At 71.4% G+C, this 230686-nt stretch carries 190 protein-coding genes, 3 tRNA genes and 4 pseudogenes (1 of these 197 running past the window's edge); 113 read left to right on the plus strand and 84 right to left on the minus strand.

The annotated features are described in order from the left end of the window. Positions 1 to 116: 116 nt before the first annotated feature. The 4 genes from OG432_RS19485 (at position 117) to OG432_RS19500 (ending at position 4305) form a co-directional block, all read left to right on the plus strand. On the plus strand, positions 117 to 1316 hold the full coding sequence (locus OG432_RS19485; RefSeq protein WP_328312231.1) for an amidohydrolase family protein: 1200 nt from the start codon (positions 117 to 119) through the stop codon (positions 1314 to 1316). Beyond that, positions 1316 to 2479: an acyl-CoA dehydrogenase family protein gene (locus tag OG432_RS19490; protein ID WP_328312232.1), complete on the plus strand. Its 1164-nt coding sequence runs from the start codon at positions 1316 to 1318 to the stop codon at positions 2477 to 2479. Before OG432_RS19485 ends, OG432_RS19490 begins: the two co-directional genes overlap by 1 nt. Next, the gene (locus OG432_RS19495) at positions 2479 to 3336 is read left to right on the plus strand and encodes an acyl-CoA dehydrogenase family protein (RefSeq protein WP_328312233.1); all 858 of its coding nucleotides are present in this window, start codon (positions 2479 to 2481) and stop codon (positions 3334 to 3336) included. Before OG432_RS19490 ends, OG432_RS19495 begins: the two co-directional genes overlap by 1 nt. Before the next feature lie 447 nt (positions 3337 to 3783). Further along, the gene (locus OG432_RS19500) at positions 3784 to 4305 is read left to right on the plus strand and encodes an ATP-binding protein (RefSeq protein ID WP_328312234.1); all 522 of its coding nucleotides are present in this window, start codon (positions 3784 to 3786) and stop codon (positions 4303 to 4305) included. Positions 4306 to 4633: 328 nt separating this feature from the next. Here the strand turns inward: OG432_RS19500 and OG432_RS19505 are convergent, their stop codons facing one another. After that, positions 4634 to 5560: a cyclase family protein gene (locus OG432_RS19505; RefSeq protein WP_328312235.1), complete on the minus strand. Its 927-nt coding sequence runs from the start codon at positions 5558 to 5560 to the stop codon at positions 4634 to 4636. Positions 5561 to 5647: 87 nt separating this feature from the next. On the opposite strand from OG432_RS19505, the gene OG432_RS19510 reads away from it, so the two are divergent. The 3 genes from OG432_RS19510 to OG432_RS19520 all read left to right on the plus strand — a co-directional run bounded on the left by OG432_RS19510 (position 5648) and on the right by OG432_RS19520 (position 9258). Next, positions 5648 to 6559 carry an SDR family NAD(P)-dependent oxidoreductase gene (locus OG432_RS19510; RefSeq protein ID WP_328312236.1) on the plus strand — a complete coding sequence of 304 codons (912 nt, stop codon included), beginning with the start codon at positions 5648 to 5650 and terminating at the stop codon, positions 6557 to 6559. Positions 6560 to 7039: 480 nt separating this feature from the next. Next, complete coding sequence (locus OG432_RS19515) at positions 7040 to 8212, plus strand: acyl-CoA dehydrogenase family protein (RefSeq protein WP_328312237.1); 1173 nt, start codon at positions 7040 to 7042, stop codon at positions 8210 to 8212. Next, entirely contained in the window at positions 8209 to 9258 is a 1050-nt protein-coding gene (locus tag OG432_RS19520) for a Zn-dependent alcohol dehydrogenase (RefSeq protein ID WP_328312238.1), read from the plus strand. The genes OG432_RS19515 and OG432_RS19520 overlap by 4 nt, the downstream gene beginning before the upstream one ends. Here the strand turns inward: OG432_RS19520 and OG432_RS19525 are convergent. Beyond that, a complete protein-coding gene (locus OG432_RS19525) occupies positions 9255 to 10295 on the minus strand; it encodes a GlxA family transcriptional regulator (protein ID WP_328312239.1) in 1041 nt (346 codons plus the stop codon). The genes OG432_RS19520 and OG432_RS19525 overlap by 4 nt on opposite strands. Before the next feature lie 159 nt (positions 10296 to 10454). Between OG432_RS19525 and OG432_RS19530 the strand changes: the two genes are divergently transcribed. From OG432_RS19530 to OG432_RS19545, 4 genes are all read left to right on the plus strand, one after another. Next, positions 10455 to 11711 carry an MFS transporter gene (locus OG432_RS19530; protein WP_328312240.1) on the plus strand — a complete coding sequence of 419 codons (1257 nt, stop codon included), beginning with the start codon at positions 10455 to 10457 and terminating at the stop codon, positions 11709 to 11711. Between the two features lie 127 nt (positions 11712 to 11838). Continuing rightward, positions 11839 to 13149, plus strand: a complete 1311-nt coding sequence (locus tag OG432_RS19535) for an MFS transporter (protein WP_328312241.1) — start codon at positions 11839 to 11841, stop codon at positions 13147 to 13149. 54 nt (positions 13150 to 13203) lie between these two features. Beyond that, entirely contained in the window at positions 13204 to 13683 is a 480-nt protein-coding gene (locus OG432_RS19540; protein ID WP_328312242.1) for a hypothetical protein, read from the plus strand. A gap of 86 nt (positions 13684 to 13769) precedes the next feature. Continuing rightward, positions 13770 to 14420 (plus strand): pyridoxine/pyridoxamine 5'-phosphate oxidase, encoded by a 651-nt coding sequence (locus OG432_RS19545; protein WP_328312243.1) that lies wholly within the window; start codon positions 13770 to 13772, stop codon positions 14418 to 14420. Between the two features lie 92 nt (positions 14421 to 14512). On the opposite strand, the gene OG432_RS19550 is transcribed toward OG432_RS19545, so the two are convergent. Both OG432_RS19550 and OG432_RS19555 read right to left on the minus strand, forming a co-directional pair. Beyond that, positions 14513 to 14959 (minus strand): Zn-ribbon domain-containing OB-fold protein, encoded by a 447-nt coding sequence (locus OG432_RS19550; protein WP_328312244.1) that lies wholly within the window; start codon positions 14957 to 14959, stop codon positions 14513 to 14515. After that, a complete protein-coding gene (locus OG432_RS19555; protein ID WP_328312245.1) occupies positions 14956 to 15408 on the minus strand; it encodes a DoxX family protein in 453 nt (150 codons plus the stop codon). The genes OG432_RS19550 and OG432_RS19555 overlap by 4 nt, the downstream gene beginning before the upstream one ends. Before the next feature lie 312 nt (positions 15409 to 15720). Here OG432_RS19555 and OG432_RS19560 point away from each other — a divergent pair, with 312 nt between their 5' ends. From OG432_RS19560 to OG432_RS19575, 4 genes are all read left to right on the plus strand, one after another. After that, the gene (locus OG432_RS19560; RefSeq protein WP_328312246.1) at positions 15721 to 16863 is read left to right on the plus strand and encodes a flavin-containing monooxygenase; all 1143 of its coding nucleotides are present in this window, start codon (positions 15721 to 15723) and stop codon (positions 16861 to 16863) included. Between the two features lie 801 nt (positions 16864 to 17664). Continuing rightward, positions 17665 to 19890, plus strand: coding sequence for an acetate--CoA ligase family protein (locus OG432_RS19565; RefSeq protein ID WP_328312247.1), 2226 nt, complete (start codon positions 17665 to 17667; stop codon positions 19888 to 19890). Positions 19891 to 20012: 122 nt separating this feature from the next. Then, a complete protein-coding gene (locus OG432_RS19570) occupies positions 20013 to 20813 on the plus strand; it encodes an enoyl-CoA hydratase/isomerase family protein (protein ID WP_328312248.1) in 801 nt (266 codons plus the stop codon). Between the two features lie 148 nt (positions 20814 to 20961). Next, complete coding sequence (locus OG432_RS19575) at positions 20962 to 21555, plus strand: flavin reductase family protein (RefSeq protein WP_328315161.1); 594 nt, start codon at positions 20962 to 20964, stop codon at positions 21553 to 21555. 90 nt (positions 21556 to 21645) lie between these two features. Here OG432_RS19575 and OG432_RS19580 read toward each other — a convergent pair whose 3' ends face one another. Beyond that, positions 21646 to 22830: a thiolase C-terminal domain-containing protein gene (locus OG432_RS19580; RefSeq protein ID WP_328312249.1), complete on the minus strand. Its 1185-nt coding sequence runs from the start codon at positions 22828 to 22830 to the stop codon at positions 21646 to 21648. 139 nt (positions 22831 to 22969) lie between these two features. On the opposite strand from OG432_RS19580, the gene OG432_RS19585 reads away from it, so the two are divergent. Both OG432_RS19585 and OG432_RS19590 read left to right on the plus strand, forming a co-directional pair. After that, positions 22970 to 24157, plus strand: a complete 1188-nt coding sequence (locus OG432_RS19585) for an acyl-CoA dehydrogenase family protein (protein ID WP_328312250.1) — start codon at positions 22970 to 22972, stop codon at positions 24155 to 24157. Positions 24158 to 24195: 38 nt separating this feature from the next. Continuing rightward, the gene (locus OG432_RS19590; protein WP_328315162.1) at positions 24196 to 24678 is read left to right on the plus strand and encodes a nitroreductase family deazaflavin-dependent oxidoreductase; all 483 of its coding nucleotides are present in this window, start codon (positions 24196 to 24198) and stop codon (positions 24676 to 24678) included. A gap of 146 nt (positions 24679 to 24824) precedes the next feature. Here OG432_RS19590 and OG432_RS19595 read toward each other — a convergent pair whose 3' ends face one another. Beyond that, the gene (locus OG432_RS19595) at positions 24825 to 25472 is read right to left on the minus strand and encodes a TetR family transcriptional regulator (protein ID WP_328312251.1); all 648 of its coding nucleotides are present in this window, start codon (positions 25470 to 25472) and stop codon (positions 24825 to 24827) included. Positions 25473 to 25828: 356 nt separating this feature from the next. Between OG432_RS19595 and OG432_RS19600 the strand changes: the two genes are divergently transcribed. The 3 genes from OG432_RS19600 to OG432_RS19610 all read left to right on the plus strand — a co-directional run bounded on the left by OG432_RS19600 (position 25829) and on the right by OG432_RS19610 (position 30124). Next, positions 25829 to 26623, plus strand: coding sequence for a VOC family protein (locus tag OG432_RS19600; protein WP_328312252.1), 795 nt, complete (start codon positions 25829 to 25831; stop codon positions 26621 to 26623). A 159-nt stretch (positions 26624 to 26782) separates the two neighbouring features. Then, complete coding sequence (locus OG432_RS19605) at positions 26783 to 29149, plus strand: outer membrane protein assembly factor BamB family protein (protein ID WP_328312253.1); 2367 nt, start codon at positions 26783 to 26785, stop codon at positions 29147 to 29149. A gap of 186 nt (positions 29150 to 29335) precedes the next feature. Beyond that, positions 29336 to 30124, plus strand: coding sequence for a putative protein N(5)-glutamine methyltransferase (locus tag OG432_RS19610; protein ID WP_328312254.1), 789 nt, complete (start codon positions 29336 to 29338; stop codon positions 30122 to 30124). A gap of 56 nt (positions 30125 to 30180) precedes the next feature. Here the strand turns inward: OG432_RS19610 and OG432_RS34940 are convergent, their stop codons facing one another. Continuing rightward, positions 30181 to 31029, minus strand: coding sequence for a hypothetical protein (locus tag OG432_RS34940; protein ID WP_443058415.1), 849 nt, complete (start codon positions 31027 to 31029; stop codon positions 30181 to 30183). A 190-nt stretch (positions 31030 to 31219) separates the two neighbouring features. Here OG432_RS34940 and OG432_RS19620 point away from each other — a divergent pair, with 190 nt between their 5' ends. Further along, positions 31220 to 31879: a hypothetical protein gene (locus tag OG432_RS19620; RefSeq protein WP_328312255.1), complete on the plus strand. Its 660-nt coding sequence runs from the start codon at positions 31220 to 31222 to the stop codon at positions 31877 to 31879. Between the two features lie 39 nt (positions 31880 to 31918). Here the strand turns inward: OG432_RS19620 and OG432_RS19625 are convergent, their stop codons facing one another. Genes OG432_RS19625 through OG432_RS19635 form a run of 3 tightly spaced genes read right to left on the minus strand, consistent with a single transcriptional unit; the run spans position 31919 to position 34272 of the window. Next, positions 31919 to 32692 carry an enoyl-CoA hydratase/isomerase family protein gene (locus OG432_RS19625; RefSeq protein WP_328312256.1) on the minus strand — a complete coding sequence of 258 codons (774 nt, stop codon included), beginning with the start codon at positions 32690 to 32692 and terminating at the stop codon, positions 31919 to 31921. Then, complete coding sequence (locus tag OG432_RS19630; RefSeq protein ID WP_328312257.1) at positions 32689 to 33120, minus strand: Zn-ribbon domain-containing OB-fold protein; 432 nt, start codon at positions 33118 to 33120, stop codon at positions 32689 to 32691. The genes OG432_RS19625 and OG432_RS19630 overlap by 4 nt, the downstream gene beginning before the upstream one ends. Positions 33121 to 33123: 3 nt before the next feature. Next, positions 33124 to 34272, minus strand: coding sequence for a lipid-transfer protein (locus OG432_RS19635; RefSeq protein WP_328312258.1), 1149 nt, complete (start codon positions 34270 to 34272; stop codon positions 33124 to 33126). A 91-nt stretch (positions 34273 to 34363) separates the two neighbouring features. Between OG432_RS19635 and OG432_RS19640 the strand changes: the two genes are divergently transcribed. Together OG432_RS19640 and OG432_RS19645 are read left to right on the plus strand one after the other, a co-directional pair. After that, positions 34364 to 35944, plus strand: coding sequence for a FadD3 family acyl-CoA ligase (locus OG432_RS19640; protein WP_328312259.1), 1581 nt, complete (start codon positions 34364 to 34366; stop codon positions 35942 to 35944). A 178-nt stretch (positions 35945 to 36122) separates the two neighbouring features. Next, entirely contained in the window at positions 36123 to 36650 is a 528-nt protein-coding gene (locus OG432_RS19645) for a hypothetical protein (RefSeq protein WP_328312260.1), read from the plus strand. A gap of 147 nt (positions 36651 to 36797) precedes the next feature. Here OG432_RS19645 and OG432_RS19650 read toward each other — a convergent pair whose 3' ends face one another. Continuing rightward, complete coding sequence (locus tag OG432_RS19650) at positions 36798 to 37001, minus strand: hypothetical protein (protein ID WP_328312261.1); 204 nt, start codon at positions 36999 to 37001, stop codon at positions 36798 to 36800. A gap of 207 nt (positions 37002 to 37208) precedes the next feature. Further along, entirely contained in the window at positions 37209 to 40181 is a 2973-nt protein-coding gene (locus OG432_RS19655) for an AfsR/SARP family transcriptional regulator (RefSeq protein WP_328312262.1), read from the minus strand. Between the two features lie 196 nt (positions 40182 to 40377). Between OG432_RS19655 and OG432_RS19660 the strand changes: the two genes are divergently transcribed. Next, positions 40378 to 41613, plus strand: a complete 1236-nt coding sequence (locus OG432_RS19660) for an amidohydrolase family protein (RefSeq protein WP_328312263.1) — start codon at positions 40378 to 40380, stop codon at positions 41611 to 41613. A 70-nt stretch (positions 41614 to 41683) separates the two neighbouring features. On the opposite strand, the gene OG432_RS19665 is transcribed toward OG432_RS19660, so the two are convergent. Then, entirely contained in the window at positions 41684 to 41953 is a 270-nt protein-coding gene (locus OG432_RS19665) for a DUF397 domain-containing protein (protein ID WP_328312264.1), read from the minus strand. Then, complete coding sequence (locus OG432_RS19670) at positions 41950 to 42780, minus strand: helix-turn-helix domain-containing protein (RefSeq protein WP_328312265.1); 831 nt, start codon at positions 42778 to 42780, stop codon at positions 41950 to 41952. Before OG432_RS19670 ends, OG432_RS19665 begins: the two co-directional genes overlap by 4 nt. A gap of 258 nt (positions 42781 to 43038) precedes the next feature. On the opposite strand from OG432_RS19670, the pseudogene OG432_RS34945 reads away from it, so the two are divergent. Next, positions 43039 to 43251, plus strand: a pseudogene (locus tag OG432_RS34945) (ATP-binding protein); the annotation flags it as partial. Positions 43252 to 43341: 90 nt separating this feature from the next. Here the strand turns inward: OG432_RS34945 and OG432_RS19680 are convergent. Beyond that, positions 43342 to 44016 carry a rhomboid family intramembrane serine protease gene (locus tag OG432_RS19680; RefSeq protein WP_443058416.1) on the minus strand — a complete coding sequence of 225 codons (675 nt, stop codon included), beginning with the start codon at positions 44014 to 44016 and terminating at the stop codon, positions 43342 to 43344. Positions 44017 to 44111: 95 nt separating this feature from the next. Here OG432_RS19680 and OG432_RS19685 point away from each other — a divergent pair, with 95 nt between their 5' ends. After that, positions 44112 to 44525, plus strand: a complete 414-nt coding sequence (locus tag OG432_RS19685; RefSeq protein WP_328312267.1) for a PaaI family thioesterase — start codon at positions 44112 to 44114, stop codon at positions 44523 to 44525. A gap of 224 nt (positions 44526 to 44749) precedes the next feature. After that, a complete protein-coding gene (locus tag OG432_RS19690) occupies positions 44750 to 45031 on the plus strand; it encodes a hypothetical protein (protein ID WP_328312268.1) in 282 nt (93 codons plus the stop codon). Positions 45032 to 45037: 6 nt separating this feature from the next. On the opposite strand, the gene OG432_RS19695 is transcribed toward OG432_RS19690, so the two are convergent. Next, positions 45038 to 45778, minus strand: a complete 741-nt coding sequence (locus tag OG432_RS19695; protein WP_328312269.1) for a class I SAM-dependent methyltransferase — start codon at positions 45776 to 45778, stop codon at positions 45038 to 45040. Between the two features lie 227 nt (positions 45779 to 46005). Here OG432_RS19695 and OG432_RS19700 point away from each other — a divergent pair, with 227 nt between their 5' ends. From OG432_RS19700 to OG432_RS19720, 5 genes are all read left to right on the plus strand, one after another. Continuing rightward, positions 46006 to 46914, plus strand: coding sequence for an LLM class F420-dependent oxidoreductase (locus OG432_RS19700; RefSeq protein WP_443058589.1), 909 nt, complete (start codon positions 46006 to 46008; stop codon positions 46912 to 46914). 8 nt (positions 46915 to 46922) lie between these two features. After that, positions 46923 to 47708, plus strand: a complete 786-nt coding sequence (locus OG432_RS19705; RefSeq protein WP_328312271.1) for an SDR family NAD(P)-dependent oxidoreductase — start codon at positions 46923 to 46925, stop codon at positions 47706 to 47708. Between the two features lie 105 nt (positions 47709 to 47813). Beyond that, positions 47814 to 48941 (plus strand): LLM class flavin-dependent oxidoreductase, encoded by a 1128-nt coding sequence (locus tag OG432_RS19710; protein ID WP_328312272.1) that lies wholly within the window; start codon positions 47814 to 47816, stop codon positions 48939 to 48941. 965 nt (positions 48942 to 49906) lie between these two features. Further along, positions 49907 to 51646, plus strand: a complete 1740-nt coding sequence (locus OG432_RS19715) for an N-acyl-D-amino-acid deacylase family protein (RefSeq protein ID WP_328312273.1) — start codon at positions 49907 to 49909, stop codon at positions 51644 to 51646. Further along, on the plus strand, positions 51643 to 53103 hold the full coding sequence (locus tag OG432_RS19720) for an aldehyde dehydrogenase family protein (protein WP_328312274.1): 1461 nt from the start codon (positions 51643 to 51645) through the stop codon (positions 53101 to 53103). The genes OG432_RS19715 and OG432_RS19720 overlap by 4 nt, the downstream gene beginning before the upstream one ends. A 93-nt stretch (positions 53104 to 53196) precedes the next feature. Here the strand turns inward: OG432_RS19720 and OG432_RS19725 are convergent, their stop codons facing one another. Together OG432_RS19725 and OG432_RS19730 are read right to left on the minus strand one after the other, a co-directional pair. Continuing rightward, complete coding sequence (locus OG432_RS19725; protein ID WP_328312275.1) at positions 53197 to 53520, minus strand: putative quinol monooxygenase; 324 nt, start codon at positions 53518 to 53520, stop codon at positions 53197 to 53199. A gap of 70 nt (positions 53521 to 53590) precedes the next feature. Next, positions 53591 to 55123 (minus strand): CehA/McbA family metallohydrolase, encoded by a 1533-nt coding sequence (locus OG432_RS19730; protein WP_328312276.1) that lies wholly within the window; start codon positions 55121 to 55123, stop codon positions 53591 to 53593. Positions 55124 to 55392: 269 nt separating this feature from the next. Between OG432_RS19730 and OG432_RS19735 the strand changes: the two genes are divergently transcribed. After that, positions 55393 to 56223 carry a TIGR03619 family F420-dependent LLM class oxidoreductase gene (locus OG432_RS19735; RefSeq protein ID WP_328312277.1) on the plus strand — a complete coding sequence of 277 codons (831 nt, stop codon included), beginning with the start codon at positions 55393 to 55395 and terminating at the stop codon, positions 56221 to 56223. Between the two features lie 63 nt (positions 56224 to 56286). Here the strand turns inward: OG432_RS19735 and OG432_RS19740 are convergent, their stop codons facing one another. Then, complete coding sequence (locus OG432_RS19740; RefSeq protein WP_328312278.1) at positions 56287 to 57987, minus strand: CocE/NonD family hydrolase; 1701 nt, start codon at positions 57985 to 57987, stop codon at positions 56287 to 56289. Between the two features lie 222 nt (positions 57988 to 58209). Between OG432_RS19740 and OG432_RS19745 the strand changes: the two genes are divergently transcribed. The 4 genes from OG432_RS19745 to OG432_RS19760 all read left to right on the plus strand — a co-directional run bounded on the left by OG432_RS19745 (position 58210) and on the right by OG432_RS19760 (position 63563). Continuing rightward, positions 58210 to 60834, plus strand: coding sequence for a bifunctional FO biosynthesis protein CofGH (locus OG432_RS19745; RefSeq protein ID WP_328312279.1), 2625 nt, complete (start codon positions 58210 to 58212; stop codon positions 60832 to 60834). Positions 60835 to 60958: 124 nt separating this feature from the next. After that, on the plus strand, positions 60959 to 61564 hold the full coding sequence (locus OG432_RS19750; protein WP_328312280.1) for a dihydrofolate reductase family protein: 606 nt from the start codon (positions 60959 to 60961) through the stop codon (positions 61562 to 61564). Positions 61565 to 61756: 192 nt separating this feature from the next. Continuing rightward, positions 61757 to 62875: an ADP-ribosylglycohydrolase family protein gene (locus OG432_RS19755; RefSeq protein ID WP_328312281.1), complete on the plus strand. Its 1119-nt coding sequence runs from the start codon at positions 61757 to 61759 to the stop codon at positions 62873 to 62875. Positions 62876 to 62957: 82 nt separating this feature from the next. Then, positions 62958 to 63563, plus strand: coding sequence for a hypothetical protein (locus OG432_RS19760; protein WP_328312282.1), 606 nt, complete (start codon positions 62958 to 62960; stop codon positions 63561 to 63563). Positions 63564 to 63695: 132 nt separating this feature from the next. On the opposite strand, the gene OG432_RS19765 is transcribed toward OG432_RS19760, so the two are convergent. Beyond that, complete coding sequence (locus OG432_RS19765) at positions 63696 to 65270, minus strand: sodium:solute symporter family protein (RefSeq protein WP_328312283.1); 1575 nt, start codon at positions 65268 to 65270, stop codon at positions 63696 to 63698. Positions 65271 to 65661: 391 nt separating this feature from the next. Next, positions 65662 to 66444: an SDR family oxidoreductase gene (locus OG432_RS19770; protein WP_328312284.1), complete on the minus strand. Its 783-nt coding sequence runs from the start codon at positions 66442 to 66444 to the stop codon at positions 65662 to 65664. A gap of 82 nt (positions 66445 to 66526) precedes the next feature. Between OG432_RS19770 and OG432_RS19775 the strand changes: the two genes are divergently transcribed. Continuing rightward, entirely contained in the window at positions 66527 to 67366 is an 840-nt protein-coding gene (locus tag OG432_RS19775) for a hypothetical protein (protein WP_328312285.1), read from the plus strand. 154 nt (positions 67367 to 67520) lie between these two features. Here OG432_RS19775 and OG432_RS19780 read toward each other — a convergent pair whose 3' ends face one another. The 3 genes from OG432_RS19780 to OG432_RS19790 all read right to left on the minus strand — a co-directional run bounded on the left by OG432_RS19780 (position 67521) and on the right by OG432_RS19790 (position 69753). Beyond that, entirely contained in the window at positions 67521 to 67724 is a 204-nt protein-coding gene (locus tag OG432_RS19780) for a DUF397 domain-containing protein (RefSeq protein WP_328312286.1), read from the minus strand. 174 nt (positions 67725 to 67898) lie between these two features. After that, positions 67899 to 68768 (minus strand): helix-turn-helix domain-containing protein, encoded by an 870-nt coding sequence (locus tag OG432_RS19785; protein ID WP_328312287.1) that lies wholly within the window; start codon positions 68766 to 68768, stop codon positions 67899 to 67901. 244 nt (positions 68769 to 69012) lie between these two features. Further along, positions 69013 to 69753 carry a GOLPH3/VPS74 family protein gene (locus OG432_RS19790; RefSeq protein WP_267052707.1) on the minus strand — a complete coding sequence of 247 codons (741 nt, stop codon included), beginning with the start codon at positions 69751 to 69753 and terminating at the stop codon, positions 69013 to 69015. A 487-nt stretch (positions 69754 to 70240) separates the two neighbouring features. Between OG432_RS19790 and OG432_RS19795 the strand changes: the two genes are divergently transcribed. The 3 genes from OG432_RS19795 to OG432_RS19805 all read left to right on the plus strand — a co-directional run bounded on the left by OG432_RS19795 (position 70241) and on the right by OG432_RS19805 (position 75353). Next, entirely contained in the window at positions 70241 to 72799 is a 2559-nt protein-coding gene (locus OG432_RS19795; RefSeq protein ID WP_328312288.1) for a D-alanyl-D-alanine carboxypeptidase, read from the plus strand. A gap of 221 nt (positions 72800 to 73020) precedes the next feature. After that, a complete protein-coding gene (locus OG432_RS19800) occupies positions 73021 to 75042 on the plus strand; it encodes an MFS transporter (protein WP_328312289.1) in 2022 nt (673 codons plus the stop codon). Between the two features lie 80 nt (positions 75043 to 75122). Further along, positions 75123 to 75353, plus strand: a complete 231-nt coding sequence (locus OG432_RS19805; RefSeq protein WP_328312290.1) for a hypothetical protein — start codon at positions 75123 to 75125, stop codon at positions 75351 to 75353. 137 nt (positions 75354 to 75490) lie between these two features. Here the strand turns inward: OG432_RS19805 and OG432_RS19810 are convergent. The 4 genes from OG432_RS19810 to OG432_RS19825 form a co-directional block, all read right to left on the minus strand. Then, positions 75491 to 75566, minus strand: a tRNA-Arg gene (locus OG432_RS19810). A 347-nt stretch (positions 75567 to 75913) separates the two neighbouring features. Further along, positions 75914 to 76873: a hypothetical protein gene (locus OG432_RS19815; protein WP_328312291.1), complete on the minus strand. Its 960-nt coding sequence runs from the start codon at positions 76871 to 76873 to the stop codon at positions 75914 to 75916. Then, positions 76873 to 77508, minus strand: a complete 636-nt coding sequence (locus OG432_RS19820) for a peptidase inhibitor family I36 protein (RefSeq protein ID WP_328312292.1) — start codon at positions 77506 to 77508, stop codon at positions 76873 to 76875. The genes OG432_RS19815 and OG432_RS19820 overlap by 1 nt, the downstream gene beginning before the upstream one ends. 481 nt (positions 77509 to 77989) lie before the next feature. Beyond that, entirely contained in the window at positions 77990 to 79204 is a 1215-nt protein-coding gene (locus OG432_RS19825; RefSeq protein ID WP_443058590.1) for an Ig-like domain-containing protein, read from the minus strand. Between the two features lie 316 nt (positions 79205 to 79520). Between OG432_RS19825 and OG432_RS19830 the strand changes: the two genes are divergently transcribed. Further along, positions 79521 to 80726: an LCP family protein gene (locus OG432_RS19830; protein WP_328312294.1), complete on the plus strand. Its 1206-nt coding sequence runs from the start codon at positions 79521 to 79523 to the stop codon at positions 80724 to 80726. Positions 80727 to 80766: 40 nt separating this feature from the next. Here the strand turns inward: OG432_RS19830 and OG432_RS19835 are convergent, their stop codons facing one another. Further along, positions 80767 to 81222 (minus strand): VOC family protein, encoded by a 456-nt coding sequence (locus OG432_RS19835; RefSeq protein WP_328312295.1) that lies wholly within the window; start codon positions 81220 to 81222, stop codon positions 80767 to 80769. Between the two features lie 244 nt (positions 81223 to 81466). On the opposite strand from OG432_RS19835, the gene OG432_RS19840 reads away from it, so the two are divergent. Beyond that, positions 81467 to 83155, plus strand: a complete 1689-nt coding sequence (locus OG432_RS19840) for a class I adenylate-forming enzyme family protein (RefSeq protein ID WP_328315163.1) — start codon at positions 81467 to 81469, stop codon at positions 83153 to 83155. A 713-nt stretch (positions 83156 to 83868) separates the two neighbouring features. Here the strand turns inward: OG432_RS19840 and OG432_RS19845 are convergent. Beyond that, a complete protein-coding gene (locus OG432_RS19845; protein ID WP_328312296.1) occupies positions 83869 to 85176 on the minus strand; it encodes a M6 family metalloprotease domain-containing protein in 1308 nt (435 codons plus the stop codon). A 389-nt stretch (positions 85177 to 85565) separates the two neighbouring features. Between OG432_RS19845 and OG432_RS19850 the strand changes: the two genes are divergently transcribed. Together OG432_RS19850 and OG432_RS19855 are read left to right on the plus strand one after the other, a co-directional pair. Continuing rightward, entirely contained in the window at positions 85566 to 86222 is a 657-nt protein-coding gene (locus OG432_RS19850) for a TetR/AcrR family transcriptional regulator (RefSeq protein ID WP_328312297.1), read from the plus strand. A gap of 95 nt (positions 86223 to 86317) precedes the next feature. Beyond that, a complete protein-coding gene (locus OG432_RS19855; protein WP_328312298.1) occupies positions 86318 to 87862 on the plus strand; it encodes an MFS transporter in 1545 nt (514 codons plus the stop codon). A 70-nt stretch (positions 87863 to 87932) separates the two neighbouring features. Here OG432_RS19855 and OG432_RS19860 read toward each other — a convergent pair whose 3' ends face one another. Beyond that, complete coding sequence (locus OG432_RS19860) at positions 87933 to 88424, minus strand: MarR family winged helix-turn-helix transcriptional regulator (RefSeq protein WP_328312299.1); 492 nt, start codon at positions 88422 to 88424, stop codon at positions 87933 to 87935. Positions 88425 to 88561: 137 nt separating this feature from the next. On the opposite strand from OG432_RS19860, the gene OG432_RS19865 reads away from it, so the two are divergent. Both OG432_RS19865 and OG432_RS19870 read left to right on the plus strand, forming a co-directional pair. Further along, on the plus strand, positions 88562 to 89347 hold the full coding sequence (locus OG432_RS19865) for a DODA-type extradiol aromatic ring-opening family dioxygenase (protein WP_328312300.1): 786 nt from the start codon (positions 88562 to 88564) through the stop codon (positions 89345 to 89347). Positions 89348 to 89737: 390 nt separating this feature from the next. Continuing rightward, a complete protein-coding gene (locus OG432_RS19870) occupies positions 89738 to 90736 on the plus strand; it encodes a sigma-70 family RNA polymerase sigma factor (RefSeq protein WP_328312301.1) in 999 nt (332 codons plus the stop codon). 190 nt (positions 90737 to 90926) lie between these two features. Here OG432_RS19870 and OG432_RS19875 read toward each other — a convergent pair whose 3' ends face one another. After that, on the minus strand, positions 90927 to 91919 hold the full coding sequence (locus OG432_RS19875) for a helix-turn-helix transcriptional regulator (RefSeq protein WP_328312302.1): 993 nt from the start codon (positions 91917 to 91919) through the stop codon (positions 90927 to 90929). A gap of 63 nt (positions 91920 to 91982) precedes the next feature. On the opposite strand from OG432_RS19875, the gene OG432_RS19880 reads away from it, so the two are divergent. From OG432_RS19880 to pfkB, 3 genes are all read left to right on the plus strand, one after another. Beyond that, complete coding sequence (locus OG432_RS19880) at positions 91983 to 93512, plus strand: MFS transporter (protein WP_328312303.1); 1530 nt, start codon at positions 91983 to 91985, stop codon at positions 93510 to 93512. Positions 93513 to 93697: 185 nt separating this feature from the next. Then, positions 93698 to 94459 carry a DeoR/GlpR family DNA-binding transcription regulator gene (locus OG432_RS19885; protein ID WP_328312304.1) on the plus strand — a complete coding sequence of 254 codons (762 nt, stop codon included), beginning with the start codon at positions 93698 to 93700 and terminating at the stop codon, positions 94457 to 94459. Further along, entirely contained in the window at positions 94456 to 95406 is a 951-nt protein-coding gene (gene pfkB / locus OG432_RS19890) for a 1-phosphofructokinase (protein WP_328312305.1), read from the plus strand. The genes OG432_RS19885 and pfkB overlap by 4 nt, the downstream gene beginning before the upstream one ends. Before the next feature lie 47 nt (positions 95407 to 95453). Here the strand turns inward: pfkB and OG432_RS19895 are convergent, their stop codons facing one another. Then, positions 95454 to 95696 (minus strand): hypothetical protein, encoded by a 243-nt coding sequence (locus OG432_RS19895; RefSeq protein WP_328312306.1) that lies wholly within the window; start codon positions 95694 to 95696, stop codon positions 95454 to 95456. Positions 95697 to 95858: 162 nt separating this feature from the next. Between OG432_RS19895 and OG432_RS19900 the strand changes: the two genes are divergently transcribed. After that, positions 95859 to 96113: a hypothetical protein gene (locus tag OG432_RS19900; RefSeq protein ID WP_328312307.1), complete on the plus strand. Its 255-nt coding sequence runs from the start codon at positions 95859 to 95861 to the stop codon at positions 96111 to 96113. A 31-nt stretch (positions 96114 to 96144) separates the two neighbouring features. Here OG432_RS19900 and OG432_RS19905 read toward each other — a convergent pair whose 3' ends face one another. The 4 genes from OG432_RS19905 to OG432_RS19920 all read right to left on the minus strand — a co-directional run bounded on the left by OG432_RS19905 (position 96145) and on the right by OG432_RS19920 (position 100707). Continuing rightward, positions 96145 to 96978, minus strand: coding sequence for a DUF6227 family protein (locus tag OG432_RS19905; RefSeq protein WP_443058417.1), 834 nt, complete (start codon positions 96976 to 96978; stop codon positions 96145 to 96147). A 166-nt stretch (positions 96979 to 97144) separates the two neighbouring features. Beyond that, positions 97145 to 98446 carry a L,D-transpeptidase gene (locus tag OG432_RS19910; protein ID WP_328312308.1) on the minus strand — a complete coding sequence of 434 codons (1302 nt, stop codon included), beginning with the start codon at positions 98444 to 98446 and terminating at the stop codon, positions 97145 to 97147. Positions 98447 to 98558: 112 nt separating this feature from the next. Continuing rightward, positions 98559 to 99614: a P1 family peptidase gene (locus OG432_RS19915; RefSeq protein ID WP_443058418.1), complete on the minus strand. Its 1056-nt coding sequence runs from the start codon at positions 99612 to 99614 to the stop codon at positions 98559 to 98561. Positions 99615 to 99666: 52 nt separating this feature from the next. Next, the gene (locus OG432_RS19920; RefSeq protein WP_328312310.1) at positions 99667 to 100707 is read right to left on the minus strand and encodes a helix-turn-helix domain-containing protein; all 1041 of its coding nucleotides are present in this window, start codon (positions 100705 to 100707) and stop codon (positions 99667 to 99669) included. 136 nt (positions 100708 to 100843) lie between these two features. Here OG432_RS19920 and OG432_RS19925 point away from each other — a divergent pair, with 136 nt between their 5' ends. Both OG432_RS19925 and OG432_RS19930 read left to right on the plus strand, forming a co-directional pair. Next, a complete protein-coding gene (locus OG432_RS19925) occupies positions 100844 to 101044 on the plus strand; it encodes a hypothetical protein (protein ID WP_328312311.1) in 201 nt (66 codons plus the stop codon). Next, positions 101044 to 101244 carry a hypothetical protein gene (locus tag OG432_RS19930; protein ID WP_328312312.1) on the plus strand — a complete coding sequence of 67 codons (201 nt, stop codon included), beginning with the start codon at positions 101044 to 101046 and terminating at the stop codon, positions 101242 to 101244. The genes OG432_RS19925 and OG432_RS19930 overlap by 1 nt, the downstream gene beginning before the upstream one ends. 81 nt (positions 101245 to 101325) lie before the next feature. Here OG432_RS19930 and OG432_RS19935 read toward each other — a convergent pair whose 3' ends face one another. The 3 genes from OG432_RS19935 to OG432_RS19945 form a co-directional block, all read right to left on the minus strand. Continuing rightward, positions 101326 to 101703 carry a VOC family protein gene (locus tag OG432_RS19935; protein ID WP_328312313.1) on the minus strand — a complete coding sequence of 126 codons (378 nt, stop codon included), beginning with the start codon at positions 101701 to 101703 and terminating at the stop codon, positions 101326 to 101328. Positions 101704 to 101839: 136 nt separating this feature from the next. After that, complete coding sequence (locus OG432_RS19940; protein ID WP_328312314.1) at positions 101840 to 102427, minus strand: histidine phosphatase family protein; 588 nt, start codon at positions 102425 to 102427, stop codon at positions 101840 to 101842. A gap of 153 nt (positions 102428 to 102580) precedes the next feature. Continuing rightward, on the minus strand, positions 102581 to 103741 hold the full coding sequence (locus OG432_RS19945; protein WP_328312315.1) for a low temperature requirement protein A: 1161 nt from the start codon (positions 103739 to 103741) through the stop codon (positions 102581 to 102583). Positions 103742 to 104191: 450 nt separating this feature from the next. On the opposite strand from OG432_RS19945, the gene OG432_RS19950 reads away from it, so the two are divergent. The 11 genes and pseudogenes from OG432_RS19950 (at position 104192) to OG432_RS20000 (ending at position 117393) form a co-directional block, all read left to right on the plus strand. Next, positions 104192 to 105469 (plus strand): hypothetical protein, encoded by a 1278-nt coding sequence (locus OG432_RS19950; RefSeq protein ID WP_328312316.1) that lies wholly within the window; start codon positions 104192 to 104194, stop codon positions 105467 to 105469. Between the two features lie 296 nt (positions 105470 to 105765). Next, positions 105766 to 106512: a DUF1838 family protein gene (locus OG432_RS19955; RefSeq protein ID WP_328312317.1), complete on the plus strand. Its 747-nt coding sequence runs from the start codon at positions 105766 to 105768 to the stop codon at positions 106510 to 106512. Positions 106513 to 106673: 161 nt separating this feature from the next. After that, complete coding sequence (locus tag OG432_RS19960; protein ID WP_328312318.1) at positions 106674 to 108107, plus strand: MFS transporter; 1434 nt, start codon at positions 106674 to 106676, stop codon at positions 108105 to 108107. Positions 108108 to 108480: 373 nt separating this feature from the next. Continuing rightward, positions 108481 to 110751 carry a formate C-acetyltransferase gene (gene pflB / locus OG432_RS19965; RefSeq protein ID WP_328312319.1) on the plus strand — a complete coding sequence of 757 codons (2271 nt, stop codon included), beginning with the start codon at positions 108481 to 108483 and terminating at the stop codon, positions 110749 to 110751. Position 110752: 1 nt separating this feature from the next. After that, positions 110753 to 111583 (plus strand): pyruvate formate-lyase-activating protein, encoded by an 831-nt coding sequence (gene pflA / locus OG432_RS19970; RefSeq protein ID WP_328312320.1) that lies wholly within the window; start codon positions 110753 to 110755, stop codon positions 111581 to 111583. Between the two features lie 198 nt (positions 111584 to 111781). Further along, complete coding sequence (locus OG432_RS19975) at positions 111782 to 112903, plus strand: MFS transporter (protein ID WP_443058419.1); 1122 nt, start codon at positions 111782 to 111784, stop codon at positions 112901 to 112903. Continuing rightward, entirely contained in the window at positions 112900 to 115197 is a 2298-nt protein-coding gene (locus tag OG432_RS19980) for a molybdopterin oxidoreductase family protein (protein WP_328312321.1), read from the plus strand. The genes OG432_RS19975 and OG432_RS19980 overlap by 4 nt, the downstream gene beginning before the upstream one ends. A gap of 8 nt (positions 115198 to 115205) precedes the next feature. Further along, positions 115206 to 115808: a 4Fe-4S dicluster domain-containing protein gene (locus OG432_RS19985; protein WP_328312322.1), complete on the plus strand. Its 603-nt coding sequence runs from the start codon at positions 115206 to 115208 to the stop codon at positions 115806 to 115808. Then, positions 115805 to 116458, plus strand: a complete 654-nt coding sequence (locus OG432_RS19990) for a Rieske (2Fe-2S) protein (protein WP_328312323.1) — start codon at positions 115805 to 115807, stop codon at positions 116456 to 116458. Before OG432_RS19985 ends, OG432_RS19990 begins: the two co-directional genes overlap by 4 nt. Before the next feature lie 314 nt (positions 116459 to 116772). Further along, positions 116773 to 117123, plus strand: a pseudogene (locus OG432_RS19995) (hypothetical protein); the annotation flags it as partial. A gap of 54 nt (positions 117124 to 117177) precedes the next feature. Then, a complete protein-coding gene (locus tag OG432_RS20000) occupies positions 117178 to 117393 on the plus strand; it encodes a hypothetical protein (protein WP_328312324.1) in 216 nt (71 codons plus the stop codon). 88 nt (positions 117394 to 117481) lie between these two features. Here the strand turns inward: OG432_RS20000 and mscL are convergent, their stop codons facing one another. The 6 genes from mscL to OG432_RS20030 form a co-directional block, all read right to left on the minus strand. Then, positions 117482 to 118012 (minus strand): large conductance mechanosensitive channel protein MscL, encoded by a 531-nt coding sequence (gene mscL / locus OG432_RS20005; protein ID WP_328312325.1) that lies wholly within the window; start codon positions 118010 to 118012, stop codon positions 117482 to 117484. 123 nt (positions 118013 to 118135) lie between these two features. After that, positions 118136 to 118624, minus strand: coding sequence for an RcpC/CpaB family pilus assembly protein (locus OG432_RS20010; protein ID WP_328312326.1), 489 nt, complete (start codon positions 118622 to 118624; stop codon positions 118136 to 118138). A gap of 544 nt (positions 118625 to 119168) precedes the next feature. Next, positions 119169 to 120002, minus strand: a complete 834-nt coding sequence (locus OG432_RS20015) for an S-methyl-5'-thioadenosine phosphorylase (RefSeq protein WP_328312327.1) — start codon at positions 120000 to 120002, stop codon at positions 119169 to 119171. Between the two features lie 76 nt (positions 120003 to 120078). Further along, the gene (locus tag OG432_RS20020) at positions 120079 to 120411 is read right to left on the minus strand and encodes an FmdB family zinc ribbon protein (protein ID WP_328312328.1); all 333 of its coding nucleotides are present in this window, start codon (positions 120409 to 120411) and stop codon (positions 120079 to 120081) included. Between the two features lie 68 nt (positions 120412 to 120479). Continuing rightward, positions 120480 to 121751: an MFS transporter gene (locus OG432_RS20025; protein ID WP_328312329.1), complete on the minus strand. Its 1272-nt coding sequence runs from the start codon at positions 121749 to 121751 to the stop codon at positions 120480 to 120482. Between the two features lie 284 nt (positions 121752 to 122035). Then, positions 122036 to 123613 (minus strand): potassium/proton antiporter, encoded by a 1578-nt coding sequence (locus tag OG432_RS20030; protein ID WP_328312330.1) that lies wholly within the window; start codon positions 123611 to 123613, stop codon positions 122036 to 122038. 272 nt (positions 123614 to 123885) lie between these two features. Between OG432_RS20030 and OG432_RS20035 the strand changes: the two genes are divergently transcribed. After that, positions 123886 to 126639, plus strand: a complete 2754-nt coding sequence (locus tag OG432_RS20035) for a penicillin acylase family protein (protein ID WP_328312331.1) — start codon at positions 123886 to 123888, stop codon at positions 126637 to 126639. Between the two features lie 9 nt (positions 126640 to 126648). Here the strand turns inward: OG432_RS20035 and OG432_RS20040 are convergent, their stop codons facing one another. Beyond that, complete coding sequence (locus OG432_RS20040) at positions 126649 to 127230, minus strand: 5-formyltetrahydrofolate cyclo-ligase (protein WP_328312332.1); 582 nt, start codon at positions 127228 to 127230, stop codon at positions 126649 to 126651. Between the two features lie 104 nt (positions 127231 to 127334). Here OG432_RS20040 and galU point away from each other — a divergent pair, with 104 nt between their 5' ends. The 7 genes from galU to OG432_RS20075 all read left to right on the plus strand — a co-directional run bounded on the left by galU (position 127335) and on the right by OG432_RS20075 (position 133017). After that, positions 127335 to 128237, plus strand: coding sequence for a UTP--glucose-1-phosphate uridylyltransferase GalU (gene galU / locus OG432_RS20045; protein ID WP_328312333.1), 903 nt, complete (start codon positions 127335 to 127337; stop codon positions 128235 to 128237). Positions 128238 to 128243: 6 nt separating this feature from the next. Further along, positions 128244 to 129545 carry a molybdotransferase-like divisome protein Glp gene (gene glp / locus OG432_RS20050; protein ID WP_328312334.1) on the plus strand — a complete coding sequence of 434 codons (1302 nt, stop codon included), beginning with the start codon at positions 128244 to 128246 and terminating at the stop codon, positions 129543 to 129545. A 59-nt stretch (positions 129546 to 129604) separates the two neighbouring features. Further along, a complete protein-coding gene (moaC, locus tag OG432_RS20055) occupies positions 129605 to 130144 on the plus strand; it encodes a cyclic pyranopterin monophosphate synthase MoaC (protein ID WP_328312335.1) in 540 nt (179 codons plus the stop codon). Then, complete coding sequence (locus tag OG432_RS20060; RefSeq protein WP_328312336.1) at positions 130141 to 130785, plus strand: MogA/MoaB family molybdenum cofactor biosynthesis protein; 645 nt, start codon at positions 130141 to 130143, stop codon at positions 130783 to 130785. Before moaC ends, OG432_RS20060 begins: the two co-directional genes overlap by 4 nt. Beyond that, positions 130782 to 131414 carry a GNAT family N-acetyltransferase gene (locus OG432_RS20065; RefSeq protein ID WP_328315166.1) on the plus strand — a complete coding sequence of 211 codons (633 nt, stop codon included), beginning with the start codon at positions 130782 to 130784 and terminating at the stop codon, positions 131412 to 131414. The genes OG432_RS20060 and OG432_RS20065 overlap by 4 nt, the downstream gene beginning before the upstream one ends. 152 nt (positions 131415 to 131566) lie before the next feature. Then, complete coding sequence (locus tag OG432_RS20070; RefSeq protein ID WP_328312337.1) at positions 131567 to 132868, plus strand: gephyrin-like molybdotransferase receptor GlpR; 1302 nt, start codon at positions 131567 to 131569, stop codon at positions 132866 to 132868. A gap of 75 nt (positions 132869 to 132943) precedes the next feature. After that, a tRNA-Ala gene (locus OG432_RS20075) sits at positions 132944 to 133017 on the plus strand. Positions 133018 to 133114: 97 nt separating this feature from the next. Here the strand turns inward: OG432_RS20075 and OG432_RS20080 are convergent. After that, the gene (locus tag OG432_RS20080; protein WP_328312338.1) at positions 133115 to 134314 is read right to left on the minus strand and encodes a hypothetical protein; all 1200 of its coding nucleotides are present in this window, start codon (positions 134312 to 134314) and stop codon (positions 133115 to 133117) included. Positions 134315 to 135107: 793 nt separating this feature from the next. On the opposite strand from OG432_RS20080, the gene OG432_RS20085 reads away from it, so the two are divergent. The 3 genes from OG432_RS20085 (at position 135108) to OG432_RS20095 (ending at position 146721) form a co-directional block, all read left to right on the plus strand. Further along, positions 135108 to 139427, plus strand: a complete 4320-nt coding sequence (locus OG432_RS20085) for a LamG domain-containing protein (protein WP_328312339.1) — start codon at positions 135108 to 135110, stop codon at positions 139425 to 139427. 175 nt (positions 139428 to 139602) lie between these two features. Continuing rightward, entirely contained in the window at positions 139603 to 142041 is a 2439-nt protein-coding gene (locus tag OG432_RS20090) for a hypothetical protein (protein ID WP_328312340.1), read from the plus strand. A 42-nt stretch (positions 142042 to 142083) separates the two neighbouring features. Further along, complete coding sequence (locus OG432_RS20095; protein ID WP_328312341.1) at positions 142084 to 146721, plus strand: polymorphic toxin-type HINT domain-containing protein; 4638 nt, start codon at positions 142084 to 142086, stop codon at positions 146719 to 146721. A 592-nt stretch (positions 146722 to 147313) separates the two neighbouring features. On the opposite strand, the pseudogene OG432_RS20100 reads toward OG432_RS20095, so the two are convergent. The 3 genes and pseudogenes from OG432_RS20100 to OG432_RS20110 all read right to left on the minus strand — a co-directional run bounded on the left by OG432_RS20100 (position 147314) and on the right by OG432_RS20110 (position 150313). Continuing rightward, positions 147314 to 148634: pseudogene (locus OG432_RS20100) on the minus strand (tyrosine-type recombinase/integrase). Beyond that, a complete protein-coding gene (locus tag OG432_RS20105) occupies positions 148634 to 148819 on the minus strand; it encodes a helix-turn-helix domain-containing protein (protein ID WP_328312342.1) in 186 nt (61 codons plus the stop codon). The pseudogene OG432_RS20100 and the gene OG432_RS20105 overlap by 1 nt, the downstream one beginning before the upstream one ends. Beyond that, a pseudogene (locus OG432_RS20110) lies at positions 148816 to 150313 on the minus strand (replication initiator). Before OG432_RS20110 ends, OG432_RS20105 begins: the two are co-directional and overlap by 4 nt. A 539-nt stretch (positions 150314 to 150852) precedes the next feature. Here OG432_RS20110 and OG432_RS20120 point away from each other — a divergent pair. Beyond that, positions 150853 to 151272, plus strand: coding sequence for a winged helix-turn-helix domain-containing protein (locus OG432_RS20120; RefSeq protein WP_328312345.1), 420 nt, complete (start codon positions 150853 to 150855; stop codon positions 151270 to 151272). A gap of 368 nt (positions 151273 to 151640) precedes the next feature. Here the strand turns inward: OG432_RS20120 and OG432_RS20125 are convergent, their stop codons facing one another. Then, complete coding sequence (locus OG432_RS20125) at positions 151641 to 151994, minus strand: hypothetical protein (RefSeq protein WP_328312346.1); 354 nt, start codon at positions 151992 to 151994, stop codon at positions 151641 to 151643. Further along, on the minus strand, positions 151991 to 152464 hold the full coding sequence (locus OG432_RS20130) for a hypothetical protein (RefSeq protein WP_225446715.1): 474 nt from the start codon (positions 152462 to 152464) through the stop codon (positions 151991 to 151993). The genes OG432_RS20125 and OG432_RS20130 overlap by 4 nt, the downstream gene beginning before the upstream one ends. A 506-nt stretch (positions 152465 to 152970) precedes the next feature. Between OG432_RS20130 and OG432_RS20135 the strand changes: the two genes are divergently transcribed. Both OG432_RS20135 and OG432_RS20140 read left to right on the plus strand, forming a co-directional pair. Continuing rightward, positions 152971 to 153390, plus strand: coding sequence for a hypothetical protein (locus OG432_RS20135; RefSeq protein WP_328312347.1), 420 nt, complete (start codon positions 152971 to 152973; stop codon positions 153388 to 153390). 866 nt (positions 153391 to 154256) lie between these two features. Continuing rightward, on the plus strand, positions 154257 to 154895 hold the full coding sequence (locus OG432_RS20140; RefSeq protein WP_328312348.1) for a hypothetical protein: 639 nt from the start codon (positions 154257 to 154259) through the stop codon (positions 154893 to 154895). 54 nt (positions 154896 to 154949) lie between these two features. Here OG432_RS20140 and OG432_RS20145 read toward each other — a convergent pair whose 3' ends face one another. Then, positions 154950 to 155429 carry a GNAT family N-acetyltransferase gene (locus OG432_RS20145; RefSeq protein WP_328312349.1) on the minus strand — a complete coding sequence of 160 codons (480 nt, stop codon included), beginning with the start codon at positions 155427 to 155429 and terminating at the stop codon, positions 154950 to 154952. A gap of 80 nt (positions 155430 to 155509) precedes the next feature. Here OG432_RS20145 and OG432_RS20150 point away from each other — a divergent pair, with 80 nt between their 5' ends. Continuing rightward, positions 155510 to 156313: an exodeoxyribonuclease III gene (locus OG432_RS20150; protein WP_328312350.1), complete on the plus strand. Its 804-nt coding sequence runs from the start codon at positions 155510 to 155512 to the stop codon at positions 156311 to 156313. Positions 156314 to 156410: 97 nt separating this feature from the next. Here the strand turns inward: OG432_RS20150 and OG432_RS20155 are convergent, their stop codons facing one another. Continuing rightward, positions 156411 to 157082: a MerR family transcriptional regulator gene (locus OG432_RS20155; RefSeq protein ID WP_328312351.1), complete on the minus strand. Its 672-nt coding sequence runs from the start codon at positions 157080 to 157082 to the stop codon at positions 156411 to 156413. 220 nt (positions 157083 to 157302) lie between these two features. Here OG432_RS20155 and OG432_RS20160 point away from each other — a divergent pair, with 220 nt between their 5' ends. From OG432_RS20160 to OG432_RS20170, 3 genes are read left to right on the plus strand one after another with little or no spacing between them, the layout of a single operon-like run. After that, on the plus strand, positions 157303 to 158835 hold the full coding sequence (locus tag OG432_RS20160) for a flavin-containing monooxygenase (protein ID WP_328315167.1): 1533 nt from the start codon (positions 157303 to 157305) through the stop codon (positions 158833 to 158835). Beyond that, positions 158832 to 159788, plus strand: coding sequence for an alpha/beta fold hydrolase (locus OG432_RS20165; protein WP_328312352.1), 957 nt, complete (start codon positions 158832 to 158834; stop codon positions 159786 to 159788). The genes OG432_RS20160 and OG432_RS20165 overlap by 4 nt, the downstream gene beginning before the upstream one ends. Continuing rightward, positions 159785 to 160666, plus strand: coding sequence for an SDR family oxidoreductase (locus OG432_RS20170; RefSeq protein ID WP_328312353.1), 882 nt, complete (start codon positions 159785 to 159787; stop codon positions 160664 to 160666). Before OG432_RS20165 ends, OG432_RS20170 begins: the two co-directional genes overlap by 4 nt. Positions 160667 to 160789: 123 nt before the next feature. Here OG432_RS20170 and OG432_RS20175 read toward each other — a convergent pair whose 3' ends face one another. Next, positions 160790 to 164236 (minus strand): S41 family peptidase, encoded by a 3447-nt coding sequence (locus tag OG432_RS20175; protein WP_328312354.1) that lies wholly within the window; start codon positions 164234 to 164236, stop codon positions 160790 to 160792. 179 nt (positions 164237 to 164415) lie between these two features. On the opposite strand from OG432_RS20175, the gene OG432_RS20180 reads away from it, so the two are divergent. Next, entirely contained in the window at positions 164416 to 164991 is a 576-nt protein-coding gene (locus OG432_RS20180; protein WP_443058420.1) for a TetR/AcrR family transcriptional regulator, read from the plus strand. Between the two features lie 120 nt (positions 164992 to 165111). Then, positions 165112 to 167331, plus strand: coding sequence for an MMPL family transporter (locus OG432_RS20185; protein ID WP_328312355.1), 2220 nt, complete (start codon positions 165112 to 165114; stop codon positions 167329 to 167331). Between the two features lie 168 nt (positions 167332 to 167499). On the opposite strand, the gene OG432_RS20190 is transcribed toward OG432_RS20185, so the two are convergent. After that, a complete protein-coding gene (locus OG432_RS20190; RefSeq protein WP_328312356.1) occupies positions 167500 to 167904 on the minus strand; it encodes an SsgA family sporulation/cell division regulator in 405 nt (134 codons plus the stop codon). Positions 167905 to 168123: 219 nt separating this feature from the next. Between OG432_RS20190 and OG432_RS20195 the strand changes: the two genes are divergently transcribed. From OG432_RS20195 to OG432_RS20215, 5 genes are all read left to right on the plus strand, one after another. Further along, the gene (locus OG432_RS20195) at positions 168124 to 169212 is read left to right on the plus strand and encodes an energy-coupling factor ABC transporter permease (protein ID WP_328312357.1); all 1089 of its coding nucleotides are present in this window, start codon (positions 168124 to 168126) and stop codon (positions 169210 to 169212) included. A 1-nt stretch (position 169213) separates the two neighbouring features. Continuing rightward, a complete protein-coding gene (gene cbiQ / locus OG432_RS20200; RefSeq protein ID WP_328312358.1) occupies positions 169214 to 169975 on the plus strand; it encodes a cobalt ECF transporter T component CbiQ in 762 nt (253 codons plus the stop codon). A gap of 76 nt (positions 169976 to 170051) precedes the next feature. Continuing rightward, positions 170052 to 170831 carry an energy-coupling factor ABC transporter ATP-binding protein gene (locus OG432_RS20205; RefSeq protein ID WP_443058591.1) on the plus strand — a complete coding sequence of 260 codons (780 nt, stop codon included), beginning with the start codon at positions 170052 to 170054 and terminating at the stop codon, positions 170829 to 170831. 287 nt (positions 170832 to 171118) lie between these two features. Then, a complete protein-coding gene (locus OG432_RS20210; protein ID WP_328315169.1) occupies positions 171119 to 172285 on the plus strand; it encodes a serine hydrolase domain-containing protein in 1167 nt (388 codons plus the stop codon). After that, the gene (locus tag OG432_RS20215; protein ID WP_328312360.1) at positions 172282 to 173103 is read left to right on the plus strand and encodes an SDR family NAD(P)-dependent oxidoreductase; all 822 of its coding nucleotides are present in this window, start codon (positions 172282 to 172284) and stop codon (positions 173101 to 173103) included. The genes OG432_RS20210 and OG432_RS20215 overlap by 4 nt, the downstream gene beginning before the upstream one ends. A gap of 123 nt (positions 173104 to 173226) precedes the next feature. Here OG432_RS20215 and OG432_RS20220 read toward each other — a convergent pair whose 3' ends face one another. Continuing rightward, positions 173227 to 174108 carry an NAD(P)-dependent oxidoreductase gene (locus OG432_RS20220; RefSeq protein ID WP_328312361.1) on the minus strand — a complete coding sequence of 294 codons (882 nt, stop codon included), beginning with the start codon at positions 174106 to 174108 and terminating at the stop codon, positions 173227 to 173229. 96 nt (positions 174109 to 174204) lie between these two features. Between OG432_RS20220 and OG432_RS20225 the strand changes: the two genes are divergently transcribed. After that, positions 174205 to 174660, plus strand: a complete 456-nt coding sequence (locus tag OG432_RS20225) for a winged helix-turn-helix transcriptional regulator (RefSeq protein ID WP_328312362.1) — start codon at positions 174205 to 174207, stop codon at positions 174658 to 174660. 49 nt (positions 174661 to 174709) lie between these two features. Here the strand turns inward: OG432_RS20225 and OG432_RS20230 are convergent, their stop codons facing one another. From OG432_RS20230 to OG432_RS20245, 4 genes are all read right to left on the minus strand, one after another. Continuing rightward, entirely contained in the window at positions 174710 to 176035 is a 1326-nt protein-coding gene (locus tag OG432_RS20230; protein ID WP_328312363.1) for an FAD-dependent oxidoreductase, read from the minus strand. A 46-nt stretch (positions 176036 to 176081) separates the two neighbouring features. Further along, positions 176082 to 176927 carry a DMT family transporter gene (locus OG432_RS20235; RefSeq protein ID WP_328312364.1) on the minus strand — a complete coding sequence of 282 codons (846 nt, stop codon included), beginning with the start codon at positions 176925 to 176927 and terminating at the stop codon, positions 176082 to 176084. A gap of 127 nt (positions 176928 to 177054) precedes the next feature. Then, complete coding sequence (locus OG432_RS20240; protein WP_328312365.1) at positions 177055 to 178707, minus strand: penicillin-binding transpeptidase domain-containing protein; 1653 nt, start codon at positions 178705 to 178707, stop codon at positions 177055 to 177057. Between the two features lie 134 nt (positions 178708 to 178841). Beyond that, the gene (locus OG432_RS20245) at positions 178842 to 180668 is read right to left on the minus strand and encodes a dolichyl-phosphate-mannose--protein mannosyltransferase (protein ID WP_328312366.1); all 1827 of its coding nucleotides are present in this window, start codon (positions 180666 to 180668) and stop codon (positions 178842 to 178844) included. Positions 180669 to 180744: 76 nt separating this feature from the next. Between OG432_RS20245 and rsmI the strand changes: the two genes are divergently transcribed. The 6 genes from rsmI (at position 180745) to OG432_RS20275 (ending at position 186629) form a co-directional block, all read left to right on the plus strand. After that, positions 180745 to 181632 (plus strand): 16S rRNA (cytidine(1402)-2'-O)-methyltransferase, encoded by an 888-nt coding sequence (rsmI, locus tag OG432_RS20250; protein WP_267052773.1) that lies wholly within the window; start codon positions 180745 to 180747, stop codon positions 181630 to 181632. Positions 181633 to 181824: 192 nt separating this feature from the next. After that, a complete protein-coding gene (locus OG432_RS20255; RefSeq protein WP_328312367.1) occupies positions 181825 to 182187 on the plus strand; it encodes a hypothetical protein in 363 nt (120 codons plus the stop codon). A gap of 73 nt (positions 182188 to 182260) precedes the next feature. Continuing rightward, on the plus strand, positions 182261 to 183136 hold the full coding sequence (locus OG432_RS20260) for a TatD family hydrolase (protein WP_328312368.1): 876 nt from the start codon (positions 182261 to 182263) through the stop codon (positions 183134 to 183136). A gap of 152 nt (positions 183137 to 183288) precedes the next feature. Further along, on the plus strand, positions 183289 to 184581 hold the full coding sequence (locus OG432_RS20265) for a ubiquitin-like domain-containing protein (protein ID WP_443058421.1): 1293 nt from the start codon (positions 183289 to 183291) through the stop codon (positions 184579 to 184581). Beyond that, entirely contained in the window at positions 184578 to 185441 is an 864-nt protein-coding gene (rsmA, locus tag OG432_RS20270; protein WP_328312369.1) for a 16S rRNA (adenine(1518)-N(6)/adenine(1519)-N(6))-dimethyltransferase RsmA, read from the plus strand. Before OG432_RS20265 ends, rsmA begins: the two co-directional genes overlap by 4 nt. 267 nt (positions 185442 to 185708) lie before the next feature. After that, the gene (locus tag OG432_RS20275; RefSeq protein ID WP_328312370.1) at positions 185709 to 186629 is read left to right on the plus strand and encodes a 4-(cytidine 5'-diphospho)-2-C-methyl-D-erythritol kinase; all 921 of its coding nucleotides are present in this window, start codon (positions 185709 to 185711) and stop codon (positions 186627 to 186629) included. Positions 186630 to 186631: 2 nt separating this feature from the next. Here OG432_RS20275 and OG432_RS20280 read toward each other — a convergent pair whose 3' ends face one another. The 6 genes from OG432_RS20280 to OG432_RS20305 form a co-directional block, all read right to left on the minus strand. Then, a complete protein-coding gene (locus tag OG432_RS20280; RefSeq protein WP_328312371.1) occupies positions 186632 to 187222 on the minus strand; it encodes a Uma2 family endonuclease in 591 nt (196 codons plus the stop codon). Positions 187223 to 187323: 101 nt separating this feature from the next. Further along, positions 187324 to 189681 (minus strand): protein kinase domain-containing protein, encoded by a 2358-nt coding sequence (locus OG432_RS20285; protein WP_328312372.1) that lies wholly within the window; start codon positions 189679 to 189681, stop codon positions 187324 to 187326. 2 nt (positions 189682 to 189683) lie between these two features. Further along, on the minus strand, positions 189684 to 191909 hold the full coding sequence (locus OG432_RS20290) for a protein kinase domain-containing protein (protein ID WP_328312373.1): 2226 nt from the start codon (positions 191907 to 191909) through the stop codon (positions 189684 to 189686). A 93-nt stretch (positions 191910 to 192002) separates the two neighbouring features. Next, positions 192003 to 192242: a DUF397 domain-containing protein gene (locus OG432_RS20295; RefSeq protein ID WP_328312374.1), complete on the minus strand. Its 240-nt coding sequence runs from the start codon at positions 192240 to 192242 to the stop codon at positions 192003 to 192005. Beyond that, the gene (locus OG432_RS20300; RefSeq protein ID WP_328312375.1) at positions 192239 to 193090 is read right to left on the minus strand and encodes a helix-turn-helix domain-containing protein; all 852 of its coding nucleotides are present in this window, start codon (positions 193088 to 193090) and stop codon (positions 192239 to 192241) included. The genes OG432_RS20295 and OG432_RS20300 overlap by 4 nt, the downstream gene beginning before the upstream one ends. Positions 193091 to 193209: 119 nt before the next feature. After that, on the minus strand, positions 193210 to 193851 hold the full coding sequence (locus tag OG432_RS20305; protein ID WP_328312376.1) for a lipoprotein: 642 nt from the start codon (positions 193849 to 193851) through the stop codon (positions 193210 to 193212). Between the two features lie 176 nt (positions 193852 to 194027). Here OG432_RS20305 and OG432_RS20310 point away from each other — a divergent pair, with 176 nt between their 5' ends. From OG432_RS20310 to OG432_RS20330, 5 genes are all read left to right on the plus strand, one after another. Beyond that, the gene (locus OG432_RS20310) at positions 194028 to 195833 is read left to right on the plus strand and encodes an ABC-F family ATP-binding cassette domain-containing protein (RefSeq protein WP_328312377.1); all 1806 of its coding nucleotides are present in this window, start codon (positions 194028 to 194030) and stop codon (positions 195831 to 195833) included. Between the two features lie 197 nt (positions 195834 to 196030). After that, positions 196031 to 197935 carry an outer membrane protein assembly factor BamB family protein gene (locus OG432_RS20315; RefSeq protein WP_328312378.1) on the plus strand — a complete coding sequence of 635 codons (1905 nt, stop codon included), beginning with the start codon at positions 196031 to 196033 and terminating at the stop codon, positions 197933 to 197935. Positions 197936 to 197987: 52 nt separating this feature from the next. Beyond that, positions 197988 to 199883: an outer membrane protein assembly factor BamB family protein gene (locus OG432_RS20320; protein WP_328312379.1), complete on the plus strand. Its 1896-nt coding sequence runs from the start codon at positions 197988 to 197990 to the stop codon at positions 199881 to 199883. A 271-nt stretch (positions 199884 to 200154) separates the two neighbouring features. Next, positions 200155 to 200826 carry a helix-turn-helix transcriptional regulator gene (locus tag OG432_RS20325; RefSeq protein ID WP_328312380.1) on the plus strand — a complete coding sequence of 224 codons (672 nt, stop codon included), beginning with the start codon at positions 200155 to 200157 and terminating at the stop codon, positions 200824 to 200826. Positions 200827 to 201371: 545 nt separating this feature from the next. Beyond that, a complete protein-coding gene (locus OG432_RS20330; protein WP_328312381.1) occupies positions 201372 to 202430 on the plus strand; it encodes a hypothetical protein in 1059 nt (352 codons plus the stop codon). 44 nt (positions 202431 to 202474) lie between these two features. On the opposite strand, the gene OG432_RS20335 is transcribed toward OG432_RS20330, so the two are convergent. Further along, entirely contained in the window at positions 202475 to 202750 is a 276-nt protein-coding gene (locus OG432_RS20335; RefSeq protein ID WP_328312382.1) for a hypothetical protein, read from the minus strand. Between the two features lie 99 nt (positions 202751 to 202849). Next, the gene (locus OG432_RS20340; protein WP_328312383.1) at positions 202850 to 204520 is read right to left on the minus strand and encodes a sodium:solute symporter family protein; all 1671 of its coding nucleotides are present in this window, start codon (positions 204518 to 204520) and stop codon (positions 202850 to 202852) included. Positions 204521 to 204763: 243 nt separating this feature from the next. On the opposite strand from OG432_RS20340, the gene galT reads away from it, so the two are divergent. The 3 genes from galT to galK are packed head-to-tail and all read left to right on the plus strand — an operon-like array spanning position 204764 to position 207922. Continuing rightward, entirely contained in the window at positions 204764 to 205816 is a 1053-nt protein-coding gene (gene galT / locus OG432_RS20345) for a galactose-1-phosphate uridylyltransferase (protein WP_328315171.1), read from the plus strand. Next, positions 205813 to 206784, plus strand: coding sequence for a UDP-glucose 4-epimerase GalE (gene galE / locus OG432_RS20350; protein ID WP_328312384.1), 972 nt, complete (start codon positions 205813 to 205815; stop codon positions 206782 to 206784). Before galT ends, galE begins: the two co-directional genes overlap by 4 nt. After that, positions 206777 to 207922 (plus strand): galactokinase, encoded by a 1146-nt coding sequence (gene galK, locus OG432_RS20355; RefSeq protein ID WP_328312385.1) that lies wholly within the window; start codon positions 206777 to 206779, stop codon positions 207920 to 207922. Before galE ends, galK begins: the two co-directional genes overlap by 8 nt. A 35-nt stretch (positions 207923 to 207957) precedes the next feature. Here the strand turns inward: galK and OG432_RS20360 are convergent, their stop codons facing one another. Beyond that, positions 207958 to 208401 carry a GNAT family N-acetyltransferase gene (locus OG432_RS20360; RefSeq protein ID WP_328312386.1) on the minus strand — a complete coding sequence of 148 codons (444 nt, stop codon included), beginning with the start codon at positions 208399 to 208401 and terminating at the stop codon, positions 207958 to 207960. 264 nt (positions 208402 to 208665) lie between these two features. Here OG432_RS20360 and OG432_RS20365 point away from each other — a divergent pair, with 264 nt between their 5' ends. Continuing rightward, positions 208666 to 209433 carry a response regulator transcription factor gene (locus tag OG432_RS20365; RefSeq protein WP_328312387.1) on the plus strand — a complete coding sequence of 256 codons (768 nt, stop codon included), beginning with the start codon at positions 208666 to 208668 and terminating at the stop codon, positions 209431 to 209433. On the opposite strand, the gene tamR is transcribed toward OG432_RS20365, so the two are convergent. After that, positions 209392 to 209889, minus strand: a complete 498-nt coding sequence (gene tamR, locus OG432_RS20370) for a MarR family transcriptional regulator TamR (RefSeq protein ID WP_328312388.1) — start codon at positions 209887 to 209889, stop codon at positions 209392 to 209394. The two genes, OG432_RS20365 and tamR, sit on opposite strands and share 42 nt — an antisense overlap. Before the next feature lie 131 nt (positions 209890 to 210020). Here tamR and OG432_RS20375 point away from each other — a divergent pair, with 131 nt between their 5' ends. Both OG432_RS20375 and OG432_RS20380 read left to right on the plus strand, forming a co-directional pair. After that, positions 210021 to 210869 carry a trans-aconitate 2-methyltransferase gene (locus tag OG432_RS20375; RefSeq protein ID WP_328312389.1) on the plus strand — a complete coding sequence of 283 codons (849 nt, stop codon included), beginning with the start codon at positions 210021 to 210023 and terminating at the stop codon, positions 210867 to 210869. 33 nt (positions 210870 to 210902) lie between these two features. After that, positions 210903 to 211274 carry a VOC family protein gene (locus OG432_RS20380; protein WP_328312390.1) on the plus strand — a complete coding sequence of 124 codons (372 nt, stop codon included), beginning with the start codon at positions 210903 to 210905 and terminating at the stop codon, positions 211272 to 211274. A gap of 64 nt (positions 211275 to 211338) precedes the next feature. Here OG432_RS20380 and OG432_RS20385 read toward each other — a convergent pair whose 3' ends face one another. The 3 genes from OG432_RS20385 to OG432_RS20395 form a co-directional block, all read right to left on the minus strand. Further along, entirely contained in the window at positions 211339 to 213072 is a 1734-nt protein-coding gene (locus tag OG432_RS20385; protein ID WP_328312391.1) for an FG-GAP repeat domain-containing protein, read from the minus strand. A 273-nt stretch (positions 213073 to 213345) separates the two neighbouring features. Beyond that, the gene (locus tag OG432_RS20390) at positions 213346 to 214095 is read right to left on the minus strand and encodes a TetR family transcriptional regulator (protein WP_443058422.1); all 750 of its coding nucleotides are present in this window, start codon (positions 214093 to 214095) and stop codon (positions 213346 to 213348) included. Further along, the gene (locus OG432_RS20395) at positions 214092 to 215090 is read right to left on the minus strand and encodes an acyl-CoA desaturase (protein ID WP_328312392.1); all 999 of its coding nucleotides are present in this window, start codon (positions 215088 to 215090) and stop codon (positions 214092 to 214094) included. Before OG432_RS20395 ends, OG432_RS20390 begins: the two co-directional genes overlap by 4 nt. 217 nt (positions 215091 to 215307) lie before the next feature. On the opposite strand from OG432_RS20395, the gene ppc reads away from it, so the two are divergent. After that, entirely contained in the window at positions 215308 to 218037 is a 2730-nt protein-coding gene (gene ppc / locus OG432_RS20400; RefSeq protein ID WP_328312393.1) for a phosphoenolpyruvate carboxylase, read from the plus strand. Positions 218038 to 218437: 400 nt separating this feature from the next. On the opposite strand, the gene OG432_RS20405 is transcribed toward ppc, so the two are convergent. The 3 genes from OG432_RS20405 to OG432_RS20415 form a co-directional block, all read right to left on the minus strand. Then, the gene (locus tag OG432_RS20405; RefSeq protein WP_328312394.1) at positions 218438 to 218905 is read right to left on the minus strand and encodes a hypothetical protein; all 468 of its coding nucleotides are present in this window, start codon (positions 218903 to 218905) and stop codon (positions 218438 to 218440) included. 76 nt (positions 218906 to 218981) lie between these two features. Then, positions 218982 to 219581, minus strand: a complete 600-nt coding sequence (gene pth / locus OG432_RS20410; RefSeq protein WP_328312395.1) for an aminoacyl-tRNA hydrolase — start codon at positions 219579 to 219581, stop codon at positions 218982 to 218984. Positions 219582 to 219695: 114 nt separating this feature from the next. After that, on the minus strand, positions 219696 to 220283 hold the full coding sequence (locus OG432_RS20415) for a 50S ribosomal protein L25/general stress protein Ctc (RefSeq protein WP_328312396.1): 588 nt from the start codon (positions 220281 to 220283) through the stop codon (positions 219696 to 219698). Between the two features lie 238 nt (positions 220284 to 220521). Between OG432_RS20415 and OG432_RS20420 the strand changes: the two genes are divergently transcribed. Both OG432_RS20420 and OG432_RS20425 read left to right on the plus strand, forming a co-directional pair. Beyond that, a complete protein-coding gene (locus tag OG432_RS20420) occupies positions 220522 to 221472 on the plus strand; it encodes a LysR family transcriptional regulator (RefSeq protein ID WP_328312397.1) in 951 nt (316 codons plus the stop codon). Beyond that, positions 221469 to 222362, plus strand: coding sequence for a serine hydrolase (locus tag OG432_RS20425; protein WP_328312398.1), 894 nt, complete (start codon positions 221469 to 221471; stop codon positions 222360 to 222362). The genes OG432_RS20420 and OG432_RS20425 overlap by 4 nt, the downstream gene beginning before the upstream one ends. Positions 222363 to 222682: 320 nt before the next feature. Here OG432_RS20425 and OG432_RS20430 read toward each other — a convergent pair whose 3' ends face one another. The 4 genes from OG432_RS20430 to OG432_RS20445 form a co-directional block, all read right to left on the minus strand. After that, positions 222683 to 223657 carry a ribose-phosphate diphosphokinase gene (locus OG432_RS20430; protein ID WP_328312399.1) on the minus strand — a complete coding sequence of 325 codons (975 nt, stop codon included), beginning with the start codon at positions 223655 to 223657 and terminating at the stop codon, positions 222683 to 222685. A 118-nt stretch (positions 223658 to 223775) separates the two neighbouring features. Continuing rightward, positions 223776 to 225224, minus strand: a complete 1449-nt coding sequence (gene glmU, locus OG432_RS20435) for a bifunctional UDP-N-acetylglucosamine diphosphorylase/glucosamine-1-phosphate N-acetyltransferase GlmU (RefSeq protein WP_328312400.1) — start codon at positions 225222 to 225224, stop codon at positions 223776 to 223778. 130 nt (positions 225225 to 225354) lie between these two features. Beyond that, a tRNA-Gln gene (locus OG432_RS20440) sits at positions 225355 to 225426 on the minus strand. 27 nt (positions 225427 to 225453) lie between these two features. Next, the gene (locus OG432_RS20445) at positions 225454 to 226314 is read right to left on the minus strand and encodes a hypothetical protein (RefSeq protein ID WP_328312401.1); all 861 of its coding nucleotides are present in this window, start codon (positions 226312 to 226314) and stop codon (positions 225454 to 225456) included. Between the two features lie 165 nt (positions 226315 to 226479). Between OG432_RS20445 and OG432_RS20450 the strand changes: the two genes are divergently transcribed. Beyond that, a complete protein-coding gene (locus OG432_RS20450; RefSeq protein WP_328312402.1) occupies positions 226480 to 227799 on the plus strand; it encodes a sensor histidine kinase in 1320 nt (439 codons plus the stop codon). 211 nt (positions 227800 to 228010) lie between these two features. Here OG432_RS20450 and OG432_RS20455 read toward each other — a convergent pair whose 3' ends face one another. Continuing rightward, a complete protein-coding gene (locus OG432_RS20455; protein ID WP_328312403.1) occupies positions 228011 to 228499 on the minus strand; it encodes an SUKH-3 domain-containing protein in 489 nt (162 codons plus the stop codon). Positions 228500 to 228577: 78 nt separating this feature from the next. Next, the gene (locus tag OG432_RS20460; protein ID WP_328312404.1) at positions 228578 to 229135 is read right to left on the minus strand and encodes a YwqJ-related putative deaminase; all 558 of its coding nucleotides are present in this window, start codon (positions 229133 to 229135) and stop codon (positions 228578 to 228580) included. A 485-nt stretch (positions 229136 to 229620) separates the two neighbouring features. Between OG432_RS20460 and OG432_RS20465 the strand changes: the two genes are divergently transcribed. Both OG432_RS20465 and OG432_RS20470 read left to right on the plus strand, forming a co-directional pair. Next, a complete protein-coding gene (locus tag OG432_RS20465) occupies positions 229621 to 230607 on the plus strand; it encodes an SMI1/KNR4 family protein (RefSeq protein ID WP_328312405.1) in 987 nt (328 codons plus the stop codon). Between the two features lie 8 nt (positions 230608 to 230615). Next, positions 230616 to 230686, plus strand: the start of a protein-coding gene (locus OG432_RS20470; RefSeq protein ID WP_328312406.1) for an SUKH-4 family immunity protein. 2638 nt of this gene lie beyond the right edge of the window; only the first 71 of its 2709 coding nucleotides appear in the window; the start codon lies at positions 230616 to 230618; its stop codon lies beyond the right edge, outside the window.

Here is a 230686-nt window from a genome sequence, read left to right on the forward strand (position 1 = left end):
TTGAACTGACGGTCAGTCAGATATGGCGGAGAGCGTAGGTCCCCGCTCCTTGCTGGTCCAGGGGTGCGGGGCTAGCCTGCAATCTGACGGAGCATCAGATGTGCGGAGGGGACCTCATGACCGAACTGCCGCGGATCGTCAGCGTCGACGACCATGTGATCGAGCCGGCCCATCTCTTCGACGTCTGGCTGCCCGCCAAGTACCGCGAGCGCGGGCCGCGTCCGCTCACCGCCGGGATCGGCGAACTGGCCTATGTGGCAGGCAAGTACCAGATCACGATGGACCCGGACGGACCGCCCACCGACTGGTGGATCTACGAGGACCTGAAGTTCCCGTACAAGCGCAACATCGCCGCCGTCGGCTTCGACCGCGACGACATGACGCTGGAAGGCATCACCCGCGCCGAGATGCGGCGCGGCTGCTGGGATCCCAAGGCGCGCCTGGACGACATGGACCTCAACCACGTCGAGGCCTCGCTCTGCTTCCCCACCTTCCCGCGCTTTTGCGGCCAGACCTTCGCCGAGGCGCACGACAAGGAGGTCGCCCTCGCCTGTGTCCGCGCCTACAACGACTGGATGGTCGAGGAGTGGTGCGGCGACAGCGGGGGCCGCCTCATCCCGCTGTGCATCATCCCGCTGTGGGACATCGACCTCGCCGTCGCCGAGATCCTGCGCAACGCCGCGCGCGGGGTGCGCGCGGTGACGTTCTCCGAGATCCCCACGCACCTCGGCCTGCCGTCCATCCACTCCGGCTACTGGGACCCGTTCTTCGCGGTCTGCCAGGAGACCGGCACCGTCGTCAACATGCACATCGGCAGCAGCTCCCAGATGCCCGCCGCCTCCCCCGACGCGCCGCCCGCCGTCCAGGCCTCGCTCAGCTTCAACAACGCGATGGCCTCGATGATGGACTTCCTGTTCAGCGGCGTCCTCGTGAAGTTCCCCACCCTCAAACTCGCCTACAGCGAAGGCCAGATGGGCTGGATCCCGTACGCCCTGGAACGCGCCGACGACGTGTGGGAGGAGCACCGGGCCTGGGGCGGGGTGCGCGATCTGATCCCCGAGCCGCCGTCGACGTACTACTACCGGCAGATCTTCTGCTGCTTCTTCCGCGACAAGCACGGGGTGGCCTCCCTGGACGTGGTCGGCCGCGACAACGCCACCTTCGAGACGGACTACCCGCACGTCGACTCGACCTTCCCGCACACCAAGGAGGTGGCCCTCGACCACGTCAAGGGCCTCGACGACGAGACGGTCTACAAACTGATGCGCGGCAACGCCATCCGCATGCTCGGCCTCGACCTCGACCGCGCCCGCTGATGGACCTCACCTACAGCGAGGAGGAAGAGGCCTTCCGTGCCCGGCTGCGTGCCTGGCTGAGCACGGCCCTTCCCGAACTGCCGCCCAGACCCGACCCGTTGGACTGGCCGGCGCGACGGGCGTACGACACCGCATGGCAGCGGATGCTGTACGACGCCGGGTACGCGGGCCTGCACTGGCCCGAGGAGGCGGGCGGCCGGGGCGCCACGCCCACCCAGCACCTCATCTACCTGGAGGAGACCGAGAAGGCGGGCGCGCCCTACGTGGGCGCCAACTTCGTCGGGCTGCTGCACGCCGGACCCACCGTCGCCGCCGAGGGCACCCCCGGGCAGCGGGCCCGCTGGCTGCCGCCGGTCCTGCGCGGCGACGAGATCTGGTGCCAGGGCTTCAGCGAACCCGACGCGGGATCCGACCTCGCGGCGCTGCGCACCCGCGCGGTCCGCGACGGCGACGACTACGTCGTGACGGGCTCCAAGATCTGGACCTCGCACGCCGAAGTCGCCGACTGGTGCGAACTGTTGGTGCGCACCGCGCCCATCGCCGAGGACACCCCCAAGCACCGGGGCATCACCTGGCTCGCGATGCCGATGGACGCGCCCGGCATCACGGTCCGCCCGCTGCGCACCCTCGCCGGCTCCGCCGAGTTCGCCGAGATGTTCCTCGACGAGGTACGGGTCCCCGTCGCCAACCGGGTCGGCGCCGAGAACGACGGCTGGCGGGTCACCATGGTGACGCTCTCCTTCGAACGCGGCACCGCGTTCGTGGGGGAAGTGGTCGCCTGCCGCAGGACGCTCGCCGAACTCGCCAAGACCGCGCAACGCAACGGCAGCTGGGACGACAACGCCGTGCGGCGCCAACTGGGGCGACTGAACGCCGAGTTCACGGCCCTGTGGCGGCTCACCCAGTGGAACGTCAGCGCGTCGCAGCGCGGCGGGGGCGTACCGGGCATCGGGGGCTCGGTCTTCAAGCTCCGCTATTCGCACGCACGTCAGGAGCTGTACGACACCGCCGCCCGTGTCCTTGGTCCCGGCGCGCTCGACCTCGCCCACGACTGGACCCTGGACCGTCTCTCCTCCCTCTCCTACACCATCGCCGCCGGCACCTCGCAGATCCAGCGCAACATCGTCGCCGAGCGCATCCTCGGCCTGCCCAAGGGGCGCTGATGGACTTCCAACTCACCCCGGACCAGATCGCCTTGAAGTCGGGCATGCGCGACCTGCTCGCGGCGCGCTTCGACCGGGAGGCGCTGCGGGCGGCCGTGGAACGGCCCGGCCTCGACCGGTCGCTGTGGCGGGCGCTCGGCGATGCCGGGTTCTTCGCACTGCGGCTCCCCGAGAGCCGGGGCGGCGTCGGGCTCGGACTCCCCGAGGCGGTGCTGGTGTTCGAGGAGGCGGGGCGGGCGCTGCTGCCCGGCCCGCTGGTGGCCACCCATCTGGCCGCCGGCACCGAACCGGGCGCGGCGGACGGCGAGTCGGTGGTCACCTGGGCGGACGGCCCGCTCACCGCCTGGCTCGACGAGGCCGACCACGTATGGGGCGACACCGAAGGCGCCGTCCCGCTGCGCTCCGTCGACCCGCTGACCCCGCTGCACCGCACGCGCGGAACCCGTACGCATGTGCCCGAAGCGGCCCTGCTCGCCGCGGCGGAACAACTCGGCAGCGCGTCGCGCACCACCGAACTCGCCGTCCAACACGCCAAGGAGCGCATGCAGTTCGGACGGCCGATCGGCGCGTTCCAGGCCGTCAAGCACCTCTGCGCCGACATGCTCGTACGGACCGAGGTGGCGCGCGCCGCCGTCTACGCGGCGGCCGTCACCGAGGATCCCGACGAGATCGCCGGAGCCAAACTCCTCGCCGACGACGCGGCCGTGCGCGGCGCGCGCGACTGCCTCCAGGTCCACGGCGGCATGGGCTTCACCTGGGAGGCCGATGTGCATCTGCACCTCAAGCGGGCCTGGGTGCGCGCCGAGCAGTGGCAGTCGGCGGACGAGGCGGCGGAGGTCCTGGCGCGGTCGCTGTAGGGCGGCGCGGGACCCCCAAGGGGCCGCCGCCGGGCGCCCGGCCGGGCCGCGGCCGGCGCACCGGGCGGTCACGGTGCGTGGACAAGGGCGGCCCGGCGCACCCGTCGCGAGCCGGAGTCGGGGGCGCTCTCCGGTACTCTCCGTGGGATGCGAGTGGTGGTGTGGCGCGGTCCTCCCGGTGTTGCCAGTGCGGCGGCTCCGGGCCCGGGAACGCGCGCCGCCCGCACCGCACGGGCGCGTCGTACGCGCTCCCGTTCGGTTCCCCGCAAAGTGAGCCGCACAGTATGCACCACGCATACTCCTTCGCGCTGGAATATGCCCGAAGCGCTTGTTGCGGTGACTGTACGTCAACCATGCTGTCTCCCGGGGGAATCACGTTCCGTGACCCCGATGGTGGTCCCTGTGAGGCGCGAGGCGATGTGTCCGCCGGTTCGGATGGTGTGAACGGTGCAGGTGCTTCAGGTTCAGTTGGAGGTCGGTCCCGATCCCGCCGAGGTGGGCCGGGCCCGCAGGTGGGCCCGTTCCAGGCTGGCGGGCTCCGGAATAGGGCTCGATGAGCCGGTCGCCGAGACGTTGATCCTGCTGATCTCGGAGCTCGTCACCAACGCCGTGGTGCACACGGGCTGTCCGGCGGTCCTGCGGATGCTGCTCGGGCCCGCCGAGGGCGGCACCGTGCGCGTCGAGGTCGCCGACGCCAGCTGCCGGCCGCCCGAGCCGCGGCACGCGCAGGGCGACGACACCAACGGCCGGGGCCTGGAACTCGTCGACGGTCTCGCCGACCGCTGGGGCTGGCGGGCCGAGGACGGGGGCAAGGCCATCTGGTGCGAGGTGGACCGCGCCGCGCCCGGCATGCCGTCGGCGCCGGAGCGTTCGGGGCACTCGGGGCTCAAGGAGCACCCGAGGCGCATGGACGGGGCGTGCGAGAGTGCGACGTATGTGCCCCCACGCGCTGTCATCAATCGGGCATAACCGGCAAATCCTTCAGTGGGTGTTGACGGGTGGTGGCGCGCTGATCACCCTGGGACGAGCGATTCGTCGCGAGGGGACGCCGAGGACACTGCACGGCCTCGGCGAGTGCGGGTCGTGGCGCGGCGTCGGCTTCACCAGGGCGACGCTCCCCCCGGGGTCGGGGGAGCGGAGCGGGCACGCCGCTGCCGGGGTGGCGGCGACGGTGCCGCGCTCGGGGCGCGCACGCGGCGCCGCCACCCGCGAGGTCCCCGGGCCGCGGCCGTGGGGCCCCCGCCCGGCCGAGGGTGTGGCGGCCCCGCCCTGCCGCCGGGTGGAAGGCGCGCGCCCGCTACAGGACGGCCACCGGGGCGACCGGGGTCCCCGTACCGCCGACGAACGGCTCCGGCATCGCGCTCAGCAGGAAGGCGTACCGCGACGCCTCCGCGCAGGCCGTCGACAGCTCCTCCAAGTTCCAGTTCTGGCCCTGGAGCATCCCCATCTCGACCAGGTCGAGCGCGTGCACCGGCAGCCACAGGTCCTCGATCTCCGGCGGGAAGATCTCGAACGTGAGGGTGTCGTTGGCGACCGCCGCGACGTCCCGCGCGTGGAACCACTCGGGCGTACGGATGGACAGCCCCGGTGAGGGATAGCCGTAGCCGTGCCTGTCCCCGGACAGATACACCTGCATCTGTCCGGTCCGTACGAGAACGACGTCCCCGGCGCGCACGGTGACCCCCGCGAACTCCTCGGCCTCCGCCAGATCCTCCGGGGTGACCGCGTGGCCGCCCGCCAGGCGGTCGAGGCCCTTGGCGCGGGCCACGTCGAGCAGGACGCCGCGCGAGAGGAGGTGGCGGGGCTTGTCGATGCCGCTGAACTCGGCGCCCCCGTGCGCGGTGATGGTGGCGGCGGGCCGGCCGTTGTAGATCTTCCCCGAGTGCGAGACGTGGGTCAGTGCGTCCCAGTGCGTGGCGGCCTGGAGCCCGAAGGTCACCGCGTCGTCGCTGCACGCGACCGTGCCGGGGCCGAAGAGTTCCTGGTTGATCTGGACCATGGTGTGCAGCGGATTGACCCGGCCCGGGATGACCCCGGTCTGCACGCCGTCCTGCCGGAGCGGCAGCGCCAGCGGGACGCGGCGCCCGCTGCGGACGCTCGCGGCGGCCTCGCGCACGACGGCCCCGGTGACGAGGTTGAGGGTGCCGATCTCGTCGGCCTCCCCCCAACGCCCCCAGTTGTTCACGCGTTTGGCGATCTCGTGGAACTCGGGCGGCAGTGACATACGCGTCCCTCCCGGGGGCTTGTGGTGGAGTATCCGACCGGTCATAGAATCTAACGGTCCGTCAGAAACCGCGGGAAGGGGCCGGACGTGGGGAACTTCTTGGCAGGCAAAGTCGTCGCCGTGACGGGGGCGGGCCGTGGCATCGGCCGCGCCGTCGCACACGCCGCGGCCGCCGAAGGGGCGAAGGTCGTCGTCAACGACTACGGCGTCTCGATCGAGGGCGGCGAGCCGAGCAGCGAGATCGCGGACGGGGTGGTGAAGGAGATCCTCGCGGCGGGCGGCGAGGCGGTGGCCGTCGCCGACGACATCTCGACGATGGCGGGCGGTCAGCGCATCGTGGACACCGCGCTCGCCCGGTACGGGCGGATCGACGGAGTGGTGTGCGTCGCGGGCATCCTGCGCGAACGCATGCTGTTCAACATGGGCGAGGAGGAGTGGGACCCGGTGCTCGCCACGCACCTGAAGGGCACGTTCACCGTGTTCCGGGCGGCCTCGGCGGTCATGCGCAAACAGGGCTCGGGCACGCTGATCGGCTTCACCAGCGGCAACCACCAGGGCAGCGTCGCCCAGGCCAACTACAGCGCGGCGAAGGGCGGCATCATCTCCCTGGTGCGCAGCGCGGCGCTCGGCCTGCACAAGTACGGCGTGACGGCCAACGCGGTGGCGCCGGTGGCCCGCACCAGGATGTCCGCGAACGTGCCCATGGAACTGAAGGAGATCGGTTCGCCCGAGGACGTGGCGGCGCTCGTGGTCTACCTGCTGTCCTCCCGGGCCCACGAGGAGGGCATCACCGGGCAGGTGTACACGATCGCGGGGCCCAAGATCGCGGTGTGGGCGCAGCCGCGGGAGCTCCGCGCGGGGTACGCGGAGGGTTCCTGGACGCCGGAGCGCATCGCGGACTTCCTCCCCGGGACGGTCGGGGTGGACCCCATGCCGCTCCTGGCCCAGCTGGAAGCGATGGCCCAAGCCGCCTCCAACGCCACCCGCCCCAACACCTAACCCCCCGGGCCTCCGCCCCGGACCCCGACGCGTTTTCCCACCCACCCGCCCGTGCGGCGAATTGAGAGGCTCGGCCCCCTGGGGCTCCGCCCCAGACCCCGTTCGCGCCTAAAGGGCGCTCGTCCTCAAACTCCCCCAAGGCCTTAAGGGCCAGGGGGGACCCCCATGACGGGCTGAGGATGCCCATGCGGGCCGGCACCGAGTGGTTAAGGGGCGCGGGGAACTGCGCGGGAAGCGAGCACGGCCCGCAGACGAACCAGGGTTTCTAGGGGCGCGGGGAACTGCGCGAGACGCGAGCACGGTCCGCAGGCGAAAGCGGGGTTGGGGGCGCGGGGAACTGCGCGAGACGCGAGCACGGTCCGCACCCGAACCAGGGTTTTTAGGGGCGCGGGGAACTGCGCGAGAAGCGAGCACGGTCCGCACACGAAGGCGGGTTTCAGGGGCGCGGGGAACTGCGCGGGATGAGGAGGCACCGGCATCATGGACTTCGGCTTCGGCCCCGCCGACACCGCGTTCCGCGAAGAGGCAAGAGCCTGGCTCAGGGCGCATGCGAGCGTGCAACCGCAGGCGTGGGAAAGGGAGTTGGGCCGGGCAGGATGGATCGGCATGGGATGGGCCGAGGCGGCGTACGGGAACCGGACGGCCAGCCTCACCCAGCAGGTCGTCTGGGCGGAGGAATACGCCCGCGCCCACGCCCCCACCCGCACCGGCCACATCGGCGAAAACCTCCTCGCCCCCACCCTCATCGCCCACGGCACCCCCGCCCAGAAGGCCCGCTTCCTGCCCCCGATCGCCCGCGGCGAGGAGCTGTGGTGCCAGGGCTACAGCGAGCCCGGCGCGGGCTCCGACCTCGCCGGCATCCGCACGACGGCCCGCCGCGACGGCGTTAACGGCGCCAACGGCGGTAGCAAGGGGGGCACTTACCGCGTCACCGGCCAGAAGATCTGGACCTCGCTGGCCCACGAGGCCGACTGGTGCTTCGTGCTGGCCCGCACCGAGGAGGGCTCGCGGCGCCACCACGGCCTCTCCTTCCTCCTCGTGCCGATGGACCAGCCCGGCAGGATCGAGGTCCGGCCGATCCGGCAGATGACCGGGACCAGTGAGTTCAACGAGGTGTTCTTCGACGGGGCCGAGGCCCGCGCTGAGCACCTGGTGGGCGGCGAGGGCAACGGCTGGCAGATCGCCATGGGCCTGCTCGCCCTGGAGCGAGGGGTGTCCACACTGGCCCAACAGATCGGCTTCGCGGCCGAGTTGGAGGGAGTCGTCGCACGGGCAGTCGCCGGATCAGGTCCCCTCGATCCCGCCCTGCGCGCCCGCATCGCCGCGCAGTGGGCCGAGCTGAAGGTCATGCGCTGGAACGCCCTGCGCACCCTCGGCGGCGCCGACGACGCCGGGGCGCCCAGCGTGGCCAAGCTGCTGTGGGGCGGCTGGCACCGGCGGCTCGGGGAGCTGGCGATGGCCGTGCGGGGCGCGGCCGCCACCGTCGGACCGTACGACTGGGACGGCGCGTCGCGACCGTACGAACTCGACGCGCTCCAGCACCTGTTCCTGTTCTCCAGGGCCGACACGATCTACGGCGGCTCGGACGAGATCCAGCGCACCATCATCGCCGAGCGGGTGCTCGGCCTGCCCAGGGAGGTCCGTGTTCCGTGAGAGGTGTCCTTTTCGACGGGAAGCAGAGCCAGGTCGTGGACGATCTGGAGATACGGGACCCGGGGCCGGGGGAGGTGCTCGTGGCCATCGCGGCGGCGGGCCTGTGCCACTCGGACCTCTCCGTCATCGACGGGACGATCCCGTTCCCGGTGCCGGTGGTCCTCGGACACGAGGGTGCGGGCGTGGTGGAGGCGGTCGGCTCCGGGGTCACCCATGTGACGCCCGGCGACCACGTCGCGCTGTCCACGCTCGCCAGCTGCGGCGCGTGCGCGGAGTGCGACCGGGGCCGGCCCACGATGTGCCGCAAGGCGATCGGCATGCCGGGCCGGCCGTTCTCGCGGGGCGGGGCCCCGCTGTACCAGTTCGCCTCGAACTCGGCGTTCGCCGAGCGCACCCTCGTCAAGGCCGTGCAGGCGGTGAAGATCCCCGAGGACGTGCCGCTCACCTCGGCGGCGCTGATCGGCTGCGGGGTCCTGACGGGCGTGGGTGCGGTCCTGAACCGGGCCCGGGTGGACATCGGGGAGAGCGTCGTGGTCATCGGCGCGGGCGGGATCGGGCTCAATGTCCTCCAGGGCGCGCGCATCGCCGGCGCCTCCGTGGTCGTCGCGGTGGACACCAATCCGGCGAAGGAGCCGCTGGCCCGCCAGTTCGGCGCGACCCACTTCCTGCCCTCGGTCGAGGGGGTGCGCGAGATCCTTCCCCGCGGCGCCGACCACGCCTTCGAATGCGTGGGCCACCCGGCCCTGGTGCGCGCCGCCGTCGACCTCCTGGACCGGCACGGCCAGGCGGTCCTGCTGGGCATGACCGCCCCCACGGTGGAGGCGGCCTTCCTGCCCGCGGAGCTCTTCCTCGACAAGTCCATCCTCGGCTGCCGGTACGGGAGTTCACGCCCACAGCGCGACATCCCCCGCTACTGCGATCTGTACCGCACGGGGGCCCTGCTGCTCGACGAGCTCGTCACCAGGACGTACCCCGTCGAGGACTTCACCAAGGCGGCGGAGGATCTGCACGAGGGGCGGGTGGCGCGCGGCGTGCTGACCTTCTAGCTCCCGGGCCGGCCCGCCGTCCCCGTGCGGAACGTGCGCCGGTAGGCGGTCGGCGGGACGCCGAGGGCCGCCTGGAGGTGCTGGCGCAGCGAGGTCGCCGTGCCGAAGCCCGCCGCGCGCGCTATCGCGTCGACCGAGAGGTCGGTCGATTCGAGGAGCTGGCGTGCGTGTTCCACGCGCTGCTGGGTGAGCCACTGGCCGGGGCTCAGGCCCACTTCCTCGCGGAAGCGGCGGGTGAAGGTGCGGACCGACATCGCCTCCTGTTCGGCCATGTCGCGCAGCTGGATCGGCTCGTGCAGGCGGCCCAGCGCCCAGGCGCGGGCGGCCGTCGTCGTCGCCACCTGGGGTTCGGGGACCGGACGTTGGATGAACTGGGACTGGCCTCCGGCCCGGTGCGGGGGGACCACCGTGCGCCGGGCCACGTCGTTGGCGACGGCCGAGCCGTGGTCGCGCCGCACGATGTGCAGACACAGGTCGATCCCGGCGGCGACCCCGGCCGAGGTCAGCACGTCGCCGTCGTCGATGAACAGGACCTCCGGGTCGACGTCCACGGCCGGGAAGATCCGCTGGAAGTGCTCGGCGCAGGCCCAGTGCGTGGCGGCGGGGCGCCCGTCGAGCAGCCCGGCCGCGGCCAGGACGTAGCCGCCGGTGCAGATCGCCACCATGCGGGTGCCGGGGCGTACGAGGGCGAGGGCGGCGGCCAGTTCGGGGGTGAGGACACCCTCGTCGAAGACCGGCCCGAGTTCGTAGGACGCGGGGACGACGACCGTGTCCGCGGTGGCCAGCGCCTCGGGGCCGTTCTCCACGAGGACCGAGAAGTCCGCGTCGGTGCACACCGGGCCGGGCGGCCGCACCGAGCAGGTGACCACCTCGTACAACGGTCCGCGCACCGGGTCCTTGGCCCGGCCGAAGATCCGCTGCGGGATGCCCAGTTCGAAGGGGAGCAGCCCGTCGAGCGCGAGCACCACGACCCGGTGCGGCCGCGCGTCCTCAAGGGCGCCGTCGCCGCCACGACCACGGGCACGAGCCGGATCCATCGCGCTCTCCTCCCTGCTGTTCGGTGGTGGTCCCGCCGTCCAGTGGTGGTATAGACCATCACCTGGTACATCTGCCATCTTGTGACGGACAAGTCTGCAAGCGCCCAGGACATTCCCCCGGCGGCATCCCCAGCGATATCCCCGGCGACATCCCCAGCGATGGCCTCAGCGGCGGCCCCGCCGTTGAACGCGCTGCCCGCGCCCGGCCCGCAGCTGTGGAATCACCAATTCCGGCTCTTCTTCACGGCTCGCACGGTCGCCCTCTTCGGCGACGGCATGGTCCCGGTCGCGCTCGCCGCCGGGCTGCTCGGCGCGGGCCGCCCCGCCTCCTCCGTCGGCTACGCGCTCGGCGCCTGGATGGGGCCGTTCGCCGCGCTCGTCCTGTTCGGCGGCGTGCTCGCCGACCGCTTCACCCCGCGCCGGATGATGGTCGTCGCGGACGCCCTGCGGCTCGTCGGGGCGAGCGTGCTCGCCGTCTCGTTCATGGTGCTCGACGGCGGCCCGCCGCTGTGGGAGGTGTACGCCCTGAGCGCGCTTTCCGGCGTCGGCGCGGCCCTCTTCCAGCCGGGCGTCGCCTCGACGGTGCCGCGCATCGCCACCGACGTTCAGCGCGCCAACGCGGTACTCGGCGTCTCCGAGGCCCTCATGGGCATGGCGGGCCCCGCCTTCGCGGGCGCGGTCGCCGGGCTGTGGGGCGCGGGCGCGGTCTTCGCCGCGAACGCCGCGACGTTCGGCGTCAGCGGCATCTGCCTCTTCCTGCTCAGGCTCGGCGCGGCCGGGGCGAGCGACGTCCCGCGCGGCGGCTTCGGCGCCGAACTGGCCGGGGGATGGCGGGAGTTCAGGGCGCGCACGTGGCTGTGGGGCGTCATCACCGTCTGGACGGTGTACGGCCTGACCGTGCTCGGCCCCGCGACCCCGCTCACCGCGGTCCTGGTGACCGAGGGCCACGGCGCCGGAACGTATGGCGCGCTCATGGCCGTCAACGGTGCGGGCAGCGTCCTCGGCGGCCTGCTGGCCCTGCGGCTGCGCCCCGCCCGGCCGCTCGCGGCGGGCGCGCTCGCCCTCCTCGGCGTATCCGTCGCGCTGCTCTCGCTCGGGCTCGACCTGCCCGTGGCCGCCCTGGGCGCCGGCCAGTTCACGCTCGGCGCGGCCTTCGCGTTCTGGCTGGTGATGTGGTCCACGACCGTCCAGACCCAGGTGCCGCCCGAGGCCCTGAACCGGCTGCACGCCTACGACGTCGCCGGATCCCTGCTGATGCTCGCGGCCGGACGGGCGCTGGCCGGCCCGGTCGCCGAGGCGTTCGGCGCCGAGAAGCTGCTGCTCGTGGGGGCCGGCCTCAACGTCGTGGCGGTCGCGGTCCTCCTCGCCGTCCCGGCGATCAGCGGCCTGCGGCGCGTCGGAAGCGGGGTGGGCTGAGGAGGCGGGCCCTCTGGGGGCGGGTGGCGGGTGGGGCGGGGCGCGAGGGGGGTGTTGGCCCGATCCCTGCGAAGGGTGGCCTCTGGGCCACTCGTACGGCCGGAACCGTACGGCCACGCTGGATGACGTGACCCAGACAACCGACAGCCCCGTCGCCGTCCCCGCGCCGCCCCGCAAGGCCGAGCCCAGGATCCACCGCGCGTGGTTCGTCGCGGCCGTCGCCTTCGTCACGATCATCGGAGCCGCGGCCTTCCGCTCGCTGCCCGGACTGCTCATCGACCCCCTGCACCAGGAGTTCCACTGGTCGCGCGGCACGATCGGCGCCGCGGTCTCGGTGAACCTCGCCCTCTACGGACTGACCGCGCCCTTCGCCGCCGCGCTGATGGACCGGTTCGGCATCCGCAAGGTCGTAGCGGTCGCCCTGACCGTCATCGCGGTGGGTTCCGGGCTCACCGTGTTCATGCACACCGCCTGGCAACTCATCCTCTATTGGGGCCTGTTGGTGGGACTCGGCAGCGGCTCGATGGCGCTCGCGTTCGCCGCGACCGTCACCAACCGCTGGTTCACCGAGCGCCGCGGCCTGGTCACCGGCATCCTCACCGCCGCCTCCGCGTCCGGCCAGCTGATCTTCCTGCCGCTGCTCTCCTGGATGGTCGAGGCCCACGGATGGCGCCCGGCCGCCATCACGGTGACGCTGGCCGCGCTCGCCGTCGTCCCGTTCGTCTGGCTCCTGCTGCGCGACCACCCCGCGGACGTCGGCCTCGCACCGTACGGTTCTTCGGCCGAGTACGTCCCCAAGCCCGCCCCCGTCACGGGAGCCGCCCGCCGCACCCTCACCGTCCTCGTCAAGGCCGCCCGCACCGGGCCGTTCTGGCTGCTCGCCGGCACCTTCGCGATCTGCGGCGCCACGACCAACGGCCTGGTGCAGACCCACTTCGTACCGGCCGCCCACGACCACGGCATGCCGGTCACCGCGGCCGCGGGACTCCTCGCGGTCGTCGGGGTCTTCGACGTCGTCGGCACGATCTTCTCCGGCTGGCTCACCGACCGCTTCGAATCGCGCCGCCTGCTCGCCACGTACTACGCGCTGCGCGGCATCTCGCTGCTGTTCCTGCCCATGCTGCTCGCGCCCAGTGTGCACCCGCCGATGATCTTCTTCATCGTCTTCTACGGGCTCGACTGGGTCGCCACCGTGCCGCCGACCATCGCGCTGTGCCGCGGGCACTACGGCGAGGACAGCGCCATCGTCTTCGGCTGGGTGCTCGCCTCGCACCAGGTCGGCGCGGCTGTCGTGGCCTTCCTCGCCGGAGTCGCCCGTGACGTCTTCGGCAGCTACGACGTCGTCTGGTACGCCTCGGGCGCGCTGTGCGCGGCGGCCGCGCTGATGGCCCTCGTCATCCGGCACCGCGGCCCGGCCGGGGAACCGCTCGCCGCGTGAGTCCCTCTTCCTCCGTGGAGGCCCTACGGGGCCGCGACCGAGGGGGAGCGTGCCGTGAGACCGAGCGAGAAGGCGGGCGCCGTGCTGGCCGCGGCCCTGCTGTGCGCGACCACGGCCGCCTGCGGCACCGCCCACCCGGGCGCCACGCCCCGGGCCCCGGCGAGCACGGCCCCGGCGACCTCGGCATGCGCCGCCGCCGGCACGCCGGGCGCGGCCGCCGACGGCCCCGCGAGCCCCTGCCTGGCGGAGGGCTGGTCCGACATGACGCGGGGCTTCGTCGACTACTACGCCCAGCACCTCACCAAGGCGGACGACGGGATGTGGCCGTCGGTCGTGGCGGTACGGATGCACCGGCAGGGCGGGAGGGGGAAGGCCGTCGTCACGGTCAACTTCGTTCCGCTGGGCTCGGGCGGCTGGCAGGGGCGCCGGGTGGCGGAGGTGTTCGGGGACTGGCGGGGTGGGGAGTACGGGGACCAGGGGGTCCTCCGGGTGGAATCTCCCACCGGAGCCCTCATCACCGAGCGCCCCTGGTAAGCGCCTGCCCGGATTTGAGGGGCGTGGGGAACAGCGCCCCAGGGGCGCGGGGAACTGCGCCGGACCTCCCTCGCGACAATGGCCGCATGGAATTCCGCCAGCTCCTCCACACCCTCCGCGTCTGGGACGCAACGCTCCCCACCTTCAACCCCGACACCGCCCCCCAAACCCCGCTCCCCCTCTTCCAGTCGTGGCTGACGCACGCCGCCGAAGCCGGCCAGCCCGAGCCGCACACGATGTCGCTCGCGACGGTCGACCCGCAGGGCCGCCCCGACGTCCGCACCCTCACGCTGCACGACGCCGACGACCAGGGCTGGCACTTCGGTTCGCACTCCACCAGCGCGAAGGGACGGCAGCTGGCCGCGCACCCGGAGGCCGCGCTGGCCTTCTACTGGCCGGCGGTGGGCCGCCAGGTGCGGGTGCGCGGCACCGTGACCCCGGCCGGCCAGGACGTGTCGCAGGCCGACCTGCACGCCCGCTCGACGGGTGCGCTCGCGGCGGCCCTGGTCGGCAGGATGAGTGAAGTCCTGGACAGTTTTGAGGAGTTGGAGCGGGCATCGGCGGCAGCCTGGGAACGTGCCCAGGCGGCCCCGGACACTCTCGTACCCACCTGGACCCGTTACGTGCTGGACCCGACGGAGGTCGAGTTCTTCCAGGGCGACGCGCAGCGACGGCACGTACGGCTGCGCTACCGCCGCGAAGGCGCCGCCTGGTCCCGCGAACTCCTCTGGCCCTGACGGCCCGAAGCGGGGCGGTGGCCCCGCACCGGAAGGGTCTGTGCAACCCCCACGCGCAAGCCGGTGCGGGGCCGACCGGGGGCGTTCGCCCGTCAACGGGGGCGCTGGGAGCCCCCGTCCGGCGCGGGGCCGAACACGGGCACGGTCACGCCGTCCTCGGCCCCGGTCCGGAAGCTCACGTACAGCTCCATCCCGATCCGCAATGCGGCCTGGGGGCACCCGACGACCTCGGTCATCATGCGGGGGCCCTCGGCCAGGTCGACGACGGCGGCGACGTAGGGGACGCGGTCGCCGAAGGGCGGCAGGTCGTTGCGGTGCACGACGGACCAGGTGTAGAGCGTGGCGCGCCCTTCGGCCCGGAGCCAGGTCACGTCGTCGCTCCAGCAGTACGGGCAGAACTCGCGCGGGTAGTGGTGCGGGCGGCCGCAGGCGGCGCAGTGGCGGATGAGGAGGCGGCCCTCGGCGGCGGCGTCCCAGTACGTGCGGGTGAAGGCGTCGACGTCGGGCGTGGCCGCGCCGGACGCGCCGGGCCCGGTCATCGGAACAGTCCCATCGCGTCGTCGAGCGACCAGGTCTGCCACGACATGGCGCCGAGGGCGACCAGCGAGATGAGGGCCATCATCGCGTTCTGCCCCTGCTCGGCCCAGTCGTGGATCATCAGGACCAGATAGAGAAGATTGAGCAGGAGCCCGCAGACGAGGGCGACGGGGGTCAGGAATCCGGCCACCAGGCCGAGGCCCAGGGCGAGTTCGGCGTAGACGACCACGTACGCCATCGCCTTCGGGCGAGGGCGGACCACGGCGTCGAAGCCGCTGCGGACCGCGCTCCATTTGTGCTTGGCGGCGACGTCGGACGCCCAGGCGATGCCGGTACCGCGCTCGAACCAGCCCTTCTTGTCCTTGTGCCGCCAGCTCTCCAGCCACCACAGGCCGAGGCCTATGCGCAGGACGGCCAGCCACTCGGCGCCGCCGAGCCAGATCGAGTCCACGCCGGGCCCCTTCCGCGTACGTCTTCCGTGCACGTGTCCGCCTACGTGTTCCGTGCACGTGTCCGCCTACGTGTTCCGTGCACGTGTCCGCCTACGTGTTCCGTGCACGTGTCCGCCTACGTGTTCCGTGCACGTGTCCGCCTACGTGTTCCGTGCACGTGTTCCGTGTACGTGCGTCCCCGTGTTTCTGACGGTACGTCAGTTCAGCGGATCCGGGGGCCGTGCGCAAGGGGCGGGGGCGTGATCAGATCGCAATCCATTCCGGGCTTGACCGAGACCCATCAAGTATTCACAGCGTTACGCTCAGCGTTCATGGTCGACACCACCCACCCCGCGAGCCCCGTCTATGTGATCGGCGCCGGGCCCGGCGGTCTCGCCGTCGCCGCCTCGCTGCGAGCGCGGGGCGTGCGGGCCGTCGTGCTGGAGAAGTCCGACGCCGTGGCGGCGTCCTGGCGGCGCCACTACGACCGGCTGCACCTGCACACCACGCGCCGGCTCTCCTCGCTGCCCGGCCTGCGGATGCCGCGCCGGTTCGGACGCTGGGTCGCTCGTGACGACGTCGTGCGCTACCTGGAGAAGTACGCCGCCGTCCACGACCTGGAGATCGTCACCGGGGTCGAGGTCGAGCGCATCGAGCGCGGCCCGGGGGGCGAGGGGTGGGTGCTGCACGCGACCGGGGGGCGGCGGCTGGTCACGCCGGCCGTGGTGGTGGCCACCGGGTACAACCACACGCCGTATGTTCCCGACTGGCCCGGAGCGCGGACGTTCACCGGCGAGATGGTGCACGCGAGCCTCTACCGCAATCCCGGGTCGTACGTGGGCCGGGACGTCCTCGTCGTGGGGGCCGGCAACACCGGGGCGGAGATCGCGGCCGACCTCGCGGGGGGCGGGGCGGCGCGGGTGCGGCTCGCGGTGCGGACCGCGCCGCACATCGTGCGCCGCTCCACGGCGGGGTGGCCCAGCCAGGCCACCGGCATTCTGGTGCGCCGGCTCCCGGTACGCCTGGTGGACCGGTGTGCGGCGCTGATCGAACGGCTCTCCGTGCCCGACCTCTCCGCCTACGGTCTGCCACGGCCGGCCCGTGGGTTGTACGCGCGGGTGCGCGAGGGGGCGATTCCCGTGCAGGACGTGGGCCTGATCGAGGCGGTCCGCGCCGGGCGGGTCGAACCGGTCGCGGCGGTCGACTCCTTCGACGACGGCAAGGTCGTCCTCGCGGACGGGACGCGACTTTCGCCGGACGCGGTGATCTGCGCGACGGGGTACCGGCGGGGGCTTGAGCCGCTGGCCGGGCACCTCGGGGTGCTCGACGAGCGGGGGCGGCCTCGGGTGCGGGGGGCTCGTACGGTGCCGGGGGCGGCGGGGCTGTACTTCACGGGGTTCACGAATCCGATCAGCGGGATGCTGCGGGAGCTCCGCATCGATGCGGAGCGCATCGCGAAAGCCTTGTCCCGCTGAGTCCGGCACCGCCCGGCCGGCGGGTACGCCCTGCGGCCGGGGCGCGCGCCCTCGTCCACGGGCCGTGGACAGCCGGGCGCGCAGTTCCCCGCGTCCCTCGAAGGGTCGTCTTCAGGGTGCGGGCCGTGGAGGGTTGCCCGCGCAGTTCCCCGCGCCCCTAACCCCGCTTTCGTCCGCGGACCGTGCCCGCTTCTCGCGCAGTTCCCCGCGCCCCTAACCCCGCCTTCGTCCGCGGACCGTGCCCGCGTCCCGCGCAGTTCCCCGCGCTCCTAACCCCGCTTTCGTCCGCGGACCGTGCCCGCTTCCCGCGCAGTTCCCCGCGCCCCTAACCCCGCCTTCGTCCGCGGACCGTGCCCGCGTCCCGCGCAGTTCCCCGCGCCCCTAACCCCGCCTTCGTCCGCGGACCGTGCCCGCGTCCCGCGCAGTTCCCCGCGCTCCTAACCCCGCTTTCGTCCGCGGACCGTGCCCGCTTCTCGCGCAGTTCCCCGCGCCCCTGTAGGGCACCCGGCGCCGAGGGGTCGCGCCCGTCGCGGCGGGGCCGCGCAGTGCTGCAGCCCCGCGGCCCATGGCTACGCGGTGCCGGGCGGAGGCCCAGGGTGGCTGGAAAGGGGGTTTGGGGGTGGCTTGGGGGCGGGCAGGGCTTGCACGCGTCCCACGTACGGGGGCGCTCGCCCCGCAAGGTCCAGGCTTTGCCCGCACACCGGTTCCTGACTGACCGTCAGGTCTGTAATCTGACTGTACGTCAGTTACCACCGGCACGGCTCCATCATGTTGGCCATCGACCCAGGAGCGGGCGGAACGATGCTTGGATCGACTCACGGCACCCTCACGACCGACTTCCGCGCACGGGTGGTCGCCTGCGGCGAACAGCCCGGCCCCGGCGCCGTCCACGGCAGAGCGGCGGGCGAGGGCGACCTGGACGTCAGCGGCCGCCCGCTGTACGCCGACGTACCGGACCTGGACCGGTTCTTCCGGCCCGAGTCCGTCGCCGTCATCGGTGCCTCCGATGCCGAGGGACGCCCCAACACCGGCATCACCCGCCAGCTCGTCGACTGGGCCCAGCGGGTCGGCGCCCGCGTCCACCCCGTCCACCCGACCCGCACCACCGTCTTCGGACTGCCCTGCGTGCCCGCCGTTTCCGACCTGCCGGAACAGGTCGATCTCGCCGTGCTCCTGGTCGGTGACCCCCTCCCCGTCATCGAGGAACTCGCCGAAGCCAAGGTGAAGTTCGCCGTCGCCTTCGCGTCCGGGTTCGCCGAGACCGGCGAGCGGGGAGCCGCCGCCCAGGAACGGCTCGCCGCGGCCGTCAAGCGGTCCGGGCTCCGGCTGCTCGGGCCCAACACCAACCTCAACGCCTTCGAGCGCTTCCGGGACGACCTCGACGGGCCGGCCATCGCCCTCATCACCCAGTCCGGGCACCAGGGCCGGCCCGTTTTCACCCTCCAGGAGCTGGGTGTGCGGCTCTCGCACTGGGCGCCCACCGGCAACGAGGCCGACCTCGAAACCTCCGACTTCATCTCCTACTTCGCCGAACGCCCCGAGGTCGGCGCCATCGCCTGTTACGTGGAAGGGCTCAAGGACGGGCGGGCCTTTCTGCTGGCCGCCGACCGCGCGGCCCGCGCCGGCGTACCCGTGGTGGCCGTGAAGGTCGGCCGCACCGAGGCCGGCGCGCGCATGGCCGCCTCACACACCGGCAAGCTGACCGGCGCCGACGACGTCGTGGACGCCGCCATGCGTCAGTACGGCGTCATCCGCGTGGACGGCCTCGATCAACTCCAGGACACCGCGACCCTGTTGGCAAGGGCCCGCAGGCCGAGTGCCGACGGCGTCGTCGTCTATTCGATCTCCGGTGGCACCGGGGCGCACTTCTCCGACCTCGCCAGCGCCGCCGGGCTCCACCTGCCGGCCCTCTCCGCCGCCAAACAGGCCGAACTCCACGAGTGGATACCGCCCTACCTCAGCGTCGCCAACCCCGTCGACAACGGCGGGCACCCCGTCGGCGACTGGCGCGGCCGGAAAATCATCGACGCGATCCTCGCCGACCCGTCCGTGGGGGTGCTGATCTGCCCCATCACCGGACCTTTCCCGCCCATGAGCGACAAGCTGGCGCAGGACCTGGTGGACGCGGCGGAACAGACGGACAAGCTGGTGTGCGTGGTGTGGGGCTCGCCGCTCGGCACCGAGGCCGCCTACCGGGAGACGCTGCTCGGCTCGGACCGGGTCGCCACGTTCCGCACCTTCGCCAACTGCATCGGCGCCGTGCGGGCCCACCTCGCCCACCACCGGTTCACCACCGGATACCGCTCCCCGTTCGACGAGGCGCCCCGCGTGCCCTCCCCCTCGTTCCGCAAGGCGCAGGCCCTGATGCGCCCGGGTCAGCAGCTCAGCGAGCACGCGGCGAAGCAGCTGCTTCGGGCGTACGGGATCCGGGTGCCGCGCGAGCAGCTCGTGACCAGCGCGGCTGCGGCCGTGCGCGCGGCGGGGCTCGTGGGCTACCCCGTCGTCATGAAGGCCTCGGGCGCCCGCCTCGCCCACAAGAGCGAACTCGGTCTGGTCAAGGTCGGGTTGACCTCGGCCAGCCAGATCCGCGACGCCTATCGCGAGCTGACCGACATCGCCCGGTACGAGGGGGTCGACCTGGACGGCATCCTGGTCTGCCAGATGGTCGAGCGGGGCGTCGAGATGGTCGTCGGCGTCACGCACGACTCGCTGTTCGGGCCCACCGTGACCGTCGGGCTCGGCGGCGTCCTCGTGGAGGTGCTCGGCGACTCGGCCGTGCGGGTGCCGCCGTTCGGCGAGGACCAGGCGCGGGACATGCTCGACGAGCTGCGGGGGCGGGCGCTCCTCGACGGCGTACGCGGCGGGCCCCCGCTGGACGTGGACGCGCTCGTCGAGGTCGTCCTGCGCGTCCAGCGCATGGCCCTCGAACTGGGCGACGAGCTCGCCGAGCTGGACATCAACCCGCTGATGGTGCTCCCGCGCGGGCAGGGCGCCGTCGCGCTCGACGCCCTCGCCATCTGCCGCTGACCCCCACATCATCGCGCGGCCCACCCCGCATCCCCGTACCCCCCTGTCGCCCATACCGGGCCCTCCCCCCCGTACCGGTCCTCGTACTCGGACCCGTGACCCGCCTCGCTTGGAGCCCCTCCATGGACCCCCTGCACTCATTGGTACTGCACGCCACTGACAACGGCGTCTCGTGGATCACGCTCAACCGCCCCGATGCCATGAACGCCGTCACCTGGGACCAGCGCGAACGGGTCATCTCGCTGCTCGGCGCGGCCTCCGCCGACCCTGCCGTACGGGCCGTCGTGATCACTGCCACCGGCAAGGGGTTCTGCGCGGGGGCCGACCTGCGCGGGGCTCCCTCGACCGGGGGTGAACGGGTCGCGGGGGACGTAGCGCGCACCATCCGCCAGGGCGCCCAACGTCTGATCGGCGCCGTACTGGACTGCGAGAAACCGGTGATCGCGGCGGTCAACGGCACCGCCGCCGGCCTCGGCGCCCACCTCGCGCTCGCCTGCGACCTGGTCCTCGCCGCCGAATCGGCCCGGTTCATCGAGGTGTTCGTACGCCGGGGCCTGGTCCCGGACGGCGGCGGGGCCTATCTGCTGCCGCGCCTCGTGGGACCCCAGCGCGCGAAGGAACTCATGTTCTTCGGGGACGCGCTCGGGGCGGCCGACGCCGAGCGCATGGGCCTGGTCAACCGTGTGGTCGCGGATGCCGCGCTCCCCGCCATGGCCAAGGAATGGGCCGAGCGGCTCGCCGCCGGGCCGACCCGCGCCATCGCCCTCACCAAGCAGCTGGTGAACGCCTCCCTGGACACCGACCGCGCCGCCGCGTTCGCGGCCGAGGCCTGGGCCCAGGAGATCAACATGACCACGCGGGACGCCAACGAGGGTGTGGCGGGCTTCGTGGAACGACGCACGCCCAAGTACCGCGGTTTGTAGGGGGGTGTGGGCCGACGGGCGAGTCCCGACCCCCGGCCCACAACACCCATCCCCGGCTCCCGCTTCCCGGCCCCCGCTCCCCGCTCTCCGGGGGTTCTCATCTGACGCATCGTCAGGTTCAATGGGTGACGTGATGGGACACGCAGGGATGGCGGCCACCGTCGTCCGATACCTCAGGTCCGTCGGCGCCGCCACGGTCGCCGAGCCCGTCGAGTTCTTGCCCCGGCCGGATCTTCGGGCCGTCCGGGACGACGAACGGGCGCCCCTCGATCCCGCGCTGTTCCGGCGCGTGCTCGGGCAGTTCGCCAGTGGGGTCACCGTCATCACCGCCGAGGACCCGGGCGGGCCGACCGGCTTCGCCTGCCAGTCCTTCGCCTCGCTCTCCCTCGACCCGCCCCTGGTCGCCTTCATGGTCGCCCGCACCTCGACGACCTGGCCGCGCATCGCGCAGGCCGGGGTGTTCTGCGTGAACATCCTGGGGGCCGAACAGGGCTCACTGTGCAGGGGGTTCGCGGTCAGTGGGGCCGACAAGTTCGCCGGGGTCGCTCATCGTCCCGCGCCGGCGACGGGGTCGCCACTGCTCGACGGGGTGGCCGCGTGGGTCGACTGCCGTGTCCACGCGGTGCACACGGGTGGGGATCACCTCATTGTGGTGGGGCGGGTCGAGGGGCTGGGGGAGGGCGGGGAGGGGGTTGGTCCTCTGCTCTTCCACCGGGGGCGGTTCGGGCAGTTCACCACCTGACCCCGCGGCCCGCCGCGACCCCCGCCGCGACCCCCTCGGAGTGTCGCAGAGGGGAGGGGAGGGGGGATCGGGGGCTCCCGGGGTCCGGGGCTACCCGCGGCCCAGGACGACCGTTCCGGAGGAGCAGAACCAACCCCCCGTCCCCGAGGCCACCGCCACCTCGGGAAGGCTGCCGTCGGCCCGACGGACCTGCCCCGCCCCGCTCTCCCCGCGCAGCTGCCGCACCGCCTCCACCAGGAGGAACAGCCCCCGCATCCCGGGATGACAGGCGGAGAGCCCGCCGCCGTCGGTGTTGACGGGCAGGCTCCCGCCCCGCAGCAGCCGCCCCTTCTCGACGAACGCCCCGCCCTCCCCCTTCGCGCAGAACCCCAGGTCCTCCAGCGTCACCAGGGTCATATAGGTGAACGCGTCGTAGATCTCGGCCAGGTCCACGTCGCCGGGCCGCACCCCCGCCCGCTCGAAGGCGATCCGGCCCGACTCCGCCGCCGGGGACACCGTGAAGTCCTGCCACTGCGACATCGCCGTGTGGGAGACCGACGTGCCCGAACCCAGCACCCATACCGGCGATTTGACGGTGTCCGGCACGTACTCCTCGGCCGCGAGCAGTACCGCGCAGCCGCCGTCGGAGCGTATGCAGCAGTGCAGCTTGGTGAAGGGGTCCGCGATCATCGGCCCGGACAGCACTTCGTCGACGGTGATCGGGTCGCTGAACATCGCGTCCGGGTTGGTGGCCGCGTTCGCCCGCGCCTGCACGGCCACCTCGGCCAACTGCTCGATCGTCGTGCCGAATTGGTGCATGTGGCGTCGCGCGGCCATCGCGTACTTGGCGATCAGCGTGTGGCCGTACGGCGCCTCGAACTGGAGCGGCCCCCGGCTGCCGAAGGAGAGGTTCGAGGTGCGCCGCCCCGCCTTGATGTCGGCGCGCGCGGTCGACCCGTACACCAGGAGGACGGCGCGCGCGTGCCCGGCGGCGATCGCTTCGGCGGCGTGCGCGGCCATGACCTCCCAGGTGGCGCCTCCGACGGAGGTGGAGTCGACCCAGGTGGGCCGGAGCCCGAGGTACTCGGCGACCTCCACCGGCGCGAGCGTGCCGAGCCCGGCCGAGCCGAACCCGTCGATGACGCCGCGGTCGAGCCCGGAGTCGGCGAGCGCGCGCCGGGCGGCCTGGGCGTGCAGGGCGTAGGGGGTGAGGTCGTCCACGCGTCCGGTGTCGGACAGTGCGACGCCGACGACAGCGACCTTGCGGGGGCGATGTGCTGAGGGCGAGGAGGACATGAATCTGACGGTACATCAGATACGGGGCCGGCAGGAGGCGTCGAACAACTCCGTGCGCGGGCTGTGCATCTGTCGGCTCCGCGCCTAACATGACGCCCCGTCAGTTCAGAGGCACGGCCTCTGGGGGAGGAGCCCGCCGATGGACGCCACCTTCACCGCGGAACAGGACGAGATCCGCCGCACCCTGCACGAACTGCTCGCCAAGCACTGCCGCCCACAGGACGTGAAGAGCGCGGTCCGCACGCCGCTCGGGCACGACGCCGCGCTCTGGGGCCGGCTCTCCGCCGAGCTCGGACTCGCGGGCCTCGCGCTGCCCGAGGCGTACGGGGGAGTCGGCTGCACCCCGGTCGAACTCGCCCTGGCCTGCGAGGAGGTGGGCCGCGCCCTGCTGCCCTCGCCGCTGCTCGCGACGGCCGTGCTCGCGGCCCCGCTCATCGCCGCCCTCGGTACCGAGGCCCAGAAGGCCGAGCTGCTTCCGCCCCTGGCCCGCGGTGAGCGGAGCGCCACCCTGGTGGTGCCCGGCACCGGCCTCGCGCTCGCGCTCGGGCTCACCGGAACGGGCGAGGACGGCGCGTGGGCCGGCGGCGGCCGGGCCGGAGGCGTGCAGGCCGGGCATGCGCCGGACGGCGGATGGCGGCTGTACGGGGAGGCCGCGCAGGTGCTCGACGGGCACAGCGCCCACCTGCTCCTGGTCGCCGCGCACACCGGCGGGTTCGCTCGCAGCCGCACCCTCCTCTTCGCCGTACGCGGCGATGCGGCGGGCCTGCGCCGCACCCGGCAGACCACCCTCGACGAGACCCGCACGCAGGCGCGGGTCCAACTGCGCGATGTCGAAGGACAGTTGCTCGGGCCCGACGACTCCACCGATCCGCACGCCGCGCTCGCCGCCGTAGGCCGCAGCGCCGCGGCCTGTCTGGCCGCCGAGGCGGTCGGGGCGGCGAGCGAGGCGCTGGAGCGGACGGTGGCGTACGTGAAGGAGCGCGAGCAGTTCGGGCGGGCCATCGGATCCTTCCAGGCGGTCAAGCACCGGCTCGCCGACCTGTACGTCCAGGTGCAGGCGGCACGGTCGGCGGCGTACTACGCGGCCTGGGACCCCGGCGCGGGCGCCCTCGCGCTCGCCCAGGGGCTCGACGCGCTGCGGTCAGCCGCCTCCGAGGCGGTCCAGCTGCACGGCGGCATCGGCTTCACGTGGGAACACGAGGCGCACCTCTACTTCAAGCGGGCCGCCGCCGACGAACTGCTCTTCGGGCCCGTGCACCGGCTGCGCGGACACGCCGCGGAGCAGGCCGGTCTGTTCGGCCCCGCCGCGCACGAGGTGACGGCGTGAAGCCCGGGGCCGCCAAGGCCGCGCCGGGGGTGCGGCTCATGCGGAGGGTGTCCTCGACACGGGCGTTCGCCAGGGTCGCCCCGCACGTCGTGCCCGCGATGGACCGGGCCGTCCACCGCCTCACCCGGGGCAAGGTCTTGCTCAGCGCGCAGATGCTGCCCGGCGTCGTCCTGACCGCGCGCGGCGCCAAGTCCGGTCTGGCGCGCAGCACTCCGCTGGCCTGCATGCCGCTTGAGGAGAGCGGGGCGTGGGTGCTCATCGGGTCCAACTTCGGCCGGCCCGGCCACCCGGCGTGGACCGCGAACCTGCTCGCCCATCCGGATGCCGAGATCAGCTGGAAGGGCCGGGACATCGCGGTGCGGGCCCGGCTGCTCGAAGGGGCGGAGCGTGCCGCGGCCTGGCGGGCCGCGCTCGACTTCTGGCCGCCGTACGCCACGTATCAGTCCAGGATCGAGCGCGAGATCCGGCTCTTCCGCCTGGAGCCGAGAGCCGACGGGCCCAGGGCTCAAGGGGCGCCCTGAGGAGCCGCCCCGGGGCGCCGGGACCCGGGGATCCGGGATCGGAGGGGCGAAGACGCAAACGCCGACGGCGGTCATCCCCTCACGGGGGTGAACCGCCGTCGGCGCGACAGGACTTGCTCGGCGGACGGTGTGCGCGCGTACTCCCGCTATTTCGTCGGCTTCTTGCCCGTGATGCCCAGGTGGACCAAGAGCGCCAGGTTCGGCCGGAGTTCGGCCTGCTTGACGCCCCAGGTCTGGAAGCCCTTCTGGTGCGAGGCCACCGACGCGAGCATCGCCACGAGGGAGCCGGCCATCGCCGCGGGGCTGACGTCCTTGTCGACCTTGCCCTTGGTCTGGAGGTCGGTGACCGCGTCCGTAAGGGAGTTGGTGACCGAGTTCAGGATCTTCATGCGGATCTTGTAGAAGCGTTTGTCGCCCTCGGCCGCGCCCAGGTCGACGACCCGCAGGATCGCGTCGTTCTTGCGCCAGAAGTCGAGGAAGCCCTCCACGAGTTCCTCGGCCGTCTGCCAGCCCGCCCGGCCGACCCAGGAGCGGCCCTCGACCAGAGCGGTCAACCCGGCGCCCTCCTTGGCCATTTCCTCCGCGATCTCCAGGACGGCGCCCTCGACGTCGGGGAAGTACTGGTAGAAGGTCGCGGGTGAAGTGCCCGCCTTCCGGGCCACATCGATGACTTTTACGTCCCGGTACGGCGACGAGCTGAGCATTTCACTGAGGCAGTCGAGCAGCTTCTGCCGTGTCGCCTGGCCGCGTCGGCCGGCCACGCGGCCGTCGACGGTGCGTACTTGTCCTGTCATGCCGTCAGCTTACCGAGGGGTGATCGGAGCGCGATTCGGCCGAGTGCAAATGGGGGCCCGAGCGCGATCCGCGCCCCTGGGCACGCGGAAACGGGCACGCGGAACCGGGCGCGGGGGGCGGGTGCGGGCGGCGGGTTCCGGTGGCCTGATCTCGTCCACCACTCGAATGGTGTTATCAACAGCCTGTGGACAACTTTGGTGGACAAGCGGTGCGCGGTCTGGGGTGAGAGGGCCCCCGTGCGTCGAAAAGTGACCATATGTTCGAATTGTGCGCCTGCGTCGGCCGGGACGGCTCGTTAGCTTGGCCCCGACGCGGCCTCGCGGCGGGACGGGCACCTCAGGAAGGAAACAGGCGCATGGGCGGATATCCGGAAGGCGCGCCGTGCTGGGCCGACGTCTCGCTGTCCGACGTCGCGGCCGGCAAGCGGTTCTACGGGGAGCTCCTCGGCTGGACCTTCGACGAGAACGCCGACGAGCAGCGGTACGGGCAGTACACGAACGCCTACCGGGACGGACAGCGCGTCGCCGCCCTCCAGCCCAAGCGGGACGGGCGGATGCCGACCACCTGGACCGTCTACTTCGCCACCCCCGACGTCCGCGCGCTGGCCGCCCGGGTCCGCGACGCGGGCGGCCGGGTCATCACCGACCCGGCCCCGGTGCCGCCGCACGGCACGATGGCGATCGCCACCGACCCGGGCGGCGCCGTCTTCGCCCTGTGGCAGGCCGACGCGCACGCCGGCTTCGAGCGGACCCGCCGGCCCGGATCGTTCTGCTGGACCGAGGTCTACACCCGCGACAAGGACCAGGCCGACGCGTTCTACGAGTCCGTCTTCGGCTACCTGGGGGCCGCCGCGGGCAGCCCCGACGAGCTGGGGGCCGACATGCGCACCTGGTCGCTGCCCGGCACCGCACCGGGGCCCGGCACCGCGGTCGCCGCCCGTGCCCTGATGTCGCCGGCCTTCCCCGCGGCCCTGCCCGATCACTTCCTCGTGTACTTCCTCGTCGAGGACTGCGACGCCACGGCCGCCGCCTGCACCCGGCTCGGCGGCCGGGTCACCGCCCAGCCGTTCGACATCCAGTACGGACGGATGGCCGTCCTCCACGACAACCAGGGCGCCACCTTCGCCGTCCTGCAAGGTGCGGACGCGTAAGTACGCGAGGGCGCCGCGGGCGTCCAGCCCGGGGCGGGGCGTCCACGTCCCGACCCGGGTTGGCCACCGACCACCTCCGGCAGGGAGAATCGGGGTGCCGCGTGAGACGCTGCACGGGGCCGCATTCACGCACGGCCCGTACGGGGAGGTGGCAGGCAAGTGGAGCAGCTGACGCAGCACGACCCGAGGCGGATCGGTCCCTTCGAGGTCTTGGGACGGCTCGGTGCCGGCGGCATGGGTCTCGTCTATCTGGCGCGCTCGGCGTCCGGCCGCCGCGTCGCCATCAAGACGGTGCGCACCGAGCTCGCCGAGGACCAGCTCTTCCGGGTCCGCTTCACGCGCGAGGTGGAGGCCGCCCGCGCGGTCAGCGGCTTCTACACCGCCGCCGTCGTCGACGCCGACCCGCGCGCACCCGTCCCGTGGCTGGCCACCGCCTACGTACCGGCGCCCTCCCTCGAAGAAATAGTGAATGAGTGCGGGCCCCTCCCGGCCCAGGCGGTGCGCTGGCTCGCCGCCGGCATCGCGGAGGCGCTCCAGTCCATCCACGGCGCGGGCCTGGTGCACCGCGACCTGAAGCCGTCCAATGTCCTCGTCGTCGAGGACGGGCCCCGTGTGATCGACTTCGGCATCGCGTCCGGGGTCTCCAACACCCGCCTGACCATGACGAACGTCGCGGTCGGCACGCCCGCGTACATGTCACCGGAGCAGGCCAAGGACTCGCGCAGCGTCACCGGGGCGTCCGACGTCTTCTCGCTGGGCTCCACCCTCGTCTTCGCGGCCACCGGGCACGCGCCCTTCCATGGCGCCAACCCCGTCGAGACCGTGTTCATGCTGCTGCGCGAGGGCCCGGACATCACGGGCCTGCCGGACGAGCTCCGCCCGCTCATCGAGTCGTGCATGCAGATGGAGTACCCCAACCGGCCCTCGCCCGAGGACCTCCAGGCGCAGCTCGCCCCGCACCTCTTCGCCTCCGGCTCGGACGACAGCGGCACCGCGTCGGCCTGGCTGCCACCGCGCTCCGTCGCCATGATCGAGCAGCGCAGGGGCGGCGGCCGCATGCAGCTCCTCGCTCCGCCCGCCGACCCGGCGCCGAGCCCGGCCGCGCGCTCGGGCCGGCCGGGCCCGCAGGCGCCGCCCCGCCCTGCGGACCCCCCGTACGCGGCCCGGCACGCCGGGGCCTCCGCCGTCACGTATCCGCCGGTCCACGCCGACGAGCCGGTGCGGCTGCCCGGCGCCAAGGTGCCCATCGGGCCGGGGCCCCGCGTCGCCGACGCCTCCCGGGTCGCCGTCGACGCCGGATCCGCCACGGGCTGGGTCCGCAGGCCCGGCGCCGCTGCGACGGGCGGCGCCCAGACCGCGCCGGTGCCCCCGCCCGCCCATCCGCCGGAAGTGCCCGGCCGCTGGCGCCCCTGGCGCTTTCGCATGTCGAACGACGTGTGGGGCACCCCCGCCGTGGCCGGGGACCTGCTGTACGTGACGTCCTTCGAGGTGCACGCCCTGGACGTGGGCACCGGCCGCCGCCAGTTCAAGACGCGCGACGTCGCCTGGGCGATGGCCGTCGAAGCCGGCCGCATCCACGCCTCCGACGGACCCACCCTGTACGCCCTGGACGCGAGCGACGGCGGCGAGCTGTGGCGGCTCCAGGCGGACGCCTGGGTGTACTCGCTCAAGGCCGACCGCGGCACCGTTGTCACCGGCACCCGCGGCGGCGGCGTACAGGCCTGGGAGGCCGCCAACGGCGAGCAGCTGTGGGCGATCTCCGGCGCCCAGAGCGACTTCGAGACCCCCGAGGCCGGCCCGGTCGTCCACGACGGCACGGTCTACGTCTGGCAGGACGCACGGCTGCGCGCCCTGGACGCCCGCACCGGCACCGAGCGCTGGTCCTACCCGGTGGGCGACGCGGCCTCCTGCGGCGGCGTCCCCGTGCGGGTCACGCCGGCCGAGGACGGATACGTCTACGTCTCGGCCGGCACCCGCGTCCTCGCCGTCGACATCGGGTCCGGCCACGTCCGCTGGCACTTCGAGGCGCCCGCGGTCTTCCTGTGTCCCCCGGCGTTCGCGCCGGGCCCCGCGGTGACCGGCGGCGGCGTGTACCTCGCCGACTACCTCGGCACGGTCTACGCCCTCGACGCCTCGACCGGCAAGGACCGCTGGCGCATCGCCACCGAGGCCCGCGCCTCCGTCGAGCCGGTCCTGGTGGCCGACGGCAACGTCCACGTGGGCAGCGGCAACGCGCTGTACACCCTGGACGCGGTCACCTCGACCCCCAAGTGGCGCTTCGCCGCGGGCGGCGCGGTGGTGGGCACCCCGGTGGTCGCCGACGGCCGCATCCACTTCGGCTCCGCCGACCACTGCCTCTACACGCTGGACGCGGCAGGCGGCCAGCTCCGCTGGAAGCTCGCCACCGGCGGCGAGATCAGCGGATCTCCCGTGGTGCGCAACGGAGTTGTCTACGCGTGCAGCAAGGACCGCTGCGTGTACGCCCTGGACGCGGTGAAGGGAACGGCCACTTCGGGCTCCCGGTGAGCCCCCGCATGACGTACTGTGGCGCTCGCCCGCACGGCCCCGTACGGAGCCGTCGGCAGCGAGGCGAGGAGGTGGGACCCATCACCGCAGCAGCAGGCAGGGTGCTCTCCCTCCGCGACCGCTCGGTCCGCCCCTGAACAGGTGACCGCGAGAGCGCCCTTCGGTATCCGAAAGGCCTTGTCCCGCATGTCAGTCGAACCGCTTTCCCCCTCCACCGTCGTGACCCGGCTGCGCGCCGCCGGGTGCGTATTCGCCGAGGACGAGGCGGAGTTGCTCCTCGCCACGGCCCGCCGTCCCGCCGAGCTCGCCGCGATGGTGGAGCGCAGGATCTCCGGCCTTCCCCTCGAACACGTCCTGGGCTGGGCCGAGTTCCACGGCCTCCGAGTCGCGGTGGACCCCGGGGTCTTCGTCCCGCGCCGGCGCACCGAGTTCCTCGTCCAGCAGGCGCTGGCCGCCGCGGACGCGTCCGGGCCGGTCGTCGTCGTGGACCTGTGCTGCGGCTCGGGGGCGCTGGGCGCTGCCCTGGCGTCGGCGCTGCCCGGCTCCGAACTGCACGCCGCCGACATCGAACCCGCCGCCGTGCGCTGCGCCCGCCGCAACCTCGCCGCGTTCGGCGGTCACGTCTACGAGGGCGACCTCTTCGCGCCCCTCCCCGCGGAGCTGCGCGGCCGCGTCTCCATCCTGACGGCGAACGTCCCGTACGTGCCCTCCGGCGAAGTCGGCCTCCTGCCGCCCGAGGCCCGCGACCACGAACCGCTGGTCGCCCTCGACGGCGGCGCGGACGGCCTCGACATCATGCGCCGCGTCGCCCTGGCCGCACCGCGGTGGCTCGCCCCCGGCGGCACCCTCCTCGTCGAGACCAGCGAACGGCAGGTGCCGGGGGCGCTCGCGGCGATGGCCGCGGGCGGCCTGCGCGCCCGCCTGGTCACCTCGGACGAGCTGTACGCGACGGTGGTGACGGGCGTACGGGAGTGATCGCCGTACCGGGACGAGGGCGCACCGCCCCGGCCTGAGCGGGCCGGAACGGCGGGCTACTTGTGCCGGGGTTCGTCCGCGGGCGGCTCCTCCGGGGGCTCCTCGGGGAGAGGCTCGTCCGGGGGCTCGGCGGAGCGGGGCTCGTAGGGGGCGCCGACGGGGTGCCCGTGCGTGTACGGGGAGTCCGAGGCGTGCCGGTAACGGGTCCCGGCGGCCGGCGGCTCCTGCGCGGGCGGGGCTTGACCGGGGCTCTGGCCGCCGGGGTACGGGCCACCGCCGTCCTCGCCGCCGGGGTAGTGGTCGCCCGGGTGCTGGTAGGGGCCCCCGGCCGGTCCGGGCCGTCCGGCCGCACCGGGCCGCTCCCGGCCGGGCTCCTCGTACGAGGGCCGGGGCTCGACGGGCTCTTCGCGTCCGGCCTCGTAGGCGGGCTCGTCGCGGCGCGCGGCCCGCTCGTCCAGGGTCGGCCTGCCGTAGCGGCTCCGCGCGGGCGCGGAGCGGCGGCCCGACATCAGGGCCGCGCCGATCAGCATCACCACGCCGCCGCCCAGCGCCAGCGCGACGCCCTGTCCGAGTCCCTTGCCCGACGAGTCGACCGTCAGGCTGCCCGCGGCCTGGCCCTGCCGCACCATCCACAGCACGGTGAAGCCGAGTACCACGAGGGCGGCGACGATCACGAGCACGCGGGAACGCAGCACGAGGGCGATCAGGGTCACCAGGGCGGCGAAGGCGAACGGGAGCAGCATCGAGCCGGCCACCTCGGCCTTGTCGGCGGAGATGCCCGAGAACAGGTCGTCGATGCGGTAGGCGCTGCCGTGACGGCCGTCGTACCAGGCACGGAAGGGGCTCCAGACGGCGGCCGCCGCTCCTACGAGAGCGAGGATCGAGCCGATGACATTGCGCACCATCTCCGGCCCTCCTTAAAGGCGGCTCTCGCTGCCGACGCTACGCCCGGTGCGCCCGCGCCGCTACCTGTGGGAGTGCGGCGGGGACGGCGGGGAGATCGTGTGCCGGGCGGCGCGCGGGCCGCGAAACCGCCCTGCATGTCCATGCCGGCCGCTGTTACGGTGTCGGCCGGTCTTCGGAGGGGGTACGACGGTGTTCCGTCGCGGAATGAAGTGCGCGGCCGTGCTGGCGGGGACGGTGCTCGCCCTGACGGGTTTCTCCGGCCACGGCCACGGCGGTCACGGCCACGGTTCGAGCTCGGGGGGCGGATGCTCCAACTCCCACAAGAGCAACGGGAGTTCGGGTACGAGCGACAGCAGTGACGACAGCAGTGACGACAGGACCACCACCGGCTACACCACCGGCGGCGGCAGCAGCAGTACGAGCGGCGGCACCGGCGACGCCTCCGGCGACAGCGGCAGCACGAGTGGCGGCTACACCGGTGGCACCAGTGGCTACACCAGTGGCAGCCGTTACGGCACCAGCACCAACGGCACCACATCCGGCTCCGGCGGCCGCTCCACGGCCGGGACCACGACCGCCGTCAGCTCGACCGTCACCGCGTGCGCCTCGGCGAACACGGGCGTGGAGAGCTCCACGGTGCATGTGACGACGGGCAGCGGCTCCGGCACCGGCAGCCGCCGCTACCAGGTACGGGTCACCTTCCTCGACGCGAACGGCGTATCCGTCGACGAAGGGTCCACCACGGTGAGCCTGACCCCGAGCGCCTCGCGCGACGTCACGGTGCCGATGGACCACCCCGGCCTGCTCGACAAGGTGGCCCGCTGCGAAGCCGAGGTGAAGCCCGCCTAGCCGAGGCCGTGCGGCCGTTCACCGCATCCGGAACTCCTTTCACCGCATCCGGAACTCCTTCGAGCGCCGCGCGCCGAACAGCTCCGCCTGCCGGCCGGGCGGCAGGTTCCCCAGCGCCACGAAGGCCGGGGCGCGGGAGAGGGCCTGGGCGAGGGTGGCCTCCTTTGCCGCCCACACCGAGCGCACCGTCCCCTGGACCGCCTCCGTCGGGAACGAGGCGATCGTCTCCGCGCACCGCACGGCGGACGTCAACTCCCCTCCAGGTGCGGTGACTTCGCTGACGAATCCGATCTCGTGGGCCCGTCGCGCCGACATCCGCTCGGCCGTCCCCATCAGCGCGAGGCGGGCCGCCTCGCCGTGCGGCATCCGCAGCGCGAGGTACATCGACTCGTAGGCGCTGACCATCCCGTACGTGGTGTGCGGGTCGAAGAAGCTCGCGTCCTCGGCGGCGATCACGAACTCGGCCTCGCCCAGCAGGTAGAAGGCACCGCCGCAGGCCATCCCGCGCACGGCGGCGATCACCGGCTTCCACAGGTCGTTGGCCTTCGGGCCGATCGAGAGCAGCGGATCCTCGGTGGAGTACGGGGACGAGGGCTGCGCCACCTCGGCCGAGCGGTCGATCCCGGTGCAGAACGCCCGCTCCCCGGAGCCGGTCAGAACGGCGGCCCGTACGGTGTCGTCGAACCTCAGATCCCGCCATACTTGGGCAAGTCGACGGGCCGTCTCCAGATCGATGGCGTTGAGGCGCTCGGGCCGGTCCAGGGTGACCACCGCGACGCCGGTGTCCTTGTCGCGGGTCACCTGGACGCTCATGGGCGCTCCAGGAGCCAGCGCGGCACGCTCACCCCGTCGACCTCGGTGAACGTGACCTGGACGCGGGCGCCGATCCGCAGCCGGGACGGGTCGACGGAGTCGAGCGGCGCGTCCGGCTCGGCGACCACGTTGCCGACCAGGCGGATCAGGGGGTCCTCGGCGAGTTCGACGACGACCGCGTTGTAGGGAGCCATCGCCGCGTAGTCGGGGAGCAGCGGGGGGTGCGGGAAGACGTACGACCAGATGCGGGCGCGGCCCGACACCCGGCGCCACTCGCTGTCGAAGGACTGGCAGTGCGGGCAGCAGGGGCGGGGCGGGAAGCGGAGCCGGCCGCAGTCGGGGGCTGCGCAGGCCTGGACGCGGAGCTCGCCGCGGGCCGCGTACTCCCAGAAGGGGGCGCCGTCGTCGTCCACCACGGGTGTCAGCATCTCTCAACTCCTCAGCAGGATCGCGGACGTGGGCACGCCTTCGCCCGCGGTGACCAGGCAGGTGGCGGCGTTCGGCACCTGGGCGGTGCTGGTGCCGCGCAGCTGTTTGACGCCCTCGTTGATGAGGTTGAACCCGTGGACGTAGGCCTCGCTCAGGCCGCCGCCGCCGGTGTTGAGGGGCAGCCGCCCGCCGATCTCCAGGGCGCCGCCCTCGGTGAACGCGCCGCCCTCGCCGCGCCCGCAGAATCCGTAGCCCTCCAGGGAGAGCGGGATGAGTGGGGTGAACGCGTCGTAGATCTGCGCCACATCGACGTCGCCGGGCCCGAAGTCGGCCTGTTTCCACAGGTGTCGGGCGGCGGTCCAGGCGGGCCCCGTGAGCGGGTCGTCGTTCCAGTAGTTGACCATGCCGTGGTGCTGGGCGGGCAGGCCCTGGGCGGCGGAGTGCACGTACACGGGCTTCTGCCGGCAGTCCCGGGCCCGCTCGGCGGAGACCACGACACACGCCAACGCGCCGTCCGTTTCGAGGCAGTTGTCGAAGAGGCAGAGCGGGTCGCTGATCCAGCGGGAGGTCATGTACATCTCGCGGGTCAGCGGGCGCTCGTACATGATCGCGGCCGGGTTCTGGTTGGCGCGGTTGCGGCAGGCGAGCGCCACGTTGAAGAGGTGGTCGCGGGTGGCGCCGTACTCGTGGAAGTAGCGGCGGGCCAGCATGCCGATCTCGTCGGCGGGCCGCAGCAGGCCGAAGGGGCGGGTCCACTGGGCGGGAGTGGGCAGCTGAACGGCCGTGTTCTTCCAGGGCCTTGGCCCGCTGCCCCGCTTGCGCGAGCGCCAGGCCACGCCCACGCTCGCCTGCCCGGTCGCGATGGCGGAGGCGAGGTGCCCGACGGTGGCGCAGGAACCGCCGCCCCCGAACCCGATCTTGCTGAAGAAGGTCACGTCCCCGGCACCGACGGACTTGGCGACCTCGACCTCGTCGGTCTCCTCCATCGTGTACGAGGCGAACGCGTCGACCTCGGAGGGGCTGATGCCCGCGTCGTCGAGCGCGGCGAGGATCGCCCGGCACGCCAAGGTCTTCTCGGATTCGGGCAGTTGCCTGGCGAACGGCGTCTGCCCGATGCCGACTATGGCTGTCGCGTCCTTCAGAGTGGCCATGGCCCCACCTCCACGAGCGTCACCAGTGCTGACAGCGGAGGAGGCTACAGCTAATCTGACGGTTAGTCAGCTAGCGTGGGGAGGGCTTTCGATGCGCGGGGACCTGGAGTGGGGCACGATCGCGAAGCTGGTGCGGAGCGCCGCCGAGCGGTACGGCGACCGGGAGGCGGTCGTCGAGGGCCGCGGCCGGATCTCGTACGCGGAGCTCGGCGAGCGCGTGGAGCGCGCGGCGGCGGCGTGCGTCGCGGCCGGGGTGGAGCCGGGCGACCGCGTCGCGCTGTGGGCGCCCAACACCGCGGACTGGATCGTCTCGGCGCTCGGCGCGGTGAGCGCGGGCGCGGTGCTCGTGCCGCTGAACACACGGTTCAAGGGCGCGGAGGCCGCGTACGTCCTGGAAAGCAGCCGCGCCAAGCTGCTGTTCATCACCGGCACCTTCCTCGGCACGTCCTACGTCGCCTCGCTGCGCCGCGCCACGGCCCAGGGGAGCGGCACGGGCCCGCTGCCCTCGCTCCCGCACCTGGAGCAGGTGGTGGTCCTCTCGGACGACGCACCCGACAGCTTCCGCACGTGGAAGGACTTCCTGGCCGGCGGCGAGGGCGTATCGGCCGCCGAGGTGACGGCACGCGCCGAGGCGCTCTCCCCGTCCTCCCCCTCCGACATCGTCTACACCTCCGGCACCACCGGCCGCCCCAAGGGCGCGGTGATCACCCACGCCCAGACCCTGCGGTGCTATGCGATCTGGGCGGAGCTCGCGGGCCTTCGCGCGGGCGACCGCTATTTGATCGTGAACCCGTTCTTCCACACCTTCGGCTACAAGGCGGGCATCATCGCCTGCCTCATGCGGGGCGCGACGATGGTGCCGCAACCGGTGTTCAACGTCGACACCGCGCTCGCCAACATCGCCGCCGAACGCATCTCGGTCCTGCCCGGCCCGCCCACCCTCCACCAGGCGCTCCTCGACCATCCCTCCCGCGACCAGCACGACCTGAGCGCCCTGCGCCTCGTGGTGACCGGCGCCGCGGTGGTGCCGCTGCGCCTGGTCGAGCGGCTGCGGACCGAACTGGGAGTGGACACCGTCCTGACCGCGTACGGCCTGTCCGAGGCGAGCGGCATCGTCACGATGTGCCGCCGCGGCGACCCGGCACAGGTCATCGCCTCGACCTCGGGCCGCGCGATACCCGGCACCGAGATACGCGTCCTGGCCGAGCCGGGCGAACCGGGCGAGATCCAGGTACGCGGATTCAACGTGATGCGCGGCTACTTCGAGGACGCGGCGGAAACGACCCGGACCATCGACACCGACGGCTGGCTGCACACCGGGGACATCGGCGTCCTGGACCCCGCGGGCAACCTGCGCGTCACCGACCGGATCAAGGACATGTTCATCGTCGGCGGCTTCAACGCCTACCCGGCGGAAATAGAGCAACTCCTCGGCCTGCACCCGGAGGTGGCCGACGTGGCCGTGATCGGCATCCCGGACCCCCGCCTCGGCGAAGTCGGCCGCGCCTACGTGATCCGTCGCCCCGGCTCCCCCTTGACGGCGGACGACCTGATCGCCTGGTCCCGCCGCGAGATGGCCAACTACAAGGTACCGAGGGAGGTCGAATTCGTGGCCGAACTCCCGCGCAACGCGAGCGGGAAGGTCGTGAAGGGAGAGCTGCGGGGGAGGTGAGCGGGCCGGATCGCGCGGCGCCGGCGGCTGCGTGGTCGTTGGCCGTGCGGGGAGGCAGCCCGTTCCCCGGACCGGCGATGATCACACCTTGTTAGCCTCTTGGCAGCGATGTGCCCGGACCCCCGGGACGCTCACACGCGCGCACTGATCAGAGCCGCGCTCACGAAGGAGAGACTCGGTGACGGGCCGTCTCAAGGGCATGTGGAAACGCTTCCGGGACCGCCGCATGGGGACCGAATACCCGGACAGCGGCGTCACTCCGCTTCCCGCCTGGCAGGTCAAAGAGGCGTTGATGGCGCTCAATGGCACCGGTGTGCCGTTCCGCGTACGGACCGCTTTCGGCGGGGAGAAGGCCCATGTGGTGGCGGAGTGGCAGATCGTGCTGCCCGCGATGGGGGACTCCGTCTCGGCAGAGAAGGTGGAGCGGTCCATGAAGACCCGCATGCGGCTGGCCCCCGCCGTGCGCGAGGTGCACGTACTCGACGAGGTGCGTGAGGTGGGGCTGGTGGGGGACCCGCCCCGGCGGACCCTGTCGCGCCGATGGAGCCGCGGACCGTACGTCGGGCGGCAGTGGTGGTGGGAAAAGGGTCCGGACGGCCGTCGCCACAAGGTGGTCATCTTCGACTCGCGGGACATGCGTGATCCCCTGCGCAACACCGTCCTGGAGGCGGGCTGGACCTGGCGTGGGGTAATGCGGCTGAGGTGACGGTCCCCGCGCTGTCGGAGAGCGAAGGCCGGCCGCGATGCGGGACCGCTCCCCCCCCGGGGTGGTCCCGCATCGCGGCCGGTCGTGTGCCTCGGCCGCGGCGGCTCCCCTCCCGCGCCGCCGCGGCCGTCCCCCGCTCGGATGGGTCTACTGCACCTGCGACCGGTGCGGCTCGGACGTGGCGTGCTGGTCGAGCGGCGTGATAGGCGGCTCGTCCGTGGCGTGCTGGTCGAGTGTGAGGACGGGGCTGCCGGTGGCGTGCTGGTCGAGCGTGGCGATGGCGGGCTGGTCCGTGGCGTGCTGGTCCTGAGGCGTGACGATCGGCGGCTCGTTCTTCTTCACGTCGCCCATGAATCTCATCTCCCGTTGAAGACGCTGCCTGATGCTCGGCGAAACCGTCCGGCCACTCCCCCGAGGGTGGCCGGACGGACTTGCCAGGGCCGGCCCGAACAGCGGCCGGCCTCCCCGCCGGCCCCGGTGCCCCCCGACACGACGGGCCGACATCCATGAGCATGCCGGGTGCCGATAAACGTTCAATGAACGCCCCGGCGGGATTCGTTAAGCGGCCGCCACGGGGCTGAGCAGGGTGCGGACCTGGGCGGCCTCGGGGGAGCCGAGCTCCTCGAAGATGGCCAGCGCGTCGCGCCAGCAGACCTGAGCCCGGCCGGCGTGCCCGATGTCGGCGAGCGCCCGGCCGAGCACGGTCAGCACATTGCCGCGCCGCCACTCGCCGCCGATGCCGCGCAGCACCGTGAGCGCCATCTCGGCGTTGGCCGCGGCCTGCGCGGGCCGCCTGCCCGCGAGGTCGACCTCCGCGAGCCGGAACAGCGTCATGCCCTCCCACAGGCGCTGCCTGCTGTCGCGGAACACGGCGAGCGCCTCGTGGAGACGCTCGGCGGCCGCGGACAGGGTGCCGCTCTGGGTGAGCGCGAGCCCCAGCGCGTACCGGGCGTTGGCGCCGCGCAGCTCGTGACCCATCGCGTCGTAGATGGCGAGGCCCTCCTGGGCCAGGGTCACCGCGCTCGCGGTGCGTCCCATGGCCAGGTGGATCCGGGACAGGTTGCACAGCGCGCTCGCCTCGCCGGGCCGGTTGTCGTCGGCCCGGAACGCGTCGATGGCGCGCGTCAGATGGGTCTCGCCGTCGGTGTGCCGGTTCTGGTAGAGCGCGATGATCCCGCGGGCGTTGGAGGCCCAGCACAGCGGCAGCGGATCCTGCGTGGGGGCCGCGAGGCGCATGGCTTCCTGGGCCTCGCGGTCGGCGGGTTCGAAGCGGCCCGCCAGCTGGTGCACATTGGCGAGCGTCATCACCGCACGGCCCTCGGCCCGGGTGTCGGCCACGGTGCGGGCCGCCTCACGGACGGCCTCCGCGGTCGCCTCGTACTGCCGGGAGTTGGCGCCGGACTCGCCCAGGTCGAGCGCCGCGTACAGGAGGTCGACGGCGCGGCGCAGGGTGCGCGGCCCCGACTGCTGGCGTACGCAGGCGAGCAGCGGGTCGGCCTCGGAGTACAGCCAGTCCTGCGCCGAGCGGCGGTCGCCGAACGCGAGCCCCCGGTGCGCGGTCGGCTCCAGGTGGTCCACGAGGCGGTCCCCGGGCCGTTCGAGCGCGTACACGCCGGCCGCCGTCGCCAGGTAGAAGTCGAGCAGCCGCGACATCGCCGACTCCCGCTCCGCCGCCGGAAGGTCCGGGCGTTCGGCGCAGGAACGGGCGTAGAGGCGTACGAGGTCGTGGTAGCGGTAGCGGCCGGGCGCCGCGGACTCCACCAGGCTGGTGTCGACCAGGGACTCCAGGATGTCCTCGGTCTCCTGCTCGGGCAGGTCGAGGACGGCGGCCGCGGCCGCGAGCGAGATGTCGGGCCCGTCGGGCAGCCCGAGCAGGCGGAACGCACGGGACTGGGCGGGCTCCAGATGCCCGTAGCCGAGCTCGAAGGTCGCCTTGACCGCCAGGTCGCCGGCCTGGAGTTCGTCGAGGCGGCGGCGCTCGTCCGCGAGCTTCGCGGCGAGCACCGAGACCGTCCAGGTGCGGCGCGAGGCGAGCCGGGACGCGGCGATGCGGATGGCGAGCGGCAGGAAGCCGCAGGCGGCGACCACGTCGAGGGCCGCCTCGCGCTCGGCGGACACCCGCTCCACGCCGACGATCCTGGTGAACAGCTGGAGCGCCTCGTCGGGGGACATCACATCCAGGTCGACGAGGTGCGCGCCGGCGAGGTCGACCATCCGGATGCGGCTGGTGACCAGCGCCGCGCATCCGGCGGTGCCCGGAAGCAGCGGCCGGATCTGGGCCGCGTCACGGGCGTTGTCGAGCAGGACCAGGACCCGGCGGCCGTCGAGCGTGGAGCGGAACAGGGCGGCCCGCTCCTCCAGCGAGTCCGGGATCGCCGAGTCCGGGGTGCCGAGCGCGCGCAGGAACGCGCCGAGGACGGTGTCCGGTTCCGCGAAGTGCGACCCCGCACCCTGGAGGTCGACGTACAGCTGGCCGTCGGGGAAGCAGGGCCGGGCGGCGTGGGCGACGTGCACGGCGAGCGTGGTCTTGCCGACACCCCCGATGCCGGCGAGCGCGGAGACCGCCATCACCGTCGTCTCGGCGCCGGCGAGCCGCGCGGTGAGCTCGCGCACGAAGGAGTCGCGTCCCGTGAAATCCGGTACGGAAGCGGGCAGTTGGGCCGGCCGCATCGGGGCGGGAGCGGCCGCCGCTGCTCCGGTGCCGGCCCCGGCCCCGGTTCCGGCGGGCCTGCGGGCCAGGTCCTCGTCGGCGCGCAGGATGCGCTGCTGGAGGCGGGCCAGTTCGGGCCGCGGGTCCACGCCGAGTTCGTCGGCGAGCAGCCGCCGGGTGTCCGCGTACACGGCGAGGGCCTCGGCCTGGCGGCCGCTGCGGTACAGGGCCAGCATCAGGAGTTCGCGCAGGCGCTCGCGCAGCGGATGGGCGGCGGTCAGCGCGGTCAGTTCGGAGACGGCCTCGGCGTGGCAGCCGGCCTCCAGGTCCATGTCGAGGCGCGCCTCGATGAGCTGGAGGCGCCATTCGCCGAGCCGGGTGCGCTGGTTCTCGGCGTAGGGACCGGGCACGTTGGCCAGGGGCTCGCCGTCCCAGTGGGCGAGCGCGGCGTTCAGCAGGTGGCGGGACCGGGCCTGGTCGCCGCCGGCCCGCGCCTTCTCGGCGGCCGTGGCCAGCTCCTGGGCGCGGGTGAGGTCGAGGGCGCCGGCGGCCGCCCGGATCGCGTACCCCCCGGACTCGCTGACCAGGACGCCGGGGCCGAGGATCTTGCGCAGCCTGGAGGCGTACGTACGGATCGCGGCCAGGGCCTGCGAGGGCGGCTCGTCGCCCCAGATGGCGTCGATGAGTTCGGAGGCGGTGGCCGTGCGGCCGTCGCGCAGCAGCAGGGCGGCGAGCAGGGCGCGCTGCTGGGGGGAGCCGGACGGCAGGAGCTCCTCGTCCCGCCAGGCCCGCACGGGTCCGAGTACGCCGAAGCGGAGTCCGGCGCCGGTCGCCTCCGGAGCGCGCTGCTGCGGTACGCGTGGCCCGCCGTCACGGTCCATTCCTGCCCCCTGTACCCCCGTACTCCTGTGTGTGGCCCCCGCCAGTCTGCCCTGTCCGGAGGGGTCGCGTCAGCAACGGGTGACGCTCTGCACAAGGCCTCGACACATGCCCTTCACACACATCGCGGGCCCGGTGGTTCCCCGAAGCGCACGCGACTTACTGACGGATCGTCAGATTCGGTCTACCGTAGGACACATGGAGACCGAGCGCACGGATACCTTCCCGAAGATCATCTCGGTGGACGACCACACGGTGGAGCCCCCCACCGTCTGGCAGGACCGCCTCCCGTCCAAGTACCGGGACATCGGCCCGCGCATCGTCCGCGCCCCCTTGAAGGAAATGACGTTCCTCGGCGGCAAGTTCGCGCCGGTCATGGGCGCCAAGGGCGACGACGGGCCGGTCGGCGACTGGTGGGTGTACGAGGACCTGCACCGCCCGCTGACCCGCCTCGACACGGCGGTCGGCTACGACAGGGACGAGATCCGGCTCGAAGTCATCACCTACGAGCAGATGCGCAAGGGCTCGTACGACGTGACGGCACGCCTCGCCGACATGGACGTGAACCACGTCCAGTCCGCGCTCTGCTTCCCCACCTTCCCCCGCTTCTGCGGCCAGACCTTCACCGAGGCGTCCGACCGCGAACTCGGGCTGCTCGCGGTGCGGGCGTACAACGACTGGATGGTGGAGGAGTGGTGCGGCCCCGACGCCCACGGCCGTCTCATCCCGCTCACCCTGATCCCGCTGTGGGACGCCGGCCTCGCCGCCGCCGAGGTCCGCCGCAACGCCGCACGCGGGGTGCGCGCGGTGGCCTTCTCCGAGATACCGCCGCACCTGGGACTGCCGTCCATCCACACCGACGCGTGGGACCCCTTCCTCGCGGCGTGCGACGAGACCGGCACGGTCATCGCCATGCACATCGGCTCGTCCAGCAAGATGCCCTCCACCTCACCGGACGCACCACCGGCCGTCGGCTCGACGATCACCTTCGCCAACTGCTGCTTCTCGATGGTCGACTGGCTGATGAGCGGCAAGTTCGAACGCTTCCCCAACCTGAAGATCATGTACGCGGAGGGCCAGATCGGCTGGATCCCGTACATCCTGGAGCGGGCGGACGTGGTGTGGGAGGAGAACCGGGGCTGGGGCGGCGTCGCGGACAAGGTCCACCGCCCCCCGTCCGAACTCTTCACCGAGCACGTCTACGGCTGCTTCTTCGACGACGCGTTCGGCCTCCGCAACCTGGACGCGATCGGCGTCGCCAACGTCCTGTACGAGACGGACTACCCGCACTCGGACTCGACGTGGCCCAAGTCCAAGGAGGTCGGCGAGGCGCAGATGGGGCACCTGGCGGGGGATGTGGTGGAGCGGATCGTGCGGGGCAACGCGATCGAGCTTCTCGGGCTTACGCCCGGGGGGTTGTGGGCGGGGGAGTAGGCGGGGGCGCGGAGGAACCCGGGCCCGGCGGGACCCCGCACACCCGCAACCCCGCCGGGGCCCCCGGGGCTCAGCGCCCGGCCGCGTAGGAGACGAAGGCGGCCCAGGTGCGCGGGGTGACGCCGAGGCGGTCGCCTTCGGGGGTCTTGGAGTCGCGGATGTGGATGGTGGTGGGGCAGGCGGCGATCTCTACGCAGTCTTCGCCGTCACTGCTGCTGCTGTAGCTGCTCTTGAACCACGTCGCGGCGACCTCGACGCAGTCGTTGCCGTTGCTGCTGTCGCTGTAGGTGCTCTTGAACCACGTCAGCTCGGTGCTTTCGACGGCGGACTCGCGGATCATGTTTCTCCCAGCACTCGCTCGATGAAGGCCCGTGATTCCCCTGGCGTGAGAGCCTGGGCCCGGATGATGCCATAGCGCAGTTCCAGGATACGAAGCTGGCACGGATCTGAGATCGGCCGACCACCGAATTTGCCATCCCCACGACCTACCGCTGAGCCGTTGCCGAACTTCAGCACCTCGATCATGCCGGCCGTCCCGGGGTGGTCGCCGCGGGACGTCGGCATCACCTGGAGTTCCACGTTCGGCAACTCTGCCAACACTAGGAGCCGTTGGAGCTGCTGGCGAAGAACCGTGCTCCCTCCGATCGGTCGCCGCAGCGTCACTTCCTCCTGGACGAAGCTGAGCTCGGGGCCAGGCGTGCGATCGAAGACGGAACCACGGGCGACCCTCGCGGAGACCATCCGCTCCAGTTCGCCCGACGAATAGGCGGGCCTTCGTGTTCGCAGGAGCGCCCGCGCGTACTCCTCCGTCTGCAACAGCCCATGGATGTTGTGGTTGGCGTACATGCACAACTCCACCGCCTGCCCCTCCAGTTTGGCCAGTTCGCGAACCGTCTTCGGGTATCGGGCCACGGCGACGTCCTTCTTCATCGCCGAGAGCCTGCCGCCCGCCCCCAGTACCTCGTCCGCCTGGTCGAGGTACTCGGAGCGGGGGATCCGCCGCCCGCCCTCCACCTTGTAGACCAAGTCCTCGCCGTACCCAATCGCCGCACCGAACTCCGCCGCCGTCAACCCGGCGGTCTCGCGCCAGAGTTTGAGCTGGCGCCCCACCGTCGCCGCCACCGCACACGCCTCGTCGTCCGGGTCCACGCCCCAGTCGTCACTCATCCGCACCCACCTCCGAGCAAAGCCGTACCCCCGGACACTCGGGACGCCACCGGACAGAGCCGGGACAGAAACTCTGCGTACTCACCCGATCACTGGTCAGGGTAGGCGCGCGTGGCCACGCTGAGTGACGTGAAAGAAGAAACTGCCCCAGAGGTACGTCAGTTCAGCGTCCAGCTCTCCTGTACACGGCGCGGCGTCCGGATCGCCCGGGTGCTGGCGATCGAGCAACTGCGCCGGTGGGGGCGGGAGTTCGAGGAGGTGCAGTACGTCGTGGGCGAGCTGGCGGCCAATGCCGCGCTGCACGGGCGGGTGCCGGGGCGGGACATGCGGCTGGTGCTGCGGGACGACGGGGTGACCCTGCGTATCGAGGTCGTGGACGCGCGCGGTGACCGGCTGCCCGTGGTGCGCAGGGACCCGGGCGGCGAATCGGGCCGGGGGCTGCTGCTCGTCGCGGCGCTCGCCGACCGCTGGGGCGTCCTCGCGGGGCCGGGCCCCTGCAAGACGGTGTGGGCGGAGCTGCCGGTGCCGCGCGCGGCGGGCCGCGAGGGTCCGGGGCCGGGCTCAGGCGGCCGTGCGGGGAGCGGCCACGTGCCACCGTCCGCGCGTGACGGTGAGGGCGGCGCCCAGGACGCACCCCACCAGCACGCCCACGCCGTGGTTGTTGTGCAGGACGCACAGGACACCGCCTGCGGCCGGGATCAGGAGGGGGAGGAGGCGGCGCGGCAGCGGGCCGGAGCGTAGGGCTACGGTCACGGCGAGGGCGCCCACCAGGCCGCACAGGGCCACCGAGTCGCCGCCGCCGACCGGGCTCCACCCCGCCATGCTGACCGCCTGCGCGGCGACCCCGCTCACCGCGAACACCACCGGCATCACGGCCGGGCCGAGCGCGCGCTGGGCGGCCGGTGCGATGACGAGCAACGCTGCCAGGTTGAAGGCGAGTTGGTACCAGCCGGAGGTCTGCACCAACAGCGCGGTCACCGCCCGCCACCAGGGCGCGCCGGGCTCGCGCCGGAGGTGGCCCATGACGGACGGCGCCGCCGTCTGCACGACGGCCATCACCGTCATCGCGCCGGCCATGGCCGCCGCCACCCACGGCACCGGCCGCCCCCACAGGGCACGCACCAGCTCGACGGGGCTCATGCGCCGCCCGCCGCCGACGAGGCTCTTGATGACCTCGACCCCGGGCAGCACGACGGCCGCCGCGCAGCCGTAGAGGATCACCGTGTGAAGGGACATGGCTTCATCCTGACCGGTGGCCCCCGGGGCGCGGCAGAGCGGTCCGTCCTCGGACGGCGGTGACATTCGTCCGGCCCGGCGTCACCATGAACGCCATGGCGCTGACACCTGACGAAGCAGACAGGATCCTTGCCGACAACTTCGCCCCCTGGGTGCTCGAACTCGGGCTCCGTGTCGAGGAGACCGGCGAGCGGCACGCCGTGCTGCGCCTGCCCTGGTCCGAGCGGCTGGCCCGGGACGGCGGCGGGCTCAGCGGTCAGGCCCTGATGGCCGCCGCCGACACCGCCACCGTGATCGCGGTGGCCTCCGCGCGAGGAGCGTACGGCCCGATGACGACCGTGCAGCAGTCCACGAGCTTCCAGCGCCCGGTGACCGGCGCGGACGTCCTGATCGACGCCCGCGTGACCAAGCTCGGCCGGCGGATGGCCTTCGCCGAGATCACGATGACGGCCGAGGGAACGGAAGAGCCGGCCGCCCGCGCCTCCACGGTGTACGCCCTCCTCGGCTGAGCCCGGATATGTGACTGGCGAGGCGCAACTCGGTTTTTCCCGGAGGCAGTTGTAGTTGACCAATGCATTGCCCGTGCTATATCAAACCTAGGCTCCGATGGATGAAATGAGGTCGCCTGGAATCGATGGTCAAGTGATCGTTTCGCATGTTACGTTCGGTCGTGTCCGGCAGGGAAAGTCCGGTTGACGGTCCGTCGGCCCTACGCAGAGACGGAGCGTCCTGGATGAGCGACACCGCGTCCGCCCGCGCCGCCGCCCGGGTCACCTGGGCCCTTCCCCTGTTGGCACTGGCCCCGCTCGCGGTCATCGGCGTCCTCGCGGATCGGACGTCCGGTGGATGGAGCGGAATTTCCTGGGCGCTGTTGACCCTGTCCTTCCTTTTGGCCGCGTTCGAGTGGACGGCGGTATTGCGTCACGGAACTCGCCGGTCCGCGCGATGGGGCATGTGCATTCTCGTCCACGCCGTGCTGGCCTGGCAGTTGATTGCTCTTTTGATGCGCGCGTAACGGCACTCACGCCTTCAAGGCGATGAGACGGTACAGCGGGTCCGGGCGTGCCATGTCCTGGTCCGGTAGCGCGGCGAGGCGTCGGTGCGCCTCGGACGCCTCGTCCGGTGCCGCCGCGTCCGTGTACCAGGGGATGCGGCCGGCCTCGATCGCCTGACGCCATCCGTGCGGGCTGCGGCCCTGCCCGATTCCGGGGAACACCGTCTCTCCTGCGAGCTCCAGCCCCAGCTCCGCCGCCCAACTGAGCACCCGAGCACCGTCGTCGGGGACGCGGGGCGCGTACTGGCGCCGCAGGTCCGCCGTGACCTGGGCGATGTCGCTGTCCTCGGCGAAGTGTGCGTCGTTCTTGTCGACGGTGGTGATCAGTACCCCGCCGGGCCGCAGCACCCTGGCCGCCTCGGCCAGGACCGATGCGGGGTCCGGCAGGAGGTGCAGCAACCAGACGATCACGACGGCGTCCACGCCCTTCGATGCGAAGGGCAGCCGCGTGGCGTCGCCGCACACGACGCCTCCCGGCAGCCGCTGCCCGGCACGGCTCAGCATCCCGGGCGAGCGGTCGATGCCCACCACGGTCCGCTCCGGGCCCCGCAGCCTGCTGGTCACGATGCCCGTCCCGCACGCGATGTCCAGGATCGTGGACGGTCCTCGCGGCAGCAGCGGCTCCACCGCGGCAGCGGCCGCTTCGGCTCGCGGTTCACCGCCTCGGGACGCGTCGTAGGTCCGGGCCTCGTCGTCGTAATTGATCACCCGCCCATTCTGGCCCGGCGTCCGTCGCGCGGCGCATCCATTACGGGGCGGCCTCGAAGTGTCCTTCGCGAGTCACCGCTTCCCGGCACCGTCGCCTCCCGCACACCCCTTGCCTGACGATGCATCAGCTATGACGATGGGGTCCGTACGCATGTGACGGATCGTCAGATACGGCTGGAGGCGGGCACGCGGTGCCGATACTGCCGAACGGGCGTCTGGTGTACGGGATGCAGCTTCCCGTCCAGTCGCAGAGCACCATGTACGCGGAGGAGTGGGAGGCCGGCGCCGGCCCCCGCGACCTCGTCGAGATCGCGCGGGCCGCCGACCGGTCGGGCTTCGCCTATGTCGCGAGCTGCGACCACGTGGCCATTCCGCGCCGGCTCGCCGGGCCGATGAGCACCATCTGGTACGACCCGGTCTCCACCCTCTCCTACCTGGCGGCCGCCACCGAGCGGGTCCTGCTGATGAGCCATGTCGCGGTCGTTGGGCTGCGCCACCCCCTCGTCACCGCCAAGCAGTACGCGACCTTGGACCACCTCAGCGGCGGCCGGCTGATCCTGGGGGTCGGCGCCGGGCACGTGCGGGAGGAGTTCGACGCGGTCGGGGCGGACTTCGAGCGCCGCGGGCCCGTGCTCGACGAGACGATCGACGCGCTCAGGGTCGCGCTCGGGCCCGAGGAGTACCCCGAGTTCCACGGCGAACGGTTCTCCTTCGACGGGCTCTGCCAGCGGCCCCGGCCGGCGCAGCGGCGCGTGCCGATCTGGGTGGGCGGGTCGTCCCCGGCGGCCGTGCGGCGGGCCGCCCTGCGCGGCGACGGCTGGCTGCCGCAGGGAGACCCGCGCGATCGACTGCCGTCCCAGATAGCCAGGTTGAGGGAACTGCGGGAGCGGGCCGGCGTGGACGATCCCATCACCGTGGGCGCGATCACCGAGGCGCTGTACGTGGGTGAACCCGGCTGGGCCACCGGCCGGCGCACCCTCACCGGCAAACCGGAGGCGCTCGCCGAGTCCCTGCGGGCGTACCGGGCGATGGGCGTGGACCAGATCCAGGTGCGGTTCCGGTCGCGCGGATGCGACGAACTCCGCGACCAGATGGCCGCGTTCGGGGCCGAGGTCGCCCCGCACCTCAATGACTAGGAGTCGCTATGGGCAAGCTCGACGGACGGGTCGTCTTCATCACCGGTGGTGCGCGGGGGCAGGGGGAGCAGGAGGCGCGGCTGTTCGTGGCGGAGGGCGCCCAGGTCGTCGTCGCCGATGTGCTCGATGAGCAAGGGGAGGCTTTGGTAAAGGAGTTGGGTGAGGGGGTCGCCCGGTTCGTGCATCTCGACGTGAGCCGGGAGGAGGAGTGGGGGGCCGCCGTCGCGACGGCCAAGGAGGCCTTCGGGAAGATCGACGGGCTGGTCAACAACGCGGGGATCCTTCGTTTCAACTCGCTCGTCGACACCCCGCTCGACGAGTTCATGCAGGTCGTCCAGGTCAACCAGGTCGGCTGCTTCCTCGGGATCAAGACGGTCGCGCCCGAGATCGGTGCCGCGGGCGGCGGCACCATCGTCAACACCGCCTCGTACACGGCGATGACCGGCATGGCGGCGGTGGGGACGTACGCGGCCACCAAGCACGCCATCCTCGGCCTCACCCGGGTCGCCTCGCTGGAGCTCGCCCACCTCGGGATACGGGTCAACGCGGTGTGTCCCGGGGCCATCGACACCGCGATGTCCAACCCGGCGCAGCTCGATCCGACGGCGGACGCGGCGCAGACCTCGGCCGCCCTCGACGAGCTCTACCGCAAGCTCGTGCCGCTCGGCCGGGTGGGCAGGCCCGAGGAGGTGGCCGCCCTCGCCCTCTTCCTCTCCGCGGGGGACTCCTCGTACATCACGGGACAGCCCTTCGTGATCGACGGCGGGTGGCTCGCGGGGGTGTCGCTGTTCTGACGGTGCGTCAGGTATTGACGGTCCACGCGGCCGGTGGAACAGTCGAGCCCGTCACAATCTGACGATGCGTCAGAAACTCGTGATATCTCATGAAGGAGAAGTCCCTTGGAATTCGGACTCTTTGTGCAGGGATACGTGCCGGCAGCACGGTCCGCGGTCGACCCCATGGCGGAGCACAAGGCGCTGATGGAGGAGACGAAGTACGTCATCCAGGCCGACAAGTCCGGCTTCAAGTACGCCTGGGCCTCCGAGCACCACTTCCTGGAGGAGTACTCCCACCTCTCGGCCAACGAGGTCTTCCTCGGCTACCTCGCCCACGCCACCGACCGCATCCACCTCGGCTCGGGCATCTTCAACCCGCTGGCCCAGGTCAACCACCCGGTCAAGGTCGCCGAGAAGGTGGCCATGCTCGACCACCTCTCCGAAGGCCGCTTCGAGTTCGGCAGCGGCCGAGGCGCGGGCTCGCACGAGATCCTCGGGTTCATACCGGGCGTCACCGACATGAACTACACCAAGGAAATCTGGGAAGAGACCATCGCGGAGTTCCCCAAGATGTGGCTCCAGGAGGAGTACCCGGGGTTCCAGGGCAAGCACTGGCAGCTTCCGCCGCGCAAGATCTTCCCCAAGCCGTACGGGAAGTCGCACCCGGCCATGTGGTACGCCGCCGGGTCGCCGTCCTCGTACGCGATGGCGGCGCGCAAGGGGCTCGGAGTGCTCGGGTTCTCCGTGCAGAAGGTCTCCGACATGGAGTGGGTCCTGGAGCAGTACAAGACGGCGATCCGGGACGCCGAGCCGGTCGGGGACTTCGTCAACGACAACGTAATGGTGACGTCGACGGCGATCTGCGCGCCGACGCACGACGAGGCGGTACGGATCGCCGTCGAGGGCGGGCTCAACCGGCTCCAGTCGCTGGTGTTCCGCTACCACGACACGTTCCCTCGTCCCGAGGGGATTCCGGAGTGGCCGGAGCTGCTGCCGGAGTACAACGCGGAGATCATCGAGCTGCTCATCGCGGAAGAGCTGATGATCTGCGGGGATCCGGACGAGGTTGCTGCGCAGTGCGGGCGGTGGGAGCGGGCGGGGGCGGATCAGTTGTCCTTCGGACTGCCGATCGGGGTGTCGTTCGAGGACACGATGCAGACGATTCGGTTGATCGGGGAGCATGTGATTCCGAAGATCGACACGGATCCGGTGCACCGGACGTCCCGCTTCCGGGCGGCGTCGGGTTCCTGAGGGGTCTGCCCACCCCTTCGCCCCGGCGGCGGGTTGCGAGGCCCGGCCCCCTGGGGCTCCGCCCCAGCCCCCGACGCGTTTTCCCACCCTCCCCCAAGCTCTTAATGAGCAGGGGGGACCCCCATCCCGTGCGGCGAGTTGAGAGGCTCGGCTCCCTGGGGGCTCCGCCCCCAGACCCCCGTTCGCGCCTTAAGGGCGCTCGTCCTCAATCTCCCCCAAGGCCTTAAGGGCCAGGGGGGACCCCCATGACGGACTGAGGATGCCCATGCGGGCCGGCACCGAGCAGTTAAGGGGCGCGGGGAACTGCGCGGGACGCGGGCACGGTCCGCAGACGAAGGTGGGGTTGGGGGAGCGGGGCTGTGGGCGCGAGCCATCGGCGCCCGGTGCCCTACAGGGGCGCGGGGAACTGCGCGGGACGCGGGCACGGTCCGCAGACGAAGGTGGGGTTGGGGGAGCGGGGCTGTGGGCGCGAGCCATCGGCGCCCGGTGCCCTACAGGGGCGCGGGGAACTGCGCGAGACGCGGGCACGGTCCGCACCCGAACCGGGGGTTTTTGGGGGCGCGGGGAACTGCGCGACCAGCCGTCCACGGTCCGCGGACGAAGGCGGGGTTAGGGGCGCGGGGAACTGCGCGACCAGCCACGCACGGGCTGCGGGTGGAAGGGGGGTGGGGCCGAGCCCGTCGACCCCGGGGAACGGGGGGTGGGTGGGGAACCCCCCGGGCCGGGGCCCAGCGAGCCCGACCGACGGGCGGAGGGCGCGAAGAACCCGCCCCGCATGCGCGAGACGGCGTCTTCCCGGACCGCCGTCTCGTAACCCGCCCCGGCCGGAGGCAACCCCGCGGCCGCCCCCGGCCGGGCCGGGCCCACCCCCCGGGTGCGACGTACCCCGGGTGCCAAGAGGAGCTCCGTACCGGAAAGCCGTACCGGAAACCCGTACCGGAAAGCCCGTACAGGAAAGGGACCCCATGCTCGACCATTTGATCAAGGGCGCCACCCTCGTGGACGGCACCGGCGCCCCCGCCCGGCTCGCCGACGTCGGGATACGGGCGGGGCGGATCGCCGTCGTCGCCGGGCCAGGAGGGGTGACGGAGGGCGCCGTCACCAGTGAGGACGCCACCGGGCTCGTGCTCGCGCCCGGGTTCGTCGACCCGCACACCCACTACGACGCCCAGCTGTTCTGGGACCCGTACGCCACCCCGTCCATGAACCACGGCGTCACCACCGTCGCCGGCGGCAACTGCGGATTCACCCTCGCCCCGCTGCACCCCGACCGTCCCGAGGACGCCGACTACACCCGGCGCATGATGTCCAAGGTGGAGGGGATGTCCCTCAAGGCCCTTGAGGAGGGGGTCAGTTGGGGCTGGAGCGGCTTCGGGGAGTACTTGGACGCACTCGACGGACGCATCGCCGTCAACGCGGGGTTCATGGTCGGGCACTGTGCGCTGCGGCGCCACGTGATGGGGCCCGACGCGGTCGGCGGGCAGCCGAGTCCCGAGCAGCTCGACGCCATGCTCGCCCTGCTCCACGACGCCATGGACGCCGGCGCCTGGGGGCTCTCCACCACCCAGTCATCCACCCACTCCGACGGCGACGGCAAACCCGTGGCATCCCGGCACGCGCTGCCCGCCGAACTCCTCGCGCTGTGCGAAGCCGTCGGGCAGCACGAGGGCACGCAGTTGGAAGCGATCGTCGCCGGGTGCCTCGACCAGTTCGCGGACGACGAGATCGACCTGCTCGTCGAGATGAGCTCCGCCGCGGGACGTCCGCTCAACTGGAACGTCCTGACCATCGACGCCGCCGTACCCGAACGCGTACCGCGTCAGCTGATCCCAAGTGAGCGTGCCCGCAAGGCCGGTGGCCGCATCGTCGCGCTCACCATGCCGATCCTGACGCCCATGAACATGTCGCTCGGCACGTTCTGCGCCCTCAACCTCATACCGGGGTGGGGCGAGATCCTCGGCCTGCCCGTCCCCGAGCGCATCGACAAGCTGCGCGACGCGGACGTACGGGCCGAGATGCTGCGGCGCGCCGACAGCAAGGAAGCCGGCATCTTCCGGCGGCTGGCCAACTTCGGGCGCTACGTCATCGGTGACACCTACAGCCCCGAGAACGAGGGTTTGTCGGGGCGGGTGGTCGGGGACATCGCCGCCGAGCGGGGGCTCGACCCCTTCCACTGCCTCGTCGAGATCTGCGCCAACGACCTTCTGCGTACAGTCCTTTGGCCCATGCCGACCGACAACGATCCCGCCACCTGGGAGCTGCGCCGCGAGACCTGGGAGCACGACGACGTGCTGCTCGGCGGGTCCGACGCCGGGGCGCACCTCGACCGGATGTGCGGGGCTCCGTACACCACCCGCTTCCTCGGGGACTGCCTGCGCGGGCGCAAGCTCGTCCCGTTGGAGCGGGCCGTGAAGATGCTCACCGACGATCCCGCCCGCCTCTTCGGGCTGCGCGGGCGCGGGCGGATCGAGGAGGGGTTCCATGCCGACCTCGTCCTGTTCGACCCGGAGCGCATCGAGGCCGGGCCCGCCACCCTCGTGCACGACCTGCCGGGCGACAGCCCCCGGCTCGACTCCAAGGCGATCGGCATCGTCTCGGTCCGGGTCAACGGCGTCGAGACGCTCCGCGACGACCGGGTGACGGGCGCGGTGCCCGGCACCGTGCTCCGTTCGGGGCGCGACACCAGGACGGTGAGCACCAAGTGAGCGCACAGGAAGAAAAGTTGTTCATCGGTGGCGAGTGGGTCGAGCCCGACGGCGGGCACTATCCCGTGCTCGATCCCGCGACCGAGGACGTGGTGGGGCTCGCGCCCGAGGCCGGCCGCGACCAGGTGTACCGGGCGGCCGCCGCGGCGCGGGAGGCCTTCGGCGCCTGGTCGCGCACGCGTCCCGAGGAGCGGGCGGCGATCCTGGACCGGGCCGCCGACCTCATGCAGCGCGACTTCGTGGCCAACGCCGAACTCGCCCGCGCCGAGACCGGAGCCACCACCGCCACCGCCCGCGGCATGCAGGTCGGGGTGGGGGTCTCGCGGTTCCGGCGGTACGCCAAGGGCGCCCTGGAGCCGGTGGAGCGGGCGCTCGTACCGCAGGTGAACGAGGCGGGGCCGATGGGGCGCGCGGGGGTGTTCGGCGCGCTCGCCGTGCGCCAGCCGGTCGGTGTGGTCACCTGCATCACCTCGTACAACAATCCGTGGGCGAATCCGGCGGGCAAGGTGGCGCCCGCGCTCGCGATGGGCAACACCGTCGTGGTGAAGCCCGCTCCGCAGGACCCGCTGTCGGTGTTCAGGATGGCGGCGGCGCTGGAGGAGGCGGGGGTGCCGCCCGGGGTTGTGAACGTGGTCACCGGGTCCGCGCCGGCGGTCGGCGAGGCGGCCGTCGACTCGCCCGACGTCGACATGGTCTCCTTCACCGGTTCCACCGCCGTGGGGCAGCGGATCGCCGAGGTGTGCGGGCGCGACATGAAGCGGCAGCTGATGGAGCTCGGCGGCAAGGGCGCCGCGGTCGTCTTCGACGACGCCGACCTCGACTCGGCGGTCCAGGGCATCGGCACCACGTTCTCCTTCTACAGCGGGCAGATCTGCACCGCGCCGACCCGCGTCCTGGTCCAGCGCGCCGTCCACGACCAGCTGGTCGAGAGGCTCGCGGCGTACGCCGGGTTCCTGAAGGTCGGAGATCCGACGGCCCGTGACACGGTGGTCGGTCCGGTCATCTCGGCCGCCCACCGCGACCGGGTGGAGTCTTATGTGGAGCTGGGCCGCAAGGAGGGGGCGACGGTCGTGGCGGGCGGTGAGCGCCCACCACTCGACCGCGGTTTCTATGTGGCCCCGACCCTCCTCGCGGAGTGCACCAACGCCATGCGGGTGGCCCGCGAGGAGATCTTCGGCCCGGTCGTCGTGGTCATCCCCTTCGACGACGAGGAAGAGGGCGTCGCGCTCGCCAACGACAGCGAGTACGGCCTGCTCGACTACGTGTGGTCCGGCGACGTGGCCCGCGCCTTCCGCGTCGCGCGCCGGCTGCGGGCCGGCGGGGTGGGAGTGAACACGATCGGCCGCAACATGGAGGCGCCGTTCGGCGGCTTCAAGAAGAGCGGGGTGGGCCGGGACGTCGGCTCGTACGCGCTGCACGCGTACAGCGAACTCCAGTCGATCGTCTGGCCCGGCTAGACCGCGCTGTTGCTGCCTGGCTGCTCCTGCCCGACTGTTCCGCCCCGACTGTTCCGCCCCGACCGTTTCTCCCCGACCGTTTCTCCCCGGCTGCTACTTGGGCTGGAGCTCGGCCATCTGGCTCCAGCCCTGTCCGGGCACCTCGACGTTGATGATCTCCGGGGTGGCGGCGATGGCACCGGCCATCGTTTCGAGCCCGGCCCGGAAGTGGTCGGACTCGACGTGGGCCGAGCCCGCGGCGGCGTCGGCGAAGGCTTCGAGCAGGGTGTACTGGGCGGGGTCGTCCAGGCCGCGCGACCAGTCGAAGAACAGGTTGCCCGGCTCGGCGCGGGTGGCGCGGGTGAAGGCGTCGACGAGGGTGGGCCAGTTGTCGGCGTGCTCGGGGCGGACGGTGAACCTGACGGCGATGAAGATCATGCCTTTCACTGTGCCAGGCCCACCCACCCACCGCGAAACCGGCCATACCGGACGCCCGTCGGGTGCCGTCTCACCCTCCCAGGAACACCGGGTTCGTGAGCGCCGCCATCGGGCCGGGGAAGCCGGGGGCCGTGGGGGTGTGACGGACCTCGGCGCGGATGTAGGTGGCGTTGGCCGGGGTGGTCCGCCACGTCGCCGTGCCGGTGCCCGAGGCGGGGAGCGCGGTGGTGTGCAGGGTGCCCTGGTCGGTGACGAAGGCCACCGTGCAGCCGGGGGCGCCGGTCACCTCCAGTCGGGCGGTCACCGGCTCGTCGGGGGAGGCCCGCAGGCGGTCGCCGATGCCCGCGTGCCGGCCGTAACCTCCCGAGACGCCGAAGGACAGGGAGACCGCCGCGGACTCCGCCACGTACGAGTGTCCCGCCCGCAGGCCCGCCTGGATCGCCCGTGTCGTCAGGTCGTCGGCCAGGACCACCGTCTGGGGGCCGCCGACGCGGTCCGGGTCGCGGTGGGCGTCGCTGTTGCCCATCGCGGGCAGCCACGCACGTCCCGAACGGGACGCGACAGCAAGGGAGTTGTCCCATTCGGCGAGGGTCGCCTCGTCGTCGGGGGTGTACGGGCCGTTCCACACCTCCACCGCGTCCGCGTCACCGAAGCCGAACTTCCAGTTGCAGCCGACGCACGTGGCGTGCGGGTGGGCGGGGACCACGAGCCCGCCCGCCGCGCGGACCCCGCGCGCGACGTGGCCGAAACGGTGGTCCCGGGCCCGGTAGCGCCAGTCGACGAACCGGCCGGGCTCGGTACCGAGGGCGACCACGTGCCCGTTGCGGGTGGTTATCTCCTCGCCGGTCATGATCAGCAGATCGTCGCCCCACAGGCCCTGCCACGCCCGGTGGCCCGACGTCGTGTTGTGCTCGGAGGTGTTGATGAAGTCGAGCCCGGCCGCGCGGGCCAGCGCCGCGATCTCGGCCGGGGTGCGGCCGCCGTCGGAGTGCACCGAGTGCAGATGGCAGTCGCCCCGGTACCAGGCGCGGCCCCGCCCCTTGGCGCGCGGCGGCGGATAGACCGGCGCCGGTGTGGTGCCGGGATCGCCGTACTTCAGCGTGACCGTCACTGTGTACGGCAGGCCCTGCGGGGCGACCGTGTACGGGCCGAGCGCGATGTGCCAGGTCCCGGCGCGCACGGGGCCCCGCAGATAGCCGGGGGTCGCGTCGTCGGCCCGCAGGAAGAACTCCGTGCGCGCCCCGCCCGACCAGCCTCGGAACCCGGCCCCGCCGAGCGCCGTGCCGCGCTCGTCGAAGATGCCGATGTCGAGCGCGTTGTTCTGGGTGCCGGCCGGCACGCTCGCCTTCTCGTACGCGTAGGAGACCGCCAACTCCCGTACACCATGTGGCACTTCCACGGGAAGGTAGACGAAATCGGGGGCGCCGGGCGGCAGTGTGCCGCGCACCGTCCTGGTCTCGTCGGGGCGCGCGCCACCGGCCGCACCGGCCCCGCCGCCCGGCGCCGCGTTCGCGAAGCTCACGCTTCCCAACGTAAGGGCGGCGGCCGCGCCCGTCGCGATGAGGCCGCGTCTGCCGATGGATCCGGATCCGTTCTCGGTCATGAGCTGAACTCCCAGCGAATCGAGAGGGGTGGATCGAGAGGGGGTGGAACGAGAGGGGGGGATCGAGAGGAGCAGGAGGAGAGGGCGCCCGCAGACTGCCGGGTGCCTGCCCACTGTCGTACCCGCGGGTGAACGGGGGGAGTCGGTGAGTTGAGGGGGCGTGTCCGATTCACGCGGCGCGCGGAGGCGACCGCCGGGCGTCCCTTGCGGGCTCGCGGCGCTGGGGATAGGAAGTGATCCCCACCCCGGACCGACCGGAAGGTATGCCGATGCGCATCGCCGTCACCATCTTCCTCACCGACCAGACGATCACCCCCGTACGGCTGGCGCGCGAGCTGGAGGAGCGCGGGTTCTCCGGGCTCTACCTGCCCGAGCACACCCACATCCCGGTCGAGCGGGCCACGCCCTACCCGGCGGGCGGCGAGCTGCCGGAGGAGTACGGGCGCACCCTCGACCCGTTCGTGGCGCTCGGCCAGGCCTCGGCCGTCACCGAGCGCCTGCACCTCGGCACCGGGATCACGCTGGTCGCCCAGCACGATCCGATCGACCTCGCCAAGCAGATCGCGACGCTCGACCACCTGTCCGGCGGGCGCTTCACGCTCGGGCTCGGCTTCGGCTGGAACAAGGAGGAGGCGGCGGATCACGGCGTCGAGTGGACGACCCGGCGCGACCTCGTGCGGGACCGGATGGCGCTCATGCGCGCCCTGTGGGCCGCTGAACCGACCGCCCACGACGGCGTGTTCGGGTCGGTCAGGGCCTCGCACGCCCACCCCAAGCCGCACCGGAACGGCGCGCCGCGCACCCTGGTCGGCGGGGCGGCGGGGCCGAAGCTGTTCGCGGGCATCGCGGAGTACGCGGACGGCTGGCTGCCCATCGGCGGGCGCGGCCTGAGCGAGTCGCTGCCCGTGCTGCGCCAGGTGTGGGCGGACGCCGGGCGCGCGGAGGGCGACCTCCAGGTCGTCCCGTACGCGGTCCTGCCGGAGACGGGCAAGTTGGCGCACTACGCGGACCTCGGCATCGAGGAGGTCGTGCTCCAGCTGCCGTCCGCCGACGACACCTCGGTGCTCAAGGTGCTCGACGAGTACGCCCGGTACCTGTAGGCGGGCGCCGGGGGACGACAGGAAGGGGCGGCCCCGGTGGGGCCGCCCCCGTCCCGCGCTCGCTCAGCTCAGCGGGATCTCCAGATACGACGGGTCCTCGTCGGGCGAGGTGACGGTGATCGTGCCGGGTGTCTCGTCGGCGGGGCCGCCGTAGAACGGGTCCACCGAGTCGAGGACCAGCATCAGGCGGTGGCCGGCCTTCACGTCGTACCCGGTGACCTGGAGCGCGAGGTCGACGGCGGTGGGCGTGTCCGCGGCGCCGAGCAGCGTGTACGGCGCGTGCGTGATGATGCGGGCGATCCCGAGGGCGTTGACGTCGAAGAGGTACGCCACGAACAGCGCGTCCGCGGTGTCGGCGGCGACCGTCACCCGCAGCCGCGGCACGCCGCGCAGCTGGTGCCGCGAGGGCAGGGGGGCGCTGGTCCACACGCCGGCCGCGCTCCGGTCGATCTTCCCGGTCCGGTACGCCTTGGGCAGGCCGGCCAGTTCGGCGTACCCGGTGACCAGGATCTGGTCGGCGACGGTGGCCGGGGTGTCGGTGCCGGTGGTGAACGTGGTGTGCAGGCCGTCGGCGGGCTTGTCCAGGAGACCGCCGTCCCTGGCGCCGTCGGCGGGGCCGGTCAGATAGAACCGCTCGGGGGTGCCGGTGGCCGCGTGCCAGGTCGGCCGGGACTCCAGGGCCCGGCCCCACATGACCTCGCTGACCACCTGGTCCTCGGCGCCGGACTCCTCGTCGAAGGCCGCGGCCGCGGCCTCGTCCCCGTTCTCGCCCCCGCCCACTTCGAGGAGGTGGCGGTCGAACCAGCGGTGGGCGTCCTGCCAGATCCGGTTGGGCAGGCCCAGGATTCCGGTCATCTCGGGGCCCGAGTGGTCGCCGATCGACCAGAGCAGCCGCTTGGGGCCGCTCAGCGCGTTGAACATCTTCAGCGTCTGGTTGCCCGGGAACAGCGTCTCGTGCCAGGCCTGCGCGAAGAGCACCGGAACCTGACGGTCATTCAGTTTCTCGGCGCGGTGGTACGGCGAACGCGACGCGGCCCACCGCAGTGTCTCCTCGACGTTCTCGTTCGCCAGGACGTCGTCGAACGCCTTCTGGGTGCGCGCGCTGAGCCGGGCCGTGGCCGCGGCGCCGAGCAGGGTCCGCACGGCCGCCACGTGCCGGGTGTTGTTCTCGTAGAACGCCTCGCCCAGGTCGCCCCAGGTGCTGAGCGCGACCACCGCGTGCACCCGCGGGTCCTCCGCGGCGACGAGCTGACTGATGCCCGAACCGTAGGAGTCGCCGAGGAAGCCGACCCTGCCGATGGCGCCGGGGCCGCCCGCCTCGGAGACGAGGTGGTCGAGCGCCTTGATGCCGTCGGCGATGTCCGCCTCGCCCGCCACCTCGACCTCGCCGCCGGACTCGCCGAAGCCCCGTGCGGTATAGGCCAGTACGTGATAGCCGCGGCGCGCGAAACGCATGGCCTGCACGGCGTAGACGGTCCAGCCCTGCTTGGCCCACGGCGAGGGCATCACGATCAGCGGGTGCGGCCCTTCGCCGTTGTGCAGCCATAACGCGGCGTCCAGCTCCACACCCTCGCCGACCGGCACCCTCACCCCGTCCCGGAACGTCGCCGCCTCGCGTGCCGCGTCGACCTCGGCCGCCCGCGCGGGGGCGAGCGCGGAGGTGTCACCCGTGCGCAGCGCCTGGACGACCTGCGCGAGCACCCCTTCGTCCAGCTCCGGGTAGAGGCTCACCACGGCGTTCGGTCGCGTTTCCTTTGAAGTCACGTCGGTCCCATCCCAGTTCGTCGTCGACTCGCACCGATGCCGCCGCCCGGACCGGCGGCGACAACGCTCAGTATCGACGCGAACGCACTGCGTGCAGGCCCGTTTGGTGGGGATCGGCCGGAAACGTCCCGCACCGTGGTGCGGTCGTGGCCCGGGGCGGCGAGAGGTGCCCGAGATGACGCCCGCGGGTTCGCCCCGCGCTCGCGCTCGTATCCTCGAAGGATGACTCCCAGCGCACAGTCCCCGCAGGCAGAAGGACCGGACCCGGCCCAGCGGCGGTCCGGGGCGCCGACCGCCAACTCGATGCGGCGCGCGCTGAAACGCGCCAGGGACGGTGTGGCGCTCGACGTCGCCGAGGCGGCCGTGCTGCTCCAGGCCCGCGGCGCCGACCTCGACGACCTCACCGCCTCCGCCGCCCGGGTCCGCGACGCGGGCCTCGAAGCGGCCGGCCGGCCGGGCGTCATCACGTACTCCAAGAGCGTCTTCATCCCGCTCACCCGGCTGTGCCGGGACACCTGCCACTACTGCACCTTCGTCACCGTGCCCGGCAAGCTGCGCCGGGCCGGCCACGGGATGTTCATGTCGCCCGACGAGGTGCTCGACATCGCCCGCCGCGGGGCCGAACTCGGCTGCAAGGAAGCCCTGATCACCCTCGGCGACAAGCCCGAGGACCGCTGGCCCGAGGCCCGCGCATGGCTCGACGCGCACGGCTACGACGACACGATCGCCTACGTACGCGCCATGTCCGTCCGCATCCTGGAGGAGACGGGCCTGCTCCCGCACCTCAACCCCGGGGTCCTGTCGTGGACCGACTTCCAGCGGCTCAAGCCCGTCGCGCCCTCCATGGGCATGATGCTGGAGACCACCGCGACCCGCCTGTGGTCCGAGCCCGGCGGCCCCCACTTCGGCTCCCCGGACAAGGAACCGGCCGTGCGGCTGCGGGTGTTGGAGGACGCGGGCCGCTCGTCCGTGCCGTTCACCAGCGGGCTGCTCATCGGCATCGGCGAGACGTACGAGGAGCGCGCCGACTCGCTGTTCGCGCTGCGCCGCGTGGCGCGCGCCTACCACGGCATCCAGGAGCTGATCATCCAGAACTTCCGCGCCAAGCCGGACACGGCGATGCGCGGCATGCCCGACGCCGACCTCGACGACCTGGTGGCGACGGTCGCCGTCGCCCGGCACATCATGGGCCCCGCCGCCTGCCTCCAGGCGCCGCCCAACCTGGTGGCGGGGGAGTACGGGCGCCTGATCGGCGCGGGCATCGACGACTGGGGCGGGGTCTCGCCGGTCACCATCGACCACGTCAACCCCGAGCGCCCCTGGCCGCGCATCGAGGAACTGGCGGAGAAGTCCGGCGCCGCAGGCTTCTCGCTGCGCGAACGCCTGTGCATCTACCCGGAGTTCGTCCAGCGCGGCGAGCCGTGGCTCGACCCCCGGCTGCTGCCGCACGTACGCGCGCTCGCCGACGCGGAGACCGGCCTCGCCGACGAGGGCGCCGCGGTGCGCGGGCTGCCCTGGCAGGAACCCGACGAGGGCTTCACCAGCAGCGGCCGCACCGATCTGCACCACACCATCGACACCGAGGGCCGCACCGGCGACCGCCGCGAGGACTTCGACTCCGTGTACGGCGACTGGGCGGCGCTGCGCGAGGCGGCGGCCCCGGGCATGGTGCCCTCGCGCATCGACGCCGACGTACGTCAGGCCCTTTCGGCCGCCGCCGACGACCCGACGAAGCTGAGCGACGACGAGGCGCTCGCGCTGCTGCACGCGGACGGCGAGGCGCTGGACGCGCTGTGCCGGATCGCGGACGACGTCCGCAAGTCCGTGACGGGCGACGACGTGACGTACATCGTCACGCGCAACATCAACTTCACCAACGTCTGCTACACCGGCTGCCGCTTCTGTGCCTTCGCGCAGCGCCGCACGGACGCGGACGCGTACACCCTGTCCCTGTCCCAGGTGGCGGACCGGGCCGAACAGGCCTGGGAGGTCGGGGCGGTCGAGGTGTGCATGCAGGGCGGCATCCACCCCGACCTGCCGGGCACGGCCTACTTCGACATCGCGCGGGCCGTGAAGGAGCGGGTGCCGGGGATGCACGTCCACGCGTTCTCGCCGATGGAGGTGGTGAACGGCGCGACCCGCACCGGGATGTCCGTCCGCGAGTGGCTGACCGAGGCGAAGGCATCCGGTCTGGACTCGATCCCGGGCACGGCGGCGGAGATCCTCGACGACGAGGTCCGCTGGATCCTCACCAAGGGCAAGCTGCCCACCGCCACGTGGATCGAGGTGGTGAAGACCGCCCATGAGCTGGGCATCCGCTCCTCCTCCACGATGATGTACGGGCATGTCGACCAGCCCCGCCACTGGCTGGGGCACTTGCGCACCCTCGCCCGCATCCAGCAGGAGACCGGCGGCTTCACGGAGTTCGTCACGCTGCCCTTCATCCACACCAACGCGCCGGTGTATCTGGCCGGCATCGCACGGCCCGGCCCCACGGCCCGCGACAACAGGGCCGTCACGGCGATGGCCCGCCTCCTCCTCCACCCCCACATCCCCAACATCCAGACCAGCTGGGTGAAGCTGGGACAGGAGGGCGCGGCGGAGATGCTGCGCTCGGGCGCCAACGACCTGGGCGGGACGTTGATGGAGGAGACCATCTCCCGTATGGCGGGCTCCAGCTACGGCTCGTACCGCTCCATCAAGGACCTGGAGGCCATCGCGGAGGCGGCGGGCCGGCCGTCCCGGGCACGCACGACGCTGTACGGCGAGGTGCCGGCCGAGCGGGTCTCGGCGGCCCGCACCTCCGACGGCCACCTTCCGGACCTCCTCCCGGTCCTGGACGCCTAGGGAATGCGAGAGGCCCATCAGCAAGGGGTTGGCCAGGCCGATTCCTCGTCACTCCACAGCGCGCCGATGAGTTTGTCGCTCCCGGTCGGTCCAAGCTCGTGACACCCCAGGAAAGGACACCGCCATGTCGGAGCTTCTCGTCGACTTCATCACCTCCCTCGACGGCTACGCATCGGGAGAGGGATGGCCCGGGTTCTGGGGCCTCGAGGGCCCGGAGTACCTCGCATGGCTGGGCGAGCAGCCCGAGGCCACCTACCTGATGGGAGCGAACACCTACCGCCTGATGTCGGGCTTCGCCGCAGGCGACGTCCCCAGTGGCCAGGACGAGTTCAGGCCCGAGGAGGAGGCCTCCGTCGACGAGCTCACGCAAGCGTCGAAGGTGGTGTTCTCCTCCTCCCTCAAGGAGCCACTGACGTGGGCCAACTCCACGCTCGTCCGCGACGACGCGGTCGAGGCGGTCCGTGCCATGAAGTCGAGCGGCTCGGGGCTCCTCCGCACGATCGGCAGCCTCAGCCTGTGCCGGTCCCTGCTGCGAGCCGGACTCGTCGACCGCTTCCGGGTCGTGATGTTCCCGGTGATCACCGGGGCCACGGGCGAAGAACGCATCTACGACGGCTATCCGGACGTTGCCCTCGAGCTGGTCGAGCACCGCACCTTCGACGGCCGCAGCCAACTGGTCGAGTACAAGCCCCGCGTGCTCGAACACCCGCCGCTCGGCGCCCCTGCGTGATGTCGCCCTCGGCGCCGGCCCGGACGCCGCCGGGCCGGAGCCCGGTGCGCCTGGCCCTTAAGGCCTTGGGGGAGTGTGCCGGCGAGCGCCCTTCAGGCGCGAACGGGGGCCGGGGCGGAGCCTCGGGGTTGGCTGGGAACGGTCGGATTGGGGGCTTAAGCGGGCGCATCCGTTCAGGTACCGTGCTGCCGCATGAGCGCAGCCGCATCCGCACCCATATGGGGCCGGGCCGAACAGCAGGACTTCCGCAGCCGTGTGCGGGGCTGTCTGCTGGGCGGGGCGATCGGCGACACCCTGGGCGCGGGCGTCGCCGGGCTCGCGCTCGGCGAGATCCGCGAGCGGCACGGCCCGGACGCCCTGGCCGACCTCGTCCCGGTGTACGGCCGCGCGGGCGCCGTGACCGCGGCCAGCCAGCTCACCCTGTTCACCGTGGACGGGCTCATACGCGCCCAGGTCCGCCGTGACACCGGCGCCTGGCACCCGCCCACCGATGTGCACCGGGCGCATCTGCGCTGGGCCGCCACCCAGCGCGACTGGGGTCCCGACGAGCGCCGCGAGGACAACGGCTGGCTCGCCGGCCAGGAGTGGCTCTACGCCCGCCGCGACCCGGCCAAGGCCTGCCTCGTGGGGCTCGGCGACGACCTCATGGGCACCCTGGAGCAGCCCAAGAACCCCGGCGCCGACGACCCCGCCGCGCTCACCCGTTCCGCTCCGTTCGGCCTCCTCGTGGGCTGGGAGCCGCAACTGGTTCTGCAACTGGCCGTGGAGTGCGCCACGCAGACCCACGGCGACCCGGCGGCCTATCTTTCCGCGGGCGCGCTCGCCGTCATCGTGCACGGCCTCGCCCGGGGCGAGGCCATCGACGGCGCCGTGCAGCGGGCGCTGGCGCAGCTCGCCGTGCGCCCCGGGCACCAGCGGGTCACCGAGGCGCTCCAGCACGCGCTGGGCGCCGTACGCCAGGGCATGCCGAGCCCGGCCCTCGTCGCCACCCTCGGCACCGGGCACACCGCCCCCGAGGCGCTCGCGATCGGCGTGTACTGCGCCTTGGTCGGCGAGGACATCCGGCACGGGCTGCTGCTCTCGGTCAACCACGACGGACCCTCGGACGCCACCGGCGCCGTGTGCGGGAGCCTGCTCGGCGCGATGCACGGCGAGACCGCGCTGCCACCCGCCTGGCTCGCCCAACTAGAGGGCCGCGCCACGGTACTTGAGCTCGCCGACGACTTCGCGATGGAGATGACGCAGGGGCCTGCCCTGCACGGCCCCGCCGTCAACACGGCGGGGTGGCTGCTCCGCTACCCGAGGGGCTGAAACCACTCGTGCGGGCGAAGGATCGCCTTCCGCGCCGCGTGTCACTCGCGCGCACGCGCGGCCGTTCGCCAGGGTCGTCGTCATGACCCCCCTCCCCACGGCCCGTACCGCGCACGCCCGTCGCGCCCTGTCGGCCCGCTGGTTCACGGCACCGCTGGTCGCCCTCGCGCTGCTCGGCTCCGGTGCCGGGCCCTCCTCCGCGGCTCCCGCCGCCGACGCCGATCAGCAGAGCTACGTACAGAGCGAGGCCGACCCCGCGTTCACCGGCCCCGCGTTCACCGGCCCCGCGTTCACCGAGCCCGCGTTCACCGACCCCGCGTTCACCGACCCCGCGGCCCGGCGGGACGAACTCCCGCCGTACGACGCCGGGGAGGCCCAGCAGGCCGTGGACGACATGGTGATGGACGAGCAGGAGGGCGCGGAAGAGGGCGCGCGGGAGGACGGGAAGGGGCGGCACTGCCCGCCGGCCGACGACGACGGCAAGGGCGGCATCGACGGACAGGGTGGCGTCGACGGGCAGGGCGGCCTCGGCCGGCAGGGCACGTACGAGCGCTGGGGCCCGCACCGCGACGAGGCCTACCCGGCAGAGGGCGGCGGCGACGGCCAGGACGCCCCCGCGCCGAGCGGCGACGACCCGCGGGGCCCGCAGGACTCGCAGGACCCGCAGGACCCGAGGATCGTCGGCTGACACGCCGCACGAGCGACGGCGGGCGGGCCGGGCGGGGTCGAGCCGCCCGGCCGTACCGTCCGGGGACAGGGGACAGGGGACAGGGGACAGGGGACAGGGGACCGGGACCCGGGGTCAGTCGGCGACCCGGGGTCAGTCGGCTGCCACCGCCGTCGTGTCCGCGGCGCCGGGCTGCGTCGGCACGCCGGTCGCCGCGCCCGTCGAACCGGGGCCGCCGTCATCGGAGTTGATCCGTGCGAGCAGTGCGTCCCGCTCCGGGGTGTCCTCCGGCTTGAGCAGCCCGATCACGACGTACAGGACGAGCGAGATCGCCAGCGGCACCGACACCTGCCACTGCAGGGCCACGCCCGCCTTCTGCGAGCCGTCCAGGTCGTAGTTGACGAAGAAGAACGCGACCAGCCCGGCCGCCCAGCTGGTGAGCGCCGCCGTCGGCCCCGACCTGCGGAACGGCTTGAGCAGGCCCAGCATGAACGGTATCGCGATCGGGCCCATGAGCCCCGCCACCCACTTGATCACCACGGTGATGATGTCCTTGAACGTGGGCGAGCTGACCTGGGTCGCGACCGTCATCGACAGGCCGAGGAAGGCCAGTGTCGACAGACGGGCCGCCACGAGGCCCGCGCGCGCGTTCCAGCCGCGCGCCGCCTTCGACACGACCGGCATGATGTCCCGGGTGAAGACGGCCGAGATGGCGTTGGCGTCGGACGAGCACATGGCCATGGTGTGCGAGAAGAACCCGACGACGACCAGGCCGAGCATGCCGTGCGGCAGGAGCGTCTCGGTCATCAGGGCGTAACTGTCCGATCCGTCGGGCTTGATGGCGTGGACGAGCAGCGGCGCGCACCACATGGGGAAGAAGAGCACGGTGGGCCACACCGCCCACAGGATCGCCGACAGCCAGGCCGAACGGGTCGCGGAGTGCGCCGAGTCGGTGGCCATGTAGCGCTGTGCCTGGTTCCACATGCCGCCGTTGTACTCGAAGGTCTTGATGAACAGGAACGCCAGCAGGAAGGTGATGGTGTATGGGCCCGCGGTGGGGTTCGTGTGGCCGCTGGGCAGCTTGTCCCAGACCGTCCACAGGGTGGAGACGCCGTCCAGCTTGCCCATGACGGCGACGAGCATCGCGACCCCGGCCGCCAACTGGATGATGAACTGGCCGAGTTCGGTGAGCGCGTCCGCCCACAGGCCGCCGACCGTGCAGTAGATCGCGGTGATGCACCCGGTGACGAAGATGCCCTGGGTGATGCCGATGCCGGTGAAGACCGACAACAGGGTGGCGATCGCCGCCCACTTGGCGCCCACGTCGACGATCTTCAGAAGCAGTCCGGACCAGGCGAGGGCCTGCTGGGTGGAGACGTTGTAGCGGTTCTTGAGGTACTCCAGCGGCGAGGCCACGCGCAGCCGCGAGCGCAGCCGGTTGAGGCGGGGCGCGAAGAGTCTCGCTCCGGTGGCGATGCCGACCGCGATGGGGAAGGACCAGGTCACGAGGGATGTGACGCCGTACTGGTAGGCGATGCCGGCGTAGCCGGTGAACATCACCGCGCTGTAGCCGGACATGTGGTGCGAGACGCCGGACAGCCACCACGGCATGCGGCCGCCCGCGGTGAAGAAGTCGGAGACGTCGTCGACCCGCTTGTGGGACCAGATGCCGATCGCGACCATCACGCCGAAGTAGCCGATGAGCACGGTCCAGTCGAGACTGTTCATGTGCCCCCTCCCAGGGGTCCGCCTGTGCACGTCGCTGTACGACGCCTGTGAACTCGGATGCTCTTCGTCGGCACGTCCGGCTCAGCGGTACCCCGTGCGGGAGTGGGGACTTCGGGGATTGAACCCTTTGGCGGAGGGGGTGGTCAAGACATCTGATGGTCATGGATATGAACGTCGATCAGAAAGTCGAACGAATTTGCCTTCGCTTTGCCTTTGGGAGTGTTGTCGTACGCGCGGCGGGAGCCACACGATGGGCGGGCGCTTCGTCGGCTCCGCCCACCAGGGCGTGTACGTACAGAAACGGACGACCGCACGGGATGCGGGTCCCGTGCGGTCGCGGTGGAAATGCTCAACCGGCCTGCTCTTGTGCGGAGTTGGGGGTTAGGGCGGATCACCTCATCAGTTCACCGGCGTTCACCAGGAGGGACTGGCCGGTGATCGCGCGGGCCCGGTCGGAGGCCAGGAAGACCACGGCGTCCGCCACGTCGCCGTCCGTGGCCAGCTCCGGCAGTGCCATCCGCTCCGTGAGGCGCCCGAGCACCTCTTCCTCGGGCACGCCCTCGGTGTGCGCGGTGAACTGCACGTACGCCTGCACCGGCGGCCCCCACATCCAGCCCGGCAGGACCGTGTTGACCCGGATCCGGTCGGGCCCGAGCTCCCTCGCCATCGAGTACATCGCGGAGGTGAGCGCGCCCTTGGACGCCGCGTACGCCGCCTGCCACACCTGGGAGGGCGCGGCCACCGACGACTGCGTACCGATGACGACGACCGAGCCTCCGCCCGCCTTGAGCGCCGGCAGGCAGGCCCGGGTCATGCGCAGGGTGCCGAGCAGGTTCACGTCGATGACCTGCTGCCAGGTGGCGAAGTCCGCGTCCTGGAGGCCGCCGAAGTAACTGTCCCAGGCCGCCACGTGCACGACCGCGTCGATGCCGCCGAACCGCTCCAGGGCGAGCGCGGCCAGCGCCTCGCACTGCGCCTCGTCGGTGATGTCCGTCGCCAGGTGGGCGGTGCGGGCGCCGTCCGGGTCGATCTCGGTGGCGGACTTCGCGAGGTTGGCCGCGGTGCGCGCGCCGAGCACCGCGTTGCCGCCGTCGCGCACGACGGCCGCGGCGACCTGGTGCCCGAGCCCGGCCCCGACCCCGGAGACGATGACGGTCTTCCCACTCAGCAACATCCGGTGGCCTCCCGGCTCTGGCACATTTTCTGACGGAGCGTCAGAGTAAGGCGCGTCCGGTGGCAGAGGGAAGGGACGCGGCATGAGCGAGGACACACGGCCCGAGGCGTACGCGGAGCTGGCGTCGGTGGGGCCCTACGGGGTGCGCCCGGGGCACGCGCTGATCACCATGGTGGAGCCGCACCCGGGCCATGAGTACGCGTACAACCGCTGGTACGAGGACGACCACTACTACGCCGGCGCGATGGCCATGCCCTGGATGTTCTCCGGGCGGCGCTGGGTGGCCACCCGTGAACTCCAGGAACTGCGCTACCCCGAGAAGTCGGCGATCGCCCAGCCGGTCGGCGCCGGGTGCTACCTCTCCACGTACTGGATCACCGACGGCCGCTACGACGAGCACATGAAATGGACCGTCGGCATCAACAAGCGCCTCAACCGCGACGGGCGCGTCTACCAGGACCGCACGCACGTCTTCACCGCGTTCCAGGACCACGAGGCGACCGTCTACCGCGACGGCGCGGCCGGCCCCCGCGACCATCACGCGCTCGACCACCCCTACGCGGGCCTGGTCCTCCAGGTCATCGACGCCGAAAGTCCCGCCGCGCGGGGCGAGTTGCTCGAATGGCTGCGCTCGCGCCACCTGCCACGGCGCCTCGCCGGCGGGCCGGCCGCCCTGGTGACGGTCTTCGCGCCGACGCCCCTGCCGGGCGACCGCATGACGTACGTGAAGCAGGTCGAGGGCGTCGGCACCCGGCTCACCCTGCTCTGGTTCCTGGAGCGGGACCCGAGGGAGGTGTGGGCGGAGCACTTCACCGGGCTCGATGCGGCGGTCGCCGAAACCGGCCTCGGGAGAGTGGAGTTGGCGGCGCCCTTCATCCCGACCGTGCCGGGCACCGACCGCTACGTGGACGAACTGCGGTAGCCCGGTCGGGTCGCGGTGTCCGGCCGGAGGGGAGCGGAGCGGCCGCCCCTCGGTCCACGGGCGCGGGCATGGCCGAGCCCCCTCGGCCGGGACGGCGGGCCAGTCGAGAGGGCTCTTGTCGGTAATGCGGGTATCACGATGGCGGATGGCGTGGTCAGCTGAGGGAATCCCGGGTCACCTCGGCCACGAACGCGTTCCACGCGCCGGGGGCGAAGGAGATCGAGGGGCCCTCGCAGACCTTGGAGTCCCGCACTGCAATGGCTTCCATCACAGGGGACTTGACCTCAACGCATGCGCCGTTTCCGGTGGAGTACGAGGACTTGGTCCAGGTGTCCGTGGCGCCCTGAAGAATTGCCATGTTCGCTCCGGTTCTTGCGAGTTGGTCGTTCTCGGCCAGCGTTTTTCGTTGGCGTGATCGACGCTACTCGCAGCGTCCGGGGTGCGGGGCGGCCATTCACTCGACCGGATGGCATATTCCGGCTGGGCCTTCCACCACGGTACGCGTGGGGTGTACCGTGCCGCGTTTCAACGCTCAGTCGGCCGTTCCATCGGCATACCCCTTGGCGATCGCGGTGATGAATTCCCGGGTCTGGTCCACATTCAGGGCCTGGGCCCGCAGATGCTCGTACATCACGCTGTATTTCTGGACATCATTGGCCTTTTCCAGGTACAGATCGCTGGTGATGCCCTCGATGTAGACGACGCTGGAGTCCGACGCGTCGGGGAATTCCAGGATCGCGTACTGACCGTTGATTCCGGGATGCGCGCCCATGCTGAACGGCAGCACCTGCACGGTCACATGGGGCAGCTGGGACTGCGTGATGAGGAACTCCAGCTGGTCGATCATCAGCTGCTTGCCGCCGACCGTGCGGCGCAGCGCCGCCTCGTCGATGACCACCCAGAGCCGCAGCGGGTTCTCCTCCGCCTTCACGCGCTCCTGCCGGCGCAGCCGGACGTTCACCCGCTTCTCGACGTCGGTGGTCGCCGTCTCCGGGAGCGCGCCCGCGATCAGCGCCTCCGCGTACTGCCGGGTCTGGAGCAGGCCGGGCACGACCTGGGGATCGTAGACGCGCAGGCTCGCCGCGTCCGTCTCCAGGCCGATGTAGACGCTGTACGGGATGTCGCCGAAGGCGTGCCACCAGCCCTGCTGGCGGGAGTCCTTGGCCATCTGCATCAGCGAGTCGACGATGCGGTGGTCCTCGACCTCGTACACCCCGCACAGATCGCGCACGTCGCGCTGGCTGATGGAGCGGCGGCCGTTCTCCAGACGGCTGATCTTCGACTGGGACACCAGCAGGCGCTCGGCGACCTCTTCGGCCGTCATGCCCTTCAGCTCGCGGAGTCTGCGCAGCTCCTGGCCCAGTCGGCGCCGCCTGACGGTGGGATTGACATTGGACGCCACGGGTAACGCACCTCCGGCTCACGGCTTTTCTGTTCTTCTGCTCAGCTGTACTGCTCAGCAGACTGCCACCAACATCCGGGCGCGCGCTGGAAAACGGCCACACACAGCTACTACGCGAACGCGCGGGGCTGTTGGGACAGCCCCGCGCGTCGTGGTGCGGCTCCCGAACCGGGTCATGGGGACGACGGTGCGGCGGTGGTGCGGTGTGCGGTGTAGCGGTGGTGCTAGGAGTGGTGCGGCGGCGCTAGTGGTGAACCACGGCCCTGGCCATCGCCCCGTGATGCGGCTGCATCGGGACGCCGGCCGCCGCGGCGTGGCGGCTTCCGTTGTCCGGCGTGGTGGTGCTGCGGCGTGGCTGAGCGGCCACACCGTTCTGGACGTCCATCACCGCGTGCGCGACGAGGCCGCCCATCGGGTCGTGCCTGATCAGATCCCTGAGACGGGAGCGCGATGACCGCCCCTCGTTGCCGGGGTACAGGTGCTTGCCGAGCCCGACTGCGTGGGCCAGCGCGGCAAGCGCCGCGGTCCGCGGGTCCGGCGGTACGCCGGTGCGGATCGCGCTGTCCAGCCGGGCCCTGATGTCCCGGCTGATCGCCGTGTCCGTCGCTTGGTAGCGAGTCGTCGGCAGCACCCCGCACATCTGGCCCGACACGGCATGGACCATGCCGCACCGCTCCAGGTGCGCGAGGTAGATCTGACGGAGCCCGAGACGGGGCCCGCCGATCCAGTGGACCGCCCGAACCGGACTGCCGCGCCTGCGCAGCAGTTCCAGTGCGGAGTCCAAGGTCGGATCTCCTGTCGGCCGTGCCATCACCACGGCGATACGATCCCCGTCTGGGGCTATCCGTCCTGCCAGAGCCAGCTCCACTAGCTGGGCTCCGGCGAGGCCGAGGTCGAGCGACTGCGGCTGCGCTGTGGTACCCGTGGCCGGGTCCAGAGCGAGCAGCAACAGCTCTTCCGGAATAGTTCTGCGGCTCCTGCCCATCCATGCCTCCCCGCGTGGATGAATGACAGGGTGACCCCTCTCACATTCATCTGTCGAGAGCGCCTGGGTGGTTCGTACGGGAACCAACAGGTATGTCGTTCTCGTCTAGCCGGGGGGTCCTACCCGGCACACAGGACACTGGTACATGGTTCGGACAGTTTCGGATGACGCCACCCGGCGTCTGGAGGAGGCATCGGTGGCGGGCGAGTCCCCCGACAAGTCGGAGCAGAAGCAGTCGTCGGGGGAGACGGCTACGAGCGAACGCGATCCGCGGTTCGCGCTCTCCCACTCCCCGGCCCCTTCCGGGTTCCCCTCCGGATCTCCTTCGGGATCTCCTTCCGGATCCCCTTCCGGCTCTTCGTCCGACGAGGGGGAAGACGGCACGAAGGCGGGGAACGGTTCCGGGACGATGTCGGCTTCGGGTTCTGGTTCGGGTACGACCTCGGGTTCGGACTCGGGTTCGGACTCGGGTTCGGACTCGGATTCCGTGGATCACGCGACCGCGGTCTTCCGGACCCCGCGGCAGGAGGACGGCGACACCCGGCTCCGGGCCGCGGTCGCCGCGTGGGTCGACCAGGAGGACGAGGCGTCGCAGGAGCAGGACGGGGCGTCCTCGGAGGCCAAGTCCGCGGGTGCGGGCGCGGGTACGAGCGCGGGTACGGGTACGGATTCCGGCGCGGACCTTGACGCCGACGCCGACGCGGCTGCCGATGGTGCCGCCCCCGACTCCGGCGTGCGTGAGCCCGCCGCCATCGAATCGGCCTCCGACGCAGGTGAGGCCGGGACCGACGGCGACGGTGACGACGACGGCGACGCCCGAGCGGATGCGGGGCGCGGCGAGCCCGAGCCCGAGCCCGAGCCCGAGCCCGAGCCCGAGCCCGAGCCCGAGCCCGAGCCCGAGCCCGAGCCCGAGCCCGAGCCCGAGCCCGAGTCCGGGTCCGGGTCCGAGTCCGCAGGGGACGCGGCGAAGGCGTCCGAGCGCGAGGCGGCGGCCACGACCGCCGGGGCGGACACCGCCCGGCCGGACACCGCCGAGGCCGGGCCCGAGGCCGGGCCCGCGGACGCGTCCGGCTCGGATGCCGCCCCGGCCGGCAGCGATCGTGACCCCGACCCCAGCGCCGACTCCGGCGCCGAGCAGGGCGTCCCCGCGGCCAAGGAAACCCCTTCCGAGGGCAAGGTGAGCCCGGCCGACGCCGAGCAGGACTCCTCCGCCGACGACGTGAGCCCGGCCGATGCCGAGCAGGGCACGCCCGCCGGCGGAAAGCGGGATGCTTCCCGCGACGCGCAGGACACCCGCGACGCGCAGGACACCCGCGACGCCGAGAAGGGCGCCCCCGTCGGCAAGGCGGCCGCCGCTGCGGCCGGCACCGCCGAGGCCGTTGCCGGCGGGCGCGGAATCGATCAGCCCACGGCCGTGTTCAAGGCGGTCGCCCCGCCCGCCGTCGACCAGCCGACGGCGATGCTCAAGCTGCCGTCGCCCCAGCGGGAGCCCGCCGCGGAGCGGACCTCGGAGCGCACGCCGGAGCGGACGCCGGAGCGGGCCCCGGAACGCACCAGCCAGTTCGTGCCGCTGCGCTCCGACGACGCGGGCACCAGCGCCCCCGTCAAGAAACCCGAAGCCCCGGCCAAGCGGCCCGAGGCGCCGAAGGTGACCCCGCCGCCCCCGCCCACCGGCGCCGGCTTCGGCACCGCGGGCCCCGCCGCAGCGGGCGCGGCCGTCCCCGAGCGCGCCGAGCGGACCCGGCAGCAGCCGCTGCCGCCCAAGCCCCCGCTCGACCTGCTCGCCGAGCTGACCAACACCCCGCCCCCGGCACAGACCGCGGTCCGCTCCACGGTGCGGCGGTTCAAGATCTGGACCCCGCTGGTCCTGCTGCTCGTGATCGTCTTTGCGGTCGTACAGATCATGCGTCCGCTCCCCGAGCCGAAACTGGACCTCACCTCCTCCGCCACGTTCACCTTCGACGGCGGCGCGCTCGACCTGCCGTGGCCGTCCGAGGGCCAGTCGGCGATCACGGTGGACGGTGTGGGCAGCCTCGGCACGCACGGGGAGCAGAAGCCCGCGCCGCTGGCGAGCGTGGCCAAGACGATGACGGCGTACGTGATCCTCAAGGGCCACCCGATCTCCGGGAAGCAGGAGGGCGACAAGATCACGGTCGATCAGCAGGCCGAGGACGACGCGAAGAAGCCCGACGAGTCGACGGCGCCGATCCGCAAGGACCAGCAGTTCACCGAGAAGCAGATGCTCGAACTGCTGATGATCCCGTCCGGCAACAACGCCGCACGCCTGCTGGCCCGTTGGGACGCCGGGAACGAGGAGGCGTTCATCGCGAAGATGAACGCCACCGCCAAGGAACTCGGCATGACCGGCACGACGTACACCGACCCGAGCGGTCTGAAGGAGACCACCGTCTCCACCCCGACCGACCAGCTCAAGCTGGCCCAGGCCGTCATGCAGAACGACGTGTTCCGCGGGATCGTCAACACGCCCCAGATCAAGATCCCGGGCATCCCCACGATGATCTACAACAACAACAAGATCCTGCTCAAGCCGGGTGTGAGCGGCATCAAGACCGGCTCGTCCACGCCGGCCGGCGGCAACCTGCTGTGGGCGGCCGACACGGTCGTCGACGGCAAGAACCAGCGGATCTACGGCATCGTCATGGGTCAGCGCACCGGCACCACGCTCGACAACAAGCTGACCTCGGCGATCAACAACAGCTACAAGCTGATCCAGGCGGTACAGAAGGCCGTGACCTCCGCGACCGTCGTCAAGAAGGGCGATGTCGTCGGGTACGCGGACGACGGGCTCGGCGGCCGTACGCCGCTGGTCGCGGCCAAGGACCTCAAGGCGGTCGGCTGGCCGGGCCTGAAGGTCGACGTCGAGCTCGGCTCGGGCGGCAAGCCGGTCCCGCACTCGGCCAAGGCGGGTGACGTGGTGGGCGAGCTGTCCATCGGGTCCGGCATCGGCAGGCTGACCGCGCCGGTCCAGCTGAAGAGCGCGCTCACCGAGCCCGGCGTGGGCGCCAAGCTCACCCGACTGGGCTGACGGCCCCTGACGCATCGAGGGCGCCCCCGACCTGCGGGGCGCCCCCGTGCTAGCTTCGGGCAACTGGGGACGCGGGGACGGCGTCCTCGTCTTCGGGGGAGAATCGAGTCCTTCCCGTTCACAGCAGTACGGGCCGAACCGGGCGGCCCCCGCGCATGCCGTGTGCACCTGCACACGGCCGCGCATTTCCAGCTGAGACAGCGTGAGGCGGGAGAGCCGCAGTGACCACCGCTGAGCCGACGCCGACCCGCGCCGACAGCAGCACGAGCAGCAGTACGGGGACGGGTACAGGTACGGGGACGAGTACGGACGCGAGGGCGAGCGGGAGCGCGCCGGGGACCTCGTCCGGAACGGCGCCCGGGACCGCACCGGGACCGGGGCCCTCGGGATCGCGATCCCCGCAACCGGAATCCCCGCAACCGGAATCCTCGGGCCCGGAGGCGTCGGGCCCGGAGGCGTCGTCGCCGGGCTCGGGACCCACGGCACGAATACGACACCTCCTGCGAAAGCTGCGACAGCTGCGCCCGGCCCCGGATTCCTGGCCGATGCGTCACCCCGTCGCGTTCATGACGATCGCCGGGGCCGTGACCCACGTCCTGTGGTTCTTCCTCTTCGCCAACAGCGGCGGCGACCTCGCGGCGCAGGACGCCTGGACCGAGTTCGTCGGCCGCAATCCGGAGTCCGCGTACAACCTGGCCTGGTACGGCGGGATGCACCCGGTCTCCTACAGCGTCGTCTCGCCGTATCTGATGGCGCTGGTCGGTGTCCGGACGACGATGATGATCGCCGGGACGGTCTCCGCGGGCCTCACCGCGCTGGTCCTGGTGCGCGTGAAGGCGGTCCGCAACCCGCTGGCCTGCTCCTTCGCGGCTCTCTTCGCCTTCCTGTGCAACGCCATGTCGGGCCGGGTCACCTTCGGCCTCGGCACGATGTTCGCGCTCGGCGCGGTGGCCGCGGTGTTCTGCTGGCCGCACAACAAGCGGGAGAACCGCTGGCCGAAGGCGGCCGTGGCCGCGCCCTGCGCCGCGCTCGCCACCGCGAGCAGCCCGGTCGCGGGCCTGTTCCTCGGACTCGTCGCGGCCGCCCTCTTCCTGAACAAGCGCCGGCCGGGCGCGTACGCGATCGGCCTCCCGCCGGTCGTGGTGGTCGCCCTGTCGGCGTGGCTGTTCCCGTTCTCGGGCACGCAGCCGATGTCGCTCGCCACCACATCGGGGCCGTTCCTGTTCGCGGCCCTCATCTTCTTCCTGGTGCCTAAGGACTGGCGCACGGTCCGTACGGCCGCGGTGGTGTACGGCGTCGCGGTGCTGCTGTGCTTCGCGATCCAGTCGCAGATCGGCTCGAACATCACACGGCTCTCGATGCTGTTCGCCGGCGTGGTGCTGCTCGCGGCGCTCCCGTACACCGTGCCGAGGACCCTCAAGTGGTACGCGGTGCTGCTCGCGTTCCTCGGCCTCAACGGGTGGATCGGCTTCAAGTCGGTCGACGACATCGTGCACACCGCGCCCGCGGCGACCTGGGCGCGCGATCTGGCGCCCCTGGTCGACCAGTTGCAGGGGCGCGACGCCGCGACCGGGCGGGTCGAGGTGGTCCCCGCCTCCAGCCATCGGGAGGCCTCGGCGTTCACCCCGTACGTGAACCTCGCCCGCGGCTGGAACCGGCAGGCGGACATGGAGCGCAACCCGCTCTTCTACGACGACACCCTGAACGCGGACAACTACCACGCCTGGCTCGACCGCTGGGCGGTGCGGTACGTGGTGCTGCCGCTCGGCCCCGCGGACCGCAACGGCGCCGTGCAGGAGGGCAAGCTCATCGAGCAGGGGCTGCCGTATCTGAAGCAGGTGTGGTCGAACGAGCACTGGCGGCTGTTCGCGGTCGACGACCCGACCCCGCTGGCGGACCCGCCGGCCACGGTCGAGCACGCCGGCGAGGGCGAGCTCACCGTCGACGTCCGTACGGCGGGCACGGTGCTGATCCGCGTCCCGTACTCGCCCTGGCTGAAACTGGTCGACGAACACGGCAAGGGCGTCGAGGCCCCGCAGGAAACCCCGGAGTCCAAACTCCGCGGCCACGGCCCCAAGACGTACAAGAACCTGAACGGCTGCCTGCGCAAGTCGCCGGTGAACGCGTCCGGCGACGAGTGGACCGAACTCGTCGCCCCGAAGCCGGGCACGTACCGCGTGGGCGCGCCCTACAGCTTCCCGCGCGGCACGGGGTGCCCGGAGGGCGAACTCGTCGGCCCGTGAACGGGGCCCGGGGCGCCGGGAGTTGGTGGCCCAGGCACGGAACCCAGCCGAATCCGACACAGCTCACGGGGGGCACACAAATGGCGATCTACGCCGAGATCACCAAGGTCGGCGAGGACCTGAGCCGGGCGCGCTATGGGTTCTCGGACGGAGTCGAGGCGGCGCGTTTCGCGATCCTCGACAAGACCGACGGGAGCGTCCGAGCCGAGGACGGGCTCGAAAACATCGTCTACTGGGCCGTAGCGAGAAAAATCAGCACGGCCTGGGCGCGAGGCGGGACGGCTCCGGAACGGTTGATGGTCGCGTCCTGACGGCGGCGGACGCCCGGGGGTGCCTGGCCGGGTGCCCCAGGAGCGCGCGACGGGCTCCCGCCCCTCCGGCCGCCCGCATTGATGTCCTCCGTATACGCCGAAGACCACACCCCGACGTCGAGGTGTGGTCTTCACGCTGGTGCCCCCGGCAGGATTCGAACCTGCGACACCCGCTTTAGGAGAGCGGTGCTCTATCCCCTGAGCTACGGAGGCGGGGATCGGTGAAACATGTGGGGGAAGCGGCAGGCGAAGCTGCTGGTCCCGGACACACAGGTCCACTGATGTGGTGGTGCGCCAGCGGACTGGCACGCCGCCGCAAGTGTAGCGGGTGGGGGAGGGCGGGCGAGGGGGTTACCCCGCCCGGTGCCGGGAGGGCGGCTGCGCGGACATGCGCTCGGGCGCGACCCGCCCCCCTGAGGGAGATCAGTCCGCTCGGCGGGCTCGCCGGAGGCCGGCGGTCCCGAGCTCCGCTGAAGCGCGCCGTCCCGCCTCGCGCCGTCCCGCCTCGCGCCGTCCCGCCTCGCGCCGTCCCGCCTCGCGCCGCCCCACCCCGTCCCGCCTCAGGCCGAGGCCCCCCGCAGGACCTCTGCCGCCTTGCGCAGCACCGTGTCCCGTGCGTGCTTGCACTGGCGCAGGCGCGGTTCGTTCTCGCGGATCAGCGTCTTCTGGTATGCGACTTCCACCGAGAACCAGATCCCGACCAGGTTGGTCTTCTTCGCGCAGCGGGTGTCCGCGACGGCCGTCTCGGTCTCGCCGGGGGCCGGAGTGTACGGGTGGGCCTGGGTGTTGAACCTCGGGTCGTTGCCCGGCGCGTACGGATCGGCGGGGTAGGGGTGGCCCGCCGTGTTCATGCAGGAGGACCAGGCGGCGATGGCCTTGGCGACCCGGGGGTCCTTCTCCGAGTCGGTGTGGGGCTTGTTCTCCAGGTCGTCGACGAACTTCATGTCCTCCATCCACCGGAGGGAGCCGTCCGGAGCGAGCGACCTTCTGGCCTGTCCGATGCAGCCGCGCTCCGGCAGGGCCTTTCCCCGGTACGAGGCCGAGGCCTGCGCGGGCGGCGCGGGGCCGGCCCCGGCCGGGCCGATCAGGACCGCGAGCTGATCCGCGGGCAACTGCTGTGCCCGCCGCTCGCCCTGGGCGACGGCTTCGTCCGCGCGCTGTTGCCCAGGGCGTTTGAATCCGTACCGCGAGGCCAGCTCCTCGTCGAGGTTTGCGTAGCGAAGCTCCACGAGGGTTTCCGGTCCGGCGTATGCAGGGGGAAGCGGCCGGTAGGAAATCCCGTAACTCTTCATGCACTCCTCGACGAGGATGTCTGTCGCGCCGTCCACGGCGCTCTGCTGTTGCCGCCCGGCGATGAAGTAGTCCTCCAGCGGCAGGTGGAGTCCCTTCGTGGTGGTCGTCCGTGAGGCGCCGGGGGAGGGGAGCGCCGTGTCCTCGCCGTTCGCGGGGGACGAACCCGCGCATCCGACGAGAACGTCGGACAGGAGGACCACGGCGGCCACCACACCCAGGCGGCGCATCAGGAGAAGTGCCAGGAGGCGTTGTTGTTGTAGGTGGAGCTCAGGTTGCGCCAGTCCTGATACGACGTGAAGTCGCTCGGGCCCTGGTAGTTGCTGTTGTAGTAGACGATGGCGCCGCTGACCCTGAAGGCGTTGATCACGGAGGCGGCGTTGTTCTTCAACGGCTCCCCGGTGCCCGGAAGTCCAGGTCCCCAGAAGGTCTGTCCCGCGAAGTCCTTCCAGTTGATCCAGTAGGACTGCATGGCGCCTCTGGTGTTGGAGTTGTAGTAGAAGCAGATCTTCTGCGAGCAGGGCAGATCGGTCGAGGGCAGGGCGAGGCTCGCGTTCCCGGCGCTGTCGGCCCTGGGCTGCAACGTGGCGGCGGCAAGGGTGCTCGGCGTGGAACCGTCCGGGTTGCGCAGCCCGTCCCGCACCTCTGCGGCTTCCTTGTCCGCCTTGCGCCGGAGGTGGTCCGGGTCGAACTTGCCGTCGGCGACGTCTCTTTGGTGCTGGACGGCCGGGCTCGCCGGGTCCGGTGCGGGCCCTCCTGCCTGATCGGCCGAAGCCTGTCCGGCTCCGGCCGAGACCGCGAGACCGAGCACGGCCGCACCGGCCAGAAGCCGCGACGCCCTCCGCGGCGAGAAGCGCTGTTCCATGAACTCTCCGGACCTCGTTCGGTACCTCTGCGGGTGGGGTGACAGTGCACTCGGCAGGTCCGTCACAGCAAGGCGTTCGGTGCGTCGGGGCGCGATCGGGGGGCGGGTATCCGCCACCGCTTGGGTGGGGCCCGGGATGTCGCTGAATGCGCCTGTGATCAGGGGAGGTTGATGGTGCGGTGTGGCGTGGGCGCTGCTCGAATGACGCGTTCCGGCGGGTTGGAATGGCTTGTTCCCCCCTCGTTTCGGCCGCGTTGTCCGTTTCGCCTGCTGGAACGGTTGCCGGTGCCGCCCTCTGGAACGGCTGCGGGTTCGCCCGCGGGTACGCCCGCCGGAACGGCTGCGGGTACGCCCGCGGGTACGCCCTCTGGAACGGCTTCGGTCAAACCTGGGTGAGGGGGCCGGCTCCGCTCGCGTCGGGCCGGCTCCGCTCGCGTCGGGCCGTCTCGCCGCGGCCGGCCGGCCGGCCCGTTCCCCGGCGCTACGTGAGCGCGCTCCCCGCAGTCCACTGGGCCCACGGCAGATTCCAGCCGCTGAGCCCGTTGTCCGGGGCGACCGTGCCGCCGCCCACGGAGTTCCGCACGATCACCACGTCCCCGAGGATCGAGTTGGCGTAGAACCAGGCGGCCGCGGAGTCCGGGTCGCCGCCGCCCTGCGTGTCCTGGATGCCGATGCAGCCGTGGCTCGACGCGCGGGCGCCGAACGTCGCGGGCGCGGCCCAGTAGTTGCCGTGGATGAAGGTGCCCGAGTTGGTCAGGCGCTGGGCGTGCGGCACGTCGGGGATGTCGTACTCGTCGCCGAGCCCCACCGTCGTGCTGTTCATCTTCGTCTGCCGGTCCTGCTCGCTGATGACCATCGTGCCGTTGTACGTGGCGTGCTGCGGCGACCCCGTGGAGACCGGCACCGTCCTGACCGTGGCGCCGTTCTGCTGGACGGTCATCTCCTCGGTGGCCGCGTCCACGGTGGAGATCTGCTCGCGGCCCACCGTGAAGGAGAAGGCCTTGTCCTGAACTCCGTATATTCCCTTGGCCAGTTCGAGCCCGTCGAAGTCGAAGGCGACGGCGACCTCGGAGCCGGGCGTCCAGTAGGTCTCGGGGCGGAAGTCGAGGCGCCGGTCGCCGAACCAGTGGCCGACGGCCCGCTGGCCGCCGCTGGAGGAGATCTTGACGGCGGACTCGGCGGCCTTGCGGTCGCTCACCGGCTTGTCGAACCGGAACGAGACCTCCATGCCGACGCCGACCGTCGAGGCGTCCTCCGGGGTGTAGAACGCGATCGCCGAATTGCTCTCGGAGACCGTCGTGAAGTGTGTGGTCACGGCCGCCGGCCGCCCGTCGGGGTCCTTCGCCTCTGCGGTCAGCGTGTACGCCGTGCCGCGGGTCAGGGCCGCCGAGGGGTGCCAGGAGGTGCCGGCCGCCGACGTGGCCCCGGGTATCGCCGGGCCGCCTTGGGCCATCAGGGTGACCGAGGTGAGGGTGCCGTCCGCGACGCTCGCCCCGACGTCCTTGACGGTGATGCCCACATGGCCGGCGCCGTCCTTGGGCGTGGTGGTGATCCGGGCCCTGGAGACCGTCGGGCTCGGGCTGGGGGCCGCGTGGTCGCCGCCGCCCGACGAACAGGCGCTCAGGGAGGAGGCGGTCAGCGCGAGGACGGCCGCCGCGAGCACGGCGGGCGCGGTGCGCCGGCGCCGGGTCGGTATCCGGCGGCCGGGCACGGGCCGGGTCGGTGTCCGGGTGGACGCCGACCGGGCCGACCGGGGCGGTGTTCTGGTCTGCGTCAGGGTCTGCGTCAGGGTCGGCGCCCCGGTCAGCGCCCGGGTCAGCGCTCTGGCGGCCGCTGCGGTGAAGATCACTGTGGACGTCTCCCCTCCGGCAGCCCGAGCTGCCCGTTATGCGGGGTAATGCACCTTTCTTGTAGTGTGCGGTAACGCCCTGTACGCACGCATGCCGAGTTCTTGGAATCAGGGCTCATGGAGATCTCGGGGTTCTTGGGTCGCCGACGGACGGAGTCGAGGGATGGCACGCAGACCTCGCTGGGGCCGGATACCCGGGAGCCGCACGCGCCGAATCGGCCGGCTCCGGATCGGCACACGCCGGAGGGGCGAGTCCCGCACCGGCACCCGCCGGAGCGGCGAGACCTGGAGCGGCACCCGCCAGAGCGGCACGACCCGTACCGGCCCCCGCCGGATCGGCCGGACAGGCCGTATCGTGCTCTGCTCGCTCCTCGGGCTGCTGCTGATCGCGGGCGGCGCGGCCGCGTACACCTGGCACCGCCTGAACCAGAACATCACCGGCGTCGAACTGGGCTCGCTGCTCACCCCCGCCGCCTCGGCCACGTCCGACCTCAACATCCTTGTCGTGGGCTCCGATTCGCGGGCCGGCAAGAACGCCGCGCGCGCGGGCGGGGGCGACGACACCGGCCGCTCCGACACCACGCTCCTGCTGCACGTATACGGCGGCCGCACGAAGGCCGCGCTCGTCAGCATCCCGCGCGACACCATCGTCGACCGCCCGGCCTGCACCACCTCCTCCGGCCGCAAACTGGCGGCGCGCGAAGGGGTCATGTTCAACTCCGTGTACGAGACGGGCGGCGCCCCCTGCACGGTCGCGGCGGTGGAATCGCTCGGCGGCGGGCTGCGCGTCAACCACTACGTCGAGGTGGGGTTCGACGGCTTCGCGGAACTCATGGACGCGATGGGCGGCATCGACGTCACCCTGGCCAAGCCCATCGACGACAAGGAGAGCGGCCTCCATCTGGCCGCGGGCAAGCACCACTTGAACGGTCAGCGGGCCCTCGACCTCGTACGCACCCGGCACGGTGTGGGCAACGGGAGCGACCTCGGCCGGATCCAGCTCCAGCACCAGTTCCTGACGGCGCTGATCGGGCGGATCACCGGCGGAAAGCTGCTGACCGACCCGGCCAGGCTCTTCGGCGTCGCCGACGCCGCGACGAAGTCCCTGACCACCGACACCGCCCTCGCCCACGTCGGCAACCTCGCCTCGCTCGCGTACTCGATGCGGGGGCTCGGTGCGCGGGACGTCCAGATGGTCACGCTGCCGGCCCAGCTGGAGCAGGGCGACGAGGACCGCCTGGTGCCGGACGCGGCCAGGGTCGCGAAGGTGTGGGCGGCCCTGAAGGCCGACCGGCCGGTCCCCGAGGACGCGCTGACGGGCACGGCGTCGATACCGAACGGAATCGGCCAGGTCGTGATCCCGGGCTGAGCGCGCGGCTCGCCTCCAACGGCCGCTCCCGGACCGCTCTTCAGCTCTCGTCGATGACGGGCATCGGGACGGGCAGGTCCCCGTCGCCGTGCCACCTCTGAAGGAAGCCGGCCTGCCGCGTCACATCCACCAGTTCGACGCGGGCGCCGATGCTGTCCACACGGTGGTAGGCGAAGGGGCGGCCGTAGGGGCAGCCGGAGAAGTCGGCGGTGAGGCCGGCGTCCTCCAGTCGGCGCGTACCCTCCTCGATGGAGCTGGTCCAATAGCCCAGATGGTCGAACCGGGCCCCTTGCGAGGCGTCCCAGGGGCTGCCTGCGGGCCCCTCGATCAGCTCGATGAACGGGGGGCCGCCGCGGGTGAAGGCGATGCGGAAGTCCCACTCGCCGATCCGGTCGGCCGCCGGGGCGCTCCACTCGGCGCCCACGGACCGTCCGAGGTCGTCCATGGCCCGCTCGATGTCCGGCACGGCGAAACACACGTGGTAGAAGGCAGTCATCGGCTCATGGTCGCGCACGGGCGGATCCCGGCCCCGCCCGGCTACCCAGTCCGTTGTGTTCTACACCGACCTTGACCGCCGTGGGGGAGCGGCATAGCGTCGGGCACCACTGGGACTGAGCAGGCGCTTAGGAGGGCTTCCCGTGGTGACGACAGGGGCGACCGGGGCAACAGGGGCGACGGGTGCGCGGGGCGGTGACGCGCGGGCGGGTGGAGCGGGGCCGGGTGGAGCGGGGCCGGACGCGGTGCGGGCGGACGCGGCGCACATCGAGTCCCGCCGCGCCGAGGAGCTGCTCACCGCACCGGGTGCGCCCTTCGCCGTCGTACGGGGCGAGGCGGGCACCCTCGAATACGCCACCGGGCCGCGCACCCTGCGGGAGTTCGCCGAGACGGTCTGGGCCTTCGGGGACCGGCCGTTCCTGATCGGCGAGACGCGCACGTACTCCTACGCAGAGTTCTTCGCCGCGTCGTGCGCGCTGGCCCGCCGCCTCACCGGCGTGTACGGACTGCGTCCCGGCGACCGTGCCGCGATCGCCCTGCGCAATCACCCCGAGTGGCACATCGCTTTCTGGGCCGTCCAGTTGGCGGGTCTGGTGGCGGTTCCGCTGAACGCGTGGTGGACCGGAGAGGAGGTCGCGTACGCCCTCGACGACTGCGACCCGGGGGTGCTGTTCGTCGACGGTGAGCGCCTCGGACGAGTGGCCGGCTGGGCCGGTGCGCGGGGCGTGCGCGGCATGGTCTTCCAGCACGCGGGCGAGCTGCCCGACGGGTTCGAGCGCTGGGACGACCTCGACGAGCTGACCTCGCCCGACGCGGCCGCCGGGCCGCCCGACGTCGACGTCCTGCCGGAGGCGGACGCCACCATCATCTACACCTCCGGCACCACCGGCCGCCCCAAGGGCGCCGTCGCCACGCAGCTCGCGCAGGCCGGCGCGGTCATGAACCCCCGCTTCCAGGCGGCCATGTCGATGCTCGGGCGCGGAGTCGTGCCGGGGCAGGGGCCCGCCCCGGTCACCCTCATGACGTTTCCGTTCTTCCACGTCGCCGCGTTCACGTCGGTGTACGCGGCGATGTCGGCGGGCGGCGCGCTGGTCCTGATGCACAAGTGGGACGCGGGCCGCGCCCTCGCCCTGATCCGCGAACACCGGATCACGCACTATGCGGGGGTGCCGGCGACCGCGCTCCAACTCCTCGCGGCGGCAGCGGAGTCGGGGGACGGCCTCGACAGTCTGACCGCGCTCAACACGGGGGGCGCGGCGGCACCGCCCGGACTCGTGAGCGGGCTCACCGCGCGGTACGGCTCGCGCATCGAGCCGCGCAACGGGTACGGGCTGACCGAGACGAGTGGGGGAGTGCTGGCCAACTTCGGCGTGGAGTACCGCGCGTGGCCCGAGAGCGCGGGGCGGCCCACGCCGGTGACGGAGGTGCGCATCGCCGGGGCCGACGGTGCGGCGCTCCCCGAGGGTGCGATCGGCGAACTGTGGCTGCGCGGCCAGTCGTTGGTACGGGGGTACTGGAACGATCCCGAGGCCACCCGACTCGCCTTCCAGGACGGGTGGTTCAGGACGGGTGACCTCGCGGTGGTGCGGGACGGGCGGGTCGGGATCGTCGACCGGATCAAGGACATGGTGATCCGGGGCGGCGAGAACGTGTACTGCGTGGAGGTCGAAGGGGTGCTCCACGAGCATCCGGCGGTCCTGGACGCGGCGGTGCTCGGGGTGCCGCATCCGGTGCTGGGGGAGGAGGTGGCGGCGGTGGTCCAGGTACGGCCGGGCGCGGACGTGTCCCCGGACGAGCTCCGGGCCCATGTGGGGGCGGTGCTGGCGGGGTTCAAGGTGCCGGTGCGGGTGGTGGTGCGGGAGGGGGTGTTGCCGCGGAACGCGACGGGGAAGGTGGTGAAGGGGGAGCTGCGGGAGGAGCTGGGCGAGGGGTGATCCCCCACCCCGCCCCTCCCCGAAACCCTCCGGGGGCGGGGCGGGGCGGGGCGGGAAGGTAGCCATCCCGGGGCTGCGCCCCGGACCCGCGCGGGCTGCGCCCCGGACACCCTTCGGGGCTGTGCCCCGGACCCTGGGTGCGGGCTGCGCCCCTGCTCCCTTCGGGGCTGCGCCCCGGACCCCGCGCGGGCTGTGGCCCTGCACCCTTCGGGGCTGCGCCCCGGACCCCGCGCGGGCTGTGGCCCTGCACCCTTCGGGGCTGCGCCCCGGACCCCGGGCGGGCTGTGCCCCGGACACCCTTCGGGGCTGCGCCCCGGACCCCGCGCGGGCTGTGGCCCTGCACCCTTCGGGGCTGCGCCCCGGACCCCGGGCGGGCTGTGGCCCCTGCTCCCTTCGGGGCTGCGCCCCGGACCCCGGGCGGGCTGTGGCCCCTGCTCCCTTCGGGGCTGTGCCCCGGACCCCGCGCGGGCTGTGGCCCCTGCTCCCTTCGGGGCTGTGCCCCGGACCCCGCGCGGGCTGTGGCCCCTGCTCCCTTCGGGGCTGTGCCCCGGACCCCGCGCGGGCTGTGGCCCCTGCTCCCTTCGGGGCTGTGCCCCGGACCCCGCGCGGGCTGTGGCCCCTGCTCCCTTCGGGGCTGTGCCCCGGACCCCGCGCGGGCTGCGCCCCTTGCTCCCCTCGGCGCTGCGCCCCCGGACGTGTGGGTGGGCTCGGGGTCAGGAGCGTGTGATCTTCACGTGGTAGTTGCCCATGCCGTCCACCCCCGTCACCGCGATCCGCACCCCGCTCGTGTGGTCCGTGAAGGTTTCGCCTGTGGTGTAGGGGGCGTCGGAGAGTTCGGCGTTGACGTTGGGGCGGCGGGTGCAGCCGCCCGTGGTGGGTTCGCTGTCGGAGATGGTGACCGGGCCCCGGCCGGTGTCGATGGTGGCGTCCACGCGGTAGATCAGTACCCCGGGTTTGCACACCGCCTCGTCGTTGCCGGTCTGGGTGCGGACCTCGACCGCGTACCCGCTGTCCTTCGTGACCGGCACGAAGAGCAGCTTGGGGCCGCCCTCGGTGGAGAGCGGGGTCAGCGCGTACTGGCCCTCGCCCGTGCCGGTCACGCAGGACACCTGGCTGTTGTCCAGCCAGCCGAGCTTCCACTTGTGCCAGCCCAGCATGTCGTTGTTGGCGCCCCAGTCCTCGGACATGATGTCCCAGTGCCCGACGGCCCCGCCGCCCTGTGCGGTGTACAGGTCGGGCAGCCCGAAGACGTGGCCGTTCTCGTGCGGCAGCACCCGGTAGCCGGTCTGCGAGTACGAGCCGGAGCCGTCGTCCTGGCGGCTGTAGACGAACGAGGTGTTGGACAGCGGGACCCCGTCGGCGTAGGGCGCGTCCTCGTTGCCGGAGAACGTCACCGACAGGACGGTGTCGAGGGCGGAGGGCCCCGCGTTCGGGGTGACCAGGACGTTCACCAGGTCGTACTTGGAGAAGTTCACCCGCGAGCCCGCCGCCGCGATCATGTCCTGGACCAGCCGGTGGTAGCCGGGCTCATAGGGGGAGCCGCGGTCGATCCCGTACGCCGAGAACGCCTTGGGCATCCGGAGCCACTGGGGGATCGGGGCCTCGGGGCGGTAGTCGAGCCGGCCGTAGGAGGCGTTGCGGAACCAGTTGCTGGTCTGTGGGAAGAACTCCTTGTACCGGCTGAGCGCCGTCCCGCTGCCCTGCGCGTCGGGGAAGTCGATCATCAGCGTGAGGGCGCGGACGATGCCGGTGGAGTGGGCGTACCCGGGGGGCGTCGGCATGCCTTCCGACATCTGCACGCCGAGCGTGGCCGGGATCCGGCACGGGTCGAGCGGGGACTCCCCGGGCGCTGCGACGGGTCCGGCGGAGGCGCGGGTCGCGATGGTCAGCGTGGTCGAACCGGTGGTCAGCGCGGCGAGCGCGACCGAGGCGAGGGCGGCGCCGAAGAAGGTGGTCCGGCGCCTGGAGCGTATCCGGCGTCGGGGCGCCCCGCACGGGCGGGACTGGCTGGCATCCTGCATGCGCGCGCTCGCCTTCGGGTCCGCGACAGCAGGCCGGTTCCTGGCTGCGCTCGTCTGATCACCCTGTGTCGGGCGGGATGGGGGCGCGCGCTGGGTGGCCCGAATGTGGGTTTTTGCGGACATGCCATCCCGCGAGGAGGGCGTGGCGCAGGTCACATTCGGCGCGGGAAATAAACGGGGACGGTTTCCCCGTTTGACCTCGTGTCCCCGCTAAACGGGGAGTGCTTCCCCGCTTGGGCCAGTCGTTCTACGAAGCCGGTCGTTCTACGAAGCCGGTCGTTCTACGAAGCCGGTCGTTCCACGAAACCGGACGTTCTGTGAAACCGGACGTTCTACGAGGCCGCACGTTCTACGAAGCCAGACACGTTCTACGAAGAAGGAGCAGAGCCGTGCAGACTGCCGCCGCACCCGTCGCCGCGGAACCGCGCCGCGCCCCGCGTCCGCGGGCCGACGCCCTGCGCAACCGGGAGCGGATCATCGCCGCCGCACGGGAGATGTTCGTCGAGTTCGGCGCCGAGGTGCCGCTGGACGAGGTCGCCCGCAGGGCCGGCGTCGGCAACGCCACGATCTACCGTCACTTCGCCGACCGCACCGAGCTCATCACCAGCGTGGTGCTCTCGGTGATGGACCGCGTCTCGGACCGGGCCGAGGCGGCCGCGGTCGAGGCCGCCGACCCCTTCGACGCGCTGCGCCGCTTCGTGCACGCCGCGGCCGACGAGCGGATCGGGGCCCTCTGCCCGATGCTCTCCGACACCTTCGACCAGGACCGCGCCGAGCTGAACGCGGCCCGCGCACGCCTGGAGCGCGACGTCGAGGGGCTCATGGCGCGGGCCCGCGCCGCGGGCCTGCTCCGCACCGATGTCGCCGTGGGTGACCTCATGGTCGCCCTCTCCCAGCTGACCCGGCCGCTGCCGGGCACGCCCTGCCCCAACATCGACCAATTCGTCCACCGCCATCTGCAACTGTTCCTCGACGGGCTTCAGGCCCCGGCGCGGTCCGAGCTGCCCGGCAGTGCGGCGACCCTCGACGACCTGCGGAAGAGTTGATCGACTTCTTTCCTCAACTCCCCGTCCATCTCACGTAGTTGAAGCGCAGTTACAACACTTTTCTCGGTAATCCGCGTCCCAAGGTGGCTACCCCCATGTCAAAAACAGTCGGTCTGGACAAGCCGGACCAGTTCTCCCTCGTCCCGGATCCCAGTCGCTGGAAGGCGCTCGCCTTCATAGCCCTGGCCCAGCTGATGGTCGTGCTCGACGCGACGATCGTGAACATCGCGCTGCCCTCCGCGCAGCACGCGCTGCACATCAGTGACGCCAACAAGCAGTGGGTCATCACGGCCTACGCGCTCGCCTTCGGCGGTCTGCTCCTGTTCGGCGGGCGCATCGCCGACCTGTGGGGCCGCAAGCGCACCTTCGTCGTCGGCCTGCTCGGCTTCGCCGCGGCCTCCGCGCTCGGTGGCGCCGCCACCGGCGAGGCGATGCTGCTCGGCTCGCGCGCGCTCCAGGGCGCCTTCGGCGCGCTGCTCGCGCCGGCCGCGCTCTCGCTGCTCGCGGTCATGTTCACCGACGCCAAGGAGCGCGCCAAGGCGTTCGGCATCTACGGTGCGATCGCCGGTGGCGGTGGCGCGGTGGGCCTCATCCTCGGCGGCTTCCTCACCGAGTACCTGAACTGGCGTTGGACCTTCTTCGTCAACATCCCGTTCGCGATCGTGGCCGCGCTCGGCGCCTACCTCGTCATCCGTGAGCCGGCCGGCACCCGCAACCGCTCGCCGCTCGACGTCCCCGGCGTGGTCCTGTCCACCACCGGTCTCGTCGCCCTCGTCTACGGCTTCACCCGCGCCGAGTCGGCCGGCTGGTCCGACGCGCTGACCATCACCATGTTCGTCGCCTCGGCCGTGCTGCTCACCGCGTTCGTCACCATCGAGGCCAAGGTGCGGCACCCGCTGCTGCCCCTGCGCGTCGTCACCAACCGCAACCGCGGTGGCGTCTACCTCTCGCTCGGCCTCGCGATCATCGCGATGTTCGGCCTCTTCCTCTTCCTCACCTACTACCTCCAGGTCGTGAAGGGCTTCTCGCCGGTCAAGACGGGCTTCGCGTTCCTGCCCATGATCGCGGGCATGATCACCGGCTCCACCCAGATCGGCGCCCGCCTGATGACCCGGGTCCCGCCGCGCCTGCTGATGGGCCCCGGCTTCCTGACCGCGGCTGTCGGCATGCTGCTGCTGACCCAGCTCGACATCGACACCTCGTACGCCGCGGTGATCCTGCCCGGCCAGATCCTGCTCGGCCTCGGCATGGGCACCGCCTTCATGCCCGCCATGTCGCTCGCCACCATCGGAGTCGAGCCGCGTGACGCGGGTGTCGCCTCCGCGATGGTCAACACCTCGCAGCAGGTCGGCGGCGCGATCGGCACCGCCCTGCTCAACACCATCGCCGCCTCGGCGACCACGGCCTACGTCACGGGCCACATGGCCCTCGGCGCCACCAACCCCGAGCTCCTGAAGCTCCAGGCCATGGTGCACGGCTTCACCTCCGCCATCTGGTGGGCCGTCGGCATCCTGACGGCCGCCGCCGTCATCGCCGTCACGCTCATCAACACCGGGCGCCCCGGCGGGAGTTCGGTCGCGGGATCGAACTCCGGCGAGGACGTCGAGGACGAGGTGCGCATCCCGGTGGTCGCGCACTGACCCGCCGGCGCCGCACCGGACCGACCCGGTAGCACCCCGGACGCGACGACCTGCCCTGGCTCCGCTGATCTCAGCGGAGCCAGGGCAGGTCCGCTTTGGCGTCGGCGGGCTGGAGCCCCTGCGCCATCACCCGCATGATCTCGCCGAGCTGGTCCACCTGGGCGGGGGAGAGCCGGTCGAACATCGCCTGCCGCACCGCGGCCACGTGCCCGGGTGCGGTCCGCTCCAGCACCTCGTAGCCGGCGTCGGTGAGGATCGCGAGCTGGCCCCGCTTGTCCGAGGGGCAGTCCTCGCGCCGGATCCACCCGTTCTTCTCCAGGCGCGCCACGGCGTGCGAGAGGCGAGAACGGGTGATCTTGGCGTTCTTGGCCAGCTCGGTCATCCGCAGCCGCCGCCGTGGCGCCTGCGAGAGCTGGACGAGCAGCCCGTAATAGACGTGCGGCATCCCGGCGTCGCGCTGGAGCTGCCGGTCGAGGTGGTCTTCGAAGAGCCGGGTGGCGTGGAGGTAGGCGCGCCAGATGCGCTGCTCCTCGTCGCTGAGCCAGTTAGGTGCCGAGGTCATACATCTACTGTACGGACACTTCTTGAAAGTTGAACTAGCTGGAGTTAGGCTGACCTCAGAAGCTTGCTTGAGATTTCAAGCAACAGCCGGCCGTCAGACCCGCCCGGCCGGCCCGTGAACGAGCCGGAGAGTCCGCCATGACCGTCGCCCGCCCCGAGCGCATGCCCGCCCTGTACCTCTCCCACGGCGCCCCGCCGCTCGCGGACGACCCGCTGTGGCCCGCCGAGCTGGCCGCGTGGTCGGCGGACCTGCCCCGGCCCACGTCGATCCTCATGGTCTCCGCGCACTGGGAGGAGGCCCCGCTCGCACTCGGCGCCACCGAGACGGTCCCGCTCGTGTACGACTTCTGGGGCTTCCCCGAGCACTACTACCGCGTGGGCTACGCGGCGCCCGGCGCGCCCCGGCTCGCCGACTCCGTGCGGAAGTTGGTGCGCGCGCCCGGCATGCCCGTGCAGGACATCCCGGACCGCGGGCTCGACCACGGCGCGTACGTGCCGCTGGTGGAGATGTTCCCCGACGCCGACATCCCGGTGTTGCAGATCTCCCTGCCGACCCTCGACCCCCGCAAGCTCTACGACATCGGCCGCACGCTCGCGCCGCTGCGCGACGAGGGCGTACTGATCGTCGGCAGCGGCTTCTTCACGCACAACCTGGCCGCGCTGCGCCACCCCGGCGGCCAAGTGCCCAGCTGGTCGGCCGAGTTCGACGACTGGGGCGCGCGGGCGCTCGCCGCCGCCGATGTGGACGCCCTGCTCGACTTCGAGCACAAGGCCCCGGCCGGGCGCCTCGCCCACCCCCGCACCGAGCACTTCGCCCCGCTGTTCGTGACGATGGGCGCGAGCGAGGGCGAGCCGGGCGGGGCGCGCAGCGTCATCGACGGGTTCTGGATGGGGCTCGCGAAGCGGTCGGTGCAGTACGGCTGAGGCGGGGGCGGGGTGCCGGGCGCGGGTCGCGTCCGACAAATCGGGCATCGCAAGCAACCGGAAGGCGGGGCGAGCCGTCTTCAGGGGTGGCGGTGCGGCGGTGGGCGGCTTCGGCCCGGTGAAGGCGGCTGTGGCGCATGTGATGGCGGTCTCACGGGTGAAGAGCTTGTAAAGGACCCGGGCGGGCACCCGAATGGCCTCCGTACCGGCTCTGACCTGCACCTCTGTGCGTCCCTGCGGCACCTGTGCCCCGCTCGTGGCGCGACAGGATACTGCATGATCACGAAAATCGATGGGCGGGTCGGGAATTCTGTCCGGATTCCAGCCGTTGTTTCCATCGGATGCAGGGCACCCGGGAGGGTGTCGCGACCACTCAGTAAGGGAGCACGCATGGCAACCCGCGCCGTCGCCCGCCGACAGTCCGCCACCGGCGGTTCAGAGTCGGGAAGCAGGGTCCGCGCAGTCAGCGGTGAGATCGCCGACCGCGACCTGGTCGGTATGTACCTCGACGAAATCGCGCGTACGCCGCTGCTCGATGCCGCCAAGGAGGTCGAGCTCTCCCAGACCATCGAGGCCGGTGTGTACGCACGCCAGATCCTCGACGGGGAGGTGGAGAGCAAGGCGGCAGGAGCCTCGCGCGAGGAGCTGGAGGCGTTGTACGCCGCCGGCGAGCGTGCCAAGGACCTGTTCATCCGATCCAACCTCCGCCTCGTCGTAGCCGTGGCCCGCCGCTACCCGAGGGCCGGTCTCCCGCTGCTCGACCTCATCCAGGAGGGCAACGCCGGCCTGGTGCGCGCGGTCGAGAAGTTCGACTACGCCAAGGGATTCAAGTTCTCCACGTACGCGACCTGGTGGATCCGCCAGGCCATCACCCGCTCCATCGCCGACCAGTCCCGCACCATCCGCCTGCCCGTGCACCTCGTGGAGGAGCTGGGCCGCATCCGCCGGATCCAGCGCGAGTTCAACCGGGAGAACGGCCGGGACCCCGAGCACACGGAGATCGCCGCGGAGCTGGGCTCCACGCCCGCGCGTGTCGGTGACGTGCTCGACTGGGCGCGTGACCCGGTCTCCCTGAACATGCCGGTCGACGACCAGGGCGAGACCCAGTTCGGCGACCTGCTCGAAGACACCTCCGCGATCTCGCCCGAGCAGTCGGTGCTCACACTGCTGCGCAGCGAGGAGCTGGACGACCTGATCGGCAAGCTCGACCAGCGAACCGCCTCGATCATCAAGATGCGTTACGGCATTGACGACGGCCGGGAGCGTACGCTGACAGAAGTCGGTAAGGAACACGGGCTGACCCGTGAACGGATCCGGCAGATCGAGAAGCATGCCCTGCTCGAACTGAAGAAGATGGCTCGAGACACGGGTTTCGACGCGGCGGCCTAGGCCCCGCCCCCCAAGACGAGCTCCGGCACCCTCCCCCCCCTGGTGCTGGGGCTCCCGGCCCCGGCACCTTCCCCCCCTGGTGTCGGGGCCCCTCCCTTTTCCGGGCCCGCTCCCGCCTTTCGCGGGCCCGCTCCCGCGCGATGTCCGGGGTCCGTCCCGGTCGCCCCCGGGCGCCCCGGTTCTGCCGGGCTCACTCGTCCGGCGCAGTCGGGGTCGCCCGGATCAGGCGCTCGCCCAAGTCGTGCAGATACGTGGTCATCGCCGGCGGCCCGTCGACGGTGAACTCGCAGTCCGCCAGGGCGAGCCGCAGCGCCACCCACTCCAGGGAGTCGGTGCACGTGGTGCGCAGCCGGCAGCGCCCCGCGTCCAGCGGCTCGGGCGCGCCCAGGGATGCGGGCAGGCGGGCCGTCACGAAGTCGGCCGGGGCCTCGAAGGTGACGTCGATCTCCAGGACGGGCTGAGCGGGCCGGAGCCGGTTCATCGAGGCCCGTACGAACTCCGCCGCGTTCGCCTCGGGCAGCTCGCGCGGCGCGAACCGCGCCCCGGTCGCGAACGGCTCGGTGATCCGGTCGACCCGGAACGTGCGCCAGTCGCCGCGCTCCACGTCGTACGCCACCAGGTACCACCGGCGCCCCGTGGAGACCAGGCGGTACGGCTCGGCCAGGCGCTTGCTGGCGGTGCCGTCGCCGGAGACGTAGCCGAACCGCAGCCGCTCCTCGCCGGTGACGGCGGAGGCCAGGGTGGTCAGGGTGCGCGGATCCACGGTGGCGCCGTCGCCGCGCCAGGCGCCGGACAGCGGCATCGTGGCCGCCTGGAGGTTCGCGACACGGCGGCGCAGGCGCGAGGGCAGCACCTGCTCCAGCTTGGCCAGGGCCCGCACCGAGGCCTCCTCCACGCCGTCCACCGCATGGCCCGCGCCCGCCCGCAGGCCGACGGCGATCGCCACCGCCTCCTCGTCGTCCAGGACCAGCGGCGGCATCGCCTTGCCCGCGACGAGCCGGTACCCGCCGTCGGCGCCGCGCGCCGCCTGCACGGGATAGCCGAGCTCGCGCAGCCGGTCGATGTCGCGCCGCACCGTGCGTCGGGAGACCCCGAGCCGGTCGGCGAGCTCGCCGCCGGGCCACTCGCGCGGAGTCTGGAGCAGGGACAGCAGTTGCAGCAGCCGTGCCGGGGTGTCCGTCATGCCGTCCAGGATGCCCGGTCAATGAGGACACACCTTGACCTATACGGCGTCTAGTTTCCTCTCATGACTTCCACCACGACCAGCAGTACCCCAGAGGCCGCGGCGAGCGCCGCAGCCGACCGCCGCCGGTGGTTCGCCCTGGCCATCGTGATGACCGCGGCCTTCATGGACCTGGTCGACGTCACGATCGTCAACATCGCCATCCCGTCCATCCAGAAGGACACCGGGGCGAGCTTCTCCTCGATCCAGTGGATAACCGCCGGCTACGCGCTCGCGTTCGCCGCGGGCCTGATCACCGGCGGCCGCCTCGGCGACATCCACGGCCGCAAGAAGCTGTTCCTGCTCGGCATCGGCGGCTTCACGCTGGCCTCCGCGCTGTGCGGCTTCGCCGCCAGTCCCGAGATGCTCGTCGCCTCGCGCATCCTTCAGGGCGCGATGGCCGCCATGATGGTGCCGCAGGTCCTCTCGATCGTCCACGCCACCTTCCCCGCGCACGAGCGCGGCAAGGTGTTCGGCCTGTTCGGCGCGGTCGTCGGCCTCGGCGCGGTCGCCGGTCCGCTGCTCGGCGCCCTGCTCACCGAGTGGAACCTCTTCGGCCTCGAATGGCGCCCGATCTTCCTGATCAACCTGCCGGTCGGCGTCGCGGGCCTGATCCTCGGCACCAAGTTCATCCGCGAGTCCAAGGCGCCCCGGGCCCTCAGGCTCGACCTCGTCGGTGTCGTCCTGGTGACGCTCGGCCTGCTCATGCTGCTCTACCCGCTGACCCGCGGCCGCGAGCTCGGCTGGCCGCTGTGGGGCTACCTCTCGATGGCCGGCAGCGTCGTGGTCTTCGCAGGTCTCGTGGCGTACGAGCGGATGAAGGCGGCCCGGGACGGCTCGCCGCTCATCGAGCTGTCGCTGTTCAAGGTGAAGAGCTTCGCCGCGGGCATCGCCGTGCAGGCCACGTTCGGCGTAGCGCTCGGCATCTTCTTCCTGGTGTGGACGCTCTACATGCAGATGGGCCTCGGCTGGAGCGCCCTGCGCGCCGGCCTGACGGGCGTGCCGTTCTCCATCGCGGTCTCGGTGGCGGCCGGCCTGTCGGTGCAGAAGCTCGTCCCCCGCTTCGGCCGCAAGGTCCTCCAGGCGGGCGCCCTCACGATGGCGGCCGGCCTGCTGATCTACATCTGGGAGGCCGGCCACTACGGCCTGGCCATCGCCCCCTGGCAGATGGCGCTCCCGCTGGTCGTGATGGGTCTCGGCATGGGCCTCATCGTCGCCCCGATCACCGACGCGGTGCTCTCGGAGGTCCCCAAGGAACACTCGGGGTCCGCGTCCGGGCTCATCAACACCGTGCAGCAGATGGGCAACGCGCTCGGCCTCGGCCTGGTCTCCGTCGTCTTCTTCGGCTCCATCAACGATGGTCTCGCGCCGCCGCGCCTGAACCAGGCGTTCGTCGACGGGTTCCAGCACTCGCTCTGGTACGTCGCCGGAGTCCTCGCGGTGATCTTCCTGGTGATGTTCGCGCTGCCGGCCCGCCCCAAGCAGCACGTCGAGGGCGCGGTGGAGGAGCCCGAGCCGCTGGACCTGACCAAGGAGGCGCAGCCGGTCGGCTGAAGCCGGGCGAGCCGCCCCCGTCTCGGCGGGGGCGGCTCGCCCGTGTGTCCGCGCCGTGGGAAAGATCACCACGGCCGAAGCCCGTTTGTGCCCGCGGGGTCCACCGATCGACGTACGGAACGAGCTCACGGTCGTAACCTGGCTGAGCAACCACAAGTTCGGGCAGGGAACGGACGTAATCAAACGTGTACGCACCGGAGCGGCAGCAGGAGATCCTACGGATCGCGCGGGAGAGCGGGCGCGTGGACGTGCTCTCGCTCGCCGAGACCTTCCAGGTCACCGCCGAGACCGTACGGCGTGACCTGAAGGCACTCGACCGGGCAGGGCTTGTCCGCCGGGTGCACGGCGGCGCCATCCCGGCCGGGCGGCTCGACTTCGAACCCGACCTCGCCGAGCGGGAGTCCACCGCCGCCGACGAGAAGCACCGCATCGCCCGCGCCGCCCTCGCCGAACTCCCCACCGAAGGCAGCGTCATCCTCGACGCCGGATCGACCATCGCCCGGTTCGCCGCCGAGCTGCCCCTGGAGAGCGGTCTCACCCTCGTCACCCATGCCCTGCCCGTCGCGGCCCGGCTCGCCGACCACCCCGCCATCGACCTCCACCTCGTCGGCGGCCGGATCCGCCACCGCACCCGGGCCGCCGTGGACGCCTGGGCGCTGCGCGCATACGGAGAGATCCGCGCCGACGTCATCTTCCTCGGCGCCAACGGCTTCTGCGCAGCCCACGGCCTCACCACCCCCGACCTCGCCGAGTCCGCCGTCAAGCGCGCCGCGATCGGCGCCGCCCGCCGCGTCGTCCTGCTCGCCGATTCCACCAAGCACGGGCAGGAACACTTCGCCCGCTTCGCGGACATGGCCGACGTGCACGTCCTGATCACCGACCGCGGGCTCGCCCCCGAGGACGTCGCCGTCATCGAGGCCGCCGGCACGTCCGTGGTCACCGTATGAACATCCTGACCGTCACCCCCAACCCCAGCCTCGACCGCACCTATGAGGTCCCGGGCCTGCGCCGGGGTGCGGTGCTGCGCGCCACCGGCGAGCGCGTCGACCCGGGCGGCAAGGGCGTCAACGTCTCGCGCGCCGTCGCCGCCGCCGGGCACCGCACGCTCGCCGTGCTGCCGCTCGGCGGGGCCCCCGGCGCGCTCGTCGCCGAGCTGCTCGCCGCCGAAGGGATCGAGGTCGCCGTCGTGCCCGTGGCCGGGCGCACCCGGTCCAACATCGCGGTCGTCGAACCCGACGGCTCCCTGACGAAGATCAACGCCCCGGGCCCCGAACTGAGCGCGGGGGAAAGCGAGTTGCTGCTCGCCACGGTCCGCGAGCACTCCGCGCGCGCCGACTGGATCGCCTGCTGCGGCAGCCTGCCGCCGGGCCTCGGGCCCCCGTGGTACGCCGACCTCGTCGCCCGCGCCCGCGCGGCCGGAGCCCGGGTCGCCCTCGACACCTCGGGGCCCTGTCTCGTCGCCGCGCTGCGCGAACGCCCCGACGTGGTCAAGCCCAACGCGGAGGAACTCGCCCGCGCCGTCGGCCGCCCGCTCGCCACCGTCGGCGACGCCGTCCAAGCGGCCCAGGACATGCGGGAGTCGGGTGCGGGCGCCGTGCTCGCGAGCCTCGGCGTGGACGGCCAGCTGCTCGTCACCGCGTCGGGCACCTATTTCGCCTGCGCGGCCGTCGACGCCGTACGCAGCACTGTCGGCGCGGGCGACGCCTCGCTCGCCGGGTTCCTCACGGCGGGCGGCGAGGGCCCCCGGGCCCTGGCCGCGGCCGTCGCCCACGGCGCGGCCGCGGTCCGCCTCCCCGGCAGTGTGATGCCCGCCCCGGCCGACCTCGCCCCGGCGTCGGTCACGGTCACGGAAGCCGTCCCCGTGGACCGCCCGCTGCGGGCGCCCGCCTCCTGACCCCTGACCCGGGAAGCTCCCAAGGGGCTTCGGGGCCCTCAGGGGCTTCAGCGCGTCAGACGATTGCCGGGCCCCTCGGGCCCCGGGTAGTCGGGGTCGTCCTCGCCGCTCGGCAGGGGGCGATGCCCCTCCGACCAGTCGTTGGTCCACCCGCACACGCCGCACGCGTAACGCCCGTCGAGCCCCGCCACGCGGGTGCCGCACTTGCGGCAGTCCGCCTCGGTGATCTCCGGAGTGAACACGGGCTCGGGCTCGGGCAGCGGATCCAGTTCCGGCGGCCAGGGACTCATGCCAGGGAGCGTACCGGCAGGTCGGCGGGGCGTCCGAGCGCCGTCGCCCCGGTACCGCCGGTGCCGGGCGTCATCGCCTGTCATGACGTGACATGTACCACTTGGGGACCAAAGTCCCGGCACCCCCTGCCGTAAGGCCCGGCGGTGTTGTCTACTGGGCGCGTGGCTCAGAACATCACGATCATTCAGCAGATAGGCCTCTCCGTCCTCGCTGCGGCGAGTGTCGCCTGGGTCGTCGGACTGGTTCGCGTGCTGCGCCGGGAGCGCGCCGACCGGGCGGAGTGGCGGGCGATGCGCCCGCTGCGGGCGGTGGGCCGGCAGGCCGGGCCGCCCGCCGAGGAAACGGTGGCCCTCACCGAGGCCGAGCGGGCCGCCTTCGTGGGCCTGATGCGTCAGCTGGACCCGCGCCGCTCCTGACCGCAGACGGGCGAGGCGGGTGCGCGTGCCGTCAACTCACGCGTGCACGGCGCTCCATGGCGGTTCTGGCCGCCTGCTCGCTGCCGTACACCTCGCACATGTGACGGCCGTCCGGCGTCGCCGTGTGCTCGACTTCCCACAGGCTCAGCTCGCTGCCGTCGAGCAGCAGGAACGCGTGCTCGTACAGCGTGAACGCCGCGTCGTGGCCGGCCGAGCGGCAGTGGCTGCCGAAGGCCTGGCTGATCCAGTGCGCGTGCGCCGCCCGCAGCCGCAGCGCGGTGCGACGGCCGGGCCGGTCCCGGTTCTCGGCCCGGCGCAGCAACCGCCGCGCGTGGTCGGCGGAGTTGTCGGGTGCGTACGGGTGGAGGAGCCCCGTGCCCGAGGTGGGGCGCCCGTGGCCCGCGAGGGCGTCGGGGCCGAGCCCGGCCTCCCAGCAGTCGTCGAGGCCCTGGAGATCGGCGCATTCGTCGTCCATGCCGGGCGGCGCGTCCGCCGCGAGGTGCTTGCGGCGCAGCCGGGCGGCGGCGATGCGGGCCTCTTCCTCGGCCGAATACACCTCGTGCGTGTAGGCGCGGCCGTCGTGGTGGGCCACCTCCCACAGGGTGACGGTGGTGCCGTCGACGAGCAGGTAGCAGTGCCGGTAGGTCTCGCGGCTCAGGCGGTGGCCTTCCGGGGCCGCCGTCGAGGTGTGCAGGGACGAGTGGAGCGAAGTGGTGTGCGCCATCGCGGAGTCGAGGCGCTCGACGAGCTCGTCCGGCAGGTCGAAGGAGTTCAGGGCCCGCCCGAGCAGTGCGGCCAGCTGTTCCTGGGCCGATTCGTCGCCGGGGCCGCGCTCGCCGTCGAGCGGGTGGGGCACATGGAGCACCAAGGCTTCTCCTGGCCGTCGCTGTTGGTCACGTAGAAGGTGCTCAACGTAGCCCCTGAGGGCCGATCGCGCAGTGGGCATGGCCGAAACTTTTCCGGCCGGCACCCCATGTTTGGGTTACCGGCCGGTGAACTTCCGTCTGTGGAAGGGGAGTTGGTGGAGCGGGTCAGCTGGCGCTGTCCGCCGTCCACTGCGCCCACGACAGGTTCCAGCCGTTGAGGCCGTTGTCCGGGGCGATGGTCTTGTCGGGCGAGCCCTTCACGATGACGACGTCGCCGACGAGGCTGTGGTCGAACATCCACTTGGCCGTGGTGTCACCGGAGGCACCCTTCACGTCCCGCATGCCGACGCAGCCGTGGCTGGTGCCCTCGTTGCCGAACACCGAGGGGTCACCCCAGTAGTTGCCGTGGATGAAGGTGCCGGAGGTGGACAGGCGCATCGCGTGCGGCACGTCCTTGATGTCGTACTCGCCGCCGAAGCCCACGCTGTCGCCGTTCATCCGGGTCTGCGTGAACTTCTCGGAGATCACCATCTGTCCGTTGTACGTGGGGTGCGCGGCGCTGCCGGTGGAGACGGGGATCGTCTTGACGGTCTGGCCGTCCTGCTGGACGGTCATCTTCTGCGTCTTCACGTCGACGGTGGAGACCTGGTTGCGGCCGATGGTGAAGGTGACGTCCTTCTTCTGTACGCCGTAGATGCCCTTGGCGCCCTCGACCTTGTCCAGGTCGATCTTCATCGTCACCTTGGACCCGGCCTTCCAGTACTCCTCGGGCCGGAAGTCCAGGCGCTGGGAGTTGAACCAGTGCCCGACGACCTGCTGGCCGCTGCTGCTGGTGACCGTGATGTGGGAGAGGACGTCCTTCTTGTTGGTGATCGCCTTGTTGAAGGTGAAGGACACCGGCATGCCGACGCCGACCGTGGAGCCGTCGTCGGGGGTGTAGGTGCCGATGAAGCTGTCCTTGGCCGAGACGGTGGTGAACTGCGAGTTCTCCGTCGCGGGCCGGCCCTTGTCGTCCTTGCCGTTCGCCGTGATCTTGTACTGGGTGCCGCGCTCGACCTTGCCGGTCGGCTTCCAGGAGAGCCCGTCGGCGGCGAGCGTGCCGGCCACGGCCTTGCCGCCCTGCGCCTCGGTCATCGTCACGTCGGAGAGCTTGCCGCCGTCCGCCGTGACGGCGACGTCGTTGATGGAGGCGTTGGTGGAGCCGTCCTTCGCCGAGATGGTGATCTTCAGCGTGGAGGCGTCCTTGGCGGCCGCGGCGTCCGAGCCCTTGCCGTTCTTGGCGCCGTCGTCGCTCGCCTTGGCGTCGCCGCCGCAGGCGGTCAGCGCGAGCGCGCCGACGAGCAGGCCGGCCGCACCGGCGATCAGCCGGACACGACGCCGGGCATGCGGACGCGCGGTGCGCGGGGTGCTGAACTGCTGAGGCTGCGCTGCGTTGTCCGACGCCGGCGGTGTCACGGGCTGCTCCATGTCTGCGTGATGTACTGCGAATTGAATCCAGTACGGGCATAGAGCACCCAAATGGGCGCAGCGGTTGCGAGAGCCGAATGTGACGGCGGTCACATTCGCCGGTCTTCGGGCCTCAACTCCCGTACAGATCCCTATAAGAGGGGAATGTCCCCCCGGGACCTTCGCGTCCATCGATGCTCTCGGCCGCGCGCACGCCCCGCACGATCGCACGCGCCACGACGTCCGCCCCCGCGGCCAGCACCTCGTTCAGCTCCTCGGGGCTCAACGGCCCGTTCCCGGGGGAGCCGTGTGCGCCGCTCGCCAGGGCGAACACGGTGTCCCCGTCGTGCATCAGGTGGACGGGACGGATCGCGCGGGCCAGGCCGTCGTGCGAGGTCTCGGCGAGCTTCAGCGCCTGTGGCCGGCTGAGCGGCGCGTCGGTGGCGACGACGGCGAGCGTGGTGTTGAGCGGCGGAAGCCCCATGCGCTCGCGGGAGCGGGCGATCCGCTCCTGCGCCGCCGCGTGCACATCGGCGGCGGGGATGCGCAGGGGTCCCGCCCCGTACTCCCCGTACAGCACCCCGGTGTGCGGATCGACCGGCGAGCCGACGGCGTTGACCACGGCGAGCGCCGCGACCGTGGCCCCCGAGGCGAGCCGGACGCTCGCGGTGCCGACCCCGCCCTTGACCCCGCCGACCACGGCGCCGGTCCCGGCCCCCACGTTCCCCTCGGCGACCTCGGTCCCGGCCGCCTCCGCCGCGGCCCGCCCCACCGAGGCATCGGGCCGTGCCCGCCACGCACCACCCCGCCCCAGATCGAACACGCAGGCCGCGGGCACGACCGGCACGACCTGGTGCGGCTCGGGCCCCACCCGCACCCCGCGCCCCTGCTCCTCAAGCCAGGCCATGACCCCGCCGGCCGCGTCGAGCCCGAACGCGCTGCCGCCGGTCAGGACGACGGCGTCGATGCGCTCGACGACGTTCTTCGGATCGAGCGCGTCGGTCTCGCGCGTGCCGGGCCCGCCCCCGCGCACCGCGACGCCGGCGACCGCGCCGCCGGGCGGAGCGAGCACGACGGTGGTCCCGCTCAGCGCGCCGGGCCCGGGTACGGCCGCGTGCCCGACCCGGAACCCGGGCACGTCGGTGAGGGAGTTGGTGGTCGCGGGGGGCATGGCGGTCATGGGGGTCATGCCTACCACGCCCGGCCGATCCCGGGTGTGCCCCGCTGGACCGTGAGCCCGGCTAGCCCTTCAGCCCCGCGACGAAGGCCGCCCAGGCGGCGGGAGTGGTGGTCAGGGTGGGGCTTTGTTCCATGGAGAACTTCGAGTCACGCACTGGAACCACGGCAGCAAGGTTCAGGGCTACCTCGACGCATTGTCCTTCGGTATTGCTGCGCGTCGACTTGCGGAAGTCGGCCCCGGCCAAGTCGTGTTGCGGGTGTGTTTTGCTCATCTCGATCATGTCCTCCTGTGCGAGTCGAAGCAGGGCGACCGACTCACGGGGCGTGAGAGCGTGCGCTTGGAGGTGATCGTAGATCAGTCCATAGCGGGCCACGGCTGGTGCTTCCTCGAAGAGTTGACCACTGGAGGAACCTTCCAGATAAGCGACGTTGGCCCTTTCCGGAAGCGCAAGGACCGTGAGCGCGCCGCCCAGGGCGGGGTGTGCGCCGATCGCTTCAGGAAGTACCTGAAGGTTCACGGCCGGGTGCTCGGACATGGTGACCATGTGTCCCAACTGAGCCGCCATGACGAGGGGGCCACCGACGGGACGACGGAGCAGAGACTCCTCGACGATGAACCACAGTGCGGGTGGCTGTGTTCTGTTGATGATCTCCTGACGCCTCAGGCGTGCTGCAAGCTGAATGTCGATGGCGTCGGCATGCCCTATACGGCCCAGTCGCCCCATGGTCAACAGCTCTCGGGCGTAGGCCTCGGTCTGCAGTAGCCCGGGTACGGCCATCGGTTGGTACTCGCTGATGCTCACGGCCCGACCCTCGAACCCGATGAACAGGGCGAGCCAGTCCGGAATGGCGGGCGGGTTGTCCACCAGGATCATCAGGCGTTCCAGGATCCCGTCCGTCCCCAGCGCCGCATCGAGGTCCTTGGCGTTGTCGAGCGTCGCCGGAATCGTGGCGTTCTCGATCTGCCCGATCCGGGACACGGCCATGTGCGCCTTGTCCGCCAGCTTGGCCTGCGGCCAGCCCAGGGCACGGCGCAGCCGGAGGACTTCCTGCCCCAGAAACCACGCTGGGGAGAGTTCTGGCTCCGGTCGTGGGTTCGTCACGGGGCCATCACTCCTCTCTAATTCGTGCTCTTAGAGCCCTGACCACTCCCAACCTAGCGACCTGGCAGGCAAGTTGAGCGTTGCCAGGGAAATCCGCCCCGAACGAGGGGCGGAGCGCAGCACGGAGGTAAGCGATATGAAGCGTGGACGGTATGCGGTCGACGTGGACACGGGGCGGGTCGGGGAAATCGTCAGCCGGCACGCCGGGTCGGTGTTTCTGCGGCCCCCCGGTGGCGGCCGGGAATGGGCCGTCGCACCGCACCGCCTTCGTCCGCCCACCGAACCCGAACTCCGGCGCGCCGAGATGTACGGCACCCCCGTCGGCGGTGAGCGCTGATGTGGGCCGTACAGCCCTCGGCGAGCCTGGACGCGTGGCTGTACTGGGCCGAACCCGTCGACGGATGCGACGGCTGCGCACGAGCCATACGACGACTCGCCGAGGCGGAGAAGGCGGGCGATCAGACGGAGCGGTACGAGGCGTCCCGCGAGGTGCGGGCACACCCTCGTCACCCGGGGGAGCCGGGGCAGGGGCTCTGACCGTGGGGCGCTCCAGCCGCCTGGTGCGGCTGCGGCTGCGGGGGCGCCGCAGCCGCGGGCACGGTGAGTCCCGGCCGCGTGTCAGAGCGGCTTGATGCGGGCCTTGAGCAGGCAGAACTCGTTGCCCTCGGGGTCGGCAAGGACGTGCCACGACGTGTCCTCGGTCTGGCCGATGTCGGCCGGGCGGGCACCGAGCTTCAGGAGGCGTTCGAGCTCGGCGTCCTGGTCGCGGTCGGTGGGGTTGACGTCGATGTGCAGCCGGGACTTGCCCGGCTCCGGCTCGTCCCGGACGCTGAAGAAGATCGTGGGCTGCGGACCGCCGAACCCTTCCGGCGTGCCGATCTCCACGCAGCCCTCCGTGCGGTCCACCACGACGTAGTCCAGGACCTCGCACCAGAACCGCGCCAGCAGTTCGGGGTCGCGGCAACCGAGCACGAGCTCACCGATACGACATGCCATGAAGGATCCTGCTCTCAGTCGGCGGGCCCGCGGCCGTGCGCACGCCTCTTGGGGCTTCCGGCAGCGAAGACAACTCCGCGACCGTACCGGAGGAGGCGCGCGCGGAAAAGATCCTTTTCTCGTGCACGGGCTCCGGCTACGGCACGTTCCAGGCGGAGATGACCGGCTGGTCGTCCTCCGTGGTGAGGAAGCTGAGCGTGCCCGGGTGGGGGTGGCCCAGGAGGCGGCTCTCGGGCGGGGGCAGGCCGAGCCAGCGCACGGTCAGGATGCGGGCCAGGTGGCCGTGGGCGACGACGGCCACGTCGCCCTCGCTCAGGAGCGGACGGATGCGGGACAGGGCCGCGTCGGTGCGGGCTGCCACCTGGTCGAGCTGCTCACCGGGGTGGTCGGCGTCGCCCGGGATCACACCGTCGCGCCAGAGGTCCCAGCCCGGACGCGTCGCGCGGATCTGCTCCGCGGACAGGCCCTCGTAGCCGCCGTAGTCCCACTCCACCAGGTCGGGGTCGGGCTTGGCGTCGGTGAGGCCGGCCAGCTCGGCGGTCCGCAGGGCGCGGCTCAGCGGACTGCTGAACACGGCCACCAGGCGACGGCCGGCCAGCCTCGGAGCGAGGGCACGGGCCGCCGCCTCGCCCGCCGCGGTCAGGGGGACGTCGGTCCGGCCCGCATGCTGGCCTGTCAGGCTCCACTCGGTCTGACCATGGCGGATCACTATGAGTTCACCCATGGGCGCGCAGGTTGGCCGAGCTCGGGTTTCGCACTCAAGGGCATCGATCAGGAAGGGAGTTGGGCTCATTGGGCATCGTCATCGTCATCGTCATCGTCATCGGTGTCGGTGTCGGTGTCGGTGTCGGTGTCCGTGTCCGTGCCGGCTTCGGCGTCACGACGTGGTCGTGGCCTCGGGGCGCAGACGGTTCAGGGTCCAGCCGATCGCCACCGTCAGCGCGGCCACCACCCCGGCCAGCGGTACCGCCGTGTGGCCCGCGAACGTGCAGGCGACGATCGCCAACGCCGCTACGGGCAGCACCAGTTGCTGCGCTCTGCCCCGCTTGAAGTGGCGGGAGTGGAGGAGCCATACCGTCAGGAGGAACAGCGCGGCCGGGACCGTCACCGCCGATGCCGCCGCGTTCGCCGAGATGGGGGCCTTGCCGACGGTCTGCTCGATCGCCACCTCCATGCCCGCGCCGATCGCCGCCGCCGACGCGAGCACCACGTAATGACCGTAACCCCACACGAAGGCCTGCCGGTTGGAGGTCAGGTGGTCGTGGATGGGTGCCGCGAAATAGATCCACCACGCGGCGAACACGATGAGCAGCCCGCCTGCGGCGAGCGGCAGCAGATCGCCGAGTTCGTCGTGTTCGTCGAGGGCTTCCTGGACGGCGATGGTCGCCGCCGACACCGTCTCGCCGAGCACGATCAGCGTGAACAGGCCGTACCGCTCGGCGATGTGGTGCGGATGCCAGGTGGTGGTGTGCACATGCTCGGCGACCATCGGTACGGACAGCTCGGCGAGGGCGAGCAGCGGGAAGAACCAGGTGCGGGCCGAGTCGGGCACGAACAGCATGACGACCCAGCCCACTTGGCACACCACGAGCCCGGCCGCGTACCGCAGGCACATCGCGCGCTCGGCCCGGTCCTGGCAGGACATGGCGGCGCGCAGCCACTGGCTGGTCAGGGCGAGTCGCATCACGATGTAGCCGATCACGGCGATCGTGAAGTCACCGCTGTCGAAGGCGCGGGGCACGCCCGCCGCCAGGATCAGCACGCCGGTGATCTGTACGAGGGTCACGACCCGGTACAGGGCGTCGTCGGTGTCGTACGCGGAGGCGAACCACGTGAAGTTCATCCACGCCCACCAGATCGCGAAGAAGACCGCCGCGTAACCGGCGATACCCGTGCCCACGTGGCCCTCCGCGAGGGCGTGGACGAGCCGGGCTCCGGCCTGGGCTACGGCGACGACGAAACACAGGTCGAAGAACAGCTCTAGCGGGGTCGAGGCGCGATGGCCCTCGTGGCGGCTGCGTGCGGTCATGCGTGGCATGCGCACAGCACACCAGACGGGGTGGGGGGCTGGGCGGCCAACACCTCCGGCCGCACTGATTCGTACCGGTTCAGCACAAGGCGTGCGAGCAGGGAGTGATCGGCGATCGGGGCCGGTACGGCGTGCCGCCGGGTGCCGCCGGCCCGGCAGCGGTTGGCTGTGCGAGTCCGGCTGACCGGCGACGCGGACACCGACCGTACGGCGATGCCCGCGGCGGCCGAGCCCGGCGGTGCCCCAACTGTGGGCGCAGGCCGTTCACGCGGAGTGCCAGCCGGATTCATCCAGTCCCCCCATTGACCCCGGCAACGGCTCACGGTTGGCTGCTGACCCCGGCAGCGGCTCACGCTGGGCCGCCGCTGCTCGAACGTCAACTCACGCTCCAGCAAGGGGACTTACATGCGCCACTTAAGACGAACGGCCGTCGCCGCGGCTGTCCTGGGGACCTGCGCGGTGCTGGTTCTGCCGACGGCCGCCGCGGCGGACGGGCAGCGCGTGCGCACCGAGCGGGTGAGTGTCGCCGCCGACGGTACGGAGGCCAACGGCGAGTCGGGGGAGGGGGTGATCAGCGGTGACGGCCGCTTCGTCGTCTTCGGCTCACAGGCCGACAACCTGATTCCCGGCGACGCCTCGAAGGGCGGCCCCTTCGTGAAGGAGCTGCGCACCGGCAGGGTCGATCGGATCAACGTGGCCCTCGACGGAACACCGGCCAACGGCTTCGTCTCGGACGCTGCGATCAGCGCCAACGGCCGGTACGTCGTCTTCAGCTCGGACGCCACGAACCTCGTCCCCGGCGGCAACCCCACCGGCAGTACCGAGGTGTACGTACGCGATCGCTGGACGGGGCGCACCGACCTCCTCATCAGGGACCGGCCGCAGGAGCGCGTGGAGGACGGTGAGCCATCGATCAGCGCGGACGGCAGGTTCGTCGCCTTCGTCTCCTCGCGCACCGACCTGGTGACCGGAGACACCAACGCGGCACAAGACGTGTTCGTGAAGGACCGGTGGCGGGGTACCGTCAAACGCGTCAGCGTCGCCTCCGACGGAACGCAGGCGGACGAGTACTCCATCTCCCCGGTGATCAGTGCCGACGGCAGCCGGGTCGGGTTCAAGAGCAGGGCGTCCAACCTCACCCCCCAAGCGGGCACCGACGAGGATGCGCTGGCGCGGCCGCGGGCCCGCGTGTTCTACGCGCACGACCTGCGGACCGGCCGCACCCAGCTGGCCGCGCACACCCGCACCGGCTCGCAGCTGGCGGTCCTCACGGACATCGGCTTGAGTCCCGACGGGCGCTATGCGTTGTTCATGAGCACCAACAGCGACATCGTCCCCGGCGACACCAACGGCACCGCGGACGCCTTCGCCACGGATCTGTGCACGGGCGCGACCCGGCGACTGAGCATGGCGGCCGACGGCGCCCAGCCCAACGACATCTCCTATGGCCACGTGGCCATGAGCGCCGACAACCGGCGGGCGTTCTTCACTTCGGCCGCCTCCAACCTGGTGCCGGGCGACACCAACGGCGTCGAGGACCTCTTCGTACGCGATCTGCGTACGGGCGCGGTGGATCGCGTCAACGTCGCGTCAGGCGGGACGCAGGCCGGCGAGTTCACCCTGAGTTTCAGCGTCGATCTGGCCGGGCGCACGGCGGTGTTCGACAGCACGGCGAACAATCTCGTACCCAACGACGGCAACGGGGTGAGCGACGTCTTCCTGCGCCACCTGCGGTGAGTCGAGCGGTTCCGGCGAGGCGAAGGCGGCGTCGCACGGCCGGCCCCGGGCTGGGGCAGCGCGGCAGCACACCTTCAAGAGATGCGGAGAACTGCGCGAGCAGCCACGCACGGCCCGCACCCGAAAGTGGACCCCGCGGGGTGCGGGAACCGCGCGAGCTTGTGAGGGGCGCGGGGTTCCCTCGCCCACGGGGGAGGTTCCCCCGCCCTCGGGGGAGGTTCCCCCGCCCTCGGGGGAGGTTCCCCCGCCCTCGGGGGAGGTTCCCCCGGCGGGCAGGGGGAGCGCAGAGTGGGGGCATGACCGCACCCGCGCAAACGCTCCGCGACCTCGCTCGCACCCGCGCCTCCCTCGACGGCGAGGAGGTGGCCTACTGGTGGTCCGGCGACGTGTACTCCTGGGCGCCCGACGAGCCCTACCAGCGGCTCTTCGGGTTCGAGGGGGTCAACGTCGCCCGCCTCGTGCAGGACGAGGAGGCCGGCCCGGACGCGTATCAGCTGCTCACCCGCGAGGCCGCCTTCTATCTCGACCCCGGTACTCGCGAGATCCTGGAGACCTGGCAGGACCTGCCCGTCCTGCACATCTGGAACGACCCGGCCAACCAGCGCTGGCGCCCCTTCCCCGTGCCCACGACCGAGCTCGGCGGGCAGGTCTGCTTCAGCCTGGAGATCCCGCTCGCCTACCCCTCGCCGCTGCCCGTCGCCCAGTACCCCCTCCACTCGGCCGGCGACACCTACAAGGCCCTGGAGCTGTTCCAGTTCTTTGCCGACCGCGCCGACCTCGCGGGCGATGCGCCCAGCGTTCCGGCCACCATGTCCTGGACCCGGATGTCGCCGTGGCTGCCCTGGATGGCGCGCGGCCAGCGCCCCGGCGGCCTCACCTACCACTGCCGGGGCCGCAAGCTCGGCTCGTACGACGAGGTGCCCGAGCGCACCCGGTCGTACATCGCCGATCACCACCCCGAGTACGCACACGCCCCGGAGAAGTGGGGCGAACCGAACGAGACCAGCTGGACCTACTTCCGCAAGCTCAACCCCCCGGAGTAGACGCGGGGGCGGCTCGGGCCGGGTGGGGCCGGTGGGGTCGTACGGCAGGCCGCGGCAGGTCCTAGGGCCGCCCGCGCTGGTGGCGTTCGCCTCTCACCCCGGGGACGTGCGAGACGCAACCTGGATATGTCAGGACTCGTCTCAACCCCCTGGGAAGCACCATGAGTTCCGCACTCCAGCCGTCCGCCCGGCCCGACACCGGCCCCGTCGCCGCCGACGTCTCCTACGATCCGGAGAACTACCGTCCCGGCCGCACCATCACCGAGTGGGAGCCGGAGAACGAGGTCTTCTGGCGCACGGTCGGCCGGAAGGTTGCCACCCGGAACCTGTGGATCGCCGTTCCCGCCCTCCTCGTCGCCTTCGTGGTCTGGCAGGTCTGGTCCGTCACCGCGACCAACCTCAAGGACGTCGGCTTCACCTTCTCCACCTCGCAGCTGTTCTGGCTCACCGCCATCCCCGGCCTCACCGGCGGCACCGCCCGCATCCTCTACACCTTCCTCGGCCCGATGATCGGCCAGCGCCGCTTTACCGCGCTGTCGACGGTGATCCTCATCGTGCCGCTGATCTGGCTCGGCATCGCCATCCAGAACACCTCGACCCCGTACGGCGTCATGGTGATCATCGCCGCGCTGTGCGGCATCGGCGGCGCCAACTTCGCCTCATCGCTCGCCAACATCGGCTTCTTCTTCCCGAAGAAGGAGAAGGGCAACGCCACCGGCATCAACGGCGGCCTCGGCAACCTCGGCGTCTCCGTCGTCCAGCTGCTGACACCCATCGTCATCACCTTTTCGACGATTGCCATCGGTTCGGCCCAGCACAAGAAGGACGGCACCCCGGTCTACCTGCAGAACGCCGCGTTCCTGTGGGTCCCGGTCCTCATCGTGCTCGCCCTGATCGCCTGGTTCGGCCAGAACGACCTGAAGGTCGCCTCCACCCCCTTCAGCCGCCAGAAGGTCATCTTCCAGCGCAAGCACAACTGGCTGATGACCTGGCTGTACGTCGGCACCTTCGGCTCCTTCATCGGCTTCGCCGCCGCCCTGCCGCTGCTGATCAAGACGACCTTCCCGGCGTACTCCGTCGCCACCTACGCCTGGATGGGCCCGGCGCTCGGCGCGCTGGCCCGGTGGGCCGGCGGCTGGATCGCCGACAAGCTCGGCGGCGCGAAAGTCACCATCATCTCGTTCGTCGGCATGGCGCTCGCGATCATCGGTGTCATCAACTTCCTTCCCACCGGCGGTGGTTCGGGCAACTTCTACGGCTTCTTCGGCTGCTTCCTCGCCGCGTTCTTCTTCTCCGGCGTCGGCAACGGCTCGACCTTCCGGCAGATCCCGGTGATCTTCCGCAACCAGCACCTGAAGGGCCTGACCGAGGGCACCCCCGAGTACGCCAAGGCGCTGAAGCAGGCCGAGATGGAGGCGGGCGCCGTCACCGGCTTCACCTCCGCGATCGCCGCGTACGGCTTCTTCTTCATCCCGGCGATGTTCGCCAACTTCGCGGTGACCAGTGCGATGTGGGGCTTCGTGGGCTTCTACGCCAGCTGCATCGTCGTCGCCTGGTGGTTCTACGCCCGCAAGGGCGCGGAGGCGCCCAGCTAGGCCACGGCATCCCCGGGAGGGGTGACCGCTCCGGACAGGGCCCGCGCACGGGGTGCGCGGGCCCTGTCGCTGGTCGGGCTCGGGGTGCGCGGGCCCTGTCGCTGGTCGGGGCCGCCTGTCTGGACCGAAATTCTCGTGAATGTATTCACAAGCGAACTAGGGACCAAAGTCCTTCGCGAATGTGCAGGTCAGATTGGTTGTCAAGAAAAGGGGGCCGGAAATGACGGGGCCTTCGGCCCGTATCTGGTGACCTCTGCCGCCGCAATTGATCGATCAAAAGGAGTGCAATGGAGGCAGCCGGAGAGCCACCGCGAGAGCGCCGCTCAACGGCACGCGAAGTACCACGCAACGGCGATTCGGAAGGGTGCCCGCCATGACCGCGACCCCCGCAGAGGCGACGAAGAACCGCGAAGCCTGGGACGGCTTCAAGGGCGGACTGTGGCGCGACGCCATCGACGTCCGCGACTTCGTCCAGCGCAACTACACCCCCTACGAGGGCGACGCAGGCTTCCTCGCGGGTCCCACCCCGCGCACCGCCGCCCTGTGGAACAAGCTCCTGTCGATGTTCCCCCAGGAGATCGAGCAGGGCATCCACGACGTGGACGTGACGACCCCGTCCCGCATCGACGCCTTCAAGCCCGGCTACATCGACGGCACCCCCGCCGACCACAGCGACCTCATCGTCGGCCTCCAGACCGACGCACCGCTCAAGCGCTCCATCATGCCCAACGGTGGCTGGCGCATGGTCGAGAACGCCCTCAACGCCTACGGCTACGAGGCCGACCCCGGCGTCCGCGACGTCTACACCCACCTCCGTAAGACCCACAACGAGGGCGTCTTCGACGCGTACACCCCCGAGATCCGGGCCTGCCGCTCCTCCGGCATCATCACCGGCCTCCCCGACGCCTACGGGCGCGGCCGCATCATCGGGGACTACCGCCGCGTCGCCCTCTACGGCGTCGACCGGCTCATCGCCGCCAAGGAGGCCGACAGGGCCCGCCTCGGCGAGGACTGGGCCACCGAGACGGTCATCCGCGACCGTGAGGAAGTCTCCGAGCAGATCAAGGCGCTGAACGAACTCAAGGCCATGGCGCTGTCGTACGGCTACGACATCTCCGGCCCCGCCACCACCGGCCGCGAAGCCGTCCAGTGGCTGTACTTCGCCTACCTCGCCGCCGTGAAGGAGCAGAACGGCGCCGCGATGTCGATCGGCCGCATCGACAACTTCCTCGACATCTACCTCCAGCGCGACCTCGGGGCCGGCCTCATCACCGAGGAGCAGGCGCAGGAGTTCATCGACGACTTCGTCATCAAGCTGCGCATCGTGCGCTTCCTGCGCACCCCCGAATACAACACGCTGTACTCCGGCGACCCGACGTGGGTCACCTGGTCCATGGCCGGCATCGGCGAGGACGGCCGCCCCCTCGTCTCGCGCACCACCTTCCGCGCCCTCCAGACCCTCTACAACCTCGGGCCGGCGCCGGAGCCGAACCTCACCGTCTTCTGGGACCGCGAACTGCCCGCAGGATTCCGGGACTTCGCCTCCCGGGTCGCCATCGACACCTCGGCCATCCAGTTCGAGTCGGACGCCCTGATGCGCCCCAAGTACGGCGACGACACGGCGATCGCCTGCTGTGTCTCGGCCATGGCGGTCGGCAAGCAGATGCAGTTCTTCGGAGCCCGCGTCAACCTCGCCAAGGCCCTGCTGTACGCGATCAACGGCGGCCGCGACGAGAAGAGCGGCAAGCTCGTCGTCGAGGGCTTCACGCCCATCGAGGGCGAGTACCTCGACTACGAGAGCGTCGCCCGGCAGTACGACGCGATGCTGGACTGGCTGGCCAAGACGTACGTCCACGCCCTCAACGTCATCCACTACATGCACGACAAGTACGCCTACGAGCGCATCGAGATGGCCCTCCACGACCAGGACATCCTGCGCACCATGGCCTTCGGCGTCGCGGGCCTCTCGGTCGCCGCCGACTCGCTGTCCGCCATCAAGCACGCCAAGGTCAAGGTCGTACGCGACGAGACCGGCCTCGCCGTCGACTACACGATCGAGGGCGACTACCCGGCCTACGGCAACAACGACGACCGTGCCGACGAGATCGCCACCCGGATCGTGCACGACTTCATGGAGAAGGTGCGCAAGCACCCCACCTACCGGGGCGCCGTCCACACCCAGTCCGTGCTGACCATCACCTCCAACGTCGTCTACGGCCAGAAGACCGGCAACACCCCCGACGGCCGCCGCGCCGGCATGCCGTTCGCCCCGGGCGCCAACCCGATGAACGGCCGCGACGAGCACGGCTACATCGCCTCCGCCCTGTCCGTCGCCAAGCTGCCCTACGACGACGCCGAGGACGGCATCTCGCTCACCAACACCATCACCCCCGACGCGCTCGGCCGCACGCCCCAGGAGCGGATCGACAACCTGTCCGGCGTGCTCGACGGCTTCATGGCGAACGACGGGTTCCACATGAACGTCAACGTCCTGGACAAGGCCACCCTCGAGGACGCCATGCGGCACCCGGAGCACTACCCCCAGCTGACCATCCGGGTCTCGGGCTACGCGGTGAACTTCGTCCGCCTCAGCCGCGAGCAGCAGCTGGACGTGATCAACCGGACGTTCCACGAGGGGCTGTGACATGGCCGTCCTGCTCGGCCCCGAAATCCCCGTCGGCCGGCCGGCCCGTGCCGACGGGGGCGAGGGCGCCAGTACGCCGGCCGGGGCGGCCACTCGTCGGCCGATCGTCGGCTCGGTGCACTCCTGGGACCTGTCGACCGGTGTCGACGGGCCCGGCACCCGCTTCGTCACCTTCCTCTCGGGCTGCCCGCTGACCTGCCTGTACTGCCACAACCCCGACACCTGGCGGATGCGCGACGGCAGGCGCACCACCGCCGACGACGTGGTCGCCGAGGCCGCCAAGTACACGACGTTCATTCGGGCGGCGGGCGGTGGCGCCACCGTCAGCGGCGGCGAACCGCTGCTCCAGCCCGTCTTCGCCGGAGAGCTGCTCCACCGCTACAAGCACGACCTCGGTCTGCACACCGCCCTCGACACCTCCGGCTTCCTCGGCGCCCGCGCCACCGACGCCCTGTTGCGCGATGTCGACCTGGTGCTGCTCGACATCAAGTCGTGGGACCGCGACACGTACAAGAAGGTCACGGGCCGCCCGCTGCGGCCGACCCTGGACTTCGCCCACCGGCTCGCGGACCTGGGCAAGGAGGTCCACATCCGCTTCGTCCTGGTGCCGGACCTGACCGACGACCCCGCCAACATCGAAGGCATCGCCTCGTACGCCGCCTCCCTCGGCAACGTCTCCCGCGTGGACGTCCTCCCCTTCCACAAACTGGGCGAGAGCAAGTGGCAGGCCCGCGAAATGAACTTCACCCTCCACACCACACCGTCGCCGACGCCGGACGCGGTGGCGGCGGCACGCGCGGTCTTCACGTCGTACGGGCTGTACGCGGTCTGACGAGGCGCCCTGACGAGGCGGTCGGGCGACGCGCCCTGGCGGGGGCGGTCTGGCGGGGCGGTCTGGCCACGCCGCTCCCGGCCCCGGTGGGACGTCCACCGGGGTTCCGGTCGATGGTGGGTCCGCGTTCCGCGGGCGACTCACCCTGTTGATCCCTAAAACGAGTGGTTCAGACCGGAACATCCCTAACGTGAAGGCGTGACCGAGCCACCCGCACCCCCCGCAGCAGCGCCGGACGCGTCCTCGCCGGACGTCGTGTCTCCGCCGGGGCCCGCCCCGGCGCACGCGCCCGCCCGAGGTTCCGTGACGTCGCGCGCGACCCTGGCCGGCACGGTCGTCTCCGTGCTGCTCATCCTGGCCATCGTGTTCGGCAGCCGGCTGCTCAAGGACTTCGACTCCGCACTCCTTCCGTACGCGGTCGCCACCGTGTTCCTGGCCTTCGGTGTGGCCTACCGCTACACCGTGTGGATCTCCTCTCCAGGCGCGCGCCGCCTCTTCAAGCAGGGCTGGCGCAGCCTGTTCTCGGCCGCCAACTTCCGCAAGGCACCCACAGCCCTGCCGAAGATGATCGCCACCTATCTGGGGTTCCAGAAGTTCCTCGGCGCCCGCTCGCACGCCCGCTGGGCCGCCCACCAGCTGATCTTCTGGGGCTGCATCCTGGCTGCCGCGATCACGTTCCCGCTGACCTGGGGGTGGTTCACCTTCACCGGTGACTCCGGTGCCGGGCCCGGCTACGAGATGCGGATCTGGGGGTTCAAGGTCCTCGGGTTCGATTCGCTGAGTGTCGCCGGCTGGCTGATGTTCCACGGCCTGGACATCGCCGCCGTCCTGGTCATCCCCGGCGCCTCGTACTTCCTGTGGCGCCGGATGAAGGACCGCGGCGCCATCACGGGACAGCGCTTCGGCTATGACCTGGTCCCGCTGATCGCACTGATCGTCATCTCCGTGACGGGGCTCCTCCTGACCTTCTCGTCGATCTTCCTGCACGGCGGCGGATACGAGTTCCTCGCGGTCCTGCACATGGTCGCGGTGGTGTTCACGCTCATCTACATCCCGTTCGGGAAGTTCTTCCACATCGTGCAGCGGCCGGCCGCGGTCGGCATGCAGCTCTTCAAGTACACCTCCCGCCAGGACGAACAGGTCTTCCCGTGCAAGCGCTGCGGCGAGCCCGTCGACACCGCCCCGTACGTCGAGAACCTGCGCGGCACCATGCGCGACTTGAAGCTCGACTTCGACGCCTGGGCCGAATACTGCCCGCGCTGCAAGCGGGTCCTGCGCGGCACCGCCTACCTCAGCCACGTCAAGAAGGGCTTCAAGTGAGCAGCCCCATTCCGCTGGACCCTTCGATCGCCCCGCCCGGCACCCGCAACTTCCGGGACGCCGGCGGCATCCCGGCCGACCAGTGGCACGCCGACCAGAACGGCGAGACCCTCGTGCCCACCCACTGCTGCTTCTGCGGGGTGCAGTGCGGCATGTATCTGCGCGTCGACCGCGCGGGCAAGGTGTTCGGGGTCGAGCCGCGCAACCACGACATCAACCGGATGCGCCTGTGCCCCAAGGGCATCAACGCCTACCAGCAGGTCAACCACCCTGACCGGCTGACCGCGCCGCTGATGCGCCGCTCCCGCGACGAGCCCTTCCGCGAGGTGTCCTGGGACGAGGCACTCGACTTCACCGTCGCCGAGATCCACCGCATCCAGGGCGCCCACGGCAACGACGCGTTCGGGCTGCTCGGCGGGGCGAGCCTGTTCTCGGAGAAGACGTACCTGGTCGGCAAGTTCGGCCGGGTCGCGCTCAAGACGCGACACGTCGACTACAACGGCCGGCTCTGCATGGTCTCCGCGGCCGGCGCCAACAAGCTCGCCTTCGGCATCGACCGCGCGGGCAACCCGTTCTCCGACATCCTGCTCACCGACTGCCTCCTGATCGCCGGGTCCAACGTGGGGGAGTGCTTCCCCGTGATGACCCAGTACCTGTGGGGCGCCCGGGACCGCGGCGCCTCGCTGATCGTGATCGACCCGCGCGAGACGGCCATCGCGCGAACCGCCGACATCCACGTCGCCCTCAAGCCCGGCACGGACGCCGCCTTCTTCAACGCCGTACTGAACGTCGTCATCCAGGAGAACCTCGTCGACAAGGAGTTCCTCGCCGAGCACACCACCGGCTGGGACGAGGTGCGCGCCGCCGTCGCGGACTGCACGCCCGAGTGGGCCGGTGACATCTGCGGGATCCCGGCCTCCCAGGTCGTCCAGGTCGCCCGTGCCTTCGCCGGCGCCGACCGGGCCATGGCCTGGCACGCGCGCGGGATCGAGCACCATTCGCAGGGCGTCGAGAACTGCCTGACCGTCATCAATCTGTGCACGGCCACCGGCAACCTCGGCAAGCCCGGCGCCGGTTACGGCACCATCACCGGCCAGGGCAACGGACAGGGCGGACGCGAGCACGGGCAGAAGTCCGACCTGCTGCCCGGCGGACGCTCCATCTCCAACCCGGAGCACCGGCGCCAGATCTGTGAGATCTGGGGCATCGAGGAGACCGAACTCCCGCCCGCCGGAACCTCGATGATGGAAATGGTCTGGCAGATGCAGCGCCAGGAGATCCGCGGTCTGATCGGCATCTGCAACAACCCGTTCGTGTCCCTGCCCAACTACGCGACGGTCAAGGACGGTTACGACACCCTTGAGTTCCATGCCCAATTCGACTTCTTCCTTTCCGAGACCGCGGCCAACGCGCACGTCGTCTTCCCCGTGACCACCTGGGCCGAGGACGAGGGCGTGATGGCCAACGCCGAGGCGCGGGTGGTCAAGCACAACAAGGCGCAGGAACCACCCGCCGGGGTGCGCACCGACACCTGGGTGATGTGCCGGCTCGCCGAGCGCCTGGGCGTGGGCGACAAGTTCAGCTATCCGGGCTCGCGCGAGGTGTTCGAGGAGCTGCGCATCGCGTCGGCCGGAACCGTCAACGACTACTACGGCATCACCTACGAGCGTCTGGAGGAGACCGGCGGTATCGCCTGGCCCTGCCCCTCCACCGACCATCCCGGCACGCCCCGCCTGTTCGAGGGCGGCAAGACCGCGCACCCGGACGGCAAGGTCCATATGCAGGTCGTCGAGTGGCACCCGCCGATGGACCCGTACGACGAGGACCATCCGATGTCGCTCACCACGGGCCGTACCGTGGCCCACTTCCTGTCCGGTAACCAGACCCGCCGGCTCGGCGCGCTCGTCGAGCAGACGCCGCGGCCCTGGGTGGAGGTCCACCCCTCGCACGGCTTCCGCAACGGCGACCCGGTGCGGGTGGTGACCCGGCGCGGCAGTGAGGTCTTCCCCGCCCTGGTCACCGAGGCCATCCGCCCCGACACCGTGTTCATCCCGTACCACTGGCCCGTCCCCACGGCCGCCAACGCGCTCACCATCGACGCCCTCGACCCCCGTTCGAAGATCCCCGAGTACAAGGTGTGCGCCTGCCGCATCGAGGCCGCCGACCGGATCGACGAGGTGCCGGCGCCGCCGACCGCGCCGGGCCACACGGCGTATCCGGCGACCCAGGTCTCGCGCACCGACCCCCTGCCCCCCACGTCCCCGCAGGGCCGTGGCACCGCGGAGAGGAGCTGACGCCCGCCATGATGGGCAGAACGATCTTCATCGACCCGGGGCGCTGCATCGGCTGCCAGGCCTGTGTGTCCGCCTGCCGCGAGTGCGATTCGCACCGCGGCAAGTCCATGATCCATCTCGACTATCCCGACGAGGGTCATTCCGTCGCCTCCCTCCCGACCGTCTGCATGCACTGCGAGGACCCGGTCGCGCCGTGCGCCGAGGTGTGTCCCGCCGACGCGATCCTGGTGACCGCGGACGGTGTGGTGCAGCAGGCCGACACCACCCGCTGCATCGGCTGCGCCAACTGCGTCAACGCCTGCCCCTTCGGCGTGCCGAAGATCGACCTCCAGGCGAAGCTGCAGATGAAGTGCAACCTCTGCTACGACCGCACCGCCTACGGCCTCGCCCCCATGTGTGCCACGGTCTGCCCCACCGGCGCGCTGTTCTACGGGACCGTCGAGGAGCTGCGCGCCGAGCGCCCCGGGGTCCAGGTGGCCGACTCCTTCACGTTCGGCGATGTCGTCGTCTCCACCGGCGTAGCCATGGTCGTGCCCGCCGACAAGGTCCAGTGGCCGGTGCCCGGCGGCCTCCCGATCGTCGAGGTCAACGGGAAGGACGTCAGCCGATGAGCGTCACCGACCAGTCGCCGGCCGCGCCCGACCCCGCCGCGGACCCCGCCCAGGCCGCCCTCCGCGACCGCATCGCCGCCGATTCCCTCACCACCCGTCGTGATTACCTCCGCATCGTGGCCACCGTCTCCGGCGGCCTCGCGGTGGGCGGCCTCGCCGTGGCCGGGGGAGTGCTGCACCGGCACGGAGACGGCGACGGCCCGCCCGACGCCAAGCGCGTGGCCCCCGTGCTCGCCCCCGGCGAGTCCGTCGCCTTCCGCTTCCCCGGCGAGGACGACCGCGCTGTTGCCGTCCGCCTCAAGGACGGCACCCTCGTCGGCTACTCCGCGGTCTGCACGCACCTGGCCTGCGGGGTGCTGTGGCGCGAGGACCGGGGCGCCGACGGCGAGCTGTACTGCCCGTGCCACGAAGGGGTCTTCGACGCCCGCACCGGAGAGGTCACCGCGGGGCCGCCGCCGCGTCCGCTGCCCAAGGTGGCCCTCGTGGAGGAGGCCGACGGCAGTGTCTGGGCGGTGGCCACGGCCCGCTCCGGTGAGAGCACCAAGGACGCCATGTGCCGCGAGTTCGCCGGCACGCGTCCCGATCTGGCCGGCCGCATGGGCTGCCCCGCCGCCGGCGCCGGGGCGGCCGAGAGGAGCGAGCGGACATGAGCCCCGACGACGAGGCCCGCCCCGGGCCCGAGGACCATGCGCACTCCGGGCCCGACGACCTGCCCGGCCGTCACCGGCCCGCCCCCGGCGATCCGCCCGACCCGCACGGGCACGGCGGCTTCGGCGGTGCACCGGGCCCCGACGGCCTGCCGGGGCCCGGCGGCCACACCGGCCCCGGGCGGGCGGGGCGGCCGGGTGGGCACCCGGGTTCCGGGCCGGCAGAGCCCGGCGGGTACTCCGCTTCCGGGAATGCCGGGCCTGGCGGGCACTCCGGTTCCGCGGGGCGCGCGGGACCCGGCGAGGACCTCGCGGGTCCTCCGCGGCCCGCGTACACCCCCGGCTCCGCCCAGCCCCGGCTCAACCGGCCGGTCCACGAGCGCTATCCGCAGATCCGCCCGACCAGCGGCTACGGGGACCCCCGGACCCGGCACACCGGGCCGGGGCCGGGCGCGGGCAGCGAGCAGGAGCCGGAGCGATCCTCGAAGCTGACGGCCCGGCTCGTGCTGGCGATGACCGTGGTCATCGGCCAGCTGTGGGGGCTGACGGTGGTGGTCAACGAGTGGATGCGGGGCAACACCGGCACCGCCTGGTGGGGCGCGGGGTTCCTGTGTCTGTCGTTCCTGGTGGTCCTCGGCCTGTGGGCACTCGACCCCAAGGACCGTTGAGCGGGGGCTGCCCGACGGGGCGGCCGGCGCCGCGGCCCGCCGTACCCTGGAGGCATGAGCACCGCCCCCGCCCCCGGACCGCGTGACCGGGATTCAGCGCCCGAGGAGCCGTCCGAACCGAAGCCGAAGCCGAGGCTCGTGTTCGACGATCCGCTGGACCAGCAGTCGTCGGACGACACGGACTGCGGGTGGGGCGAGCGGCCGGCGTCCGCGAACAGCGCCGCCGACCTGGCCCGGTTCCTCGACGAGAAGCCGCCCCACCACATCTGAGCCGTCGGGGCCGGCGCCCTCCGGTCCGTGTCGGCCGGCCTCGTCCGAGCCGGATGGGCCCACCCCATCCGGCTCGCAGGGGCCGCTGCTAGAACTCCACACCCGGCCCGGATCCCTGGGCCGGACCTTGGCCGGGGCCCGAGCCGGGGCCCGTGCCGAAGCCGGGCGCGGAGCCCGTGCCGGGGCCGCGCTGGGCGACAAGGGCGTCGCGGATCTCCTTCAGCACCTCCAGCTCGCTGACCTCCATCGTCTCGCGCACTCCTTCCTTCGCGGCGTCGTGCCGGGCCCTCTTGGCCAGGATCCTGGCCATCGGGAGCACCATCAGGAAGTACACGACGGCAGCGGTGATGAGGAAGTTCAGGATCGCGCTGAGCACCCCGCCCCAGAGGATCTGGATGCCCGCATCGGCGGTGCAGGGGCCCTTCAGGCAGGAGGTGTAGCCGTCCAGGTCCTTCGTGCCGAACGCGCCGACCAGCGGGTTGATCACTCCCTTCACCACGGAGTTCACGATGGTGGTGAACGCGGCACCGATCACCACGGCGACAGCCAGGTCGATCACGTTTCCGCGCATCAGGAAGGCCTTGAAGCCGGCCAGCACGCTCGTCTTGTCCTCGGTCACCAATGGGCCTTTCTTCGCAAGTGCAGGGGGCGGAGCAAACTCCTGCGCCACCTTGGCCAGCGCGGACGGGCGCTGTCCAATCCATGCACGCGAACTGGTGACTTGACCGCTCGGCCGTACGAATCAGCACAGCGTCACCGCCAGCTTGGACGTGACCCCCGCACCTGCCAGCACCCGGGCCGTCTCGCGGGGCACGGCGAGGACGACGAGTGCCCCCGCGTCCGGCGAAGCACCGCCCGTCCTCGGAACTCCCTTGACCCTGACGCCGGTTGCCACCACGCGTGCCGCGTCCGAGCCCGGAGAGGGCGAGTTGGCGGACGCGATCACATCGACCCGGTCGCCGGGTCGCAACAGCCGTACGGTTTCCGCGTCCGCGATCCGTACCGGGGCCGACACGGTCGCGGCCTCCCGCGCCGGCCCGCGCCCACGTGGTGCGGGGGCCGCCGCCGGGGCCGCCGCAGGGTGGGTGCGCTCGGCCGCCTGGGGGCTGGAGACGGCGAGGGCCGCGGCCGTGACGGCGAGACCCGCGGCCACCGCACGCCGTCGCCTGCGCATCGCACGGCGCAGCCCGTGCCGCCCGCCACGCACCCGCAGCGGCGGGAAGAACGGCACCGCGCCGGGCTCGGGCGCGGGTACGGGAGGGAGGAAGGGGAGGCGGTAGGGCGCGGAGAAGGAGGAGAAGGAGGGGGGTGGGGGCGGAGGAGTGGGGGGAGGGCCACAGGTGGACGAGGCTGCCGAGGCGGCACAAGGGGTCGACCCGGGTGCGAGGCCGGGTACGGTCGCGGGCTGCGGTGTGGACGCGGGTGCGAGCCCGGGTGCGGGTGCGGGCCTCGGTGTGGACGCGGGTGCGAGCCCGGGTGCGGGTGCGGGCCTCGGTGTGGACGCGGGTGTTCCGGGCCCGGGGGCTGTGCGGTCTGCGGACATCGTGATCACTGCCGATCGTGGAGTGCCTGTGCTGCTCGGACGCTCCTCACGATCCCCCGTCCCGCGAGATCTCGCCGGGGCCTGTGGACCGCCGCCCGCTTGTGGACAACTCCCTCACCCGGACCGGTAGTTCACGTACCCGCGCGGGGGCTCGGCGGAGATCATTCGCTCACCGCTCGGTGGAGCCCTCCGCACCCGCCTCCCCCCCCCGGAAATCACGGCAGTTCGCTACTCACGGCAGTTCGATGCCCAGGTCCCACCCGTCGTGCGCGTGCGTGCACAGGCAGGTGCGGTTCTCGGTCGTGGGAAGGGCCGCGACCGCGTCGAAGAGCACCTCGCGCAGGCGCGCCACGTTCTCGCCGAACACGCGCAGGACCTCGGTGTGCGAGACGCCCTCGCCGGTCTCCGCGCCGGCGTCCAGGTCGGTGACCAGGGTCATCGAGGTGTAGCAGAGGCCCAGTTCGCGGGCGAGGACGGCCTCGGGGTGGCCGGTCATGCCCACTACCGACCAGCCCATCGCCGCATGCCACTGCGACTCGGCGCGGGTGGAGAAGCGGGGGCCCTCGATGACGACCATGGTGCCGCCGTCCACGGCCTGCCAGCCACGCCCGTCGGCGGCGGTGAGGGCCGCCTTGCGGCCGTCGGGGCAGTACGGGTCGGCGAAGGTCGTGTGCACCACGTTGGGGACGGTGCCGTCCGGCAGGGGCAGCCCGTCGAAGAAGGTCTGGGTGCGGGCCTTCGTGCGGTCCACCAGCTGGTCCGGCACGAGCAGGGTGCCAGGACCGTACTCGCGGCGCAGGCCGCCGACCGCGCACGGGCCGAGGACCTGGCGTACGCCGACGGAGCGCAGCGCCCACAGGTTGGCGCGGTAGTTGATGCGGTGCGGCGGCAGATGGTGGCCGCGGCCGTGGCGGGGCAGGAACGCCACCCGGCGGCCGGCGATCTCGCCGAGGAAGAGTGAGTCGCTGGGCGAGCCGTAGGGGGTGTCCACCTGGACCTCGGTGACGTCCTCCAGGAACGAGTAGAAGCCCGAGCCGCCGATGACGCCGATCTCTGCGTTGGTCATGCCGGTCACACTAACGGTGGTCCGGTACGCCAAAACCCCCGCCGTCGGACGGCGGGGGCGGTGCGCAGCGGTGGGGTCAGGCGGCCGGGCTCGCGCTCGACGAGGACGACGAGGACGAGCCGGAACTCGACGCCGCGGCCGGCTTGGAGTCCGAGCCCGACGACGACTTGGCCGTCGACGAGGAGGACCCCGACGAGGCGGACGACGACGCGGGCGAGCTGCTCGACGACGCGCCGCGGCTGTCGTTGCGGTAGAAGCCCGAGCCCTTGAAGACGATGCCGACCGCCGAGAACACCTTCTTCAGGCGTCCGTCGCAGTTCGGGCACACGGTCAGGGCGTCATCGGTGAACTTCTGCACCGCCTCGAGGCCCTCGCCGCACTCGGTGCACTGGTACTGGTAGGTCGGCACTTGTCTTCCTCCTGGCACTCTCACTCGATGAGTGCTAACGACGGTCCATAGTGACGTATTCCTCGGGATCAGTCCACCGTGACGGGAACACGGTGACCGACGCCACGCGCCACGGTACGGGTCGGAGCGGACGGGGCGAGCCGCGAGCGCAGGGCGAGCAGCGTGACCAGGGCCAGCGCCGTGCCCGCCATCGGCACCAGGAATCCGGCGGTCGAGCCGTGGGCGTCGGCCAGCCGGCCCGCGACCGTGACGGCGGCGGCCTGGCCCAGACCGACCGCTCCGGTCAGCCAGGTGAACGCCTCGGTGCGGGAGGTGGCCGGCACCAGGGTCTCGACCAGCGTGTAGCCGGTGATCAGGGCGGGGGCGATGCACAGGCCGACGATCAGCCCGAGGCCGCCGAGCAGCAGGGCGGAGTGGGCCGCCCACAGTCCGGAGGCCGCCAGGGTCAGCGCCGCGTAGCCGGCGATCAGCCGGACGCGGGGCGAGGACTTCCAGGCGATGGCGCCGCAGGCGATGCCGGCCAGCATGTTTCCGGCCGCGAAGATGCCGTAGAGGATGCCGTTGATGCCGGGGTTGCCGATCTCTTCCGCGAACGCGGTCAGGGAGACCTGCATACCGCCGAAGACCGCGCCGATGCCGAGGAAGGCCATCGCCAGGACGCGTACGCCCGGGATGGACAGCGCGGAGGTGTGCTCGAGCTGCTCGTGCTCGGCGGCGCTGCGCACCGGCGGCTGGGTGGCGCGGCGGGCCGCGAACAGGAGGCCGCCGATGAGGGTCAGGGACGCCTCCGCGACCAGTCCGGCCGCCGGGTGGACGCTGGTGCACAGGGCGGTCGCGAGGACGGGGCCGATGACGAAGGTGAACTCGTCGGTCACCGACTCGAAGGCCGCGGCGGTCGCCATCAGGGGCGAGCCTTCGAGCTTGTTCGCCCATCGGGCCCGCACCATGGGGCCGACCTGCGGCACCGAGGCGCCGGTGGGGACGGCCGCGATGAACAGCGCCCACAGCGGAGCGCCGGCCAGGGCCAGCGCGGTGAGCACGGACACCGAAGCCGCGTGGATCAGCACGCCGGGCACCAGGACGGCGCCCTGCCCGAAGCGGTCCGCGAGCTTGCCGCTCTGCGGGGCGAACAGGGCCATGGACACGCCGGTGAAGGCGGCCACGGCGCCGGCGCCGCCGTAGGAGCCGGTGGTGTGCTGGACGAGCAGAAGGATGCCGATGGTGAGCATCGCGAAGGGCTGCCGGGCAGCGAAGCCGGGCAGGAGGAAGGACAGTGCGCCGGGTGTGCGCAGGAGCTGGCCGTAACCGGGCCGCTCGTCAGAAGTGACCGTGGATGCCACGGCCCCTTGCCTTTCTGCCGCCTGGTAGCGCGCCCCGTGCACGTTTCGTGGGTGCGGGCGTTGCCGAGAGCTGTCCTCTTGCGCGGAACTGCGGTAGATGCCGAGGGCTGCTGCGGGAAGCTCTCGACCGCCATACGGTCGCGCCAGCTCTGCGTCAGGCAGAGTTGGTCGATCAGTGGTGTGCCTTCATGATACAGACGTTTGGCACTCCGTGCCTACGAATTCGCACGGAGTGCCAACTTTCGGCCTGTGTTTATTCGGCCGTCACGTGGCTTAACGAGGCGTTACGTGCCGTGACGTCCCGTTCGCCTGGGCTTCGCCTTCCCGGCGGCCTCGTCCGGGCCGCCGGTGCCGAGCCATCCGGCGAGCTTGCCGCCCTCGCCGACCGCGCGCAGCCGGGACTCGGCGGCGTCGCGCACCGGATCCGTCGCGACCACCAGGAGCTCGTCGCCGTGGCGCAGCATGGTCGTGGGGCCCGGCACGAAGCTGGCGTCGTCCCGTACGACCAGGGTGACGGCGGCGCCGGGCGGCAGCCTCAGCTCGTGCACCTCCACACCGTGCATCCGCGACTTGGGCGGGATGGACACGGACAGCAGATGGCCGCGCAGCCGCTCCAGAGGGGCGGATTCCACGCCGAGGTCGGCGGCCTCGTCGTCGTCGGAGAGCTGGAGCTTGCGGGCCAGCCACGGCAGCGTCGGACCCTGGATCAGGGTGTAGACGACGACCAGGATGAAGACGATGTTGAAGATCTTCTCGCTGCCCTCGATCCCGGAGACCATCGGGATGGTGGCGAGGATGATGGGCACCGCGCCGCGCAGGCCCGCCCAGGACATCAGGGCCTTCTCCTGCCAGGGCAGCCGGAAGGGCACCAGGCTGAGCAGGACTTCGAGCGGCCGGGCCACCATGGTCAGGACGAGGCCGATGATCACGGCGGGCCAGAAGTCGGCGGCCAGGTTGTGCGGGGTGACCAGCAGGCCGAGCAGGACGAACATGCCGATCTGGGCGAGCCAGCCGAGGCCGTCGGCGAAACCGCGGGTGGCCGGCCAGTGGGGGAGCTTGGCGTTGCCGAGCACCATGGAGGCGAGGTAGACCGCGAGGAAGCCGGAGCCGTGCGCGATCGCACCGGCCGCGTACGCGCTGACCGCGATCGCCATCACGGCGATCGGGTAGAGGCCGGAGGCGGGCAGCGCCACGTGGCGCAGTCCGTACGATCCGAGCCATCCCACCGCGAGACCGATCGAGGCGCCTATGGCCAGCTCCAGGGCTATTTTCCCGACCAGGAGGTACCAGGAGTCGACCGGGCCCGGCGTGGAGAAGGCGACGACCAGGATGACGACAGGGGCGTCGTTGAAGCCGGACTCGGCCTCCAGGACGCCGGTGATGCGCGAGGGCAGCGGCACCTTGCGCAGCACGGAGAAGACGGCCGCCGCGTCCGTGGACGACACCACGGCGCCGATGATCAGCGCCTGTCGCCACTCCAGGCCCACCAGATAGTGCGCGCCCGCCGCCGTGACGCCCACGCTCACCGCGACGCCGACGAGGGACAGCACCACGGCCGCCGGCAACGCCGGTTTGATCTCCTTCCACTTGGTGCCCAGGCCGCCCTCGGCCAGGATCACCACCAGTGCGGCATAGCCGATCACCTGCGTCAGTTCGGCGTCGTCGAACCTGACGTTGAAGATGCCGTCCTGCCCGATCGCGATCCCTATGCCGAGATACAGGAGCAGGCTGGGGAGCCCGCTGCGCGAAGAGATCCGCACCGCCGCCACGGCGATGAGCAGAACGAGCGAGCAGATGAGCAGGAGTTCGTTGAGCTGGTGGACAGTCAGTGGCCGATCCTTCCCCTCAGGCGCCGCAGGCACCCCATGAAAATCGTGCATCCCGGAGCGCCGGGTGCGCATCCGGGGGCTCCCTCGGACGCACCTGGTGAAACGTTCCGCCGTCCCAAGGTACTTCGTTACCTTACCTAATCTTTGACGCTTTCTTTACGTGCGGGCTCCTATGCGCGGTCTTCCGCACGTGCCTGTCCGGCGTCCCTGTATGTGAACGCAGACACCGCGTCAGGGGCTGTCAGCGGCTGCGCCTATGGTTGCTCCCAGCACTCCTGGACCACCCTGCCCCTCGAAGGACAGCGATGCCCGCCACCACAACCGCCCCTTCCGCCGGTACGACGGCCGGCAAGACGAGCAGGAAGAGGGGACGCCGCCTCAGGCTGTTCGTGCTCGTCCTGGTGCTGGCGCTGGTCGCGGGCGTCGCCTACGGCGCGTACTGGGGAGTCAGTACCGTGCGCGCCTCCTTCCCGCAGACCACCGGCACCCTCAAGGTCCCGGGCCTCGCCGGTGAGGTGCAGGTCAAGCGCGACGACTACGGCGTCCCGCAGATCTACGCCGACAGCGACGCGGACCTCTTCATGGCCCAGGGCTACGTCCAGGCGCAGGACCGCTTCTACGAGATGGACGTCCGGCGGCACATGACCTCGGGCCGTCTCTCGGAGATGTTCGGCAGCGGGCAGGTCGACACCGACGCCTTCCTGCGCACGCTCGGCTGGCGCAAGGTCGCACAGCAGGAGTACGACACCAAGCTGTCGCCCGCCACGAAGAAGTACCTCCAGGCCTACTCGGCGGGGGTGAACGCGTACCTCAAGGGCAAGGACGGCAAGGACATCTCCGTCGAGTACGCGGCGCTGAACTTCACCAACGACTACAAGCCCGAGGCCTGGACGCCGGTCGACTCGGTGGCCTGGCTCAAGGCGATGGCCTGGGACCTGCGCGGCAACATGCAGGACGAGATCGACCGCTCCCTGATGACGAGCCGGCTCAGCCCGCAGCAGATCAAGGACCTGTATCCGGCCTACCCCTCGGCCACCCACCGCCCCATCGTCGACGAGGGCTCGTACAACAAGGCGACCGGCAAGTTCGATCCCCAGCGCGCCTCCACGGCCTCCGACGGCACCTCTGGCACCGCGCAGGGCGCCCTGGAGGGCATGCAGAGCCAGCTCTCGTCGCTCTCCGACACCCTGGACAAGATCCCTTCGCTGCTCGGGCCCAACGGCAGCGGCATCGGCTCCAACTCCTGGGTGGTGTCGGGCAAGTACACGACGACCGGCATGCCGCTGCTCGCCAACGACCCGCACCTCGCGCCGATGATGCCCTCGCTCTGGTACCAGATGGGCCTGCACTGCCGGACGATCTCCAGCACGTGCGGCTACGACGTCGCCGGCTACACGTTCTCCGGCATGCCCGGCGTGATCATCGGCCACAACCAGGACGTCTCCTGGGGCTTCACCAACCTCGGCGCCGACGTGACCGACCTGTACCTGGAGAAGATCTCCGGCAACAACTACCTCTACGACAACCAGGAGAAGCCCCTCGCCACCCGCGAGGAGGTCATCAAGGTCGCCGGAGGATCCAGCAAGACCATCACCGTCCGCGAGACCAACAACGGCCCCCTGGTCTCCGACCGCGACGACGAGCTGGAGAAGGTCGGCCAGAAGGCGCCCGTCAACACCGCCGCCCCCGACCGGGGCGCCGGCTACGCGGTGGCCCTGAGATGGACGGCGCTCGACCCCGGCAAGTCCATGGACGCCGTGTTCGCGCTCGACAAGGCCAACGACTTCAAGTCCTTCCGGGCCGCGGCCAAGGACTTCGAGGTGCCCTCGCAGAACCTGATCTACGCCGACACCAAGGGCCACATCGGCTACCAGGCGCCCGGCAGGATCCCGGTGCGCGCCGAGGGCGTCGACGGCACCATGCCGGCGCCCGGCTGGGACTCCAAGTACACGTGGAAGAAGGGGTACGTCCCCTTCGACGCGCTGCCGTACGAGTACGACCCCAAGCGCGGCTTCATCGTCACCGCCAACCAGGCCGTGATCGACGAGAAGAAGTACCCGTACCTGCTCACCAAGGACTGGGGCTACGGCACCCGCAGCCAGCGGATCAACGACCTCATCGAGTCGAAGATCAAGGGCGGCGGGAAGATCTCCACCGAGGACATGCAGAAGATGCAGATGGACAACAGCAGCGAGATCGCCGCGCTGCTGACGCCCGCCCTGCTGAAGATCAACGTGTCGGACCCGTCGGTGCGCGAGGCGCAGAAGCTCCTCGAGGGCTGGGACTACACCCAGGAGAACGACTCGGCGGCCGCCGCCTACTTCAACTCGGTGTGGCGCAACGTCCTGAAGCTGGCGTTCGGCAACAAGCTGCCGAAGGAGCTGCGCCCCAAGGGCGAGTGCCTGTACGTCACCCCGCCGGTCGGCACGGGGCCGGTCGACGACCCCGACAAGAAGGTCCAGGAGTGCGGCGAGCGCGACGGCGACTCGGCGCAGCCCGACGGCGGTGACCGCTGGTTCGAGGTCGTGCGCAAGATCTTCAACGACCAGAACAACACCTGGTGGAAGGCGCCCGCGACCCGTCTGGACAAGGCCACCTCGACCCGCGACGAACTGCTGGCCCGAGCCATGAAGGACGCCCGCTGGGAGCTGACCGCCAAGCTCGGCAAGGACACCACGAGCTGGACCTGGGGCCGGCTGCACCAGCTGATGCTGAAGAACCAGACCCTCGGCACCGAGGGGCCGGGCTTCCTGCAGTACATCCTCAACCGGGGCCCGTGGAACCTGGGCGGCGGCGAGGCCGCGGTCGACGCCACTGGCTGGAACGCCGCCAGCGGTGACTACGGCGTCACCTGGGTGCCCTCGATGCGGATGGTCGTCAACCTCAAGGACCTCGACAAGTCCAAGTGGATCAACCTCACCGGCGCCTCGGGCCACGCCTATAGCGCGCACTACTCGGACCAGACCGAGAAGTGGGCCAAGGGTGAGCTCCTGGACTGGTCGTTCAGCGGGAAGGCGGTCGACGCGTCAACCGTCGACACACTGAAGCTCACGCCGTAGTACAGGCGCTCACGCGGGAAAGCGCGTCACCCCGTAGGGGGTGACGACGGCCTGCACGGGGTGGTCGTGCGGTTCCTCCGGGACCCGCGCGACCACCTCGTTCGCGTACAGGAGCACCACCAGGGCGGGCGCCGTCCCGGATGCCTCGATGCGGGCGAGGACCCGGTCGTAGGAGCCGCCGCCGCGGCCGAGCCGCATGCCGCGCGCGTCCACGGCGAGACCGGGCAGCAGTACGGCGTCGGCGCCCGTCACGGCGTCCGGGCCGAGCCGTTCGCCGTCGGGTTCCAGGAGCCCGCGCCCGGCGGGCAGCAAGTGCTCCGGCCCGGCGTAGGCGGCCCAGTCGAGGTCGTTGTCGGCGAGCAGCACCGGAAGCAGCACCCGCACCCCGCGGGCGTGGAGCGAGTGGACCAGGGCGCGGGTGCCGGGCTCGCGGCCCACCGACACGTATGCGGCCACCGTGGTGGCCGCGGCGAGTTCGGGCAGGGCCAGTGCCCGGTCGGCGAGCTCCAGGGACGCCGCGAGCAGCTCGTCGTCCTTCAGCCGCTTCCTGGCGTCGAGGAGGCTGCGCCGCAAGAGGGCCTTTTCGGACATGTGATCACACACCGTGTTTCTGTAATCCCCTCAAATGCGCGGATAAGAGAGCGAATTCACCGGAGAATAATCTTCCGCACATACGCAGCGGATAGGGTGCCCGCATGACTCAGTCGCCCCCACGGATCACCAAGGCTGTCATCCCCGCCGCCGGGCTCGGCACCCGGTTCCTTCCGGCCACCAAGGCCACGCCGAAGGAAATGCTGCCGGTGGTGGACAAGCCCGCCATCCAGTACGTGGTGGAGGAGGCGGTCGCGGCGGGCCTGTCGGACGTGTTGATGGTGACCGGCCGCAACAAGCGTCCCCTGGAGGACCACTTCGACCGGAACTACGAGCTGGAGTCGGCACTGACCCGCAAGGGTGACGCGGACCGGCTCGCCAAGGTGCAGGAGTCCAGCGACCTGGCGGCCATCCACTACGTACGCCAGGGCGACCCGCGCGGCCTCGGCCACGCGGTGCTGTGCGCCGCGCCGCACGTGGGCGAGCAGCCCTTCGCCGTCCTCCTGGGCGACGACCTGATCGACGCCCGCGACCAGTTGCTCTCGCGGATGGTGGAGATCCAGGAACACGAGGGCGGCAGCGTGATCGCGCTCATGGAGGTCGACCCCGAACAGATCCACCTCTACGGCTGCGCCGCCGTCGAAACCACCGCCGAGAGTGACGTCGTGCGGGTCACCGGGCTCGTCGAGAAGCCGGAGCCGGCCGAGGCGCCCTCCAACCTCGCCGTGATCGGCCGCTACGTCCTCGACCCGGCCGTGTTCACCGTGCTGCGCACCACCGAGCCCGGCCGCGGCGGCGAGATCCAGCTCACCGACGCGCTCCAGCAGATGGCCGCCGACGAGTCGATCGGCGGCCCGGTGCACGGAGTCGTCTTCAAGGGCCGCCGCTACGACACCGGCGATCGCGGAGACTATCTGCGAGCCATTGTCAGACTGGCGTGCGAACGTGAAGACCTGGGCCCGGACTTCAAGGCCTGGCTTCGCCGGTACGTCACCGAGGAGATGTAGGCACCCGTGAGCAACACGACCTGGTCGGTGGACGAGCACCTGGACGACATCCTCGCCGCGGTCCGCCCGCTCGAACCCATCGACCTGCAACTGCCCGACGCCCAGGGCTGTGTCCTGGTCGAGGACGTCATGGTGCCCCTCGCCCTGCCGCCCTTCGACAACAGCTCGATGGACGGTTACGCGGTGCGGGTCACCGATGTCGCGGGCGCCAGCGAGGAGTTCCCCGCGGTGCTCACCGTCATCGGTGACGTCGCGGCGGGCAGCGGCGACCTTCCGACCGTGGGCCCCGGCCAGGCCGCACGGATCATGACCGGTGCCCCGCTGCCGCCCGGCGCCGAGGCCGTCGTCCCCGTCGAGTGGACCGACGGCGGGACCGGCCAGGGCGCCGCCACCGGCATGCGCCCCGCGGGCGACGCCCCCGAAGGGGCCAGCGGCGAGGTGCGGGTGCACCGTGCCGCCGAGGCGCGCGCCCACGTCCGGGCCCGCGGCAGCGACGTCCAGGCGGGCGACCTCGCCCTCGCGGCGGGCACCGTGCTCGGGCCGCCCCAGATCGGGCTGCTCGCCGCGATCGGCCGCGGCACCGTGACCGTACGGCCGCGCCCGCGCGTCGTGGTGCTCTCCACCGGCAGCGAACTGGTGCAGCCCGGCGAGCAGTTGGGCGAGGGCCAGATCTACGACTCCAACAGCTTCGCGCTCGCCGCCGCCGCCCGGGACGCGGGCGCCATCTCCTACCGGGTCGGCGCGGTCACCGACGACGCGGCGGTGCTGCGCGACACCATCGAGGACCAGCTGATCCGCGCCGATCTGATCGTCACGACCGGCGGGGTCAGCGTCGGCGCGTACGACGTCGTCAAGGAGGCGCTGTCCTCCGTGGGAGACGAGGACGAGCCGGGCAGCGGCATCGACTTCCGCAAGCTGCGGATGCAGCCCGGCAAGCCCCAGGGTTTCGGCTCGATCGGCCCCGACCACACCCCGCTGCTCGCGCTGCCCGGCAACCCGGTGTCCTCCTACGTCTCCTTCGAGCTGTTCGTGCGCCCCGCGATCCGCACCTTGATGGGCATGGACGACGTCCACCGGCCGACCGTCCGCGCCACCCTGAAGGCGGACAAGGCACTGTCCTCGCCGGACGGCCGGCGCCAGTTCCTGCGCGGCACCTACGACGCGGCTGCGGGCGCCGTCAGCCCCGTGGGCGGCTCCGGATCCCATCTGATCGCGGCGCTCGCGCTCGCCGACTGCCTCATCGTGATCCCCGAGGACACCACGTCCGCGGAGCCCGACAGCGAGGTCGAAGTGGTCCTGCTCGGCTGAGTGTCGGCCGATGGGGGTACGGTGTCTGCCCACAGAAGCCGTACCGGGAGCGCCACCGAATGAGTACGACGCAAGGCAGGCTCACGCACATCGACGAGGCGGGAGCGGCCCGCATGGTCGACGTCTCGGAGAAGGACGTCACCGCCCGCACCGCCCGCGCGAGCGGCCGCGTGCTCGTCTCGCCGCGTGTGGTGGAACTCCTGCGCGGCGAGGGCGTGCCCAAGGGCGACGCGCTGGCCACCGCCCGCATCGCGGGGATCATGGGCGCCAAGCGCACCCCCGACCTCATCCCGCTGTGCCACCCCCTCGCGGTCTCCGGCGTGAAGCTCGACCTGGCGGTCGCCGACGACGCGGTGGAGATCCTGGCGACGGTGAAGACCACCGACCGCACGGGCGTCGAGATGGAGGCCCTGACCGCGGTGTCGGTGGCCGCGCTCACCGTCGTCGACATGGTCAAGGCCGTCGACAAGGCCGCCGTCATCACCGACATCCGGGTCGAGGAGAAGACCGGCGGCAAGTCCGGCGACTGGAACCGGCCCGGGGAACAGGCCGGAGGCGCGTCCAGCGGCCGGAACCGGCCCGGGGAGGCCGGATCATGACGCCCCCTCAGCCCCACGAAGCGTCCCATTCCCCGCAGCCGGACGCCGCCCCGCAGCCGGCCGCCGCCCCGCGGCAGCCGGGGCCACAGCCCGCGATCCCGTTCCCGGCGGGCGGCGAAGGCCTCGGCGAGGCGCTCCTCGCGCCGTACGCCGCGCTCGTCGTCACCGCGTCCAACCGTGCGTCCGCCGGGGTCTACCCGGACACCGGCGGGCCCCTGCTCGCCGAGGGCCTGACCGCGATCGGCTTCGCCGTGGACGGCCCGCTGGTCGTGCCCGACGGCGAGCCCGTCGAGCAGGCGCTGCGCGCGGGGACGGCCGCCGGGTACGACGTGATCGTCACCACCGGCGGCACCGGCCTGTCGCCCACCGACCGCACCCCCGAGGTCACCCGCGCCGTCATCGCGTACGACGTGCCCGGCATCCCCGAGGCCATCCGCGCCGAGGGCCTGGCCAAGGTCCCCACCGCGGCCCTCTCGCGCGGCCTGGCCGGAGTGGCGGGCGGCCGCACCCTGATCATCAACCTGCCGGGGTCCGCCGGCGGCGTACGTGACGGAATCGCCGTCCTGGAGCGGATCCTGCGGCACGCCGTGGACCAGATCCGCGGCGGCGACCACCCCAGACCCGCGGGGAGCCCGAGCTGAACGTTCCTTCGTGGCCGGTCGAGCTGGCGGAGGGCGATGTGGTCCTCCGTCCCATAAAGGTGCGCGACCAACGGGCCTGGCGCGAGGTCAACCGGCGCAACCGCGACTGGCTGCGGCCCTGGGAGGCGACGATCCCGCCGCCCGCCCCGGGCGCGCCCTTCCCGCAGCGCCCCACTTACCGGCAGATGGTCCGCCACCTGCGAGCCGAGGCGAGCGCGGGCCGCATGCTGCCGTTCGTCATCGAGTACCGCGGGCATCTGGTCGGCCAGCTGACGGTCGCCGGGATCACCTGGGGCTCGATGTGCTCGGGTCATGTCGGGTACTGGGTGGACCGCGAGGTGGCGGGCCGCGGCGTGATGCCGACGGCCGTCGCGCTCGCCGTCGACCACTGCTTCCGCGCGGTCGGGCTGCACCGCATGGAGGTGTGCATCCGCCCCGAGAACGGGCCGAGCCGCCGCGTGGTGGAAAAGCTCGGCTTCCGCGAGGAGGGCCTGCGCCCGCGCTATCTCCACATCGACGGCGCCTGGCGCGACCATCTGGTGTACGCGCTCACCGCGGAGGAAGTCCCCGAGGGGCTCCTCGCCCGGTGGCGGCGGGGCAGGCAGGCCCATCCCGGGCCCGGTAAATGAAATAAATGTTCGAATTCTATCGGGATCCGGTCCGTTCGTCTCGTCCAACGATCTGAGAAATCACAAAAAAAGCCGGTGATATCAGCCAGATCGTGCGACACACCGGCTCAATTGGCGTATCCCCGCGCGCCGGTCCCTCTACGGTGTGGTGTGTGAGCAGCAGCGGCCTCATTTACGCAGTCATCGTCGGGGCCTGGGCCGCCTACTTGGTGCCGATGTGGCTCCGCAGGCAGGACGAGCTCAACGAGGCACGCCCGACGGAACGCTTCAGCACCGCCATCCGGCTGCTGTCCGGACGGTCGGCCATGGAGCGTCGCTATGCCAAGGAGCTGCGCCAGCGGGCCACCGACGAGGCGGCGTCCGACGCGGACCCCGAAACCCCGGCGGACGCCCTCACCGAACCCCTCGCCACGGGGGGGCCGGCCGGCCGGGCGTCCGAGTCAACGGGCGGCCGGGAGCTCTCGGTCCCCCAGGCCCGCGGCAGGCGCCCGGCACCCGCGGAGCGCCAGGACGAACGGGAGCGCCAGGGGCGCCCGGCGCATCAGGACGACCCCGAGCATCGGGGCCAGGCCCACCCGGAACGCCACGCGCACCCGGAACGCCACGCCCGGCATGAACACCCCGAAAACCTCGCCCGCCACGAACACCACGAGCGTCTGGAGCGCCAAGAGCGGCGCGAGCACCCGGTCGAGGACGAGCCCCGGCGCGAACGGGGCGCGCGCCCCGCGCCCGGAGCATCGGCCGAACGGGCGCGCCGCGCCCAGCGCAGTGCCGTACTCGCCAGGCGCCGGCGCACCACGGTCGTCCTCTTCCTCGCCTTCACGCTGGGCGCGATCGTCGCGGCGGTCGGCGGCCTCGGCTTCCTGTGGGCGCCGGCGGTCCCGGCCGCGCTGCTGAGCGCGTACATCGTCCACCTGCGCATCCAGGAGCGACGGCGCTTCGCCTTCACCATGGACCGCCGTCGTGCCGAGGCGGCCGCGCAGCGCCTGCGCGAGAGCCGGCCGCGCGCCAGGGCCACGGCGCCGGGTACGGAGCCCGACGACGAAGCGGAGTCCCACCACCCGGCCCCCGTGCCCGAGCCCGCACCCGCCCCGGCGCTCTCCCCGCAGGAGGCCGGACGGCGCGCCCTGGTCGAGCAGACCGATCACGCGGAGTGGGTCGACCAGCAGCGCGAGCGCGGTCCGGAACGCGGCGCGAGCTGGGACCCGGTGCCGGTCCCGCTGCCCACGTACGTCACCGCGCCGGTCGCCCCGCGTGCCACCGGCAGCATCGATCTGGGCGCACCGGACACGTGGTCGTCGGCCCGCTCCTCGACGGCGGACCCCACCCCGGCGGCCGAGCCCGAGCCCGCCGCCGAGGAGCCCCCGCGCCAGCGCTCGGGCTCAAGTCGCCGCCGTACGCCGCTCTTCGACCAGTACGCGGACGAGGACCGGCCCCGCGCCGCCAACGAATGAAGCCCCTCTCGCTGACCAGCGAGGAACGGATTTCCAACCACTCCCATCCGGGTGCTAAGGTTTCACTCGTTGCAAGGGCCTGTGGCGCAGTCCGGTAGCGCACCTCGTTCGCATCGAGGGGGTCAGGGGTTCGAATCCCCTCAGGTCCACAACAACAACGAGATCCCGTCCGATCATTTTGATCGGGCGGGATCTTCGTCGTTTCCGGTGGCCGTTCGCGGGGGCCGGGGCCCGGGGGGTCGGCCCTTACGGGGAATGGGTCCACACCATGGTCAGGTAGCCGCTGTAGCAGGCGGAGGCCACGGCGCAGCCGGTGAGTACGGCGTAGACGGTGGTGGTGCGTGCGCGGGCGAGGGCTGTGGCGAGAGGGAAGAGGAGGGGGAAGGCGGGGAGGAGGAAGCGGGCCTTCGCGTGGAAGTAACCGGCGCCGCAGACCGTGATGAGGACCAGCGCGGCGGCGTAGATCCAGACGGCGGCGGGCGGGCGGCGCACGGCCAGGGTGCAGAGCAGGATGATCGCCGTGATGACCGTGCCGGCGACCACGACGTCGTCGAGGGAGAGCGCGGGTTGCGTGAACAGGTCACGCAGGCGCTGGACGGTGAAGGTGCCGCCGTCGAAAGTGGACCCCCACCGCCGCTGTTCGACGAAGTAGCCGTCCCAGCGGTGCATGCGGTGCCCGACCCAGAGGACGAAGGCGGCCCAGCCCAGGGGGGCCAGGACTATCGCGCCGTACAGTCGGGCCGTTGGGCGTCCGTGCGCGCGCTCGTCCGGGACGGCCGGCGGCTCGGCCCCGTGCCCGCCCGTCACCGGCAGCAGCTGCCAGGCCGCGCCGAGGGTGACGGCGGCGATGACGGCGAGGCCTGAGGGTCGAGTCGCTCCGGCGAGCAGGGCCAGGGTGCCGGCGGTGAGCCAGGCCCTCGTGAGCACCGCGTACAGGGCCCAGGCGGTCAGAGCGGTGAAGACCGGCTCGGTGTAGGCCATGGACTGCACGAGGGCATGGGGCACGACCGCGTACAGGGCGACGGTGAACAGGGCGACCCGTGCGCCGTACAGCTTCTCGGCGACGGCGAAGATTCCCCAGGCGGCGAGGAGTGAGGCGGCCAGCGCCATGCCCCAGGCGACCCAGTCGGCCGGGAGCCCGGTGACGGCACAGACGCCCCGTATCAGCGTCGGGTACAGGGGAAAGAAGGCGAGCTTGCAGGTCGGGCCACCTTCTTGGCATGCGGGAACCATGGGGCTGCTGTAGCCGTGCTCGGCAATGCTCAGGTAGTAGACCGAGTCCCACCGTGTCGCCAGGATCTCGTGCAGGCCGACTCCCTTGCGGTGTCCCCATGCGGCCACCATGCCGATGCCGATGAGGCGCAGCCCGCAATGCAGCAGAAGTGCTGTCCGTGCTCGCCGCCACGACGCGGCCACCGCGCGCCGAGCCGTCCGCACGTGCCCCACGGCGGGCGCTGTGCGCCGGCCGCCCTTGCGGTGAGGCACGTCGGGGCGTATCTGAGTCCCTGTCACATTCCCGTCCAGAAGTTCATTCGGCTACTTCGTCGCCCCGCGGGCACGAGTGATCCCTGCGGTGCCACAACGCATGGGGAGGCGGGGCGCGCACGGGCATGGCGAAGTCCGCATCCCTTGAGTTCGGAGCGGACTTCAGCAGTGCGGTGTCGCAGGTCGTAGGTGCTCGGAAACGCCCCCGCTTGCGCCGTGGGGTGCCGGTCGTCGGCCACACCACGGCTCGGTGCCGGGGCATTGATCTCCCCGTGCCCGGCATCGTCGGCGAGAGTACCTCACCTGTGAGTTCGCGCCGGCGTCCATCGTGGCACCGACGCTGACGCCTCGTCAGCGATCGGACGAGTGGGTCAAAGCGGAGCAAAGAATTGAGAGGGCCCGCGGTCCGGTGCCGCAGTGAAGTGGTGGCCTCGGTGACGCCGCCGCCATGGCTGAAAGGTCGTCCCTGAAACGCTTTGATTCAGGGCTAGTTCGCCGCCTCGTGGCACGCGCGGTCGGCTGGATTCGCCTGCTGGGCGTGGATGGTTGTGACTCCGGGCTGCCGGGCCGCTCCGTAGGGACACCTGTTGACCGGCGGCGTTGACGTTGCGTTTGATTCGCCCACTTGTGTTTTTTCTATGTGGTTCCTGTGGGGGGAGCGTCAGTGCGGGGTGGGGACGGCCTTCGTGCCGTGAGACAGGGGCGGCGCCGTGGGGTGGCGCGGTGGGCGGGGCTGGCGGTGGTGTCGGGGCTGGTGTTCGCCACCGTGCAGCCGTCGGCGGTCGCGGCGGATTCGGCGGTCCCGAGCGGGTCGTTGGGGTCGGACAGCGCCGGGCCGGGGCGGCCGGACACGGCGGAGTCGCTCGCGGTGGCCAAGGCCAGACGCAGTGGCCAGGACGTGAGCGTTCCGTCGCTGACCAGTGAGACGAGCGAGGTGGTCGCCAAGCCGGACGGCAGGCTCGCCGCGACGATCCACACGAAGCCGGTGCGGACCCGCAAGGGCGGCGCATGGCGCGACATCGACACATCCCTGCACGTCGCGAGCGGTGGCGCGGTGGTTCCGGCGGCGACGCTGACGGACATGCGGTTCTCCGGCGGAGGTTCGCAGCCTCTGGTGCGGATGGCCAGTGCCGGCAAGGAGCTGGAACTGACCTGGCCCAAGCCGCTCCCGGCCCCGGTGGTCAGCGGCAGCACGGCCGAGTACCGCTCGATCCTCCCGGACGTGGACCTGCGGATGACCGCCACCGAGTCCGGCTTCACCCAGCTGATCGTGGTCAAGACGCCGCAGGCGGCGAAGAATCCCGAGCTGGATCAGCTGAGGCTGGGCATGTCCAGCGCCGACCTGACGGTGCGCAAGGAGGCGGACGGATCCCTGTCGATGGTCGACAAGGCAGGGGGCGGCACCGTGTTCCAGGCACCGAAGCCGGTGATGTTCGACTCCTCGCCCGGTCTGACCGACGGCTCCGGGATGCCCGCGGCCCCGACTGCCCAGCCGAAGGACGCCGCCAAGCCGAAGGCCGCCGCCAAGCCGAAGAACGACTCCGCCGCGGCAGATGCGGCAGCGGCCCCTACGGCCCCTTCGACCCACGCGGCCACGGTGGACGTGGCGGTACCGGGCGACCAGAAGTCGCTCGTCCTGACCCCCGACCAGAAGCTCCTGGACGCGCCGGACACGGTGTTTCCGGTACTGATCGACCCGGACGTCCAGGCGCCGCGAGCGGCCGGCTGGGCCGGGATCTCCCGGTACTGGGGCAACCAGTCGTTCTGGAAGTTCTCCGGGGACTTCGGCATGGGGTACTGCGGAGACCAGGGCCGGTGTGTGCCCGCCGATGTGAAGCGGGTGCTGTACGCCATTCCCGTACAGAGCCAGGCCTTCGTCGGCAAGCACATCCAGGACGCCAAGTTCCGGGCGTGGGAGTCGCACGCCTGGAGCTGCACGGCTCAGCCCGTCGACCTCTTCGTCACGGGCCGCATCGGGTCCGGCACGACCTGGAACAACTCCAGCGGGATGGGATCGTCCTCGTTCTGGAAGAAGTACCTGGCGACGCGGAACGACGCGCGAGGCTACGACGGCTGTGGCTCCGGGTACGTGGAGTTCGAACCGCCGGGGCTGCGCGATGCGGTGCAGTCGGCCGCCGACCGCAGGGACGCCGACCTGACGCTGGGCCTGAAGGCCGGCAGCGAGAGCGCGTCGGCGTACGGGCAGTGGAAGCGGTTCACCGACGACGGGTACCTGCAGGTGTTCTACAACCTGCCGCCCAGCCAGCCCGCCATGAGGGACCTCTCGTCCTCGCCCGGTGGCCTCTGCTCCTCCTCCGTGACGCCCATCACGAAGGTGCCGCAGGTGTACGCGCGGGTGTGGGACCCGGACGGGGACAGCATCGGTGTGCAGTTCGCATTGCTCTGGGACGACAAGACCTGGTTTTCGACCGGAGGCGAGAACACTCCACCCGCATCGAACACGTTCAGAGCGTCCGGATCCACCTTCAGCCTCCAGCTTCCGCCCGGAACTCCGCAGAACCAGTCGGTCGGCTGGGCGGTGCGGGCCTGGGACGGTGCGGAATGGGGGCCATGGAGCCTCGACGGTGACCCCACCGGCTGTTACTTCATCATCGACACGAGCAAACCCGCGGGACCGGTGACCACCTCGTTCGACTTCCCCGGGTCCCACGACGCACAGGCCGCACTGGCGTGGACGGACGGGGTGGGCCGCTACGGCACCTTCACCATCGCCACGGCTTCCACCGACGTGGTGGCCTACCAGTGGGGACTGGACGAGCAGCCGACGGCAAACAGCGAGGTGGCAACGAGCGGTGGAGCCGCACGCTCCGTGAGGGTGTTGATGCCGAACGACGGCCCGCACACCCTGACGGCCCGAGCCAAGGACGCGGCAGGCAATGCCGGTGAGACCACCACGTACTACTTCAACGTGCGACGCGGCCAGGACCCGCGGGCGAGTTGGGCGATGAACGACGCGGCCGGCGGCACGAGCCTGGCTTCCGGTCCCGCCGCGAGCTTCCCCGCCACGGTCACCGGCGGCACGTTGGGTGCCGCCGGGCACACCGGAACGGCGGCGGCCCTGACGGGTGATGCGGCGCCGGACGGGACGCCGAAGACCTATCTGTCCACGCAGAGCGCCGTGCTGGAGACGGACCGGAGCTTCACCGTCTCCGCGTGGGTGAACACCGCCGATCCTTCCGCGCAGTTCCAGTCCGCGGTGAGTCAGAGCGGTGTGCATCAAGGAGTCACCCTGGGGCTGAGCGACGGGAGATGGGCCGTCAAGATGCCGACCGCGGACAACGCCACCGACTACGGCTGGTACACCGCATCCTCGGACGTCACTCCGGTGGCCGGCCAGTGGACGCATCTGGCCGGGGTGTACGACGCGGCGGCAAGGACGCTGACGGTGTACGTGAACGGAAAGCCTTCCCCGTCTGCGCAGGGCGTGAGCCTGTGGTCGGCGCGCGGGGGGATGGAGTTCGGCCGGGTGCGCTGGCGCGACACCTACACCGACGCGTGGAAGGGGTCGCTGGACGACGTCCGGGTCTACGGTCGGGCGCTGAGCCCGGCGGAGTCGACGCAGCTGGCTGCCGGCCGCCCGGTTACCACCGGAACGGGCGCGAAGGCGGTCTGGTCGCTCGACGAAGGCGGCACCGTCGCCGACGGCACCTCGGAGACCGGCGCTCTGACGGCGGCCGGTGATGTGCGGCCGGGCATCAAGGACGGCGTCGAGGACACGGCGGTCCACTTCGGGGCGAACGGTTACGCCGCCGCGTCCCGGCCACAGGTGGACGGCACACGGAGCTTCTCCATCTCCGCCTGGGTGCGACGGCCGGCGCTGGCAGCCGATGACGACACGTCCAAGGTCGCGGTCAGTCAACCCGGCATCCATCAGCCCGAGTTCTCCCTCTACTACTCGTCCTACTACAAGAAGTGGGTCTTCGCCCGGTCCACGGAGGACTCCACCGCGGACACCCTGGTGCGCACCGTCCAGCGATCCTGCACGGCCGGAAGCCAGGTGTACGGCGCGCCCTGCTTCATGCCGACGGACAACGAGTGGACCCACCTGGTGGGCGTATCCGACGCGGTCTCTCACAAGATTCGTCTGTACGTCGACGGCTACTTGGTCGACGAGAGCGACTACATCCAGACCACCCCCTGGGCTTCGCCGGAGCCGCTCATGATCGGAGGGCAGAGCCGCGAAGGTATCCCCGGGGAGTTCCTCGGCGGCGACATCGACGACGTCCGCGTCTTCGACCGCATCGTCACCGACGACGAAGCCAGGACGATGGTCCAGCAGCGCCCCCAGCTGGCGGCACGCTGGAAGTTCAACGCGGCCACCTCGGCCGCGCCGCCCGTCTCGGCGGAGGACCGCGGACTGTTCCCCGCGTCCCTGTACGGCGGATCGAGCGTGTCCGGCGCTCAGAGCGACGTGCGGGTGGGCACGGGGGCGCTGACCCTCAACGGGACGGACGGCTACGCGCAGACCGGCACGGCACCGCTCGACACGGGCCGGAGCTTCACCCTCGGCGCCTGGGCCCAGTCGGCCGCGCCGCCCAACCGGGACATGACCGTGCTCTCTCTCGGCGCCGCCAAGGGGCCCGCGCTGACCGTGCGCTGGAAGTTCCTGCGTACCAGCGACGACCCCGTCAGCCCCGGCAACATCGGGGAGTGGCAGGTGGAGACGGTGGACGGCGCCGACAAGACGACCGTCGTGACGCACACCTTCGACGGTTCGCAGGCCATCGGGAGCTACTGGAATCACCTGGCGGTCACCTATGACGCGTTCTCCGATCAGCTCACGCTCTTCGTGAACGGCCAGCGCGAGAACGAGATCTGCGCCGACGGCCAGACCGGTTGTACGGCTCATGTGTCCTTCGCCCCGGCGAACCAGCCCCGACAGGCCACCGGGGGACTCGGGTTCGGACGCAACCCGGCCGGCGTCACCAACGCCGACGCGTTCTCCGGCCAGATCGACGACGTCTGGGCCTATCAGGGCGTCCTGAGCGCCGCCGGGATCGCGCGGCTGGCACAGGGCGACGAACTCGACAGCACCACCGGTCCCGCCACCTAGAGGACGCCACGTCGGGTTCGGGCCCGCCCCTTCCTCGGGCGGGCCCGCGCCTCGGTCCCTGTCCGCCGTCCCTCCCTGCCGTCCCTCCCTGTCGTCTCTCCACACCTGCCTGGCCCCCGGCCGGCACGATCAGCCGCGCCGGGCCCGTCCCGGCGCGGCAGGGGATTTGCCTACGATGCGCATCACACGAGCCCGGCGAACGGGCATCACCCGTCCCACAGCGAGATTCGCTGCCGTCCTCTCGTCCGTCCTGGTGGCCGGGCTGCTGCAAGTCCTGCCCGGACCGGCGGCCGTCGCCGAATCGAACCTTCCCGTCGCGACGTGGAAGGAGAAGTCGGTCAAGGGCGTCAACGCCAGGACCAAGCCGCGGCCGGCGGACACGACCGTATCCAAACCCCGTGTCCCGAAGGCCACGTGGCCCGAGGCGGCCGCCACCGGACTCACCCTTCCCGCGGGCGGCGGCCCCGCTCTCGCGACCACCGCGTCCAGCGGATCCGGCGGCAAGGCCGAGGCCGGCTCGATGCCGGTCTCGCTGGCGGCGGTGCCCCACGGCCCGCTCGCCCCACATGCCTCGCACGCCCCGCACCAGCAGGCCGCCTCGTCGCTCGCCGTACAGGACACGGGCATCACCGTGAAGGTCCTGGACCGCGAGGCCGCGCAGCGGGCCGGGGTGGACGGGGTCCTCCTGACGGTCGCGGCCCAGGGCGGCACGGCCGACAAGGTGAGCGCCACCGTCGACTACGGCGCGTTCGCCGACGCGGCGGGCGCCGGGTACGGCGAGCGCCTGCGCCTGGTGCGGCTGCCCGCGTGCGTGCTGAGCACCCCGAGCAAGCCGGAATGCCGTAAGGCCACTGCGCTGGCGGGCAGCAACGACGCCGAGAAGCACACGGTGACCGCCGACGAGGTCCCCCTCACGGACACCGCGACCACGTCGGCGCCCGCAACCACTACGGCACCCGCGACCACGCCAGCGACCGCGCCGAAGCCCGGAGTCCGGGCCATGGGTGCGCGGGCGGCGTCCGCGGGCGCGATGACCGTGCTGGCCGCGACCGCCGGCCCGGCGGGGCCGGCAGGCGACTACAAGGCGTCCCCGCTGTCGGCGGCGTCCACGTGGAGCACGTCGCTGAACAGCGGTTCGTTCTCCTGGTCCTACACCATGGCGGTGCCGCCGGTCCCGACAGGACTCGCGCCCACCGTGGGCCTGTCCTACAGCTCGGGTGACATCGACGGGCGTACGGCGAACACCAACAACCAGGCCTCCTGGGCCGGCGACGGGTTCAACGTCGCCCCCGGGTTCATCGAACGCTCCTACAAGCCCTGCGGCGACGACGGCGTGAAGACCGACGGGGTCGAGCCGGGCGACCTGTGCTGGGCGTACGACAACGCCACCATCAGCCTCGACGGACACTCCGGCGAACTGATCCCCCTCAGCGGCGACGAATGGCGGATCAAGGGCGACGACAACACGCGCGTCTTCCGCCTGCGCGACGCCGACCGGGGCAACGGTGACAACGACGGCGAGTACTTCCGCGCCACCACTGCCGACGGCACCCGCTACTACTTCGGCTACAACCGCCTGACCAACTGGAGCGCGGGCAAGCCCGAGACCAAGTCCGTCGAGACCGTGCCGGTGTTCGGCAACGACAGCGGCGAGCCGTGCAACAAGAGCGCGTTCGCGGACTCGTGGTGCCAGCAGGGGCGGCGCTGGAACCTGGACCTGGTCGTCGATGCCAAGGGCAACGACATCACGTACTGGTACAAGCAGGAGACCAACACCTACGGCCGCAACCTCAAGGACACCGACGGCACCCCCTATGTCCGGGCGTCGGTCCTGGACCACATCGAGTACGGCCAGCAGCTGAAGGACGTCTACTCCGGCACCGTCAAGCCGATGGCCCGGGTGGACTTCACCACCGCCGAACGCTGCCTGGAGTCGGACGCCTCCCTGTGCGACCCGGCGAAGATCGACACCAACCGGCAGTACTGGTACGACACGCCGTGGGACCGGAACTGCACATCGGGCAGCAAGTGCGACATGGGCCGCCTGGCCCCGACGTTCTGGGGCCGCACCAGGCTCGCCAACGTCACCACCAAGACCCTTCAGGGCGACGGCAGTTACAAGCCGATCGACTCATGGGACCTGCACCACAAGTGGGGCACCGCCGACTTCGACTACCAGCTCCTTCTCGACTCCATCAAGCACACGGGACTCGCCGGTCCCACCCCCGTCCCGCTGCCCGCCACGACGCTGTCCTACAGCGCGCAGGCCGGACGCCTGGACAAGAGCGACGACGGCCGGCCGGGCTTCTACAAGCAGCGGCTGCGGACCGTGCTCGACGAGTCGGGCGGCCAGCTCGACGTGAACTACTCGCAGGCCGCCTGCTCCTGGGACAGCCTGCCGACCCCGCAGTCCAACACCTCGCGCTGCTTCCCGCAGAAGTACCAGGCCGGCTTCCACGATCCCGTGACCACGGAATGGTTCAACAAGTACGTCGTGGACTCGGTCATCTCCTCCGACCGGACCGGCGGCGCTCTCAGCACCCAGACGAACTACACCTACGCCGACGGCGGCGCGTGGGCGTTCGACGACACCGAGGGCATCACCAAGGAGTAGCTCAAGACCTGGTCGCAGTGGCGCGGTTACGGCAAGGTCCGCGTGCAGACCGGCAGCAGCCAGGCCATGTCGACGCAGGCCGACCACTACTTCCTGCGCGGCATGGACGGCGACCGCACCGACCCCGACGACAAGACCAAGACCCGCGGCGTCACCGTGCCCGACGGCGAGGGCAACACCCTCACCGACGACGAGGCGTGGGCCGGGTTCGAGTACCGCAGCGAGACGTTCGACAGGCCGGGCGGGAAGATCCTCGCCAAGTCCGTGAACACGCCGTGGAAGAAGGAGACCGCCAAGCGGGTCCGCGACTGGGGCACCACCACCGCCAACCTCACCGGCACCAGCCGTAACCGCGTCTTCACCTATCTGGACGCGCAGGGCACGTGGCGCGAGACCCGTGCCAACACCACCCTCGACGACCTCGGCCGCCCCGTCACCATCGAGGACCTGGGCGACACCGGGAACGACGGTGACGAGACCTGCACCCGGGCCACCTACGCGGACGGCGAGTGGATCCGTACGGCCATGATCCACACCGAGACGGTCGCCGCCACCTGCGCGGCCGAACCCGACCGGGACACCCGCGCCGACGGCACCTCCGTCGTCCTCGCCGACACCCGCACCCGCTACGACGGTCAGGCGTACGGCGCAGCCCCCACCAGCGGCCTCGCCACCATGACGGAGACCCTCAAGTCCCGTACCGGGCACAGCGCCACCTACCTCGACAGCACGGCCGGCTACGACGCCTACGGCCGCCCGCTGACCGCCACCGAGCTCGCCTCCACCAGCGTCTTCGACCCCGACGACGCCGCCAAGGCGCCCAGCACCACCCCGGCGGCCGCTCCCCGCACCACGACGACGGTGTACACACCGGCGACCGGGCGCCCCACCAAGGTCGCGGTCACGGGCCCTCCGGCCACCGCCGGCAACGCCGCCACGGCCCAGTCGACCACGTCCTACCTCGACCTGCTGCGCGGCGTTCCCTACATCACCACCGACGCCAACAACCTGCGTACCGACGTCGAATACGACGCGCTGGGACGGCCGTCCAAGGTGTGGATGCCCAACCGCTCCAAGCTGAACAACCAGTCGCCCAACCTTCAGTTCCGTTACGTCAACGCCGACAACACCATCCAGTCGGTGGCCACGCTCACGCTGAACAACGACGGTTCGTCCGACACCAGTTACACCCTGTACGACGGTCTGGGCCGGGTCCGCCAGACCCAGTCCCCGGGCCCCGACGGCGGGCGCCTGCTCACCGACTCGTTCTACGACGAGCGCGGCCAGGTCCGTCTCGCCTACGCGCCGTACCACAACACCGCAGCGCCGAGCGGTTCGCTGTTCACGGTGGTCGACGCCGACGGCATCGAGACCCAGACCGCGACCGAGTACGACGGCCTGGGGCGGCCCACCAGGTCGACCCTGCTGTCGGGCAACGGCACGGGCACCCCGCTGGCCACCACCACGACGTCCTACGACGGCGACCGCGTCACCGTCACCCCGCCCAAGGGCGCCACTCCCACCACCACGATCAGCGACGCCCACGGGCGCACGACCGAGCTGCGCCAGTACCAGGCCGCCAACCCGGCGGGTCCCGGAGGCCCGTACGACAGCACCACCTACCGCTATGACGTGGCCGGGCACATGACCGGCCTGACCGGTCCGCAGGGCGCCCAGTGGTCCTGGGCCTTCGACCAGCTCGGCCGCCAGACCAAGGCGGTGGACCCGGACAGCGGCACCAACACCAAGACGTACGACGACCGCGGTGAGGTCACCACGGCCACCGACGGGCGCGGCAAGACCGTCGCCAGCGTCTACGACAACCTGTCCCGCCTCCTGGAGACCCACGACGGCTCGGCCACCGGCCCGCTGCTGACCTCGCAGACCTGGGACAAGGTCAAGGGCCAACTGGCCACGTCCACACGGCATGTGACCGTCGGCGGCAAGGACTACCCGTACACGACCACGGTCAACAGCTACGACCCGCTGTACCGGCCGCTCAAGACGACCCTGACGGTTCCCTCCGTTCCGGGTCAGGAGGCTCTGGCCGGCGACTACGCGACGGGCACCAGCTACAACCTGGACGGCACCGTCCAGGCGACGTCCTACCCGGCCGCGGGCAGCCTGCCCACCGAGACGGTGGCCTTCACCTACAACAAGCTCCACCAGTCCACCGCCGTCGGCAGCAACCTGTCGGCCTACCTCGCGGGCCAGACCTACACCCTCACGGGCAAGCCCTACCGCTCCACGCTGAACGCCGGCGGCACCACCACCACGATCACCAACGGCTACGAGCAGGGCACCCAGCGCCTCTCGGTGAGCCGCACCGACACCGAGAACACGGCCGTACCGGCCCGCGCCAACGCCTACACGTACGACGAGGCGGGCAATGTCACCGAGCTGAGCGACGTCTCGCGCACCGGCACGGACCGGCAGTGCTTCCAGTACGACTACCTGGCCCGCCTCACGGAGGCGTTCACACCCACGGACCCGGCCTGCCCCGCCACCCCTGACGGCGGCAAGCTGGGCGGCCCCGCCCCGTACTGGTCCAGCTACACCTACAACACGGACGGCACCCGCAAGTCCGAGACTCGGCACGACGTCACGGGCGACGCGTCGAAGGACCGGTCCCGCACCTTCACCTACCCGGCGCCGGGCGCCGCCCACCCGCACGCCCTGCTCTCCACCGGCACGACGACCGGCAGTGGGCCGTCGACCACCGACTCCTACGCCTACGACGACTCGGGCAACACCACCCGCCGCACGCTGAGCCCGAGCGCGGCCCTCTCCAGCGACCAGTCGCTGACCTGGGACACGGAAAACCACCTGGCCAACGTCGCCGACACCGTCCGGACGACGAGCTCCGGCTCGACGGTGACGACGAAGAAGAGCACGGACTACGTCTACGACACCGGCGGCAACCGCCTCACCGGCCACACTCTCGACACGGCCGACCCGGCCGCCGAAAGCACCACGCTCTACCTGGGTGCCTCCGAACTGACCCTGCTCAAGGGCGCGTCCAAGCCGACGGCCACCCGCTACTACCCGCTCGGCGCGGCCACGGCCGTCCGCACCGACGACAACAAGGTCACCTTCCAGGCCACGGACCAGCACGGCACGGCCGACACGAGCATCAACGCCACGGACGGCGTCGCGACCCAGCGCCGCACCACCCCCTTCGGCGAGGACCGCGGCACGCCTCCGGCGAGCTGGGCCGGCACGAAGGGCTTCGTCGGCGGAACGAAGGACGCGGCGACGGGTCTCACCCACCTCGGCGCCCGCGAATACGACCCGACCACCGGCCGCTTCACCAGCGTCGACCCGATCCTGGCCCCCCAGGACCCGCAGTCGCTCAACGGGTACGCGTACAGCAACAACAACCCGGCGACGCTGAGCGACCCGACGGGGCTCTGCCCGGCCGACTTGTGCGGCTACGGAACTCCGAAGGGCGACGGCTCGGGCGAAATCATTACCGAAGCTCCCGTAGACCCCGGAAACCCCAGCGCGGGCTACTGCCACAAGGGCAGTTGCAAGGTCACCGACACCACGGGCACTCTCCGCCACAGCAAGGGGCGGCACGAAGTCTTCCCGGGTGTAACGGTGCCGGACGGATGGAAGGGCGAGGAAAAATTCACCCAGAAGCTCTATGACCTGATTTCTCAAAACGACTATAGCTGGCAGGCTTGGCTGGCCGATAGGAGCAATCCTGATACCCAGGCCCAGCTACGGCTTATGGTCTATCAGGCTTGTACTCGCATGCATGGGGCGTGCCCCAAAAGCATGGTCCTCCAAGCTGTGGGGCATGAGGGTTCCCTCGCTGCTCTGATTGGGCTGGGCGAAGCCGGGTTCCGTGGTGCCGGAGGCGTGGGGGCGAAGCTCGGAGGGCAAAAAGGGGCGGCTGCAGAGGTCGAGGAAGAGGCTGGCACCGTAAACCCGGGGTGTGGAAGCCCTAACAGTTTTCCAGCCTCCACCGAAGTGTTGCTTGCAGACGGTTCCAAAAAGGCCATAGACAAGCTGCAGATCGGAGACGAAGTTGTCGCTACTGATCCGGAGACCGGGGAATCGGCGGCACGCAAGGTCGATGCCACCATCCTCACTCCGGATGACACCGACTTCACGATCCTGACTGTCAGGGATGGCGCTTCGACAAGCACGGTCACGGCAACGGATCACCATCCCTTCTGGTCACCGAGCGCCCACGCGTGGATCGACGCCGGCGACTTGAAGCCCGGCATGACGGTCCGCTCTGCTAAGGGTGACGCGCTTCCGGTCACGGGCGTCAAGCACTTCACCAAGCTGCAACCGGCTTACAACCTCACCGTCGGCGATCTGCACACGTACTATGTACTCGCCGGGACCACGTCGATCTTGGTCCATAACACCGCTTGCCCGATTGATTCGGTTCCCGGGCCAAACGGGGAGTCGCTCCCATTGCCGAAGGGGGCGACTGGGGTGCCCGTCGATACGGGGAAGGGTTTCGCGTACGATATTCCGTCCGGCACGGAGGGGCTTGACTCGCGAGTGACGCAGGTCCGGATAATGGATCCGGTCACAACTGGCAGGTATCAGTACCCGAATGGGTATGTGGTCTACATGAACAAGGCAGGGCAATCAGTGAATCCGCTAACTGGGCAGACAATCGCCAAGTCCAGTCCCTTCAATCACCTTCCCTTGCCATGATCACGGCGGAAGACCTTATCTGGACGCCCGGCCGGGCGTCAGGGGTCCCCGGCCCCGACATGGATCCGCTTATCGAGAAGGACGCACTTCAGGAGGCGCAGCTGCTTGACCTGCGCGTACACGCGCTGGATTCAACGGTGGGTCTTCTATTCGAGCTGCGGACGGCATTGCAGTTCGAATATGGAAATGCGGCTGTTCTGGTTGTTCGTGGAGTGCAGACGTCTAATTGGCGGGCACTCCAAAGAGGCGGAGAGAGGACAGCCTGGAGCGTGATTGGAAGTGAGATGCGCTCAGGGTCTGGCCTTCTGGATCTTAATATCACGTTCTCTCCGAGTTCCTCGACTGAAATTCGTGGAAAGAGCGCAGAGTTCTACGTGCTTGACGTGCCGGAAATCAACGAAGTGCCGCCTGACTACTGCTCCGATGGGGATGCTCGTATCAGGAGTGGGTTGCCTGGGTGGGGCTCGCCTTTCACGCTCCTCCAAGCTTCCTATCTAGAGGGACGAGGAGAGTAGAAGAAATTCTGGGGCCCCACCGGATTTGATTCCGGTGGGGCCCCAGGAGTGTCTGACGGCAGTAGTTGACGGCAACGTCAGTGGACGGGTGCTGCACAAAGCGGTGGCTCATCGCCGTCGTCGGGCCGGGCGGCGGGTTCGGTGGGGTTGCGGAGGGCGTTGCCGAGGAGGTCGATAGCGTCGCGTTGGAGGCGGAGTCGGACGTGGGCGTACACCGTCGCGGTCACCCCGATGTGGGCATGGCCCAACAGCTCCTTGATCACGACGAGTTCGACGCCCTGCTCCAGGAGGAGGGTGGCCGCCGAGTGCCTCAGGTCGTGGAAGCGGATGCGGCGGAGGGTGGCGCGGCGGAGCAGGGTGTTGAAGTGCCGGGTGAGGGTGGCTCCTTCGATCGGGGAGCCGTCGGGCCGGGTGAAGACGTAGCCGCTCGCCTCCCAGCCCGTGCTCGCCGCCTCGCGTTCCTGGCGCTGCCGGTCGCGGTGCTGTTCGAGGGAGCGCAGGCACGGTGTCGGCAGGGCGATCCTCCGCTCCGAGCTCTGAGTCTTGGTCGGCAGAGCGACAAGGCCGCCGGAGTTGGTGCGCTGCAGGGTGCGGCGGATGCTGGCGGTCCCGCTGGCCAGGTCAAGGTCTTCCCAGCGCAGGCCCAGCAGTTCGCCCTTACGCAGACCGGTGTGCAGCGCAAGTTCGAACAGCGCGCTGAGCCGGTGCCCGTCGGGTGGCGGTGAGGAACGCTCGGGCTTCTTCGGCGGTGAGGGGTTCGAAGCGGCGGGGTCGGGGTGTGCCCATGCGGACGTTGCGGGCCACGTTGCGCGGGATCTCCTCCTCGCGCACGGCGTGCTCCAGGGCCGACTTGAGCACCGAGTGCACGTAGGCCAGCGTCAGCGCGGACAGCCGCCTGCGGCAGCATGTCCTGACAGCGCAGCACTTCGGCTGGTCGCGGGCGGCGTCGAGGCCGCGTGTGCAGCATTGGCAGGTGGTGCGGAGTTGGTCGAGCCAGGTGCGGACGTCCTTGGCGGTGAGCTTGGCGAGCTTCTTCTTACCAAGGCCCGGGATGACGTAGAGACGGACGACGGCGGTGTAGCGGGTGTGCGTGTTCTCGCGGAGCCGGTGGACGGCGACGGTCTCCAGCCAGTAGGTGAGGAATGCACCAACGCTGCCCTGTGCGGAGGGGGCGGGGATGCCGCGGTTGCTGGTGGCGATCTTCTCGGTCAGCTGGGCCAGGGCGTCCTTGCGCGTCGTGCCGTAGACGTGGATGCGCTTGCGGGTGTCGCCGGTGGTGAGGACGTACCCGGCGGCCTCCCAGCGTCCGTCCTTGCGCTGGTAGACGGTGCCGTCGCCGTTGGCGCGGATCCTGCGCGAGCCGGTGCTGGGGGTGGGGTTGGTGTCGGGGGTGGTCATCAGGCTGCCTCTTCGAGGTTGTGGTGGATGAGGGCGGTCAGGGCGTGGGCGGGGATGCGTCGGGCGCGGCCGAGGGTGATGGAGGCGAGTTGGCGGGTGCGGATGAGGTCGTAGACGGTGGAGCGGCTGATCTTGAGGCGGGCCATGACCTCGGGGACGGTGAGGAGTTCGGTGTCGGCGTTCACGCGACCGCTCCCGCCTGGACGGCGGCGGTCAGCGGACTGGTGGAGTGACCGGCCCGGTCGCTGGAGCGCCGCGCCTGCCGGGGACGGCTCGGGTGCTCGGGTCGAAAGCTCGGTGTAGCGGTCAGTAGGTCGGCGAGGTGGGCGAGTTCGGGCAGGAGGCCGGTTCCGGCGTACTGCCAGTGCGAGATCACCAGGGTCGTGTCCGCGTCGCCGGATCGCCCGTGCCTCTCGTGGTGACCGGTGCGGTGACCGGGGCCGGGGTCGGTGTGACCGGCGGTCAGGTCACGGCTGTCGTCACGGTCACCGTGCCGGTCAGTGACCGGCCGACCCTCACGCACCGGTCCCTGCTCGGCGTTTCGGCCGACCAGGGCCGGGTCGGCCGCCGTCGGGGCAGCGGTGGCATCGTCTTGGCGGGTGCGCCAGGCGGTGCGTTCGGCTCGAAGGTGGGCGAGGGTGATGGAGTAGCGGCGGGTGCGGGTGGAGAAGTGGCCTCGGAATCCGAGCATGTGGGCCCACTGCCGCAGGCGGAGGTGGGCGTACTGGGGCTGGGTGCCGAGGTGCCAGGCGGTGTGGATCATGCGGCGGGCGTGGTCGGTGAGGTCGTACTGGGCGAGTTCGGCCAGGAGGCGCAGGCGGCGGTCGAGGGTGCCGGTGGTGGTCTCGGCCCCCTTGGTGGCGTACTTGGCGATGTAGGCGGCGACGTGCCGGTCGGTGACGGGGGCGTCGCCGGCGAAGTCGGTGCTGCGGATCGCGCGGACGTCGATCTGCCGACCGAACCGGAACACCGAGGACCCCGGCGGCTGAGCCCCGTCGGGCTCCCCGGCCCCGGAGGGGCGTTCATGCTGGATGCGGGTGCGCTTCGCGGCGGCGCGGACGGCGTGGTCGAGAAGGCCGGTGGTGGCCCAGGAAGGCGGGGCAGTGGTCGGGCCGGTGGGTCCGTCGATGCGGATGACGGTGTGGAAGTGGATCTGGCCGCGCTTTTGGTATTCGGCGACCTTGGCGTTGGAGAGTGTGGCGTGGTGGCGCAGGGTGCGCTGGGTCAGTCCGGCGGCGTTGGCGATCTCGCGGCGCAGGTGGGTGGTGAAGCGGGCCCACGGGCGGGGGCATGGGCGTTCCACAGGACCGCGCCGGTGTAGTCGTACCGCTGCAGGTTCAGCGGCGTGCCGAGAGCGGGTCAACGTCGCCGTGCCGGGTGCCGCAGGCACAGGGGGCTGTGCCGGGCTGGTTGTGGACGGCACCGAAGCCGGGGGCGGTGAGGGTTGCAAAGACGCGGGGATGGGCGGCGACGGTGGCCGGGACGGTCTTGCCGCCGCGTAGTCCGGCGGCGATGAGCTGGTAGGTGTCGTAGCGGTAGAGGGTGGAGCAGGCGGGGCAGCGGGTGGCGCGGCGGTTGCCGCAGCGCACCAGGAGTTCGCCGGCGGGCAGGTGGCGGGTGTCGAAGTGGTCGAGGATCTGGCCGGTGGCAGCATCGACGCGGGTGCGGTGTCCGGTCATGCGGATCGGGCGGGCGCAGCCGCCCAGCGAGCCGATCTGCCGGGCCAGGGGCGCGAGGTGTCCGGCGGCGGCGAGCTCGGCCAGCCTGGCCGTCAGCCGCGCCCGGCGTTCCAGCGCCGAGCCCCTGTTCGCGGACACGTTGGCCTTCCTGCTGTCCGCTGGTGCGGTGAACGGCGCGTTCGAGTGCGTGGAGATGGTTGCGGGGGTGGGGAGTTGGAGCTGTGCGGGCATGGGGACAGACCTCCGGCAGGAGTCGGGAGAAGAAGGGAGATGGCTGAGGGACGACCCTGTGGTCAGCACACGGGAGAACGGTGTGCGGAAGGGCGGGTGCGGAGGGTGGGCCGGGGGCGTCTGGCCTGGTCAGCGGTGGTGCTCTCCAGCGGTGCGTGAAGGTAGTATCGCTTCAAGCGCGCATTCAAGTGCATCCCTCCTCATCTGTTTCGGTGGGCGGTTGGGATGCGGGCAGTGTGGACCCGGCTTTCCGTTTTGGACGGGCCGGAAATCGGTGATAGAGGCGCAGAGAGGGTGGGTGACCTGCGATGACGACGGGACGGCAAGGGCGCAGAGCGGCGGGGAGTACGGTGCTGCTGACCTTCGAGGTCATCGCCGAGGCACTGCGGGGGCGGATCCGCTCCGGCGGGCTGAAGCCGGGGGACGCGCTGCCGACGCAGGCGGTACTGATGCGCGAGTTCGGGGCCTCCAGCCTGTCCGTGCAGAAGGCTATGGCGCTGCTGAAGCGGGACGGCTACGCGATCTCCCGTCCCGGCAAGGGCGCCTTCGTCGCCCAGCCTGACGTCGACACCGACGAAGACCCCGGAACGCAGGAGGTGGGGAACGCGCCCGCTGGAGGGATGGTGGCCCGCGTCGAGGAGCTGGAGCTGGTACTCGCCCAGACGCTCGAACAGCTCGCTGGCCTGCGGGCCCGCGTAGATGCACTGGAGGCGGGCGTCACCACGTGAGGCTGCTGAACCTCGGCCCCTGGACGGCCCGGGGCCGAGGCGGTGCGTCCAGATTTTCTCTACGAGGTTCGAGGTTCAAGGCGGGCCCCGCCCGCTGGAACCGGCCCGATGTCGCCGACTGGTCCTGGGTCGGACCAGCACCCGAGGTCGTCACGGGCGTCGGCGATCAGCGGTCCGCCACGTTGTGAGCGGTGCTCGACTGGTGCCCGGTGGGAGCAAGTTGTGGGGTAAGGACTCCCGGCGCCTTGCGGAGCAAGTTGTCCCGTTGGATATCCCAACGGGCTCTCCAGCGGGAAGCGGGGCTGACCCGGGGGCGGGTCATGCGTGCTGGGTGGGGCCGGGCTGCCGGGCAGTCGCCCGTGAGCAGGTCAGTCCGTCGCCTTGGGGTGGCCGGTGCCGGCATAGGTGATCCAGGCGGTGCGGTTGGCATCATCGAGCAGGTACCAGATACGTCCTCCACCGGTGACTTCGTACTGCCAGCGTTCCAGAGCTTGCCCCTTGTAGGTGGTGGTACCGAGTTTGCCCTTGAGTCGGTGCTGGCGGTCGGGGATGTCGGCGGCGCGGGGAGTGGCGCGGATCCGCTCGAAGGCGCGGCGCAGGTTGCCCGGTGCCTGGCGGCTCAGGTGTTCCCAGCCGTCGGCGGCCTCGGTGTTGGCGAACCGGAGGTCGTACTCGTCGCTGGTCGGGGGTGGCGCGGCCCGGTCTCCGCGCTTGGGGCTCACTCCGCTGCCCCGGGCGCGGGGACGGGACCGAGGTCGCCCTCGGGTTCACGGGTGAGCAGTGCGTGCAAGGCGGGGTCCGCATAGATCTCGGCGCTGTGCCTCCACTGGGCGAGCAGCAGTGCGATCGGTGAGAGGTTGTCCAGGGCCACCGCGCCGCGCGCCGTGTCGACCAACTCGGCGAGCAGGGTGTCGATGTCCTCGGCGGGCAGGAAGGTGCTCCAGGGGAGGGCTTCGGGCAGCGCCTGGCGCAGGGCGCCGATGTTCTCGGTCCGGACCAGCCCGGCGAGCAGGCGGGAGGTGAAGTCCACGACGGTGGTGTCGCGCTCCATTTGGTCGACGCGCATCAGGGCCAGGTCCTCCGCGTCGCGTCTGCGCAGCCGCAGCGCGCGGACGGCGTCGAGCCGACGCGTAGTCGCGGCGGGATGGTGGAGAAGCTCGCTGAAGGGCATGTCCTCGTAGGCCGCAGTCATGACATCCACAGTAGCTCGGATGTCAATCGATGGATAGATGGCGCGGCGGTTCACTCTCCCCCAATGGACTAGACCTCTGACGGCAGTAGTGACGGCAACAACCACGCACACCAGCGCACATCGGCACACGTCGACGGACCGTTATATAGCCGCTGACCAGGTAAAACGCAGGTAGCGAGCGACCGCAGGCCACACGTACTATGTGCTGGCGGGAAAGGCTTCGGTACTCGTTCACAACTCCGGGTGCAGGCCGGGGATTTCCACACAGTACGAGAAAGCTGGCGATCTCGATAAATGTACTGAGGGGCAGAAGACTCGGGATCCAGCGTCTCAGTGGTATCACGAAGAGCTGAGTAACAAGGAACTCTTGGACGGGATTAACAATCCTGACGAGGGAGACGGAATTCTTGTCTCACCTGATGGCAAGATTCTTGGAGGTCATCACCGATGGGACGAAGTTCGAGCAAGGGTCGCTGACGGGCGAATGAGCCCAGATACTTCAATCCGTGTCGACGTCTATGGTGGGGGGTAGTAATCAGATGACTATGATTAATTCGACAGACCCGGACTTTCGAGTGTGCCAGATCGGTTTCGAGAATCTGATCGAGATTCAGTTGGAGGCGGAGGAGCAAGGCTGGGCGACTCGATGGACCTCGGTGGACGCGCTCCGCAGTCAGGTCAAGGAACAGCCTGTGCTTCTTCAATCGCTGATGCGAGAGGAGCGCGGAGGGGTTGTACGGGCCTACCGATGCCTCCTACTGCTCTCCTTGGATGGCGGAGATGCTGGCGGAATAGCCACAATCGATCTTGGCCCGGCACGGTTCGAGTCGCTGGAGCGGCTCGATCGAGACCCAGATGTTCGAAATGCGCTTGCCCGCATTTTCTTTCTGGCGTTGGGTGGGATTTCGTCAGTATCGAAGAAGTAGTGAGATCTGTCGATGTTCGCAGGGAGATTATCGAAATCCGATTGAAAGGGTGATCCCTTGATGGCCATTTAGAATGACCGCTGTGAGGATGGAGAACTCAAGATTCCGATGTATGGAATGGGGCTGACTTACCCATCGGCAGCCTCGGTCCGAGGATCGAAGAAGGCTCTGCCGGAGATATTTCTGGTAGACCCTTCGGGGTTGATTGACGGCAGTGATGGACGGCAGCGTCAGCGGAGGGGGGTGACGCAAAGGGGTGGTTCATCGCCGTCGTCGGGCTCGGCGGTCTGGACGGGCACACGGAGGATGTGGTGTGGCTAGGGCGGTTGATGGCGTCGCACTGGAAGCGCAGCCGGACGCAGACAATGGCGGTGACGTCGATGTGGGAGTGGCCGAAACGTTCCTCGATGACAACGAGTGCGACGCCCCCCTGTTCCAGCAGAAGGGTCACCGTGGCGGATCCTGGCCAGACGGAGCACAGCGTTGAAGAGCCCATTGAGGGCGGACCCTTCGATCGGGAAGCCGTTGGGCCGGGTGAAGACCTAGGCCCTGCCCTGCGAGGCGTCCCGCTACCGGTGGTGTGGTGGGACGGGGCTCTGCCAACAGCGCCGCAGTACTCAGTCCTGAGATTCGGTGAAGTCCTTACTCGTCGGCGAGGGGTCTCTCCGAGAACAGCGCGAGAAGCCGTACCTAGGTGAACCATCTGACAAGAAGTAGCAACGGCAGCACATCGGACAACCACGGACCCTCACGCGCCTTACCGCGCCAACGAACCGCACTTAGCCTGTGAAAAGAGGTCGAAGGCTTCGCTTAGCACACGTACCATCTGCTGCCGGGTGGGAAGCTGATCCATCAATATGGGGGTAATGGTGTCAGATACGAGTGATCTCAAGCGGGGTCGCGCCGCTTATCTTGGTAGCCGTGCGCGTAGTGCGGCCACCTTCGATCTGGATGCTCGTTTTCCTGATCAGGTCTTCAGGAATGGTGGGGCGGGCTCGTTGTTCTGTGAGTTCGACGCGGTGCTTTCGTCGGAGTTCTGGCCGGCGCTGTGCACGATGGCTCGTTGGCATGGTGATGACCATGTCGAGCTGCTGGTTCTCGAACCGGACGGGGACGACTTCTACGTCCCGCAGGGGCTGGGGTACCCGGCGGTTTCCTTGTCCGTCGAGGCCGGCGCGGAGGACTACTGGGCGGCCATCGGGTTCGAGCCCGATGGCGACGCCCTGCATGCGATCTCGATCACGGCGAATGTCGTCGCGTTCACCGGAGCGTCCGGTCGCTGGGGGTGCTGGGGGGAAAGGGATCCCGAGGTGGCGGTGTTCCAGGGGTTCCCCGACGCGGCCGCGCGACGCGAGTGGTGCGCGCGATTCGGGCCCTTCCTTGATGTGTCCGGTGCGTTGGAGTCGTATCTGCCCCTGGCATTCCCTGGGCGGCGGGTTGTTCCGGACGCGTATGCCGCAGCCCTGACCGCCAACTACGGGAATCGGGGCACGAGGCTGCCGTAATGGTGGGCGGTCGCGTCGTGCCGCTCCCAGGGCGCGTGCCGCCGCACCTCCGGGTCAGTCGAGTCGCTTCGCGAAGCAGCGGCTCGAGTCGTACGTGCGGTAGTGGCCGAACTTTTCGCACGGCTCGTAGCCGGTCGACCTGTACAGGGTGATGGCTTCCGGCTGCTTTATGCCCGTCTCCAGGACCATGCGGGTGCGGCCGGCCGCTCGGGCGTCGGCTTCCAGGGCGGCCAGGATGCGGCGGGCCAGGCCTTGGCCCCTCGCCTCGGGGACGACGTACATCCGCTTCAGTTCCGCGTCGCCGTCGCGGTAGTTCTCCTCGTTCGCCTCCTGGCCGCGCCAGCCGCCGGTCGCCACCGGGCGGTCCTCGGCGTCGTACGCGATCAGGTACAGGCCGCGCGGCGGCAGGAACATCGCGGGTTCCAGGTAGGTGACGTCGCCGCCGTCGCCGTACCGCTCGACGTATTCGAGCTGGACCTGGTCGTTGAGCTTCACGGCGTCGGGGTGGTCGTAGGAGAGGGAGCGGATAGTCATGCGTTGTATCGTACTTCTATGCGGAGGGGGGGTGGAGGCGGAGACGGAGGGCGGGTTCGCCGGGTCTGTAGGGTGCCGGGATGCTCACTGTTACCTCTGTGAATGTAAACGGGCTGCGCGCCGCCGCCAAGAAGGGCTTCGTGGAGTGGCTCGGGGGCAGCGAGGCCGACGTGGTCTGTCTGCAGGAAGTGCGGGCCGAGCCCCACCAGCTGCCCGCGGAGGCCGGAGCGCCCGAGGGGTGGTTCGCCGTGCACGCGCCGGCCGCCGCCAAGGGCCGGGCCGGTGTGTCCCTGCTCACCCGGCGCGAGCCCGACCGGGTGCGGACCGGGTTCGGGAGCGCGGAGTTCGACGGCAGCGGGCGTTACGTCGAGGCGGACCTGCCCGGTGTCACCGTCGCCTCCCTCTACCTGCCCTCCGGCGAGGTCGGCACCGAGCGGCAGGACGAGAAGGTCCGGTTCATGGGGGAGTTCATCGAGTACCTGAAGGGGCTGAAGGCGCGCGCCGCCGCCGACGGGCGGGAGGTCGTCGTCTGCGGCGACTGGAACATCGCCCACCAGGAGGCCGACCTCAAGAACTGGAAGGGCAACAAGAAGAACTCCGGCTTCCTGCCCGAGGAGCGGGAGTGGATGACCCGGGTCTTCGGTGAGGGAGACGGCGGGTACGTCGATGTCATGCGTGCGCTGCACCCCGGTGTCGAAGGGCCCTACTCCTGGTGGTCCTACCGCGGGCGCGCCTTCGACAACGACACGGGATGGCGCATCGACTACCAGGTCGCCACGCCCGGCCTCGCCGAGCGGGCCGTCAAGGGGTTCGTCGAGCGGGCCGCCACGCACGGCGAGCGGTGGAGCGACCACGCGCCCGTGACGGTGGTGTACGACCTCTAGACCCGGTCCCTTCCAGTGGGCCCCGGTCCCTCCAATTGGGCCCCGGTCCCTTCCATCCGCGCGGGGATCGGGTCCCTCCGCGGGGGCCGGGCGCCCGTCAGCGTTCCTGCGACAGGCGCCGGTCCAGTGCCAGGGACAGCTCCGCGTCCACCACCGCCTTGGCCAGCGGGCGCATGCGTTCGGCGTCCTTCGTCGAGGTGTGGGTGTGCAGCAGGTCGATGAAGAGGGCGGCCAGCGCGTCGGCGTGGTCGCGCACTTCGCGGCCCGCCGCCAGGACCGCGGCCAGCGGGACGCCCTCGCGGACCAGGGACGCCGAGACGTCCAGGAGACGGCGGCTGGTGTGGACGATCTCCTCGCCGGACACCGCGACGTAGCCGAGGTCGAGCGCCGCCGCCAGGTTCTCCGGGGTGACCTCGCCCGAGAAGTGGTCCGCCAGTGCCTCCGGCGTCAGGCGCACCGGGGTCTCCTCGGTGGGCTCGACCAGGCCGAGCGCCTCGCCGGCGTCGCGGCCCGACTCGAAGGCCGAGGTCAGGTCGGCGATGCCGGACAGGGTGTGGCCGCGTTCGAGCAGGGCCGTGATGGTGCGCAGGCGGGCCAGGTGGTGGTCGTCGTACCAGGCGATGCGGCCCTCGCGGCGCGGCGGCGGGATCAGGCCGCGCTCGCGGTAGAAGCGCAGGGTGCGTTCGGTGATGCCGGCCTCGGCGGCCAGCTCCGCCACGCGGTACTCGCGGACACCCGGGTCGTCGTTGTCTGCCTGGTCTTCTGCCACGGGCCTCAGCCTATGCGGTGCCCGAGCGGTGACCGGCGGATCTCCCGAGGGATCATCCGCTCGTTCGTACCGTCGGTAACTTTCCCCGCCCGCACCCCTACCGCTCGGTAGGTGTCTGCTCTACCCTCCGAACAGTGCCAGTGATTGCTGGCAAGGTTGTGGGACCGATCGTGGAGGCAGTGGCATGGCCCAGCACGAGGACGAGCGCGAGCATGGACGTGTGGACGAGCGCGAGCACGTACGTGTTGCGGTGATCGGGTCGGGGTTCGGCGGGCTCGGGGCGGCGGTCCGGCTGCGCCGCGAGGGGATCACCGACTTCGTCGTCCTGGAGCGGGCCGGCTCCGTCGGCGGTACCTGGCGCGACAACAGCTATCCCGGGTGCGCCTGCGACGTACCCTCGCACCTCTACTCCTTCTCCTTCGCGCCCAACCCCGACTGGCCCCGCACCTTCTCCGGCCAGGAACACATCCGCGCCTACCTCGACCACGTCGCCGACACCTTCCGGCTGCGCCCGCACATCCGCCTCGACCACGAGGTGACGATGATGCGCTGGGACGCGGAGCGGCTGTGGTGGGAGATCGAGGTCGCCAATGGCGCGAGCCTCACCGCCGACGTCGTCGTCTCCGCCACCGGGCCGCTCTCCGACCCCAAGGTGCCGCAGATCCCCGGTCTCGACACCTTCCCCGGCAAGGTGTTCCACTCCGCGCGCTGGGACCACGACTACGACCTGCGCGGCAAGCGCGTCGCCATGGTCGGTACGGGCGCCTCGGCCATCCAGATCGTGCCCGCGATCCAGCCCGACGTCGCCAAGCTCACCCTCTTCCAGCGCACGCCGCCCTGGGTCATGCCCCGCATGGACCGCGCGATCACGGGCCCCGAGCGCTGGCTCCACCGTCAGCTGCCCTTCACCGGGGCCGCCCGGCGCGGACTCCTGTGGGGGATAAGGGAGTTGCAGGTCAGCGCTTTCACCAAGCGGCCCAATGAACTCGGGCTCGTCGAGTCGATCGCCAAGTCGAACATGGCCCGCGCCATCAAGGACCCGGCCCTGCGCGCCAAGCTGACGCCCGACTACCGCATCGGCTGCAAGCGGATCCTGCTGTCCAGCACGTACTATCCGGCGCTCGCCCAGCACAATGTGGATGTCGTGGCCTGCGGGCTCACCGAGGTGCGCGGCTCCACCGTGGTCGCCGCCGACGGCACCGAGAACGAGGTCGACGCGATCATCTTCGGCACCGGGTTCCACGTCACCGACATGCCGATCGCCGACCGGGTCGTCGGCGCCGAGGGACACACGCTCGCCGAGTCGTGGAAGGACGGCATGCAGTCGCTGCGCGGCGCGACCGCCGCCGGTTTCCCCAACTGGATGACGATCATCGGGCCCAACACCGGCCTCGGGAACTCCTCCATGATCCTCATGATCGAGTCCCAGCTCTCCTACATGGCGGACTACCTGCGGCAGTTGGACGTTCTGGGCGGGCGCGCCGCGCTCACGCCCCGGACCTCCGCCGTCGGCGCCTGGAACCGGCGGGTGCAGGAACGCATGAAACGCACCGTGTGGAACACCGGCGGCTGCACCAGCTGGTACCTCGACGCCAACGGCCGCAACACCACCGTGTGGCCGGGCACCACCGGCGAGTTCCGCCGCGCGACGCGCGAGGTGGATCTGGGCGAGTACGAGATCGTACGGGCCCGCGCCGCCGAGGTGGAGTCCCCGCGGGACGCCGCCGACGAGACCGCGGCGGTGTCCGCGTGAGCCGGGCCGGGGCCGGGGCCGTGCGGCGCGGGGTGTACGCGCCGCCCGCGCCCGACCGCGTGCTGACCGCCCACTCCGCCGACGGCACCCCGCTCCACGTCGAGGTGCACGGACCCGACGGCGCGCCCGCCGTCGTCCTCGCGCACGGCTGGACGTGCTCGACCGCGTTCTGGGCCGCGCAGATCCGGGAGCTCGCCGGTCAGTGCCGGGTCATCGCCTATGACCAGCGCGGCCACGGGCGTACCGCCGCGGCCGACGTCTGCTCCACCGAGGCGCTCGCCGACGACCTCGAAGCGGTGCTCCGCGCGACGCTCGCGCCGGGTGAGCGGGCGGTGCTCGCCGGGCACTCCATGGGCGGCATGACGCTCATGGCCGCCGCCGGCCGCCCGGCCCTGCGCGAGCACGCGGCCGCCGTCCTGCTGTGCAGCACCGGGGCGTCGCGCCTGGTGGCCGAGTCGCGGGTGGTGCCGATACGGGCCGGGCGGGTGCGCACCGGGCTCACCCGGCGGATCCTCGGATCCGGGGCGCCGCTCGGTCCGGTCACGCCGCTCGCCAAGAAGGTCCTGCGGTACGCCACGATGGGGCCCGGGGCGTCCCCGGACAAGGTCGAGGCGTGCGCCAGGATCGTGCACGCCTGCCCGCGCCGGGTGCGCAAGGCCTGGTCGTACGTCCTGGAGGAACTCGAAGTGGACGCACGGGTAAGGGAGTTGACGCTCCCCGCTGTCGTGGTGGCCGGCAGTGCGGACCGGCTCACGCCGCCCGTGCACGCCCGGCGGATCGCGGCCGCGCTGCCCGACTGCCGCTCGCTCGACGTGCTTACCGGTGTCGGGCACATGACGCCCATCGAGGCGCCCGACATCATCACCGAGAAGATCCGCGCGCTGGTGGCCGAGTTCCTCGCCGCACCGGCCGCCGGAACCAATGCCGTTGACGCCGAGGAGCGTGCCGTATGAGCAGGGTCGGTCTTGAAGGACAGGTCGCGGTCGTCACGGGCGCGGCCCGGGGCGTCGGCGAACTCCTCGCACGCAAGCTGTCCGCGCGCGGGGCGAAGGTGGCGCTCGTCGGGCTCGAACCCGACGAGCTGAAGCGGGTCGCCGCGCGGCTGCACACCGAGGCGGAGTCCTGGTACGCGGACGTCACCGACCACGTGGCGATGGCGCGGGTGGCGGACGAGGTCAAGGAGCGGTTCGGGAAGGTCGACATCGTCGTCGCCAACGCGGGGGTCGCCTCCGGCGGGCCGTTCGTCGACTCCGATCCCGACGCGTGGCGCCGGGTCATCGAGGTCAACCTCATCGGCGGGGCCGTCACCGCGCGGGCGTTCCTGCCCGTCCTGATGGAGTCGCGCGGCTACTTCCTCCAGATCGCCTCGCTCGCGGCGATCACGCCGGCGCCGATGATGACGGCGTACTGCGCGTCCAAGTCCGGGGTCGAGGCGTTCGCGCACAGCCTGCGCGCGGAGGTCGGCTACAAGGGGGTGCGGGTCGGGGTCGGGTACCTGTCGTGGACGGATACGGACATGGTCCGGGGGGCGGACCAGGATGACGTGATGCGTGAGCTGCGCTCGCGGCTGCCGTGGCCGTCGAACCGCACGTATCCGCTCGGGCCGGCGGTCGACCGGATCGTCGCGGGGATCGAGCGGCGCTCGTCGCACGTGTACGCCCAGTGGTGGTTGCGGGGGATGCAGTCCGTGCGGGGGTACTTGCCGGGGGTCATCGGGGCGGTGGGGGCTCGGGAGATGCGGCGGTTCGAGCCGCGGCTCGGGTCGGTTTCGCGGGGGCTCGTCGGGGCGGGCGGCTCCGCCGACGAACAAGCGAGGCAGTCCCGCCTCTGACCCCCCATGGGGCTGCGCCCCAGACCCCGTTCGCGCCTGAACGCCGCCCGGCGCCGAGTGGTTGAGGGGCGCGGGGAACTGCGCGGGCGACCCGGCACGGTCCGCGGGTAGAAAGCGGACGGGTTACAACTCGCCCTCCCTCGGAGGGAGTTGGGGGCGGCGGCGGTTGGGGGTGGTTGTGTAGCCCGGGGGTGTGGACGCCGGGCGGGTGGTCAGCAGGTCCAGGGCCAGTTGGACCGCGTCGTCCAGCTGGGCGTGGCGGCCCTCCGCCCAGTCCAGCGGGGTGCGCAGGATCTCCAGGTCCGGCTCCACCCCGTGGTTCTCCACGGACCACCCGTACGCGTCGAACCACGCCGCGTTCATCGGCACCGTGATGACCGCCCCGTCCCCCAGCACGTGGCGGCCCGTCATGCCCACCACCCCGCCCCACGTGCGCTGCCCCACCACTGGCCCCAGCTTCAGGAGCCGGAACGCCGCCGTGATCATGTCGCCGTCCGAGGACGTCGCCTCGTCCGCGAGGGCGACCACCGGACCCCGGGGGGAGTTGGAGGCGTACGAGACGGCCTGGGCGTCCCGCGTCAGGTCCCAGCCGAGGATGCGCCGGGTCAGCTTCTCCACCACGAGCTCGCTGATGTGGCCGCCCGCGTTGCCGCGTACGTCCACGATGAGGGCGGGGCGGCTGACCTCCAGGCGCAGGTCGCGGTTGAACTGGGCCCAGCCCGAGCCGCCCATGTCGGGGATGTGCAGATAGCCGCACTTGCCGCCGCTCAACTGCCGTACGACTTCGCGGCGTTTGGCCACCCAGTCCTGGTAGCGCAGGGGGCGTTCGTCGACCAGCGGGACCGCCGCGACCCGGCGCGAGCGGCCCTCGCCCTCGGCGGGGCGGAACGTCAGCTCGACCGTCGTGCCGCCCGCGCCGGCGAGGAGGGGGAAGGGGCCCGCGACGGGGTCGACCGGCCGACCGTCGACATGCGTCAGCGCCGCGCCCTCGCGGATGCCCGTACCCGCCAGTGGCGAACGCGCCTTGGAGTCGGAGGAGTCGCCGGGCAGGATGCGGTGGATGATCCAACTCCCGTCCCGGCAGATCAGGTTGGCGCCGAGCAGGCCCTGCGCGCGCTGGTAGTGCGGGGGACCCTCGTTGCGGCGGGCGGCGGTGACGTACGCGTGCGAGGTGCCCAGTTCGCCGAGCACCTCGCGCAGCAGGTCCGCGAACTCGTCGGGGGAGGCGACCCGTTCGACCAGCGGGCGGTACTGGTCGAGGACGGCCGTCCAGTCGATGCCGCACATGTTCGGCTCCCAGAAGTAGGAGCGGATGATGCGGCCCGCCTCGTCGTAGGCCTGGCGCCACTCCGAGCCCGGGTCGACCTCGTGCAGGATGCGGCGCAGGTCGAGGTAGACCGTGGAGTCGTTGTCGCCGGGCTCGGTGGAGGGCACCGCGCGCAGCTCGCCCTCGTCGACCACGACGAGCCGGCTGGCGTCGCCGCTGATCGCGAAGTGGTCGAGGTGGTCCACCAGTTCGGTCCTGCGCGCCTTCGCGATGTTGAAGTGTTCGAGGGTGGGGCGGCCCGAGGTGTCCGCCGGGTTGGCGAAGGTCTCGCCGAGCGCGCCCGAGATGGGCCAGCGCAGCCAGACCAGGCCGCCGCCGGCGACGGGGTGCAGGGCCGAGTACTTGGACGCGGAGACCGGGAACGGCGTGACCCGGTTCTCCAGGCCCTCCACCTCCACCGTCACCGTGCCGTCGCCCGAATCGTCCAGCGGGTCGAGGCCGCCCGCCGCGGGCCGCCCGTCCGGGGAGAGCGCGAACGGCGAAGGGGTCGCCGAGTTGAGCGGTACGAGGTAGGGGCGGCAGCCCAGCGGGAAGGACAGGTCGCCGGTGTGCACGTCGTACACCGGGTCGAAGCCGCGCCAGGACAGGAACGCCAGATAGCGGCCGTCGCTGGTGAACACCGGGTTCTCGTCCTCGAAGCGGCCGTTGGTGACGTCGACGACGGTGCGTGCGCCGGGCCCCGCGATCCGGGCCATCTTGATCTGGCGCAGCGACCGGCCGATGCCCGGGTGCGACCAGGTCAGCCACGCCCCGTCGGGGGAGAAGGCGAGGTCGCGCACGGGCCCGTTGACGGACCGGATCAGCTCGGTCACCTCGCCCTCGCCGACCTGTGCCACGGATGCGGGGGAGGGCACGGGTGCGGGGGCGCCCCGGGGGACGTCGGGGGCGCCGGCGGCGTCGGGGGCGCCGTCCCCGCTGTCTCCGCCCGTTTCCGCGCCGGCCCCCGCGCCCGGCTCCGTGTCGAAGTGGGCGCGGGTGGCTCCCGTCGGCGCCGCGACGGCCGCCGCCTCCTCGGCCACGTCGATGAGCAGGAGCCGGCCGTCGTTGGAGGCGATCGCCAGGCGTTCGCCCTGCGGGTCGGAGACCATCTCCTGCACCCGGCCGAGCCGGCCGGCCGCCAGGCGTCGCGGGTGACGTTCGCCGCTCGCGCGCGGCAGGAAGGCGATCTCGACCGCGTCCTCGCCGTCCGCGTCCGTGACGTAGGCGACCTGGCCGCCGCCGCCCAGCATCACGGGCAGCCGCACCCGTACGCCCGGGGTGTCGGCGATGGTGCGGGCCGGGCCGTCGCGGTGGGTGAGCCAGTACAGGCTGCCGCGCACCACGACGGCGCTGGCCCGGCCGGTGGTGTCGACGGACAGCGCGTCGACGTGGTTGGCGGCGGGTACCTGGTAGCTGCGCCGCCCGGCGCGCGGCCCGCCCAGGCGGACGTCCAGTTTGCGCGGCACCGAGTCGGGGGTGAGGGCGTCCACGATCCACAGGTCGCCCGCGCACTGGTAGACCACGCGGCGCCCGTCGCTGGACGCGTGCCGGGCGTAGAAGGCGTCGTGGTCGGTGTGCCGGGTCAGGCCGGAGCCGTCGGGCAGGCAGGAGTACAGATTGCCGACGCCCTCGTGGTCGGAGAGGAAGGCGATGCGGCCGTCCACGAACATCGGCGCGTCCAGGTGGCCTCCGATGTCGGCGAGGAGCCGTTCGCCGTGCAGCCACAGGCGGCCGGTAGCGCCGCCGCGGTAGCGCTTCCAGGCGGCCGGCTCGTGCGGCGGCTTCCCGGTGAGCAGCAGGGTGCGGCGCTCGCCGTCCACGTCGGCGACGGCGATGTCGGAGACCGGTCCCCAGGGGAGCTTGCCGCCGGGGGAGCCGTCGGTGGGCACGCTGTAGGCCCAGGAGAAGTACGAGAACGGCTGGCCGTGCGAGGACACCGCGAGGATGTGGCCGTCCGGCGCCCAGCCGCACACCCGGGCGTCGGACGAGCCCCAGTAGGTGAGGCGCCGCGTCGGGCCGCCGGTGACCGGGGCGAGGTGGATCTCCGGGTCGAGGCTGCGCCAGGTCGTGTACGCGATCGTGCTGCCGTCGGGCGAGAAGCGGGGGTGGCCGACCTTGGTGCGGTCGACGGTCACCCGCCAGGCGCGCGAGGGGCTGTGCCCGGCCGGGACCAGAGGGGAGACCCACAGGTCGTCCTCGGCGGCGAAGCACAGCAAGTCGTCGTGCAGATGCGGGAACCTGAGGTACGCGGCGTCGTCACTCACCCCCCAATGCTTTCCGCGGGGAGGGGGTGCGGCAACTTGTGGGAGGGGTTTATTCCGTTCCGACTTATCCCGTTCCGACACTTGTGGTCGAGAACACAAGCGAAACGGTTCCGTTTCGCTTCGGGGCGGAGTTACCTTCGTACGGTACGAACGGTACGAAGAAGGAGAGGAGGTCGATCATGGCGGGCAGGCTCACCCCGGAACGCGAGGCAGAGCTCTACGAAGCCGTGCTCGACCTGCTGCGCGAGGTCGGTTACGACGCCCTGACCATGGACGCCGTCGCCACCCGCACCCGTTCCAGCAAGGCCACCCTCTACCGCCAGTGGGGGAACAAGCCCGAGCTGGTCGCACGGGCGCTGCGGCACAACAAGCCGGTCAGTCTCGCCGAGATCGACACCGGCTCGCTGCGCGGCGACTTCCAGGCGATGGTCGCCCGCGAGGACGACTGTCAGATGGAGAAGGACTCCGCGCTGATGCGCGGCCTGATGCGGGCCGTGCACGACAACCCCGAGCTGCACAAGGCGCTGCGCGAGGTACTGATCGAGCCGGAGATCACCGGTCTCGGCACGGTCCTGCGGCGCGCGGTGGAACGCGGTGAGGTCGCCGCGGACAACCGCGCCCTCCCCTACGTCGTACACATGATGGTCGGCGCCTTCGCGGCCCGGCAGTTCATCGAGGACCGGCCGGTCGACCAGGCCTTCCTCGCCGACTACTTCGACGCCGTGGTCCTCCCCGCCCTCGGCGACCCCCGCTAGGCGCACGCCGCCCGGCGCTCCCCACGCAGTACCCGCCCCACCTGACGTACGCCGCTCTCGTCGTCGGGCTGGTTCCCCATGCCCTGCTGTTCCATACGACTCGACCGGGAGTACGCCCTCGTGGCCACGTTCCTCTACCGCCTCGGCAGGTTCGCCTTCCGGCGCCGCCGCTATGTCGCCCTGGTGTGGGTGGCGCTGCTCGCCCTCGCCGGCTTCGGCGCGGCCTCCGCCACCACCGCCACCTCCTCCTCCTTCTCGATCCCGGGCACCGAGGCGCAGCGCGCCTTCGACCTGCTCAAGGAGCGGTTCCCGAACCAGGCCGCCGACGGGGCGACCGCCCGGATCGTCTTCAAGGCGCCCGCCGGCCAGAAGATGGCCGACCCCGCCAACAAGGCCGCGGTCGAGAAGACCGTCTCCGGCCTGAAGTCGGGCTCCGACCAGGTCGGCTCGGTCACCGACCCGTTCGCCGCGAAGGCCGTGTCCGAGAACGGGCAGGGGTCCGTCGCGTACATCCAGGTCTCGTACAAGGTCAACGGGATGGAGCTGACCGACGACACCCGTGACGCGCTCAAGAAGAGCGGCGACGAGGCGAAGAAGTCCGGGCTCACCGTGGAGATCGGCGGTGACGCGCTCCAGGCCATGCCGGAGACCGGCTCCGGCGAGATCATCGGCGTGGTCATCGCCGGACTCGTCCTGGTGATCACCTTCGGCTCGCTCGTGGCGGCGGGGCTTCCGCTGCTCACCGCGATCATCGGTGTCGGCATCGGCGTCTCCACCATCACGGCGCTGGCCAACGTGCTCGACCTCGGCTCGACCACGTCCACGCTCGCGATGATGATCGGGCTCGCGGTCGGCATCGACTACGCGCTGTTCATCGTCTCGCGCTACCGGGCCGAGCTCGCCGAGGGCAGGGAACGCGAGGAAGCCGCGGGGCGGGCCGTGGGCACGGCCGGATCCGCGGTGGTGTTCGCCGGTCTGACCGTGGTCATCGCGCTCGTCGGGCTGGCCGTCGTGAACATTCCGATGCTCACCAAGATGGGCGCGGCCGCGGCCGGCACGGTCGTCATCGCCGTCCTCATCGCCCTCACCCTGATACCCGCGCTGCTCGGCTTCGCCGGCCGGCGCGTGCTCGGCCGCAAGGCCCGCAAGGCGTACGACAAGGGCGAGAGCGCGGGCGAGTCCAAGCCCAACATGGGCACCCGCTGGGCGAGCTTCGTGCTGCGCAAGCCGGTGTGGGTGCTGCTCGTCGGCGTGATCGGCCTCGGCGCGATCGCGCTGCCCGCGAGCTCGCTCCAGATGGGTCTGCCGGACGACGGCTCCCAGCCGACCTCCACCACCCAGCGCCGCGCCTACGACACCCTCTCCGAGGGCTTCGGGCCCGGCTTCAACGGGCCGCTCATGGTCGTCGTCGACGGCAAGGGCAGCAAGGACCCGCAGGCCGCGGCCGACCGGACGGTCGACGCGATCAAGAAGCTCCCGGACGCCGGTCCTGTGATGCCCCCGATGTTCAACAAGGGCACCGGCAACGACACGGCGACCATCACGGTCATCCCGAAGTCCAAGCCGTCCTCGACGCAGACCGAGGACCTCGTCCACTCGATCCGGGACACCAGCGCCACGCTGAAGACGGACACCGGCGCGAAGCTCCTGGTCACCGGCTCGACCGCGATGAACATCGACTTCTCGCAGAAGATGAACGACGCGCTGCTGCCCTACCTGGCGCTCGTCGTCGGCCTGGCCTTCCTGCTCCTGATGGTGGTCTTCCGTTCGGTCCTGGTCCCGTTGAAGGCGGCTCTCGGCTTCCTGCTCTCGGTGGTCGCGGCCCTCGGTGCGGTCGTCGCGGTCTTCCAGTGGGGCTGGCTCGGCTCGCTGTTCGGCGTGCAGCAGACCGGCCCGATCATGTCGATGATGCCGATCTTCATGGTGGGCGTGGTCTTCGGCCTCGCGATGGACTACGAGGTCTTCCTGGTCACGCGGATGCGCGAGGCGTACGTCCACGGCGAGCGGCCGGGGCAGGCGATCGTCACCGGGTTCAAGCACGGCGCCCGGGTGGTCACCGCCGCCGCCATCATCATGATCGCGGTCTTCTCCGGCTTCATCGGCTCCAGCGAGCAGATGATCAAGATGATCGGCTTCGGCCTGGCGATCGCGGTCTTCTTCGACGCGTTCGTCGTCCGCATGGCGATCGTGCCCGCGGTGCTCGCGCTGCTCGGCGCGAAGGCCTGGTGGCTGCCGCGCTGGCTGGACCGGGTGCTGCCCAACGTCGACGTCGAGGGCGAGGGCCTGCGCGGGCAGCGGGCCGACGACGCCGACGGCGACCGCGAACTGGCGCGGGTCTGACCCCGCCCCTCCGGCGGGTCCGACCCGCCCCCTGAACGCCGGGGCCCCTCGAACCGAGCGGCCGAGGGTCCCGGCCGACGCCGGCGGCCTGTGGGGACGGGACCGCCGGCGACCGTGGCCCCCCGTGCGCACCGCGCGCGGGGGGCCTTCGCGTCGCCGGGGCCGGCCTCAGGGCCGGCGGCCCGCCGGGGACGGCGCGGCCCGTGCGTCGGTGGCGTAGGTGTGGCGCAGGAAGCGGACCAGGGGCGAGCTGTCGAACTGGACCACCGCCACTCCGTCCGGCGAGTGGAATTCGAGCACCGTCTGGGCCCGGCCGCACGGCCAGACGCTCACGTCGCCCCGGCTGGCCGGGGCGCGCAGGCCCGATTCGAGCAGCGAGCGCGGGAAGATCCACTCGTTGCCGCCGGGGAAGGCGAAGCAGACCGCACCCGAGGTGTCGGCGGGGTCGTAGCGCATGGCGACGGGGACGGGATTGGAGAGCGGGGCGTCCGTGACGACACGGGCCCGCGCGTGATCCTCCACGGAGCGGCCGGCGGTGTGGTCCTCGGCGTGGTCCTCGACTGCGGGGGACATCGATCGCTCCTCACCCTGGTGCTGTCGGATACCGGAATACCGGTTCGCGCTATTTGTTCTCCAATGTCCCATATTTCCGGAGGAAACCCTCGGCGAGTCGGCTTGGCACCTGTTGTTCGTACGCTTTTGCAAGAGGTTCGCAACAGGGCACTATCATCAAACGGTTCTGCGCACGCCCGCGCAGGGAAGAGGGCGCCCACGGGAAATCGGAGTCCACCCATGCACGTACCCGATGGATTCATCAACGCACCTGTATCGGCGGTCACAGGCGTGGTCGCCGCCGCCGCCGTCGCCATCAGCCTGCGCGGCGCGCGGCGCGAGCTCGGCGGCGACCCCCACGCGCTGAGCGGCGGCGGAGAGAAGACGGCGCCGCTCGCGGGCCTGGTCGCCGCGTTCATCTTCGCGGTGCAGATGCTGAACTTCCCCGTCGCGGCCGGCACCAGCGGACACCTGCTGGGCGGCGCGCTCGCCGCGATACTCGTCGGCCCCTACACGGGCGTGCTGTGCGTGTCCGTCGTCCTGCTCATGCAGGGCATCCTCTTCGCCGACGGCGGCCTCACCGCGCTCGGCGTCAACATCACCGACATGGCGATCACGACCACCGTCGTCGCCTACGTCGTCTTCCGCGCCCTGGTCAAGGTGCTGCCCCGCACCCGCCGCTCGGTGACCGTCGCCTCCTTCGTGGCCGCGCTGCTCTCCGTGCCGGCCGCGGCCCTCGTCTTCACCGCGATCTACGCACTCGGCGGCACCACCGACGTCCCGATCGGCAAGGTGCTCACCGCGATGGTCGGCGTGCACATCCTCATCGGCATCGGCGAAGCCGTCATCACCGCGCTCACCGTGGGCGCGGTCATCGCGGTCCGCCCCGACCTCGTGTACGGCGCCCGCGGCCTGACCGCGCCGCTCAAGCTGCGCGTCGGCGGCGAACTCGTCGACGCGCCGGCCGCACCCGCCCCCGCCGCGGCCCGCACCGGGTCCACCCGCAAGGTGTGGGGCATCGGCATCGTCACCGCCCTGCTGCTCGCCGGCTTCGTGTCTTTCTACGCCTCGGCCAGCCCCGACGGCCTGGAGAAGGTCGCCCACGACAAGGGCATCGACGCCAAGACCACCCAGCACGCCTCGTCCGACTCCCCGCTCGCCGACTACTCCGTCAAGGACGTCGGCGACGCCCGCCTGGCCGGCGGCCTCGCCGGAGTGATCGGCGTCGGCGTCACGGTGGCGGTCGGCAGCGGCGTGTTCTGGGCGGTGCGCAGGCGCCGCACCGAGTCGAAGCCCACCGCCGCCGAACGCACCCCGGAAGCCGTCTGACATGGGAGCGGGCCACTCCCACCGGCTGTACCGGCACGGCCACTCGCCGGTCCACGACCTGCCCCCGCACTGCAAGCTCGCCGCGGTGTTCCTGTTCGTGGTCGTCGTCGTGTCCACGCCGCGCGAGGCGATGTGGGCCTTCGCGCTGTACGCCGTGCTGCTCGCCGCCGTGGCGGGCGCGGCCCGCATCACGGCCGGCTACCTCCTCAAGCGGCTGCTCATCGAGATCCCGTTCGTGGCGTTCGCGGTGCTCATGCCGTTCGTCGTGCCCGGCGAGCAGGTGCACGTGCTCGGCCTCTCGCTCAGCGAGAGCGGGCTGTGGGGCGCCTGGAACGTGCTCGCCAAGGGCACGCTCGGCGTCGCGGCGTCCGTGATCCTCGCCTCCACCACCGAACTGCGCGCGCTCCTTCTCGGCCTCCAGCGCCTGCGGCTGCCCCCGCTGCTCGTCCAGATCGCCTCGTTCATGATCCGGTACGGGGACGTCATCACCGACGAGATGCGCCGGATGTCCATCGCCCGCCGCTCCCGCGGCTTCGAGGCGCGGGGCGTGCGCTCCTGGGGCGTCCTCGCGAAGTCGGCGGGCGCGCTCTTCATCCGCTCCTACGAGCGCGGCGAACGCGTCCACCTCGCGATGGTCAGCCGCGGGTACGCCGGCACGATGCCGGTCATCGACGAGGTGACGGCGACCGGAACCCAGTGGACGCGGGCGGTCGCCCTGCCGGGGGCGGCGCTGGTGGTGTGTCTGCTGGGGTGGACACTGTGACGCCCGAACCGTGTCTGCCGGGGTGGACACCGTGACGCCCGAACCGCGTACGCCGCCCACGGCCCCCGCACGCACCCTGCTCCCTACGACCGCTGAGGCCCCCGTGAACGTCGATGTCCCGTCCCTCGAAGTGTCCGGGCTGGCGTTCGCCTACCCCGACGGCCACCAGGCGCTGTTCGGCGTCGACCTGACCGTGGGGCGCGGCGAGCGGGTCGCGCTGCTCGGCCCCAACGGCGCCGGCAAGACCACGCTCGTCCTGCACCTCAACGGCATCCTCGAAGGCGGCGCGGGCTCGGTGACGGTCGCGGGGCTTCCCGTCGCCAAGAAGAACCTCGCGGAGATCCGGCGCCGGGTCGGCATCGTCTTCCAGGACCCCGACGACCAGCTCTTCATGCCGACGGTCCGCGAGGACGTCGCCTTCGGCCCTGCGGCGTCGGGGGTGCGGGGGGCGGAGCTGGAGGAGCGGGTGATGGGCGCGCTGGCCCAGGTCGGGATGGCGGAGTACGCCGACCGGCCGCCGCACCACCTGTCCTTCGGGCAGCGGCGCCGGGTCGCCGTCGCGACGGTGCTCGCGATGTCCCCGGAGATCCTCGTTCTGGACGAGCCGTCGTCCAACCTGGACCCGGCGTCGCGGCGTGAACTCGCGGACATTCTGCGGGGGTTGGACGTCACGGTGCTCATGGTGACGCACGATCTGCCGTATGCGCTGGAGCTGTGCGGGCGTTCGGTGATCCTGAGCGAGGGGGTCATCGCGGCGGACGGTCCCACCGTGGACATCCTGTCCGACGCGGCGCTGATGCGAGCGCACCGCCTGGAACTCCCCTTCGGCTTCACCCCGACCCGCCCCACAACCTGACCCCCTTTACGCGCAGTTCCCCGCGCCCCTCAGCTACTTGGTGCCGGGCGGCATGGACATCCTCAGCCCGTCCGGAGGACGAGCGCCCTTGAGGCGCGATACGGGGTCTGGGGCGGAGCCCCAGGGAGCCGGGCCATCAAACCCCGCCGCACGGGATGGGGGTCCCCCCTGCTCATTAAGAGCTTGGGGGAGGGTGGGAAAACGCGTTGGGGTCGGGGGCGGAGCCCCAGAGAGGTCGGGCACCATGGTGGGGGTGCCGGCTTGGTGCCGCGTGGGCGAGGGAGCGGATCGTGGTCGACGTACAGGGCGCCGTAGCACCGGGCTACGAGCCGGTCCAGGACGCCTTCGTGCGCAATTTCGAGCAGAGGGGCGACCGCGGCGCCGCCGTGGCCGTGTACCGCGACGGCCGCAAGGTGGTCGACCTGTGGGCCGGCACCAAGGACGTCGACGGGACGGCCCCCTGGGCCCTGGACACCGCCCAGATCGTCCGCTCGGCCACGAAGGGCGTGGCCGCCGCCGTCCCCCTCCTCCTCCATCAGCGCGGCCGCCTCGACCTGGACGCCCCGGTGTCGACGTACTGGCCCGAGTTCAAGACCGCCGGCAAGGAACGCACCCTCGTACGGCACCTCCTCGCGCACCGGGCCGGGGTGCCCGCCCTCGACCGGCCGGTGACCCCCGCGGAGGCCGCCGACGGCGAGAGCGGGCCCGCGGCCGTCGCCGCGCAGGCCCCGTTCTGGGAGCCCGGCACCGCGCACGGCTACCACGCACAGACGTACAGCTGGCTCCTCGCCGAGCTGGTCCGGCGGGTCACCGGGCGGACCATCGGGCGCTGGGCCGCCGAGGAGATAGCCGGCCCGCTCGCCCTGGACTTCTGGATGGGTGTGCCCGGCACGGAGGCACACCGGGTGGGCCGGGTCGGCCCGGTCGAGCCGCCCGAGGACGGCGCCGGCACGCTGCGGATGCGCCCCAAGCGCAACGTCGCCGAGGCGTACGCGGACCCGCGCTCGCTGACCCGGCGCGCGTTCGGCGCGATCGACCCGCTGCCCGACGAGAACGACCCCGCCTACCGCGCCGCCGAACTCCCCGCGTCCGCCGGCGTCTCCACCGCCCGCGGGCTGGCCCGTTTCTACGCGGCCACCATCGGCGAAGTGGACGGCGGGGAGCGGCTGTTCGCGCCCGCGACCCTCACCCTGGCCCGCACGGAGGAGAGCGCGGGACCCGACCGGGTGCTCGTCGTGAACACCCGTTTCGGGCTCGGCTACATGCTGCACGGCCCGGCGTCCCCGCTGCTCGCGCCCGGCTCCTTCGGGCACCCGGGCCGCGGTGGCTCGCTCGGCTTCGCCGACCCCGAGTCGGGGACGGCGTTCGGCTATGTGACCAACGGGCTGCAGAAGGGCGTCACGGCCGATCCCCGGGCCCAGGCCTTGGTGAGGGCGCTACGTTCGGTCGTATGACGCAACCTCAGACGACTCCGACCGCTCAGACGACTCCGACGGCTCCGCACATCGCACGCTTCCAGGGTCACGCCGCGCTGGTCACCGGCGCGGCCCGTGGCATCGGTGCCGCCATCGCGCGCCGGCTCACCGCCGAAGGCGCCCAAGTCCTGCTCGCCGACATCGACTTGGCGGGCGCCGAGGCCACCGCGGCCGGGCTGAAGGGCGCCGTCGCCCGGCACTGCGACGTCGCCGACCGGGCATCGGTGGAGGCCGCGGTCTCCTTCGCCGTCGAGGAGTTCGGCCGGCTCGACGTCCTGGTCAACAACGCCTACTCCTGCACGCCGGACGCCGCGCGCTTCGAGGACGAGGACGACGAGGAGTGGGCGCGCGACCTCGATGTCAGCCTCGGCGGAGCCTTCCGCTGTTCCCGCGCCGCGCTGCCGCACCTGGCCGCGTCCGGGCGGGGTGCGATCGTGAACATCGGCTCCGTCAACGGCGAGCAGGCCTTCGGCAACCACGCCTACAGCGCCGCCAAGGCGGGCCTGGCCTCCCTGACCCGTACGCTCGCCGGTGACGCCGCGCCGCGCGGGGTGCGCGTCAACCTCGTGCACCCCGGAACCATCCGGACCCCCGCCTGGGAGGACCGTCCGGACCAGCTGGAGCGGGTCTCGCCCATGTATCCGCTGGGCCGGGTCGGTGAGCCGGAGGACATCGCGGCCGCCGTCGCCTTCCTCGCCTCGGCCGACGCGTCCTGGGTCACCGGCACCACTCTGCGCGTCGACGGCGGCCTGCTCGCCGTCAACACCGGGTTCCTGCGGGCGGCGGGCGGGGCGTAGGCCTGCCCCGGGACCCCGCCTCCGCCTGCGGCCCGCGTCTCGCGCAGTTCCCCGCGCCCCTCAACCCCGTTTTCGGCTGCGGGCCGTGCTCGCGGTCTGGGGCGGAGCCCCAGGGGGGCCGGGTCAGCGGGTCAGCAAGTCGATTACGCCGGTCAGGTCCTCGTCGCCGCTGCCCGCCGCCAGGCGACGCCGCATCAGCGCGAAGTACGGGCTCAGCAGTTCCGGGCTGACACCCTGCTGCTCGGCGGTGCTCAGCAAGGTCGGTGTGCCGGCCACCTGCATGGCCAGACGGGAAACGACGCCCTTGGTGTAGTCGCCACTGCGCAACTGGTCGGCGGTCTGGTGCACCGCCGGGGACATCGCGACGAGCCAGTCCGCGAGCAACGGGGCGAGCGCCACGGGGTCGATGTCCTCCTTGCGGACCAGGGCGAAGGCGTGCGCGACTCCGGCGAACATCCCGTACATGGCGCTGAGCAGGGCCACGTCATGCAGGGAAGCGAAGCCCGCGTCCTCGCCGACGTAGGTGGTGCCGGCCGGGACGCCCAGGGTCACCAGGTGCCGCTCGAACAGTTCCCGCGAGCCGCTGTAGAAGACATAGCCGCCGGCTTCCGGGACGCCGATCATCGGCGGGACGGCCATGATTCCGCCGTCCAGGTAGCGGGCGCCGCGCTCGCGGGCCCACTCGGCGCGGGCGCGGGCCTCGGCGGGGGTGCTGGTGGTCAGGTTGACCAGGTCCCTGCCGGTCAGGTCGGTGCCGGTCAGCACCTCCTCGACCGAGGCGTCGTCCAACAGGCATACGACAATCAGGGTGTTCGCCGCGACCGCCTCGGCGGCGCTGCCGGCGACCGTCGCCCCCTCGGCGGCGAGCGCCGCGGCGCGGGCCGGGGTGCGGTTCCAGACGGTGAGCGGGTGGCCGGCGGCGAGCCAGGTACGGGCCAGCGCGGTGCCCATCGCGCCGAGGCCAAGCAGGGTGACGGAAGTCTGTTCAACAGTGGTGTGTGCCATGCCGATTAGGCTGGTCGCAGGCCCGTGAGTGATCAAGTACGCACTTCGGAGTGGGTGGTTACCCCGGGGTGAGCGAGCAGGTCGGAGGGGTGGGGCATGGCGACGCTGAACAGGCCGGGTGCACCGGACGGACACGTCTGCGGGATCGATACCGCGATGGAGGTGATCGGCGGCAAGTGGAAGGTGCTGATCCTCTGGGCGCTCCACGAACACCCCCGCCGCCGCTTCGGCGAGCTGCGCCGACTGCTTCCCGGCATCACCGAGAAGGTGCTGGCCTCCCACCTGCGGGAGCTGGAAGCGGACCTCGTCGTGCGCCGCGTCGCTCACGACGAGGTGCCGCCGCGCGTGGAGTATTCGCTGACCGAGGACGGCATGCGCCTCAACGACGCACTCGGGCCGCTGGCCGCCTGGGGCCGCGAGCGGCCGGCCACTCAGGGGCTGGATCAGGGGCTGGATCAGGCGTTGGATCAGGGGGTGGATCAGGCGCTGGCGGAGAAGGCGGACCAGGCTCTGTTCCGGGGGCCGCTTCCGTCCGTCCTCCCCAAGGTGTGAACCGGGGTCCGGGGCGGAGCCCCGGGGAGCCGCACCCTCGCGTGCGGGGTCACTCGCCGGCGTCGCGGAACACCGCCGCCCGCACCCACCCGCTGTGCGCCGCGGTCCGCAGCACCCCGCGGAGCAGCGTCCGGGCCAGGCGGCTGTCGGAGGTCGCCGAGCGGGTGGTGCGCAGCGACCTCGCGACCGCCTCGAAGCCGTAGGCGCGCATCTCGCTCTCGTACGCCGCGATCGCCTGCACCGGGTCGCGGCGCCGGGCGAGGAGCCGGCTCAGGAGGCGGGCGTCGCGCAGGGCGGTGGTGGCGCCGGTGCCGCCGAGCGCGGGCATGCCGTGGATGGCGTCGCCGAGCAGCGTCACAGGCCCCGGCGGCCACGCACGGACGGGCCGCATGCCGAGCATCCGTACCGGCGCCACGCTGTCCGGGTCGGCTTCGGCGACCAGGCGGACCAGGGCCGGATGCCAGTGGGCGATGCGTTCGGCGACCACGGCGCGCAGCGCCTTGCCGTCGAGGTGCTCGACGTCCCTGGGGTAGGCGGCGGTCTTGGCGACGTACGTCCACACCACGTGGGAGCGGTGGCGGGCGAGCAGCGGGCCGTCCGCGAGGGCCGCGTGGACGCCGAGGTCGGCCTCGGCGCCCGCGTACAGGCCGTCGATCCGCGGGCGGCCGTGCGCGGTGGCGCGTCCGGCCGTGCAGAACATCGCGTCCGCGCGCGGGGTGAGGACCGAGGTCGACGCGGCCGTCAGGGGTTCGGGCAGCTCGTCGGCCCGCGCGCCGGACAGGTCGAGGCTGCCGGTCACGGCGAGCACCTGGGTGTCGGTGCGCACGGCGTGCGGCAGGAGCTGGCCGCGTACCCGGGAGTCCGCGCCGTCCGCGCCGGCGAGCAGGTCGCCGTGGGCGGTGGAGCCGTCGGAGAAGTGCGCGCGGATCGCACTCCCGCCGCCGGCGCCGTCGTCGTCCGTGAGCTCGTACCGCACGAACTCCCGGTCGAAATGGACCAGATGACCGTCGAGGCCGGTGAGCAGGACGCGGCGCAGGGCGCCGGCGCTGGTCGCGTGCGAGGAGTGCTGCGGCGCGCGGCCCGCGGCGGGCTGCGGCAGGACGAGCAGTTCCCGCAGCCGCTCGGTGACGAAGACGGACCGCCCGCCGCTCTCCGTGCCCGCCGTGAACACCTCCCACGCCTCGGGCGGCAGGCACGCGTACAGGGCGCGCGCTCCCTGCGGGCCGATGCGGACGCGGTGGTCCTCGCCGTCGCCGGCGCGCGCCGGGCCGCGCTCGTACACCGCGAAGCCCAGGCCTGCCTTGCGCAGCCCCTGGGCCAGACAGAGCCCCCCAATGCCGCCGCCGATGATCAGGACGTGCGGTGTGCCGGTCATGGCGCCCCCTTCGTCGAGGCGCAACCTAGCGATGGGCCGCCCGGTGTCAACCCGCCCGCAGCATCAGGCCGATGCCCACCACGAGCAGGCCCGCCGCGGCGATCCGCGGGGCGCCGAAGCGTTCCTTGAAGAAGAGCGCGCCGATCGCCGCGCCCACGATGATCGACGATTCGCGCAGCGCCGCGACCGGGGCGAGCGGCGCCCTGGTCTGCGCCCACAGGACGAGCCCGTACGCGCTGACCGACAGGGCCGCGCCGAGCAGGCCGCGCGCCGCGAACGGGCGCAGCTGCGCGTACAGGGCTGGGCCGCGCGCGTACAGGGCGTACGCGGGGATCACCAGGCCCTGGAGGAGCATCAGCCAGGCGATGTAGCCGAACGAGGAGCCCGAGGCCCGCACGCCGACGCCGTCGACGACGGTGTATCCGGCGATGGCGAGCCCGGTGGCGAGGGCCGCGAGGATGGCGGCCCAGTGCGGCCGCGAGCCGCGCAGGCCCCACAGCGCGACACCGACGAGACCGGCGCACGACACCGCCACGCCCGCCGTCTGCCAGGCGTTCGGCGTCTCGTGCACGAACACCGCGGCGAGCACCGTCACCACCAGCGGCGCGGTGCCGCGCGCGATGGGATACATCTGCCCGAAGTCGCCCAGGGTGAAGGAGCGCATCAACAGCAGCATGTAGGCGATGTGCAGCACCGTCGACACCAGCAGGTACGGCCAGGCTCCGGCGGCGGGCAGCGCCACGAACGGCAGCGCGAGCAGACCGATCAGCGCGCCGCCGCCACCTATCAGGGTGAACGAGAGCAGCTGGTCCTTGAGGTGGTGGGCGAGCGCGTTCCAACTGGCGTGCGTGACGGCGGCGAGCAGCACCGCGCACGTGACGGTCACGGTCACGTGCGCCGCCCGCGCGCCTCGTGGGAGTGTTCCTGAGAGCTCATGCCCCGCACGCTAGTAGTGCGTGTACGGACCACCCGGGCCGGGGTCGGCAGGCCCGCCGGGGCCGCCGAGCCGCCCGCCGGGGTCAGCCCGCCATGAGCACCTGCGCGACGATGGGGCCCGCCGCGTCGCCGCCGTGTCCGCCGGACTGGACGAGGCCGGCGGCGGCAAGGCCGTTGCCGTAGCCCGTGAACCAGCTGTTGGCCTTGCCCTGCTGGTCGACCTCCGCCGATCCGGTCTTGGCGCCCTTGGTGCCGGGGACCTGGGCCATCGCTTTGACGGCCGTGCCCTCGCCGACGGTCGCCGCGTGCATCATCTGCTGGAGCTGGGTGGCGACGGAGCCCGGGAGCGGCTTGGCGGTGGCGATCTGGCGGCCGTCCAGGTCCTTGGGTACGAGGATCGGCTGGTGGAAGCCGCCGTTGATCACGGTGGCGGCCACCGACGCCATGTCGAGCGGGCTCATCTGGACCTTGCCCTGCCCGATGTAGGAGGCGGCCGTCTCCACGCCGGACGACTCGGGCACGCTGCCGTCGAAGGACGTCAGGCCGCCGATCTTCCAGTTGTTCTGCCCGAGCCCGAAGTAGTCGCGGGCCGTCTGTCCCAGGGCGGTGTCGGCGATGCCCTTGTCGTCGAGGGGCTTCACCGGCTTGATGAAAGCGGTGTTGCAGGACTTGGCGAAGGCCCGGGTGAGGGTGGCGTTCGTGAGTGAGAAGTCGTCCAGGTTGTGGAAGGTGTAGCCCTTCCACGGCACGGTCGAGGGACACTCCACCTTCTCGTTGGCGCCGCCCAGACCATTGTTCATGATCATCGTGGCCGTGATGATCTTCATGGTGGAGCCGGGTGCGACCGCGGCCTGCAACGACGCCGGGAACTTGTCGGCCCGGTTGTCCGCGATCGCCCGTATCTCACCCGTGCTCGGCTTCACCGCGACCACCGAGGACTCGCCGAAGCGCTTCACCGCCGACTCCGCGGCGGCCTGCACGTCCGCGTCGAGCGTCGTCCTCAGCTTGCCGGGGGAGCCCTTCTGAAGGGTGATCAGGGTCCGTGCCGGGGTGCCGGTGCCGGTGGTGTCGCCCTGGATCTGGAGCTCGATGCCGGGCGTGCCGTTCACCTTGGCGCCGTACTTCTCGCGCAGCCCGTCCAGGATCGCGCCGAGCGAGGGGTACTTCTCCTTGGTCAGCGGACGGTCCTTGTAGTCGACGGCCTCGATCTCGGGGTTCTGCGCCCTGCCCGTCACCAGGTGCTCGCCCGCCTTCAGCTGCGGATGCAGGACGGCGGGCTGCCAGTCCACCAGCGGCTTGAACGTGGACTGGCCCCGCACGACGGTCAGTTGGGAGGCGTAGGACAGCGGAGCCGTCTTTCCCTCGAAGGACACCTGGGCCTTCACCGTGTACGGCACGACCGCGCCGTTGGGCGTGCCCGGCGTGACCTGGACATCGGTGATGTGCGCCGTGTCGCGGTACCCGGTCAGGGCGGTGGCCGCGGCGCCCTGGTTGTTGGTCAGGGCCGCCGCGGCGGTCGCGTCGCCCTTGGCCCAGGCCTGGAGGAAGTCGGTCGACGTCTGCTTGATCTCGTCCGCGCCCAGCGGCCCGGTGCGGGCCGGCGCCCCTTGCGTGCGGTGCTGCGAGGACCCGCCGCTCCCGTCGTCGCTCACCAGCGCGTACCCCCCGTACGCCACGCCGCCGGCGACCACCATGAACACTCCGCCTGCGATGGCGACCTTCGCTCCACTGCGCATCCCGCAGTTCCCCTCCCCAGGAGTCCCCCGAACCTCTTGAACATGTTCAAGGGGTTACTTGCGGGTGACTCTACGGGACGACGGTGACAGCGGGGTCGGCACGTGTCCTAACGGTTACCGGAACGCGACCGGCATCACACCCAGCTGTCCAGCCACATGCGGCTGCGCCACGCGTCGATGGGGATCGCCGTACCGGTGTAGATCGGCCAGAAGTACACGAAGTTCCACACGATGAGGAGCACCAGCACCCCGGCTCCGATCGCACCCACCGCGCGCCGCCGCTCCGCACGGCCGAGCCCGGGTTCGACCGTCGCGGCGGCTCCTTCGGTCGCGCCCTGGGGTGGCCCGATGATCGCGCCGATCATCATCGTTACCGCCAGACACAGGAACGGCACGAACACGACCGCGTAGAAGAAGAAGATCGTCCGCTCCTGGTACATCAGCCAGGGCAGGAACCCGGCGCCGATGCCGCACGCGATCGCGCCCGCCCGCCAGTCGCGCCGGAAGATCCAGCGCCACAGGACGTACAGGAGCGCGAAGCAGCCGGCCCACCACAGCAGCGGGGTGCCGAGCGCGAGGACCTCGGAGGCGCACTTGGCGCCCGCGTCCGAGGGGCAGCCGCCAGTGCCGGGGCTCGGGCTCTCGTAGTAGTACGAGACCGGGCGGCCGTCGACCAGCCAGCTCCACGGGTTCGACTGGTAGGTGTGGCCCTCGGTGAGGCCGACGTGGAAGCTGTAGACCTCGGTCTCGTAATGCCAGAAGCTGCGCAGTGAGGCGGGCACCCAGCTCATGTCGAACTGCGGCAGGTGGTTGATCGTGCCGATGAGCGGCAGCTTGATGTGGTCGGGGGACAGGCCCGCGCGGCCGTCCGCCCAGTGCCGCCCGTACCCCTTGTCGGTGACGAACCAGCCCGTCCACGACACCATGTACGTGACGATCGCGACCGGCACGGTGGAGACGAACGCCCAGAACGCGTCCCGGCGCAGCACCGCCCGGTAGGGGCTGACCGCGCCCGCCGTGCGCCGTGCGCCCGCGTCCCACAGGACCGCCATCACGCAGAAGAAGACCAGGATGTACAGGCCGTTCCACTTGGTGCCGCAGGCCAGGCCCAGCATCAGCCCGGCCGCGATCCGCCAGGGCCGCCATCCGAACCGCAGGCCCGCGGCGATCTCCGCGTCCGGGCGCAGCCGCCCCTCCTCGTCCTCGGGCAGCGCGGCCGCGAGCCTGGCTCTCGTACGGTCGCGGTCGACGAGGAGGCAGCCGAACGCGGCCACCACGAAGAACATCAGGACGGTGTCGAGCAGCGCGGTGCGGCTCATCACGAAGTGCAGCCCGTCGACCGCGAGCAGGGTGCCGGCGAGGCAGCCGAGGAACGTCGAGCGGAACAGGCGGCGTCCGATGCGGCAGATCAGCAGCACCGACAGGGTGCCGAGCACGGCCACCATGAACCGCCAGCCGAGCGGCGTGAAGCCGAAGCCGAACAGCTTCTCGCCGATGCCGATCACGTACTTGCCGACCGGCGGGTGCACCACGTAGCCCGGCGCGCTCGGCACCGAGATGAGGTCGGGGTTGGCGAGGATCGACTTGTCGATGTCCTTCGGCCAGTCGCCCTCGTAGCCCTGGTTGATGAGCGCCCAGGCGTCCTTGGCGTAGTACGTCTCGTCGAATATCACCGCGTCCGGGGAGCCCAGCTTCCAGAACCGCATGAGCCCCGCGACGAGCGTCACCAGGAGCGGCCCGGCCCACGCCGACCAGCGCACGATGCGCACGCCCCACAGCGGAGGGATGCCGAGGACCGTCCACAGCTGGCCCGGTGGCCGGGTGAACGGCGGCACCAGACGCTCCCGCAGTCCGGTCGTCGGCCGCACGACATGGCCGAACCGGCGCATGCGGTGCTGCCAGGAGGGCGGTTCTTCCCCGGCGTCGTGGCCCGGCAGGGTCGGTGGCGCAGTACTGGTCACCGCGCCATCGTAGGGAACTCACCTATGGGAGTCCCGTGGCCGGGCCCGGCGACCTCGGCCTCGCGGGGCTGCGAGGATGGTCGGTGTGACTGGAACACTCGTACTCGCAGGCACCCCCATCGGTGACACGGCGGACGCCCCGCCCCGGCTGGCCGCCGAGCTGGAGCGGGCCGACGTCGTGGCCGCCGAGGACACCCGGCGGCTCCGCCGGCTGACCCAGGCGCTCGGGGTGCACACCCAGGGCCGGGTCGTGTCCTACTTCGAGGGCAACGAGTCGGCGCGCACGCCGGAGCTCGTCGAGGCGCTCGAAGGCGGCGCCCGGGTGCTGCTCGTCACCGACGCCGGCATGCCCTCGGTGTCCGACCCCGGCTACCGCCTGGTCGCGGCCTGCGTCGAGAAGGACATCAAGGTCACGGCGGTGCCGGGCCCCTCCGCCGTGCTGACCGCGCTCGCCCTGTCCGGGCTGCCCGTCGACCGGTTCTGCTTCGAGGGCTTCCTGCCGCGCAAGGCGGGCGAGCGCCTCGGCCGGCTGCGCGAGGTCGCCGACGAGCGGCGCACCCTCGTCTACTTCGAGGCCCCGCACCGCCTCGACGACACCCTCGCCGCGATGGCCGAGGTGTTCGGCGCCGAGCGGCGCGCGGCGGTGTGCCGGGAGCTGACCAAGACGTACGAGGAGGTCAAGCGCGGCCCGCTCAAGGACCTCGCGGCCTGGGCGGCCGAGGGGGTGCGCGGCGAGATCACCGTGGTGGTCGAGGGCGCCCCCGACACCGGACCGGCCGACCTCGACGCGGCCGAGCTGGTGCGCCGGGTGCAGGTGCGCGAGGAGGCGGGGGAGCGCCGCAAGGAGGCCATCGCGGCGGTCGCCGTCGAGACCGGTCTACCCAAGCGCGAGGTCTTCGACGCGGTGGTGGCGGCAAAGAACGCGGCACGTCAGAGCCCTGCGGACGGTAAAGGACTATCGTAAAAAGTAAAACGCAGGCCGCGCAGCGGGGCGGGCAAAAGGACGCAGCTCTAGGAAAGGCCAAGTCCGTGCCAACTCTCGACAGCCCCTGATGCGTTTTGGCAGCGAAAGGCGTCTCCTGGACCGGGGACCTTTTCGCCCCCGCTCGCAAGAGCGCTCGCAAGAGCTTGTCCAGCGGACAAGAGGAGCCGGCACATGAGTGAGATCGCTGAGACCACGGCACACGAGGCGTATGCCTTCGCGTGCATGAGGTGTGGATACGGCTGGGAACAGGCGTACGAGATAGAGCACCACGTAGACGCCACGGGCCAGGCATTCGTCATATACAAGGCCAACGGCGACCGGGTGCCTTCCCCGCTGTCCGCCCCCACCTGCCTCAACTGCGGCGGACACGTGGTGCGCATCATGCGCTCCGGGCGGGTGTCGTCCGCGCAGCAGGTCCAGCACCGTGCGTCCGCCCCGGCACAACCTGGGCCCCAGGAAGCGGCCGACGCCACCGGGAAGCCGGAGCACCACTGGCACCTGTCGGACCTCCTCCACCCCTTCCACCGCAAGTGAGCGGCCCGCACGGCGCATGACGACGAGGGGCGCGCGGAGTCACCGGACGCGCGCCTTTCGTAGGATCGGCGGCATGAGTGCCGCCACGAAGGACGCCCCGCCCCCGCTGCCCGAGCCGCTCGGCGTGCCGGTGGCCGATTCGCACACCCACCTGGACATGCAGGACGGCACGGTCGAACAGGCCCTGGAGAAGGCCGCGGCCGTGGGCGTCACCACCGTGGTCCAGGTGGGCTGCGACGTGAAGGGCTCCCAGTGGGCCGCGGACACCGCCGAGGCGTACGCCGCCGTCCACGCGTCCGTCGCCCTGCACCCCAACGAGGCGCCCCGCATCGTCCTCGGTGACCCGGACGGCTGGTCGCGCCAGGGCGCGCGCGGCCCCGGCGGCGAAGGGGCCCTCGACGAGGCCCTCGCCGAGATCGAGCGGCTCGCCGCGCTGCCCTGGGTCAAGGCCGTCGGCGAGACCGGCCTCGACTACTTCCGCACCGGGCCCGAGGGCAAGGCCGCCCAGGAGCGGTCGTTCCGGGCGCACATCGAGATCGCCAAGCGGCGGAACAAGGCGCTCGTCATCCACGATCGCGAGGCGCACGCCGATGTGCTGCGCATTCTGCGCGAGGAAGGCGCCCCCGAACGCACCGTCTTCCACTGTTATTCCGGCGACGCGGAAATGGCCGAACTCTGCGCCGAATACGGGTACTTCATGTCCTTCGCGGGAAACATGACCTTCAAGAACGCGCAGCCGCTCAGGGACGCCCTGTCCGTCGCCCCCCTGGAACTCGTTCTCGTCGAGACGGATGCGCCGTTCCTCACGCCGGCGCCGTACCGCGGACGGCCCAATGCGCCGTATCTCATTCCGGTCACGGTGCGCGCCATGGCGGCCGTGAAGGGCATCGGTGAAGACGCGCTGGCCGCGGCGATCGCGGACAACACCGCGCGCGCGTTTGATTACTGAGCGATAACGAATTCCGGCCGCTCGGGGGGCGGCCGGAGGGGCGCACAGGGTAGTGCCGCGCCACTGCGTAGTCGAGTCGCTTTGGAGAGTGACCCTCGCTCCGCTAGTGTCCCGGCCCGCAGCATCGCCACCGGACCGGACCCTGGAGCGTCGTGAGCAGTTCGACGGGCAGTCACCGTGCCGCACGCGGCAGCCAGGACGGTTACGCGCGTGCGTACGCCGACCTCGACACCCAGATCGCCCCGCTGCCCGTGCCCGAGCCGCGCGCACCCGAGGCGCCGCGCCAGGACACGGACGGCGGCGGGCGGGCCGGGGCGCGCCGCGCCGCCCGGCGCCGCAGGTCCTCGGGCGGACCCGACCGGCTGCGCCGCCTCATCCCGCAGGCCCTGGTCGTGGCGTTCCTCGCGGGCGGCACCTCCGCGTTCCTCGTCAGCGACAAGGCGGTCAAGCTCACCGTCGACGGCGTACCGCGCACCATGCACACCTTCGCCGACAGCGTCGAGGAACTCCTCGCCGACGAACACGTGCCGGTCGGCGCGCACGACATCGTGGCGCCGGGACGTGACGCCGAACTCGCCGGCGGCGACGAGGTGGTGGTGCGCTACGGCCGCCCCGTCCAGCTCACCCTCGACGGGCAGCGCCGCCAGGTGTGGACGACGGCCCGCACCGTGGAGGGCGCCCTGCGCCAGCTCGGCGTGCGCGCCGAGGGCGCCTACCTGTCGGCGTCCCGCTCCTCGGAGATCGGCCGCGCGGGCCTCGCCCTCGACGTACGCACCGAACGCTCGCTGACCTTCCTCGCCGACGGCCGCGAACACACCCTGCGCACCAACGCGGCCACCGTCGCCGAGGCCCTGGACGAGGCCGGGATCGACCTCCAGGGCCAGGACACCACCTCCGTCGCGCCCGCGTCCTTCCCGCGCGACGGGCAGACCGTCACCGTGATGCGGATCAGCGGCACCAAGGAGGTCCGCGAGGAACGCATCCCGTTCAGGACCGAGCGGGCCAAGGACGCGACGCTCTTCGCGGGCACCCAGGTCGTGGCCCGCCAGGGCGAGCCGGGCGTGCGCAGGGTCACGTACGCGCTGCGGACCGTCAACGGCGTCCGGCAGAGACCGAGGAAGATCGCGGAGGAGATCGTCCGCGCCCCCGTCACGCAGCAGATCAAGATCGGCACCAAGGCGCTGCCGTCCTCGGTGGGCGGCGCCGACCACCTCAACTGGAGCGGCCTCGCCCACTGCGAGTCCGGTGGCCGCCCGAGCGCGCTCGACCCTTCGGGCACGTACGGCGGGCTGTACCAGTTCGACCCGGGGACCTGGCACGCGCTCGGCGGCAGCGGGCGGGCCGAGCAGGCGCCGGCCGGCGAGCAGACGTACCGGGCGAAGAAGCTCTTCGTGAGGCGGGGGGCGAGTCCGTGGCCGCACTGCGGCCGTAGGCTGTATCGGTGAGCACCACTGAGCCCGACGCACTTCTTACCCCCGCCGACGTCCGTGAACTGGCCGCAGCGCTTGGCGTACGCCCCACCAAGCAGCGCGGCCAGAACTTCGTCATCGACGCCAACACGGTCCGCCGGATCGTGCGGACCGCGGAGGTCCGCCCCGACGACGTGGCGGTGGAGGTGGGGCCGGGTCTGGGCTCGCTGACCCTCGCACTCCTCGAAGCGGCTGACCGGGTGGTGGCCGTCGAGATCGACGACGTGCTCGCGGCCGCGCTGCCCGCGACGATCGCGGCGCGCATGCCCGCGCGGGCCGAGCGCTTCTCGCTCGTCCACGCGGACGCGATGGCCGTCCAGGATCTTCCGGGCCCGCCCCCCACTGCCCTGGTAGCGAACCTCCCCTACAACGTGGCGGTCCCCGTCCTGCTGCACATGCTGGCCCGCTTCCCGAGCATCGAGCGCACCCTGGTCATGGTCCAGGCGGAGGTCGCCGACCGGCTCGCGGCGAAGCCGGGCAACAAGGTGTACGGGGTGCCGTCGGTCAAGGCCAACTGGTACGCGGACGTGAAGCGGGCCGGTTCGATCGGGCGCAACGTCTTCTGGCCCGCGCCCAACGTCGACTCGGGCCTGGTGTCGCTGGTCCGCCGCGCGGCCCCCGTGGCGACGACCGCGTCGAGGGCGGAGGTCTTCGCGGTCGTGGACGCGGCGTTCGCCCAGCGACGCAAGACCCTGCGGGCGGCACTGTCCGGCTGGGCGGGGTCGCCCGCGGCGGCGGAGGCGGCGCTGGTGGCGGCGGGGATCTCGCCCCAGGCGCGGGGCGAGGCCCTGACGGTGGAACACTTCGCCGCGATCGCGGAGAACCGCCCCGGCTGACCCCAGCTTTCGTGTGCGGGCCGTGCCGGCTCGCTCGCGCGGTTCCCCGCGCCCCTTAAAACCCCGCTTTCGTGTGCGGGCCGTGCGTGGCTGGTCGCGCAGTTCCCCGCGCCCCTATCGGGGCTGACCTTGGCAGGGTGCCCAGTCGAGGCATCTTCAGCCCGTCCGGCGTTTGAGGACGAGCGCCCTTCAGGCGCGGTGCGGGGTCTGGGGCGGAGCCCCGGGTGGGGGAAGATGGGCGCGTCCGCACTCGAAGGAGCTCGCCCCGTGACCCCCGGCACCCCCACCCCCCGCACCGTCACCACCCGCACCCCCGCCAAGGTCAACGCCCAGCTCGGCGTCGGGCCCGCGCGGCCGGACGGGTTCCACGGCCTCGCCAACGTCTTCCTCGCGGTCGGCCTGTACGACACCGTCACCGTGACCCCGGCCGACGGACTCACCGTCACCTGCACGGGACCGGACGCCGCGCAGGTCCCCCTCGACCGGACCAACCTCGCCGCCCGCGCCGCCGAACTCCTCGCCGCGCGGCACGGGATCGAGCCGCACGTCCACATCCACATCGACAAGGACATCCCCGTCGCGGGCGGCATGGCCGGCGGCAGCGCGGACGGCGCCGGCGCGCTCCTCGCCTGCGACGCGCTGTGGGGCACGGGCACCTCCCGCGCCGAACTCCTGGACATCTGCGCCGAGTTGGGCAGTGACGTGCCGTTCAGCCTCGTCGGTGGCGCGGCCCTCGGCACCGGGCGCGGCGAGAAGCTCGCGCCCCTGGACGTGGGCGGCACCTTCCACTGGGTGTTCGCGGTGGCCGACGGCGGGCTCTCCACCCCGGCCGTCTACCGCGAGTTCGACCGCCTCACCCCGGACGCCCCCGAGCCCGCCGCCTCGCCCGAGCTGCTCGAAGCGCTGCGCACCGGCGATGCGAAGGCCCTCGCGGGCGCCCTCACCAACGACCTCCAGGCCGCCGCGCTCTCCCTGCGCCCCGCCCTCGCGGACACCCTCGCGGCCGGTACGGCGGCGGGCGCCCTCGCCGCCCTGGTCTCGGGCTCGGGCCCGACCACGGCGTTCCTGTGCGCCGACGCGCAAGCGGCCCGCACGGTGGCCGAGGCCCTCACCGCCTCGGGCACCTGCCGCACCGCACGCGTGGCGTCGTCACCGGCGCCGGGCGCGACGATCGTGGCGTCCGCCTGAGCTCAGTCCCTGCGGGCCGTGCTGAGATCGATCTCCATGGTGCAGGGCTTGTCGGCCTTGAGCCGTCCGCGTTGCATGCCCATGTGCACGTACGTGAGGGTGAGCGGGTCGAGCTCGTAGACGTGCACCACGGGCTCGTCCCCACCGCCCCGCTCGACCCGCCAAAAGTTCGGGATCCCGGCGGCGGCGTACTTCTGCGGCTTGGTGGTGCGGTCCCTGGACTCGGAGTCGGGGGAGACGACCTCGACGGCCAGCAGGACATCCTTGGGCTCGAAGCGGGTGTGGTCCATCCCGCTCACCGCGGAAGCGTCCACCACGCTGATGTCCGGCTCGGGGCAGTTCTGCCTGTCCAAGAGGACGGCCATCTCCCGCACGGCTTCCAGCTTCGCGGGAAGCGCGCGACAGAGCCCCTTCATCAGCAGCTCGATCACGAAGAAATGGAAGTAGCGCTGCGGACTCCCGAAAATCAGGCTCCCGTCGATCAGCTCGGTGTGAGACGGGAGATCGGGCAGCGTGAACAGGTCGTCCACGGTGTAGCCGTCCTCGGGCGGCACAGGCCACTGGTGGCGCTGCTCGACGGACTCGGCGGTCATGGTTCCTCCCGTGGACGGGATTCTTCGGCCTGCCCGTCCACGGGAGCCGCCGCTTTCCGAACACGTCACTACAAGGAGTGACGCGCCACCGCATGCCCCGCCTACTTCCCGCTCGCGCTCAACGCCACCACCCCCTCCGCCGCCACCCCGTAGACCCGGTCCCCGTCCGCCCACAGAGGCGGCCTCGTGGCGATCACGCCGCCGCTCAGTTCGTACTTCCAGCGCGCTCTGCCGTCGTGCGGGTCAAGTGCCCACAGGCGGGGGCCCGTTGTGACGTACAGGGTGTCCCCGGCGCAGTCGATCCCGGTTCCCTCGCCCGTGAGGAAGGGGAGCCTGCCCGCCCAGCGCACCGCGCCGCTGCCCGCGTCGAAGGCGTAGACGAAGGCGCCGAGGCGGTAGTCGGGTGCGGCAGCGTAGACGGTGCGGCCGTCGGGGGACGCCACCGCGGACTGGAAGGCGACCGCGGGGGACTTCCAGGCGATCTGGCCGGTGTCCGGGTCCACGGCGTAGAGGCGGTCGGAGAGGTAGAGGAAGTGGCCGCCCGCCGAACAGTGGCGGCCGTCGCGCCACGGAGCGAGGCTACCGTCGATCATGACGGCGGACTTCGCGTTGCCGTCGCCCGGGGAGGGCTGATGCCACACCGTCTTCGCCTGCGCGGCGGTGTCGAGGCCGGCCATCGTGCGGGCGCTGCCGTCCGTGTTGCTGCTCGTCCACAGCAGCCGCTTGCCGGACGTCGGTACGTACAGCTTGCCCTGGCCGTAGGAGTCGTCCGTGATGAGGGTGTGCCAGCGCAGCGCCCGGGTGGCCGGGTCCACCGCCCATACGGCCGTTCCCGATTTGATGGTGAACGGTGCCTCCGGGTCCCCCGGCGTGGTGACGGTCGCCGTTGCCTGGCCGCTGACGTAGACCAGCCCGTCGAGCACGCCCGGCACCGCCATCATCATGACCATTCTGTCCGGCGACGGTACGGTCCAGGCGACCTTGCCGGTGTCCAGGGAGACGGCACGCAGCTCGTGGTCGGGGCGGCCCGCCAGGATGCTCGCGGCGGTGGCCGGCCCGGTGCTCGCGGTGGTGAAGAGCAGGCTCGCGGCGACGGCGGCGGGGGCGCCCGGCAGGTTGATCCCCGTCTGCCCCGCGTTCTCCAGCGGGCCCCACGCCGGGTGGCCGGCCTCGTCGAAGGCCCAGATGTGCTTGCCGCCGACCGCGACGACCTTTCCGTTCCCGCCGGTGATCTGCGCGGGCGACTCCGCGACGGGCGCCGTCCACAGCGCCTTCGCGGTGACGTCCGTGTCCAGCGGGCGCTGCGGGTCGGTCAGCGCGGCGGACGGTGAGGGGGACACCTTCGCGCCGCCCCCCGCCGCACCACCCGATCCGCCGCCGCTGAGCCACAGGCCGAGCCCCACCCCGCCGCCCGCGAGCGCCATCGCGCCCCCAGCCACGCCGAGTACCAGCCTGCGGCGGCTGAGGGCGGGAGCCGGTGCGGGCACGGTCGACGGCGGCCCGCCGGCCGGGAGCCCGGGGGCCCCCGACGGCAGCGTCGGCGGCGGGGGAAGCGGCGGCGTGCCCGGCGCCCGGTGCGGGGTCAGGACCGCCGCGGCCCGCTCGATCTGCCCGGTCACCGCGGGCGGCAGCCACGCCCCCGTCATCGGCGGCGTCCCGTCCCGCTCCACGAACTCGACGAGCTGGCGCGGCGTGGGCCGGTCGGCGGGGTCCTTCGCCAGGCACGCCGCCACCATCAGCCGCAGCCCGTCCGGCACCGCCGACAGGTCCGGCTCGTCCTGCACCACCCGCCGCAGCACGTCCGACACCGCGCCGCCCCCGCCGAAGAGCCCCGAGCCGCGCGCGGCGAACGCCAGGGTCACGCCCAGCGAGAACACGTCGCTCGCCGGGGTCAGCGGGCGCGCCAGGGCCTGCTCCGGTGACATGTACTCCGGCGTGCCGAGCACCATGCCTGTCGCGGTCAGGACCGTGCCGTCGGCGGCCCGCGCGATGCCGAAGTCGATGACGTACGGCCCGTCGAGGGCCAGCAGGACGTTGCCCGGCTTCAGATCGCGGTGCGTGAGGCCCGCGGCGTGGATCGCGGCCAGCGACTCGGCGACTCCCGCCGTCAGGGCCCGCAGGCTGTTCGGCGGCAGCGGCCCCGCGGCCTCCACCGCCTCGGCCAGCGAAACACCCGGCACGAACGCCGTTGCCAGCCAGGGGACTTGGGCCTCGGGATCCGCGTCGACGACCGGGGCGGTGAACGCCCCCGACACCTTCCGCGCCGCCGCCACCTCCACCCGGAACCGCGCCCGGAACTCCGTGTCCCCGGCCAGCTCGGGACGGATCACCTTCACCGCGACCGTGCGGCCGCCCGCCGACCGCCCCAGATACACCGCGCCCATCCCGCCCGCGCCGAGCCGCCCGAGCAGGGCGTACGGGCCGATCCGCGCCGGGTCGGAAAGCTCCAACTGCTCCATCGTCAGGCTCCGTTCGCGTGCAGCGCGGCGACCGTCGTGGCGGTCGTGTCGGATACGCACAGGCGGCCGTCCCCCGCCGCCCAGGCGAGTTTCGAGGGGTCCGTGCCCTTCATGCCGGTGTACTTCCACAGCGGTTTGCCGTCGGCCGGGTCGAGGGCCCACACCACCGAGCCCGCATCCATCCGGTAGAGCGTCTTGTCGGCGTACAGGAGCCGGGCGCGGACGGCGGAGGGCTTCGCGTTGTCGGGCGGGAGCGGCGCGGTCCACCGCTTCTTGCCGCTCGCACTGTCCAGGGCCGCAAGCGAAAGCCCACCGTCCTTGTCACGCAGCAGCGCGTACAGGATGCTGCCGTCGGGGTTGACCGCGACGACACCGCCGCGGTTGGCCGCGCCCTCCACGCCCTGCACGCTCCACACCTTGCGGCCCGTCGCCGGGTCGAGGACGGACAGGGTGCCGGAGACGTCGGCCACGACGAAGTACCGCCCGACCGCGCCGACCGCCTCCGCCTGCACTTTCTGCGTCCAGCTGGTGGCGCCCTTGGCGTCGAGCCCCGTCAGGCGCTCGGTGTCGCCGATCAGCAGCCCGTCGCTGTCCGGCGGGAGCGCGAAGTGGATCAGCAGTGGCTCGTGGTCGTGGAACCAGGCGGTCTTGCGGGAGGCGAGGTCCAGCGCCCAGATGCCGTAGCCCGTGGTGGGCTGCTGCGGCGTCCCCAGCATGACGGTCACGTACGCCCTGCCGCCGCGGATGCCGGGCATGAGGATGGCGCCCACGTTCGGCGCGGTGTCGAGCGTCGCCGTCGACACGTTCTTGCCGTCGGCCAGGCCGACCCCGAGCACGGTGGCGTGCATGGTCAGGTTCGCCATCGTCGGGGCCGCCATCCCGGCGGCATACAGACGGTCCCCGTCCACGGCCGCGATGTTCTTGGGCGTAGGTCCCTGTACGGAGAACTGCACGCCGTGGTCGGCGCCCTTCACCGTCCACGCCGTCTTGCCCTGGTCGTCGAGCCCCCAGATCTGCTCAAGGGACACGCACGCCACCACCCCGCCCGCCGAGACCACCTGCGGACAGGTCGCCGGCAGCTTCACCTTCCAGGCGAGCTTGCCCTCCGGCACGTCGTCGCCCGAAGGCCGGCTGGGGGCACCGGCCGGCCGGCCGGACGCCCCCGCCGTCGTACCGCTCGACCCGTCCCCGTTCAGCGCGACGGCCGTACCGACCCCCGCGGCCGCGAGCGCCCCGGCGGCGAGCCCGAGGATCAGCTTCCGCCGCCCCGGCCCCGGCGCCTGCGGCCCGGCGTCGAGGTCCTGCGTCGGGGGGTCGAGGAGTTTCGTGGGCGCCGGCCGGGGGAGCGCGGTCATCACGGCCCGTACGGCCAGGACGTCCGTCGCGACCGCCTCGGGGAGCCAGCCCTCGCGCGGGGACGGACGGTCGCCCTGCTCGACGAAGTCGATGACCTCGCGCGGAGTGGGCCGCTCGCCCGGGTCCTTGGCCAGACACCGCGCGATCAGCGGACGCAGCTCCGCCGGTACCGCGTCCAGGTCGGGCTCGGTGTGCACCACCCGGAACAGCACCCCGGCCGCCGCCCCGCCGTCCCCGAACGGGCTGCGGCCGCACGCCGCGAACGCGACCGTCGACCCCAGCGAGAACAGGTCGCTCGCCGGGGTGAGCGACTGCCCCGTCGCCTGCTCAGGCGACATGTACGGCGCCGAGCCGATGATCGCGCCGGTCGACGTCAGCGCCGTGCCGTCGGTGGCCCGCGCGATGCCGAAGTCGATGACGCGCGGCCCGTCCAGGGCGAGCAGGACGTTGCCCGGCTTCAGGTCGCGGTGGATCACCCGCGCGCCGTGCACCGCGTTCAGCGCCTCCGCGAGCCCCGCCGTCAGCATGCGCAGGGCACCCTTCGGCAGCGGGCCGTGTGCGGCGACCGCCTCGTGCAGGGAGACCCCGACCACGAACGCGGTCGCCATCCAGGGCAGTTCGGCGTCCGGGTCGGCGTCCACGACCGGGGCGGTGAACGCCCCCGACACCTTCCGCGCCGCCGCGACCTCGCGCCGGAACCGGTCCCGGAACCCGCCGTCGCTCGCGAGCTCCGGCCGCACCACCTTCACCGCGACGGTACGGCCACCGGCCGACCGGCCCAGGTACACCGCACCCATGCCGCCCGCGCCGAGGCGCCCCATCAGCGTGTAGGGCCCGGTCGCCCGCGGATCCCCGTCGCCAAGCCGCTGCATCGGCCACTCCCTCCCACTGATCACCACAGGCTAGGGGAAAGATGCCCCCGAAATGGCGTGTGTGGGAAGGGAGTTGAGGGAGTCAGGTGTACGTCAGCCCCGGTGCGCCGCGACGAACGCGGACCAGGCTTCGCCGGAGAGGGCGAGGTGGGGCTTGGCGGTGTCCTTCGAGTCGCGCACGTGCACGGTGGTCGGGCAGACGGCTACCTCCACGCAGTCGTCGCCCTGGGTGCCGCTGTGGCTGGACTTGTACCAGTCGAGGGCGACTTCGATGCAGTTGTCACCCTGGCCGCTGCTGTAACTGGACTTGAACCACGCGAGTTCGGTGCTCATACGGCTCCTCGGATTCGCTCCAACAGGTCCCGTGACTTAGCGGGGTTGAGGGCCTGCGAGCGCAGTGTGTCATACGCCTGTTGGAGTGGCGCCACCTCTTTCAGGGCGCTGATCAGGCGGCCGTTCCTCTGTCCCTCCGAGTAGGCGTGCCGCTTCCCGTCCGGCCCTTCCAGGAGTGCGAGCGGTCCGGCCAGGCAAGAGTGGGACTCGGCGTCGGTCGGCATGATCTGAAGCGTTACGTTCCTGGGCGTCGTGCTTGCCAGAACGTGGTCCAACATCCCCCGTGTGACGCCTAAGCCGCCGATCCGCTGGCAGAAAACCACCTCGGCCACGATGAAGGTGAAGGGAATGCTTGGCCGGTCCGTCAGTAGCCGCTGACGCTCCATACGCGCGGCGAGCTGGCGCTCCACCTGTGCGTCCGAAAGTGTTGGCACTTCGTTCTCGAACAGTGTGCGCGCATACGCCTCCGACTGAAGCAGCCCAGGCACCATCCGACACTCGTATGTGCACAAGCTCACCGCCGTATGCTCCAACCTGGCCCACTCCCGAAACCACGCCGCCAACCCCGGCTGCCGCGTGAGGTGGCCGTACGCCCGCCGCAGCGCCCCCGTATTGCCGAGGGCGACCTCCGCGCGCTCCACGAAATCCTCGTCCGGCATGCGGCGGCCCAACTCCACCGATTCCACCGTGTGTTTGGAGAAGCGGACCAGCTGCGCGAAGGCGTCGCGCGTGAGGCCGGCGTGTTCGCGCAGGCCCTGGACGAACGCCCCGAACGTCTTGAGGCTGTCGGACGGCACGGGTTCACCCGCGCCCGCGCCGCCCCCGCCCCGTTCCCCGTCGTCGGTCATGTGCCGCCACCTTCCGGTGAGTTGATCTCCCCGCTCAACTCACCCAGGGTGACCGCTCGCGACCGTACCGTCCACCCTCCGTGTCCGTACGCTCGCTCAGCGTACGGACGGCCGGGGCGTCACGACGCGGCCTTCATGCTGGACTTCGCCAGTTCGAGGGCCGGGAGCATGTCGGTCTGCTCCTGGGTGTCCAGGCCGCTCAGGTGCAGGACGAGCGTGCCGTGCGGGGTGATGACCGCGAGGGCCCGCTCCTGCTTCGACTCGTCCATCAGCTTGCTGTACGTCTCGAAGACGACCTCGGCCGCGGGCAGCGAGCCGGCCTTGGTCTCCTTGTACGCCGCCTTGCTCGCGTTCTTGTTGGCTCCGACGAACCCTTCGAGGGCCGCGCGGGGCGTGCCGGTCGTGGCGGTGCCCGTCCAGGCCCGCAGGAAGCCGAGATGGCCCGCGGGCTTCGCGTCGATCTCGCAGGCCATCGAGAACTGGCCCTGCTGGGTGAGCCCGGAGAGCGGGGAGTCCGCGGGGTCCGCCTGGACCGCCTTCGCCTTCCACTTGTCCGCCACGTCGAAGACGGCGGGCAGCGGGCAGGCCGAGCCCGCCGCTCCCACCGAGCCGCCCTTGGCGGCTGCCGCCCCGCCCTTCGCCTGCCCGGCCGGGCTCGACGGGCTCGACGATGCCGACGACGCAGGCTTCCCCTCGCCGCACCCCGTCAGGACCGCCCCCGCGAGCGCCAGCGCCACCGCGCCCCGCGTCGCATTCCGCACATTTCGCGTATTCCGTATGTTCCGCTTCATGAGCCCCCGCCCCTTTGCGCTCCGTACGAACTCCGCGGGAGTCCGCCGTGCCGTGCGCGCGATCCCTTGATCGCCCACCGCACGCTATCCGAGCCGTCGGCGGCGACTACCCTGGATGACGATCCATCCCCCTGCTCAGGAGTGAAATGGCCGTCAACCTGGTCAATGTCGAGGCAGTCAGCAAGGTGTACGGGACCCGTGCCCTGCTCGACGGCGTTTCCCTCGGCGTCTCCGAAGGGGACCGGATCGGGGTCGTCGGGCGCAACGGCGACGGCAAGACCACCCTCATCCGGATGCTCGCGCAGCTGGAGGAGGCGGACACCGGCCGGGTCACGCACGTGGGCGGGCTGCGGCTCGGCGTGCTCACCCAGCACGACTCGCTCGACCCGACCGCCACCGTGCGGCACGAGGTCATCGGCGACCTCGCCGACCACGAGTGGGCCGGCAACGCCAAGATCCGCGATGTACTGACGGGTCTGTTCGGCGGGCTCGACCTGCCCGGGTTCGCGCAGGGCCTGGATACCGTCATCGCGCCGCTGTCCGGTGGCGAGCGCCGCCGGATCGCGCTCGCGAAGCTGCTCATCGGCGAGCCCGACCTGATCGTGCTCGACGAGCCCACCAACCACCTCGACGTCGAGGGCATCAGCTGGCTGGCCCGCCACCTCCAGGCGCGCCGTTCGGCCCTCGTCTGCGTCACCCACGACCGCTGGTTCCTCGACCAGGTCTGCACCCGCATGTGGGACGTGCAGCGCGGCTCGGTCTTCGAGTACGAGGGCGGCTACTCCGACTACGTCTTCGCCCGCGCCGAGCGGGAGCGCATCGCCGCCACCGAAGAGGCCAAGCGCAAGAACCTGATGCGCAAGGAGCTGGCCTGGCTGCGCCGCGGCGCCCCGGCCCGTACCTCCAAGCCGCGCTACCGCATCGAGGCCGCCAACGAGCTGATCGCCGACGTGCCGCCGCCGCGCGACACCAGCGAGCTGATGAAGTTCGCCAACGCCCGGCTCGGCAAGACCGTCTTCGACCTGGAGGACGTGACCGTACAGGCCGGCGACAAGCTGCTGCTCAAGCACCTCACCTGGCAGCTCGGCCCCGGCGACCGCATCGGCCTGGTCGGCGTGAACGGCGCGGGCAAGACGTCGCTGCTCCGCGCGCTGACCGAAGCCTGGCGCACCGGTGGCGAGGCGCAGCCCGCGGCGGGCAAGGTCGTCGTCGGCAAGACCGTGAAGCTCGCCTACCTCTCGCAGGACGTGGCCGAACTCCCGCCCGCGCTGCGGGTGTTGGAGGCGGTGCAGCAGATCCGTGACCGGGTCGACCTGGGCACGGGCCGCGAGATGACCGCGGGCCAGCTCTGCGAGCAGTTCGGCTTCTCCAAGGAGAAGCAGTGGACGCCGGTCGGTGACCTCTCGGGTGGCGAGCGGCGCCGCCTCCAGCTGCTGCGGCTCCTCATGGACGAGCCCAACGTGCTGTTCCTCGACGAGCCGACCAACGACCTCGACATCGAGACGCTGACCCAGCTCGAAGACCTCCTCGACGGCTGGCCCGGCTCCATGGTCGTGATCTCCCACGACCGGTTCTTCATCGAGCGCACCACCGACCACGTGTGGGCGCTGCTCGGCGACGCCACGCTGCGGATGCTGCCGCGCGGCATCGACGAGTACCTGGAGCGCAGGCGGCGCATGATCGAGTCCGCGCCGGCCCCGGCCGCCGCGCCCGCGGCCAAGGCCGCTCCCGTCGTCTCCGCGCAGGACGCGCGGGCGGCGAAGAAGGAGCTCCAGCGGGTCGAGCGGCAGCTCAACAAGATCAACGAGCGCGAGACGAGTCTGCATGCGCAAATCGCCGATAACGCCACGGACTTCGGGAAGGTGGCGAAGCTCGACACCGAGCTGCGCGAACTGATCGTCGAGCGGGACGAGTTGGAAATGCGCTGGCTTGAACTGGCCGAGGAGGCCTGAGACGCATACCGGTAGGGACGTCTTGCGGTGCTTGCGTAGAGACGGCGTACAGAGTCCATAACGGCAGCATCACGGGCCGGTTCTCCCTTGGGAACAGGGGCGGACCGGCCCGTGGTGCGTGCGTCCGCGAGTGATAGAAAGTAGCTCCGTTCGACTGACGTAAAGACGCAAAGACGCAAATTCGGGGGTATCTCGCTGTGACCCAGCCGCCCAGTTCTCAGCCACCGCAGGGGGGCTTCGGGGCACCGCAGGACAAGCCCCAGGGACCGCCTGCCCAGTCGCCCGCCCAGCCGCCCGCGCCGCCGCAGGGGCCGCCGCCCCAGCCGCCGCAGATGCCGGCCGCGCCGCCCACGCCTCCCGGGCAGCCGCCGCAGACGCCGCCGGCCGCGCCGCAGCCCGGGTACGGGAGCCCGCAGACGCCCCCGGCGCAGCCCGGCTACGGCTATCCGCAGACCGCGCCGGGCCAGCCGGGTTACGGCTATCCGCAGACGGCCCCGGGTCAGCCGGGTTACGGCTACCCGACGGCCCCGGGGCAGCCGGGCGCGCAGGGCAACCCCTACGCGCAGACCCAGCAGGGCGGTTACGGCTACCCCGGCCAGCCGCAGTACCCGGGTGCGCCCGTACCGCCGCAGGGCGGGGGCGGCAAGAACCCGTTCAAGGGCAAGCCCGCGGCGATCGTGGCCGCGGCGGTCGCGGGCCTCCTCGTCATCGGCGGCGGCGTGTACCTCGCGACGAGCGGCGGCGACGGCGACAAGAAGCCCGTCGCCGACAAGAGCCACAGCGCGGCGCCGAGCGGTTCCGCGTCGGTCGACCAGGGCGACGGCAAGGGCGACGGACGCAACGCCGGCACCGACGACCTCAACTCCGGCGCCAAGCCCGGCGACGCGAAGGTGTGGCTGCACGAGAACGACACCGCGCTGCCCCAGGGCGGAGCCGACCAGTACGGCCCGTGGGTGCTCGGCGACACCGTCGTCAAGGCCATGTACAAGGAAGTCGTCGCATACACGGTGGCCGACGGCAAGCAGAAGTGGTCGGTGCCCCTGGACACCCCGCTGTGCGGAGCGCCGCCGAGCCCGACCGCGGACGGAAAGATCGTCGTGGGTGTCCTGGAGAGCAACACCAAGGACGCCAAGTGCAACCAGATGCAGATGGTCGACCTCACCGCGGGCAAGCTCGGCTGGAAGGCGCAGGTGCCCGCGGAGGGCCTGTTCGACAGCATGGTGACCCTCGACATGACCATCAGCGGCAACACCCTGGCGCTGGCCCGCATGGGCGGCGCGAGCGGTTTCTCGATGACCGACGGCAAGAAGCTCTTCGGCACGCCGAAGACCGGTAACTGCCGGACCGAGGCGTTCGCGGGCGGATCCAAGCTCATCTCCGCGGGCAGCTGCATCGACCCGAACAACAACGACCTGGACGCACCCGCGTCGGAAGTCCTCCAGGAACTGGACGCGACCACGGGCAAGGCCAAGTGGAGCTTCCAGTACGACAAGGGCTGGACGATCAACCGCGTCTACTCGATGGACCCGCTGGTCGTGTATGCGGTCAACAAGGACAAGAAGGCGTCGAACATCTCGACGTTCACCGCCGACGGCAAGGTCCGCTCATCGGTCAAGACCACGTCGGCGCTCACCGCCAACTGCGTCGGCCTGGGCATCATCGAGCGTGCGCTCCAGGGCTGCTGGGGCGTGGTCGCCGACGCCAACACCCTCTACATGGCGACCGACGGCAAGGACAGCGGTGAGCTCGGGGTCGGGCGCAGCAACGAGGTCGTCGCCTTCGACCTCAACACCGGGAACGAGAAGTGGCACGCGGCCGCGCCCAAGGGCCGCATGATGCAGCCGCTCGCCCTGGAGAACGGCAAGCTCACGCTCTACGTGGAACCCGGCGTCGAGGAAGCGGCCGCGATCGCGTCGCTGCCGCTGACCGGCGGCACCCCGCAGACCATCCTCCAGAGCCCGTCGTCGGCCGGCTCGACCGAACGCAACTTCTACGACCCCGCGGCCGCCTGGGCGGGCGGACGGTTCTTCCTCTTGAACACCATGGTCAAGGGGCCCAAGGGCGACAACAAGGACAACTCGATCCTGTCCTTCGGCAAGTGACGCCCCAACTGCCCTGCCCCGCGCCCGACTTGAAGCCAGAGGTCACCACCCCATGAGCCAGCCACCCCAGCCGCCCCAGCCCCCGCAGCAGCCCCATGACGCGCCCAAGGGTTTCGGCGCCCCGCAGGAACCCCCGGCGCCCGGTTTCGGCGCGCCCCAGGAACCGCCGGCCGGCGGGTACGGTACGCCGGCCCCGCCACCGCCCGCCGGTCCGCCGAGCACCCCGCCGCCCGCGGGGCCCCCGGCGTACGGCTACCCGCAGGCCCCCGGGCAGCAGCCCGGCTACGGCTACCCCAACACCCCGCCCCAGCAGCCGGGTTACGGCTACCCGGGTCAGCCGCCCACCCAGCCGATGCAGCCGGGCCAGGCCGGCTACGGCTACCCGGGCCAGCCGGGACAGCCGGGACAGCCCGGCTACGGGTATCCGGGCCAGCCGCCGACCCAGCCGATGCAGCCGCAGTACGGAATGCCGGGCGCGCCCGGACCCGGCGGGCAGGGTGGGGGCGGCAAGAAGCCCAGCACCCAGATGACGATCATCATCGCGGCGGTCGTCGCGGTCGCCCTGATCATCGGCGGCGGCATCTGGTACGCCACCGGCAAGGACGACGGCAAGACCGACGCCAAGCAGGGCGACACCGGCGGCACCAAGGGCGGCGGCGGCACGACCGGAGGCGGCAAGGAGAAGGCGCCCGCCAACACCGCCGCCAAGGTGCTCTTCCAGACCCCGCAGCCCAAGGTCACCGACCTCACCGCGGTGCACGGCTCCTGGCTCACCGACAAGGTGTACGCCAAGGGCGGCGTCAAGCAGATCGTCGGCTACGACCCCGCCAAGGGCACCCCGCTCTGGACGCTCCCGCTGACCGGCAACGTCTGCGAGGCGAGCACGCACGTCTCCGCCGACGGCAAGACCGCGTTCGCCTTCGAAAGCACGGAGAGCGGCAGCAAGTACGCCTCCTGCACCGAGGTCGCCGGCCTTGACCTCAACACCGGCAAACTGCTGTGGCAGGCCGACATCAAGGGCGCCAACGGCGACCGCAAGACCAGGTTCGACGAGATCACCGTCGGCGCCGGCACCGTCGCCGCGGGCGGCCTCGACGGCGGCGCGGCCTGGGACCTGACCACCGGCAAGGAACTGTGGAAGCCCACCACCACCGCCGACCAGTGCAAGGACGTCGGCTACGGCGGCGGTGACGCGCTCGTGGCCGTCCGCAAGTGCGGCGACTACGACAAGCCCACCATCAACGTGCAGCCGCTCGACCCCAAGACGGGCCAGCCGATCTCCACGTACAAGATGATGCCCGGCATCGACTACGCCCACATCGTCTCCACCAAGCCCTTGGTGCTCGCCGCCGACGTCGGCGACAGCGCGGGCGACGGCAGCGGCATCTCCGACTTCTTCTCCGTCGACGACAAGACGGGCAAGCTGCTCGCGCGCATCCCGGCCCCGGGCGACAAGTACGCGGCCGACTGCGACAGCACCTCCGTCGAGAAGTGCACGATGGTCGCGGCGGGCGGCGGCAAGCTGTACGTGCCGACCGAGGAGCACGACAACGCGGGCGGTGGCACCTCGCTCGGCCACACCAACGAGATCGTCGCCTTCGACCTGGCCACGGGCCAGCCCGTGCCGGGCAAGGCGGACGCGGGCGACGGCTACACGATGTACCCGCTGCGCATGGACGGCAACAACGTCATCGCATACAAGGAAGCCCCGTACGACAAGGGCACCCAGGTCGTCAGCATCGACGGGGGCAGCCTCAAGGCGACGCTGCTCCTGGAGAACCCGGCCGACCGCTCGGTGCGCGACGCGATCACGTCGTTCTCGGGGAAGTACTCCGACATCCTCTACGGCAACGGGCGCCTCTACCTGGGCGCGCAGCTCCTGAGCAAGCCGTACTCGGACAGCGACGCCGAAAAGAAGTTCCTCTTCATGGCGACCGGCACCAGCTGAGCCGGATCGTGCGCGGGCCGCGGCCCCCGGTGGTGGATCGCTTCCACCGCCGGGGGCCGCGGTGTTCGCCGGCCCGGCGGGCGTGCGGCCCCGCCGACGCGCGCCCCCTCCGCCGCCCGCGTATCCCCGCCCATCTCTGCGTACTTCCTCAACTGGGGCCGTATGCCGGAGAATTCGGTCTTCCGGGGGCTTCTCGCCGGTAAGCGGAGCGTGACGTCGAACAAGCGTGTAGCTTGCCGGGGCAAGAGGGGCCGGGGATGGGGGTAGCTGGATGGGCGTGCGGCTCATGGTGGTCGACGATCACCGGCTGCTCGCCGAGGCACTCGCCTCGGCGCTGAAACTACGAGGCCATCGGGTCCTCGCCGCGACGGCTCCGGTCGCCGGCGCGGCCGAGCTGGTGGTGAGCCGGGCGCCCGAGGTCTGCCTCCTGGGCACGGCATCGCCCGCCGAACCGGGGGTGTTCGACCCGATCGTCCGGATCAAGCGGGAACGGCCGCAGGTCGCCGTGGTGGTGCTCGGACCGGTGCCGAGCCCGCGGGGGATCGCGGCGGCGTTCGCGGCGGGGGCGTCCGGGTACGTCCGGCACGACGAGCGGATCGAGGGGGTCGAGCGGGCGATGGCGAAGGCGCGGGCGGGGGAGTCGGCGGTCGCGCCGCAGCTCCTCCAGGGCGCGTTCGCCGAACTCCTCAATCCCGCGGCCCAGCCGGACGACGAGGGGCAGCGCCTCCTGCACCTCCTCACCCCGCGCGAGGTGGAGGTCCTGGTCCGGGTCGCGGACGGCGAGGACACGCGGCTGATCGCGGCGGGTATGGGGATCGCGCCCTCGACTGCCCGCACGCATGTGCAGCGGGTCCTGATGAAGCTGGGTGTCGGCTCCCGCCTGGAGGCGGCCGCGCTGGCCGCCAGAACCGGGCTCCTCGCCCGAGCCACCCCACCCCGCTGACCCGCACGACGACGCGAGGGCTCGCCCCCCTGGGGCTCCGCCCCAGACCCCGTTCGCCCGTTCTCCCACCCACCCACCCACCCACCCACCCGTGCGGCGATTTGAGAGGCTCGGCTCCCTGGGGGCTCCGCCCCCAGACCCCCGTTCGCGCCTAAAGGGCGCTCGTCCTCAAACGCCGGACGGGCTGAGGATGCCCATGCTGCCCGGCACCGAGCAGTTAAGGGGCGCGGGGAACTGCGCGAGAGGCGGGCACGGTCCGCAGGCGAAGGCGGGTTTTGGGGGCGCGGGGAACTGCGCGGGACGCGGGCACGGTCCGCACACGAAGTCGGGTTTGGGGGCGCGGGGAACTGCGCGGGACGCGGGCACGGTCCGCACCCGAAGGTGGGTTTTTAGGGGCGCGGGGAACTGCGCGAGACGCGGCACGGTCCGCACGCGAAAACCGGCCGTTCAAGGGGCGCGGGGAACTGCGTGGGCAGCCGGCAGGCTTCCTCGCCAGCCGGCCGGGCGGCAAGAAAACGCCAACGTCTTCGGAGCTTGGAGGGAACATGATCAAGCGAATGGGTTTCTTCCACGACAACGCGGCCACCGCCTCCCACCTGCGCGACTCCGTCCGGCCCGTCGGCGACCCGGACGAACAGCGACTCATCGACTACCTTCGCTCCGGTACAGAGATCTACTCAACGATGGGCGCCGAACACGACGTCGTCACGGGTGACGAACGGATCGCCGGATCGGGATCGCTCGTCACGGACGGAACATGGTTGTGGCCTGTCGAACTGGTCCACTACCTGCGGCGGTACCACATCGCCCTGCCCCACGCTTTCGTGGAACATGTGCGCGGTAACGGATACACCTGCCCCGATGTGCCCCCACAGACGGCCCTCGCGATCTGCGACGAGTGCTTCCAGGCCGAAGACGGCCACGCCGCCCCACCGCGCCCCGACGCGAAGGGGTTCGTCACCTGGTACGTCCCCTGTTCGCCCGCCGAGTCGGGCGGCAGGCTCGTAGGCCATCTCGAAGCCTCGGGCCTTTCGGCCGTGCACCCGTTGACCGAAGCCGCCTTCGGGTACCGCAGGACGCACGACGGGCTGTCCAAGCCATTGCTGGGCGGGCGGGAAGAAGTCATGGCGTGCCTGATCGACACCCGGAACGAGGAAGTCACGTTCCAGTGCTGGATGGGCCACGACCTCTCCCTCACCGCCACCGTCAGCCGTGCAAGCCAGTCCGTCCGCAAGGTCGCTTTCGAGATTCCTGACACCCTCGGGCCGGAACGCGAAAAGGCCTTCGCCGCGCTGGTGCGCATACTCGACCAGGACAAGTCCCGTTGCCTCGGCTTCGTCGTCGACCGATTCGGCGTGGCACGTGGCCAGGACTGGGACCACATCCTGCTCACGGCAGGAGCACACCTACGGGTCTGGCCCGAGACTTTGGGGATCCGGCGAACCCTCGCGTCAGCAGTCGACCGACTCGGCGCATCCGAGCCGAGCGAGCCGAGCGAGCCGAGCGAGGATGGGAGCCTGCTCGTCTTTCATCAGCCGCGCACGGCCCGCACGATGGCGCGACGAGGCGGCACCAGCGGCACCGACGGCAGCCGGGCGGGCTGAGGATGCCGGTGCCGCTTGGCGCCGGGTGCCCGCCCGGCGCCGGGTCAGTCGGATTCCGGGGTGGGCGGAGCCGTGGGGCGGAGCTTCAGCCAGATCAGGAAGAACAGGCCGAGCGCCAGCATCCCGAGCCCCGTCCACAGGTTGATGTTGATGCCCTGCGCCTTCTTCAGGTCCGCGTCGGACGCGAACAGCCCCGCCCCGCCGACGATCACCCCGTACAGGGTGAACAGCCCCCCGATGATCCGACGGATGTCGAAGAGCCGCGCGGCCGACGCCGACTTCCGCTCCAACTCCGATACCTCATGCTGCAGTTCGGACATGTCGATGCCTCCGGTCGGTGGGAGAGGTGAAAGGGGAAGGGGGAGGGGAGGGGGAAGCGGAACGGGCAGGGGGAGGGGGCGCAGACGCGGTCGGCGGCATCAGAACGAGTACGGGATGTAGCAGAGCGCGGCCAGCGCGATCGCGCCCCAGCCCAGCAGCGCGGGCCGCCGGTACCACGCGCTGTCGCCCTCGGCGGGCGGCTCCTCGACGCCGGGGGACTTCGTGCCGTACACCAGGCCCGCCAGCTCCGCCGCCGGCTTCGGCGCCGTGAAGAGCGTGACCGCGACCATCACCACCGCACCCGCCACGAATCCGACGATCGCCGAGACGAAGTTCGCGCCCTGGTCGGTCGGGATGGAGATGACGCCCTGCTTGTAGATCCAGAAGTAGTTGATCATCGCGGCGGAGGTGCCCGCGAACAGGCCCCACACCCCGGACTTCACCGACGCCCGCTTCCAGAACATGCCGATCACGAAGACCACGAACATCGGCACGTTGAAGAAGGAGAACAGCGTCTGGAGGTAGCCCATGATGTTGGAGAACGACGAGGCGATGAAGGCCGTGCCGATCGAGGCCAGCACGCCGATCGCCGTGATCAGGCGGCCGAACCGCAGGTAGTACGCGTCGGGCTTGTCCTTCTTCACGTACTTGGCCCAGATGTCGTACGTGAAGACCGTGTTGAAGGACGACACGTTCGCCGCCATGCCCGCCATGAACGCCGCGAGCAGGCCGGTCACCGCGATGCCGAGCACGCCGTTGGGCAGCAGCTCCTGCATCAGGAGCGGGATCGCGTCGTTGTACGTGAGGTCCGAGCCCGGGGTGCCGATCTTCGGGACCAGGGTCGCCGCCACCAGGCCCGGGATCATCACCAGGAACACGATGAACATCTTCGGGAACGCCGCGATCAGCGGGGTCCGCCGGGCAGCGCTCAGGTTCTTCGCGGACAGCGCGCGCTGCACCTCGGCGAAGTTGGTCGTCCAGTAGCCGAAGGACAGTACGAAGCCCAGGCCGAGCACGATGGTCAGCCAGTTCGCGCCCAGCGGGTTGGCCTCGCCGATGCCGGTGCCGCCCCACGCGGACAGGAAGTTGTCGCCGTGGCTGGCCTTGAGCGAGCCGGTCAGGCCGTCCCAGCCGCCGACCCGCTTCAGGCCGAGGATGGTCAGGGGTATCAGTGCGGCGAGGATCACGAAGAACTGGAGCACCTCGTTGTAGATCGCCGAGGAGAGGCCGCCGATGGTGATGTAGGCCAGGACGAAGAGGCCGGCGACCACGATCGCCACCCACTGCGGCCAGCCGAGCAGTGCCTCGACCACGATCGAGAGGGCGTAGAGGTTGACGCCCGCGATCAGCACCGCGGCGAAGGCGAACAGCGCCGAGGCCAGCAGGTGCGCCGACTTGTCGAAGCGCTGGAGCAGGAACTCCGGCACCGAGCGCACCTTCGAGCCGTAGTAGAACGGCATCATCACCAGGCCGAGGAAGACCATCGCCGGGATCGCGCCGATCCAGTACCAGTGCACGACCGCCACGCCGTACTGGGCGCCCGTCGCGGACATGCCCAGGATCTCGGTGGCGCCGAGGTTGGCGGCCACGAAGGCGAGGCCGGTCACCCAGGCCGGCAGTGAGCGGCCCGAGAGGAAGAAGTCCAGGCTGGTCTTCACGCTGGCGCGGGCGGCGAAGCCGATGCCCAGGACGACGATGAAGTAGATCGCCAAAATCGTGTAGTCGAGCCCATTGGTGGGGAGCCGGAGCCCCGCGGCCAGAGATTGCATGCGTACCCGCTTCGTCGCGCTTACCCATCCGGACGCGCTGATCCGGACGACTGTCCGGGACGGGAACCTACGCCTCGATGTTCAGAAACTGAACACTTTTGATCAGATTGTTTGTTTGATTGTGATCGAGCGTGGGTTCTCCTCCGGCCGGGCGACCGACCGTGGAGGCCGGCGCGGGCCCATTGACGTGACTGTTGGCTTGTGGTTTGTTGTGTGCGATTCTGTTGGATGGTGGAGGTTCAGGTGAAGAAGACGTCGACCCGGCTCGCCGACGGTCGTGAGCTGCTCTACTACGACGCGCGGGACGACCTCGTACGGGACGAGAGCGACCGCCGCCCGCTCGACCCGGTGTCCACCGCGTCGGAACTGCGCCGCGACCCGCTGCTCGGCGACACCGTGGTCGTCGCCTCGCACCGCCAGGGCCGCACCTATCTGCCGCCCGCCGACGCCTGCCCCCTGTGCCCCTCGCGCGAGGACCGCGACAGCGAGATCCCGGCCGCCGACTACGACGTCGTCGTCTTCGAGAACCGCTTCCCCTCGCTCGCCGGCGACTCGGGCCGCTGCGAGGTCGTCTGCTTCACCCCCGACCACGACGCCTCCTTCGCCGACCTCACCGAGGACCAGGCCGCCCTCGTCCTGGAGGCCTGGACCGACCGCACCGCCGACCTCGCCGAACTCCCGCAGGTGGAGCAGGTGTTCTGCTTCGAGAACCGCGGCGCCGAGATCGGCGTCACCCTTGGCCACCCGCACGGACAGATCTACGGCTACCCCTTCACCACCCCCCGCACCGCCCTCATGCTCCGCTCGCTCACCGAGCACCGCGAACGCACCGGCCGCAACCTCTTCGACGACGTGGTCCAGCGCGAGCTCGCCGCTGGCGAACGGGTGGTTCTGGAGGGCGAACACTGGGTGGCGTTCGTGCCGTACGCCGCGCACTGGCCCTACGAGGTCCACCTGCACCCCAAGCGCCGCGTCCCCGATCTGCGCGCCCTCGACGACGGCGCGCGCACGGAGTTCCCGCGGATCTACCTGGAACTCTTGAGGCGCTTCGACCGGATCTTCGGCCCCGACGAGCCGCCCACCCCCTACATCTCCGCCTGGCACCAGGCGCCGTTCCGGGGCGAGGGAGCCGTCGACCGCGAGGAGTTCGGGCTCCATCTGGAGCTTTTCACCATCCGACGTACTTCCGGCAAGCTGAAGTACCTCGCCGGTTCGGAATCCGGCATGAACGTGTTCATCAACGACGTGCCGCCGGAGACCGCGGCCGAGCGACTGCGAGAGGTGGCAAGCACGTGAGCAAGTACCTGGTGACGGGCGGCGCGGGGTATGTGGGCAGCGTGGTGGCGGCCCACCTGATCGAGGCCGGCCACGACGTCACCGTCCTCGACGACCTCTCCACGGGCTTTCGCGAAGCCGTCCCGGCCGGCGCCGCCTTCATCGAGGGCCGTATCCAGGACGCCGCGCAGTGGCTCGACCCGACCTTCGACGCGGTGCTCCACTTCGCCGCGTTCTCCCAGGTCGGCGAGTCGGTCACGGCCCCCGAGAAGTACTGGGCCAACAACGTCGGCGGCACGATGGCGCTGCTCGCGGCGATGCGCGGCGCGGGCGTGCGCAGGCTGGTCTTCTCCTCCACGGCGGCCACGTACGGCGAGCCCGACTCGACCCCGATCACCGAATCCGCGCCGACCGCGCCGACCAGCCCGTACGGCGCCTCCAAGCTCGCCGTCGACCACATGATCGCCGGGGAGTGCGCGGCCCACGGGCTCGCGGCGGTGTCGCTGCGCTACTTCAACGTGGCGGGTGCGTACGGCGTGTGCGGCGAACGCCACGCGCCGGAATCCCACCTGATCCCGCTCGTCCTCCAAGTCGCCCTCGGTGAGCGGGAGTTCATCTCCGTCTACGGCGACGACTACCCCACGCCCGACGGCACGTGCGTCCGCGACTACATCCACGTGGCGGACCTCGCCGACGCGCACCTGCTCGCGCTCGACGCGGCGACCCCCGGCGAACATCTGGTCTGCAACCTGGGCAACGGCAACGGATTCTCCGTGCGCGAAGTCATCGAGACCGTCCGCAAGGTCACCGGCCACGAGATTCCCGAGGCCGTCGCCGGACGGCGCGGTGGCGACCCGGCGGTCCTGGTCGCCTCCGCGCTGCGCGCCCACGACCGGCTCGGCTGGCGGCCCACCCGCACGGACCTCGCGGGAATCGTCGCGGACGCCTGGACGTTCGCGCGCGGCGTGCGAGGAGCCGGCGATGAGTGAAGTGGCCTCCGCCTTCCGGGAGTTGTACGGGTACGAGCCGGACGGGATATGGGCGGCGCCGGGCCGCGTCAACCTCATCGGCGAGTACACCGACTTCAACGAGGGCTTCGTCATGCCGCTCGCGCTGCCGCACACGGCGGTCGCGGCCGTGGCCCGGCGCACCGACGGCGTGCTCCGGCTCCACTCCGCGGACATCGAAGGGCCCGTCGTGGAGCTGCGCACCGACGCGCTCGATCCGCGGTCGGGGGCGGGCTGGGCGGCGTACCCGGCGGGCGTGGTGTGGGCGCTGCGCGAGGCGGGGCACGACGTGGGCGGCGCCGACATCCACCTCACCTCGACGGTGCCGACGGGCGCGGGCCTCTCGTCGTCGGCGGCCCTTGAGGTGGTGACCGCGCTCGCCCTGCGCGATGTCTTCGAACTCCCGGTTTCCATGCCGGAGTTGGCGTCGCTGGCGCAACGGGCGGAGAACGCCTTCGTCGGCGTCCCCTGCGGGATCATGGACCAGACGGCCTCGGCGTGCTGCGTCGAGGGCCATGTGCTGCACCTCGACGCCCGCGACCTGACCAGGCGCCAGATCCCCTTCGACCTGCCCGCCCACGGTCTGCGGCTCCTGGTCGTCGACACGCGGGTGCAGCACGCCCTGGGAGACGGCGCGTACGCCGAGCGGCGCGCCGGCTGCGAGCGGGGCGCGCGGGAGCTGGGTGTACGGACCCTGCGCGAACTGCCGCCCGCGCGCCTGCCCGACGCGCTGCGCGAGCTGTCCTCGTCGGTCGTGCGGGGCTGTGTGCGGCACGTGGTGAGCGACAACGAACGGGTCGCGCGGGTCGCGGGACTGCTCGCGTCGGGCGACGTCCGCGGGGTCGGGCCGGTCCTCACCGAGGGCCACGCTTCCCTCCGGGACGATCTGCGGGTGTCCTGCGCGGAGCTGGATCTGGTCGTGGACACGGCGGTGGGGGCGGGGGCGCTGGGGGCGCGGATGACGGGCGGGGGGTTCGGGGGCTCGGCGATCGTGCTGCTGGAGGAGGGTGCGCTCGGGGCCGTCTCGAAGGCGGTGACGGCGGCGTTCGAGCGGGCGGGATCGGCTGCGCCGCGCTTGTTCGAGGCGGTGCCGTCGGAGGGGGCGCGGCGGGTGGTCTGACGCCGGTTCCTCGGCCGTTCGGAGGAGGGGGCCGTTCAGGGGAGGGGCTTGGTCAGGGTGAACTCCGTTACGCCGGGGGGATAGTCGGGGATGGCTGCCACCACCTCGTATCCCCGCCCCCGATAGAACCCCGGCGCCTGAAAGTCCCACGTCTCCACCCGGGAGAACACGCAACCCCGCTCCGAGTGCGCCAACTCCTCGGCCCGGGACAGGAGTTGGCTTCCCAGGCCCGCCGCCCGCAACCCCGCGTCGACCCACAGCAGGTCCACATGGAGCCATCCCGCCCACGTGCGCCCCACCAGGCCCCCCGCGACGAGCCCCGCCCCGGTCAACCCCCAGACCTGGAGCGGCACTTCCCTCTCCGCCGGAGTCCCCCGCATCGCCCGCAGCACCGGCGAGCGCTCGGTGTTGGTGTCGCGCAGCCGACGGTGCAGCTCCAGCTGACGGTCCTTGTCCACTTCTGTCTCGATACGAAACATGGGACTCACCTTAAACATCTGCACACGCCACGTAGCCGTCCGGGTTCAAACAGTTCCGCAAAGAGCCTTCCCCCCGCCGCCGACGGCCCTACTCTGATGCACAGCACCGGTGGGGGCCGGTGTTGATCAGGGGGCGAGACAGTCGGGTACGTCGCCCGGGGTGGGGGTAGGACTCAGCGCATGGCGGCGGCCGTGCGTCTGTGGTGATCCCTGCTCCGGGCGCCGTACCCGTACCGGTCCGTCCTCCGAGCCTGGGGGTGTCACGTGGTACGGATCCGAGTTCTCGTGGTGGACGACCATCGCATCTTCGCCGAGTCGCTCGCCGCGGCCCTCGCGGCGGAGCCCGACGTGGACGTGGCCGCGGCCGGCAGCGGCCCCGCGGCGCTGCGCTGCCTGGAGCGCGGCGCGGCCGAGGGCCGCAGGTTCGACGTGATGCTCGTCGACGCGGACCTGGGCGCTTCGGTGACGGTCCCGGTGGCCCGCGCGGTGCCCGAGGGCGGCGGCGCGGACGGCCTGGTCGACGGCATCTCGCTGGTGGCGGGCGTGCGCGTGGGCCAGCCCGCGGTGCGTACCGTCGTCCTCGCCGAGAAGGACGACCCGCGCCGTGCCGCTCTCGCGTTGCAGGCCGGCGCGTGCGGCTGGGTCGCCAAGGACTGCTCCCTGCAACGGCTGCTTGCCGTGATCCGGGGCGTCCTGCGCGACGAGACGCATCTGCCGCCCGCGCTGCTCACCGGCGTCCTGCGGGAGCTGACGGCCGCGCGCAAGCACCGTACGGAATCGGAGCGGCTCGTCGAGTCGCTCACCCCGCGCGAGCGGGAGGTGCTGCGCTGCATGGTGGCCGGGCTCGGCCGCAAGGCGGTCGCGGAGCGGCTGTTCCTGTCGCCGCACACCGTGCGCACCCACATGCAGAACGTGCTGGGCAAGCTGGGCGTGCACTCCACGCTCGCCGCCGTCGCGCTGGCCCGCCGGGCCGGCGTGGGCCCCGCCGACCTAGCCGGGGATGTTGTCGAACGGGGCGGTCAACTGGCGTAGCAGCGCCGCCAGTTCGCCCCGCTGGCCGCGGCTGAGCTCGCCGAGGATCGCCCGCTCCTGCTCAAGGAGGCCGGCGAGCGCCTGGTCGGCCCGGTCGCGCCCCTCGGGGGTGAGCCGCACGAGCACCCCGCGGCGGTCGCTGGGGTCGGGCAGCCGCTCGACCAGACCCTTCTTGGCGAGCCTGTCGATCCGGTTGGTCATGGTGCCCGAGGTGACGAGCGTCTGCGTCAGGAGCTGGCCGGGGGAGAGCTGGTAGGGCGCGCCCGCGCGGCGCAGCGACGTCAGGACGTCGAACTCCCAGGGCTCCAGGCTGTGCTCGGAGAACGCGAGCCTGCGGGCCCGGTCGAGATGGCGGGCCAGCCTGCTGACCCGGCTGAGGACCTCAAGCGGTTCCACGTCGAGGTCCGGGCGCTCTCGGCGCCATGCTGCGACCAGTCGGTCGACCTCGTCCTCCATGTCGATCAGTGTAAAGGGTCCCTCGACATGAAGTCTCTTGACGTCAAGATATATATCGAGCCACCATTGGGCATGGAGGGGCCGGGACCCTGTTCCGCTTCGCTCAGCCGTACCTGCAAGGGGGCTCGAACATGCATTCCGATTCATCGTCGACCACACCACCCGGGCCGCCGGTCTGGGACCCACAGCAGTATCTGCGTCACGCCGGCCACCGGACCCGCCCGTTCCTCGACCTGCTCGCCCGCATACCCGACCTGCCCACGACCGGCGGCGACTCGCCCCGGATAGCCGACCTCGGCTGCGGCCCCGGCAATGTCACCGTCCGCCTCGCCGACCGCTGGCCCGACGCCCGCATCACCGGATTCGACCTGTCCCCGCAGATGCTCGCCCAGGCCGACAAGGACTACGCCGGCACCACCGCGGGCGGCGGCTGGCTCGACTTCCGGGTCGCCGACGCGGCGCACTGGGTCCCCGGCGAACCGTACGACCTGATCGTCTCCAACGCGGCCCTGCAATGGGTGCCCAACCACCCCGATTCCTTCCCCGCCTGGATCGACGGCCTCGCCCCCGGCGGCACGTTCGCCTTCCAGGTCCCGGGGAATTTCACCTCGCCCAGCCACGCCATCCTCGCGGAGCTCTGCGACTCCCCCCGCTGGCGCGACCGCCTCGACGACCACGGCCGCCGCTACGTCCACATCCTCGAACCCGGCGACTACCTCACCAAGCTCGCCGACCTCGGCTGCGAGACCGATGCCTGGGAAACCGTTTACTGCCAGTTGCTGACCGGCCAGGACCCCGTCCTCGACTGGGTGAAGGGCACCGCCCTGCGCCCCGTGCTCACCGCCCTCGACGGGGACCAGCAGGCCATTGACGCCTTGCTCACCGAATACCGCGACCGCCTCCGCGACGCCTACCCGCCGGGCCCGCACGGCACGGTCTTTCCCTTCCGCCGCATCTTCGCCGTGGCCAGGAAGAAGTAGCCCGAGAAGCCCGAGAAGGAGGAGGCCCCGGCGATGCTCGCCGCTGTCGACCACGTCCAACTCGCCGCCCCGCCGGGCAGCGAGCCACTGCTGAGGGCGTACTACGAGGACGCGCTCGGCATGACCGAGATTCCCAAGCCGCCCCCGCTCGCGGCCCGCGGCGGCTGCTGGTTCCAGTACGGGACCGTCCAGCTCCACCTCGGTGTCGAGGAGGACTTCCGGCCCGCGAAGAAGGCCCACCCCGGGCTCCGCGTCACCTCGATCGAGGCGTATGCCCGCCGCATCGAGAGCCACGGCGCCCCGGTCGTGTGGGACGAGAACCTGCCGGGCCACCGGCGGTTCTACTCCGAGGACCCGGTCGGCAACCGGCTGGAGTTCCTGGAGCCGGCGTCCCCGCCGGACTGAAACGGGGAGCGCCCTGCCCCCTCGGGAAAGAGGGGACAGGGCGCCCGGTGCCGCTGGGGCCGGCCTAGTAGATGCCGTACTTGAAGGTGTTCCAGCCGTAGCCGATCTTCACCCGGTCGTTGAACCCGCCGGAACCGTTGGCGTCGTAACGCCACAGGTTGCCCGCGGAGTCCGCGGCCACGATGTCGGAGCGGCCGTCGCCGGTCAGGTCGCCGGGGGTGGCGATCATCTTGGCGCTGTACATGTTCCAGCCGCCGCCGGCGAGCCTGACCCGGCCCTTGAAGGGGGTCTTCGCGCTGCCGGTGCCCGCGTACAGGTACAGGTCGCCGCCCGGAGTGCGCGCCAGCAGGTCGGGGAGCCCGTCGCCGTTGATGTCACCGGCGCCCATCAGCTTGTCGTAGACGTTCCAGCCGCCGCCGATGTCGATGCGGGAGTAGACGGCCGAGCCCGCGCCGTTGCCCGGGTAGAGGTACAGGTGGCCGTTGCCGGGCTGGCGGGCGATCAGGTCGCCGTTGCCCTCGCCCGTGAGGTCGCCGATACCGATGACGCTGTTGTAGATGTTCCAGCCGCCGCCGAGGTCGTTTCCGTTGACGTAGAGCTCGCCGTTGCCGCCGATCTCCAGGATGCTGGCCCAGCGGGACGCGGTCTGGAGCGAGGACGGCAGGGCGAGGTAGTGCACCCCGTCCCAGCCGCCCGCGGGGCCCTTGTTCGCGGACGACAGCTGGCCGTTGCCCAGGCCCCAGTAGGACGAGAGCGTTCCGTTGCCGTCGAGGCCGACCAGGTCGTCCTTGCCGTACACCGGGTTGCCGCCGCTGCCGAAGAACTGGGCGCCCTGCCAGCCCTTGCCCCCCTCGGTGCGGGCCTTCAGCGTGCCGTCGCCGTTGCCGGCGTAGAACCAGACCTGGCCGGACACGTCGCGGGCGAGCAGGTCGCCGATGCCGTCACCGGTCTGGTCGTCGATGCCGACGATCTGGTTGAAGGTGTTGTAGCCCCAGCCGACCTTGACGCCCGCGGCGAGCGGGTCGGCGGCGTTGCCGGTGCCGGCGTAGAAGTACAGGTCACCGCTGGGCGTGCGGCCGTAGACGTCGCCGAGACCGTCGCCGTTCGCGTCGTTCGCGCCGACGATCTGGTCGTACCTGTCCCAGCCGGAGCCGACCTTCTTGCCCGCCGCGAACGGGGCGTTCAGGTCGCCCGTGCCCGTGTACAGGTAGAGGTCGCCGTCCGGGGTGCGGGCCAGCAGGTCGCTCCTGCCGTCGCCGCTGACGTCGCCCGCCGCGATGACCTTGTTGAACATGTTCCAGCCGGAACCGGACCAGCCGCCGTAGTTGATGCCGCCCGCCACGCTGTTGTCGCTGTGCAGCGTCAGCTTGCCGGACGGGGACAGGTCGAGGATCTCGGGAGCGGGCGAGCCGCCGAGGTCGCCCGGCAGGATGATGTCCTTGTAGGCGCCCAGGGTGCTGCTCGGCAGCTCCTGCTGCCCCGTCCCGCTGAGGGACACGTAGAGGGCGTCGTCGGGCTCGCGAACCACCAGGTCGCTGTAGCCGTCGGCGTCGGCGTCGAAGAAGGGCTTCGCCTTCACGGGCGCGTTCGCCAGGGCGGCGCGCGGTGCCTTGCGGGCGGGGGCCGCCGGGTGGTGCGGCAGGTTCAGCGTCGGGGCCGGGGCGGACCTGGGCGCCTTGACGGCGGCGTGCGGTCCTGCCGGGGTGGTGTCGGCCGACGCCGGGCCGGCGAGCAGCATGCCCGCCGACAGGACGATGGCGGTGCAGGCCGCGAGGCGGCTCGCGCGCTTGGTGCGCACAGAGGACAAAATTCCCCCCATGGGAATAAGCGGGTAGACCCGGGGGGAATCACGTCGCTGCGTATGCGTCGTCGCATGGGCGCGCTGAAAGGAGCGCGGCACGTGCACCCCGACGGCACGTACGGCAGTCATGGGTGAGGGCACGCGAGGAATGGCGAAAATCCCCCCCGGGATTGTGGGTGAAGACTACCGCTGATTCTTGTGCAGTTGAAGTGAAAATTGTGGCCGGAGTTGATTGATCTTGCCCGAGGGGGAGCGGGCGGGAAAACGGCGTCAGCTTTTGCGGTGCCCTATGAGGCGCGGTTTCGGCTCAAGACCGTCCAAACCGTGCCAGGCCAGATTCACCAGGTGCGCGGCGACTTCCGCCTTCTTGGGCTTGCGCACGTCCAGCCACCACTGCCCGGTGAGGGCAACCATGCCGACCAGCGCCTGCGCGTACAGCGGCGCCAGTTTCGCGTCGAATCCGCGGGCCTTGAACTCCAGACCCAGAATGTCCTCGACCTGGGTGGCGATGTCGGAGATCAGGGAGGCGAACGTTCCGGTCGACTGGGCCACGGGGGAGTCGCGCACCAGAATGCGGAATCCGTCCGTGTACGTCTCGATGTAGTCGAGCAGTGCGAATGCGGCCTGCTCCAGGAGTTCGCGCGGATGGCCCGCGGTCAGGGCGCCCGTCACCCCGTCGAGCAGCGAACGCATTTCCCGGTCCACGACGACCGCGTACAGGCCCTCCTTGCCGCCGAAGTGCTCGTACACCACCGGCTTCGAGACGCCGGCCTTCGCCGCGATCTCCTCGACCGAGGTGCCCTCGAAGCCCTTCTCGGCGAAGAGCGTGCGACCGATGTCCAGCAATTGCTCGCGGCGCTCGGCCCCGGTCATCCGGGTCCTGCGGGTGCGCCGGGGCTTCTCGGGAGAGCCGGACGCCCCGCCCGAGCCGCGGCCGGAGGCCCTTGCCGAGCCGTCGGTGGAACCAGTGGTGCTGGTGGTACGGGTGGTGCTGGAGTCGGTCGCCACGTCGTCCATCATGCCGCCTCGGCGGCCTTCTCCTTGCGCCGGGACCGGCCGTCCTCATTCCGCTTGGAGTCGATACGGGCCGCGCTCGGCCAGCGCACGTCGTACGCCAGCCCCAGCTGCTCGCACCAGCGGATGATCCGGGCACTGGAGTCGATCTGCCCCCGCATCACCCCGTGCCGGGCCGACGTCGGGTCCGCGTGGTGCAGGTTGTGCCACGACTCGCCGCACGAGAGCACCGCGAGCCACCACACGTTGCCGCTGCGGTCCCGCGACTTGAAAGGACGCTTGCCCACCGCGTGACAGATCGAGTTGATCGACCACGTCACGTGGTGCAGCAGAGCCACCCGCACCAGCGAGCCCCAGAAGAACGCCGTGAACGCGCCCCACCACGACATCGTCACCAAACCTCCCACCAGTGGCGGGATCGCGAGCGACAGCACCGTCCACCACACGAAGTCGCGCGAGATGCGGCGGATCGCCGGGTCGGCGAGGAGATCCGGTGCGTACTTCTCCTGCGAGGTCTGCTCCTCGTCGAACATCCACGCGATGTGCGCCCACCACAGGCCCTTCATCAGGGCCGGCAGCGTCTCGCCGAAACGCCACGGCGAATGCGGATCGCCCTCCGCGTCCGAGAACTTGTGGTGCCTGCGGTGGTCGGCCACCCAGCGCACCAGCGGGCCCTCCACCGCCATCGACCCCGCGACCGCCAGCGCGATCCGCAACGGCCGCTTCGCCTTGAACGAACCATGCGTGAAATAGCGGTGGAAGCCGATCGTGACGCCGTGACAGCCCAGGTAGTACATGAAGACGAGGAGGCCGATGTCGAGCCAGCTGACCCCTCCCCAGCCCCAGGCGAGCGGCACCGCCGCGACCAGGGCCACGAAGGGGACCGTGATGAAGAGCAGCAGGGCGAGCTGTTCGATGGAGCGTTTGCTCTCGCCGCCCAGCGTGGCGGACGGATGGGGATTTCCGTCCGGCGACTTGAGCAGATCGGGACTGGTGGTCATGGGGAGTACCCCCGGCAGGGTGAGGAAAACGAGCGGATTCGCCCGGCTACGCATGCGTAACCTACGGCAACGTAAGTATGGCAGTGCCGTGGCCGGGGACAAGAGCCCGTGACGGCGGGGCGGAATGGGACACCTATCCTGGGTGTCGTCGGACAGCGCGGTCCGCAAGCCTCCAGAACCCTCCAGACGTGCTCAAACACTGCAAGGAGCCGCACCTGTGAGCAGTGCCGACCAGACCCCCGCCGCCAGCAACGAGCTGCGCGCCGACATCCGCCGACTGGGTGACCTCCTGGGCGAGACCCTCGTCCGACAGGAGGGACCCGAGCTCCTGGAGCTCGTCGAGCGGGTCCGCGCGCTGACCCGGAGCGACGGCGAGGCCGCCGCCGACCTCCTCGGCGGCACCGAAGTGGAGACCGCCGCCAAGCTGGTGCGCGCCTTCTCCACCTACTTCCACCTCGCCAACGTGGCCGAACAGGTCCACCGCGGCCGCGAACTGCGCGCCCACCGCGCCACCGAGGGCAGCCTCCTCGCCCGCACCGCGGACATGCTCAAGGACGGCGACCCCGAACACGTCCGCCAGAGCGTCAAGAACCTCAACGTGCGGCCGGTCTTCACCGCCCACCCCACCGAGGCCGCCCGCCGCTCCGTCCTCAACAAGCTGCGCCGCATCGCCGAACTCCTCGAAACCCCGGTCATCGAGTCCGACCGGCGCCGCCACGACCTGCGTCTGGCCGAGAACATCGACCTGGTCTGGCAGACCGACGAGCTCCGCGTCGTACGCCCCGAACCCGCCGACGAGGCCCGCAACGCCATCTACTACCTCGACGAGCTGCACGCCGGCGCCGTCGGGGACGTACTGGAGGACCTCGCCGCCGAGCTGGAGCGCGTCGGCGTCGAGCTGCCGCCCGGCACCCGCCCGCTCACCTTCGGCACCTGGATCGGCGGCGACCGCGACGGCAACCCCAACGTGACCCCCAAGGTCACCTGGGACGTGCTGATCCTCCAGCACGAGCACGGCATCAACGACGCGCTCGAAATGATCGACTTCCTGCGCGGACTGCTCTCCAACTCCATCCGCTACGCCGGCGCCAACGAGGAACTCCTCACCTCGCTCCAGGCCGACCTCGAAGCGCTCCCCGAGATCAGCCCCCGCTACAAGCGCCTCAACGCCGAGGAGCCCTACCGGCTCAAGGCCACCGCCATCCGCCAGAAGCTCGTCCACACCAAGGACCGGCTCGCCAAGGGCACCCCCCACCAGCCCGGCCGCGACTACCTCGGCACCGCCGAGCTGCTCGCCGACCTCACCCTCATCCAGACCTCCCTGCGCGACCACCGCGGCGCCCTGTTCGCCGACGGCCGCATGGACCGCACCATCCGCACCCTCGCGGCGTTCGGCCTCCAGCTCGCCACCATGGACGTACGCGAACACGCCGACGCCCACCACCACGCGCTCGGCCAGCTCTTCGACCGGCTCGGCGAGGAATCCTGGCGCTACGCCGACATGCCGCGCGACTACCGGCAGAAGCTCCTCGCCAAGGAACTCCGCTCCCGCCGCCCCCTCGCCCCGGCCCCCGCCCCGCTGGACGCGGCGGGACAGAAGACCCTCGGCGTCTTCAGCACCATCAAGGAAGCCTTCGAACGCTTCGGGCCCGAGGTCATCGAGTCGTACATCATCTCGATGTGCCAGGGCGCCGACGACGTGTTCGCCGCCGCCGTCCTCGCCCGCGAGGCCGGCCTCGTCGACCTGCACGGCGGCTGGGCCAAGATCGGCATCGTGCCGCTGCTCGAAACGACGGACGAGCTGCGCGCCGCCGACGTCATCCTCGACGAGATGCTCGCCGACCCCTCCTACCGGCGCCTCGTCTCGCTGCGCGGCGACGTCCAGGAGGTCATGCTCGGCTACTCCGACTCCTCCAAGTTCGGCGGCATCACCACCTCCCAGTGGGAGATCCACCGCGCCCAGCGCCGACTGCGCGACGTCGCGCACCGGTACGGGGTGCGGCTGCGGCTCTTCCACGGCCGCGGCGGCACCGTCGGCCGCGGCGGCGGCCCCTCGCACGACGCGATCCTCGCCCAGCCCTGGGGCACCCTCGAAGGTGAGATCAAGGTCACCGAACAGGGCGAGGTCATCTCCGACAAGTACCTCATCCCGTCCCTGGCAAGGGAGAACCTGGAACTGACCGTCGCGGCCACGCTCCAGGCCTCCGCGCTGCACACCGCGCCCCGCCAGTCCGACGAGGCGCTCGCGCGCTGGGACGCGGCCATGGACACCGTGTCCGACGCGGCGCACTCCGCCTACCGGCGGCTCGTCGAGGACCCGGACCTGCCCGCGTACTTCTTCGCCTCCACCCCCGTCGACCAGCTCGCCGAGCTGCACCTCGGCTCGCGGCCCTCGCGCCGCCCCGACTCCGGTGCGGGCCTCGACGGGCTGCGGGCCATCCCCTGGGTGTTCGGCTGGACCCAGTCCCGGCAGATCGTGCCCGGCTGGTTCGGCGTCGGCTCCGGGCTCAAGGCGCTGCGCGAGGCGGGTCTTGAGGAGGTGCTCGGCGAAATGAGCGAGCGCTGGCACTTCTTCCGCAACTTCCTCTCCAACGTGGAGATGACGCTCGCGAAGACGGACCTGCGCATCGCCCGGCACTACGTCGACACGCTCGTGCCGGACGAGCTGAAGCACGTGTTCGCGACGATCGAGGCGGAGCACGAGCTGACGGTGCGGGAGGTCCTGCGGATCACGGGGAGCGATGAACTCCTCGGTACGCACCCGGTGTTGCAGCAGACCTTCGCGATCCGGGACGCGTACCTGGACCCGATCTCCTACCTCCAGGTCGCGCTCCTCGCCCGCCAGCGGTCGGCGGCGGACCGGGGCGAGGCGCCGGACCCGCTGCTGTCCCGTGCGCTTCTCCTCACGGTGAACGGGGTGGCGGCGGGCCTGCGCAACACGGGCTGAGGTCTCTGGTCCCCCACCCCGCCCCTTCCCACAACCCTCCGGGGGACGGTGGGGAGGGGCGGGGTTTTTCCCGGGGCTCCGCCCCGGACCCCGTTCGCGCCCGAAGGGCGCTCGTCCTCAATCTCCCCCAAGGCTTCAGGGGCCAGGGGGACCCCCATGACGGGCTGAGGATGCCTGCACTGGGCACCCTGCCAAGCCCGGCCCCGTCAGCGGCGCGCGGAACTGCGCGAGAAGCGGGCACGGTCCGCAGACGACCGACGCTGTTAGGGGGCGCGGGGAACTGCGCGATCAGCCGTCCACCGGTCCGTGGACGAAGGCGGGCCTAGGGGCGCGGGGAACTGCGCGATCAGTTACGCACGGTCCGCAGGCGAAGGCGGGGCTGGGGGCGCGCCGGGGCCGGCTACAGCGCGATGAAGGCGGATGCCATGGCCGCCGCGCCCACCAACCCCACCCCCCACGCCGTACGCGGCATCCGCAACCCCCCGCCCACCACCAGCGAAGCCAGAAGCAGTGCCCCGGCCAGGGGCAGCCACGCGTACAGGAAGCCCGCCGCGCCGCCGCGTACCGCCTGCGTCGTTCCGGGCTTCAGGACCACCGGCAGGTGATCGCCCCGCTCCGCCGCCACCGACTCGGGGATCGTCACGCGGGCGTGCGGGGAGGAGTCGCCCACGGGCGAGAAGGGGCCGGTGCACGTGTCGTCCGCGCAGCTCGTCACCGTCAGCGTGCCGTGATCGCGGCCCTTCGCGAGCACCACGTGCTGGGCCGTGCCCCACGACGACCAGAACCCGGCGACCACGAGCACCGCCACCACCAGGGCGGACGCGGCCCGCCGCAGGAACGTCAGGAAGGTACGGCTCCGCTTCGTCATGGGGCGCGATCCTGGCGGCCATGACCGCGAACGGTCAAACCCGGGGCGCCGGTTCGCCCCGTAAGCAGGGCAAGTGTCAGGAGTTGTACGTCGACTGGGCGCGCTCAAGCCCCTCGATCGCCAGCGCCTCGGCCGCATCGGCCGCCCGGTCCACGAAGTACCCCAGCTCCTTGCGTTCCGTGGAGGAGAAGTCCTTCAGGACGAAGTCCGCCACCTGCATCCGGCCCGGCGGCCGACCGATCCCGAACCGCACCCGGTGATAGTCGGGACCCAGCGATTTCGTGATCGACTTCAGACCGTTGTGGCCGTTGTCCCCACCGCCCAGCTTCAGCCGCAGCACCCCGTAGTCGATGTCCAACTCGTCATGAATCGCAACGATGTTGGCGACCGGAACCTTGTAGAAGTCGCGCAGCGCCGTCACCGGCCCGCCCGACAGGTTCATGAACGACAGCGGCTTCGCCAGGACCACCCGGCGGTTCAGCGGTCCGGGCGGGCCGATCCGCCCCTCCACGACCTGCGCCCGCGCCTTGTGCGCCTTGAACCTGCCGCCCATGCGCTCCGCGAGCAGATCCACGGCCATGAACCCGACGTTGTGCCGGTTCGCCGCGTACTCGGGACCCGGATTGCCCAGGCCCACGATCAGCCAGGGCGCGTTCGCGTTGTCGGTCGTCGTCATGGGGGACTGCTTCTCCTCGGTCACGTACGAGAAAAACGGGGCGGCGGGCCACATGCGGCCCGCCACCCCGTCGAAGACCCGTGCCCGGCACGGATCTCAGGCAGAGCGTGCGGCTCAGGCCTCGGCGCCTTCGGCGGCCTCGGTCTCGGCGGCCGGCTCCTCGGCCTGCGCGGCCAGGATCTGGATGACGACCGCGTCGGGGTCGGTGGCCAGGGTGGTGCCCGACGGAAGCTCGATGTCCTTGGCGTGGATCGCCGCGCCGGCCTCGAGGCCCTCGATGGACACGGTGACGGAGGTCGGGATGTGGGTCGCCTCGGCCTCGACGGAGAGCGTGTTCAGCACGTTCTCGACGAGGAAGCTGCCCGGCGCCAGGTCGCCCTCGGTCTCGACCGCGACCTCGACCGTGACCTTCTCGCCCTTCTTGACGAGCAGCAGGTCGACGTGGACCAGGTAGCCCTTGATGGCGTCGCGCTGGACGGCCTTCGGGATCGCGAGCTCGGTCTTGCCGTCGAGCTCCAGGGACAGCAGGACGTTCGCGGTACGCAGCGCGAGCAGCAGCTCGTGGCCCGGAAGGGTGACGTGAACCGGCTCGGTGCCGTGACCGTAGATGACGCCGGGAACCTTGTTGTCGCGACGGATGGTGCGCGCGGCGCCCTTGCCGAAGCTGTTACGGACCTCGGCGGCGAGCTTGACCTCGGACATGTGCACTCCTCGTAGGAAAGGTGAACCAAAAAATGGTGGTCACCCGGCCACGACTGGCCTGCTACGAAGAGCGCGTCGATAACGGACCGCCGTACCTCAGGTACGGCCTCCCTCGCCGAGCAACTGCCCCAGAGTACCCGGCGACCCCCCGGCCGCCCAATTGGATCAACCCGGAGCCGGCCGCCCGCCTCCGCCTATCAGGCACACACCGATAGCCGTTCCCCTATCCTTGCTGCTCATGGACCTGCTGCTGCACCTCAGGTACTTCCGCACCGTCGCCGAAGAACAGCACTTCGGCCGTGCCGCAGAGCGCCTGCGCGTCGCCCAGCCCTCCCTCTCCCAGCGCATCCAGCGCCTCGAACGCGAACTCGGCGTCCGCCTCCTCGACCGCGGCCGCACCGGCGCCACGCTCACCCCCGCCGGCCGCCTCGTCCTGGCCGAAACCCACACCCTGCTCGACGCCGCCGACCGGCTGCGCACCCTCGTCGGCCGCGTCCAGGGCGGCGCGGCCGGCACCCTGCGCGCCGCCGTACCGCCCCAGCTCGGCGGCGCCACCGTCGCCGCCCTCCTCACCGCCTACCGCGAACGCAGCCCCGGCGGCACCCTCGACCTGCGCGAACTCACCACCGCCGAGCAGACCGCCGAACTCACCGCAGGAACCCTCGACGCCGGCATCGTGCGCCACCCCTGCCCCGCCACCGGCCTCGGCTTCGGCCCCCAGCTCCACCAGCCGCTCGGCGCGCTCCTCGCCGCCGACGACCCCCTCGCCCGGCACACCCAGATCGACGTACGCGACCTCGACGGCCGCGAACTCCTCCTCTTCCCCCGCCCCACCGCCCCCGCCCTCCACGACGAAACCCTCACCGCCTGCGCCCGCCACGGCTGCACCCCCAGCGCCGTACGCGACGTCGCCGGCAGCGAATTCACCCACGCCCTCATCCTGTCCGGCACCCACGTCGTCGCCCTCGTGCCCCGGCCCGCCCCCGAACCCGGCACCGCCTGGCGCCCCCTGCGCGGCACCCCCCTCACCTGGCGCACCTCCACCGCCTGGCCGGCCGGACGCGACGGACCCGCCGTCCGCCTGTTCACCGAAGCGGCCCACGACGTCCTGCGCGAACACGCCGGGCTCGTCCCCGCCACCCCCCAACGGCGCCTGTTCCCCCGCCCCGCATCGGAGTTCCCGCTGTGAACACCCCCGTACGCGGCCGCATCACCGCCGCCTTCACCGACGCCGGGATCACCGGAGCGCTCTGCGCCACCGACATCGACACCGGCGACACCGTCGCACTGGGCGCCGACACCCCCGTATCCACCGCCAGCGTCCACAAGCTGTGCCTCGTCGCCACCCTCTACCGCGAAGCCGCCGCCGGACGCCTCGACCCCGCGACACCCCTCGACATCCCCGCCGCGAACCGCGCCCCCGGCCCCACCGGACTCGCCGTCATGCGCGACGCGGCCCGCCTCAGCCTGCGCGATCTGGCATCCCTCGCCATCGCCGTCAGCGACAACGCCGCGGCCGACGTCCTGTGGGACCACCTAGGCCTCGACACCGTCAACGCCACCATGAGCGCCCTCGGCCTGACCCGTACCGTCGCCGTCCACAACCAGGCCGGCCTCTACGCGACGATGCTCACCGACGCCGGCTCCAGCGGCCCCGCCGCCCTCGTCGACCCCGCCGCCGTCGCCCGCCTCACCGTCCTCGACCCCGCCCGCACCAACCGCTCCACCCCGCGCGAGACCGCCGGCCTGCTCGCCGCCGTCTGGCGCGACGAGGTCTGCGCCGGGGCCTGGGGCGAGGAACTCCGCGCCGTCCTCGGCATCCAGGCCTGGAGCCATCGCCTCGCCTCCGGCTTCCCCTTCGACGACGTACGCGTCAGCGGCAAGACCGGCACCCTGCCCACCCAGCGCCACGAGGCCGGCGTCGTCGAATACCCCGACGGCGGGCGATACGCCGTCGCCGTCTTCACCCGCGCGGCCTCCACGGCGGCGACGCTGCCGGCGGCGGATGCGGCGGTGGGGCGGGCGGCACGGATCGCGGTGGACGCGCTGCGGGGGCGCGGGAGCGAGAGAAAAAACTAGGGCACGCTCTTCGGCCGCGGGCCGGGCGGCACACCCGGCCCGTCCGGCGTTTGAGGACGAGCGCCCTCAAGGCGCGAACGGGGTCCGGGGCGGAGCCCCAGAGGCTCGAACCCTGGCCCCTCTCCACCCCCGGAGGGTTCCAGAAGGGGCGGGGTGGGGCGACCCCCTGGCCCGGGGCGGAGCCCCAGGGCCCCGGCTCTCGGCTGCGGACCGTGCGTGGCTGGTCGCGCTCACCGCGGCGGAGCCGCGCAATGTCACCAGGGGACATGAAGAGGGGCCCCGTCCTCATGGACGGGGCCCCAACTCGCTGCGGTCAGGCGCTAGTTCTCCTCGAAGAGACTCGTCACCGAGCCGTCCTCGAACACCTCGCGCACCGCCCGCGCGATGGACGGAGCGATCGAAAGCACCGTGATCTTGTCGAGCTCCAGATCCGACGGATCCGGCAGCGTGTTCGTGAACACGAACTCGCTCACCTTGGAGTTCTTCAGACGGTCCGCGGCCGGACCCGACAGGATGCCGTGCGTCGCCGTCACGATGACGTCCTCCGCACCGTGCGCGAACAGCGCGTCCGCCGCGGCGCAGATCGTGCCACCCGTGTCGATCATGTCGTCCACCAGGACGCAGACGCGGCCCTTCACATCACCGACGACCTCGTGCACCGTCACCGTGTTCGCGACTTCCTTGTCACGGCGCTTGTGCACGATCGCCAGCGGCGCGTCCAGACGGTCGCACCAGCGGTCGGCGACCCGCACGCGGCCCGCGTCCGGGGAGACGATCGTCAGCTTCGAGCGGTCGACCTTCGTCCCCACGTAGTCCGCGAGGACCGGAAGCGCGGTGAGATGGTCCACCGGACCGTCGAAGAAGCCCTGGATCTGGTCCGTGTGCAGATCGACCGTGAGGATGCGGTCCGCACCCGCGGTCTTCAGGAGGTCGGCGACCAGACGCGCCGAGATCGGCTCGCGGCCCTTGTGCTTCTTGTCCTGACGGGCATAGCCGTAGGACGGAATGATCACGGTGATGGATCGCGCCGACGCCCGCTTCAGAGCATCGATCATGATCAGCTGTTCCATGATCCACTTGTTGATCGGAGCCGTGTGGCTCTGGATCAGGAAGCAGTCCGCACCACGCGCCGACTCCTGGAAACGAACGTAGATCTCACCGTTCGCGAAGTCGAAGGCCTTCGTCGGCACGAGGCCCACACCCAACTGGTGCGCAACCTCCTCGGCCAGCTCGGGGTGGGCGCGGCCGGAGAAGAGCATCAGCTTCTTCTCGCCGGTCGTCTTGATCCCGGTCACAGCACAGTCTCCTCAGACGTGTTCGATGCCGCTGCACCCGCGCGGTCCCTCTCGCCACGAGCCCAGCCGAATATGTGCACCTATCACGGTAGCCCGAGAAAGGTGCACCCGAATCCGGTCAGTTCTCGCCGGCCGACTGCCCGGCCGCAGCCTGAGCGGCCTGCGCGGCAGCACTTCCCGGGCGCTTGCGCTCCACCCAACCCTCGATATTCCGCTGCTGGCCCCGGGCCACGGCCAACGAACCCGGCGGCACGTCCTTCGTGATCACCGAACCGGCGGCGGTATAAGCACCGTCCCCCACTGTGACGGGCGCAACAAACATGTTGTCCGAACCCGTCTTGCAATGTGAGCCGATCGTCGTGTGGTGCTTGGACTCACCGTCGTAGTTCACGAACACACTGGCCGCGCCGATGTTCGTGAACTCACCGATCGTCGCGTCACCCACGTACGACAGGTGCGGAACCTTCGTCCCCTCACCGATCGTCGCGTTCTTCGTCTCGACGTACGTACCGATCTTGGCCTTCGCGCCGAGCCGCGTACCCGGACGCAAATAGGCGAACGGACCGACCGTCGCCCCCTCGCCCACCTCGGAGTCGAACGACACCGCGTTGTCCACCCGCGCGTCCCGGCCCACCACGGTGTTCGTCAGACGGGAATTGGGACCGACCTCCGCACCGGAGGCAAGACGCGTCGTACCCAGCAGCTGAGTCCCCGGATGCACGATCGCGTCCTGCTCGAACGTCACCTGCACATCCACGAACGTCGTCGCCGGATCCACCACCGTCACACCCGCGAGCATCGCCCGCTCGAGAAGACGGTCGTTCAGCAGCCGGCGCGCCTCGGCCAGCTGCACCCGGTTGTTGATCCCGAGGATCTCCCGGAAGTCCCCCGCGAGCGACGCACCGACCCGGTGCCCCGCCTCACGCAGAATCCCGAGCACATCCGTCAGGTACTCCTCACCCTGACTGTTGTCCGTACGCACCTTGCCCAACGCGTCCGCCAGGAGCGCACCGTCGAACGCGAACACACCCGAGTTGATCTCCCGGATCGCGCGCTGAGCGTCGGTCGCGTCCTTGTGCTCGACGATCGCGGTGACCGCGCCCGAGGCGTCGTCCCGCACGATGCGGCCGTAGCCGGTCGAGTCGCCGACCTCGGCGGTCAGCACGGTCACCGCGTTGCGGTCGTTCTCGTGCGTACGGGTCAGCTCCGCCAGGGTCGCGCCGGTCAGCAGCGGGGTGTCGCCGCAGACCACGACGACCGTGCCCTCGATGGACTGGCCCAGCTCCTCCAGCGCCATCCGCACCGCGTGCCCGGTGCCGTTCTGCTCGTACTGGACGGCGGTACGCACACCGGCGTCGACCGCACCCAGGTGCGCGGAGACCTGCTCGCGTGCGTGGCCGACGACCACGACGAGGTGCTCGGGGTCGAGTTCACGGGAGGCTGCCACGACGTGGCCGACGAGCGAGCGCCCGCAGATCTCGTGCAGAACCTTGGGAGTGGCCGACTTCATGCGGGTGCCCTCACCCGCGGCGAGGACGACGACGGCGGCCGGGCGGGTTGCGCTCACGGAGGTGCCCTTCGGCTTCGGGGGGTGGACAACCGAAGGATACCGGGGGGCCTGGTGGATGAAATCGGGGTGGGGGCTGGGGAAATGCGGCGGGTCCTGACGAGAACCGCCAGGACCCGAAACCGCGAAGCTCCCCCGCCAGGACTCGAACCCGGACATAGGGCACCAAAAGCCCCAGTGCTGCCAATTACACCACGGGGGATGGAAACCGGCTAAACCGGACATTTGGTCAGGTCGCCGGATCGGCACCCAACACTATGCCGTACCAAGCGCCTTCCATGCGACGGTAGAGATCGGCGCCCTTGGTTACGTAGATCACCAAGCAACCTCGGTACGCCTGTGCGGTGTTCTTTCGCTTGGTGCGCGGGTTGTGCTTCTTGAGGGTGGCCCGTTGGAAAACGGAGACATCGACGTCGGCCAGTTCGGCCCAGAACTTCTCGGCCCCGGCCACGTCTCCGGACTCATGAATGCTGACGCGGAAGCGCATCCGCTCGCGCGAGACCCCCAGTAACTCCAGCCACCGCAGGTACACCTTGATCACGTCGGGGTCGCTGTTGATGAACTGCAGTTGCTCGGAGCGTCGGTAGGTCTTGTCCTTCGTTCCCTCTGCCCAGTAGAGCCCGACGCCCACCATGAAGAGCTCCCGTTCGGACAGCTGTCCGATCTCGTCGCGTGCCGCCCTTTTCGTCTCCTGGCGCTCCTCCTCCTGGGTCGCGCGCAGGCGTGCGAGGCCCTTGTTCATCAGGGTGTGCCGTTCTTCGTCGGTGTAGCGGGGTTCGGGCTTCGGGAGGTCGCGGACCCAGAGCGATATCGAGCTCTTCGAACAGCCGACCTCGGCTTGGATCTGGTCGTATGTCATGCCCTGTGCGCGGAGTGCTCTGGCCCGGTCGCGCAGGTCGTCCTTGGCGTTCGGGCGCTTCGTCCACTGCGGAGCCGGTTCACCCTTCACCAGGCGGTGGAGGAGGTCGTTGTGGTGGATGTGTAGACGGTCGCGGATCTGCCGCAGGCTGAGCCCCTCGCGCCGCAGCGCGATCGCCTGCTGCCGCAGGCCCTCGAAATCGGCGTACTTGCTGGGCGTGGCTGATGTCATACGGACACGTTCGTCCGGCATCCGGACGGCCGCTCGAATATCCGGCTGTTTCACCGGATCGTGGGATCAGTACCGGTTCGCGGCGTGTTGGGCGGGATTCCGTGCTGGGCGCGCGGGACGAAAGCCATAGGAAAATCGTTCGTGCCCGCCCGTAGGCTGGGAGCCATGACCGCAACGGGGGCTGACCAGGAAGCCACGGGGTTGACCTCCCGTGGCTGGTGGTGGTGGGAGCGCAGGCGCAGCGCGGTGCTGGATGTCTCGCTCGGGGTGTTCTCCGCGCTGGAGTGTGCGCTGGAGGGTGTGAATTTCGCGGGGGACTCGGGGTTGCCCGTGCCGGCCGGGGTGTTGCTCGGGCTTGTGGCGGGGGCCTCGCTGGTGCTGCGGCGGCGGTGGCCGATCGCGGTGGTGCTGGTGTCGATCGCGGTGACGCCGGCCAGCATGGGTTTCATGCTGAGCGTGGTGGGTCTGTACACGCTGGCCGCGTCGGAGGTGCCGCGCCGGATCACGGCGGCGCTGGCGGGGATGTCGGTGGCGGGGACGTTCATCGTCACGTTCGTGCGGATGCACCAGAGCGTGGCGGGCGGTGACTACGACCCGGGGCGCTGGTACGTGCCGCTGGTGTCGGTGGTGATGTCGGTCGGCATCTCGGGTCCGCCGTTGCTGTACGGGCTGTATATAGGGGCGCGGCGCCGGTTGATGGAGTCGTTGCGGGAGCGTGCGGATTCGCTGGAGCGGGAGTTGTCGCTGCTCGCGGACCGGGCGGAGGAGCGGGCGGAGTGGGCGCGTACGGAGGAGCGGACGCGGATCGCCCGGGAGATGCACGACGTGGTGGCACACCGGGTGTCGCTGATGGTGGTGCATGCGGCGGCGTTGCAGGCGGTGGCGCGCAAGGATCCGGAGAAGGCCGTGAAGAACGCGGCGCTGGTCGGTGACATGGGGCGTCAGGCGTTGACGGAGTTGCGGGAGATGCTCGGGGTGCTGCGGGCCGCCGATCAGCAGCGGGTGGCGGTGCGGGTGGACGCGGTGCCGCTGGCGGCGGTGGGGGTGGCGGCCGCGGTGGCCGCGGCCGCCGCGGAGGAGGGGCCGTGCCTTGCGGACATCGAGGCGCTGGTGGGGCAGTCCCGGGAGGCCGGGATGGTGGTGGAGCTGATGGTGCAGGGGCAGGCGCGGGGGTGTGACGCGCTGGTGGAGCAGACGGCGTACCGGGTGGTGCAGGAGGCGCTGACCAATGTGCACAAGCATGCGGCGGGCGCGAAGGTGATGGTGCGTCTCGCGTACCGGGACGCCGAGGTGGCGATGCAGGTGGAGAACGGTCCCGCGGACGGGGTCACGGCGGATGCGGGGTTGCCCAGTGGGGGGAACGGGCTGGTGGGGATGAGGGAGCGGGTGCTGGGGTTGGGCGGGGTGTTTGTGTCGGGGCCGACGGACGCGGGTGGCTTTCGGGTGTCGGCCGTTCTCCCGGACGACACCCAGCCCACGCGGTAGGGCCAGGGGGGACCCCCATGACGGGCTGAGGATGCCCATGCTGCCCGGCGCCGAGTAGGTGAGGGGCGCGGGGAACTGCGCGAGGAGCGGGCACGGTCCGCATCCGGAAACCGGCCGTTCGAGGGGCGCGGGGAATTGCGCGAGCGTCCCCGGCGGTCCGCAGCCGAAGGTGCGCCGGGGTGTGGAGCCCCGGTGTGCCTCCGGCACGGGGTCAGGTCGCTGTCAGGCGGATCGGCTGGGTGCCGGTGACCAGGGCGTTGAGGGCGTGATCGATGTCCGGTCCGAGGTACCAGTCGCCGGTGTGGTCGAGGGAGTACACGCGTCCCTCCGCGTCGATGGCGAGCACCGCCTGCTGATCCCCCTCCTCTCCGAGCGGTGCGATGTCCGTGTCGAGCGCCCGCCCGAGGTCCGCGAGCGTGCGGGCGAGGTGAAGCCCGGCGAGGGGGTCGAAGCTCAGGGCGGCCGGGGCGTTGCGGCGGCCCGGCCCCGGTGCGGTGAGGCGCAGCCCGCCGAATTCGGCCCACGCCTCGACGGCCGCGGGGAAGACGGTGTGGCGGTGGCCCGCGGGTGAGGCGTGGCCGCGCAGGACGTCGGCCCAGGCCTCGGCCTGACGGATGTCCCAGCGGCCGGGCTGCCATCCAGCGGTGCGCAGGGCGGCGTCGACGGGGACGGGGAAGCGGGTGGTGGAGGTGTCCGGCATCGGCCGCGGCCTTTCCGTGCGATGGGATGGGATGGGATGGATGGGGCGGGGCCGGGGGTGGGATCCCGGTGCCGGGGTTTACGGCTCGACGCTGCGGACGCCGAAGTGGGCGAGGAGCGCCGTGCAGGAGCGGCAGGGCGGCGCGTAACTGCCGTGGAGGGGGTCGCCGTCCTCGCGTATGCGGCGGGCGGTGAGCTTGGCGTGTTTGAGGGCGCGGCGGGCTTCGCCGTGGGTGAGGGGTTTGCGCTGGGCGCGTTTGGAGCGTTGCGTCTCGACGGCGGTCAGGTGTCGGGAGAGCAGGATCGCTTCGGGGCAGCGGCCGGTGAACCGTTCGCGCTGGCCGCTGGTGAGGGTGTCGAGGTAGTCCTGGACGAGGGTGTGCAGGACGGGCGGCTGTTCGCCTTTGCCCGCGGTGCAGGTGAGGGTTTCGCCGCGGACGGAGAGCGCGGCGGCGATGGCGGGGAGGATGCCGTCGCGGCGGTGGCGGAGTAACGGCGCGGCGGTGGTGGCCGTGGCGCTCCAGGTGAGGCGCGGGTCGCCGGGCCCGCCGACACTTTCCGGGGCCCCCGGCCGGCCGGGGGCCCCCGGTCCGCCGAGTGACCCGGCTGCCCCCGGTCCGCCGAGTGGTGCGGGCATCCCCGCTGCCCCGGGTCCAGCCGGCGGCCCGGCTGCCCCCGGCCCGCCGAGGTTCCCCGGCGCCGTTGTCTGTGCGCCCAGTCCCCCTTGCGCGCCCTGGGCTGTCCCCTGCGTTGTTCCCTGCGGGCCCCGCGCTGTCCCCTGCGTGCCCGGGGCCTCGCGTGCGGTCTGGGTCGCGCTGGTCGTCGCGCGCGGTGTCCGTGTGGCGGATGTTTCGCCTGCTGTGGTCTGCATGGTGCTGGTCGTCCTCCCACTGGCGGCGGCTTCAGCCGCACGTGTCAGCGCCCCCGAGTTGCGGGGACAGCCTGCCAAATGTGGGTGCTGGTACGGAAGCTGGGGCGCGATTAGCCGCGTATCACCGGCGCAGGGTGATATGTGCGTGACGGTTGGTGACCGAAATGCGGGGTCGGGACTCGGTATTGCCCCACCGCATAGTCTGGTCCTCACCAGCCAGACGCAGGAGCACGCAGCAGGGGGCAACCGCCATGACGACAGGTCGGCTCGGGCATCATGCCGCGCCACCGAACGCGGCCTATGCCGGGCAGGTCGTGCACTTCCCGGATCCGGTCCGGGCCGCCCGGCATCCCAGAGGGGTGCGGGTGGACGAGAACGGCTACCCGGTCTTCTCCGCGTACGCCCGTGCGGCGGTGGAGATCGCCGAGCCCCCCGAGGGCTTCGGGGTGGACGAGCTCCGGCTGACCGACTACGTGTCGGCGAACGCGGCGCTGGCCGCGGCGGGCCACGAGCTGTGGGACACGATCGCCCCGGTGGCCACGCCGCACGGCTGGACGTGGCACCACGTGGCGGGTGGCCGGCGCCTGGAGCTGGTGCCGGTCGAGGTGAAGGCGCTGCTGCGCCACTTCGGCGGTCTGGCGACGGCGCAGGTCGAGCACGACAAGCGGGGCACGCGCCCCTTGCAGGAGACGCGGCCGGCGCACTTCGGTCTGCCGAAGGGCTCGGTGGCGGTGTCGGAGTCCCAACTCCTCGGTGTCGAGGAGGACTTGGGGTATCGGCTGCCGGGAGCCTACCGGTCGTTCCTGAAGGCGGCGGGCGGCTGTGCCCCGGTGGGCGCGGCGCTCGACGCCGAGCTGGGGCTCCTGGTGGACCAGCCGTTCTTCACGGTGCGCGAGGAGGCGGCCGTCAATGACCTGGTCTACATCAACAAGTGTCTTCGTGATCACCTCACCAAGGACTATCTGGGCGTCTCGTTCGTGCAGGGCGGGATCCTCGCGGTGAAGGTGCGCGGTTCCGAGACCGGTTCGGTGTGGTTCTGCGCGTACGACGATGCGCGGGATGAGGACGGTCTGAGCGTGAACGAGCGGGTCGAGCGGCTGCTGCTGCCCTGCGGGGACGATTTCGACGCGTTCCTTGCACGGCTCGCCGGCAATCCGCCGGAGCTGGAGACCGTGGCGAACCTGATGGTGGACGGCGGCTTCGCGCGCGTCGTCGAGACGACCTCGGTAGGGGAGTGAGCCGGCCGATGGTGACTTTCGCTCAGGCGCAGGAGCGTGCCGAAGAGTGGATCAACGGCGATGTGCCCGCGTATCAGCA

It is taken from the genome of Streptomyces sp. NBC_00442, assembly GCF_036014195.1.
Classification (GTDB): Bacteria; Actinomycetota; Actinomycetes; order Streptomycetales; family Streptomycetaceae; genus Streptomyces.

Coding starts and splice junctions, on each gene's coding strand:
- OG432_RS19865 (WP_328312300.1), top strand. CDS start 88,562: ATGACCGTCGCCCGCCCCGAGCGCATGCCCGCCCTGTACCTCTCCCAC.
- OG432_RS19750 (WP_328312280.1), top strand. CDS start 60,959: ATGTCGGAGCTTCTCGTCGACTTCATCACCTCCCTCGACGGCTACGCA.
- OG432_RS19505 (WP_328312235.1), bottom strand. CDS start 5,560: ATGTCACTGCCGCCCGAGTTCCACGAGATCGCCAAACGCGTGAACAAC.
- OG432_RS19525 (WP_328312239.1), bottom strand. CDS start 10,295: ATGGATCCGGCTCGTGCCCGTGGTCGTGGCGGCGACGGCGCCCTTGAG.
- OG432_RS19650 (WP_328312261.1), bottom strand. CDS start 37,001: ATGGGCGACGTGAAGAAGAACGAGCCGCCGATCGTCACGCCTCAGGAC.
- OG432_RS19630 (WP_328312257.1), bottom strand. CDS start 33,120: ATGCTGACACCCGTGGTGGACGACGACGGCGCCCCCTTCTGGGAGTAC.
- pfkB (WP_328312305.1), top strand. CDS start 94,456: ATGAACATCCTGACCGTCACCCCCAACCCCAGCCTCGACCGCACCTAT.
- OG432_RS19845 (WP_328312296.1), bottom strand. CDS start 85,176: ATGCAGGATGCCAGCCAGTCCCGCCCGTGCGGGGCGCCCCGACGCCGG.
- OG432_RS19815 (WP_328312291.1), bottom strand. CDS start 76,873: ATGCGCCGCCTGGGTGTGGTGGCCGCCGTGGTCCTCCTGTCCGACGTT.
- OG432_RS19755 (WP_328312281.1), top strand. CDS start 61,757: ATGAGCGCAGCCGCATCCGCACCCATATGGGGCCGGGCCGAACAGCAG.
- OG432_RS20290 (WP_328312373.1), bottom strand. CDS start 191,909: ATGCAGCGGCTTGGCGACGGGGATCCGCGGGCGACCGGGCCCTACACG.
- OG432_RS19680 (WP_443058416.1), bottom strand. CDS start 44,016: ATGTCCCTTCACACGGTGATCCTCTACGGCTGCGCGGCGGCCGTCGTG.
- OG432_RS20300 (WP_328312375.1), bottom strand. CDS start 193,090: ATGACCGACGACGGGGAACGGGGCGGGGGCGGCGCGGGCGCGGGTGAA.
- tamR (WP_328312388.1), bottom strand. CDS start 209,889: ATGGAGGACGAGGTCGACCGACTGGTCGCAGCATGGCGCCGAGAGCGC.
- OG432_RS20330 (WP_328312381.1), top strand. CDS start 201,372: ATGATCAAGCGAATGGGTTTCTTCCACGACAACGCGGCCACCGCCTCC.
- OG432_RS20460 (WP_328312404.1), bottom strand. CDS start 229,135: ATGCCCGCACCACTCGGCGGACCGGGGGCAGCCGGGTCACTCGGCGGA.
- OG432_RS19700 (WP_443058589.1), top strand. CDS start 46,006: ATGCAGCTTCCCGTCCAGTCGCAGAGCACCATGTACGCGGAGGAGTGG.
- OG432_RS19780 (WP_328312286.1), bottom strand. CDS start 67,724: ATGGCAATTCTTCAGGGCGCCACGGACACCTGGACCAAGTCCTCGTAC.
- OG432_RS20285 (WP_328312372.1), bottom strand. CDS start 189,681: ATGGAGCAGTTGGAGCTTTCCGACCCGGCGCGGATCGGCCCGTACGCC.
- OG432_RS20375 (WP_328312389.1), top strand. CDS start 210,021: ATGCATTCCGATTCATCGTCGACCACACCACCCGGGCCGCCGGTCTGG.
- OG432_RS19635 (WP_328312258.1), bottom strand. CDS start 34,272: ATGGCCACTCTGAAGGACGCGACAGCCATAGTCGGCATCGGGCAGACG.
- OG432_RS19515 (WP_328312237.1), top strand. CDS start 7,040: ATGGACTTCGGCTTCGGCCCCGCCGACACCGCGTTCCGCGAAGAGGCA.
- OG432_RS19770 (WP_328312284.1), bottom strand. CDS start 66,444: ATGTTGCTGAGTGGGAAGACCGTCATCGTCTCCGGGGTCGGGGCCGGG.
- cbiQ (WP_328312358.1), top strand. CDS start 169,214: ATGGGAGCGGGCCACTCCCACCGGCTGTACCGGCACGGCCACTCGCCG.
- OG432_RS20130 (WP_225446715.1), bottom strand. CDS start 152,464: ATGACTGCGGCCTACGAGGACATGCCCTTCAGCGAGCTTCTCCACCAT.
- OG432_RS19790 (WP_267052707.1), bottom strand. CDS start 69,753: ATGGGCAGGAGCCGCAGAACTATTCCGGAAGAGCTGTTGCTGCTCGCT.
- OG432_RS20335 (WP_328312382.1), bottom strand. CDS start 202,750: ATGTCCGAACTGCAGCATGAGGTATCGGAGTTGGAGCGGAAGTCGGCG.
- OG432_RS20405 (WP_328312394.1), bottom strand. CDS start 218,905: ATGACGAAGCGGAGCCGTACCTTCCTGACGTTCCTGCGGCGGGCCGCG.
- OG432_RS19745 (WP_328312279.1), top strand. CDS start 58,210: ATGACTCCCAGCGCACAGTCCCCGCAGGCAGAAGGACCGGACCCGGCC.
- pflA (WP_328312320.1), top strand. CDS start 110,753: ATGGCCGTCCTGCTCGGCCCCGAAATCCCCGTCGGCCGGCCGGCCCGT.
- OG432_RS19915 (WP_443058418.1), bottom strand. CDS start 99,614: ATGACCCCCATGACCGCCATGCCCCCCGCGACCACCAACTCCCTCACC.
- OG432_RS20195 (WP_328312357.1), top strand. CDS start 168,124: ATGCACGTACCCGATGGATTCATCAACGCACCTGTATCGGCGGTCACA.
- OG432_RS19760 (WP_328312282.1), top strand. CDS start 62,958: ATGACCCCCCTCCCCACGGCCCGTACCGCGCACGCCCGTCGCGCCCTG.
- OG432_RS19985 (WP_328312322.1), top strand. CDS start 115,206: ATGATGGGCAGAACGATCTTCATCGACCCGGGGCGCTGCATCGGCTGC.
- OG432_RS19805 (WP_328312290.1), top strand. CDS start 75,123: ATGGCGATCTACGCCGAGATCACCAAGGTCGGCGAGGACCTGAGCCGG.
- OG432_RS20120 (WP_328312345.1), top strand. CDS start 150,853: ATGACGACGGGACGGCAAGGGCGCAGAGCGGCGGGGAGTACGGTGCTG.
- OG432_RS19600 (WP_328312252.1), top strand. CDS start 25,829: ATGGGCGGATATCCGGAAGGCGCGCCGTGCTGGGCCGACGTCTCGCTG.
- OG432_RS19715 (WP_328312273.1), top strand. CDS start 49,907: ATGCTCGACCATTTGATCAAGGGCGCCACCCTCGTGGACGGCACCGGC.
- OG432_RS19530 (WP_328312240.1), top strand. CDS start 10,455: ATGGCCTCAGCGGCGGCCCCGCCGTTGAACGCGCTGCCCGCGCCCGGC.
- OG432_RS19830 (WP_328312294.1), top strand. CDS start 79,521: ATGGCACGCAGACCTCGCTGGGGCCGGATACCCGGGAGCCGCACGCGC.
- OG432_RS19670 (WP_328312265.1), bottom strand. CDS start 42,780: ATGAGTGACGACTGGGGCGTGGACCCGGACGACGAGGCGTGTGCGGTG.
- OG432_RS20225 (WP_328312362.1), top strand. CDS start 174,205: ATGGCGACGCTGAACAGGCCGGGTGCACCGGACGGACACGTCTGCGGG.
- OG432_RS20380 (WP_328312390.1), top strand. CDS start 210,903: ATGCTCGCCGCTGTCGACCACGTCCAACTCGCCGCCCCGCCGGGCAGC.
- galU (WP_328312333.1), top strand. CDS start 127,335: ATGACTCAGTCGCCCCCACGGATCACCAAGGCTGTCATCCCCGCCGCC.
- OG432_RS19640 (WP_328312259.1), top strand. CDS start 34,364: ATGCGCGGGGACCTGGAGTGGGGCACGATCGCGAAGCTGGTGCGGAGC.
- OG432_RS20140 (WP_328312348.1), top strand. CDS start 154,257: ATGGTGTCAGATACGAGTGATCTCAAGCGGGGTCGCGCCGCTTATCTT.
- OG432_RS20090 (WP_328312340.1), top strand. CDS start 139,603: ATGCGCATCACACGAGCCCGGCGAACGGGCATCACCCGTCCCACAGCG.
- OG432_RS20295 (WP_328312374.1), bottom strand. CDS start 192,242: ATGAGCACCGAACTCGCGTGGTTCAAGTCCAGTTACAGCAGCGGCCAG.
- OG432_RS19875 (WP_328312302.1), bottom strand. CDS start 91,919: ATGACGGACACCCCGGCACGGCTGCTGCAACTGCTGTCCCTGCTCCAG.
- OG432_RS20015 (WP_328312327.1), bottom strand. CDS start 120,002: ATGACCAACGCAGAGATCGGCGTCATCGGCGGCTCGGGCTTCTACTCG.
- OG432_RS19925 (WP_328312311.1), top strand. CDS start 100,844: ATGAAGCGTGGACGGTATGCGGTCGACGTGGACACGGGGCGGGTCGGG.
- OG432_RS19910 (WP_328312308.1), bottom strand. CDS start 98,446: ATGGAGCAGCCCGTGACACCGCCGGCGTCGGACAACGCAGCGCAGCCT.
- OG432_RS34940 (WP_443058415.1), bottom strand. CDS start 31,029: ATGGTGCGCAATGTCATCGGCTCGATCCTCGCTCTCGTAGGAGCGGCG.
- OG432_RS20180 (WP_443058420.1), top strand. CDS start 164,416: ATGGCGGGCAGGCTCACCCCGGAACGCGAGGCAGAGCTCTACGAAGCC.
- OG432_RS19860 (WP_328312299.1), bottom strand. CDS start 88,424: ATGACCTCGGCACCTAACTGGCTCAGCGACGAGGAGCAGCGCATCTGG.
- OG432_RS19590 (WP_328315162.1), top strand. CDS start 24,196: ATGCGGAGGGTGTCCTCGACACGGGCGTTCGCCAGGGTCGCCCCGCAC.
- OG432_RS20360 (WP_328312386.1), bottom strand. CDS start 208,401: ATGTTTCGTATCGAGACAGAAGTGGACAAGGACCGTCAGCTGGAGCTG.
- OG432_RS19545 (WP_328312243.1), top strand. CDS start 13,770: ATGGAATTCCGCCAGCTCCTCCACACCCTCCGCGTCTGGGACGCAACG.
- OG432_RS19930 (WP_328312312.1), top strand. CDS start 101,044: ATGTGGGCCGTACAGCCCTCGGCGAGCCTGGACGCGTGGCTGTACTGG.
- OG432_RS19660 (WP_328312263.1), top strand. CDS start 40,378: ATGGAGACCGAGCGCACGGATACCTTCCCGAAGATCATCTCGGTGGAC.
- OG432_RS20325 (WP_328312380.1), top strand. CDS start 200,155: ATGGGCGTGCGGCTCATGGTGGTCGACGATCACCGGCTGCTCGCCGAG.
- OG432_RS19835 (WP_328312295.1), bottom strand. CDS start 81,222: ATGACTGCCTTCTACCACGTGTGTTTCGCCGTGCCGGACATCGAGCGG.
- OG432_RS20395 (WP_328312392.1), bottom strand. CDS start 215,090: ATGACCACCAGTCCCGATCTGCTCAAGTCGCCGGACGGAAATCCCCAT.
- OG432_RS19580 (WP_328312249.1), bottom strand. CDS start 22,830: ATGTCCTCCTCGCCCTCAGCACATCGCCCCCGCAAGGTCGCTGTCGTC.
- pth (WP_328312395.1), bottom strand. CDS start 219,581: ATGACGACGACCGACAACGCGAACGCGCCCTGGCTGATCGTGGGCCTG.
- OG432_RS19485 (WP_328312231.1), top strand. CDS start 117: ATGACCGAACTGCCGCGGATCGTCAGCGTCGACGACCATGTGATCGAG.
- pflB (WP_328312319.1), top strand. CDS start 108,481: ATGACCGCGACCCCCGCAGAGGCGACGAAGAACCGCGAAGCCTGGGAC.
- OG432_RS19690 (WP_328312268.1), top strand. CDS start 44,750: ATGAGCGACACCGCGTCCGCCCGCGCCGCCGCCCGGGTCACCTGGGCC.
- OG432_RS20255 (WP_328312367.1), top strand. CDS start 181,825: ATGAGTGAGATCGCTGAGACCACGGCACACGAGGCGTATGCCTTCGCG.
- OG432_RS19550 (WP_328312244.1), bottom strand. CDS start 14,959: ATGACCGGGCCCGGCGCGTCCGGCGCGGCCACGCCCGACGTCGACGCC.
- OG432_RS20215 (WP_328312360.1), top strand. CDS start 172,282: ATGACGCAACCTCAGACGACTCCGACCGCTCAGACGACTCCGACGGCT.
- OG432_RS19575 (WP_328315161.1), top strand. CDS start 20,962: ATGGCGGCCACCGTCGTCCGATACCTCAGGTCCGTCGGCGCCGCCACG.
- OG432_RS19855 (WP_328312298.1), top strand. CDS start 86,318: ATGTCAAAAACAGTCGGTCTGGACAAGCCGGACCAGTTCTCCCTCGTC.
- OG432_RS20220 (WP_328312361.1), bottom strand. CDS start 174,108: ATGGCACACACCACTGTTGAACAGACTTCCGTCACCCTGCTTGGCCTC.
- OG432_RS20190 (WP_328312356.1), bottom strand. CDS start 167,904: ATGTCCCCCGCAGTCGAGGACCACGCCGAGGACCACACCGCCGGCCGC.
- OG432_RS19730 (WP_328312276.1), bottom strand. CDS start 55,123: ATGACCGAGAACGGATCCGGATCCATCGGCAGACGCGGCCTCATCGCG.
- OG432_RS20455 (WP_328312403.1), bottom strand. CDS start 228,499: ATGCCGGACACCTCCACCACCCGCTTCCCCGTCCCCGTCGACGCCGCC.
- OG432_RS19595 (WP_328312251.1), bottom strand. CDS start 25,472: ATGACAGGACAAGTACGCACCGTCGACGGCCGCGTGGCCGGCCGACGC.
- OG432_RS20230 (WP_328312363.1), bottom strand. CDS start 176,035: ATGACCGGCACACCGCACGTCCTGATCATCGGCGGCGGCATTGGGGGG.
- OG432_RS19955 (WP_328312317.1), top strand. CDS start 105,766: ATGACCGCACCCGCGCAAACGCTCCGCGACCTCGCTCGCACCCGCGCC.
- OG432_RS19945 (WP_328312315.1), bottom strand. CDS start 103,741: ATGCCACGCATGACCGCACGCAGCCGCCACGAGGGCCATCGCGCCTCG.
- OG432_RS19490 (WP_328312232.1), top strand. CDS start 1,316: ATGGACCTCACCTACAGCGAGGAGGAAGAGGCCTTCCGTGCCCGGCTG.
- OG432_RS19610 (WP_328312254.1), top strand. CDS start 29,336: ATGTCAGTCGAACCGCTTTCCCCCTCCACCGTCGTGACCCGGCTGCGC.
- OG432_RS20280 (WP_328312371.1), bottom strand. CDS start 187,222: ATGACCGCCGAGTCCGTCGAGCAGCGCCACCAGTGGCCTGTGCCGCCC.
- OG432_RS20260 (WP_328312368.1), top strand. CDS start 182,261: ATGAGTGCCGCCACGAAGGACGCCCCGCCCCCGCTGCCCGAGCCGCTC.
- OG432_RS19935 (WP_328312313.1), bottom strand. CDS start 101,703: ATGGCATGTCGTATCGGTGAGCTCGTGCTCGGTTGCCGCGACCCCGAA.
- OG432_RS19685 (WP_328312267.1), top strand. CDS start 44,112: ATGGCGCTGACACCTGACGAAGCAGACAGGATCCTTGCCGACAACTTC.
- OG432_RS19570 (WP_328312248.1), top strand. CDS start 20,013: ATGGACCCCCTGCACTCATTGGTACTGCACGCCACTGACAACGGCGTC.
- OG432_RS19775 (WP_328312285.1), top strand. CDS start 66,527: ATGAGCGAGGACACACGGCCCGAGGCGTACGCGGAGCTGGCGTCGGTG.
- OG432_RS19560 (WP_328312246.1), top strand. CDS start 15,721: ATGGTCGACACCACCCACCCCGCGAGCCCCGTCTATGTGATCGGCGCC.
- OG432_RS20060 (WP_328312336.1), top strand. CDS start 130,141: ATGACGCCCCCTCAGCCCCACGAAGCGTCCCATTCCCCGCAGCCGGAC.
- OG432_RS20445 (WP_328312401.1), bottom strand. CDS start 226,314: ATGACATCAGCCACGCCCAGCAAGTACGCCGATTTCGAGGGCCTGCGG.
- OG432_RS19665 (WP_328312264.1), bottom strand. CDS start 41,953: ATGATCCGCGAGTCCGCCGTCGAAAGCACCGAGCTGACGTGGTTCAAG.
- moaC (WP_328312335.1), top strand. CDS start 129,605: ATGAGTACGACGCAAGGCAGGCTCACGCACATCGACGAGGCGGGAGCG.
- OG432_RS20035 (WP_328312331.1), top strand. CDS start 123,886: ATGCCCGCCACCACAACCGCCCCTTCCGCCGGTACGACGGCCGGCAAG.
- OG432_RS19820 (WP_328312292.1), bottom strand. CDS start 77,508: ATGGAACAGCGCTTCTCGCCGCGGAGGGCGTCGCGGCTTCTGGCCGGT.
- OG432_RS20420 (WP_328312397.1), top strand. CDS start 220,522: ATGGACCTGCTGCTGCACCTCAGGTACTTCCGCACCGTCGCCGAAGAA.
- OG432_RS19940 (WP_328312314.1), bottom strand. CDS start 102,427: ATGGGTGAACTCATAGTGATCCGCCATGGTCAGACCGAGTGGAGCCTG.
- OG432_RS19765 (WP_328312283.1), bottom strand. CDS start 65,270: ATGAACAGTCTCGACTGGACCGTGCTCATCGGCTACTTCGGCGTGATG.
- OG432_RS20040 (WP_328312332.1), bottom strand. CDS start 127,230: ATGTCCGAAAAGGCCCTCTTGCGGCGCAGCCTCCTCGACGCCAGGAAG.
- galK (WP_328312385.1), top strand. CDS start 206,777: ATGAGTGAAGTGGCCTCCGCCTTCCGGGAGTTGTACGGGTACGAGCCG.
- OG432_RS20310 (WP_328312377.1), top strand. CDS start 194,028: ATGGCCGTCAACCTGGTCAATGTCGAGGCAGTCAGCAAGGTGTACGGG.
- OG432_RS19495 (WP_328312233.1), top strand. CDS start 2,479: ATGGACTTCCAACTCACCCCGGACCAGATCGCCTTGAAGTCGGGCATG.
- rsmI (WP_267052773.1), top strand. CDS start 180,745: ATGGTCGGTGTGACTGGAACACTCGTACTCGCAGGCACCCCCATCGGT.
- OG432_RS20150 (WP_328312350.1), top strand. CDS start 155,510: ATGCTCACTGTTACCTCTGTGAATGTAAACGGGCTGCGCGCCGCCGCC.
- OG432_RS20170 (WP_328312353.1), top strand. CDS start 159,785: ATGAGCAGGGTCGGTCTTGAAGGACAGGTCGCGGTCGTCACGGGCGCG.
- OG432_RS19870 (WP_328312301.1), top strand. CDS start 89,738: ATGGCAACCCGCGCCGTCGCCCGCCGACAGTCCGCCACCGGCGGTTCA.
- OG432_RS19625 (WP_328312256.1), bottom strand. CDS start 32,692: ATGAGCGTCCAGGTGACCCGCGACAAGGACACCGGCGTCGCGGTGGTC.
- OG432_RS20450 (WP_328312402.1), top strand. CDS start 226,480: ATGACCGCAACGGGGGCTGACCAGGAAGCCACGGGGTTGACCTCCCGT.
- OG432_RS19895 (WP_328312306.1), bottom strand. CDS start 95,696: ATGAGTCCCTGGCCGCCGGAACTGGATCCGCTGCCCGAGCCCGAGCCC.
- OG432_RS20240 (WP_328312365.1), bottom strand. CDS start 178,707: ATGCGCAGTGGAGCGAAGGTCGCCATCGCAGGCGGAGTGTTCATGGTG.
- OG432_RS19960 (WP_328312318.1), top strand. CDS start 106,674: ATGAGTTCCGCACTCCAGCCGTCCGCCCGGCCCGACACCGGCCCCGTC.
- OG432_RS20320 (WP_328312379.1), top strand. CDS start 197,988: ATGAGCCAGCCACCCCAGCCGCCCCAGCCCCCGCAGCAGCCCCATGAC.
- OG432_RS20340 (WP_328312383.1), bottom strand. CDS start 204,520: ATGCAATCTCTGGCCGCGGGGCTCCGGCTCCCCACCAATGGGCTCGAC.
- OG432_RS20465 (WP_328312405.1), top strand. CDS start 229,621: ATGACGACAGGTCGGCTCGGGCATCATGCCGCGCCACCGAACGCGGCC.
- OG432_RS20000 (WP_328312324.1), top strand. CDS start 117,178: ATGAGCACCGCCCCCGCCCCCGGACCGCGTGACCGGGATTCAGCGCCC.
- OG432_RS19735 (WP_328312277.1), top strand. CDS start 55,393: ATGCGCATCGCCGTCACCATCTTCCTCACCGACCAGACGATCACCCCC.
- OG432_RS19565 (WP_328312247.1), top strand. CDS start 17,665: ATGCTTGGATCGACTCACGGCACCCTCACGACCGACTTCCGCGCACGG.
- OG432_RS19725 (WP_328312275.1), bottom strand. CDS start 53,520: ATGATCTTCATCGCCGTCAGGTTCACCGTCCGCCCCGAGCACGCCGAC.
- OG432_RS19655 (WP_328312262.1), bottom strand. CDS start 40,181: ATGGACCGTGACGGCGGGCCACGCGTACCGCAGCAGCGCGCTCCGGAG.
- OG432_RS19990 (WP_328312323.1), top strand. CDS start 115,805: ATGAGCGTCACCGACCAGTCGCCGGCCGCGCCCGACCCCGCCGCGGAC.
- OG432_RS19585 (WP_328312250.1), top strand. CDS start 22,970: ATGGACGCCACCTTCACCGCGGAACAGGACGAGATCCGCCGCACCCTG.
- OG432_RS19880 (WP_328312303.1), top strand. CDS start 91,983: ATGACTTCCACCACGACCAGCAGTACCCCAGAGGCCGCGGCGAGCGCC.
- OG432_RS19705 (WP_328312271.1), top strand. CDS start 46,923: ATGGGCAAGCTCGACGGACGGGTCGTCTTCATCACCGGTGGTGCGCGG.
- OG432_RS20390 (WP_443058422.1), bottom strand. CDS start 214,095: ATGATGGACGACGTGGCGACCGACTCCAGCACCACCCGTACCACCAGC.
- OG432_RS20415 (WP_328312396.1), bottom strand. CDS start 220,283: ATGTCCGAGGTCAAGCTCGCCGCCGAGGTCCGTAACAGCTTCGGCAAG.
- OG432_RS20145 (WP_328312349.1), bottom strand. CDS start 155,429: ATGACTATCCGCTCCCTCTCCTACGACCACCCCGACGCCGTGAAGCTC.